This is a genomic window from Pigmentiphaga daeguensis (genome assembly GCF_039523035.1).
Lineage (GTDB): Bacteria > Pseudomonadota > Gammaproteobacteria > Burkholderiales > Burkholderiaceae_B > Pigmentiphaga > Pigmentiphaga daeguensis.
The window spans coordinates 337,485-515,905 of the sequence record NZ_BAAAEN010000001.1 but is presented as its reverse complement, the minus strand read 5'-3'; the positions used below and the strand labels follow the sequence as shown (position 1 = coordinate 515,905).

The 178,421-nt window shown below is 68.5% G+C and carries 162 protein-coding genes, 2 tRNA genes and 1 pseudogene (1 of these 165 only partly in view); 89 read left to right on the top strand and 76 right to left on the bottom strand.

Annotated elements, in window-relative coordinates:
• Positions 1-303: 303 nt before the first annotated feature.
• Complete coding sequence (locus tag ABD104_RS02500; protein WP_165962995.1) at positions 304-1,323, bottom strand: Bug family tripartite tricarboxylate transporter substrate binding protein; 1,020 nt, start codon at positions 1,321-1,323, stop codon at positions 304-306.
• Positions 1,324-1,384: 61 nt separating this feature from the next.
• On the bottom strand, positions 1,385-2,923 hold the full coding sequence (locus tag ABD104_RS02495; RefSeq protein ID WP_243724352.1) for a UbiD family decarboxylase: 1,539 nt from the start codon (positions 2,921-2,923) through the stop codon (positions 1,385-1,387).
• 372 nt (positions 2,924-3,295) lie between these two features.
• Between ABD104_RS02495 and ABD104_RS02490 the strand changes: the two genes are divergently transcribed.
• The 3 genes from ABD104_RS02490 to ABD104_RS02480 all read left to right on the top strand — a co-directional run bounded on the left by ABD104_RS02490 (position 3,296) and on the right by ABD104_RS02480 (position 6,423).
• Positions 3,296-4,489, top strand: coding sequence for an ATP phosphoribosyltransferase regulatory subunit (locus tag ABD104_RS02490; RefSeq protein ID WP_132978877.1), 1,194 nt, complete (start codon positions 3,296-3,298; stop codon positions 4,487-4,489).
• 38 nt (positions 4,490-4,527) lie between these two features.
• The gene (locus ABD104_RS02485; RefSeq protein WP_087840199.1) at positions 4,528-5,823 is read left to right on the top strand and encodes an adenylosuccinate synthase; all 1,296 of its coding nucleotides are present in this window, start codon (positions 4,528-4,530) and stop codon (positions 5,821-5,823) included.
• A gap of 63 nt (positions 5,824-5,886) precedes the next feature.
• Complete coding sequence (locus ABD104_RS02480; protein ID WP_087840198.1) at positions 5,887-6,423, top strand: phosphoribosyltransferase; 537 nt, start codon at positions 5,887-5,889, stop codon at positions 6,421-6,423.
• 127 nt (positions 6,424-6,550) lie between these two features.
• On the opposite strand, the gene prpR is transcribed toward ABD104_RS02480, so the two are convergent.
• Positions 6,551-8,545, bottom strand: coding sequence for a propionate catabolism operon regulatory protein PrpR (gene prpR / locus ABD104_RS02475; RefSeq protein WP_087840292.1), 1,995 nt, complete (start codon positions 8,543-8,545; stop codon positions 6,551-6,553).
• A 166-nt stretch (positions 8,546-8,711) separates the two neighbouring features.
• On the opposite strand from prpR, the gene ABD104_RS02470 reads away from it, so the two are divergent.
• On the top strand, positions 8,712-9,908 hold the full coding sequence (locus tag ABD104_RS02470) for a CaiB/BaiF CoA transferase family protein (RefSeq protein WP_087840197.1): 1,197 nt from the start codon (positions 8,712-8,714) through the stop codon (positions 9,906-9,908).
• Positions 9,909-9,937: 29 nt separating this feature from the next.
• Positions 9,938-10,915 carry a Bug family tripartite tricarboxylate transporter substrate binding protein gene (locus tag ABD104_RS02465; RefSeq protein ID WP_087840196.1) on the top strand — a complete coding sequence of 326 codons (978 nt, stop codon included), beginning with the start codon at positions 9,938-9,940 and terminating at the stop codon, positions 10,913-10,915.
• 92 nt (positions 10,916-11,007) lie between these two features.
• Here ABD104_RS02465 and ABD104_RS02460 read toward each other — a convergent pair.
• Together ABD104_RS02460 and ABD104_RS02455 are read right to left on the bottom strand one after the other, a co-directional pair.
• Positions 11,008-11,092 (bottom strand) — tRNA-Leu (locus ABD104_RS02460).
• Positions 11,093-11,178: 86 nt separating this feature from the next.
• Positions 11,179-11,263: transfer RNA gene (locus ABD104_RS02455), tRNA-Leu, on the bottom strand.
• A 114-nt stretch (positions 11,264-11,377) separates the two neighbouring features.
• Between ABD104_RS02455 and rnr the strand changes: the two genes are divergently transcribed.
• The gene (gene rnr / locus ABD104_RS02450; protein ID WP_087840195.1) at positions 11,378-13,828 is read left to right on the top strand and encodes a ribonuclease R; all 2,451 of its coding nucleotides are present in this window, start codon (positions 11,378-11,380) and stop codon (positions 13,826-13,828) included.
• 96 nt (positions 13,829-13,924) lie between these two features.
• Positions 13,925-14,665 carry a 23S rRNA (guanosine(2251)-2'-O)-methyltransferase RlmB gene (gene rlmB / locus ABD104_RS02445; protein WP_087840194.1) on the top strand — a complete coding sequence of 247 codons (741 nt, stop codon included), beginning with the start codon at positions 13,925-13,927 and terminating at the stop codon, positions 14,663-14,665.
• A 106-nt stretch (positions 14,666-14,771) separates the two neighbouring features.
• Here the strand turns inward: rlmB and ABD104_RS02440 are convergent, their stop codons facing one another.
• The 4 genes from ABD104_RS02440 to lexA all read right to left on the bottom strand — a co-directional run bounded on the left by ABD104_RS02440 (position 14,772) and on the right by lexA (position 17,303).
• Positions 14,772-15,098, bottom strand: coding sequence for a hypothetical protein (locus tag ABD104_RS02440; protein WP_140416885.1), 327 nt, complete (start codon positions 15,096-15,098; stop codon positions 14,772-14,774).
• A gap of 16 nt (positions 15,099-15,114) precedes the next feature.
• Positions 15,115-15,522: a hypothetical protein gene (locus tag ABD104_RS02435; RefSeq protein ID WP_132978874.1), complete on the bottom strand. Its 408-nt coding sequence runs from the start codon at positions 15,520-15,522 to the stop codon at positions 15,115-15,117.
• A gap of 239 nt (positions 15,523-15,761) precedes the next feature.
• Positions 15,762-16,631 carry a hypothetical protein gene (locus ABD104_RS02430; protein ID WP_087840193.1) on the bottom strand — a complete coding sequence of 290 codons (870 nt, stop codon included), beginning with the start codon at positions 16,629-16,631 and terminating at the stop codon, positions 15,762-15,764.
• Positions 16,632-16,652: 21 nt separating this feature from the next.
• A complete protein-coding gene (gene lexA / locus ABD104_RS02425) occupies positions 16,653-17,303 on the bottom strand; it encodes a transcriptional repressor LexA (protein ID WP_087840192.1) in 651 nt (216 codons plus the stop codon).
• A gap of 190 nt (positions 17,304-17,493) precedes the next feature.
• On the opposite strand from lexA, the gene ABD104_RS02420 reads away from it, so the two are divergent.
• The 12 genes from ABD104_RS02420 to ABD104_RS02365 all read left to right on the top strand — a co-directional run bounded on the left by ABD104_RS02420 (position 17,494) and on the right by ABD104_RS02365 (position 26,282).
• On the top strand, positions 17,494-18,453 hold the full coding sequence (locus tag ABD104_RS02420; protein ID WP_087840191.1) for an asparaginase: 960 nt from the start codon (positions 17,494-17,496) through the stop codon (positions 18,451-18,453).
• A 263-nt stretch (positions 18,454-18,716) separates the two neighbouring features.
• On the top strand, positions 18,717-19,088 hold the full coding sequence (gene rpsF, locus ABD104_RS02415) for a 30S ribosomal protein S6 (RefSeq protein ID WP_087840190.1): 372 nt from the start codon (positions 18,717-18,719) through the stop codon (positions 19,086-19,088).
• A gap of 94 nt (positions 19,089-19,182) precedes the next feature.
• Positions 19,183-19,515 (top strand): primosomal replication protein N, encoded by a 333-nt coding sequence (gene priB / locus ABD104_RS02410; RefSeq protein ID WP_087840189.1) that lies wholly within the window; start codon positions 19,183-19,185, stop codon positions 19,513-19,515.
• Between the two features lie 28 nt (positions 19,516-19,543).
• Positions 19,544-19,816, top strand: a complete 273-nt coding sequence (gene rpsR, locus ABD104_RS02405) for a 30S ribosomal protein S18 (protein ID WP_087780204.1) — start codon at positions 19,544-19,546, stop codon at positions 19,814-19,816.
• Positions 19,817-19,834: 18 nt separating this feature from the next.
• A complete protein-coding gene (rplI, locus tag ABD104_RS02400; RefSeq protein ID WP_087840188.1) occupies positions 19,835-20,290 on the top strand; it encodes a 50S ribosomal protein L9 in 456 nt (151 codons plus the stop codon).
• 226 nt (positions 20,291-20,516) lie between these two features.
• Complete coding sequence (locus ABD104_RS02395) at positions 20,517-21,908, top strand: replicative DNA helicase (protein WP_087840187.1); 1,392 nt, start codon at positions 20,517-20,519, stop codon at positions 21,906-21,908.
• 426 nt (positions 21,909-22,334) lie between these two features.
• Positions 22,335-22,961 carry a DUF47 domain-containing protein gene (locus ABD104_RS02390; RefSeq protein WP_279814944.1) on the top strand — a complete coding sequence of 209 codons (627 nt, stop codon included), beginning with the start codon at positions 22,335-22,337 and terminating at the stop codon, positions 22,959-22,961.
• A 13-nt stretch (positions 22,962-22,974) separates the two neighbouring features.
• Complete coding sequence (locus tag ABD104_RS02385) at positions 22,975-23,982, top strand: inorganic phosphate transporter (protein WP_087840185.1); 1,008 nt, start codon at positions 22,975-22,977, stop codon at positions 23,980-23,982.
• Between the two features lie 163 nt (positions 23,983-24,145).
• Positions 24,146-24,532 (top strand): DoxX family protein, encoded by a 387-nt coding sequence (locus ABD104_RS02380; protein WP_243724351.1) that lies wholly within the window; start codon positions 24,146-24,148, stop codon positions 24,530-24,532.
• Positions 24,533-24,568: 36 nt separating this feature from the next.
• The gene (locus tag ABD104_RS02375) at positions 24,569-24,883 is read left to right on the top strand and encodes a Dabb family protein (RefSeq protein ID WP_087840183.1); all 315 of its coding nucleotides are present in this window, start codon (positions 24,569-24,571) and stop codon (positions 24,881-24,883) included.
• Positions 24,884-24,889: 6 nt separating this feature from the next.
• Entirely contained in the window at positions 24,890-25,318 is a 429-nt protein-coding gene (locus ABD104_RS02370) for a PaaI family thioesterase (protein WP_087840182.1), read from the top strand.
• Positions 25,311-26,282, top strand: a complete 972-nt coding sequence (locus ABD104_RS02365) for an alpha/beta hydrolase (RefSeq protein ID WP_087840181.1) — start codon at positions 25,311-25,313, stop codon at positions 26,280-26,282. The genes ABD104_RS02370 and ABD104_RS02365 overlap by 8 nt, the downstream gene beginning before the upstream one ends.
• Here the strand turns inward: ABD104_RS02365 and ABD104_RS02360 are convergent.
• From ABD104_RS02360 to ygfZ, 3 genes are read right to left on the bottom strand one after another with little or no spacing between them, the layout of a single operon-like run.
• Positions 26,243-27,058 (bottom strand): NRDE family protein, encoded by an 816-nt coding sequence (locus ABD104_RS02360; RefSeq protein WP_087840180.1) that lies wholly within the window; start codon positions 27,056-27,058, stop codon positions 26,243-26,245. The two genes, ABD104_RS02365 and ABD104_RS02360, sit on opposite strands and share 40 nt — an antisense overlap.
• 4 nt (positions 27,059-27,062) lie before the next feature.
• Positions 27,063-27,371 carry a DUF4936 family protein gene (locus tag ABD104_RS02355; RefSeq protein WP_165962994.1) on the bottom strand — a complete coding sequence of 103 codons (309 nt, stop codon included), beginning with the start codon at positions 27,369-27,371 and terminating at the stop codon, positions 27,063-27,065.
• Positions 27,372-27,391: 20 nt separating this feature from the next.
• On the bottom strand, positions 27,392-28,417 hold the full coding sequence (gene ygfZ / locus ABD104_RS02350; RefSeq protein WP_087840291.1) for a CAF17-like 4Fe-4S cluster assembly/insertion protein YgfZ: 1,026 nt from the start codon (positions 28,415-28,417) through the stop codon (positions 27,392-27,394).
• A gap of 43 nt (positions 28,418-28,460) precedes the next feature.
• Here ygfZ and mltG point away from each other — a divergent pair, with 43 nt between their 5' ends.
• From mltG to ABD104_RS02325, 5 genes are all read left to right on the top strand, one after another.
• Positions 28,461-29,519 carry an endolytic transglycosylase MltG gene (mltG, locus tag ABD104_RS02345; RefSeq protein WP_087840178.1) on the top strand — a complete coding sequence of 353 codons (1,059 nt, stop codon included), beginning with the start codon at positions 28,461-28,463 and terminating at the stop codon, positions 29,517-29,519.
• Positions 29,516-30,169 carry a dTMP kinase gene (tmk, locus tag ABD104_RS02340; protein ID WP_087840177.1) on the top strand — a complete coding sequence of 218 codons (654 nt, stop codon included), beginning with the start codon at positions 29,516-29,518 and terminating at the stop codon, positions 30,167-30,169. Before mltG ends, tmk begins: the two co-directional genes overlap by 4 nt.
• Positions 30,166-31,248, top strand: a complete 1,083-nt coding sequence (gene holB / locus ABD104_RS02335) for a DNA polymerase III subunit delta' (protein ID WP_087840176.1) — start codon at positions 30,166-30,168, stop codon at positions 31,246-31,248. The genes tmk and holB overlap by 4 nt, the downstream gene beginning before the upstream one ends.
• Before the next feature lie 54 nt (positions 31,249-31,302).
• On the top strand, positions 31,303-32,073 hold the full coding sequence (locus ABD104_RS02330; RefSeq protein ID WP_087840175.1) for a TatD family hydrolase: 771 nt from the start codon (positions 31,303-31,305) through the stop codon (positions 32,071-32,073).
• Positions 32,074-32,168: 95 nt separating this feature from the next.
• Positions 32,169-32,855, top strand: a complete 687-nt coding sequence (locus ABD104_RS02325) for an ankyrin repeat domain-containing protein (RefSeq protein WP_176400793.1) — start codon at positions 32,169-32,171, stop codon at positions 32,853-32,855.
• Here the strand turns inward: ABD104_RS02325 and ABD104_RS02320 are convergent.
• On the bottom strand, positions 32,852-33,931 hold the full coding sequence (locus tag ABD104_RS02320) for an ABC transporter ATP-binding protein (RefSeq protein ID WP_243724349.1): 1,080 nt from the start codon (positions 33,929-33,931) through the stop codon (positions 32,852-32,854). The genes ABD104_RS02325 and ABD104_RS02320 overlap by 4 nt on opposite strands.
• 83 nt (positions 33,932-34,014) lie before the next feature.
• On the opposite strand from ABD104_RS02320, the gene ABD104_RS02315 reads away from it, so the two are divergent.
• The 5 genes from ABD104_RS02315 to recD all read left to right on the top strand — a co-directional run bounded on the left by ABD104_RS02315 (position 34,015) and on the right by recD (position 46,049).
• Entirely contained in the window at positions 34,015-35,640 is a 1,626-nt protein-coding gene (locus tag ABD104_RS02315; RefSeq protein ID WP_087840173.1) for an ABC transporter permease, read from the top strand.
• 77 nt (positions 35,641-35,717) lie between these two features.
• Positions 35,718-36,743 (top strand): extracellular solute-binding protein, encoded by a 1,026-nt coding sequence (locus ABD104_RS02310; RefSeq protein WP_087840172.1) that lies wholly within the window; start codon positions 35,718-35,720, stop codon positions 36,741-36,743.
• A 56-nt stretch (positions 36,744-36,799) separates the two neighbouring features.
• Positions 36,800-40,282, top strand: a complete 3,483-nt coding sequence (recC, locus tag ABD104_RS02305) for an exodeoxyribonuclease V subunit gamma (protein WP_087840171.1) — start codon at positions 36,800-36,802, stop codon at positions 40,280-40,282.
• Positions 40,279-43,971, top strand: coding sequence for an exodeoxyribonuclease V subunit beta (gene recB / locus ABD104_RS02300; protein ID WP_087840170.1), 3,693 nt, complete (start codon positions 40,279-40,281; stop codon positions 43,969-43,971). The genes recC and recB overlap by 4 nt, the downstream gene beginning before the upstream one ends.
• Positions 43,968-46,049: an exodeoxyribonuclease V subunit alpha gene (gene recD, locus ABD104_RS02295; RefSeq protein WP_087840169.1), complete on the top strand. Its 2,082-nt coding sequence runs from the start codon at positions 43,968-43,970 to the stop codon at positions 46,047-46,049. Before recB ends, recD begins: the two co-directional genes overlap by 4 nt.
• Before the next feature lie 13 nt (positions 46,050-46,062).
• Here the strand turns inward: recD and ABD104_RS02290 are convergent, their stop codons facing one another.
• The 3 genes from ABD104_RS02290 to ABD104_RS02280 form a co-directional block, all read right to left on the bottom strand.
• Entirely contained in the window at positions 46,063-47,028 is a 966-nt protein-coding gene (locus ABD104_RS02290) for a Bug family tripartite tricarboxylate transporter substrate binding protein (RefSeq protein ID WP_087840168.1), read from the bottom strand.
• Between the two features lie 74 nt (positions 47,029-47,102).
• Complete coding sequence (locus tag ABD104_RS02285; protein WP_087840167.1) at positions 47,103-48,569, bottom strand: benzaldehyde dehydrogenase; 1,467 nt, start codon at positions 48,567-48,569, stop codon at positions 47,103-47,105.
• The gene (locus ABD104_RS02280) at positions 48,566-50,293 is read right to left on the bottom strand and encodes a thiamine pyrophosphate-requiring protein (protein ID WP_087840166.1); all 1,728 of its coding nucleotides are present in this window, start codon (positions 50,291-50,293) and stop codon (positions 48,566-48,568) included. The genes ABD104_RS02285 and ABD104_RS02280 overlap by 4 nt, the downstream gene beginning before the upstream one ends.
• 135 nt (positions 50,294-50,428) lie before the next feature.
• On the opposite strand from ABD104_RS02280, the gene ABD104_RS02275 reads away from it, so the two are divergent.
• Positions 50,429-51,328 carry a LysR family transcriptional regulator gene (locus ABD104_RS02275; RefSeq protein ID WP_165962992.1) on the top strand — a complete coding sequence of 300 codons (900 nt, stop codon included), beginning with the start codon at positions 50,429-50,431 and terminating at the stop codon, positions 51,326-51,328.
• Positions 51,329-51,567: 239 nt separating this feature from the next.
• Here ABD104_RS02275 and ABD104_RS02270 read toward each other — a convergent pair whose 3' ends face one another.
• Positions 51,568-52,008 (bottom strand): GNAT family N-acetyltransferase, encoded by a 441-nt coding sequence (locus ABD104_RS02270; protein ID WP_087840164.1) that lies wholly within the window; start codon positions 52,006-52,008, stop codon positions 51,568-51,570.
• Between the two features lie 86 nt (positions 52,009-52,094).
• On the bottom strand, positions 52,095-53,408 hold the full coding sequence (locus tag ABD104_RS02265; protein ID WP_254914640.1) for a serine hydrolase domain-containing protein: 1,314 nt from the start codon (positions 53,406-53,408) through the stop codon (positions 52,095-52,097).
• 219 nt (positions 53,409-53,627) lie between these two features.
• Between ABD104_RS02265 and ABD104_RS02260 the strand changes: the two genes are divergently transcribed.
• Together ABD104_RS02260 and ABD104_RS02255 are read left to right on the top strand one after the other, a co-directional pair.
• A complete protein-coding gene (locus ABD104_RS02260; protein WP_087840163.1) occupies positions 53,628-55,157 on the top strand; it encodes a TerC family protein in 1,530 nt (509 codons plus the stop codon).
• On the top strand, positions 55,154-56,581 hold the full coding sequence (locus ABD104_RS02255) for an MFS transporter (RefSeq protein ID WP_087840162.1): 1,428 nt from the start codon (positions 55,154-55,156) through the stop codon (positions 56,579-56,581). The genes ABD104_RS02260 and ABD104_RS02255 overlap by 4 nt, the downstream gene beginning before the upstream one ends.
• Here ABD104_RS02255 and ABD104_RS02250 read toward each other — a convergent pair.
• Together ABD104_RS02250 and ABD104_RS02245 are read right to left on the bottom strand one after the other, a co-directional pair.
• A complete protein-coding gene (locus ABD104_RS02250; RefSeq protein WP_087840161.1) occupies positions 56,578-57,147 on the bottom strand; it encodes a FecR domain-containing protein in 570 nt (189 codons plus the stop codon). The genes ABD104_RS02255 and ABD104_RS02250 overlap by 4 nt on opposite strands.
• A gap of 46 nt (positions 57,148-57,193) precedes the next feature.
• A complete protein-coding gene (locus tag ABD104_RS02245; protein WP_243724347.1) occupies positions 57,194-58,102 on the bottom strand; it encodes a LysR family transcriptional regulator in 909 nt (302 codons plus the stop codon).
• 94 nt (positions 58,103-58,196) lie between these two features.
• Here ABD104_RS02245 and ABD104_RS02240 point away from each other — a divergent pair, with 94 nt between their 5' ends.
• From ABD104_RS02240 to ABD104_RS02225, 4 genes are all read left to right on the top strand, one after another.
• Positions 58,197-59,462, top strand: a complete 1,266-nt coding sequence (locus tag ABD104_RS02240; RefSeq protein WP_087840160.1) for an MFS transporter — start codon at positions 58,197-58,199, stop codon at positions 59,460-59,462.
• A gap of 181 nt (positions 59,463-59,643) precedes the next feature.
• Positions 59,644-60,483, top strand: a complete 840-nt coding sequence (locus tag ABD104_RS02235; protein WP_087840159.1) for a universal stress protein — start codon at positions 59,644-59,646, stop codon at positions 60,481-60,483.
• Between the two features lie 43 nt (positions 60,484-60,526).
• Positions 60,527-60,925 (top strand): carboxypeptidase-like regulatory domain-containing protein, encoded by a 399-nt coding sequence (locus tag ABD104_RS02230; RefSeq protein WP_087840158.1) that lies wholly within the window; start codon positions 60,527-60,529, stop codon positions 60,923-60,925.
• A gap of 33 nt (positions 60,926-60,958) precedes the next feature.
• A complete protein-coding gene (locus ABD104_RS02225; protein ID WP_087840157.1) occupies positions 60,959-61,447 on the top strand; it encodes a universal stress protein in 489 nt (162 codons plus the stop codon).
• Here ABD104_RS02225 and ABD104_RS02220 read toward each other — a convergent pair.
• The 7 genes from ABD104_RS02220 to ABD104_RS02190 form a co-directional block, all read right to left on the bottom strand.
• Entirely contained in the window at positions 61,437-63,407 is a 1,971-nt protein-coding gene (locus ABD104_RS02220) for a PhoX family protein (protein ID WP_087840156.1), read from the bottom strand. The genes ABD104_RS02225 and ABD104_RS02220 overlap by 11 nt on opposite strands.
• Before the next feature lie 158 nt (positions 63,408-63,565).
• Entirely contained in the window at positions 63,566-64,060 is a 495-nt protein-coding gene (locus tag ABD104_RS02215) for a TPM domain-containing protein (protein WP_087840155.1), read from the bottom strand.
• Between the two features lie 2 nt (positions 64,061-64,062).
• Positions 64,063-64,974, bottom strand: a complete 912-nt coding sequence (locus ABD104_RS02210) for a TPM domain-containing protein (RefSeq protein WP_087840154.1) — start codon at positions 64,972-64,974, stop codon at positions 64,063-64,065.
• Positions 64,971-65,552 (bottom strand): LemA family protein, encoded by a 582-nt coding sequence (locus ABD104_RS02205; protein ID WP_087840287.1) that lies wholly within the window; start codon positions 65,550-65,552, stop codon positions 64,971-64,973. Before ABD104_RS02205 ends, ABD104_RS02210 begins: the two co-directional genes overlap by 4 nt.
• Before the next feature lie 79 nt (positions 65,553-65,631).
• Positions 65,632-66,147, bottom strand: a complete 516-nt coding sequence (locus ABD104_RS02200; protein ID WP_420495478.1) for an anti-virulence regulator CigR family protein — start codon at positions 66,145-66,147, stop codon at positions 65,632-65,634.
• Between the two features lie 128 nt (positions 66,148-66,275).
• Entirely contained in the window at positions 66,276-67,082 is an 807-nt protein-coding gene (locus ABD104_RS02195) for an ABC transporter permease (RefSeq protein ID WP_087840153.1), read from the bottom strand.
• The gene (locus tag ABD104_RS02190; protein ID WP_207958564.1) at positions 67,079-67,693 is read right to left on the bottom strand and encodes an ABC transporter ATP-binding protein; all 615 of its coding nucleotides are present in this window, start codon (positions 67,691-67,693) and stop codon (positions 67,079-67,081) included. The genes ABD104_RS02195 and ABD104_RS02190 overlap by 4 nt, the downstream gene beginning before the upstream one ends.
• A gap of 159 nt (positions 67,694-67,852) precedes the next feature.
• Between ABD104_RS02190 and ABD104_RS02185 the strand changes: the two genes are divergently transcribed.
• Positions 67,853-68,818 carry a Bug family tripartite tricarboxylate transporter substrate binding protein gene (locus ABD104_RS02185; RefSeq protein ID WP_087840151.1) on the top strand — a complete coding sequence of 322 codons (966 nt, stop codon included), beginning with the start codon at positions 67,853-67,855 and terminating at the stop codon, positions 68,816-68,818.
• A gap of 88 nt (positions 68,819-68,906) precedes the next feature.
• On the opposite strand, the gene ABD104_RS02180 is transcribed toward ABD104_RS02185, so the two are convergent.
• The 6 genes from ABD104_RS02180 to ABD104_RS02155 are packed head-to-tail and all read right to left on the bottom strand — an operon-like array spanning position 68,907 to position 73,834.
• Positions 68,907-69,899 carry a tripartite tricarboxylate transporter substrate binding protein gene (locus tag ABD104_RS02180; protein ID WP_087840150.1) on the bottom strand — a complete coding sequence of 331 codons (993 nt, stop codon included), beginning with the start codon at positions 69,897-69,899 and terminating at the stop codon, positions 68,907-68,909.
• Between the two features lie 38 nt (positions 69,900-69,937).
• Positions 69,938-70,300, bottom strand: a complete 363-nt coding sequence (locus tag ABD104_RS02175) for a cupin domain-containing protein (RefSeq protein ID WP_087840149.1) — start codon at positions 70,298-70,300, stop codon at positions 69,938-69,940.
• A complete protein-coding gene (locus ABD104_RS02170; RefSeq protein WP_343927062.1) occupies positions 70,297-71,319 on the bottom strand; it encodes a quinone oxidoreductase family protein in 1,023 nt (340 codons plus the stop codon). Before ABD104_RS02170 ends, ABD104_RS02175 begins: the two co-directional genes overlap by 4 nt.
• Positions 71,320-71,336: 17 nt before the next feature.
• On the bottom strand, positions 71,337-72,218 hold the full coding sequence (locus tag ABD104_RS02165; RefSeq protein ID WP_087840148.1) for a beta-keto acid cleavage family enzyme: 882 nt from the start codon (positions 72,216-72,218) through the stop codon (positions 71,337-71,339).
• On the bottom strand, positions 72,215-72,982 hold the full coding sequence (locus ABD104_RS02160; RefSeq protein ID WP_087840147.1) for an SDR family NAD(P)-dependent oxidoreductase: 768 nt from the start codon (positions 72,980-72,982) through the stop codon (positions 72,215-72,217). The genes ABD104_RS02165 and ABD104_RS02160 overlap by 4 nt, the downstream gene beginning before the upstream one ends.
• A gap of 30 nt (positions 72,983-73,012) precedes the next feature.
• A complete protein-coding gene (locus tag ABD104_RS02155; protein ID WP_243724345.1) occupies positions 73,013-73,834 on the bottom strand; it encodes a dioxygenase family protein in 822 nt (273 codons plus the stop codon).
• 157 nt (positions 73,835-73,991) lie between these two features.
• On the opposite strand from ABD104_RS02155, the gene ABD104_RS02150 reads away from it, so the two are divergent.
• The 3 genes from ABD104_RS02150 (at position 73,992) to ABD104_RS02140 (ending at position 77,328) form a co-directional block, all read left to right on the top strand.
• Positions 73,992-75,008, top strand: coding sequence for a substrate-binding domain-containing protein (locus ABD104_RS02150; protein WP_132978851.1), 1,017 nt, complete (start codon positions 73,992-73,994; stop codon positions 75,006-75,008).
• A gap of 47 nt (positions 75,009-75,055) precedes the next feature.
• Entirely contained in the window at positions 75,056-75,916 is an 861-nt protein-coding gene (asd, locus tag ABD104_RS02145) for an archaetidylserine decarboxylase (protein WP_279814891.1), read from the top strand.
• 152 nt (positions 75,917-76,068) lie between these two features.
• Entirely contained in the window at positions 76,069-77,328 is a 1,260-nt protein-coding gene (locus ABD104_RS02140) for a pyridoxal-phosphate-dependent aminotransferase family protein (RefSeq protein ID WP_132978849.1), read from the top strand.
• A 200-nt stretch (positions 77,329-77,528) separates the two neighbouring features.
• Here the strand turns inward: ABD104_RS02140 and ABD104_RS02135 are convergent, their stop codons facing one another.
• The 7 genes from ABD104_RS02135 to ABD104_RS02105 all read right to left on the bottom strand — a co-directional run bounded on the left by ABD104_RS02135 (position 77,529) and on the right by ABD104_RS02105 (position 83,942).
• Positions 77,529-77,801: a PsiF family protein gene (locus ABD104_RS02135; RefSeq protein WP_087840143.1), complete on the bottom strand. Its 273-nt coding sequence runs from the start codon at positions 77,799-77,801 to the stop codon at positions 77,529-77,531.
• 92 nt (positions 77,802-77,893) lie between these two features.
• Positions 77,894-78,346 (bottom strand): aconitase X swivel domain-containing protein, encoded by a 453-nt coding sequence (locus ABD104_RS02130; RefSeq protein WP_087840142.1) that lies wholly within the window; start codon positions 78,344-78,346, stop codon positions 77,894-77,896.
• Positions 78,343-79,626 carry an aconitase X gene (locus tag ABD104_RS02125; RefSeq protein WP_279814885.1) on the bottom strand — a complete coding sequence of 428 codons (1,284 nt, stop codon included), beginning with the start codon at positions 79,624-79,626 and terminating at the stop codon, positions 78,343-78,345. Before ABD104_RS02125 ends, ABD104_RS02130 begins: the two co-directional genes overlap by 4 nt.
• A 43-nt stretch (positions 79,627-79,669) precedes the next feature.
• Positions 79,670-80,533, bottom strand: coding sequence for an IclR family transcriptional regulator (locus ABD104_RS02120; protein ID WP_087840140.1), 864 nt, complete (start codon positions 80,531-80,533; stop codon positions 79,670-79,672).
• 76 nt (positions 80,534-80,609) lie between these two features.
• Positions 80,610-81,581 (bottom strand): tripartite tricarboxylate transporter substrate binding protein, encoded by a 972-nt coding sequence (locus ABD104_RS02115; RefSeq protein ID WP_343927061.1) that lies wholly within the window; start codon positions 81,579-81,581, stop codon positions 80,610-80,612.
• A 49-nt stretch (positions 81,582-81,630) separates the two neighbouring features.
• Positions 81,631-82,899, bottom strand: a complete 1,269-nt coding sequence (locus ABD104_RS02110) for an FAD-dependent oxidoreductase (protein ID WP_279814880.1) — start codon at positions 82,897-82,899, stop codon at positions 81,631-81,633.
• Between the two features lie 29 nt (positions 82,900-82,928).
• Positions 82,929-83,942 carry a Bug family tripartite tricarboxylate transporter substrate binding protein gene (locus tag ABD104_RS02105; RefSeq protein ID WP_165962991.1) on the bottom strand — a complete coding sequence of 338 codons (1,014 nt, stop codon included), beginning with the start codon at positions 83,940-83,942 and terminating at the stop codon, positions 82,929-82,931.
• Positions 83,943-84,142: 200 nt separating this feature from the next.
• Here ABD104_RS02105 and ilvD point away from each other — a divergent pair, with 200 nt between their 5' ends.
• From ilvD to purT, 11 genes are all read left to right on the top strand, one after another.
• Complete coding sequence (gene ilvD / locus ABD104_RS02100; protein ID WP_343927060.1) at positions 84,143-85,867, top strand: dihydroxy-acid dehydratase; 1,725 nt, start codon at positions 84,143-84,145, stop codon at positions 85,865-85,867.
• A 221-nt stretch (positions 85,868-86,088) separates the two neighbouring features.
• Positions 86,089-86,850, top strand: coding sequence for a crotonase/enoyl-CoA hydratase family protein (locus tag ABD104_RS02095; protein ID WP_087840135.1), 762 nt, complete (start codon positions 86,089-86,091; stop codon positions 86,848-86,850).
• Positions 86,847-88,718 carry a feruloyl-CoA synthase gene (locus ABD104_RS02090; protein ID WP_343927059.1) on the top strand — a complete coding sequence of 624 codons (1,872 nt, stop codon included), beginning with the start codon at positions 86,847-86,849 and terminating at the stop codon, positions 88,716-88,718. Before ABD104_RS02095 ends, ABD104_RS02090 begins: the two co-directional genes overlap by 4 nt.
• Positions 88,715-89,476 (top strand): SDR family NAD(P)-dependent oxidoreductase, encoded by a 762-nt coding sequence (locus tag ABD104_RS02085; RefSeq protein WP_087840133.1) that lies wholly within the window; start codon positions 88,715-88,717, stop codon positions 89,474-89,476. The genes ABD104_RS02090 and ABD104_RS02085 overlap by 4 nt, the downstream gene beginning before the upstream one ends.
• Positions 89,477-89,561: 85 nt before the next feature.
• Positions 89,562-90,698, top strand: a complete 1,137-nt coding sequence (locus tag ABD104_RS02080) for an ABC transporter substrate-binding protein (protein WP_087840132.1) — start codon at positions 89,562-89,564, stop codon at positions 90,696-90,698.
• A 58-nt stretch (positions 90,699-90,756) separates the two neighbouring features.
• Positions 90,757-91,803: a branched-chain amino acid ABC transporter permease gene (locus ABD104_RS02075; protein WP_087840131.1), complete on the top strand. Its 1,047-nt coding sequence runs from the start codon at positions 90,757-90,759 to the stop codon at positions 91,801-91,803.
• Between the two features lie 41 nt (positions 91,804-91,844).
• Positions 91,845-93,632 carry a branched-chain amino acid ABC transporter ATP-binding protein/permease gene (locus ABD104_RS02070; RefSeq protein ID WP_279815085.1) on the top strand — a complete coding sequence of 596 codons (1,788 nt, stop codon included), beginning with the start codon at positions 91,845-91,847 and terminating at the stop codon, positions 93,630-93,632.
• A 17-nt stretch (positions 93,633-93,649) separates the two neighbouring features.
• Positions 93,650-94,387 carry an ABC transporter ATP-binding protein gene (locus ABD104_RS02065; RefSeq protein ID WP_338619025.1) on the top strand — a complete coding sequence of 246 codons (738 nt, stop codon included), beginning with the start codon at positions 93,650-93,652 and terminating at the stop codon, positions 94,385-94,387.
• 11 nt (positions 94,388-94,398) lie between these two features.
• Entirely contained in the window at positions 94,399-96,141 is a 1,743-nt protein-coding gene (locus tag ABD104_RS02060) for an acyl-CoA dehydrogenase (protein ID WP_343927058.1), read from the top strand.
• Positions 96,128-96,628, top strand: coding sequence for a MarR family winged helix-turn-helix transcriptional regulator (locus ABD104_RS02055; protein WP_165962990.1), 501 nt, complete (start codon positions 96,128-96,130; stop codon positions 96,626-96,628). Before ABD104_RS02060 ends, ABD104_RS02055 begins: the two co-directional genes overlap by 14 nt.
• Before the next feature lie 78 nt (positions 96,629-96,706).
• Positions 96,707-97,930 (top strand): formate-dependent phosphoribosylglycinamide formyltransferase, encoded by a 1,224-nt coding sequence (purT, locus tag ABD104_RS02050; protein WP_087840126.1) that lies wholly within the window; start codon positions 96,707-96,709, stop codon positions 97,928-97,930.
• On the opposite strand, the gene ABD104_RS02045 is transcribed toward purT, so the two are convergent.
• Together ABD104_RS02045 and ABD104_RS02040 are read right to left on the bottom strand one after the other, a co-directional pair.
• Complete coding sequence (locus ABD104_RS02045) at positions 97,917-98,846, bottom strand: BMP family lipoprotein (protein WP_087840125.1); 930 nt, start codon at positions 98,844-98,846, stop codon at positions 97,917-97,919. The genes purT and ABD104_RS02045 overlap by 14 nt on opposite strands.
• Positions 98,847-98,990: 144 nt before the next feature.
• Positions 98,991-100,592, bottom strand: a complete 1,602-nt coding sequence (locus tag ABD104_RS02040) for an ABC-F family ATPase (RefSeq protein WP_165962989.1) — start codon at positions 100,590-100,592, stop codon at positions 98,991-98,993.
• Between the two features lie 416 nt (positions 100,593-101,008).
• Between ABD104_RS02040 and ABD104_RS02035 the strand changes: the two genes are divergently transcribed.
• Genes ABD104_RS02035 through mnhG form a run of 6 tightly spaced genes read left to right on the top strand, consistent with a single transcriptional unit; the run spans position 101,009 to position 107,093 of the window.
• The gene (locus ABD104_RS02035; protein WP_087840123.1) at positions 101,009-103,924 is read left to right on the top strand and encodes a monovalent cation/H+ antiporter subunit A; all 2,916 of its coding nucleotides are present in this window, start codon (positions 101,009-101,011) and stop codon (positions 103,922-103,924) included.
• Positions 103,915-104,256 carry a Na+/H+ antiporter subunit C gene (locus ABD104_RS02030; RefSeq protein WP_087840122.1) on the top strand — a complete coding sequence of 114 codons (342 nt, stop codon included), beginning with the start codon at positions 103,915-103,917 and terminating at the stop codon, positions 104,254-104,256. The genes ABD104_RS02035 and ABD104_RS02030 overlap by 10 nt, the downstream gene beginning before the upstream one ends.
• A complete protein-coding gene (locus ABD104_RS02025) occupies positions 104,253-105,899 on the top strand; it encodes a monovalent cation/H+ antiporter subunit D (RefSeq protein WP_243724343.1) in 1,647 nt (548 codons plus the stop codon). The genes ABD104_RS02030 and ABD104_RS02025 overlap by 4 nt, the downstream gene beginning before the upstream one ends.
• Positions 105,896-106,387 (top strand): Na+/H+ antiporter subunit E, encoded by a 492-nt coding sequence (locus tag ABD104_RS02020; RefSeq protein ID WP_176400792.1) that lies wholly within the window; start codon positions 105,896-105,898, stop codon positions 106,385-106,387. The genes ABD104_RS02025 and ABD104_RS02020 overlap by 4 nt, the downstream gene beginning before the upstream one ends.
• Positions 106,384-106,662, top strand: a complete 279-nt coding sequence (locus ABD104_RS02015) for a K+/H+ antiporter subunit F (protein ID WP_087840121.1) — start codon at positions 106,384-106,386, stop codon at positions 106,660-106,662. The genes ABD104_RS02020 and ABD104_RS02015 overlap by 4 nt, the downstream gene beginning before the upstream one ends.
• The gene (gene mnhG / locus ABD104_RS02010) at positions 106,659-107,093 is read left to right on the top strand and encodes a monovalent cation/H(+) antiporter subunit G (protein ID WP_087840120.1); all 435 of its coding nucleotides are present in this window, start codon (positions 106,659-106,661) and stop codon (positions 107,091-107,093) included. Before ABD104_RS02015 ends, mnhG begins: the two co-directional genes overlap by 4 nt.
• Before the next feature lie 67 nt (positions 107,094-107,160).
• Here mnhG and ABD104_RS02005 read toward each other — a convergent pair whose 3' ends face one another.
• Together ABD104_RS02005 and tadA are read right to left on the bottom strand one after the other, a co-directional pair.
• Positions 107,161-108,189 carry an LD-carboxypeptidase gene (locus tag ABD104_RS02005; RefSeq protein ID WP_087840119.1) on the bottom strand — a complete coding sequence of 343 codons (1,029 nt, stop codon included), beginning with the start codon at positions 108,187-108,189 and terminating at the stop codon, positions 107,161-107,163.
• A complete protein-coding gene (tadA, locus tag ABD104_RS02000) occupies positions 108,186-108,686 on the bottom strand; it encodes a tRNA adenosine(34) deaminase TadA (protein ID WP_087840118.1) in 501 nt (166 codons plus the stop codon). The genes ABD104_RS02005 and tadA overlap by 4 nt, the downstream gene beginning before the upstream one ends.
• Positions 108,687-108,825: 139 nt before the next feature.
• Here tadA and ABD104_RS01995 point away from each other — a divergent pair, with 139 nt between their 5' ends.
• Entirely contained in the window at positions 108,826-110,733 is a 1,908-nt protein-coding gene (locus ABD104_RS01995; RefSeq protein ID WP_371695193.1) for a choice-of-anchor I family protein, read from the top strand.
• 22 nt (positions 110,734-110,755) lie between these two features.
• On the opposite strand, the gene ABD104_RS01990 is transcribed toward ABD104_RS01995, so the two are convergent.
• The 9 genes from ABD104_RS01990 to ABD104_RS01950 form a co-directional block, all read right to left on the bottom strand.
• Positions 110,756-111,964: an MFS transporter gene (locus tag ABD104_RS01990; RefSeq protein ID WP_243724342.1), complete on the bottom strand. Its 1,209-nt coding sequence runs from the start codon at positions 111,962-111,964 to the stop codon at positions 110,756-110,758.
• Between the two features lie 85 nt (positions 111,965-112,049).
• The gene (locus ABD104_RS01985; protein WP_140416884.1) at positions 112,050-112,229 is read right to left on the bottom strand and encodes a hypothetical protein; all 180 of its coding nucleotides are present in this window, start codon (positions 112,227-112,229) and stop codon (positions 112,050-112,052) included.
• Between the two features lie 32 nt (positions 112,230-112,261).
• On the bottom strand, positions 112,262-114,616 hold the full coding sequence (locus ABD104_RS01980; protein WP_087840117.1) for a CHASE2 domain-containing protein: 2,355 nt from the start codon (positions 114,614-114,616) through the stop codon (positions 112,262-112,264).
• 15 nt (positions 114,617-114,631) lie between these two features.
• Positions 114,632-116,308, bottom strand: a complete 1,677-nt coding sequence (locus ABD104_RS01975; RefSeq protein ID WP_087840116.1) for a FecR family protein — start codon at positions 116,306-116,308, stop codon at positions 114,632-114,634.
• Positions 116,305-117,027: a response regulator transcription factor gene (locus ABD104_RS01970; protein ID WP_087840115.1), complete on the bottom strand. Its 723-nt coding sequence runs from the start codon at positions 117,025-117,027 to the stop codon at positions 116,305-116,307. The genes ABD104_RS01975 and ABD104_RS01970 overlap by 4 nt, the downstream gene beginning before the upstream one ends.
• 123 nt (positions 117,028-117,150) lie before the next feature.
• The gene (locus tag ABD104_RS01965) at positions 117,151-117,606 is read right to left on the bottom strand and encodes a hypothetical protein (RefSeq protein WP_343927057.1); all 456 of its coding nucleotides are present in this window, start codon (positions 117,604-117,606) and stop codon (positions 117,151-117,153) included.
• 165 nt (positions 117,607-117,771) lie between these two features.
• Positions 117,772-119,247, bottom strand: a complete 1,476-nt coding sequence (locus ABD104_RS01960; RefSeq protein ID WP_087840113.1) for an efflux transporter outer membrane subunit — start codon at positions 119,245-119,247, stop codon at positions 117,772-117,774.
• A gap of 16 nt (positions 119,248-119,263) precedes the next feature.
• A complete protein-coding gene (locus tag ABD104_RS01955) occupies positions 119,264-122,455 on the bottom strand; it encodes an efflux RND transporter permease subunit (protein WP_343927056.1) in 3,192 nt (1,063 codons plus the stop codon).
• A 17-nt stretch (positions 122,456-122,472) separates the two neighbouring features.
• On the bottom strand, positions 122,473-123,714 hold the full coding sequence (locus tag ABD104_RS01950; RefSeq protein WP_343927055.1) for an efflux RND transporter periplasmic adaptor subunit: 1,242 nt from the start codon (positions 123,712-123,714) through the stop codon (positions 122,473-122,475).
• 140 nt (positions 123,715-123,854) lie between these two features.
• Between ABD104_RS01950 and ABD104_RS01945 the strand changes: the two genes are divergently transcribed.
• Positions 123,855-124,871 carry a LysR family transcriptional regulator gene (locus ABD104_RS01945; RefSeq protein ID WP_087840110.1) on the top strand — a complete coding sequence of 339 codons (1,017 nt, stop codon included), beginning with the start codon at positions 123,855-123,857 and terminating at the stop codon, positions 124,869-124,871.
• A 42-nt stretch (positions 124,872-124,913) separates the two neighbouring features.
• Here ABD104_RS01945 and ABD104_RS01940 read toward each other — a convergent pair whose 3' ends face one another.
• Positions 124,914-126,644 (bottom strand): phosphoethanolamine transferase, encoded by a 1,731-nt coding sequence (locus tag ABD104_RS01940; protein ID WP_279814843.1) that lies wholly within the window; start codon positions 126,642-126,644, stop codon positions 124,914-124,916.
• A gap of 130 nt (positions 126,645-126,774) precedes the next feature.
• On the opposite strand from ABD104_RS01940, the gene ABD104_RS01935 reads away from it, so the two are divergent.
• The 5 genes from ABD104_RS01935 to ABD104_RS01915 are packed head-to-tail and all read left to right on the top strand — an operon-like array spanning position 126,775 to position 131,814.
• A complete protein-coding gene (locus tag ABD104_RS01935; RefSeq protein ID WP_087840109.1) occupies positions 126,775-127,245 on the top strand; it encodes a MarR family winged helix-turn-helix transcriptional regulator in 471 nt (156 codons plus the stop codon).
• Positions 127,242-129,293: an FUSC family protein gene (locus ABD104_RS01930; protein ID WP_279814840.1), complete on the top strand. Its 2,052-nt coding sequence runs from the start codon at positions 127,242-127,244 to the stop codon at positions 129,291-129,293. The genes ABD104_RS01935 and ABD104_RS01930 overlap by 4 nt, the downstream gene beginning before the upstream one ends.
• A complete protein-coding gene (locus ABD104_RS01925; protein ID WP_087840107.1) occupies positions 129,283-129,489 on the top strand; it encodes a DUF1656 domain-containing protein in 207 nt (68 codons plus the stop codon). Before ABD104_RS01930 ends, ABD104_RS01925 begins: the two co-directional genes overlap by 11 nt.
• 1 nt (position 129,490) lies before the next feature.
• Positions 129,491-130,396 carry an efflux RND transporter periplasmic adaptor subunit gene (locus ABD104_RS01920; protein ID WP_371695190.1) on the top strand — a complete coding sequence of 302 codons (906 nt, stop codon included), beginning with the start codon at positions 129,491-129,493 and terminating at the stop codon, positions 130,394-130,396.
• Complete coding sequence (locus ABD104_RS01915; protein WP_087840106.1) at positions 130,393-131,814, top strand: efflux transporter outer membrane subunit; 1,422 nt, start codon at positions 130,393-130,395, stop codon at positions 131,812-131,814. Before ABD104_RS01920 ends, ABD104_RS01915 begins: the two co-directional genes overlap by 4 nt.
• A 7-nt stretch (positions 131,815-131,821) precedes the next feature.
• On the opposite strand, the gene ABD104_RS01910 is transcribed toward ABD104_RS01915, so the two are convergent.
• The 3 genes from ABD104_RS01910 to ABD104_RS01900 all read right to left on the bottom strand — a co-directional run bounded on the left by ABD104_RS01910 (position 131,822) and on the right by ABD104_RS01900 (position 136,001).
• On the bottom strand, positions 131,822-133,474 hold the full coding sequence (locus tag ABD104_RS01910; RefSeq protein ID WP_087840105.1) for a bifunctional aspartate transaminase/aspartate 4-decarboxylase: 1,653 nt from the start codon (positions 133,472-133,474) through the stop codon (positions 131,822-131,824).
• A gap of 32 nt (positions 133,475-133,506) precedes the next feature.
• Entirely contained in the window at positions 133,507-135,198 is a 1,692-nt protein-coding gene (gene aspT, locus ABD104_RS01905; RefSeq protein WP_087840104.1) for an aspartate-alanine antiporter, read from the bottom strand.
• A 179-nt stretch (positions 135,199-135,377) separates the two neighbouring features.
• A complete protein-coding gene (locus tag ABD104_RS01900; RefSeq protein WP_087840103.1) occupies positions 135,378-136,001 on the bottom strand; it encodes a DNA-3-methyladenine glycosylase I in 624 nt (207 codons plus the stop codon).
• A gap of 83 nt (positions 136,002-136,084) precedes the next feature.
• Here ABD104_RS01900 and ABD104_RS01895 point away from each other — a divergent pair, with 83 nt between their 5' ends.
• Complete coding sequence (locus tag ABD104_RS01895) at positions 136,085-136,420, top strand: thioredoxin family protein (RefSeq protein ID WP_087840277.1); 336 nt, start codon at positions 136,085-136,087, stop codon at positions 136,418-136,420.
• Positions 136,421-136,432: 12 nt separating this feature from the next.
• Here the strand turns inward: ABD104_RS01895 and ABD104_RS01890 are convergent, their stop codons facing one another.
• From ABD104_RS01890 to ABD104_RS01875, 4 genes are read right to left on the bottom strand one after another with little or no spacing between them, the layout of a single operon-like run.
• The gene (locus ABD104_RS01890; RefSeq protein WP_087840102.1) at positions 136,433-137,158 is read right to left on the bottom strand and encodes an ROK family protein; all 726 of its coding nucleotides are present in this window, start codon (positions 137,156-137,158) and stop codon (positions 136,433-136,435) included.
• Positions 137,155-138,492: a lytic murein transglycosylase gene (locus tag ABD104_RS01885; protein WP_132978844.1), complete on the bottom strand. Its 1,338-nt coding sequence runs from the start codon at positions 138,490-138,492 to the stop codon at positions 137,155-137,157. The genes ABD104_RS01890 and ABD104_RS01885 overlap by 4 nt, the downstream gene beginning before the upstream one ends.
• Positions 138,489-139,244 (bottom strand): glutamine amidotransferase, encoded by a 756-nt coding sequence (locus ABD104_RS01880; RefSeq protein ID WP_343927054.1) that lies wholly within the window; start codon positions 139,242-139,244, stop codon positions 138,489-138,491. The genes ABD104_RS01885 and ABD104_RS01880 overlap by 4 nt, the downstream gene beginning before the upstream one ends.
• Before the next feature lie 43 nt (positions 139,245-139,287).
• Positions 139,288-139,599: a hypothetical protein gene (locus ABD104_RS01875; protein WP_132978843.1), complete on the bottom strand. Its 312-nt coding sequence runs from the start codon at positions 139,597-139,599 to the stop codon at positions 139,288-139,290.
• On the opposite strand from ABD104_RS01875, the gene ABD104_RS01870 reads away from it, so the two are divergent.
• Positions 139,538-140,176 carry a COG4315 family predicted lipoprotein gene (locus ABD104_RS01870; protein ID WP_343927053.1) on the top strand — a complete coding sequence of 213 codons (639 nt, stop codon included), beginning with the start codon at positions 139,538-139,540 and terminating at the stop codon, positions 140,174-140,176. The two genes, ABD104_RS01875 and ABD104_RS01870, sit on opposite strands and share 62 nt — an antisense overlap.
• A 324-nt stretch (positions 140,177-140,500) precedes the next feature.
• On the opposite strand, the pseudogene ABD104_RS01865 reads toward ABD104_RS01870, so the two are convergent.
• Positions 140,501-140,818, bottom strand: a pseudogene (locus tag ABD104_RS01865) (sterol desaturase family protein); the annotation flags it as partial.
• A 568-nt stretch (positions 140,819-141,386) separates the two neighbouring features.
• On the opposite strand from ABD104_RS01865, the gene ABD104_RS01860 reads away from it, so the two are divergent.
• Genes ABD104_RS01860 through ABD104_RS01850 form a run of 3 tightly spaced genes read left to right on the top strand, consistent with a single transcriptional unit; the run spans position 141,387 to position 143,259 of the window.
• Positions 141,387-141,791 (top strand): group III truncated hemoglobin, encoded by a 405-nt coding sequence (locus tag ABD104_RS01860; protein WP_343927052.1) that lies wholly within the window; start codon positions 141,387-141,389, stop codon positions 141,789-141,791.
• Positions 141,782-142,225, top strand: coding sequence for an RrF2 family transcriptional regulator (locus tag ABD104_RS01855; RefSeq protein ID WP_132978840.1), 444 nt, complete (start codon positions 141,782-141,784; stop codon positions 142,223-142,225). The genes ABD104_RS01860 and ABD104_RS01855 overlap by 10 nt, the downstream gene beginning before the upstream one ends.
• The gene (locus tag ABD104_RS01850; protein ID WP_087840097.1) at positions 142,222-143,259 is read left to right on the top strand and encodes an NAD(P)H-dependent flavin oxidoreductase; all 1,038 of its coding nucleotides are present in this window, start codon (positions 142,222-142,224) and stop codon (positions 143,257-143,259) included. Before ABD104_RS01855 ends, ABD104_RS01850 begins: the two co-directional genes overlap by 4 nt.
• Before the next feature lie 9 nt (positions 143,260-143,268).
• Here ABD104_RS01850 and ABD104_RS01845 read toward each other — a convergent pair whose 3' ends face one another.
• On the bottom strand, positions 143,269-145,254 hold the full coding sequence (locus ABD104_RS01845) for a protein-L-isoaspartate(D-aspartate) O-methyltransferase (protein ID WP_338619063.1): 1,986 nt from the start codon (positions 145,252-145,254) through the stop codon (positions 143,269-143,271).
• A 293-nt stretch (positions 145,255-145,547) separates the two neighbouring features.
• On the opposite strand from ABD104_RS01845, the gene ABD104_RS01840 reads away from it, so the two are divergent.
• Together ABD104_RS01840 and ABD104_RS01835 are read left to right on the top strand one after the other, a co-directional pair.
• Positions 145,548-145,904 carry an SRPBCC domain-containing protein gene (locus ABD104_RS01840; RefSeq protein WP_087840095.1) on the top strand — a complete coding sequence of 119 codons (357 nt, stop codon included), beginning with the start codon at positions 145,548-145,550 and terminating at the stop codon, positions 145,902-145,904.
• A gap of 120 nt (positions 145,905-146,024) precedes the next feature.
• Positions 146,025-147,173: a putative sulfate/molybdate transporter gene (locus ABD104_RS01835; RefSeq protein ID WP_338619066.1), complete on the top strand. Its 1,149-nt coding sequence runs from the start codon at positions 146,025-146,027 to the stop codon at positions 147,171-147,173.
• Here ABD104_RS01835 and ABD104_RS01830 read toward each other — a convergent pair.
• Together ABD104_RS01830 and ABD104_RS01825 are read right to left on the bottom strand one after the other, a co-directional pair.
• Complete coding sequence (locus ABD104_RS01830) at positions 147,163-148,218, bottom strand: ornithine cyclodeaminase (RefSeq protein WP_087840093.1); 1,056 nt, start codon at positions 148,216-148,218, stop codon at positions 147,163-147,165. The genes ABD104_RS01835 and ABD104_RS01830 overlap by 11 nt on opposite strands.
• 9 nt (positions 148,219-148,227) lie before the next feature.
• Positions 148,228-149,127, bottom strand: a complete 900-nt coding sequence (locus tag ABD104_RS01825; RefSeq protein WP_371695184.1) for a dimethylarginine dimethylaminohydrolase family protein — start codon at positions 149,125-149,127, stop codon at positions 148,228-148,230.
• Between the two features lie 167 nt (positions 149,128-149,294).
• On the opposite strand from ABD104_RS01825, the gene ABD104_RS01820 reads away from it, so the two are divergent.
• Together ABD104_RS01820 and ABD104_RS01815 are read left to right on the top strand one after the other, a co-directional pair.
• Complete coding sequence (locus ABD104_RS01820; RefSeq protein WP_087840092.1) at positions 149,295-149,714, top strand: Lrp/AsnC family transcriptional regulator; 420 nt, start codon at positions 149,295-149,297, stop codon at positions 149,712-149,714.
• 9 nt (positions 149,715-149,723) lie between these two features.
• Positions 149,724-150,581, top strand: a complete 858-nt coding sequence (locus ABD104_RS01815; RefSeq protein ID WP_343927051.1) for a PhzF family phenazine biosynthesis protein — start codon at positions 149,724-149,726, stop codon at positions 150,579-150,581.
• Between the two features lie 35 nt (positions 150,582-150,616).
• Here ABD104_RS01815 and arsC read toward each other — a convergent pair whose 3' ends face one another.
• Positions 150,617-150,985, bottom strand: a complete 369-nt coding sequence (gene arsC, locus ABD104_RS01810) for an arsenate reductase (glutaredoxin) (protein WP_132978837.1) — start codon at positions 150,983-150,985, stop codon at positions 150,617-150,619.
• A 161-nt stretch (positions 150,986-151,146) separates the two neighbouring features.
• On the opposite strand from arsC, the gene ABD104_RS01805 reads away from it, so the two are divergent.
• From ABD104_RS01805 to cyoD, 9 genes are all read left to right on the top strand, one after another.
• Positions 151,147-152,388, top strand: coding sequence for an MFS transporter (locus ABD104_RS01805; protein ID WP_132978836.1), 1,242 nt, complete (start codon positions 151,147-151,149; stop codon positions 152,386-152,388).
• Positions 152,385-152,879 (top strand): NUDIX hydrolase, encoded by a 495-nt coding sequence (locus tag ABD104_RS01800; protein WP_087840088.1) that lies wholly within the window; start codon positions 152,385-152,387, stop codon positions 152,877-152,879. The genes ABD104_RS01805 and ABD104_RS01800 overlap by 4 nt, the downstream gene beginning before the upstream one ends.
• 73 nt (positions 152,880-152,952) lie before the next feature.
• Positions 152,953-153,555: an HdeD family acid-resistance protein gene (locus ABD104_RS01795; protein ID WP_343927050.1), complete on the top strand. Its 603-nt coding sequence runs from the start codon at positions 152,953-152,955 to the stop codon at positions 153,553-153,555.
• Between the two features lie 86 nt (positions 153,556-153,641).
• Positions 153,642-154,841, top strand: a complete 1,200-nt coding sequence (locus ABD104_RS01790; protein ID WP_087840086.1) for an ATP-binding protein — start codon at positions 153,642-153,644, stop codon at positions 154,839-154,841.
• Positions 154,841-155,395 carry a response regulator transcription factor gene (locus ABD104_RS01785; protein WP_087840272.1) on the top strand — a complete coding sequence of 185 codons (555 nt, stop codon included), beginning with the start codon at positions 154,841-154,843 and terminating at the stop codon, positions 155,393-155,395. The genes ABD104_RS01790 and ABD104_RS01785 overlap by 1 nt, the downstream gene beginning before the upstream one ends.
• Before the next feature lie 234 nt (positions 155,396-155,629).
• Complete coding sequence (gene cyoA, locus ABD104_RS01780) at positions 155,630-156,538, top strand: ubiquinol oxidase subunit II (RefSeq protein ID WP_371695181.1); 909 nt, start codon at positions 155,630-155,632, stop codon at positions 156,536-156,538.
• A 4-nt stretch (positions 156,539-156,542) separates the two neighbouring features.
• Complete coding sequence (gene cyoB / locus ABD104_RS01775; RefSeq protein WP_087840084.1) at positions 156,543-158,519, top strand: cytochrome o ubiquinol oxidase subunit I; 1,977 nt, start codon at positions 156,543-156,545, stop codon at positions 158,517-158,519.
• A gap of 130 nt (positions 158,520-158,649) precedes the next feature.
• Entirely contained in the window at positions 158,650-159,285 is a 636-nt protein-coding gene (gene cyoC, locus ABD104_RS01770) for a cytochrome o ubiquinol oxidase subunit III (RefSeq protein WP_087840083.1), read from the top strand.
• Complete coding sequence (gene cyoD / locus ABD104_RS01765) at positions 159,285-159,629, top strand: cytochrome o ubiquinol oxidase subunit IV (protein ID WP_087840082.1); 345 nt, start codon at positions 159,285-159,287, stop codon at positions 159,627-159,629. The genes cyoC and cyoD overlap by 1 nt, the downstream gene beginning before the upstream one ends.
• Positions 159,630-159,713: 84 nt before the next feature.
• On the opposite strand, the gene mgtA is transcribed toward cyoD, so the two are convergent.
• The 4 genes from mgtA to ABD104_RS01745 form a co-directional block, all read right to left on the bottom strand.
• Positions 159,714-162,479 (bottom strand): magnesium-translocating P-type ATPase, encoded by a 2,766-nt coding sequence (gene mgtA, locus ABD104_RS01760; RefSeq protein ID WP_343927049.1) that lies wholly within the window; start codon positions 162,477-162,479, stop codon positions 159,714-159,716.
• Between the two features lie 106 nt (positions 162,480-162,585).
• Positions 162,586-163,320: a hypothetical protein gene (locus ABD104_RS01755; protein WP_371695238.1), complete on the bottom strand. Its 735-nt coding sequence runs from the start codon at positions 163,318-163,320 to the stop codon at positions 162,586-162,588.
• 398 nt (positions 163,321-163,718) lie between these two features.
• The gene (locus ABD104_RS01750; protein ID WP_087840080.1) at positions 163,719-165,020 is read right to left on the bottom strand and encodes a sulfatase family protein; all 1,302 of its coding nucleotides are present in this window, start codon (positions 165,018-165,020) and stop codon (positions 163,719-163,721) included.
• Positions 165,021-165,042: 22 nt separating this feature from the next.
• Positions 165,043-166,008, bottom strand: a complete 966-nt coding sequence (locus ABD104_RS01745; RefSeq protein ID WP_343927048.1) for a Bug family tripartite tricarboxylate transporter substrate binding protein — start codon at positions 166,006-166,008, stop codon at positions 165,043-165,045.
• A 122-nt stretch (positions 166,009-166,130) separates the two neighbouring features.
• Here ABD104_RS01745 and ABD104_RS01740 point away from each other — a divergent pair, with 122 nt between their 5' ends.
• Positions 166,131-167,087, top strand: coding sequence for a LysR substrate-binding domain-containing protein (locus tag ABD104_RS01740; RefSeq protein ID WP_087840078.1), 957 nt, complete (start codon positions 166,131-166,133; stop codon positions 167,085-167,087).
• An 11-nt stretch (positions 167,088-167,098) separates the two neighbouring features.
• On the opposite strand, the gene ABD104_RS01735 is transcribed toward ABD104_RS01740, so the two are convergent.
• The 5 genes from ABD104_RS01735 to ABD104_RS01715 all read right to left on the bottom strand — a co-directional run bounded on the left by ABD104_RS01735 (position 167,099) and on the right by ABD104_RS01715 (position 172,594).
• Positions 167,099-168,082: a Bug family tripartite tricarboxylate transporter substrate binding protein gene (locus tag ABD104_RS01735; RefSeq protein WP_132978833.1), complete on the bottom strand. Its 984-nt coding sequence runs from the start codon at positions 168,080-168,082 to the stop codon at positions 167,099-167,101.
• Positions 168,083-168,119: 37 nt separating this feature from the next.
• Positions 168,120-169,034 (bottom strand): SDR family NAD(P)-dependent oxidoreductase, encoded by a 915-nt coding sequence (locus ABD104_RS01730; RefSeq protein ID WP_087840076.1) that lies wholly within the window; start codon positions 169,032-169,034, stop codon positions 168,120-168,122.
• 1 nt (position 169,035) lies between these two features.
• Positions 169,036-169,845, bottom strand: coding sequence for an enoyl-CoA hydratase-related protein (locus tag ABD104_RS01725; RefSeq protein ID WP_087840075.1), 810 nt, complete (start codon positions 169,843-169,845; stop codon positions 169,036-169,038).
• Positions 169,842-171,674, bottom strand: a complete 1,833-nt coding sequence (locus tag ABD104_RS01720) for an AMP-binding protein (protein ID WP_132978832.1) — start codon at positions 171,672-171,674, stop codon at positions 169,842-169,844. Before ABD104_RS01720 ends, ABD104_RS01725 begins: the two co-directional genes overlap by 4 nt.
• 104 nt (positions 171,675-171,778) lie before the next feature.
• The gene (locus ABD104_RS01715; RefSeq protein WP_132978831.1) at positions 171,779-172,594 is read right to left on the bottom strand and encodes a helix-turn-helix transcriptional regulator; all 816 of its coding nucleotides are present in this window, start codon (positions 172,592-172,594) and stop codon (positions 171,779-171,781) included.
• Between the two features lie 199 nt (positions 172,595-172,793).
• Here ABD104_RS01715 and otsB point away from each other — a divergent pair, with 199 nt between their 5' ends.
• Positions 172,794-173,588, top strand: coding sequence for a trehalose-phosphatase (gene otsB, locus ABD104_RS01710; protein WP_165962987.1), 795 nt, complete (start codon positions 172,794-172,796; stop codon positions 173,586-173,588).
• A gap of 11 nt (positions 173,589-173,599) precedes the next feature.
• Positions 173,600-174,982 carry an alpha,alpha-trehalose-phosphate synthase (UDP-forming) gene (otsA, locus tag ABD104_RS01705; protein ID WP_087840071.1) on the top strand — a complete coding sequence of 461 codons (1,383 nt, stop codon included), beginning with the start codon at positions 173,600-173,602 and terminating at the stop codon, positions 174,980-174,982.
• 9 nt (positions 174,983-174,991) lie between these two features.
• Here otsA and ABD104_RS01700 read toward each other — a convergent pair whose 3' ends face one another.
• Complete coding sequence (locus ABD104_RS01700; RefSeq protein ID WP_087840070.1) at positions 174,992-175,717, bottom strand: GntR family transcriptional regulator; 726 nt, start codon at positions 175,715-175,717, stop codon at positions 174,992-174,994.
• Between the two features lie 35 nt (positions 175,718-175,752).
• Between ABD104_RS01700 and ABD104_RS01695 the strand changes: the two genes are divergently transcribed.
• The 4 genes in view from ABD104_RS01695 to ABD104_RS01680 are tightly spaced (at most 40 nt apart) and all read left to right on the top strand, a layout consistent with a single transcriptional unit that may run on beyond the window.
• Entirely contained in the window at positions 175,753-176,520 is a 768-nt protein-coding gene (locus ABD104_RS01695; RefSeq protein WP_165962986.1) for an FAD-linked oxidase C-terminal domain-containing protein, read from the top strand.
• On the top strand, positions 176,517-177,494 hold the full coding sequence (locus tag ABD104_RS01690) for an ABC transporter substrate-binding protein (protein ID WP_132978828.1): 978 nt from the start codon (positions 176,517-176,519) through the stop codon (positions 177,492-177,494). The genes ABD104_RS01695 and ABD104_RS01690 overlap by 4 nt, the downstream gene beginning before the upstream one ends.
• Before the next feature lie 16 nt (positions 177,495-177,510).
• A complete protein-coding gene (locus ABD104_RS01685; RefSeq protein ID WP_087840067.1) occupies positions 177,511-178,296 on the top strand; it encodes an ABC transporter ATP-binding protein in 786 nt (261 codons plus the stop codon).
• A 40-nt stretch (positions 178,297-178,336) separates the two neighbouring features.
• On the top strand, positions 178,337-178,421 hold the start of the coding sequence (locus ABD104_RS01680) for an ABC transporter permease (RefSeq protein WP_087840066.1). It continues 815 nt past the right edge of the window; the window shows 85 of its 900 coding nt (coding positions 1-85); the start codon lies at positions 178,337-178,339; the stop codon falls past the right edge of the window.

Sequence of the window (178,421 nt, the reverse complement as noted above, 5' to 3'; positions counted from 1 at the left end):
GCCTTGCCCCATGACTGTCAACATCTTTTCTCGAAATCAAAAAGCAGTTGTAGCAACGGAGAGTCGGGAGACCATCAACAACCTTTTATGAATACCCATTTTTTTCAACCCAACCGGATGCCGGGCAGTATCGCCAGTCTCCGCCAGCCCATTGGTACCCCAGGATGCGGTGGATCCGGCTTTGCCGGTCCACCCCGCATTGCCCCCTTGAGGGGGCGCCCGAAGGGCGTGGGGGTGGGCTTCCCTTCCGGTCCGCCAGTGCCGCCCCCTGGGGGGCGCGCGTCAGCGCGTAGGGGGGGGCTTCTACTCAGGAGTAATGCCAGCGGCTTTGACGACGGCGCGCCATTCGGGGATTTCCGTGCGGATGCGGTCGGCCATTTCCTGGGGGGTGCTGGGCAGCAGTTCCACGCCTAGGTCGACGAATTTGTCGTGCGTGGCGGGTTGCTTCAGGATACGGACGACTTCGCGGTTCAGTTTGGCGACGACGGGGGCCGGCATGCCGGCGGGGCCGGACAGGGCGAACCAGACGTTGGCGCTGAAGCCTGGCAGCGTTTCGTTGATCGTGGGCAGGTCGGGCATGATCTCGGTGCGCTTTTCACCCGAAGTGGCCAGCGCCGTGAGCTTGCCGGCGCGGACGTGGGGCAGGGACGAGGCGCCGCCTTCGAACATCATGTCGACCTGGCCGGCGATCAGGTCCGTGCTGGCATTGGAGCTGCCCTTGTAGGGCACGTGCAGGATGTCCACGCCGGCCTGTTTCTTGAACATTTCCGCCAGCAGATGGTGCGAGCTGCCGGAGCCCAGCGAGGCATAGGTGTACTTGCCGGGCGAGGCTTTGGCGGCGGCGATGAGGTCGGCCACGGTGCGCATGGGCAGGGCCTTGTTGACCACCAGGTAGGTGGGCGTGTCGAACAGCATGGAGATGGGGGTGAAGTCCCGCTGCGAATCGTAGGGCAGCTGCTTGCGCAGCAGGGGATTGAACACCATGGCGCTTTGCGTGGCGATCAGCAGCGTATAGCCGTCGGGCGGTGCCTTGGCCACGGTCTCGGCGGCGATGGTCTGGCTGGCGCCGGGGCGGTTTTCCACGATCACGGGCTGGTTGAAGGTCGCCGACAGTTGCTGAGCGATGTAGCGGGCGAAGGTATCGCCCAGCCCGCCGGCCGAGTGGGGGGAGATGATCCGGATCGGCTTGGTCGGGAAATCGGTCGCGGCATCCTGGGCGGACGCCGGCTGGCAGGCGAACAGCCCCGTGGCGGCAAGCGCCGCGAGCAGGGTACGGCGATGGGTATCCAGGCCGGCGGGGCGCCGGCTCAGCGGTTGGGTCATGGCGTGTCTCCTGTGCGGGGCTGGTCGGCCGTGCCGCCGCCCCGTCGTTTGCCGTGGAAAATCAACGGAAGTGGTAGCGGCCTTCTTCATCCCGGGCCAGGGGACGCTTGCCGGCGGTATCCTCCAGCCAGCGCACGATCTCGCGGCCGTCGTCGCTGCCGGTCGCGGCCATCAGCTCCTCGAAGTACTTGGGGCCGTCCTCCAGCGCTTCCTCGAGGGAGGCGAAGCGGGCGCCCTCGTAGCGCGGGGCGGCGGGAACCCGGTATTCCAGGGGACGTTGCGTGCCCGGGGCGAGCAGGGGCAGGGTCAGGTCGAAACCCGCCTTGGCCCCGGTGCGGGCGCCGTTCAGCGAGGGGTCCAGCGGCATGGCGCGCATGCCGGTCTGGATCACCAGGTCGCGATCGGCCTGGAATCGGGTGCCCAGGGCCCAGTCCATCTGCGCATCCGAGAAGATGTCGATGTCGGGATCGACCACGAATACGTGCTTGACGTTCGAGAGCGAGCCGAACACCGCGGCGATGGCGTTGCGGGCCTCGCCCGGCACGCGCTGCTGCAAGGCGATGCGCACGTTGAACATGCCGCCGTTGGCCGGCGCGGCGAAGACGCCGCGCACTTCCCGCACCGCGGTCTCGAGCGCGCGCCAGATCATCACTTCGGTGCGCAGCGCGTTCAGCTGCGCGGTATCGGTCCAGGCCATGTTGGGGCCGCTGATGGTGGCGGTCTGGAACACGGCGTCGCGCCGGCGCGTGATGGCCGTCACGTGGAACAGCGGATTCTTCTTGACCACGCCGTAGTAGCCCAGGAACTCGCCGTAGGGGCCCTCGGGCTCGACGTGGCCGGCCTCGTCCAGATAGCCTTCGATGATGAATTCCGCGTCGGCCGGCACCAGCAGGTCGTTGGTCACGCACTTGACCACGGGCAGCGGGGCGGCCCGCAGGCTGGAAAGCAGGCCCAGCTCGTCGCCGGGAATGCGCATGGTGGCGGCGATGTGGTCGATGGGGTTCGAGCCCACCGCGAAGGCGATGGGTACCCGCTGGCCGCGGCCCGCCTGCTTCAGGTACAGGGCGCGCAGGTCCGACGGCGCGACCAGGTCTATCCCGGCCGTGCGGCGGCCGCGCAGCATGAGGCGGCGCACGCCCACGTTGGTCCAGCCGGTGTCGGGGTCCCGCGTGAAATCGATGGAGGCGGAAATATAGGGCGCTCCGTCCAGTCCGTGCTGCAGGTGGACGGGCAACCGGGTAAGGTCGCAGTCATCGCCTTGCAGGACGATCTGCTGGACGGGGGCCCGGGACGCCGGGATCTCCACGAACTCGGGCCGGTTGCGCAGCCGCCGGGTCACTTCGGCGGGCAGTTCGGCCGGCGTCGTGCCGAATGCCAGGGCGAGCCGTTCGCGGCTGCCCGCGGCGTTGCCGCACAGCGGCGTGTCGGCGCCGCCCGGGCGTTCGATGAGGACCGCCTTGGGGCTGCGCTCCAGGATGGCGGCGACGTCGCGCAAGGCCGCTTCGGGCTCGCGCAGCAGGGCACCCTCGTCCAGGGATTCCAGGAAGCGCCTGAGACGGAAGGCGTCCAGGTCGGGCAGGGCGGGGGAAGGCGAAGGCACGGCGGTCTCCGGGGGCTGGTTCGGGAAAGAGGACCTCCGGGCCGCCGCCGTCGCGGCGCCGCCCATCGGTCCGGGCTGCCGCGTTATTTAAATGCACCCCACCGTGGGGCGTAAGCAAAACATTTGAATGACGTGATAGAAGAACGTGAACAATGCGTCGGCCCCGCACCACGCAAGCTTGATTTTGTCGTGATTCGAGCGGACAATAGCGTGTAAGCCAAGAGGTATGTCCGAATTCATCATTGCACCAACTTGGTGCGATTCGGGCGACCCAAGCTTGGAAGAAGCGGTTGATGGGCTTGCACGTGTGCATACCCGCAGCCGCTTTTTTTTCGTCCATCGTTTTCATTGAATCGTTTGCGAGATCCCCGCATGGGCAAATGGCTGTTGCCCGAAAGCCTGGCAGACATCCTGCCGGCCGAGGCCCGGCGCATAGAAGAATTGCGCCGCTTGTTGCTGGACCTGTACCGCACCTATGGCTATGAGCTCGTCATGCCGCCGCTGGTGGAGTACCTCGACTCGCTGCTGTCGGCCAGCGGAGGCGACATGGACCTGCACACCTTCAAACTGGTGGACCAGATGTCGGGCCGCTCGCTCGGTATCCGGGCCGACATGACGCCCCAGGTGACGCGCATCGACGCGCATCTGCTCAACCGGGCCGGCACCACCCGCCTGTGCTATTGCGGAAGCGTGCTGCACACCTTGCCGCGCGGTCTCTGGGCCACGCGCGAGCCGCTGCAGATCGGCGCCGAGCTGTATGGCCATGCCGGCCCCGAGGCCGACATCGAAATCCTGCAACTGGCGCTGGAAAGCGTCCGCCGCGCCGGCGTGGCCGATTACCGGATCGACCTCAGCCACCTGGACGTGGTGCGGGCGCTGCTGGAAACCGATCCGGCCGCGGCGGCCCGCGCCGACGAGATCTTCGGCCTGCTGCGCGAAAAGGACATCCCCGGCCTGGCGGCGCTGAGCCCCGGGCTGGCGCCGGCCACCGCCCAGGCGCTCCAGGTGCTGCCGACGCTGTACGGCGAACTGGACGTGCTGGAGAAGGCCCGCGCGGCGCTGCCCGCGCTGCCCCGCATCAGCCAGGCGCTGGACATGCTGGCCTCGCTGGCCAAGGCGCTGCCGGGCGTGGACATCGGCATCGACCTGGCCGACGTGCGCAGCTTCAACTATCACACCGGCGTGGTCTTCGCGGTCTATTGCGGCGGCTGGCCCAATGCGGTCGTGCGCGGCGGCCGCTACGACGACGTCGGCAGGGTATTCGGGCGTGCGCGTCCGGCCACGGGCTTCAGCCTGGATCTGCGCGAATTGGCCGGGCTGCTGGCGCCCGCCACCGCCAGTCCGGCGGTGCGCGCCCCGTGGGGCCTCGAGCCCGGTCTGGTGGAAGCCGTGCGCGCGCTGCGCGCCGCCGGCCAGATCGTGGTCCAGATCCTGCCCGGACATGAACACGATCAGCAGGAATTCGTCTGCGATCGCGAGCTGGTGCTGCGCGACGGCGCCTGGCGGGTCGAACCCCTGGCCAGCGCCGAGACCGCCGCCCGGCCATCCCCATCCACCGCAATCTGACGCCCGTCGCGGGCGGATTTTAGAGAAGCAGAAGCAACATGGCTAATAACGTCGTGGTTATCGGCACCCAGTGGGGTGACGAAGGCAAAGGCAAGATCGTCGATTGGCTGGCGGAGTCCGCCCAAGGGGTGGTCCGCTTCCAGGGCGGCCACAATGCCGGCCACACCCTGTGGATCGCTGGCAAGAAGACCATCCTGCGCCTGATCCCCTCGGGCATCATGCATCCCGGCATGACCTGCTACATCGGCAACGGCGTGGTGCTGTCGCCCGAGGCGCTGCTGCGCGAAATCGAAGAGCTCGAAGCCGCCGGCGTCGAGGTGCGGGCGCGCCTGCGCGTGTCCGAGGCCTGCCCGCTGATCCTGCCGTATCACGTCGCCGTCGACCAGGCGCGCGAAGCCCGCAAGGGCGCCGGCAAGATCGGCACGACCGGCCGCGGCATCGGCCCCGCCTACGAGGACAAGGTCGCGCGCCGCGCCATCCGCGTCCAGGACCTGTACGATCCGGCTTCCTTCGATGCCAAGCTCGAAGAGGCGCTGGACTACCACAACTTCGTGCTGACCCAGTACCTGGGCGCCCAGGCCGTGGATGCCGCGCAGGTGCGCGACCAGGCCATGGCGCTGGCTCCGGTGCTCAAGCCCATGGTGGCCGACGTCGCCAACGCGCTGTACGAAGCCTCGGCCGGCGGCCAGAAGCTGCTGTTCGAAGGCGCGCAGGGCGCGCTGCTGGACGTGGACCATGGTACCTATCCCTACGTCACCAGCAGCAACTGCGTGGCCGGGGCCGCCTCGGCGGGATCGGGCGTCGGACCGCAGAAGCTCGAGTACGTGCTGGGCATCACCAAGGCCTATGCCACGCGCGTGGGCTCGGGCCCGTTCCCGACCGAGCTGGAAGACGACATCGGCGCGCGCCTGGCGTCGGTGGGCAAGGAATTCGGTTCGGTCACCGGCCGGCCGCGCCGCTGCGGCTGGTTCGACGGCGCCGCGCTCAAGCGCTCGATCCGCCTGAACGGCATCTCCGGCCTGTGCATCACCAAGCTGGACGTGCTGGACGGCCTGGAAACCATCAAGCTGGGCGTGGGCTATCGCGTCAACGGCGAGTTCCGCGACGTGCTGCCCTATGGGGCGGCGGCCGTGGCCAGCAGCGAGCCGGTCCTGGAGGAAATGCCCGGCTGGACCGAATCCACCGTCGGCGTGACCGAATACGATAAACTCCCGGTCAATGCCCGACGCTACCTGGAGCGGATGGCCGAAGTCTGCGGCGTGCCGATCGACCTGGTGTCGACCGGTCCGGACCGCACCGAGACCATCGTGCTGAGGCATCCCTTCAAGGCCTGATCGGACCCGAATCCATCCTGGCGCCCCGGTTGATCCGGGGCTTTTTTGCAACATCCGCACACCATGCAGCAAGATACCGACAAAGATCTCTGGATCAGCTGGGACCGCTACAACCAGCTCATCGAACAACTGGCCCTGCAAGTCCACCAGTCGGGCTGGAAGTTCGACCAGATCGTCTGCCTGGCCCGCGGCGGCATGCGCGTGGGCGACGTGCTCTCGCGCATCTACGACGTGCCCCTGGGCATCCTGGCCACCAGCAGCTACCGCGAGGCGGCCGGCACGGAGCAGGGCCGCCTGGACATCGCGCAGTTCATCACGATCACGCGCGGCACGCTGGAAGGCAAGGTGCTGCTGGTCGACGACATGGTCGACACGGGCGTGACCTTCGATCGTGTGCACCAGCATCTGCTGCAGCAGTTCACGGCGATCACGGAAATGCGCACGGCCGTGCTGTGGTTCAAGGGGCACTCGAAGGTGGTGCCCGACTATTACGTGCAGAAGCTGCCCACCAATCCTTGGATCCACCAGCCGTTCGAGGACTACGACAGCATCCGGCCGTATCAGCTCGAAGCCTGGGTGCGCAAGGGCAAGAGCGACTGATCGTCGCCTGCGTCGTGCGCGAAAGCCCGGTGGGAGCCATCCCTGCCGGGCTTTTTTGCTGCCAGTGATCCGGAACGGCTGGTGGGATGGCGAAGCCAACGCCAGCCATGCCCGCGTGTGCCGGAAGCTACTCGTTCCCGTTGATGGCGGCGCCGCGCCCGGCCTGGCCCTGGAGGAAGCCGTGATGCGGGTGCGCCTGAGCGGCGCCAGGATCGAGCTCGGCCAGCCATCGCCACAACGTCGAGCGGCTGACGCCCAGCAGGCGCGCGGCTTCGGCGCGCCGGCCTCCCGCTTGCGCCAATGCCGCGCGCACGCGCTGCTCCAGCGGGCGCCCGGCGGCCGGACCGGCCCCGCCTGCATTGAACAGTTCAGGGCAGTCATGGACCAGCGCGTCGAGGGGGATGTCACGCGCATCGGCATACTGCGCCAGCGTCACGGCGATCCGCTCGGCCAGATTCTCCAGCTCGCGCACGTTGCCCGGCCAGTGGTAGCTGCGCAGCGCATCCATCCACGGGCCCAGCGCAGTGGCCGCGTCCAGGGATGACCCCAGGCGTTTCAGGCAACGGTCGGCCATGGGAAGAATGAGCGCCGGGATGTCGTCCCGGCGTTCGCGCAGCGCGGGCAGGGCCAGCCGCAGGATGTTGAGGCGGTAGTACAGGTCGCGCCGGAACCGGCCCTGTTCGATCAATGACTCCAACGGCTGGTGCGTGGCGGCGATTACCCGCACGTCGATGGGCAGCGGCGCGGTCGCGCCCAGGCGCATGATTTCCCGTTCCTGCAGCACCCGCAACAGCCGGGTCTGCAGGGGCATGGGCATGTCGCCGATCTCGTCCAGGAACAGCGTCCCGGTATGGGCCGCCTCGAACAGGCCGCATTTGCCCCCGCGCCGCGATCCGGTGAAGGCGCCTTCCTCGTAGCCGAACAGTTCGCTTTCCAGCAGCGACTCCGGAAAAGACGCGCAATTCACGGCCACGAAGGGGCGTCCCGCCCGCCGGCTTTCGTTGTGGATGGCCTGGGCGAACAGTTCCTTGCCGACGCCGCTTTCGCCGGTGATCAGCACGCCCAGGTCCGTGCGCGCGTAGCGATGGGCGGTGGCGACGGCGGTGCGCATGGCCTGGCTGCGGCCGGCCAGGCTGGCGAAGGTATGGCGGGCCGTATGTTGCTGGCGCCGCTGCAATATGCGCAGGCTGGCGTCGGCCGCCTGGATGGCGCTTGCGTCATGCAGCGTCAGCGCCGCGCCGACGATGTCCCCATGTTCCCGTATCAGGGTGCGGTCGACCACCCAGTCGCGCTGCCCGAAGCGCAGCGCGATGGCCCGTTCCTGGCGTCCGCTGGCCAGCGTGGCGCGCAGGGAAAGCGCTGGTTCGAGATCGCCCAGCGTCTGCCTCCGCAGGAGCGCGTCCGGCTTGCCCAGCAATTGGCGCATGGGCGGGTTGATGGCGATGATGCGGTCTTCGCGGTCGACCGCCACCACGGCTTCCTGCAGGTTGTGCAGGACGCTGTGCAACTGCTCGTAGCGGCCTGCCTCCAGGCGCGCCACCCTGGCCAGTTCCAGGGCGTCGTCGAATCCCTTGCGGATGCTGGCCAGGGAATAGGCCAGCAGTCCCCGCAGCCCGGCCTGCTCGGCCAGTTCCACCACCAGGCTGGAACCGACGATGACCTCGTATCCCTCCTTGCGCAGCGTCTCGAAGCGACGCCGGGCGTCGTCCGGTGTCCGGTAGGCGTGCTGGCTGATGCCGATGTTCAGCAGGTCCTTGACGTCGTCGAGCTCGGGGATGGTCTGGCCGTACATCACCACGCCGACGCGATCGGCGACCCGGCGCGCCCGGATCAGCGCCTGCAGCAGGTCGAAACCGCCCAGGTGGATGGTGGCCACCGGCGCCTGCAGGCCGGCCCGCAGGGTGGCGGCGTTCGAACCCGCGCTGACGAAGGCATCGGCCATGCCGCGCTCGACCCGGTCCTGCGCCACGGCAAGGGCATCGCCGAACGTGGCGTCGACCACCTCGATGCGCGCCCGCTGCGCATATTCGGCGACCACGGGCATGGCCAGTTCGCGGATGTGCCGGTAGCTGACGAAGCACAGGCGCGGCAGGCCGGACGGAGGCGAGGAAAGGGGAGGCATGGTCATGTCTTGGTAAGACGTACGGTTCGTCTCATGATTGTTCCATGAAACGTCCGGACAAAGTCGCCATTCCGGGAAAACGCCGATGGATCAAGGGCTTGGCGCGCAAACCTCGGATGGCACGGGGATTGCAGTGTCCCGGCATCGTCTTCAAGGAGATACCGGATTGGCCCTCGAACACATTACCGTGCTGGATCTGACCCACATGCTTTCCGGGCCCTACGGCACCATGCTGCTGGCCGACCTGGGCGCCCGCACGATCAAGGTCGAACCTCCCGGGCGAGGCGAAGGCACGCGCCGGCTGCTCGAGAACGACCCGCAGCATTCGCGCGACGGCATGGGCGCCTACTACGTCACGCTGAACCGGAACAAGGAAAGCGTCTGCGTCGACCTGAAGCAGCCGGCGGGCCGCGAGATCTTCCTGGACCTGGTGCGGCGCGCCGACGTGGTGTTCGACAATTTCAGCGTGGGAGTGACCGAAAGGCTGGGTATCGATCATGCGTCGCTGGCCAAGGTCAATCCACGCATCGTCACCTGCTCGGTGACGGGATTCGGGCAGACCGGGCCGGCCACGCAGCGTCCGGCGTTCGACCAGGTGGTGCAGGCCATGGGCGGCGGCATGTCGATCACCGGCACGCCGGCCACCGGGCCGATGCGCAGCGGCATCCCCATCGGCGACCTGGGCGGGGGCACCTTCGGCGCGATAGGCGTGCTGGCGGCCCTGGTCGAGCGCGAGCGGACGGGCAGAGGGCAGCACGTCGACATCGCCATGCTGGACGTGCAGATTTCGCTGCTGAACTACATGGCCACGATGTACTTCATGTCCGGCCAGATTCCCGAGGGCATCGGCAACGGCCATTTCGTACACGTGCCCTACAACTGCTATCCGACCGCGGACGGCCACATCATCATCGCCTGCATCGGCGACGCCTTCTTCGAGCGCTTCGTGGAGTTCATCGACGTGCCCGAGCTGCGGCGACCGGAGTATCGCCAGCAGCCGGTGCGCTTCGCCGACAAGGCGCGCATCGACGAGATCATCTCGGCCGAGCTGCGCAAGCAGCCCACCGCGCATTGGCTCGCGCGGCTGGAGGCCGCCCGCATTCCCTGCGGCCCGGTCAACGACTTCGCGCAGGCGCTGGCCGACCCGCAGGTGGTGGCGCGCGGCATGGTGGCCGAGGTGCCGCTGCCGGATGGAACGTCCCTGCGCATGCCGGGCAATCCGGTCAAGCTCTCGGGCTCGGCGGCGGCGACCTTCGGCGCGCCGCCGCGGCTGGGTGCCCAGACCGACGCCGTGCTGGGCGACTGGCTGGGCTATGCCCCGGACCGGCTGGCCAGCCTGCGCGGACAAGGCGTGATCGGCTGACGACAAGACCAACACGAGGAGGAGACAACATGGCGATACGATGGCTATCCGCATTTTCCGCGCCCTTGCTGGCCGCGCTTTGCCTGGCGGCCGGAAGCGTCCGCGCCGAGACGTACCCGGCCAAGCCGATCCGGCTGATCGTGCCGTTCGCACCCGGCGGCGTGACCGACACCGGCGCCCGCATCGTGGCCGAGCACCTCGGCCACCGGCTGGGCCAGCAGGTGGTGGTGGAGAACAAACCCGGCGCTTCAGGCAACATCGGCACGCAGCTCGCGGCCACGGCCGCGCCGGATGGCTACACGCTGGTGGTGGGTTTCGATGGCACCCTGGTCATCAATCCCCACGTCTATGCCAAGGTACCGTTCGACACCTTGCGCGACCTTGCCCCCGTCAGCAAGATCGGCGATGCCGCGCTGGTCATCGTGACCAACCCCGCGCTGCCGGTGACCGATTTCGCGTCACTGGTCGCCTACTCCAAGCGCAACCCGGCCGGCGTCTCGTATGGCAGCGCCGGCACCGGCAGCACGCCGCACCTGGCGGGTGAGTTGCTGCGGGTGCGCACGGGCGCCAATTTCGTCCACATTCCCTACAAGGGCGGCGGCCAGGCCATGGCCGACGTGGTCGGCGGGACGCTGCCCATGCTGTATACGGCCGTGGCGGGGGCGTACCCCTTCATCCAGCGCGGCCAGATGCGCGCCGTGGCGGTGTCCAGCGCGCAGCGCCTGGCGTCGTTGCCGGACGTGCCTACCGTGGCCGAGACGGTGCCGGGGTTCGAAGTGACGTCGTGGATAGGTATCCTGGCGCCAGCGGGCACGCCGTCCGCGATCGTCGACCGCCTGCAGCGGGAGATCCGGGCCGTGGTGTTCCAGCCCGAGGTAAAGGAGCGTCTGGCGGGGCTGGGCATCGTCGCATCGGGCAATACGCCGGCGGAGTTCCGCGGCCAGATCGAGGCCGATCTGCGCAAGTACGCCGACGTGGTGAAGGCGGCCAACATCCGCATCGATTGATGTCCTGATGCGCGCAGGCAACAAAAAACCCCGCCAACCGAAGCTGCGGGGTCTTGCCTGCGGATCCTGCCGGATCCGGAACTGCCATCAGTTGGTGCCCAGGAGAGGACTCGAACCTCCACGCCGTTAAGCGCTAGTACCTGAAACTAGTGCGTCTACCAATTCCGCCACCTGGGCACTGCCGTACAACCAAAACCACCCTTCGAGCGGGTATTCCAACTCGGATTTCCAACTACCTGGAAGGCTTGCGCCTGCCAAAGAATTGGTGCCCAGAAGAGGACTCGAACCTCCACGCCGCTAAGCGCTAGTACCTGAAACTAGTGCGTCTACCAATTCCGCCATCTGGGCATTGTCGCAACGGCCTAACATTTGCTGCGGTAAACTCAAGTTATTCCTTGCGTGTACCGTTGCATGCGGGGCAGTAGCAACAGAAGCTGCGCATTATAAAGAGAACCTGAAACTTTGACAACTCGATCCCATAACAATCTTCCCTCTACGCCCGCGGACTTCGATCCCGACGTGCCCACTCGCGAGCAAATCCTAGGATTGCTGCGGGAGGCGAATGCCCCCATCGCTCCGGCGGAACTGGCGCGTCGACTGGGTGTGGACCCGGGCAGCGTGGGCTTCGAGCGCCGGCTCGCCGCCATGGAGCGCGACGGCCAGTTGATGCAGAACCGCAAGGGCGCGCTGCTGCTGTCGACCAAGCTCGACTTCATCGCCGGCCGCGTACAGGGGCACCGCGACGGTTTCGGCTTCCTGATCCGCGACGACGGCCAGACCGACCTTTTCCTGCCGCCCAAGGAAATGCTGAAGGTCCTGCACGGCGACCGCGTGCTGGTGCGGCCGGCCGGCAGCGACTACCGCGGCAAGCCCGAAGGCACCATCGTCGAGGTGCTGGAGCGGCGCACCAACAAGCTGGTGGGGCGTTTCCTGAACGAGCGGGGCCTCTCGATCGTGGTGCCCGAGGACCAGCGGATCAAGCACGACATCCTCGTGCCGCCCGGCGAAACCGCCCAGGCGCAGCACGGCCAGGTCGTCACGGTCGAGATCATCGAGCAGCCCACGCGGCATACGCAGCCGCTGGGCCGCGTGGTCGAGATCCTGGGCGAGATCGACGATCCCGGGATGGAGATCGAGATCGCCGTCCGCAAGTTCGACGTGCCGCATGAGTTCTCGGCCAAGGCGCTGGCGCGCGCCGAGCGCCTGCCCGCCGAGGTGGTCAAGGGCGACCTGGCCGGACGCTACGACCTGCGCGACGTTCCGCTGATCACCATAGACGGCGAGGATGCCCGCGACTTCGACGACGCCGTCTACTGCGAACGCGTGGAACTGGGCACGGGGGCCCGCAAGCGGGCAGGGTGGCGGCTGATCGTCGCCATCGCCGACGTGGCGCACTACGTCACGCCCGGCGACGCGCTGGACGCCGATGCGCTCGAGCGCAGCACCAGCGTGTATTTTCCGCGCAAGGTCATCCCCATGCTGCCGGAAAAACTCTCCAACGGCCTGTGCTCGCTGAATCCCAACGTCGACCGGCTGGTGCTGGTGTGCGACATGGTGATTCCCGCCACCGGCGCCAAGGGCGGGACGGTCCAGGCCTACCAGTTCTACAACGCCGTCATGCACTCGCATGCGCGCACCACCTATACCGAGGTCTGGGCGGCGCTGCAGCAGCCCGACGGGCCGGCCGCGCGCAAGCATGCGGACGTCCTGCCGCAGATCCAGGACCTCTATGCGTTGTACCAGTTGCTGGCGCTGGCCCGCGAGAAGCGGGGCGCGATCGACTTCGACACGGTCGAGACCAAGATCGTCTGCAATGAACTGGGCCGCATCCAGAGCATCGTTCCCTACGTGCGCAACGATGCCCACAAACTGATCGAGGAATGCATGCTGGCCGCCAACACCTGCGCGGCCGACTTCATGGAGCGCAGCAAGCATCCGGGGCTCTACCGCATCCATGAAGGGCCCACCCCGGAAAAACTGCAGGCCCTGCGCGACTTCCTGAAAACGCTCGGCCTGTCGCTGGGCGGCGGCGACAAACCGGCCGCGGCCGATTACTCGGCGCTGCTGGCCAGCGCCAAGAACCGGCCCGACGCGCCGCTGCTGCAGACCATGGCACTGCGGTCCATGCAGCAGGCGATGTACAGCCCGGACAACGTCGGCCACTTCGGCCTGGCCTATCCGGCCTATGCCCACTTCACCTCGCCGATCCGGCGCTATCCCGACCTGCTTACCCATCGCGTGATCAAGGCGCTGCTGCACGGCAAGCGCTATGTCCCCAACGCGCTGGAAGACATGCCGGTCATGCCTGGCACCGCCAAGGAGCAGGAGCACGCCCTGTGGGAAAAACTGGGCCTGTTCTGCTCGGCCAATGAACGGCGCGCCGACGATGCCTCGCGCGACGTCGAGGCCTGGCTCAAGTGCTGGTACATGCGCGAACGCGTGGGCGACGTCTTCAGCGGCACGGTCACCGGCGTCGCGCCTTTCGGCGTGTTCGTCACGCTGGACGAACTCCACGTCGAAGGGTTGGTCCACGTGTCCGAACTGGGCGCAGAGTACTTCCAGTTCAACGACGGCCTGCACGAGCTGCGCGGCGAACGTACGGGTATGCGCTATCGCCTGACCGACAAGATGCAGGTGCAGGTGGCCCGCGTCGACCTCGAGGCACGCCGCATCGAATTCAAGCTGGTCAAGGGCGTGACCTACGAGGGACTGCGCAAGGCCATCAAGCGCGACAGCGCGCCCGCGCCCGAGCGCAAGCCGGCCAAGCCCAAGGCCGTGCTGCTGACCGACATGTCGAAGATGCCCAAGGGCAAGAAGGCCGCGGCAAAGAAGCACGCCGCTCCGGAGAAACCCGCCAGCGCGCGCAGCGGCAAGCGCGCGGCGGCCAAGCATGGCCGCGGCAAGCGGCACTGAATCTCTGGTCTAATAACGGCATTGCGGCGCTGCCTGGGGCAGCGCCGCGTCGTTTTTGCCGCCGCGTCGCGGCAGGTATTCATGTCGGGGTGAAAGATGGCAGCAAGCCAGGTTTTGGTCGGATTCCACGCGGTGGCCGCACGGCTGCGCCATGCGCCGGCGTCGATCAAGGATATCTACGTCGAGGAGGCACGCCGCGACCGGCGCATGCTGACGCTGGTCGAACAAGCCCAGGCCGCCGGATGCAAGGTGCATCCCGTGGCGCAGACGCGCCTGGACGGGCTGGCCAAGGGGCAGCGCCACCAGGGCGTGGTCGCGCTGGCGGAGTCGCTGGAATTGGCGATGGACGTGGATGAAGTGCTGGACGATGCCGAGGGCCCGGCCTTCCTGCTGGTGCTGGACGGCGTCACCGATCCGCACAACCTGGGTGCCTGCCTGAGAACCGCGGACGGGGCCGGCGTCCATGCGGTGATCGCGCCCCGCGACCGGGCCGTGGGCCTGAACACGACCGTCCAGCGCGTGGCCTGCGGGGCCGCAGACAGCGTTCCCTACCTGACCGTGACCAATCTGGCTCGGACCATGCGCAGCCTGAAGGAGCGCGGCGTCTGGGTGGTCGGGACCGACGACGAAGCCACCGAGACCATGTACGACGTGGACGCTCGCCAGCCCATCGCCTGGGTCATGGGCGCCGAAGGCGAGGGCATGCGCCGCCTGACCCGCGACACCTGCGATCAACTGGTCCGGATCCCCATGCAAGGGTCCGTGGAAAGCCTGAACGTCAGCGTGGCGTCGGCCGTCTGCATGTACGAGACGCTCAGACAGCGGGCGGCGAAGTAGAACGGCCGGGAGGCGTCAGAACAGTTTCTCGGACGCCTCGATTTTCCTGCACTGGCCGCTGGCAAGCGGAGTGTTCAATCTGCCGCTGATCCTGTCAGGGCGGCGCTCAAAACTTGGTGTCCGGGACATAGCTTCCCACGCTGCATACGCCGCTGAAGTTGTTAGCCATCTCCGTGGTTTCAATGCTTATTCGGCCGGTTTTTCTATTGATTTCCCCTCCGGTGTACATTCTTTTGTTGCTGATCAGCCTGCTGTGGAAAACGATTCTTTCGGACAGGACTTCGTAGTCTTGGGAGTAGTCGCCGGGGGTTCCATAGCCATTGTCTAGTGGATCTGACTCGCTAAAGGCATAAGCCGGCCAGCATGCCGCCCATGCGATCAGACCGGCCATTGCCGCCATTGATCGGCCCCTGGTTTTCCCGCGTTTCTTCATGGCTCGTCTCTGGCGGCTATTTGAGCGAAATACGGGCGGTGACCGTGCATTCGTGGGTGTCGACAGGACCTGTGGGAGGGGGCATGCCTGTTTCCATCGCGTATTGAGCCTGCAATGCTGGCTGCCACGGCTTGGTCTTGGTGGAGGAGCAGTCGCAGGCGCCCAGACTGATGTCCTTGAAGTTGCTCTTGCGCTGGGCGAACTCCGAGGCGCGGGACTTGGCCCGTGCGCAGGCCGCCGCGCGAGAGCTGTAGCTGATGGCTGCGGACTGTTCCTCGACGGCACGGGGGCCGTCCGAACCCGAGCTTGAACCCGAGCCTCCGATCGAGACGCCTTGGGCAGCCGCGCTGGCACACCAGACGGATGCGGCCGCAGCCGTGGCAAGTACCGCAAGGGCGTGGAGGACGTGGGATTTCGCTTGCATGATGGCCTCTTCCGGGATTGGCGCAGCGAGGGGAGTGGAGCAACCAGCCTAGCAATGAGTACGAAAAAATACGTACTCCAAATGGGGGGGGATTGCTGGCTTACAACAACTTCCGCAAGTGCGTAGATCCGCCGGTGAGACGTAAAAAAGCCCACGAATTTCAAAAATTCGTGGGCAATGGAGCATCGGAGCACAGGCTCCGCAGCAGTCTTATCCTGCTGCGAGTGCCGTAGGGAGACTCAGGCGTTCCAGCCTCGAGAAAACAGCAGCGCCAGTGCGGAAGGATAGCTTCGGCTGCTGCTTGCGCCGCGACGTTGCTTGAAGGGCCACGGGCTGCGATTCGCGGGAGTCGGTTTGGCATGCGGCCCATGTTGCCCGGTTCGCGGGATGATGGGCCGTTGCGCCGGCAGCGTATCCGCATCCGTGCCATGCGTGTCCGTTTCCTCGGCGGTGCGCGTGTGCGTTCCCGCCGCGGCGAGCCCGGCCGCACGTTTGAACCCCGGCTTGAACCCCGCACGCACCGTTTGCTGGCCGATGTCCAGCGTGACCGCGCCTTCGCCGCCCTGGGCAGCCGGCGCGATGCGCTGGAGCCGGATCTGGCCGGCCTGGCTCATGTCCGCCAGCAGCCGCAATTGGGATGCCGAGGTCGTGGCGGGCGTGCTGCAGGTATGGAACAGGAAGGCGGGGCAGGCGGCCAGCCGCGCGGCCATGTACAGGCGGCGCACCGTGCTTTCGGATTGCGCGGCCGCCTGGTCAGGGGGCAGGATGGCGACCAGCGCCGCGAACTCGCCCGCCCGCACGCCGGATTCCAGCTGGTCCAGGCCGTCCAGGGGGTGGTCGGTGCGCACGAGCTTGACGCATTCCAGCGAAACGCCGTGCTGGATCAGCGCGGGGGCGTAGGACAAGTACGGCGGCACCAGCAAGGCCACCGTGCGGCCGGCCTTGGTGAGCCGGCTCAGCAGCGGGCCGAGCAGGTTCAACTCGCCATGCCCGACGCGCGGGACCAGGATTTCGGTAAGTGCGCCGACGGGCCATCCGGCCTGGGGCAGGGCGGCGTCGAGCGCGGGAAAGCCGCTGGAAAGACTGGAGCTGGGCGTGCAGTGTTTCATGATGGTCGTCCGTCTGGGTCTTCAATGCACCAGGCCGGCCCGGATCAGGCCGACGGCGATGCCCTCGAGCGCGAAATCGTCGCGCTCGCGATCGACTTCGATGGGTTGGAAGTCGGGATTGGCCGGCAGCAGGCTCAGGCCGGTTTCGGTGTAGCGCAGTTCCTTGACGGTGACGTCGTCGCCCAGGCGGGCCACGATGATCTGCCCGTCGCGGGCCTGGGCGGCCTTCTTGACCGCGAGCAGGTCGCCGTCGAGGATGCCGGCGTCGCGCATGCTGTTGCCGCGTACCTTGAGCAGGTAGTCGGGCCGCTGCGAGAACAGGGCCTCGTCCACGCCGATTTCCTTGTCGATGTGCTCGGTGGCCAGGATGGGGCTGCCGGCGGCGACCCGGCCCACCAGCGGTAGCACCAGTTGCGCCAGCACGGGGTGCGTGAGCTGGAGCGGCGGTTCGGCCGCGACGGGGTCTTTCAGCCGTATCCCGCGGGAGGTGCCCGCGGACAATTCCAGTACGCCCTTGCGCGCCAGCGCCTTCAGGTGTTCCTCGGCCGCGTTGGGCGAGCGAAAGCCCAGCGCCTGGGCGATTTCGGCCCGGGTGGGCGGAAAGCCGGTCTTGACGATGGCCTGGCGAATGAGATCCAGGATTTCTTGTTGGCGTGCGGTCAGCTTGGACATCTCGGGCTCCGTGGCGGGGCGCCCGCCACCGGGTGGCGACGGCGCGTGTCGGGCTTCTGTGGTTTTATCCAGTAACTGTATTTTTATACAGTATCGATGCGCGACGCAAGCGAAAAACGCAAGTGTCGCGGGAACGCCAATCCGGCCGCGGGTATCATCGGGCTCTCGTCCTTCCGTGCCCGCGTCCGCCATGTCCCTGCCACGTCTTTGCATCGTCGCCACCGGCGGCACCATCGCCGGGGCCGGCGCCCGCCCCCAGGCCACGATGGCCTATGCCGCCGGCGCGCTGGACGTGGCCGAGCTGTGCGCCAGCGTGCCAGGCCTGGACGAAGTGGCCGACATCCGGGCCGAGCAGTTCGCGGCCATCGACAGCAAGAACGCCACGCCCGCCTTCTGGCAGTCGCTGGCCGGGCGGGTGCAGTCACTGCTCGACGCAGGCGCCGACGGCGTGATCGTCACCCACGGTACGGACACGCTCGAGGAAAGCGCGTATTACCTCCACCTGGTGCTCAAGACCGACAGGCCGGTGGTTCTGGTGGGCGCGATGCGCCCGGCGACCGCGCTGTCTCCCGACGGCCCGCTGAACCTGCTGGACGCGGCCACGGTGGCCGCCCATCCGCAGGCGGCCGGGCGCGGCGTGCTGGTCGTGCTCAACCACCAGATCCTGGGCGCGCGCGACGCGTCCAAGACCAATGCCAACCGGCCCGATGCCTTTGCTTCGCCCAACGCGGGCGCCCTGGGCTGGGTCCAGGACGGCCGGGTCGCCTGGATGGGGCGGCCGGAACGTCCGCACACCAGCGCCACGCCTTTCACGGCCGCCACGCCGCTGCCTCCGGTCGAGGTGCTGGCCGGCTATGCCGGCGGCTCGGCCGCCCTGATCCGGGCGGTGGGATCCACCGGGGCGCGCGGCCTGGTCTGGGCCGGGACCGGCAACGGTTCGGCCAGCGCCGACGCGCAAGAGGCGCTGGACGGACTGGAGCGCGGCGGCGTGGCCGTGGTCCGCGCGACCCGCACGGGCAGCGGCTGCGTCGCGGCCTCGGGCGGGCTGCCCGGCGCCGGTACGCTGTCGCCGTGGAAGGCGCGCGTGCTGCTGATGCTGGCGCTGGGCGCGGGCATGGACGACATCCAGGGCGCCTTCGACACGTATTGATCCGCCCGTGCGAGGCCGGCCAGCCCGCAACCGCGGCGGTGCATCCATGCCCGGAAATGGGCCCCGAAACCACGCCGCACGGCGGTTCTCGGGCCTTTGGCTTGCTTTTTGCCCTTCTGCGGGCGATAATAGAGGGCTTGATTTTTGGCGGAAGCCATTTTTTCGCCAGATTGATCCCTTGTCCGACTCTAGACGCTTGAGCGGACTTGCGCCTACAGCGGGCCCCATCCGGACGCCCGCGGGACCATCCATAAGGAGCTTCGATGCGTCACTATGAAGTAGTTTTCATCGTTCACCCGGACCAGAGCGAGCAGGTTCCGGCCATGGTCGACCGTTACAAGTCGCTGATCACCAGCCAGGGCGGCACGATCCACCGTCTGGAAGACTGGGGCCGCCGCCAGCTGGCGTACCCGATCCAGAAGCTCGTCAAGGCTCACTACGTGTGCATGAACATCGAGTGCGGCCAACTCACGCTGGACGAACTCGAGCACGCTTTCCGCTACAACGATGCCGTGCTGCGCCATCTCGTCGTCAAGATGAAGAAGGCCGAGACCGCCCCGTCGCCGATGATGAAGATCGTCGAGCGCGAGGAGGCCCGCAAGGTGTCCACCGAAGCCGCCCCCGCCGAGGCCTGAGCCCCGGCTGGACTGGCATGACAGGTCGTTGCCGACCGCCCGCATCGCAGGCCCGCCGTAGCGGGAGCCCGTCGATGCCACGGACGACACGGCGTTGAACAAGGTTCATCTGACCGCCCAGGTGGTCGAGTGCAAGCCGCTCAGGTATACCCCCGCCGGAATCCCGGTGCTGGAACTGGCGCTTGCCCACGAATCCGAGCTGATCGAAGGCGGGAGACCCCGCCGGGTCGAGATGCTCGTCAACGCAGTCGTCGTCGGCGATCTGGCCGGCAGGCTCGAGCGCGAGGCGCTGGGCCGGTCGATCCGGATCGAAGGGTTCCTGGCACCGACCCGGAAAGGTTCAAGCAGACTGAGGCTGCACATCCAGCAGGCCGCCATCGTCCGGCAGGGCGAGGAGGGCGGGCCGGCAGGACAGCCCCAGGTGTGAAACGGATTGAATACCCAAGAGGTACATCATGGCCGCATTCGGCAAACGCAAGGAAAAGAAGAAGTTCGGTCAACAGAATCCGCTGTTCAAGCGCCGCAAGTTCTGCCGCTTCACGGCAGCCGGCGTCGACCAGATCGATTACAAGGACATCGAAGTCCTCCGTGACTTCATCCAGGAAAACGGCAAGATCATTCCTGCCCGCCTGACCGGCACCAAGGCGCACTACCAGCGCCAGCTCGACACGGCTATCAAGCGCGCCCGCTTCCTGGCGCTCTTGGCCTACACCGACAACCACAATTGATTGCCGGGAGAGACCATCATGCAAATCATCTTGCTCGAAAAAGTCGTCAACCTCGGCAACCTGGGTGACGTCGTCCGCGTGAAGAACGGCTATGCCCGTAACTTCCTGATTCCCCAGAAGATGGCCAAGCGCGCCACCGACGCCGCGCTGAAAGAGTTCGAGGCGCGCCGCGCCGAACTCGAAAAGACCCAGGCCGACAAGCTGGCCGCCGCGCAGGCCGTGGCCCAGCGGCTGGAAGGCTACTCGGTGTCCATCACCCAGAAGGCGGGTGTGGACGGCCGCCTGTTCGGCTCGGTTACCAACTTCGACGTCGCTTCCGCGCTGAAGCAGGCGGGCTTCGAGTCGGTCGAAAAGGGCATGGTTCGCCTGCCCAACGGCCCGCTCAAGACCATCGGCGAATTCCCGCTGGAAGTCGGCCTGCATACCGATGTCGTGGCCAACATCACGGTGGTCGTGGTCGGCGAAACCGCCTGACGCTTCTCCGGTCGCGCTTCTCCGAGCCGGCCGGACGTCCACCGCCAGCGCATCCTTCCTGGATGGCGCCGGCACAGGAACCCTCCATTTCTTCACAGAATGGGGGGTTCTTTTTTCGGGGTCGCCCCCGGGGCAGGCGGATGGATTCCTCTTCCGTCCAGCCGGGCTAAACTGTCGTGGGCCGGCATTCCCGCCGCCCATGCTCGAACACCAGGTTTTCCGCTCTATGAATTCGCCCGTCGATCCCCAGCTCGAGTCCCTGCGCGTCCCGCCTCACTCGGTCGAGGCGGAGCAATCGGTGCTGGGCGGCCTGCTGCTGGACAACGCCGCCTGGGACCGCATCGCGGACATCCTCAAGGAAGACGACTTCTATCGCTACGACCATAGGCTGATCTGGCAGCAGATGGCCAAGCTGATCGGGCTGGCGCGTCCCGCCGACGTGGTGACGACCCACGAGTCGCTCCAGACGGCCGGCAAGGCGGAAGAGGCGGGCGGCCTGGCCTACCTGAATTCGCTGGCGCAGAATACGCCGTCCGCGGCCAATATCCGCCGCTATGCGGAAATCGTGCGCGACCGCGCGGTGCTGCGGCGGCTGGTCACCGTGGCCGACGAGATCTCGGCCGCGGCCTTCAACCCCCAGGGCAAGGACACGCGGCAACTGCTGGACGAGGCCGAGTCCAAGATCTTCAAGATCGCGGAAGAGGGCGCGCGCGGAAGCGCGGGCTTCCTGTCGCTGCAGCCGCTGTTGACCCAGGTGGTCGAGCGCATCGACGAACTCTACCACCGTGACAGCACCTCGGACGTCACCGGCGTGCCCACGGGGTTCACCGACCTGGACAAGATGACCTCGGGGCTGCAGCCGGGCGACATGATCGTCGTGGCCGGCCGCCCCTCCATGGGCAAGACCGCGTTCTCGGTCAACATCGGCGAGCACGTGGCGGTGGAAGAGGGCTTGCCGGTGGCGGTCTTCTCCATGGAAATGGGCGCCTCGCAGCTGGCCATGCGTGTGCTGGGCTCGATCGGCCGCCTGGACCAGCAGCGCCTGCGCACGGGCAAGCTGCTGGACGAGGACTGGCCCAAGCTGACGCACGCCATCCAGAAGATGCAGGATACCCAGCTCTACATCGACGAAACTCCCGCGCTCAGCCCCATGGAACTGCGCTCGCGCGCCCGCCGCCTGGCCCGGCAGTGCGGCCAGCTGGGCCTGATCATCATCGACTACCTGCAGCTGATGTCGGGCAACGGCGGTGGCGGCAGCGAGAACCGGGCGTCGGAGCTGTCGGAAATCAGCCGCTCGATGAAGGGCCTGGCCAAGGAACTGAACTGCCCCCTGATCGCGCTTTCCCAGCTGAACCGGGGCCTGGAACAGCGCCCCAACAAACGCCCGGTGATGAGCGACCTGCGGGAATCCGGCGCCATCGAGCAGGACGCGGACGTGATCATCTTCCTGTACCGCGACGAGGTCTACAACCCTGACACGCCCGACAAGGGCACGGCCGAGATCATCATCGGCAAGCAACGTAACGGCCCGATCGGCACTGTCCGGCTGACCTGGCAAGGGATGTACACGAAGTTCGCCAACTTCTCGGGCAACGCGTTCGTCGATTCTGATTATTAGGTCCCCCCGTATCGGCCCCCCCACGCGCTTGCGCGCGCCCCCAGGGGCGGCACTGGTGGACCGGCGGAGCCGGATCCACGGTGCCCGGGAAACTCAACGGCTGTTAGGGGGTGGTTTTTTGTGGGACGATTTTTTTTCTTGGCGCCGCCTGGCGTTTTTTTCGCCTTCTGCTTTGACCTTACCGGGTCCCCGGCAATGGATCCATTCCTCGCCAAGCCGCGCCAGCTCTACGTTTTCAAGAAACCGCCTTACCGTATCGGCGCCCCCCGCCAGCCCGCTGTTACTCCGGGATGCGGTGGATCCGGCTCCGCCGGTCCACCCGCATCGCCCCCTGGGGGGCGCCCGAAGGGCGTAGGGGGGTGCTAAACTTCGCGCGGTTTTTTAAACACGTCATGTAACTGTCACGTGGCGTACTGCGAGGACGTGATGTTTGGACGCTTGATGCCCAAAGAGGGCCGCTTTTTCGATCTGTTCACGGCGCATGCCGATCTGTCGCGCCAGGGCAGCCGGGAGCTGGCCGCCCTGATGGCCGATCTGGGCCAGGCCGAGGAGCGGGTCAAGAACATCGAGACGCTGGAGAAGAAGGCCGACAAGGTCACCCACGATACGATCGATCTGCTGCACAAGACCTTCATCACGCCGCTGGACCGGGACCAGATCCACAACCTCATCACGACCATGGACGACATCCTGGACCTGATGGAAGACGCGGCCCAGTGCATCAACCTCTATGACATCCGCGCCGTCACGCCGGATGCCCGGGCGCTGGCCGACATCGGGGTCCAGTGCTGCGACCGGCTGCACATGGTCGTGAGCCTGCTGCACAACCTGAACGATACGGCCAGCATCATGAAGATCTGCGAAGAGATCGACCGGCTGGAATCGGATGCCGACCGGGTGATGCGCCGCGGCATGGGCCGCCTGTTCCGCGACGAAGCCGACACCCGTCAACTCATCAAGATGAAAGCCATCTACGAACTGCTGGAAGAAATCACCGACAAGTGCGAGGACGTCGCGAACCTGATCGAAGGCATCGTCCTGGAAAACGCCTAGTCGGAAGGATTTCATGGATACGCTTCAGATCAGCTTCGCCACGCTTGCCTTCCTGGTCGTCCTGGCACTCATTTTCGATTTCATGAATGGGTTCCACGACGCCGCCAACTCCATCGCCACCGTGGTTTCCACGGGGGTGCTCAAGCCTCATCACGCGGTCGTTTTCGCCGCGTTTTTTAATTTCGTCGCGATTTTCGTCTTCCACCTGAAGGTGGCGGCCACCGTCGGCAAAGGCATCATCGACCCGAGCGTGGTGGACCACTACGTCGTCTTCGGGGCGCTGGTCGGCGCCATCGCCTGGAACGTGATCACCTGGTTCTTCGGCATTCCGTCCTCGTCGTCGCACGCGCTCATCGGCGGCATCGTGGGCGCGGGCCTGGCCAGCTCCGGCCCCAGCGTCCTGATGGTCCGGGAAATCCTCTACATCGTCGCCTTCATCGTGGTTTCCCCGGTGTTGGGCTTCGTGCTGGGCGGCTTCCTGATGCTGCTGGTGTCCTGGCTGTTCCGCCGGACGCGGCCGCTGCGGGTGGACGGCTGGTTTCGCCGCCTGCAACTGCTTTCGGCCGGGCTCTACAGCCTGGGACACGGCGGCAACGACGCGCAGAAGACCATCGGCATCATCTGGCTGCTGCTGATCGCGGCCAATGTCCCGGGGGCCAAGGATCACGTCCCGATCTGGGTGGTGGTCAGCTGCTACGTGGCGATCGCGCTGGGCACCATGTTCGGCGGCTGGCGCATCGTCAAGACCATGGGGCAGCGCATCACCAAGCTCAAGCCCGTGGGGGGCTTCTGCGCCGAGACGGGCGGCGCGATGACGCTGTTCCTGGCGGCCATCCTGGGTATTCCCGTCTCGACCACCCACACCATCACCGGCGCCATCGTCGGCGTCGGCTCCAGCCGCAAGTTCAACGCCGTGCGCTGGGGGCTGGCGGGCAACATCGTCTGGGCCTGGATCCTGACCATCCCGGCTTCCGCCCTCGTGGCCGCGGGCGCCTGGTGGGTGGGCAAGACCCTGTTCTGAGGCCGGGACGCCGCGTTACGACTTGTTTCCAGTATGATGGCGCGCCATGGCGGCCGGTAAAGGCCGCCTGGCGCCGCCGCGCGGAGAAGAAGGGAGCACCCGGGCGTCGGCATGATCCCTCTTTCCCGGAACCGCCACCATGACACCTGCACCGATACAATCCTTGCTTGAATCGCGCGCGCTGCTGCTGTTCGGCCGCATCGTCCTGACGTTCATGTTCTGGACCAGCGGCCTGGTCAAGCTGTTCGATTTCCAGGGCGGGGTCGCCGAGATGAGCCATTTCGGGCTCGAACCGGCCTGGCTGTTCAACGTGCTGACCATCATCGTCCAGCTGGGTGGATCGCTGTTGATCATTTTCAACCGCGCCGCGTGGCTGGGCGCCGGGGCCCTGGCGGTGTTCACGGTGCTGACCATTCCGGTGGCGCACCCGTTCTGGAAGTTCGAGGGCGAGGCCGCGTTCCATGAAATGATGGTCGTGCTCGAGCACATCACCGTGATCGGCGGCCTGATCGTCGTGGCCATCCTGGGCCAGCGCGTCGCGCGCAGGTAATTCCGTTCACGCCCCAGCAAGAGGACCGACCCCGCCATGATCCGCCATATCGTCATGTGGAAACTCAAGGACGAAGCCGAAGGCGCCGACCGCCAGACCAACATGCAGAAGGTCCGGCGGCTGCTCGAGAGCTGCCGCGATTGCGTCCCCGGCATCCTCGAATTCGAGGTAGGGCTGGCCGCCGACGGCCACGAGGCCACGCACGACGTCGTCCTGAACTCGCTGTTTGCCAGCCGCGAGGCGCTGGACGCCTACCAGGCGCATCCGCGCCACGTGGCGATCAAGCCGTTCATGGGGGCGGTGCGGGCCGAGCGGGCCTGCCTGGACTACGACCTGCCCGTGGCGAGGTAAGAGGGGATGTCCATCACGAATCCCGCCACCGTCACGGATGTGCCCATCCCGTTCCTGGCCTGGCTGGGCGCCAGGCTGGTCAAGGCCGAGGGTGGACAGTCCGAGGTCCGGCTCGATGTCCTGCCGCAGCATTGCAACAGCTGGCACGTCTGCCACGGCGGGGTGCTGATGACCATGCTCGATGCGGCCATGGCCACGGCGGCGCGGTCCCTGCATCCGGAGCTGCGTGGCAGCGCGACGGTGGACATGACCACCAGCTTCGTGCGTCCGGGCGAGGCCGGCAACCTGGTGGCCTACGGCAAGTGCTACCACCGCTCCAGCACCATGGCCTTCTGCGAGGCCGAGGTCAGGGACGAGGGGGGCGGGCTGGTGGCCCGGTCCAGCGGCACGTTCAAGTACATCAGGAAGCGCAGCGACCAGGGCGTCGATGGCTGAGCTGCGGCACCCGCGGCCCCTGGATCCCCAGGTGGCCGATCTCGTATCGCGGGTGCGGCGGGCCAATCGTCCGCCTTATTGGCAGTACACGCCGCAGCAGGCGCGCGCCGTCCACGAAAAAGCCAGCAAGGTGCTGGAAATCGCCGCGGCCGAGGTAGCCGCGGTGCGCGACCTGGACATTCCGGTGGGAGACGGGGCCACGATAGGCGCCCGCCTGTACACGGGCATGCTGTCCGCGGATCCCGCGCCGCTCGTGATTTTCTCGCATGGCGGCGGCTTCACCGTCGGCAGCGTGAACGACTACGACGCCATCTGCCGCATGCTGGCCAACGGCGCCCGCTGCAAGGTGTTGTCGCTGGACTACCGGCTGGCGCCCGAGCACCGCTTTCCCACCGCCGCCGACGACGTCTACGCCGCCTGGCGGTGGGCGTTCGAGCGGCATGACATGCTGGGCATCGACCCGGCGCGGGTGGCCGGCATGGGAGACAGCGCCGGCGGCACGCTCACGGCCCAGGCCGCGCTGCGAGCGCGGGACGACGGCCTGCCGCTGGCGGCGCAGGTGCTGCTGTACCCGGGTACCAGCGCGTGGCAGGACACGGCTTCGCACCGGGCGTACGCCACCGGCTACCTGCTGGACGAGCGCACGATACAGTGGTTCTTCAACCTGTACCTGCGAGACGACGCCGACCGGCTGGACTGGCGCTTCGCGGTACTGGACGCCCCGGAGTTCGTCGGGCTGGCGCCGGCCTTCCTGCAACTGGCCGAATGCGACCCGCTGGTGGACGAAGGGCTGGCCTACGGACGCAAACTGGAAGCGGCCAGGGTGCCGGTCCGGATCCAGGTGTACGAGGGGGCCATCCACAGTTTCTACAACATGGGCGGGGCCTTGCGCGTGGCGCGGCAGGCGCACCGCGATTCGGTGGACTACCTGCGCGCGGTGTTCGAGACCTCGAACGAGGCCTGACGCAGCGAAGCGGGAACCAGCAGCCGCGCCTGCTCGGCGTTGTCGAAGCTGCGTTCTGCCACTTCGACATGGCCGTCGCGGGTGGCCTGGATCACCGTCTGGGCCCGCGTGCCGTAGTCGGGCGTGATGATGAAGGCGGCCGACAGGGCCCGCTCGCGTTCCAGGCTGATGCCGGTGCTGGGCAATTGCGTGTCTTCCGCGATGGTCGTGTCGCTCAGCATCTGGAGGTAGGCCGGCGTGCGGGCCTCGGTGGCCTTGAGCGTGGCCAGCGCGGCGGTGGTGCGCACGACCTTGGGCCAGGGCGTGTCCAGTACCGCGTTCGACAAGCCGTACACGCCGGCCGCCAGCGCCTCGGGCGAGGTGGCGGAATGGCCGCGGCGATGCGACAGGTACCACAGCGACGGGCTCCGCCCGAACAATTCCCCCACCACCAGGTTGAATCCGTTGAAGGGCCCGGCACGCCGGGCCAGGTCGCGCAGATAACCCGCGGGGGTCGAGGTGCCAGCCAGGAAACCGGACACCAGTCCGCCGCGCGAGGGCGCGGCTGGATCGTTCCGGCCTCCCTCGCGGTAATTCGTGATGGCGGCGAAGCGCCCATGCCGCGTGATACCCATCCAGGTCCCGCCGGCCGCCAGGTCGCGTCCGGCCCAGATGTCGGGATGATCCTGCCACCAGTCGGCGGGCGCCGTGGGCCGGGCATAGAACTCGTCTCGGTTGGCCACCATCAGCAAAGTGGTCGGACCGCGCGGATCCCAGGCGAAGGCCATCAGGCACATGGCGTCAGTCTTCCCATCCCGCCGGATCGGCGGGCAGGTCGACGAAGACCTCGCTGCGGCGAGGGGCCAGCAGGAGGGCCGCCAGGCCGCTGGCCTGCACCGCTTCGGCCAGCGCGGCCTCGAGTCCGGGCACGTCGGCCACGTCTTCGTAGACCTCCATCCAGGTGACCACGCCGTCGTCGGCGGCGGGGCGCGCCAGGAGGGCCGCCCGGGCGCTCCGGGCGCGGCCGGCCTCGAGCACCCGGCGGGCGGGCGCCAGGGCCTCGGCGCGCCGGGCTTGCGGCAGTTTGTAGTAGACGTAGAGATTGTGCATGGCGGGTCCCGGCGCTGGGCTCATGCCGAGCGGGTATCGTCGGACAGGGCGTAGGGCAGCGCCCGCGGCTGGATGATCGGACCGGCGGGCGAGCCGGCGTGCAGGGGGGCCTGGCCTTGCGCGGCAGCCAGCGAGCTTTCGTACAGGATCGCGACCCCGCCGCCTTCGCGCGCCGCGTTGACGATGCGGCCGCAGGGCTGCTCGTCGCCTTCCTGGAAGACGTCGGCACCGGCCAGCGCCTGCGGATCCGGCTGCCCGCCGGCGACATGGCCGGCGAACATGCGGCGCTTGAGCTTGCCGAGGTAGTGGCTGCGCGCGACCACTTCCTGGCCAGGATAGCAGCCCTTGGTGAAGCTGACCCCGCCGATCAGCTCCAGGTTGACCATCTGCGGCACGAACAGGTCCTGCGTCGGCGCCGTGATCCAGGGCAGGCCCGAAGCGATGTCGGCGGCGCGCCAGGCCTGGGCCAGGCCGGCCTGCGCCGGGGCCCCCAGCGCGGTGCCCAGCCGTTGCAGCGCGTCGTCCGTTCCTATCCACCACCAGCGCGGCGACGCGTCGGCGGCGGGGGCCGCGATCCAGGTGGCGTCGGGCAGGTCGGCGCGCGACCAGGGCGCGGCGGGCAGCAACCCGCCCGCGGCCGCCTGCAGGGCCGCCGCATCGGTCCCGCGCCAGACGCCGGCCACGCGCAGCGGCGTGGCGGCAAGCTTGACCTTGGCGCGCAGCACGAACATGGACAGGCGCTTCTGCAGCGCCTGGGCGATGCTGGCATCGACCAGCGCCAGCACGCGCGGGACCGGATCGGCGGGATCGGGCTGGGCGCGCCAGACGATGGCGCTGGCAAGCAGCCGGCCCTTGGCCGTGCAATAGCCGGCAAGCCGCGCGTCGGCGTCGCCGAGTTTCTTGACGTCTTGGGTCAGTTGTCCCTGCAGGAATTCGATCGTGTCTGCACCCCGGGCTTCGAGCACGGTCAAATGGTCCAGCGGCGCGATGTGCGCGAGGGCGGCATCCGGCCGCGCGCTCGCGGATAAAATCTCTTGGACGGACATCTTGAAACGGTCGATGAGGTCGATCGAAGTATTATAGGCGCCCATGCCCAAACGACATTTTTCCCTGAAACGCGCGCTGGCCATATCGTTCGCCGCGCTGTTGCTGGCATCGCTGGCCATCGTCGGCGCAGGCGTCGCGTGGCTGCGCATGCCGCTTTCCCTGCCCGCGGACAAGGTGGACTTCGTCATCGACGAAGGCACGACCATGCGGGGCATCGCCCGGCAGGTGCGCGAGGCCGGCATCGCCGTGCCGCCCGAGGTCCTGATCGCCTATGCGCGCGTGACGGGCACGGAACGCCGCATCAAGGCCGGCGGCTACGAAGTGGCGCGCGGCGATTCGCTGTGGACGCTGCTGAACCGGCTCGCGCGCGGCGACGTCACGCAGCGCGAGATCCGTTTCATCGAGGGCTGGAACTTCCGCCAGATACGCGCGGCCCTGCGCCGCCATCCCGACGTGCGCCAGACCCTGGACGGCCTCGACGACGCCACGGTCACGGCCAAGATCGGCGCCTCGACCAGCCATCCCGAAGGGCTGTTCTTTCCGGACACCTATCTGTTCGCCGTGGGCTCGAGCGACATCGACATCCTGCGCCGCGCCTATCGCGCGCAACAGCGGGAACTGGCCGAGATCTGGGCGCAACGCGATCCGGACCTGCCGCTGGGCTCGCCGTACGAAGTCCTGATCCTGGCCTCCATCATCGAAAAGGAAACCGGCATGGAGGCCGATCGCCGGCGCATCGCCGGCGTGTTCGTCAACCGGCTCAGGGTCGGCATGCCGCTGCAGACCGACCCGACTGTCATCTACGGCCTGGGCGAGGTCTTCGACGGCAACCTGCGCCGCCGCGACCTGCGCGCCGACACCCCGTGGAACACCTACACGCGCCGCGGGCTGCCGCCCACGCCCATCTCGAACCCGGGCCGGGCCTCGCTGCTGGCCGCGGTCCAGCCCGAGAAGCACAAGTACCTGTATTTCGTCTCCCGCGGCGACGGCACCAGCGCCTTCTCCGAGACCCTGGACAGCCACAACCGCTACGTCGCGCGCTACCAGCTCAGGGGGTTGCAGCCGCCGCCGTCCATGCAGACCGAGGCGGTGCAGCCATGAGCGCCGGCGCGAACGCGGCGGTGCGCCGCGGCCGTTTCATCACGCTCGAGGGCGTGGACGGCGCGGGCAAGAGCACGCACCTGGAATGGCTCGTGGCCCGGCTGCGCGAGGCCGGCCTGGATGTGGTGCAGACCCGCGAGCCCGGCGGCACGCCGCTGGCCGAGAAACTGCGCGAGCTGCTGCTGAACGAACCCATGCGGCTCGATACCGAGACCCTGCTGATGTTCGCGGGGCGCTGCGAGCACGTGCGCACCGTGATCGAGCCGGCGCTGGCGCGGGGCCAGTGGGTGGTCTGCGACCGCTTCACCGACGCCACCTACGCCTACCAGGGGGGCGGCCGCGGCCTGGCCGCCGAGCGCATCGCGTTGCTGGAGCAATGGGTGCACGGGGACTTGCAGCCGGACGTGACCTGGTTGTTCGACGTCCCGCTGGAAGTGTCCCGCGAACGGCTGGGGCGGGGCCGCACCCTGGACCGTTTCGAGCGCGAGGACGACGCCTTTTTCGAACGCACGCGCGCGGCCTATCATGCCCGGGCCAAGGCGGATCCGGCGCGTTTTCGCATCATCGATTCGACCCGGCCGATCGAGGCGGTCCGGGCGGAGCTGGCCGCCCAGCTGCAGGCCTGCATCGCCGCGGCGGATGGCCCATGAGCCTGCCCCGGTTCTATCCCTGGCATGAAGAAACGGCCCGCGCCTGGCTGGGCGAAGAACAGCGGCGACGCTTTGCCCACGCCTGGCTCATCCACGGACTGGCGGGCATAGGCAAGGTCGAGTTCGCGCGCGCCGCCGCCGCCGGCCTGTTGTGCGAGTCGCCGCAGGACGGCATGGCCTGCGGGCGGTGCCCCGCCTGCACCTGGTATGCCTCGGGCAACCATCCCGACTTCCGCCGCGTCCGTCCCGAAGCCGTGGCGCTGGCCGAAGGCCAGGCCGAAGAGGGCGATGCCGAGGAAGAAGCCGTCGATGCTGACGGCAAGAAGGCCGGCAAGCGCGCCCCCTCGCGCGAGATCCGCATCGAGCAGATACGCGCCCTGGAATCCTGGGCCAATACCGGCACGCACCGGGGCGGCCTGCGGGTGGTGGTGCTGTATCCGGCTGAAACGCTCAACACCATTTCAGCCAACGGCCTCCTGAAGATCCTGGAGGAACCGCCCCCCCAGACCGTGTTCCTGCTCGTGTCCGACGCGCCCGACCGGCTGCTGCCCACCCTGGTGTCGCGCTGTCGCCGGCTGCCCCTGGGAACGCCGGCGCCCGAACCCGCCCTGGCCTGGCTGCAAGAGCAGGGCGTCCAGGACGCGGCCGCGCAACTGGCCGCCGCCGGGGGGGCGCCGGTCGCGGCCTGGCGCCGTGCCGAAGCCGGCGTTCCGCCCAGGGCGCCATGGCTGGACACCTTCGTGACCGCGCTCGCGCAAGGCAAGCCGCCCGACCTGGGGCAGATCGTCGACGCGCTGGACAAGATTCCCGCCGCCGAGTGGATCGACGCCCTGCAACGCCTGGCCATCGACGTGGCCCTGGCCCAGGCCGGCATGGGCGCGCGCTATTTCCCCGACCTGGCCTCCCAGAGTGCGAAGATAGGCGAGCGCGCCGAGCGCGGCCGGGTGGCCGAGCTGTCGCGCTGGCTCACCCGCCAGCGCAGGATCGCCGACCATCCGCTCAATGCACGGCTGTTCGCCCAGGATGTGCTGGCCCAGGCCAGCGCGGCCTGCCTGGGCCGCCGCCCCAAGCGGGCCTAGGTGCCCGCTCCCGCTGGTACTATGGATTCCGCAGCCTTACCGTCTTCCTTTCCCATGTTCGTCGATTCGCATTGCCATCTGGATTTTCCCGAACTGGCCGCGCAACTGCCCGAGATCCTCGAGCGCATGCGCGGCAACCACGTCGCCCAGGCGCTGTGCGTCAGCGTGAACCTGCCCGACTGGCCTCGGCTGATGGAGCTGGTGCGGGGCCATGACAATCTTTGGGCCTCGGTGGGCGTGCACCCCGACTACGAGGACACCCCCGACCCCACGGTCGAGCAATTGGTCGAGCTGGCGGCGACTCCGAAGGTCGTCGCGATAGGAGAAACCGGGCTGGACTACTACCGGCTGACGGGTGACCTGACCTGGCAGCGCGACCGCTTCCGCAACCATATCCGTGCCGCCCGGCGGACCGGCAAACCCCTGATCATCCACACCCGCTCGGCGGCGGAAGATACGCTGCGCATCATGGAAGAAGAGGGGGCGGCGGAAGTCGGCGGCGTGATGCATTGCTTCACCGAATCCCAGGCAGTGGCGGACGCGGCCATCGCGATGAATTTCCACATCTCCTTTTCGGGCATCGTCACCTTCAAGAATGCGCGGGAACTGCAGGAAGTGGCCCGCAACATCCCGCTGGACCGGATCCTGATCGAAACCGATTCGCCATACCTGGCGCCCGTACCCCACCGGGGCAAGCTGAACGACCCGTCCAAGGTGATCCACGTCGCCGAGAAGATCGCCGACCTGCGGGGCATCACGGTCGAAGCGGTGGCGGAAGCGTCGACCAAGAATTTTTTCAATCTATTCAAAGATATACAGCGTTAACTTAAAGTTAGAAATAACTTTAATCCAGCTGTTCGATGTTGAAGAAAAAAGCTTTTCAATCAATGGCTTGGAAAGCAAATATAAGGAAACGCATTATGTTTGGCTCGTGGGCGCGGCGCGGATGGGGGTTCCTGTTGCTGTGGTGCTGGCTGACCGCGTTCTCGGCGGCGCAGGCAGGCGCGGAAGAGGATTTCTGGATCGCCATCCGCAACGACCGCGCGTCCACGGTCAAAACGCTGCTCGCGCGGGGCATGGATCCCAACATGCCGAATGCCGCCAGCAATACGCCGCTGCTCGAAGCCATCAAGGAAGAGGCCTGGGGCGTCTATGACGTCCTGCTGGCCGACAAGCGCATCGACGTGAATCGCCAGAACCGGCTGCGCGAGACGCCGCTGATGTACCTGGCCATCCGGGGCGAGGCCGCGCGGATGGAAAAACTGATCGAGCGCGGCGCCGAGGTCAACCAGGAGGGCTGGACGGCGCTGCACTACGCCGCATCCAAGGGCAACGACGACGCGGTGCGCGTGCTGCTGGAGCACTATGCCTACATCGACGCCGAATCGCCCGGGAAGATGACGCCCCTGATGATGGCCATGCGCTACGACCATACTTCGACGGTGAAGCTGCTGCTGGACGAAGGGGCGGATGGCTACGTCCGCAATGCCGAGGGCAAGAACGCCGTGGATGTCGGCCGGGACGCGGGCAACACGATACTGGCCAACAACCTGGTCGAACGCCTGAACCAGGACCGCCAGCGCCGGCAACAGCAGCAGCGCCGCTAAGCGGGAAAGGCGGGCAGGCTGCCCGTCCGCAGGCGGATGCCGATCTCGTCGCCCATGCGATGCCCGTCCTCGCGGGGCATCTGCGCCAGCACTTCGCTGCCCGAGGGCAGGCGCAAGGTGTACAGGTAGCCCGGGCCGCGAAAGACCTTGTGGACCAGCCGCGCCCGGATGGGGCTGTCGGCGTCGGCCAGCAGGTCGTCGGGCCGCAGCAGGACCCGGACATCGCCGTTCGTGGAAACAGGGCCGGGCGCATCGATATCGCCGAATTCAAGCCGGATGCTGCCGTTGCCTGTCGGCCGGCCCGGCACCAGCACGCCGGCGCCGATGAAGCCGGCCACGAACGCCGTGGCGGGGTGGTGATAAAGATCGTAGGCCTTGCCCCACTGCACGATCCGGCCTTGCTCCATCACGCCGATCTCGTCGGCCATCGCGAAAGCCTCGGCCTGGTCGTGCGTCACCAGGATCGCAGTCGCCTCGGCCTCCTTCAGGATGTCCCGTATTTCGCCGGCCAGTCGCTCGCGCAGGTCCACGTCCAGGCTGGAAAAGGGCTCGTCCAGCAGCAGCAGTTCGGGGCGTGGCGCCAGCGCGCGGGCCAGCGCCACGCGCTGCTGCTGGCCGCCGGACAGCTCGTGCGGATACTTGCCGCCCAGCGAGGCCATGCCGACCAGGGACAGGAGCCCTTTTACCCGCGCGGCGCGGGCCGCGGCCGGTTCGCGCCGCAGGCCGAAACCGACGTTGTCTTCCACCGACAGGTGAGGGAACAGCGCGTAGTCCTGGAACATGACACCCACCCGGCGTTTCTCGGGGGCCAGGCTGCGGCGCGGCGTGGCGACGACTTCGCCGTGCAGCGCGATGCTTCCGGCCAGCAGGGGTTCGAAACCGCTGATCGCGCGCAGCACCGTGCTCTTGCCGCAGCCCGATGGCCCCAGCAGGCAGCCGATGCGGCCTTCGTGCAGGGCCAGCGACAGGTCGTCGACGACGACGTGCATGCCGGTCGGCATGCGATAGCCCAGGCGGACGTGATCGAGCTGCAGGTGAGGGTGGGGCATGGGGGCGGACGGATTGCGCAAGCGCATGAATATAATTCGTATTCCTGCTTGCCGCCAACGCCAGGCGGACCTTCGCGCCCGCGTCGTCCGTCGATTTGTCCTGGTATCCGATGCACCGACGCACCGCGCTTTCCTGGCCGGCCGCCGCCGTGGCCGCCTTCATCGCCTTGCCCATCGTCAGCCTGCTGTGGTCGGTGTCGAACGCCGACGCCGGCGCCCGGGACATCCTTGCCCACCTGGCCGGCACGGTGCTGCCGGGCTATGTCGCCACCTCGCTGCTGCTGATGGCGGCCGTGGGCGCGGGCGCCGCCGTCGTGGGCGTCGCCACCGCCTGGGTCGTGGCGGCCCACGATTTCCCCGGGCGGCGCGTCTACGAATGGGCGCTGATCCTGCCGCTGGCCATGCCGACCTATGTCATGGCCTATGCCTTCACCGACTTCTTCCAGTTCTCGGGGCCGGTGCAGACCCTGCTGCGGGACCTGACCGGTCAGCCCCGGCTGCCATGGTTCCCGGCCATCCGGTCGTGGTACGGGGCGGCGCTGGTCTTCATCTTCGCGTTCTATCCCTACGTCTACCTGCTGACGCGCACGGCCTTCCTCGAGCGCAGCCCGCGCCTGTCCGAGGCCGCGCGCACGCTGGGCTGCGGCCCGGCGCGGGCTTTCTTCGCGGTGGTGCTGCCGCTGGCGCGGCCCGCGGCCGTGGCCGGCATCACGCTGGTGCTGATGGAGACGCTGGCCGACTACGGCGCGGTGTCGTACTTCGGCGTGCAGACCTTCACCACCGGCATCTACCGGGCCTGGCTGTCCATGGGGGACCGCATCGCCGCGGCCCAGCTGGCGTCGGCCCTGCTGGCCTTCGTGTTCGTGCTGGTCTGGCTGGAGCGCCGCAGCCGGACCCGCCTGCGCTTTCACGCGGGCGCCCAGCGCCACGAGCAGGCGCCGCGCCGGCTGTCGGGCCGCCGGGCGGTCTGGGCCAACCTGGTATGCCTCGTACCGCTGACCTTGGGATTCCTGCTGCCCGTGGCCATCATGCTGCGGTTCGCCGCCCAGGATTTCCACGTCATCGACTGGAACCGCTATGCCATGTGGCTGGGCAATACCCTGCGGCTGGCGGCCACGACCTCGGTGCTGGCCGTGGTGCTGGCGCTCGGGCTGGCCTACGCCGCCCGCCTGGCGCCCGGGCGGCTGGTGCGCGCCGCCAACAGCGTGGCGGGCATGGGCTACGCGGTGCCCGGCGCGGTGCTGGCGGTGGGCCTGTTGATCCTGGTGGGCGCGCTGGACGGCCGGCTGGAGGCGTGGGGATGGTCGTTCCAGGGCACGCTGACCGGCACGCTGACGCTGCTGGTCTATGCCTACCTGGTCCGCTTCCTGGCGGTGGCGCTGCAAACGACGGAGGCGGGGCTGGCCAAGATCACGCCGTCCCTGGATGCCAGCGCGCGCAGCCTGGGGGCGGGGACCTGGGAACTGCTGGCGCGTGTGCACCAGCCGCTGTTGCGGCGCAGCCTGCTGACCGCCGCCTTGCTGGTGTTCGTGGACGTGATGAAGGAGCTGCCCGCGACCCTGGTGCTGCGGCCGTTCAACTTCGACACCCTGGCCGTCATCACCGACCACCTGGCGGCGGACGAACGGTTGGGAGAGGCCGCCGTCCCGGCCCTGACCATCGTGCTGGCCGGCCTGCTGCCGGTGATCGTGCTGGCCCGGGCCATTTCCCGGCGGGACAAGCTTACGAAAAGCTGAAAGATTTGACGGGAGAGATGGGAATGACAATAATTCCCATCTCGTTGCCAACTCGACCTTATCCCGAGGCCTCGTCCATGCTCAAGCTTTCCCTGCTGACCGCCGCGTTGCTGGCCGTCTCCGCCGGCGCCCACGCGCAGGAACTGAACATCTATTCCGCCCGCCATTATCAGACGGACGAGCTGCTCTACAAGGGATTCACCGACCAGACCGGCATCAAGATCAACCGCATCGAGGCCGGCGATGCCGCGCTGGTCGAGCGCCTGAAGAGCGAGGGCGCCAAGAGCCCGGCCGACGTGATCCTGATGGTCGACGCCGCGCGCTTGTGGCGCGCCGAGGCCGACGGCCTGTTCCAGCCGGTCAGCTCCAAGGTGCTGGCCGAGCGCATTCCCGCCAACCTGCAAGGCGGCGAACCGGGCAAGGACCCGCAATGGTTCGGTTTCTCCACGCGCGCCCGCGTCATCGTCTACAACAAGGCGACCGTCAACCCGGCGGACGTCGATACCTACGAAAAGCTGGCCGACCCCAAGAACAAGGGCAAGGTCTGCACGCGGTCCGGCTCCCACCCCTACATGCTGTCCCTGCTGGGCTCGCTGATCGAGCGCAACGGCGAGGCCGCGGCCGAGAAGTGGGCCCAGGGCATGGTGGCCAACATGGCGCGCAGCCCGCAGGGCGGCGACACCGACCAGATCAAGGGCGTGGCCTCGGGCGAATGCGGCGTCGCGCTGACCAACAACTACTACTACGTGCGCATGGCCCGGTCCGACAAGCCCGAGGACAAGGCCGCAATCGCCAAGATCGGCTTCCTGTGGCCCGACCAGGCGGGGCAGGGCGTGCACATGAACGTCGCCGGCGGTGCGGTGGCCCGCCATGCGCCGCACAAGGAAGCCGCGGTCAAGTTCCTGGAGTACCTGGCCAGCGACAAGGCGCAGAACTATTTCGCCGCGGGCAACAACGAATGGCCGGCCGTGCGGTCGGTCAAGACCGACAACGCCGCGCTGGAAGCGCTGGGTCCGTTCAAGGCCGAGACGGTGTCGATCGGCGCGATCGGCCGCAACCAGGTCACGGCCCAAAAGATCCTGGACCGTACCGGATACCGTTGATCGTTCCTGCCGCTCTGTAGAATGGGGGGATCGCCCCCCATTCTCATTGTTCGCGCATGCCCGCTTCTTCGCCGCTCGCTCCCGGTTTCATGGTCGTCCACGGCAATCGGCTGGAGGAACTGCGCGGGCTGGCGGTGTCATGGATGAAGCGGTATCCGCTGGCGCCGCTCGAGAACGAAATCATCCTGGTGCAGAGCAACGGCATCGCGCAGTGGCTGAAGTTCGCCCTGGCGGCCGATCCGGACGAGGCGGGGGCGCAAGGCTGCGGGATCGCGGCGGCGGTGGCGGTGCAACTGCCGGCGCGCTTTCTCTGGCAGGCCTACCGCGCGGTGCTGGGCAAGGACCTGCTTCCCGAAACATCTTCGCTCGACCGCAACGGCTTGACCTGGCGTCTGCTGCGCCTGTTGCCGCAGGTGCTGGGCGACGAGGTGTTCCTGCCGCTGCGGCGCTTCCTGGCCGACGACGACAGCATGCGCAAGCGCCATCAACTGGCCGAGCGGCTGGCGGACCTGTTCGACCAGTACCAGGTGTACCGCGCCGATTGGCTGGACGACTGGGAGCATGGGCGCGACGTGTTGCGGACATCGCGGCGCGGCACCGTGCCGCTCGGCGCGGAGGACCGCTGGCAGGCCGCCTTGTGGCGCGCGGTGCTGGCCGACGTGGGCGACGATGGCGTGATCCAGAGCCGGGCGCGCGTGCACCGGCGCTTCCTGGCGCGGCTGGCCGAGGCCGATGCGCCGCCGCGGGACCTGCCGCGCCGGGTGATCGTATTCGGGATCTCGTCCATGCCGGCGCAGTCGCTGGAGGCGCTGGCGGCACTGTCCAAGTTCTGCCAGGTCCTCTTGTGCGTCCACAATCCCTGCCAGCATCACTGGACCGACATCGTCGCCGACCAGGACCTGCTGCGCCACCAGTACCGGCGGCACCAGCGCAAGCCCGGCATGCCCGCGGCGCCGGACGCGCAGGCCATGCACCGCTTCGGCAATCCGCTGCTGGCGGCCTGGGGCAAACAGGGCCGCGACTACATCCACCTGCTCGATACCTACGACATTCCCGAGCGCTACCAGGAGCATTTCGCTTCCATCAGCGACCGCCGCATCGACCTGTTCAGCGAACCGCCCGCCGAGCACCTGCTGGCCCAGGTCCAGGACGACATCCTCAATCTGCGCTCGCTCGAGGAAACGCGGGAACAATGGCCGCCGGTGGACGTCGAGACCGACGCCTCCATCCGTTTCCACATCGCCCACAGCCCGCAGCGCGAGGTCGAGATCCTGCACGACCAGCTCCTGGCCCGCTTCGATGCCGACCCCAGCCTGCGGCCGCGCGACGTCATCGTCATGGTGCCGGACATCGATGCCTACGCGCCGCACATCCGGGCAGTGTTCGGCCAGATCGATCCGCGCGACCGCCGCCACATTCCCTATACGCTGGCCGACCAGGGGCAGCGCGGCCGCGAGCCGCTGCTGATCGCGGTCGAGCACCTGCTGCGGCTGCCCGAGAGCCGTTTCGCGGTCAGCGAGATACTGGACCTGCTGGACGTGCCGGCCGTGCGCCAGCGCTTCGGCCTGCGCGAAAGCGACCTGCCGCAGTTGCATCGCTGGATCGCCGGGGCGGGCGTGCGCTGGGGCGTGGACGCCGGCCAGCGCGCCAGCCTGGGCCTGCCCGGGGGCATGGAGCAGAACACCTGGCGCTTCGGCCTGCGCCGCATGCTGCTGGGCTACGCGGTGGGCGCCGCGCCGGCGTTCGAGGGCATCGAACCCTATGACGAAGTGGGCGGCCTGGACGCGGCGCTGGTCGGATCGCTGGACGCCTTGCTGGAGAGCCTGGAACGCATCCGCGCCGCCCTGGCGACGCCGGCCGCGCCCCAGGCCTGGGGATTCCGGCTGCGGACCCTGATGGCCGATCTCTTCACGCCGACGACCGAGCGCGAGGAAGCCGCGCTGGCCAGCCTGTCGCAGTTGCTGGACGACTGGCTGGAGGTGTGCGAGCGCGTCGGCCTGGAGGAAACGCTGCCGCTGGTGGTGGTGCGCGAGGCCTGGCTGGGCGACCTGGATCGCAGCCGCCTGAACCAGCGCTTCCTGGCAGGGTCGGTCAACTTCTGCACCCTGATGCCGATGCGGGCGATCCCGTTCCGCGTCGTCTGCCTGCTGGGCATGAACGACGGCGACTATCCCCGGGTCCAGACGCCGCCCGATTTCGACCTGATGCGCGCCGACTACCGGCCGGGCGACCGTTCGCGCCGCGAGGACGACCGCTATCTGCTGCTCGAGGCGCTGCTGTCGGCGCGCGACGCGCTGTACGTGAGCTGGGTCGGCCGCAGCGTACGCGACAACGCCGAGCGGCCGCCTTCCGTGCTGGTGGCGCAATTGCGCGACCATCTTGCCGCGGGCTGGAAAAGCCAGGACGGCGCGGACCTGCTGGACGGCCTGACCACGGTCCATCCGCTGCAGCCTTTCAGCCCGCGCTATTTCGCCTCGCGCTCGGGGCGGCTGTTCACCTATGCGCGGGAATGGGCGGTGATGCACGAGCCCCGGGCGTCCGGGGCGCCCATGCCGCAGGCCCTGCCGCCGCCCCCGGCCGGCGCCGTCCTGGAACTGGCGCAGTTGCAGGCCTATGCCCGAGACCCGCTGCGGGCCTTCTTCAACCAGCGGCTGAAGATCCATTTCGACGATGCCGAAGAGGCGGCGGAGGACGAAGAACCCTTCGCGCTCGACGGCCTGACCCATTACCAGTTGAGCGAGCGCTTGTTGCTGGCCGGCTTGTCCGCGGACGACGCCGACGAGGCCCTGGACAGGCTGCACGCGACGGCCAGGATGTTGGCGCGCGGCGGCGAGCTGCCGCTGGCCGGATTCGGCGAACGCGTGGCGCAGGCGCTGATCGCGCCGCTGCCCGACGTGCTGGCGCGGCATCGGGAGTGGCGCGCGCGCTGGCCGCTGGCATGCGAGGTGCCGGCCGCGGTGGAGTTCCGGCATGGCGAGATCTCGTTGCAGGGCTGGCTGGGCGGACTGCGGCGCAACGACGACGGCGGGCACCTCTGGCTCGAGGCCATTCCCGGCGAGCTGGGCGTGGCCGCGCGCCTGCCACGATGGCATCGGTTGATCCGGCCTTGGGTGGCGCATCTGGCCGGCAATGCGACGGGGCTGTCCCTGCACACCGTGCTGGTCGCCACCGACGGCGAATTCAGCCTGCCGCCCGTGGCCGAAAGCGAGGCGCGGGCCTGGCTGGGCGACCTGATCGACGCCTGGGACGCCGGCATGCGCCTTCCGCCGCCGGTGGCCGTGCGCACGGCGTTCGCGTGGCTGGCCGCGCTGCCGGACGAGGCGGCGGCATACGAGCAGGCGCGCAAGACCTACGAGGGCGGGCCCACCATGCCCGGCGAGGTCGACCGCAATCCCTATCTGATGCGCCAGTTCCCGGACTTCCAGGCCTTGTGGTCGGACGAGGAGTTCGGTTCCTGGGCCCGGACGCTGTATCTGCCGCTGTTCGAAACGGCCCGGCCGGCGCGTACCGAGAGGAAAACCGGGGGAGAGCGGGCATGAGCGCTTCGTCCCCGACACGCGACCTGGCACTGACCCTGCCGCTGCGTGGCAGCCGCCTGATCGAGGCCAGCGCCGGCACGGGCAAGACTTTCACCATTTCCGCGCTGTTCGTCCGACTCGTGCTGGGGCATGGTGGCGAGAGCGCCTTCGGCCGCGAGCTGCTGCCGCCCGAGATCCTGGTCGTGACCTTCACCGATGCCGCCACCCAGGAACTGCGTGACCGCATTCGCGCCCGGCTGGCGGAGTCCGCACGCTATTTCCGCGAGGAAACCGAGGCGCCGGATACCTTGATCGCTGCTTTGCGTGGCGACTACCCCGAGGCCGACTGGCCCGCCTGCGCCAGCAAGCTGGACGTGGCGGCGCAATGGATGGACGAGGCCGCGGTGTCCACCATCCACGGCTGGTGCCAGCGCATGCTGCGCGAACACGCCTTCGACAGCGGCAGCCTGTTCACGCAGACACTGGAAACCGACCATACCGACCTCCTGGCCGAGGTCGTGCGCGACTATTGGCGCGAACATTGCTATGCATTGCGGGACGAGACGCTGGACTGGGTGTCGACGAACTGGATCACCCCCGATGCCTTGCGGCGGCGGATTTCGCCTTTGCTGGCCCATGCATCGCCACGCGACATCCCCGGCACCTTGGCGGACATCTACGCCAGTGCCCGTGCCCGCCGCGCCGCGGCGCTCGCCCAGCTGAAAGCTCCGTGGACCGCCTGGAGCCAGGAATTGCGCGCACTGTGCGATGCGGCCTGCGCCGCCAAGCGCGTCAACGCCCGCAAGTTCCAGGCACGCTGGTACGGCCCCTGGTTCGACCGCTTGTCCGCCTGGGCGTCCGATCCCGCGCTGGAAATCCTGGACCTGGGAACGGGATTCCAGCGCCTGACTCCGGCCGGCATGGCCGAGATCTGCGAGGCCGGCCATCGCATCGACCATCCCGCGCTGGATGCCATGGTCGACCTGCCGCGCCTGCTTGCCCGACTGCCATCGGCCGATGCCGACATGCTGGCGCACGCCGCGTATCGGGTGCGGATCCGCTTCGACGAGGAAAAGCGGCGCCGCGCCGAAATGGGTTTCGACGATATGCTGACCCGCCTGGATGCGGCGCTGCGCGGCGAGAACGGCGATCGGCTGGCCCAGGTCATCCGCGCCCAGTTCCCGGTGGCGCTGATCGACGAATTCCAGGATACCGATCCTGTCCAGTACCGGATCTTCGACCGCGTCTACCGCGTCGCCGACGACTCCGACGATTGCGCGCTGCTGATGATCGGCGATCCCAAGCAGGCCATCTACGCCTTCCGCGGCGCCGACATCCATACCTATCTGCGCGCCCGCCGGGCGACCGCCGGCCGCCACTACACGCTGGGCACCAACTTCCGCTCCAGCGCCGGCATGGTCGCCGCGGTCAACGCCGTATTCGAGACTGCCGAGAACCGGCCGGACGGGCAGGGCGCCTTCCTGTTCCGGCGCGGCGGCGACGACCCGCTGCCCTTCGTGCCGGTAGCGGCGCAGGGCAGGGCGGAGTCCCTGGTCACGGACGGCGCGCCCGCCGCGCCGTTGACCTTCTGGCTGGCCGACCAGGACGCGCCCATCGCCGGCGGCACCTACCGCGCGGCCATGGCCGCCACCTGCGCCACCGAGATCGTCCGCCTGCTGGCCGGCGGCCGGGCGGGGAACACGGGCTTCCTGCAAGACGGCGCGATCCGCGGCCTCGCGCCCGCCGACATCGCGGTGCTGGTGCGCGACATGGGCGAGGCCCATGCCATCCGTTCCGCGCTGGCCGAACGCGGCGTGCGCAGCGTCTACCTGTCGGACAAGGACTCGGTGTTCGACGGCCAGGAAGCCGCCGACCTGCTGCGCTGGCTGCATGCCTGCGCCGAACCCGACGACGACCGCAAGCTGCGCGCGACGCTGGCCAGCGCGACGCTGGACCGGCCGCTGGCCGAGCTCGACCGGCTGAACCGCGACGAGCGCTTCTGGGAGTCCTGGGTGCTGCGTTTCCGTGGCTACCGCGACCTGTGGCGGCGCCAGGGCGTGCTGCCCATGCTGCGGCGCTTCATGGACGACTTCGGGCTGCCGGCGGCGCTGGCCCGGCGCGCGGACGGCGAACGCGCCCTGACCAACCTGCTGCACCTGGCCGAACTGCTGCAACAGGCGGCCGGCGAACTGGACGGCGAGCAGGCCCTGATCCGCCACCTGGCGGAGCACCTGGCGCAGGACGGCCAGGCCAACGAAGCCCAGATCCTGAGGCTGGAAAGCGATGCCCAGTTGCTCAAGGTCGTGACGGTCCACAAGTCCAAGGGGCTGGAATATCCGCTGGTCTTCCTGCCGTTCGCCTGCTCATTCCGGCCCGCCGACCGTACCCGCCCGCCGCTGCGCTATCACGACGAATCCGGCCGACTGGTCGTCAGCATCGCGCCCGGCGAGGCCGAGGAGGCGCTGGCCGACCGCGAGCGGCTGGCCGAAGACCTGCGTCTGTTGTACGTGGCGCTGACGCGGGCGCGCCATGCCTGCTGGCTGGGCGTGGCCGACCTCAAGCGCGGCCGCGCCGCCGAATCGGGTTGGCCGCTGTGCGCGCTGGGCTATCTGGCCGGTGGCGGCGAACCGCTGGCGGGATCGGCCCGGCTGGAGTCCGTGCTGCGCGCCCTGGATCCTTCCGGGGCCTTGCTGCGCACCGTGCCGGCCCCACGGCCGGACACCGTCGTCCTGGACATGCAGGCCGACGGTCCCGCCGAACCCGTGTACCGCACGCCCGGACGCCAGCCCGGCGAACCGTGGTGGATCGCTTCCTACAGCGCCTTGCGCGTCGCCAGCCTGGCCGACGGCGACGAAGATGCGCGCGAGGCCCGCCTGCACGGCGACACCAGCCCCGAGACGCCCGAGGCGCAAAAGCTGTTCGACGACGACGTTCCCGACACGGACGAGACGCTGGCCGCGCCGGCAGGCACCGGCATGCATCGCTTTCCGCGCGGGCCGGGACCGGGCACCTTCCTGCACGGCCTGTTCGAGTGGGCAGGGGAGGAGGGCTTCGGCGCCGCCGCGGCCGATCCGGACCGCTTGGCCGACGCCGTCGCGCGCCGCTGCAACCGCCGCGGCTGGGAAAGCTGGATCACGCCGCTGAGCCGCTGGCTGTCGGGCGTGCTGACCGAACGGCTGCCGCTGGGCGCGGGGCGGAGCTTCCGGTTCGCGGAGCTCGAGTCCTACCGGGTCGAAATGGAATTCTGGTTCGAAAGCCGCCACGTCGACGTCGCGCGCATCGATGCGCTGGTCCGGCGCCACGTCGTGCCGGGCGCGGCGCGGCCCGGGCTGGAGCCGGCCATGCTCAACGGCATGTTCAAGGGCTTCATGGACCTGACCTTCGAACACCAGGGGCGCTATTACGTGGCCGACTACAAGTCGAACTGGCTGGGCGCGACCGACGCGGCCTACACCACCGCCGCGATGGAAAGCGAGATCCTGGCCAAGCGCTACGACCTGCAGTACGTGCTGTACCTGCTGGCGCTGCACCGGCAGTTGACGGCGCGGCTGCCGGACTACGACTACGACCGCCACATGGGCGGCGCGCTGTACCTGTTCCTGCGCGGCACCCGGGCGCCGACACGCGGCGCGTACTTCGATCGCCCGCCGCGCGAACTGATCGAGCAACTCGACCGCCTGTTCGCCGGCGTTGCGGAGGCACAGGCATGACCCGGGCTTCCTCGAACTACGAATTGCCGTTCGATGCGCCCGCGCCGCAGGCTTCGCCGGACCTGCGCGACCGCGAATCGCTGCTCGGGCTGCTCGATGCCTGGGTCGAGCGCGGCTGGTTGCGGCGGCTGGACCGCGCCTTCGTCGGCTTCCTGCTCGAGTGCCGTCCCGATACCCAGCCCCTGGTGGCGGTGGCCGCCGCGCTGGCCAGTCATCAATTGGGGCACGGTCACGTCTGCCTGGACCTGGCCCTGACGCTGGAGCGGCCCGACGAGGCGCTGTCCCTGCCGCCTGAGGGCGACATGGGGCCCTCGATGCGCCTGCCGTCCGACCTGCTTGCCGGCGTGGATGCCGCGACGTGGCTGGCCGCGCTGGCCGGCAGCCCGCTGGTGGCGGATGCCGCTAGGGCGGACTCGACCGACGAGGGGCGGCCGCTGGTGCTCGATGCCGGCCGCCTGTACCTGCGGCGCTACTGGGACTTCGAGCGACGCATCGCCCAGGCCCTGCGGGAGCGCCTAGCGCACCCGGTCGAGACACCGCCGAACCTCGCGCAATCGCTGGCGTTGCTGTTCGACGAAACCCAAGCCGCGGACAGCGGTCCCGACTGGCAGAAGCTGGCCTGCGCGCTGGCCGCCCGGGGCCGCATCGGCATCGTCACCGGTGGACCGGGAACCGGCAAGACCACCACGGTCGTGCGCCTGCTCGCGCTGCTGCAGATGGCGGCGGTAGAAGCGGGGCGGCCGCTGCGCATCCTGCTGTCCGCGCCCACCGGCAAGGCGGCGGCCCGCCTGTCGGCATCCATCGCCGAACAGGTCGGACGACTTCCCGTTTCCGACGCTGTCCGGGCGGCCATCCCGACCGAAGTCTCGACGCTGCACCGGCTGCTGGGCAGCCGGCCGGACACGCGCCATTTCCGCCACCATGCCGGTAATCCCTTGCTCATCGACATGCTGGTCGTGGACGAGGCGTCGATGATAGACGTCGAAATGATGGCGCACTTGATGGCCGCCTTGCCGCCTCACGCCAGGCTGGTCCTGCTGGGCGACAAGGACCAGCTCGCGTCGGTGGAGGCGGGCGCCGTGCTGGGCGATCTCTGCCGCGACGCCGATGCCGGCCACTACACGCCCGAGACCCTGGCCTGGCTCGAACAAGCCAGCGGCGAAAGCCTGGCCGGCACGGGGCTGTCGCCCGGCGATGCCGAACGCCATGCGATGGCGCAGCAGATCGTCATGCTGCGCCGCTCGCGCCGCTTCGGCGCCGGCAGCGGCATCGGGCAACTGGCCCGCGCGGTCAACGCCGGGCTGCCGCAGGAAGTACGAACCGTGCTGGAACGAGAATCCGCCGCGCCCGATCCCGACGTCTATGACACGCGCGGCATCCGGCCGGACGCGCTCGACCGGCTGCTGCTGGATGGCCATCCGGCCTCCGCGCGCGGCAAACCCTGTGGCTATGCGCACTACCTGGACGTCATGCAGCGCACCCGTCCGGCCGCGGATATCCCGGGCGACGATCCCGCCTGGGAAAGCTGGGCGGCCCGGGTGCTGGCGGCCTTCGACGCCTTCCGCCTGTTGTGCGCCGTCCGCAAGGGAGAGCAGGGGGTCGAAGGCCTCAACGCGCGCATCGCGAGGGCGTTATGCGCGCGCGGACTGATCGAACAGGAGCTGGGCTGGTACGAAGGTCGTCCCGTCCTCGTCACCCGCAACGACTACGCCCTGGGCCTGATGAACGGCGACATCGGCATCGCGCTGCGCGTGCCGCAAGGCGACGGGGAAGGCACCGCGCTGCGCGTGGCCTTCCCGCGCAGCGACGGCACCGACGGCGTGCGCTTCGCGTTGCCGAGCCGGCTCAACGCGGTGGAAACCGTCTACGCCATGACCGTCCACAAATCGCAAGGCTCGGAATTCGCGCACACCGCCTTGCTGCTGCCGGATCGGACCAGTCCCATCCTTACGCGGGAACTGGTCTATACCGGCGTGACGCGCGCGCGGACGTGGTTCACGATGGTGGAGACGGCGCCGGGGGTGCTGGAGGAAGCGGTGGCCCGGCGGGTGCGGCGCATCAGCGGATTGTCGGTCTGAGGTTGAAGCCGTATCAATCCATGGTCACGCCGGCTTCGACGATGACCTTTTTCCACCGTACGCGCTCAGCCTCGATGAACGCCTGGGCTTGTTCCGGGGTCGAGGACCTGGCTTCGGCCCCCAGTGCGAGGAAGCGTTTCTTCACGCCGTCGTCGGCCAGAATGGCCGCCAGTGCCTCGTTCAGCCTGTCGACGATGGGGGCCGGCGTGCCCGGCGGCGCCATCAGCGCGAACCAGGCACTGCTCTCGAAGCCTGGAAACCCGGATTCGGCGGCGCTCGGGACATCGGAGGCGATCTCGGTACGTGCGTGGTCGGCTACCGCCATGATGCGCACCTTGCCGGTGTCGCGCAGCTTGAGCACGGCCGAAATGTTCCCGAAGAAAAGATCGACGCGGCCCGCCATCAGGTCGGTCAGCGCGGGACCTTCGCCCTTGTAGGGAACGTGGACCAGCGAGGTGCCCGACATCGTCGCGAACAACTGTCCGGTCAGGTGCGACGTCGAACCGTTGCCCTGGGAGCCGTAGGTCAGCTTGCCGGGATGGGCCTTGGCGTAGGCGATCAGTTCCTGCACCGATCTGACCGGCAACGAGGATTTGACCGTGATGGCGTTGGGGCTGCCTGCCAACAAGCCTATTGCCGCGAAGGACGAGGGTTTGAAGGTCAGGTCCTTGTACAGGTACTCGTTGATCGACAACGGCCCAGGGGGCGTGGCCAGCAGGGTATAGCCGTCGGGTGCGGACCCGTAGACCTCGTGGGCACCGATGTTGCCACCCGCGCCCGGGCGGTTCTCGACCACCACCGGTTGCCCCCATCGATCGCCCAGTCGCTGGCCGACGATGCGTGCAAGAGAATCGATGGTACCGCCGGCCGGGAAGTCGACCACGATACGGATCGGGCGCGAAGGATAATCGGCGGCGCCAGCGGAGGTGGCACAAGCCAGCGCGCAAGCTGCCAGCAACGGGTAAGCCTGGAATTTCATGGAAATGTCTCCTCTCCTTGCCGTTCTGCGACGGCTGGACGGCTGGATGAACCGGCGGGTGCCGGGGTAATGGATCAGAAGGGGTAGGCGGGGGGCCGGTCCTGAACGGTGACCCACTGCCACTGCGTGAATTCGTCCCAGTTGGCGGGGCCGCCGATACGGCCGCCATTCCCCGAGGCCCCGACGCCGCCGAAGGGCACGCGAGGATCGCCAGCCACCGTCTGGTCGTTGATGTGCAACAGCCCTGTACGCAGGCGGCGACCCAAGGCCATTGCCCGCGCCACCGAGCGCGAGACGACCGCGGCAGACAGCCCGTACTCGGTACGGTTGGCCAGGGCAACGGCTTCCTCGTCCGAGGAGAAAGGCGTCACCACGGCGACCGGTCCGAATACTTCCTCGTCGAAGGCCGGCATGCCCGGCCGCACGCCATCCAGCACCGTGGCGGCATAGAACGGGCGATCGGCCATGCCGCCCGCGCACAGCCGCGCGCCGGCTGCGATCGTGCGCTTGACCAGTTGGTCGACGCGCTCGAGCTGGCGGGCATTGATCATGGGGCCGAGCCGCACGCCCGCTTGCCGCGGATCGCCCGTTTTCATCTTGCCGGCCCTGGCGGCCAGCAGATCGGCCAGGCGACGGGCGACGCTTTCGTGGGCCAGGATGCGGCCCGTGGCCATGCAGATCTGGCCCTGGTGCATCCATGCGCCGAACGCGGCGCAACCGGCGGCGAGCTCCAGATCGGCATCGTCGAGGACGATCAGCGAATTCTTGCCGCCCAGTTCGAGCGACACTTTCTTCAAATGCTCGCCACACAGCGCCCCTACGCGCCTGCCTGCGGCGGTCGATCCGGTGAAGGCCACCATGCCGACCAGCGGATCCACGCACATCGCCTCGCCCACCTCGGCGCCACCCGGCAGTACGTGGAACAGGCCGGCCGGCAGCCCGGCGTCCTCGAACAAGCGAGCGATATAAAGACCGCCGCTGACCGCTGTCTGCGGGTCCGGCTTGAGCACGACGGCATTACCCGTGGCCAGGGCAGGCGCCACGGCGCGCATGGACAGGGTCAGCGGGAAATTGAACGGTGCGATCACGCCCACCACGCCATGCGGAATGCGCCGGCCATAGCTCAGTTTGTCGGCGGCGGAAGGAAATACCAACCCCTGGGGTTCGCCCAGCATCGAGGCAGCCTGGTGGAGGGTCAGCATGGCCGAGCGCAGCTCCATGTCCGCCTTGGCCCGAATGGCGCCTGTCTCGCGCATGATCCATTGCGCGGCTTCGTCGCGATGGCCGTCGACCAAGTCGGCTGCCCGGCGCAGGATCGCCGCCCGTTCCTCGTGCGGTGTGGCGGCCCACGCCGGCTGGGCATGCGCGGCCTGGCGGGCCGATGCCGACAGCGCGGCGGGCGTCGCCAGCGTCAGGCTCGCCAGGCGGGCACCGTTCGCCTTGTCGACCGCGTCATAGGCCAGGCCATCGGCCGGGGTCCATGCCCCCTGGAACAGCTTGCCGGCCCAGGCCCCGGCATCCAGGAAGTCCGGAGTCCTCATGCCAGCACCTGCTCGGAAATGGGATCAAGCATGACTTCGACGACGGCACTGCGGCCTGCCCGCACGGTTTCCAACGCTTCCTGCAACGTGCCGCGCAGCGCCTGGCCTTCGCTGACGCGAAAGGCCGCCGCGCCGCCCGCCGCGGCGGCTATGTCCGCCAGCCGGGCGCCGTCCGCCACCGTTATCCAGTAGCGATCCCTGCTTTTCGCCGTGGAATGGGCATGTACCAGGTTCGTGGAGACCTTGGGGGAATTCCAGCCCCGGTTGTTGTAGACGACGGTAAGAATGGGGGCGCCGTAGGTCTGCGCCACCCAATAAGTGCTGCTGGGCACGCCGAACAGGAAGCTTCCGTCGCCGCTGAGCGCGATCACCTCGGCCCCGGGATCCGCCAGCTTGACACCCACGGCGGCGTTGATGCCCCAGCCCAGGCCGCTGCCGCCGTTGACGTAGTAGCTACCGGGCCGGTTCAGCCGCAGCGTCGATAGAATGGTCTCGGTTCCGGAAGGCTCTTCGCACACGATCACCGTGCGGTCGTTGACCAGTTCGCCCACCGCTTCCGTCAACTGCCTGACAGTGATGCCGCCCTGCCTGACGGATAGGGAGGGCAGGGGAGCGGCCGCCACCCGCTGGCGCGCCTCGGCTATCCATCGCAGCCGCTCGGCCGGCACCGGTTCCGCGCGATCGCGGCCGTAGTCCAGCAACTGCCGCAGGACATAGTCGCTGTCGGCAAGATAGCTGCGGTGCGCGGGGAAATGCCAGAACCCCATGCCTTCCTTCACCGGGTCGGCATCGATGTGAAACAGACGCGCGCCCGCGGCCGGGCCCGTGCGCGAGACGATCCACGGCACGTCCACGTCCAGCATCAGGATGAGATCGGCGTCGGCCACCAGCGCATTGCGCCGGTAACCGGCATGGTGCGGATGCCCGCCAGGAAAGTTGACGTACTGCGGCGCGATCTCGGCCACCGGCAGGCCCAGCCGCTCCGATAATTCCACCAGGCGGCCGACGGCGGCCTGATTGCGTCCCAGGTAGGTCGTCAACACCAGGGGCCGCCGGGCTTGCGACAGCGCCCCGTGCAATTCCGCCACGGCTTCCTCGCGCAAGCCGCCGAGACGGGCAGGGGACCAGTGCTCAAGCGCCTCGTCGGGCAGGGGCTCGGCCGGGCCTTCCCAGACTTCCCGCGCGCCGGTCAGATAGATCGGGCCTTCGGGTGCGGTGGTCGCCACCTGCATCGCGCGCATCAGCACGTTGTCCAGCATCTCGGGTGCGCGCAATTCGTAGGTCCACTTCATGTACTGCGCCGCGATTTCATGCTGGCGCGGAGCATCCTGCGTGTAGTGGATGAACTCGGTGCGCGCGCCGGCGCGGTCGCCGCTTACGGTCACGGGCGACAAACCGGCCACGATGATGGCGGGCACACGGCCCCGCGAGGCGTTGTGCAGGCTGCAACCCAGGTTCTGCGTACCGACGTCCACGTGCACCAGCACGATCTGCGGGCGGCGCGTCACCATGGCATAGCCGTGGGCGGCGGTGAGGGCGGTCATCTCGTGCGGACAAACGACGATCCGGGGCATGGCGGTGCCTTCGCCGTCGATGGCCGCGAAGGCCTCGATGAACGCCGGGTGGTCGCTGCCCAGGTTGGTGAAGAAGTAATCCACGCCCAGCCTGGCAGCAAGCTCCAGCAGGCGGCGCGCGGCAGTGGTGGCAACTGCCCGGGAAGTCATGACTGCGGTATCTCCATGTTCGCGGCGGCCGCATCTGGCGTGCGCCCGCGTCGGAATTCATAGTAGGCTTGCCGTAGTCATTTTTTAAGTTTATTTGCTGTATTCCAAGAATTCACAAAATGAATGCATAAGGCCATGAACCTATACCGTTCCGACCTCAATCTGTTCTCTGTCTTCCAAGCCATGCTGGAGACCCGCAGCGTGACGCTGGCCGCAGACCGCTTCGGCATCACGCAGCCCGCGATGAGCAATGCCCTGACCAGGCTGCGCCAACTCTTGGGCGATCCATTGTTCGTCAACAGCACGAGCGGCATGCAGCCTACGCCGTACGCGCTGGAGATCGCCGAGACCGTGATCAACGCCCTGAGCGGCCTGCAACAGGCGCTGGATCACCGCAAGAATTTCGACCCTGGCGTCAGCGAGCAAACCTTCCGTTTCCACATTCCCGACATGGGGCAGGTCAACATCCTGCCCATGCTGCTGGAGCGCTTGCAGCAGGTGGCCCCTAGAGTGCGGGTGCAAACCGAGACCCTGTCGCAGGAGGACATACGCGTCGGACTCGAGAACGGACGCATCCATTTCGCCGCCGGCCACCTGCCCAGGCTGCGCGGCAGCCGCCTGAGAACCCAGCATCTGTTCGAGGAACGCTACGTGGTCCTGATGCGCGCCGGACATCCGTTGTCCCGCGGCACGCTGACCCAGAAATTGCTGTTGCAGGCACCGCACGCGGTGGTGACATCCCTGGGAGGCGGTCACCAGATCATCGAGGAGGTGCTCCTGAAGAAGCACGCCCGCATCGTCACGTACTTTCCCAACATCATGGCGCTGGCCATGACGCTGACGCGCACCGACCTGGTCGCTATCGTGCCGCGCCGGGTCGCCACGGAACTGGCCAAGGAAGGCAGGCTGCAAGTCGCGCAGTTGCCCATAGCCATGCCGGCCTTCGACGTGGCGATCTTCTGGCACGAACGCTCGCACACCAGCCCGGCGTGTATCTGGATGCGGGAACAGATGATCGATCTCTTCATGACATGACGCGAAGCAGGCACGGGGGCCGGCGTATCGACGAGCCTGATGTGGCGCCGTGGGAAACGGTGGCTCCGACATCCCGATTATGCGCATAATGTATATTATGTAAAGTCACGTAATATGAAAGACAACCCGACCGGGTCCAGTTGCTCCCTACGCATGCACATGTCCCTTTTCCTTGGCAACGGCGGTCAGCGACACGCCAAGCGCATCCATGACCCTGCCGCAATCGTCTCGACCCACGCCTATCCCAGCGCCTTCCTGTACTGCACGAACCCGCTTTTCTCCGCCACCTGGTCATACAGCCGCATCGCCTGCGCATTGCTCTCGTGGGTCAGCCAATACACGCGCGCCGCGTTGGCGTCGGCTGCGGCCCGGTAGACGTGTTCGATCAGCGCCCGGCCCACGCCTTGCCCGCGGCATTCGGGCTGCGCGTACAGATCCTGCAGGTAGACGTAGTCGCCCCGTGTCCAGCAACTGCGGTGGAAGATGTAGTGCACCAATCCGACCAGGCGGCCGTCGGATGCGGCGACCGCGCAATGCATGGGTTCGCTTTCGTCCATCATGCGGGTCCAGGTCAATTGCGTGGTTTCCAGCGGGATGTCGACCCGGTAGAACGCCTGGTAGCCGCGCCACAGCGGCAGCCATTGATCGAAGTCGGTCTCGGCGGCAGGGCGGATGAGCATGGCGGGAATGTTCCTTGTGAATGAACCGAGGGACGAAGGAAAGCGGGGGCGCCCCGCCCTCCTCGTCCCCGGCGGCCGCCCTGCCCTTATTGCAGCGCCTTCACCACGGCGTCGAAGAACGCCGTGTTGTTGATGACGCCGGCGCCCGTGGGCTTGGACTGCGCGCCCCAGGTCACGATCACCACCTTTTCCTTCTTGTTGATGTAGATGTTCTGGCCGAAGATGCCGGTGGCGTAGAACGCCTTGTCGATCGCCGACTGGCCGTCGGTGTTCACCCACCACATGTAGCCGTAGTACGGCAGGGGATCACCGCCGCTGAGCGTCTTGCCGCTGCCGGCATCGGCCACCCAGCCGTTGGGCAGGATGGATTTGCCGTCGATCACGCCATCGTTCATGAAGAATAGCCCGAAGCGGCCCCAGTCGCGAAGCGTGGCGCTCAGGCCGCTGCCGCCGATCTCGATGCCGTCCGGCGAGTCCAGCCACCAGTTGGCCTCGGCCTCCATGCCGAACTTCGACCAGATCTTCTCCGACAGGTAGTGGGCCAGCGGCTTCTTGATGGCACCGTGCAGCAATTCGCCGGCGATCTGCGTTTCCCCGGTGCTGTAGTTGAAGGTGGAGCCGGGTTCGGCCGCGCGCGGCAGCTTGCTCATCAGCTCCAGCGCCGAGCCCGGCTTCTGGCTGATCTGGGCCTCCAGCAACGCGCGGCGGTCCGAGGCGGGATTGGTATAGGTCTCGTCCCACTTCACGCCCGAAGACATCATCAGCACGTCGCGCACCGTGGCCCCGTCGTAGGCGCTACCCGCCAGCTTGGGCACGTACTTGACCACCTGGTCGTGCACGCTGCCGATCAGGCCGTCCTGGATGGCGACGCCGATCAGCGTCGACGTGATGGACTTGGCGACCGACATGGACATCCAGCGGGTCTTCTCGGTGTTGCCGTACTGGTAGGTCTCGTAGGCGATCTCGCCGTTCTTGAGCACCAGCAGGCCCGAGACGCGATTCAGCGCCAGGTAGTCGTAGATGTCGTAGTTCTTGCCACCGGCCGTGAACTTGATCGCGGGCAGTTGCCTGGCCGCCTTGGGCAGCGGGCGCGGCGTCGCGGCGGGAGCGATGCTGCGGGTGGGAAACAGACGATCGATGTTGCGGAAGGTGTTGACCGCGAGATCGGGCGTCAGCGTGCCGTCGTACATTTCCCGCACCGTCCCTATCGGTTCCTTCGCATGCGGATAGGTATTGGCGGGCGGTTCCGGCGGCGCGGGCGGAGGATCGTCGTCGCTGCCGCAGGCGGCCAGGCCGATCATGCCGGCCAGCGCCAGGCTGTAGACGAGGCCGCGGCCCAGCGGCGGCATCCAGCAAGGACGGGATGAGGACTGCGGTAAGGACGCTGAGTGGGTTGTCACCTTTGTTCTCCTTGCCATGGCAAGCGGCCCGGACGCGGTCCGCCGCAGGCGCCAACCAAGCAATATGCGGACCATTGCAGCTCATGCATGGCCGCTCCAGGCCACGCCCCGTCCGGCCTTCGGATACTGGCGGAAACACGGAATCGCCACCCGTGCGGTGTCCGGATTCCCGGACGCCATGCGACACTGCGCGAATCTTCCCTTCCCGCGGAGCAAGCCATGGATTGGTTGATGGACCCCACTGCCTGGGCCGGCCTGCTGACCCTGATCGTGCTCGAGATCGTGCTGGGTATCGACAACCTGGTCTTCATCGCCATCCTGGCCGACAAGCTGCCGGCCGCCCAGCGCGACCGGGCCCGGGTCATCGGCCTGGCGCTGGCCCTGGTGATGCGGCTGGCGCTGCTGTCCGCCATATCGTGGCTGGCCACGCTGACCCGGCCGCTGTTCAGCGTGGCCGGCTTCTCGTTCGCGGGACGCGATCTGATCCTGCTGGCGGGCGGCCTGTTCCTGCTGTTCAAGGCCACGCTGGAACTGCACGAAAGGCTGGAAGGCAGCGGCGACCACGCGGGCAACCGCAAGGTCGAAGCCGGATTCTGGCTGGTCGTGGCGCAAATCGTGCTGCTCGATGCCGTCTTCTCGCTGGACTCGGTCATCACGGCCGTGGGCATGGTCAACGAGCTGTCCATCATGATGATCGCGGTCGTCGTGGCGATGGCCATCATGCTGCTGGCGTCCAAGCCGCTCACGCGCTTCGTCAATGCCCATCCGACGGTCGTGGTGCTTTGCCTGAGCTTCCTGCTGATGATCGGCCTGAGCCTGGTGGCCGACGGGCTGGGCTTCCATATCCCCAAGGGCTACCTGTACGCGGCCATCGGCTTCTCCATCCTGATCGAGGCCTTCAACCAGACCGCGCGCCGCAACGCGCTCCGGCACGCGGCCCGCCGCCCGCTGCGGGCACGGACCGCCGATGCGATCCTGACCATGCTGGGCGGGCGGCGGGCCTCCCAGGGAACCGACGAAAGCGCCCCCTCCCCCGCGCAGGGCGCCTTCGCCGAGGAGGAGCGCCACATGGTCAGCGGCGTACTGACGCTGGCCGACCGCTCGGTGCGGTCCATCATGACGCCGCGCTCGGAGATCTCGTGGGTGGACCTGACGGCCGGCGCGGACGAACAGCGCGCGCGCATCCTCGATACCCCCCACAGCTACATGCCGGTCTGCCGGCGCAACTTCGACGACGTGGCCGGCGTCGCGCGCGCCAAGGATCTCCTGGCCAGCCTGCTCGAGACCGGAGCCATCGACGCTTCGCGCCTGCGCGCGCCCATCTACGTGCACGAATCCATCCCCATCCTGGACCTGATGGACGTGCTGCGCGATTCGCGCGGCCAACTGGTGCTGGTGACCGATGAATACGGCACCGTACTGGGCCTGGTCACTCCCGTAGACCTGCTGGAGGCCATCGCCGGCGACTTCCCCGACGAAGACGAGACACCGTCCATCCAGCCGCTGGGGCCGGGGCGATGGCGCATGGACGGCTCCGCCGACCTGCGGCACGTGGAACAGGCGCTGGACCTGCCGTCCGGCCTGGCGGGCCCGGGCTACACCAGCCTGGCCGGTTTCCTGCTGGACCGGTTCGCCGAACTGCCTCCGGTGGGAGCCTGGCTGGACCATGCCGGCTACCGCTATACCGTCAGGGAATTGGACGACAACCGCATCTCCGTGGTGGAGGTGGCCAGGCAGGACGAGCCATGACGCGGACCGATCTGCCCAATCGCCTCGACCGGCTACCGTGGTCGCCCTGGCATACCCGCGTGGCCGTCGCGCTGGGCGTGGCCTGGGTGCTGGACGGCCTGGAGGTCACGCTGGTCGGCAGCGTGGGCGGCGTCCTGGAACGCGGCGACACGCTGGCCCTGAGCGCGGCGCAGGTCGGCTGGTCGGGCTCGCTGTACATCGCGGGCGCGGTGCTGGGAGCGCTGGCCTTCGGCCGGATGACCGACCGCCTGGGCCGCCGGCGGCTGTTCCTGATCACCCTGGCGATCTACATGGCCGGCAGCCTGGCGACGGCCTTCGCGCCCGGCTTCGCCTTCTTCGCCGCCTGCCGCTTCGTGACGGGCCTGGGCATAGGGGGCGAATATGCCGCCATCAATTCCGCCATCGACGAACTGATCCCGGCCCGCGTGCGCGGACGGGTGAACCTGGCCATCAACGGCAGTTTCTGGCTGGGCGCGGCCCTGGGCGCGGGACTGAGCCTGCTGCTGCTCGATGTCCGCGTGCTGGGGCCGGTATGGGGATGGCGCGCGGCCTTCCTCGCCGGCGGCGTCATGGCGGCCGCCATCCTGCTGGTGCGGCGCCATGTTCCGGAAAGCCCGCGCTGGCTGGCCGCGCACGGCAGGCTGGACGAGGCCCGGCGCATCGTGCTCGCGATCGAGGACGAGGCGATTCGCCGCCATGGCGCGCTGCCGCCGGTCGCGGGCACCTCGCCGGTGGCGGGCCGCTCCCCCACCCTGCTCCAGGTCGCCCGCATCCTGGTGCGCGACTATCGCCGCCGCAGCGCCGTGGCCCTCGGACTCATGGTGGCCCAGGCATTCTTCTACAACGCCATCTTCTTCACGTATTCGCTGGTGCTGACGCGCTTCCACGGGGTGGCGGAGGGCCGCGTCGGCCTCTACGTCTTTCCGTTCGCGCTGGCCAACGTGCTGGGCCCTCTGCTGCTGGGGCCGCTGTTCGACGTCGTCGGCCGGCGGCGCATGATCGCGGCCACCTATGTCTCGGCCGGCCTGGGCCTGGCCTTGACCGGCTGGGCCTTCGCGCAAGGCTGGCTGGACGCGCGCAGCCAGGCCTGGTGCTGGTCGGCCGTATTCTTCCTCGCCTCGGCGGCGGCCAGCTCCGCCTACCTGACCGTGAGCGAGATCTTTCCGCTGGAAATGCGGGCGGTGGCGATCGCGGTGTTCTACGCGGTGGGAACCGGGCTGGGAGGATTCGCCGGCCCGGCCCTGTTCGGCGAACTGATAGGCACGGGCAGCCATGCGGCGGTGGCCCTCGGCTATGCGGTGGCGGCGGCCATGATGGCGGCCGCGGGCCTGGGCGCGCTGCGCCACGGCGTGGACGCCGAACGCAAGTCGCTGGAGGACATCGCCCCGCCCCTGCCGGCGCGGCGGCCGGACGAACCGTCCTAGCGCGCGGGGGCCGGGCTCGCGTGGGTGAGCTGGTGGGTGCGCGTGCCCATGTCCACGGTCAGGGCGTCGCCCGGCTGCAGCTCCACGAACTCGCGGGGGCCGGCCGTCACGGTACGCACCTTGAGCGCGCCTTCCACGAGTTCGACCCGCAGGCGCTCGGGCTCGGCCGCGACCCGGAACAGGATGTCGGGCGTTTCGATGCGGGTGCCGTCGATGACCACCTCGTTCACGCCCCACTGCACCGAGAAGGCGGCGCGGTACTGCCAGCGCACGTGGAAGGATGCCTCGCCGCGGGCCAGGATCACCTGGCGCCGGCGCGAGTAATAGGCCACCGACAGCGAGGTGCCGGGACCGGCGTCGATGCGGGAACCGTCGGGCAGCTCCAGCGACCGCGCCTGGCCTTCTGTACGCAGTTGTTCGCCGAACTGCGGCGAGCTCTCGCGCATGACCCAGCTCACGGTCAAGGCCCCCGTCAGCCCCAGTGCCAGGGCCAGGCAGGCCCAGCCCAGCCATCGTTTCCAGGGCCGGGGTTGCGTGGACGGAGTACGGGGGGAAGGCAGGGACATGGCGATGCGGCGGGAGGCGGGAGCGGAATTCGGTACGGTGGGACGATTATAAGGAGGCGGGCTGCGGCCCCACCGCCAGGCGCCGGAAAGCGGCCCCGGTGGCCGAGGCGCCGTCGCGCCGGCTGGCCAGCCACAGCTTCGAAGCGGCCTCGGGTTCGCGCAGCGTCCGGATGACCACGCCGGCCACGTCCAGCCGGCGCACCGAGGCCGGCAGGATGGAGACGCCCAGCCGCGCCGCCACCAGCCCCGCGATGGTCACCACTTCCCGGGCCTCCTGGGCGATGCGGGGCGCGTAGCCCGCCGCCCGGCACAGGTTCAGTGCCTGGCTGTAGACGCCGGTGCCCGCGCCGGGAGCGAAGAAGACAAAGGGTTCCTGGGCCAGTTCGGCAACGCCCAGCGCCTCGCTGGCGCCGGCCAGCCGGTGCCGGCGCGGCAAGACCGCGACCAGCGGATCGGACAACAGCGGATGCGCGTCGAGTTCCGCGGGAAAGGCGCCGCTGGCGGGCAGGCGCATGAATCCCACGTCGCTGCGTCCGTCCAGCAGGGCCTGGATCTGTTCCTGGCTGGTCTCTTCGATCAATTGCACCGCCACGGCCGGATGGCGTTCGCGGAAACGCGACAACAGGTTGGGCAGCGCCCCCGTCAGGACCGCGCTTTCGGTGAAACCCACGCGCAGCGTGCCCAGTTCGCCCCGCGCGGCACGCGCCGCGATGGATGCCGCGCGTTCGGCCTGGGCCAGCAGCGCGCGGGCCTCGGGCAGGAACAGCTGGCCTGCCTCGGTCAGGGAAACCTGTCGCTTGTTGCGGTGGAGCAGCCGCGCTCCCAGGTCCTGCTCCAGGGCCTGCAATTGCTGGCTCAGCGGCGGCTGGGAAATGCCCAGCCGGGCCGCTGCCCGGCCGAAATGCAGTTCCTCGGCCACCGCCACGAAATACCTTACCCGGCGCAGATCTATCATAGGGATTGGATATTACTGGGCATGATTTCAGTATTGGACGATATCAGACAAAAGGCCTAGAGTTAACCCCTAGAACGTCACTTGCTCGACTGCCATGTCTTCCGCTCCGCCCGCCGGCGCCCCTCTGTCTCGCGCGGATACCACCGTTTCACCGGCCGTGCCGGCCCAGCCGCCCGGCCACATCGAACGCGGCACGCCGGCCTTCTGGCGCGCGGTGGTCGCGCTGTTCGCTTCCGGCTTCTCGACTTTTTCGCTGCTGTATTTCGTCCAGCCGCTGATGCCGCTGTTCGCCCATGATTTCGGCCTGTCGGCCGCCGCCAGCAGCCTGGCGCTGTCGCTGTCGACCGCCCTGCTGGCCATCTCCATGCTGGCAGCCAGCGCGGTGTCCGAGCGGCTGGGCCGGCGCACGCTGATGTTCGCCTCGCTGCTGGGCTCGGCGACCCTGACCACCGCGATGACCCTCTTTCCGCAATGGCCGGCGCTGCTGACGCTGCGCGCCTTGATGGGCATCACCCTGAGCGGCCTGCCGGCCGTCGCCATGGCCTACGTGGGCGAGGAAATGGAGCCCCGCGCCGCCGGCCTGGCCATGGGCCTGTACATCGGCGGCTCCGCCATCGGCGGGATGTCCGGCCGCCTGCTGGCCGGCGTGATCGCCGACGGCCACGGCTGGCGCGTCGCGGCCCTGGTCATCGGCCTGATCGGCTTCGCCGGGGCGGTGCTGTTCTGGAGGACATTGCCCGCGTCGCGGCATTTCAAGCCGCGCGCGCTGGACCTGGCCGGCGCCCTGGGCAGCTTCCGGTCCCATCTGCGCAATCCCGCCATGCTGCGGCTGTTCGCCCAGGGCTTCCTGCTGATGGGCGGTTTCGTCGCCGTGTACAACTACATCGGCTTCCGGCTGCTCGCCCCGCCGTTCTCGCTCAGCCACGCCGTGGTCGGCATGGTGTCGGTGGTCTACCTGGCGGGCATCGTCAGTTCCGCCTGGATGGGCGACCTGGCCGCGCGCCTGGGACATGGCCGCGTCATGGCGGCGGGCGTCCTGCTGCAATTGGCCGGCGCGCTGCTGACCCTGTCGGACAACCTGTGGCTGCTGGTTCTCGGGATGGCCGTGCTGACCTTCGGCTTCTTCGGCGCGCACTCGATCTGCAGTTCCTGGGTCGCGCGCGCAGCCCGGCAAGGCCGTGCCCAGGCGTCTTCCCTGTATCTGTTCGGGTACTACTGCGGATCCAGCCTGATCGGGCTGGGCGGCGGCTACGCGCTGGACCTGGCCGGCTGGAACGGCTTCATCGGCCTGGTGACCGTCCCGCTGGCGCTGGCGGCGGCCAATGCCATCCTGCTGGCGCGGCGCGCGGCGGCGGTCTAGCACCCGTTCAGTTCTGGTTACCAACTCTCCCGCCAGCGCCCTTTCCTTTTGGCTTTTTTCGTACCAGACTATTTATGAGTTGCCACCGTCGCCCACGCGTGCGGCGGACTTGAGCCAGATCAAGGTTCACGCATCGCGTCGCGGCTAGGATGGAGTCATCCACTCACGGCTGGAGGCGCATATGCTGGGACGTATCGCAGTTCATCTGGATCTGGACCGGGGCTGCAGGCGGCGCGTACGCGCCGCGGCGCAACTGGCCGCCGAGCACGATGCCACGCTGGTCGGCATCCACGCCAGCTTCGGCCGCCCCCTTCCCTACCTCTACGAAGGTTTCTTCGTTTCCGACGACGTCAATCGCATGCTGCGCCAGCGCGTGGACGACGACCGCGCCGCCACCGAGGCCCTGTTGCAGGAAGTCGCTGGCGAGACCGGCGTGACGGCGCACTGGCGCACCGGCAATGGCCTTGCCGAGAACGTCCTGTGCGAGCAGGCGCGTTATTGCGATCTGCTGGTCATGAGCCAGCCCGACGATGCCGACCCGGGGCCGCAACAAATGCCGGTCCTGCTGGCCACCGTGATGCTGGGCGCGGGCCGTCCGCTCCTGATGTGGCCATCGGTGGGCGAATTCAACGCCATCGGCCGCCGCGTGCTTTTCTGCTGGGACGAACGCCGCGAGTCGGCCCGCGCACTGGCCGATGCCGGCCCCATCCTGGAAGAAGCCACCGAACTGTTCGCGCTGCGGGTCGACCCGCCGTCCGAACCGGAGCAGGCGGCCCAGACCAAGCGAGCCGACTTCCTGGCCTACTGCGCCGGACGGCAATATCCCATCCCGCAGGAAACGGTGCGCGAAAGCGCGGGGATAGGAATCGGCAATTGCATCCTGAACGCGGCCGCCGACAACGCCTGCGACCTGATCGTGATGGGCGCCTACGGCCACAGCCGCGTGCGGGAGGCGGTCCTGGGCGGCACGACTCGGACCTTGTTGGAGTCGATGACCGTGCCGGTCCTGTTTTCCCATTGATACATGGGCCCGCGTGGCCCGGAGATCGGCAAGGAGCAGCATCATGAAGCAGAACCTACGATGGGCGGCGCCGCTGGCGCTGGCGCTGGCGGCCGCGTGGCCGTTGGCCGGCCAGGCGATGGACAAGGGCGAACAGAACGGCATCGCCTACGTGACGGGCGGCGTGGGCCAGGACGAGTCGGCCGCCATCCGGGGCATGAAGGACTACAGCCTGCGCGTGCTGGCGGCCGCCAAGAGCGGTGAATACGTAGCCGACGTACGCGTGGCCATCCGCGACAGCGGCGGCAAGGACGTCCTGTCCGTGACCACCCAGGGCCCCTACCTGTTGGCCCGGCTCGCGCCGGGCGACTACCGCATCGATGCGGAGTACGGATCGGCCCGGCAAAGCCGCCAGGTCCGCGTCCCGGCCTCGGGGCGTGCCGAGGTTTCCTTCTATTTCTGACCCGAGCGGTCACCACGAACCAGGAGCATCCCCATGTACCAGCGCATACTCGTTCCCGTCGACGGCAGCCCCACCTCCAACCGCGGGCTGGACGAGGCCCTGCGCATCGCCGCGCTGACCAAGGGGCAGTTGCGCCTGATGCACGTGATCGACGAGTTGTCGCTGGCCGGTTCCATGGGCGCCTACGCCGCCTATTCCGACTGGATCAACGTCCTGCGCGCCAACGGCGCCGAACTGATCCAGCAGGCCGAGGCCAAGGCGAAGGCCGCCGGCATCGCGGCGGATACGGTGCTGCACGACAATTTCGCCGGCCCCGTGCACGACTTGGTCATCCAGGAAGCGCGCACATGGCCGGCGGACCTGATCGTGATCGGCACCCACGGCCGGCGCGGCCTGCCCCGCATGGTGCTGGGCAGCAGCGCCGAGAAGATCCTGCGCGAGGCGCCGGTGCCGGTGCTGCTGGTGCGGCAGCCCGAGGCCGGCGGCGAAGCCGGCCCGGGCTCCCCGGCCGTCAACCCTTGAGCTTGATGCTCGTGGGATCGGCGGTCAGGTACCCCACCGCGGCGCCGAAGCGGTCCTTGTAGTTGGAGCGGATCAGCGGATCCAGCGTGTCCTTGACCTTGTCGTGCAGCGAGCTCCAGTCACCGGCGTGCTGGAAGTTGCTCATGATGTAGGTCCAGCCGTTGATCTCGTCCACGGCGTGCAGGCCGGTCGACTCGCCGCCCGCGGGTACCGACAGCAGCCGCGACAGCGACTTGGTGTCGACGTTGTAGGCCCACAGGAAGTTGTTCACGTGCGAGCCGCTGTCCTCGCCGATGAACAGCGTGCGCAGTTTTTCCGAGAACTTGAGGTTGTCCGGGTTGGCCACCAGTTCCGGGTTGGCCTTGTTGCCCAAGGCGTCGGCCGCGATATCCTCGCCCACCAGCAGCATCCTGGTGTGCACCGGCATCCATTCGCTGTTGATGGCCGCGCCGGTCTGGTCTTTCTGGCCGCCGGCCAGGGTATGGGCCAGCACGCCGCCGGCGATCAGCGCCTTGTCCAGCGCGATGCCGCTTTGCTCGTTCCAGCCCTTGGCATTGCCCTTGACCATGGAGTCCTGGATGTTCTGCAGGGCCGAGTAGGCCACCTTGTCCTTGATGTTGACCGTGGTGCCCTCCATCTTGGTGAAGCCCATGCTGCCGCCCATCAGATAGGCGTAGCGGTGCGTCTCCAGGAAGGCGGCGGCCTTCTCCATGCCAGGCTTGACCTTGACCCAGTTTGCCGCGCCGTTCGAGAAGATCTTCGTATAGGTCGCGTCCGAGGGATCGGACTTGAGCACCGTCATGATGTCCTCGGGATCGAGCGTGTTGGCCATCTGCTCGATCTCCGCGCTGGTGGCGTGGCCCAGCTTGATCCAGGTCAGGTTGGCGCCGGGCGCGGCCGGGTCGACCGAGAAACCGGACCCCAGCTTGGCGACATACAGCGTGCCCGCCGACAGGTCCTTCTCCTTGTCCGCCACGAACACGAACAGGCCGCTGTTGGTGGCGTCGTCGCCCATCAGCACCGTGCGGTTGTCGGGCATCACCTGGATCAGCTCGTGCGAGATCCGCCCCATGCAATAGTGCTTCTTGATCGAACCCGTGCCGTCCGGATTCACCGTGACTTCGGGAATGTGGCCATAGTGGTAGGGGCGGGCCTTGGTCTCGTCGCCGTACAGGTTCTTGCTGAAGGCCTTGAACTGGGCGTTGGTCGAAACGAAAGGAGCATCCGGTTCGTACTCCTCGCTAGACAGGTGGGTGTTCCAGGGCGACAGGCTCGCGCCACAAGTGATCCACAGGCCATGCGCCGCCGAGGTGTCGACGTTGTGGTACTTGACCAGGCTCAGCTTGCCGGTGGCCTGGTCCTGGTCCAGGGTCAGGACGGCGATGGGCGACGGCAGCGTGCCGTAGGTATCGGCGCCGCTCTGGTCGCGCGTCGTGTACTCGAACTGCACCACGGCGAACACGGCCTTGCCCTTGATGCCCGGGACGTTGGCGTTGGACAGCGCGAGCAGCGAGGTGCCGTCCGGCGAGTCCGAGAAGATCTGGCGTTCCTTGCCTGCCACCGACTTGTCGATGATCGGCTTGTTGTTGATGTCGACGTAGCCGCCGGCCAGGATCTTGCCGCCCTTGCCATCCGAGACCATGTCGCCGGTGATGAAGAACGGCTGGTACGCCAGCTTGTAGGCGTGGGAACTGCCGTCGCTCAGCTTCACCGTCAGGGTGGAGTTCACGGTGGTCGTGGCCATCGCCGCCGGATTGGACAGCGACGGCGCGGGGGTGGAGGTGAACGAGGCCGACACGAAATCCGCGGACGGCTGGGGCGTGGGCGTGATGGGATCGTCGTCCCCGCCACAGGCGGCCAGCAGGGACGCGGTGACCGTCCCGAGAGGCAGCATGGCGGGCGCGCCGGCCAGGAACTTGAGCGCCTGGCGGCGCGAGTTGTTGAGTAACGTATCGGACATTGTTCTGGTTTCCAAGGAGGGGTGCGTTGCAACGTCGAATCGACGGCGGCATCCCGGTTCCGGAAACCAGGGAATCATGCCTCCCGATTCGCGTCTGGGCGAATGCTAGGAGGCATGGGTGACACTTTCATGAAAGGGACGCGGCCGTCCCCTGAGCGCTACATGATCCGCGGACGATCGGGCAGCGTGTTGGCGCGGGACGCGCCGGGGTAGTGCCGGGCCAGCGAGGCGCCCAGCGCGGTGATACCCTCGATCACGCCCTGCTCGTAGCGGCCCTGGGCAAACGCCTCCTGGATGCCGCGGCAGACGGCTTCCCAGGTCCCGGCGGTTTCGCAGGCGTGGATGCCCCGGTCGCAGACGATCTCGACCGCATGGTCGGCCATCAGCACGTACAGAAGGATGCCGTTGTTGTCGGGCGTGTCCCATACGCCTTGCAGCGCGAAGACTTCCAGCGCCCGTTCCCGCGGCGACTGCTGCTGCCACAGCGGGCCCATGTCCAGCGCGGCCTCGACCACGAAACGGATCTGGCCGTCATGGCGCGACTCGACCTCGCGGATGGTTCGCTCGATGCGGTCCAGCGACCGGGCCGGGAAAGCCCGGTGCGCCGCGCGGCGGGTCGTCACCAGATGCTTGAGGAATCGTTTGATCGCCATGCCTACCACCGTCCCGAAGCGCCGCCGCCACCGAAGCCGCCGCCCCCACCACCACCGAAGCCGCCGCCGCCGAATCCTCCGCCGCCAAAGCCCCCTCCTCCGCGGCCCCCGCGATGGCTGCCGCCGTAGCCGCCCGGCAGGCCGGCGAAGCCGCCACCCACCAGGGTGAAGAAGAACGCCAGCACGGCGCCCAGGATCGCGATGGCCACCGCGCCGGACAGCAGCCAGGCCGCGCCGCCCACGACACCGCCGGTCACGAGCGCGCCCGGCAGCCTGCCCAGGGCACGCCGCAGCATGCCGCCCGCCACCAGCGCGACGATCAGCAATACGGGGGCGATGCCTTCCAGGTCACCGCCTTCCCGGGCGGCGCGCTGGGGCGGCGGCGGCAGCGGTTCGCCGTCGATGAGCCGCATGATGCGGTCGGCTCCCTGGGAGATGCCACCGTAGTAATCGCCCTCGCGGAATCGCGGCGTGACGATCTCGTTCAGGATGCGGTTCGCCGTGGCATCGTTCAGCACCCCCTCCAGTCCGTAGCCCACTTCGATCCGCATGCGCCGATCGTCCTTGGCCACCAGGAACAGCACGCCGTCGTCCACGTTCTTGCGGCCGGGCTTCCAGGCCTCGGCCACCCGCAGCGAATACTGCTCGATGCTCTCTGGCACGGTGCTGGGGACGATCAGGATCGCGACCTGGCTGCCCTTGCGCTCCTGGAACGCCCGCAATTGCTGTTCCAGTCCGGAGCGCTGCTCGGCGGTCAGCGTCGAGGTCAGGTCGGTGACCAGCCCGCCGAACGGCGGAATCGCCACCAGGCCATCGCTGGCGGCCTGGACCGGCGCGGCAGCCAGCCACAGCACGGCAAGCCCGGCGGCCAGCCATGCCGACGCCCGGCGTCCCCAGGCCCGCCATGCGCTCATCGGGCGCCCGCGGGCTTGTTGCCGCCGAAGTCGACGGTGGGCGGCGTGGAAATGGCGCTTTCGTTGGCCACCGAGAAATTGGCCTTCACCGGATAGCCGAAAGCCTTCGCGGTCAGGTTGCTCGGGAACGAGCGCACGATCACGTTGTAGTCCTGGACCGACTTGATGTAGCGATTGCGGGCCACGGTGATCCGGTTTTCGGTGCCTTCGAGCTGTGCCTGCAGGTCGCGGAAGTTCTCATTCGCCTTCAGGTCCGGGTAGCGCTCCACCACCACCATCAGGCGCGACAGCGCGCTAGTCAGCTGCTGCTGGGCGGCATCGAACTTGGCGAAGGCCTCGGGATCGTTGACCAGCTCGGGCGTCGCGTTGATGCCGGTGGCCTGGGCGCGGGCGTTGACCACGGCGGTCAGCGTATCCTGCTCGTGGCTGGCATAGCCCTTGACCGTGTTGACCAGGTTGGGGATGAGGTCAGCGCGCCGCTGGTACTGGTTCAGGACCTCGGACCAGCTGGCCTTGACCTGTTCGTCCGCGCGTTGCAGGTCGTTGTAGCCGCAGCCGGACAGCGTGGCCGCCAGCATGACGAAAAAGGCAGTGATCAGGCTTCGCACCTTGTTCTCCTTGGAAATGCGTGCTTGGAATGGATGCTTCGCAGTCCGGTCAACGGAATACGTCGGCGAGCACGTCGGCTACGACCAGGGTGGCCAGCGACACCAGGATCAGGTCCGTGCCCGCCACACGCCACTCGTAGCCGGGATAGACCGGCAACCTCGACAGCATGCCGGACGGCACGGCCTTCTTGGCGATGCCCGGTGGCAGCGGCTTGCCCCGGGCCAGGTTCTTGCGTATGCCCGGGGGCAAGGGGCCATAGCCCACCGCCTGGTAGTCGGAGGCATAGTTCCTGGCCAGCGATACCGTGATGCCCGCGCGGACCAGGTCGTCGCCGCCATCGGCGCGCTTGCCCTGCTTGGGGCCGCCGCCCTTGCCCGACACCTTGTCGCCCTGCCCTTGCCCGTGGCCCTTGCTTCCCTGCCCCTTGCCGCCCCCGTGTCCGCCTCCGGCGTGGGCATTGCCGTTGCCTTTGCCGCCGGGCGGATCAGCCCATGCGGGCGTCATGCCCAGCGAACCTGCCAGCAGCAGGACAAGGAAAATTTCGCGTCGCGGTTTGAGCATCATTTTCAATCGGCTCCTCGAGCACAGGTGTGCAACGAGCCAAGCATAGCGCAAGGCCGCGGCAGGCGGCCCCGACAAGGTATCCAGTTGCAGCGGCCGGTTGCAACGGCATCGGCCGCGCGGCCGCAGCGTCAGCCGCCGTGCCGCGAGACCAGCCGCTCCAGCCTCAGGCGGTCGCGTGCGTCGGTCAGCCGCCACACCGCCAGGTAGACCGAACCGGCCGACGCCGCGAAGCCGCCGCCGGCCAGCAGGAACATCAGCAGGATCTGGTACTTGGCCGATTCGATGGGGTCCATGCCGGCCAGGATCTGGCCGGTCATGATGCCGGGCATGGTGATGACGCCCGCCGCCGCCATCTGGTTCATCACCGGCAGCACCCCCGCCCGCACCGCGCCCCGGATGATGTTCCGGAACGCGGTGTAGCGGTCGGCGCCCAGGGCCAGCCGGGCCTCGATGGCCGCGCGTTCGCGCGAGACCGAGGTGAACACGCCGTTCAAGGCCAGGCTGGCGCTGTTCATGGCCGTGCCCAGGACGATGCCGGCCAGCGGGATTGCGTGGCGCGGGTCGTACCAGGGGTCGGGACGCAGCGCCGTCGCCAGCGCCAGCAGCGCGATGCCCAGCGTGGCGACGCCCACCGGCACGCCGCCCACCCCATAGCGCCATGCTCCCTGGAAGCGCCGCTCCTGCCTGGAGCCGACTTCGTGGCAGGCCGCGGCGATCATCAGCGCAACGACCGCGCCGGTCACCCAGGGCGAGGTCAACGCGAACACCTGCCGCAGGAACAGGCCCACCAGGACCAGTTGCACGACCATGCGTGCCGCCGCCACCAGCAGCGGACGCTGGATCCCCAGCGCCAGCCGCAGCGACAGCGCGGCGCTGGCCAGCACCAGCACGGCCGCCATGGCCAGTTCCATCGGCGTCAGTGAAATGGGGCTCATGGCGTTTCGTCCTCCAATCCGCCGGGGGTCACGCGCAACCGCCGGGTGGCGATGCGCACGGCCTGGGCCGCGTCATGCGTGACCACCAGCAGACCGGTGCCCTGCTCGCGCAGCCGCGCCAACAGGGCCTCGACCCGGGCGGTGGCTTCGGGATCCAGGGCCGAGGTCGGTTCGTCCAGCAACAGGAAACGCGGGTGCTGCGAGATGGCTCGCACCAGCGCGAGCCGCTGGCGCTGTCCGGTCGACAGCGTGGCCACGGGCGCCTCGAACAGTGCATCGGCCAGCCCCAGCTCGGGCAGCAGCGCCCGCGCCCGCTCCGGATACGCCATGTGATCGGCCACGATGTCCGCCCACCATCCGGCGTCGGCGGCGACATAGGTAACCTGGCGCCTGAAGGCCGGGGCCGGCATGCGGTCGCGGTCCACGCCGTCCAGCTCGACGCGGCCCCGGGCCGGTTCAAGGTCGGCGATCATGCGCAACAGCAGGCTCTTGCCCACGCCGGACGGGCCGGACAAGGCCACGCACTCCCCGCCTTCGATACCCAGGTCGAAAGGGCCGGCGAGACGGCCGTGCAGGCCATTCACGATCAGGGAGGAACAGGTGTCGGTCAAGGTCGTATTCGCCAGGGGGCGGATGCTCGGACGGAGCGACAGTCTAGCGCGAAGCCCGCGTGGCACGGGGCTTTCCGGCTCATGCACGTATAATGGATAGTTGCTCGCGGCAACGATAAGACCACAAAGCCCATTTACCATTTCAAGGTTGTTTCATCTATGTATCGCGCACTCGCCGCCGCCCTCGTGCTGGGCACCCTGGCCGTCGCTCCCGCTCATGCCGGACCCTACCCCGACCGCCCCGTCCGCATCATCAATCCGTTCCCTCCCGGCACGAACACCGACACGGTCGCGCGCCTGCTCGCCCAGAAGCTGCAACAGAACTGGGGCCAGGCCACCATCGTCGAGAACAAGACCGGCGCGGGCGGCGCGATCGGCGCGAACTTCGTCGCCAAATCGCCGGCCGACGGCTACACCCTGCTGCTGACGTCCTCGTCCACGCACCTGGTCGCCCCCGTGCTGCGCAAGGACGTGCCCTACGACGCGAACAAGGACTTCACGCCCATCATGACGGTGACCGTGTCGCCGCACGTGGTGGTCGCCACCCGTTCGCTGCCGGTCAAGGACTTCAAGGACTTCGTGGCCTACGTGAAGTCGCACCCGGGCACCACCTTCGCGTCCTCGGGCAACGGCACCGGCTACCACCTGGCGGGTGAACTGTTCGCCCACGGCGTCGGCGCCAACATGCTGCACATTCCCTATCGCGGCGCGGCTCCGGCCATGAACGACCTGATGGGCGGACAGGTCCAGTCCATGTTCGACTCCCCGGGCAGCGTCGCGCCCAACGCCAAGAGCGGCCGCGTCCACGCGCTGGCCGTCATGGGACCCAAGCGCTGGCCGACCCTGCCGGACGTCCCCACCACGGTGGAGCTGGGCTATCCCCAGCTGCAGTTCTCCACCTGGCTGGGCCTGTACGCGCCGGCGAACACCCCGCCCGACGTGATCGCCAAGATCACCAACATCCTGACCACCGAACTGTCCAAGCCCGGCATGAGCGAACAGTTCGACCAGATGGGCTCGCAGTTGAACATGATCGTCGGCAAGGACTTCGCCAAGTTCATGCTGGACGGCCAGGCTTCGCTGAAGAAATTGGCCGAAGAGGCCAAGCTGCCGATGCTGGACTGATCGCGTCCCCCCGAAACGGGAACGGCCTCGCTTTCGAAAGAAGCGAGGCCGTTTTTCCTTGGGGACGACCGGCGGGAGCGACGCTAGCCTACTCGATCTTGATGCCTGCGGCTTTCACCAGCTGCGACGCGGACTTCGTCTCGTCGGCCAGGTACTTCTCGAAGGCCTTCTGGTCCATGGGCATGGGGGCGGCGCCCAGGTTGGCGAAGCGGGTCTTGATGTCGGGCATCTCCAGCACCTTCAGCACGCCGGCGTGGATCTTGTCGACCACGGGCTGGGGCGTCTTGGCCGGCGCGAACAGGCCCACCCAGAACGTGTAGGCCGCGGCCGGCAGGCCCGAGTCGGTCATGGAGGGCACGTCGGGCAGCGCGGCCGAACGCGCGGCGGTACCGACGGCCAGCGCCTGCAGCTTGCCGTCCTTGATCATGGGCAGGGCCGATACCAGGGGCGCGAAGAACCAGGTCGTACGGCCGGCGATGGTCTCGGTGATGGCCTCGGGCGTCCCGCGGAACGGCACGTGCACGGCATCGATGCCGGCGGCCACCCGGAACTGTTCCGCGTTCATGTGCGTGGCCGAGCCGTTGCCGGCGGAGGCATAGAACAGCTTGCCGGGATCGGCCTTGGCCTTGGCGACCAGGTCGCCCAGGTTCTTGTACCCTGCCGAGGGCGAGACCACCAGCACGTTGGGCAGGCTGGCCAGCGGCGTGATGCCCTCGAAGTCCTTGAGCGTGTCGTACGGCAGGTTCGGGTAAATGGACGGATTGACGAGGTGGCCCGAACTGTGGATCAGCAGCGTGTAGCCATCGGCGGGCGCCTTGGCCACCTGCGCGGCGCCCAGCGTGCCGCCCGCGCCCGGCTTGTTCTCGACCACGATCTGTGCGCCCAGGATGGGGCCCAGCTTGTCGGCGATCGAACGCGCCACCACGTCGGTGCCGCTGCCGGCGGTGAACGGGACGATGAAGCGGATGGGGCCGCCTTGCGGCCAGTTGCCCTGGGCCTGAGCGCTCGCGCCCGCGGCTAGCATGGTCGCGGCCGCGAGGACGCGCAGCGAGGTCCGGCGAGCGTGGGAATGTCGTTGCATGGTGTGTCTCCTCTGGTTTATCGAATGGAACGGCGGCCCTAGCCCGGGACGGGCGGGCTGAATGGCATGGCCAGCAGCACCGATGCCGTCCGGCCGCTGCGGTTGATCAACTGGCGTTTCTCGCCGGGCGCCAGGCGGCATGAATCCAGGCGCGCCAGCGTGGCTTCCTGCCGCACCCCGTCCAGCTCGCTCACGACGGTCAGCTCGCCTTCCAGGACCACGTAGTGCTTCTCCATGGGCGAGCCATCCAGCGAGGTGTGGCCGCCGGGTTCCAGCGTCGAGACGCCCAGCCACAGCTGTTCGGCCGGGCCGGCTTCCCTGCCTTGCAGGCGCACGCAGCGCATGTCGAAGTGGTTGGGAGCCTCGTAGACGGGAGCCTCGGGATAGCGGGTGACGTTCATGCCCGGCCTTCCCACGGCCGCAGCACGATGCGCTGGTCCGATCCGCCGATTACCGTGCGGTAGGCATCGAGCGCGTCGGTCAGTGCATAGACGGCATCGGCGCCGACGGGGAACGGCCGCAGCGTGCCGGCCTCGAACCCCGGCCGCAGCGCCCGCAGGTGCGCGGCCGCCTCGGTGCAGTCCATGGCCAGCGAATCCACGCCCACGTAGGTGTGCATGGCGCGGTAGAACGTGAAGATGTCGAACGGCACCGGGCGCTCGACCGTGGAGATGAAGATCTGCGTGGCGCGCTTGGCCATGGCCTGGTTGGCGGCCTGGAAGTACGGGCTGCCCACGGTGTTGTAGACCAGGTCCACGCCGCGGCCGTCGGTGAGCTCGCGCAGCCGCGCGGCCACGTCTTCCCGGCTGGCGTCCACGACCTCGACCGGCGCGCAGGCGAAGCCGGCGTAGGGTCCCGGCCGGCGCTGGACCGCGATGACGCGGGCTCCCGCCTGCGCCGCGAGCTGGACGGCGGCCTGCCCCACCTTGCCGTTGGCCCCCATGACGGCGACCACCTGGCCCGGCAGCGGCATGCCGCTGCGTTGGAAACCTTCGTAGGCCGTCACGAACGGCACGCCTATCGAGCCGGCGGCATCGAAGTCCAGGCCCGCGGGCATTTCCTCCAGCGCGGCCAGCGGCAGCGTGAGCCAGGCGGCATGGGAGCCGTCCCGCGTGATGCCCAGGTCGCCGCCCGAGCCCCAGACGCGGCGGCCTATCCATTCGGTGGGGCCGGCCACCACCGTGCCGGCGAAGTCGCGCCCGGGCGTGCGCGGCCAGACGGCCTGCGGCATCAGGCCCAGCGCCGCCTTCACGTCGCTGGGATTGACGGCCGCGCTGGCCACCTTGACGACGGCGTGGCCCGGATCCGGCCGGGGCATGGCCAGGGTTTCGATGGCCGGGGCCAGGTGGGCGGCGGACTCGGCCTTGGCCTGTACGCGCACGGCCGGCCCGTGTTGGGTTTCTTGCATGACGGTGGACATGATCGGTAGCGGTTCCTTCAATTCCTGATGGGCAGGCCCAGCATGTCGCGCGCCTCGCCGGCGCTCGCCACGCTTCCTCCCAGGTCCTGCACGATGCGCGCGGCACGCTCCACCAGCGCCGCGTTGCTGGGCGCCAGGACGCCCCGGGACAGGTAGATGTTGTCTTCCAGGCCTACGCGGACGTGGCCGCCCGACACGAAAGCGGCCGCCAGCATGGGGAACTCGTGGCGGCCCACCCCGAAGGCGGACCAGAAGGCGCCCGCCGGCAGCAGGCCGCGCGCATACAGCAGCGTCTCGGGCGTGGCCTCGAATCCGTACTTGACGCCGGTGACGAAGGTCCACATGCCCGGCCCGTCCAGCGTGCCGTCGGCGATCAGGTCGCGCGCGAGGTGGATGTCGCCGCTGTCGAAGATCTCCAGTTCCGGCTTGACGCCCGCCTCGCGGATGACGCCGGCCATGATGCGCACGTTGCGCGGGGTGTTGATGACCACCTCCGCGCCCGAGTTCATGGTGTTCAGGTCCAGCGAGCAGACGTCGGGCCGCAGCCGCGCGATGTGCTCGACCCTTTTCTCCGGGGGCAGCAGCGTGGTGCCGGGGCCGGCCACGCGGGGCTCGGCCTCGCTCGGCACGTAGCGGCCGCCCGGGCCGGTGGTCAGGTTGATGATGACTTCGCGGTTCTCGGCCCGGATGCGGCGGATGACCTCGTCGTACAGCGCGACGTCTATCGACGGGCGGCCGGTTTGGGGATCGCGCACGTGGATGTGGACCTGCGCCGCGCCGGCGCGGGCCGCCTCGAGCGCCGAATTGGCGATCTGCTCGGGCGTGATGGGCAGGTGCGGCGTCTGCTCCGGCTTGGTCAGGTTGCCGGTGATCGCGCAGGTGATGACGGTCGGGTTCACAGGTGGCGTCCTCCATCGACCACGATGCGGGTGCCGGTGGCAAAACGCAGCGAGGTGGCGCAGGCTTCCACGGCGGCGGCGATGTCGTCGGTGGTGCCGATGCGGCCCAGCGGCGTGGTGGCGGCAGTCTTGGCGTTGAAGTCGGCGCCCCGGCCCGGCACGAAGGTGGAGTCGACCACGCCCGGGCTGACCGACAGCACGCGCACCTGCGGCGCGAGCACGCGGGCCAGGGCCTCGCCCACCACGTCCACGCTGGCCTTGGCCGCAACGTAGGCCAGGTTGCTGCCGACGCCCGTGAAGGCCGCGATCGAGGACAGCGTCACGATCAGGCCATCGCCGCTTTCCTTGAGCAGCGGCGCGAAGGCGCGGATGGTCGAGAAGACGCCCCGGAAGTTGACCTTCAGGATGTCGTCGATCAGTTCGTCGGTCAGGCCCTCCAGGTCGGCCGCGGGCACGGGCTTGGTGTAGCCGGCGCTATTGACCAGGATGTGGCAGGTGCCGAAGTCGGCGCGGACGCGCTCGGCCGCCGCCTTCAGGGCCGGGCTGTCGGTAATGGAGGCCCGGACCTCGGCGTGTCCTTCCCCGGGCAGTTCGCCCACCCGGGAAGCGGCGGCGGGATCGCCGTTATGCAGCAGCACGCAACGCGCCCCGCGGGCCGCCAGGCGCCGCGCGCTGGCATGGCCGATTGCGCCGGTGCCGCCGGCTATCACGGCCACCTTGCCGTCCAGGCGGTCCTGCGGCGCGAATGTGGATGCTTGTGTCATTGGGAGTTCCTTTGGTGATGCGTGGGAAGTTCAGGGAATCGGGGGATGCGGGAAGACCATCTCGCCTTCCAGCAGCGTGAAGCAATGATCGAAGACCGCGACGTCGCCGCCCGGGCGCGATTCCACCCGGTACTGGCCGACCAGCCGGCGCGTCACGCCGAAAGTGGGATCGCTGTGCAGGAACTCCGAGTCGTCGGCGTAGACCTGGGTGATCAGGACCTTGTAGCCGGGCTTGGAGAACATGAAATGCAGGTGTGCCGGCCGGAACTCGTGGCGCGCCTGGGCGCGCAGCAGCACGCCGCCCGGCCCGTCCACCGGCACGGGATAGCCCGCCGGCCGCACCGAACGGAAGCGGAAGCGTCCGTTCTCGTCGGTCGTGAAGCGGCCGCGCAGGTTCATGTCGGGCTGGGTCTCGTCCTGGTTCTCGTACAGCCCGCTGGGCGATGCATGCCAGATGTCCACCGTGACGCCGGCCAGTGGCCGGCCCTCGCGGTCCTGGACCAGCCCGCTGCCCTCGAGCGGGATGCCGGGCGTGCCCGGCGCCGCCAGCGAGGCCCCCGGTTCCAGGCTGGGCGAGTTGGCGCGCCAGAACGGACCGAGCAGCGCGGCGTCCGACTCGCCATGATGGTCGGCGTTGTTCAGCAGCGCCACCAGCGACGACACGCCCAGCAGGTCGGCCACCAGCACCGCCTCGTTCTTGGTGTCGCAGGTGGCCTGCCCGATGGCATTGAGATAGCCCAGCGCATATTCGAACTCGGCCTCGGTCAGCCGCGTTTCCAGTACGAAGGCGTGCAGATGCCGGACCAGGCTGCATAGCAGTTCCTTGACGCGCGGATCGGCGGTATTTGCCATCGATTGCAAAACAATGGGGGTAAGAGACTCTGGCGTGCTGGGCAACATTTGGCATAACCTCATGCTATCGATAGCATTCAGTTTAGCGGGATCGTTCCACTTGTCAACAAGGAGATTTCCCGCCCCCATGCGCCGGCACTTCGCTATCATCTCGCCCATGCCCAAGCGTTCCTCCGCCGCCACCCTTGCCGACATCGCCCTGCACGCCCAGGTGCACAAGACCACCGCTTCGCGCGCGCTGGACCCCGAACGACGCCACATGGTCAGCCCCGAAGTGGTCGGCCGCGTCGAGGCCGCCGCCCGCGCCCTGAACTACCGCGTCAACCGCGCGGCGTCGGCGCTGCGCACCGGGCGGTCGGGCACGGTGGGCGTGCTGTTGCCCGACATCACCAATCCCGTGTTCCCGCCCATCCTGCGCGGCATCGAACAGGCGCTGGCGGCCGAGGGCTTCTTCGTGCTGGTGGCCGATACCGGCAACGAACAGGCGCCGGACGAGGCCGCCGACCGCATGCTGGCCCAGCGCGTCGAAGGGCTCATCATCGCGACCTCCAGCCTGCACGACCCGCTGGTCGAGCGCCTGGTGCGCGACCAGGTCAAGGTCGTGCTGGTCAACCGCCGCGACGAAGACGGCAGCCTGCCCGCCGTCGTCAGCGACGACATGCTGGGCATGAAACTGGCCGTCGATCACCTGGTGTCCATCGGCCATCGCCGCATCGCCCACCTGTCCGGGCCGCTGGCGCTGTCCACCGGTTCGCTGCGGCAGGCCGGCTTCATCCAGGCCATGGCCGCGCACGGGCTGGAGCCGGCCGGCTTCGCCCAGTGCGACGCCTATTCCTGCGATGCCGGCGAGGAAGGCACGCGCGCGCTGCTGGGCACCGGGGCCGAGTTCACGGCCATCGTCGCGGCCAACGACCTGATCGCGCTGGGGGCGATCCAGGCATTGCAGCAGCGCGGACGCACGGTGCCGCAGGACGTCTCGGTCGTGGGACATAACGACATGCCCTTGATGGACAGGGTGTCGCCTCCCCTGACCACGGTACGCATCCTGCACTACGAGATGGGGTTCCGGGCGGCCCGCTTGTTGCTGGACAGCCTGCGCGGCGTGCCGGGCACGACGTCCACGGTCGTCCTGCGGCCCGAGCTGGTCGTGCGCGGTTCCTCCGCACCGCTGTAATATCCAGGCGCAAACCCGAAACTGCCTCGCCCGCGCGAGGCCCCGACATGTCCATCAAAGACCAGCTTTTCATCTACGGCCAATATCTCGCGCCCCAGGCGCTCGTCTCCAGCCTGTTCGGACGCCTTGCGCACTGCCGCGTCGCCGGCCTGAAGAATCCCGCCATCGCCCGTTTCATCCGCCAGTACGGTGTGGACATGAGCGAGGCCCTGGAGCCCGACCCCACCGCCTACGAACACTTCAACGCCTTCTTCACCCGCGCGCTCAAGCCCGGCGCGCGTCCGCTGGATCCCGCCCCGGACGCCGTGCTGTGTCCCGCCGACGGCGCCATCAGCCAGCTGGGCCCCATCCGCGCCGGCCGCATCTTCCAGGCCAAGGGGCACGACTTCAGCGCCGACGAGCTGCTGGGCGGCGATGCGCGGCGCGCCGATCCCTACCGGGACGGCGGCTTCGCCACCATCTATCTGTCCCCCCGCGACTATCACCGGGTGCACATGCCGGTGGCCGGCACCTTACGCGAAACGGTCTACATCCCCGGACGCCTGTTCTCGGTCAATCCGCTCACCGCCCGGACCGTGCCGCGCCTGTTCGCGCGCAACGAACGCCTGGCATGCCTGTTCGATACCGAACTCGGCCCCATGGCGGTGGTGCTGGTGGGCGCCATGATCGTGGGCGCCATGGAAACCGTCTGGGGCGGCCAGGTCGACCCGCACGGCTCGCGCATCGTGACCACGCGCTACGACGACGGCGCCGTGCGGCTGGACAAAGGCGCCGAAATGGGCCGCTTCAAGCTCGGCTCGACCGTGGTCCTGCTGTTCGGTGCCGGCCGGGTGAATTGGAACGATGCGCTGGGGCCGCTGGTCGGCGTGCGCATGGGCCAGGCGCTCGGACGCGCAGTGAATCTATAATCGAGATCGTCGAGCATGCTCGACCCCCACGGCGCCCGTCCCCCCTGGCGCCGCGGATCCGGCCCCGCCGGTCCGCCAGCGCCGCCCCTAACGGGCATGCGGCCGACAGACCGCCCGGCTCCGGGCTTTCCACTCACAGCCGCGTATCCAACATGCCAACCCGCCCGCTTCGCGCCGCCGAAGAAACCGCTGACACCGCTTCCTCGACCGACCATCCCCCGCTTGTCTACTCGCAGCCGCCCCGTGTGCGCCTGCTGAGCGAGATCCTGCCCGACGATCCCCTGCTGATGATGGGCGCTGGCCCCGTTCCCATTCCCGACGTGGTGGCCCATGCGAACTCGGTGGTCATCAACCACCTGGGCGCGACCATGTCGACCATCATCTCCCAGGTCAAGCAGATGGCGGGCTATGTGTTCCAGACGAAGTCGGAATGGGTGCTGGGCGTGGCCGGCCCGGGTTCGGCTGCGATGGAGATGGCGATCTGCAACCTGGTGTCGCCCCGCAGCAAGGTGCTGTGCGTGGTCAACGGTTTCTTCAGCGCCCGCATGGCCGAGATGAGCCGGCGCCTGGACGCCGACGTCGTCACGCTGGAAATCGACGGCCACCAGGCCGCGTCGGCCCAGTCGGTGGAGCAGGCGATCGAGCAGCACCGCCCCGACGTCCTGACTATCGTCCAGGGCGAGACCTCCAACACGGTCTTCAACCGCGAACTGCCCGCCATCGCCAAGGCCGCCAAGAAGCGCGGCTGCCTGGTCGTGGTCGATGCCGTCTGCACGCTCAGCACCATGCCGCTGCAGATGGACGACTGGCAGATCGACGCCGTCATCACCGGTGGCCAGAAGGGCCTGTCGTCGATTCCCGGCGTCTCGCTGATCGCGTTCTCCAACGATGCGTGGGAACACATCAGCCGGCGCAAGACGCCCAATACCCACTGGGTGCTGGACGCCAGGCTGGCCGAGAACTTCTGGCACAAGGGGTCGTACCACTACACCGCCCCGGTGTCCGGGGTGCTGGCGCTGCACGAGGCGCTGCGCCTGGTCTGCGCCGAGACCCTGCCGGTGCGTTTCGCGCGCCATTCGCGTTCGTCCTTCGCCTTGCAGAACGGCATCGAGGCCATGGGCCTGCGCCTGTTCGCGCCACCGGCCTCGCGCCTGAACTCGGTGGTCGGCATCACGGTGCCCGACGGCCTGACCAACACCGGGATCTGCGCGCACATCTCCGAACGCTACCGGGTGGAAATCTCGGGCTCGTTCGGCCTGCCCATCGTGCGCATCGGCCAGATGGGCGAACAGTGCCGGGCCCACAACCTGTTCCGCACGCTGCACGCGCTGGGCTCGACCATGCGCGACCTGGGCGCCAAGGTCGACATGCCCGCCAGCATGGCCACGCTGGAATACAGCCTGCAGGTGTAGCCCCCCCCTACGCGCTTCGCGCGCCCCCCAGGGGGCGATGCGGGTGGACCGGCGGAGCCGGATCCACCGCATCCTGGGTCTAGTGGGGTTGTCTCGGTGCGAAGCACCGCGTTCTTGCTTTGATCCAGGGCGCCGCGGATCCGGCTTTGCCGGTCCGCCAGTGCCGCCCCCTGGGGGGCGCCCGAAGGGCGTAGGGGGGATTAACTACTCAAGCACTGCTTCATGAAGGCCTTGCGGTCGTCGCCTTTCTTGCCGGTGGCTTCCTTGTTGCAGGCGGTCATTTTTTCCTGCTGGGTCATCTTCTTGGCGGACAGGCACTCTTTCATGAAAGCCTTGCGGTCGTCGCCCTTGCGGTCGCCGGCGTCCTTGTTACAGGTGGTCATCTTGTTCTGCTGGGTGTTTTCGGCGGCCAGGGCGGGGCCGGTCAGGGCCATGAACAGGGCGGTCAGGGACACTGCTAGCGTTTTTTTCATCGTGAACTCCGAACCTTGGTTTGCGGGGACTCCGGTCGCCCACGGCTGACTGCCGGGCGGCAGCCCATTATCGTGCTCGACCGGGGAAATGCCTAGCCCCTGGCCCGCTTGGCCACTTCGACCCGGCCCAGGTCCCCGTCCACCCGGACCCAGTCTCCCGTCTCGATCACCGACAAGGGATCGATGTCGAAGTCGGTGACCGACGGCGCGTGCGTGACCACGGCCCCGAGCGCGATCTTGGTCGTCATCTCGTTGAACAGCATGGCCGCGGGCGCCATGCCGGAGATGCGGGCGATGTGGAACTGGCCGGACCAGCCCGAGGACCCCTTCGCGCCGGGAAACACCAGCACCTTGCCGGCGAAGCTCACCCCGCGCAGCTCGTGGCGGGTCTCGATGACGGTGCCGGTACGGGGATCGATGCCGCCCCACCCCGAGATCCGGTCGCGCGTGACCAGCGCCTCGCCCTCGGCCCGTCCGCCCACGATGCCCCGGCCTTGCAGCACGATGACCCGGGAAACGGCTGTGGAACTGTCCTGCGCGCTCATCGCAAACCTCCTTTCCAGCGGCCGGTCACCGCGGCCTCGATGCAGTCGGCGGTGCTGCCGAACCATGCCTGTATGCCCATGATGGCCGGCAGGTAGTGGACCTGCTTGGCCGAATCAACGGCCGCCACCTTGGTTCCCTGGGGAATGACGCGCCCCAGCGCCGAACAGGTGTCCGACATCAGGTAGCCGCCCGCCTCCTCGATGATGCGGGTGTAGCCGTTCTGGTCGGCGATCTGCTTGGTGGCACGGGGCGTGAAGATCCAGAGCTGCGTATTCTCATGCACGCGCTTGCCCTGCAGCAGCCGGCACACTTCCCAGATCTGCTCGATGCTGTAGTGCGGGCAGCCCAGCATGACGAAATCGACGTCGGGGTCGCGCGCCGTGGCGTTGAGGTTCTCGTAGGTCTCGCGCAGCTCCCTGGGCCCGAAGCGGAACACTTCGCGCGGGCGATTGCCACCGAAGGCGGCCTCGACCGTCGGCGCCTCGGGGGTGAAGCCGGGAATGTGGTACATCTCCACGCCGCCCGACGACGCCGCGGCCGCGCCGAAGTGCTTGAGCTTGAGGGTGCTGGGCGCCAGTCCCGCGCCGGTGATGACCGGGACCTTGTCCTGCACCTTGTCTCCCACGTAGTAGCCCAGCATGCCCCAGTCCGACATCGACTCGATGGGCATGTCCAGCTCCACCAGGTGGGTGCCGCGCCGTTCTGACTCGATGTGGTAGCCCCAATAGGGAATGCGGCCCGTCAGCATGGCCGCGCCCGTGCTCTCGCGCCCTTCGGCGTTCGACCGCGCGCCCAGCACGGCGTTGATGTAGATGACGGCCGAAGACTCCATCCATGCGCAGTGCTCGCCCCGGGCCGGCAGGTTGCCGACCTGGTAGGGCGTGCAGGTGTTCAGGAGCTGCACGCCCAGGCCCGCGCTGTAGGCATCGCCCTTGCGGAAGATGCGCACGACCTCTTCGCCCACCCCCTGCTGGGCGGCGTGCTCGGGATCGATGCCCTGTTGCAGGTGGCTGCTGTAGACCTCGACGGGCGGAATGGCCACGACCTCGGCGCTGTCCAGGTTGAACTCGGAGAACACCGCGTCCAGGCCGCCCCGCTCGTCGGCGAACTTGCGCATGAACGGCGTGGTGGCGCCGATGGTACCCGCCACGTTGCGCGTCTCGACCAGGCGCTCGGCCCCCAGCGCGTTGCCGTAGCGCAGCAGCAGGTCCATGGCCTTCTGTTTGGCCGGGCCATGCGCGCCGTCGAGCATGGCTTTCTCGTGATCCGTCAGTCGCATTGCCGCCCTCCTTCCTGGCAGCCGGCCCGCGACGCCGCGCGGGTCAGGAAACCTTGAGCAATTTGTCCGGCAGCGGCACCTTGCCGCCCGTATCGCGCGCGATCGCCTGCGCGGTCTCGATCAGGCGCGGCGCCACCTCGTTGCGCAGGCGCTTCTCGGTGAACGAGAAAGCCGGCCCGCCGCAGTTCAGCGCCATGATCTCGCCGCCCGGCACGACCAGCGGCACCGATACCGAATTGATGTCGCGGTGGAACTCGCCCAGCGACAGGCAATAGCCGTGCATGCGCGCATCCCGCTGCGAGCGCTCGAGCCCCTTCTCCAGCCGCGCCCACTCCGCCTCGCCGCATTCCTTGCGTATGCTTTGCAGCAGGCGATCCTTCTCGTACTGGTCGGTCATTGCGCTCAGGTAGGCGCGCCCCAGTGCCGAACTGGCCACCGAGAAGCGCGACCCCACCCGCAGCCGCGCCAGGAGCAGCGCCGATTGCGGTGAGGCCGTCTCGATCAGCACGATGTGCAGCTCGTCCCGTATCGCCAGATAGACCGAGCCTTCGGTTTCGTTGGCCAGCGCGAGCATGTGCGGGCGCGCGATCGAGCGCGTATCGACCCCGCCCAGGAACGCCTGGGCCAGCGACACCACGCCCGCCGCCAGCGAGAAGCGCTCGGTCTCGGGTTCCTGTTTCATCAGGCCCAGGGAAACCAGCGTGGTGGCCAGCCGCGTGACCGTGGGCTTGGGGATCCCGGTCATCGCGGCCAGTTCGGCATTGCTCAATACGCGCAGGTCCTCGCGAAAGCAGCGCAGCACCGCGATCCCCCGCTCCAGGGCGGACACGGTGCCACTCGGTTCGGCCGCGGCGGACGCCCGCCGGGTCTTGGCGGCGGATGGGGCTCGGGGGGCGTTTCGTGGCATGGCGGGACTCCGGATGCGGCGGAAAAAAAGGATCGCCCATTTTATAGAGAAGCCGGCAGGTTTCCATGGAAGCGCCTCAATCGGCGGTGGCGCCCGAGGCCTTCACTACCGGGGCCCACTTCTCGATCTCGGCCTTGACCAGGGCGTCGAACTCCTCGGGCGTGCTGGGCGCCGAGGTCAGGCCCACTTCGGCCAGGCGAGCCTTGAAATCCGCGCTGCGCAGGATGGTGCCCACGTCGGCGCTGATCTTGTTGATCACCTCGCGCGGCGTTGCCGCCGGCGCCACCAGGCCGAAGATGCTCTGCACGTTGAAGCCCGGAATGGTCTCGGCCACCGTGGGGATGTCGGGCGCGCTGGGATCGCGCGTCTTGCCGGTGACGGCGATGGGCTTGAGCTTGCCCGCCTTGATGTAGGGCATGGACGAGAACAGCGGATCGATCAGCAGCGGCACGCGGCCGGCCATCACCTCCGTGTAGGCGGGGCCGCTGCCCTTGTACGGAATGTGCAGCATGTCCACCCCGGTCATGCTCTTGAGCAGTTCGCCGGTCAGGTGCATGGAGCTGCCGCTGCCCGGCGAGGCGTAGCTCATCTTGCCCGGATCCTTCCTGGCCATCGCGATCACGCCGGCCAGGTCGTTGGCCGGCAGCGACGGCGTCGCGGTGATGACGATCTGCGAGGTCACCAGCATCGAGACGCCCGCCAGGTCCTTGACCGTGTCGAACGGCATGGTCTTGCGCAACGTCGGGTTGATGACGTGCGAGGTCACGACGATGCCCAGCGTGTAGCCGTCGGGCGCGGACTTGGCGACGTGATCCGTGCCGACCACCGTGTTGGCGCCCGGCTTGTACATCACCACCACCGGCTGGCCCCAGGTCTTCTGCAGGCGCTCGGACAGGAGGCGGCTCAGGATGTCGATGGCGCCGCCCGGGGCATTGGGCACGATCAGCGTGACCGGCCTGGACGGATAGGCGGGGCCGGCGGCCGCGACGGCATGGGTGGCGGTCGCGCCGCAGGCCGCGCCCAGCAGGGACGCGAACAGGATTTTCATGGAGTCTCCTTGAGGAATGGCGCGGGAACCTCTGCGTTCCCGCTTATGTTCAGATGTTGTTGCGGATGCGTTCCTGCAGGGCGGACACGTCCACGTCCCGCACCTTGCCGCCCAGGGTCAGGTCCAGGGCGTGGGCAGCCGCCGCTCCCATGGCGATGCACGGCCCCATGACGCGCACGCTGGACAGCGCCGCCGCGTCGGCGTCGATGCAGCGCCCGGCGGCCACGAGATTGTCGCTGCCGGCCGGGATCAGGCTGCGCAGCGGCACCGTGTGGACGTGGTCCTCGCCGAAGGGCTCCCACACGTAGCCCTCGGGCTGGTCGTGCAGTTCCACCGGCCACGAAGTCCGCGCGACGGCATCCGGGAAACGCGTGGCCGCGCGCACCTCCTCCGTCGTCAACTGATGCAGGCCGGCGATCCAGCGTGTCTGCCGGATGCCCGGCAAGGCATAGGCGCGGATGCGGGCGGCGCCGAAGGCTTGCGGATACTCCGCCTTCAGGAATTCGATGACGCGGTCCACCTGCTCGCGGCCGGCCAGGGCCGTGGCCGAGGCGGCCAGCGGATCGAGCGGTGTCTCCATGTGGGTCATGTTCATCGCCGCCACGCCTCGCCCGGGGAATCGGAAGAAGAGCCCGTCGTCGCGCGAGATGCCGTACTGCGCGGCCTTTTCCTTGATGCGCGCCGTAAAGGCCTCGCGCGTGGGCAGGTGGGCTTCGTCCAGGTGCTCGAGCACGAACATCTGGGTGCCGAAGATCGGCACGTCGGGCTCGCGGCAATCCAGGCCCGCCAGCCACGCCAGCGCCGCGTCGCCGCTGGCGTCCACATAGCCGCGCGCGTCCACGTGCACGTCGCCGTAGCGCGTGGCCAGCTCCAGCCGCTGCAGCCGGCCGCCCTCGCGCCGGGCCTCGCGCAACACCGCGCCCAGCACCACCGTGATGCCGGCGTCGCGGATCTTCTGTTCGATCCAGCGGCCCAGCGCCACCTCGTCGTAGTACACCACCGTCGTCAGCGGACCGACGTTATGGTGCAGCGCGCCAGCCTTGCCCAGGTCCTCCAGGATGCCGTCGGCGATGCCGTGGGTGAGCTGGATGCGGTTCGGGCCGTTCGAGAACAGCCCGCAGAACGTGCCGATGATGGAGCCCACCGCCTGGCCGCCCAGCATGGGCAGGCTGTCGACAAGCACGACCCGGCGGCCCAGCGCGGCCGCCTCGAGCGCGGCCGAGACCCCCGAGATGCCGGCGCCGACCACGCACAGGTCGGCATCGACATGCCAGGGCCGGTTTTCCGTTCGCCGGACGGTTCGTACTTGATTTGCCATGCGGATTCTCCTTGATGCGGCAATGATGTTCAGGTCTTCAGGCCCAGGCGTGCGACCATGGCCTTCTCGCGCTCGTAGGAAGCGCGCATCTCCTCGGTGAAGCCGGCCGTGTCCCGGTAACCGGGAATGAGGTCGAACTTGTCGAGGATGTCCTTGTGCGCGGGCTGGTCGATGGCCCGCTTGTAGGCGTCGTGCAGCACGCGCACGACCGCCGGATCCATGTTCTTCGGACCGGCCAGGCCGATCGGCGAGGTGTAGACGATGGGCACGCCCAGCTCCGTGGCCGTCGGCACGTCGGGAAACTTCTCCAGCCGCGATTCGCTGAAGGTCACCAGCAGCCGCATCTTGCCGGCCTGTACCTGGGGCGACCAACTGGCCGAATCGGACATCGCGTCCACGTGTCCGCCCAGCGCCGCCTGGATGACGTCGGCGCTGCCCTTCATCGGAATGACATTGAATTTCACGCCCTTCAGCCGCGCGACCTCCTCCATCAGGAGATGGCCGCCGTTGGCGAAACCCACCGTGCCGTAGCTGATCTCTCCTGGCCGCGCGCGGGCGGCGGCGATCAGGTCGTCGAAGCTGCGCAGCGGGGAATCGGCGCGCACCGCGATGCCGAACGGACTCGTGACCATGCAGATGATCCAGGTCAGGTCGCGCAGCGCGTCGTAGCGCACCTTCTGCAGGTGCGGCATGCGAACCTGGATCTGCAGGGCCTGCGTCAGCAGATAGCCGTCGCCGCGGTCCTGGCGCGCCATGGCGTCGGCGCCCAGCAGCAGGTTCGCGCCGGGGCGGTTCTCGATGATGATCGGCTGGTTGTTCAGGAACGGCGCCGCGAGCTTGTCCACGAAGCGCTGGTAGACATCCAGCAGCCCGCCCGCGCTGGCCGGCACGATGATGGTGATGGGCCGGCTGGGAAAGCCCTGGCCGGCCGTGGCCAGGCGCGGCAGGGCCGCCGCGGGCATGCTGGCGGCAAGGCCGCGCAGCAATTGCCGGCGGCCGGACGACATGCGGGGACCGGCCGGGCTTCGCGGGTACGTGCTCATCTTGTCTCCTGTTCCGGCATCCATGCCGTGTCGAATTCGGTCCAGTGCGGATCCGCGGCAGATTCTCCGACAGTCGCCCGCCATGCGTCAATATTTTTCGAAATGACGTTTCATTTTAATTTTAACCACGGATCGGCGTTGCTCGAAAGACATGCCTGATGATAAATTGAAATAACGTTTCAAATTTTCATGGAGACCTCATGTCATCGTCCGACCCAGGCAAGACGGCGCCGCGCCGTGCGCTGCGCAGCAACTTCGAACCCGGCACCTCGCGCTGGGCGGTCAGGCGGGCGCAATGGCGCGCGCTCGGCCTGACCGACGCCGACATGGAGAAACCCAAGATCGCCGTGGTCAACACCTCGTCGGAACTGTCGAGCTGCTTCAGCCACCTGGACGGCGTCGCCGCCGCCATCAAGCAAGCCATACGCGAGGCCGGCGGCCTGCCCTTCGAGGTGCGCACCGCCGCTCCCAGCGACTTCATCACCAGCGCCGGCGCCCGCGGCGGCTATATCCTTCCCAGCCGCGACCTCATCGCCAACGACATCGAAGTGGCGGTGGAAGGCGCGCTGCTGGACGGCATGATCTGCCTGGCCTCGTGCGACAAGACCACGCCCGGCCAGCTCATGGCGGCCGCCCGGCTGGACCTCCCGACGCTGGTCGTGGTGTGCGGCTACCAGCGCAGCGGCCACCACAAGCAGCAACATGTCGACATCGAGGAAGTTTTCCTGGCCGCGGGCCACGTCGCGGCCGGCCGCATGGATCCGGCCGAGCTGGCGGCGATGAGCGAACAGGCGGTGCGTGGCCCGGGAGTCTGTGCCGGCATAGGTACCGCCAATTCCATGCACATGGTGTGCGAGGCATTGGGCATGGCCCTGCCCGGCAGCGCGCCGGTGGCCGCCAACAGCCCGCGCATGATGGCCACCGTCGCGCAGGCCGGCGCCCGCATCGTCCAGATGGTCTGGGAGGACCTGCGACCGCGCGCCATCCTCACCGCCGAGGCCTTTGCCAACGCCGCCCGCCTGGTGCTTGCGCTGGGCGGCTCCATCAATACCATCAAGCATCTGCAGGCCATCGCCAACGAAGCGCAGGCCGGCGTGGATGTCTACGGGCTGTTCGAGCGGCTGGCGGATACCACGCCCCTGATCGCCGCCATCCGCCCCAACGGCGACCACTCCATCGAGGACCTGGAGCGCGCGGGCGGGACGCTGGCCGTGTTCAAGCGCCTGGCCGGCCTCTATCACCCCGAGGCGCTGACCGTGTCCGGGCGGCCGCTGGGCGACGCCGTGGACCAGGCCCAGGTGCGCGACGAAGCCATCCTGCGCCCGGCCGACCAGCCGCTGTCCACCCGCCCCTCCATCGTCATCCTGCGCGGTTCGCTCGCGCCCGACGGCGGCATCGTCAAGCTGGGCCTGGCCACCGGCAAGGCCATGCGCTTCGAGGGAACGGCCCGGGTATTCGAGTCCCAGGAAGATGCCATCGCGGCCCTGCAACGGGGCGAGATCGAGCGCGGCACCGTGGTCGTGATGCGCGGCCTGGGCGTGCGCGGCGGACCGGGCATGGGCATGGCCTCGCGCTTCGTGTTCGTCCTGGACGGTGCGGGCCTGGGCGAACACGTCGCGGTCGTCACGGACGGCCAGTTGTCCGGCCTGGTCAACAAGGGGCTGGTCGTGGGCGAGGTGTCGCCCGAGGCGGCCGCCGGCGGTCCGCTGGGCCTGGTCCAGGATGGCGACCCCATCGCCATCGATATCGATGCGCGCACCGTGGACCTGAAGGTGGCGGAACAGGAACTGGCCCGCCGGCGCGAAGCCTTCGCCCCGCCCGCCCCGGGGCGGGTGCGCGGCTGGCTGTCGGTGTACGAACAGGTCGTGCGCCCCTTGCCCGAGGGCGCGGTCATCGCCCATACCGGAACCGCCGGCCCGCGCTGAGCCCTCGTGGCGTCCGGCCCGACAGACAATTATTCTTCTTAATCATATTGTCATGTACGGGCCGGACTCCACCGTTCCTCCATCTTCTCTCCCAACCTCTGTACGGCTTGAATCCACCTAGGGTAAGCCCCAGCGTTTCGTACGCAAAATTAGTTCATACTAATAACTAATACAGAGAGAAATCCGTGGCACTCGCCGCGGATACCAGTGGAGAAGACAGCTTGTTGTCCGTCGATACCAGCGGGCCGATCGGACGCATTGCGCTCGCTCGCCCCGGCAAGCGCAATGCGCTGAACGATGACCTGATCGCCCAGTTGCACATTGCCTTCATCAACATGCCCGAGCACGTGCGGGTGGTCATCCTCACGGGCGAAGGCGACCATTTCTGTTCCGGACTGGACCTGTCGGAGCTGCGCCAGCGCAGCGTGGCCGACGGCATCGTCCATTCCCGGGGCTGGCATGCCGCGTTCGAGCAGGTCCAGTTCGGCAAGGTCCCCGTCGTGGCGGTACTGCACGGCGCCGTGGTCGGCGGCGGCCTGGAGCTGGCCAGCGCCTGCCACATCCGCATCGCCGAACAGACGGCGTTCTACGGGCTGCCCGAGGGCCAGCGCGGCCTGTTCGTGGGTGGCGGCGGGTCGGCCCGCATCTCCCGCCTGATCGGTGTCGCCCGCATGAGCGACATGATGCTGACGGGCCGCGTCTACGACGCGCAGGAAGGCCTGGCGGCGGGCCTGTCGCAATACCTGGTTCCCGAGGGCGAGGGGCTGCGCAAGGCCGAGGAGCTTGCCGCCCGCATCGCCGCCAATGCCCCGCTCAGCAACTACGCCGTGCTGCAAGCCCTGCCCCGCATCGCCGACCAGTCGCAAAGCGACGGCCTGTTCACCGAATCGCTCATGGCCGCCATCGCGCAGGGCGACATCGATGCCAAGGCCAGGCTGGAGGCTTTCCTGCAAGGGCGGGCCGCCAAGGTGGGCAAGCCATGACGACCTCGCACATCCCGTACCGCCAGGCGTCGCGGGGAGGCTCCCTGTCGGCGCACATAGAACGCGGGGAAGACGGCACGTTGCGCCTGCGTTCGACCGAGCCGCTGCGCCCCTACCCCGGACGCCTGACGGACTGCCTGCTGCACTGGGCGGCCATGTATCCGGACCGCCTGTTCGCCGCCAAGCGCCAGGATGGCGGCCCGTGGGTCGAGATGCGCTACGGCGACGCATTGCACAAGGCGCGCGCCATCGCCCAGGCGCTGATCGACCGCGGCCTGTCGGTCGACCGGCCCATCGTCGTGCTGTCGGACAACGACCTGGAGCACCTGCAGATCGCACTGGGCGCCATGCTGGCGGGCGTGCCCTACGCGCCCATCTCGGCCGCCTATTCGCTGGTGTCGCAGGATTTCGCCAAGCTGGAACACACGCTGCAGGTGCTCACGCCGGGCCTGGTGTTCGTCTCGGATGCCACCGCGTATGCGCGGGCGATCGCCGCCAAGGTACCCGCCGATGTCGAAGTGGTGGCGGTGCGCGGCGAGATCCCGGGCCGCCGGCTCACGCCCTTCGGCGACCTGCTGGCCACGCAGGCCACGGAGGCGGTCGACGCCGCCCATGCGCGCGTGACGCCCGACACCATCGTCAAGTTCCTGTTCACCTCGGGCTCGACCCAGTTGCCCAAGGCCGTCATCAACACCCAGCGCATGCTGTGCGCCAACCAGCAGATGCTGGTCCAATGCCTGCGCTTCCTGGCCGAGGAACCGCCCGTGCTGGTCGACTGGCTGCCGTGGAACCACACCTTCGGCGGCAACCACAACATCGGCATCGCCCTCTACAACGGGGGCACGCTGTACATCGACGAAGGCAAGCCCACGCCCCAGGGCATGGCCGAGACCCTGCGCAACCTGCGCGAGATCTCGCCCACGATCTATTTCAACGTGCCCAAGGGGTTCGAGGAAATCGTCTCCGCCATCGAACGCGACGAAACCCTGGGACGCACCTTCCTGGCCCGGGTCAAGGCCTTCTTCTTCTCCGGAGCCGGCCTGTCGCCCCAGGTCTGGGAACGCCTGGATCTGGCGGCGCAGCGCCTGTGCGGCGAACGCATCCGCATGCTGACCGGCCTGGGCATGACCGAGACCGCGCCGTTCGCATTGTGCGCCAATTCCGACCTGGTCTTCTCGGGCGTCATCGGCCTGCCCGCTCCGGGCCTGGAGGTCAAGCTCGTACCCGTGCAAGGCAAGCTCGAAGTCCGCTACCGCGGCCCCACGGTCACGCCCGGCTACTGGCGCGCCCCGCAGCAGACGGCCGAATCCTTCGACGAGGAAGGCTACTTCCGTTCGGGCGACGCGGCCCGCCCCATCGATTCCGAGCGGCTGGAACTGGGCCTGGCCTTCGATGGCCGCATCTCGGAAGACTTCAAGCTCTCCACCGGCACCTTCGTGTCGACCGGACCGCTGCGGGCACGCATCATCGCCGCCGGCGAGCCCTATGTGCAGGACGTGGTCATCGCCGGCCTCAACCGCAACGACGTCGGCATCCTGATCTTCCCGCGCATGGCCGAGTGCCGCCAGCTCGCGGGCCTCGCGGCCGACGCGCCGGCGGCGCAAGTGCTGGCCGTGCCCGCGGTGCGCGAGATGTTCCAGGAACTGGTGGACCGGCTATGGGCCTCGGGCACCGGCAGCGCGACCCGCGTGGCGCGCGCGCTGGTCCTGGACACGCCGCCGTCCATAGACCTGGGCGAGGCCACCGACAAAGGTTCCATCAACCAGCGCAACGTGCTCAAGCATCGCGCCGATGCGGTCGAGCTGATGTATGCCGGCACCGATCCGCGCGTCATTCTTCCCCACACGCCTTCCGGAAGCGCATCATGAAGATCGAAGGACTGGCCGCACTGGTGACCGGCGGCGCCTCAGGGCTCGGCGCGCAGACCGCGCGCCTGCTGGCGGCACGCGGCGCGCGGGTGGCGGTACTGGACCGTAACGCCGCGCAGGCCCAGGCCGTCGCCGCCGACATGGGAGGACTCGCGCTGCCCTGCGACGTCACCGACGCCGACAGCGTGCAGCAGGCGCTGGACGCGGCGCGCCAGCGGCACGGTCCCGCGCGCGTCCTGGTCAACTGCGCCGGCGTCGGCGGCGCGCACCGGATCACGGGCAGGCAGGGCCCGATGCCGCTGGCCGATTTCAGCCGCATCGTACAGATCAACCTGGTCGGCACCTTCAACGTCATGCGCCTGGCCGCGGCCGAGATGACCGCGCTCGACCCCCTGGACGACGGCGAACGCGGCGTCATGGTCAATACGACGTCGATCGCCGCCTACGACGGCCAGATGGGCCAGACCGCCTACGCCGCCTCGAAGGGCGGCATCGCCGCGCTGACCCTGCCGGCGGCGCGCGACCTGGCCCAGTTCGGTGTGCGCGTCATGGCGATCGCCCCGGGCCTGTTCCGGACGCCGCTGCTGGACGAACTTCCGCCGGAAGTCCAGACCAGCCTGGGCGGCTCGGTCCCCTTCCCCAGGCGGCTGGGCCAGCCCGCGGAGTTCGCCGCCCTGGTGGCGCACATCGTCGAGAACGCCTACCTGAACGGCGAGGTGATCCGCCTGGACGGCGCGCTGCGCATGCCGCCGCGTTGACGTCCGGGTACCTGTAGTCGAACCGGCGTAAGGGCGTCCCAGACACGCCCACCGCCCCATGAAAAAGCCCCAGAGGAGACACACCATGACCTTACGCAAGCTGATCGTCCCCACCCTCGTCGCATTGCTGTTCCAATCCGCCGCGCAGGCCGAGATCACCATAGGCGTCAGCCTGCCGCTGACCGGCCCCGCCTCGGGCCTGGGCATTCCCTGCAACAACGGCCTGGCGTTGTGGCCCAAGTCCATAGGCGGCGAAACCCTGCGTGTCATCGTGCTCGACGATGCCTCCGATCCCACGGTGGGCGTCAAGAACGCGCGCCGCTTCGTGTCCGAGGACAAGGTGGACCTGATCGTCGGCTCGGCGGCGACCCCGGTCGCGCTGGCGATGTCTGACGTCGCGGCCCAGGCGAAAACGGTGCAACTGGCGGCCTCGCCCATCGTGACCGCGCCGGGCAAGGACGAATGGTCGTTCCGGCTCGCCCAGTCCAACGCGGTCATGGCCATCCCGGTCGTCGCCCACATGAAGAAACACGGCGTCAAGACGGTCGGCTTCCTGGGCTACTCCGACACCTACGGCGAAAGCTGGCTGAACGATTTCACCAAGGAAGCCAAGGCGGCGGGCATCACGGTGATCGGCGCCGAGCGCTTCGCGCGCACCGATACCAGCGTGACGGCGCAGGCGCTGAAACTGACGGCCGCCAATCCCGACGCCATCCTGATCGCGGCCTCGGGCAGCGGTGCCGCCATGCCGCACAAGGCGGTGGTCGATCGCGGCTATCGCGGCAAGATCTACCAGACCCACTCGGCCGCCTCGCGCGACCTGATGCGAGTGGGCGGCAAGGACGTCGAAGGCGCGTTCGTCGTGTCGGGTCCGGCCACGGTGGCCGACCAGTTGCCCGACAGCAATCCGTCCAAGAAATTCGGCGTGGACTACATCGCCCGCTATGAAAAGATCTATGGCGCCGGCTCGCGCAACCAGTTCGCCGCGCACATGTACGATGCCGCCATCCTGCTCGAGAAGGCGGTGCCCGTCGCGCTGAAGAAGGCCCGGCCGGGCACGCCGGAATTCCGCGCCGCGCTCAAGGAGGCGCTCGAGAGCGGCGGCGTGACGCCCGTCTCGCAGGGCATCATCGACTACACCCCGCAGGACCATTGGGGCTTCACCAAGGAAACCGGGCTGATCATGAAGGTCGTCAACGGCGACTGGAAGGTCGAGCAATAAGCCGCCACGGCCGGCGTGCGGGCGCCGGCCCCTCCCACTCCATACCAAGAGTTTGCACATGGACTTGACGATAGCCGGCGTCTTGACGCTGGACGGCCTGACCAACGGCGCGATCTACGCGCTGCTGGGCATCGCCACTGTCCTGATCTTCACCGTTACGCGCATCCTGTTCATTCCCCAGGGGGAATTCGTCGCCTTCGGCGCGCTGACCCTCGCCCTGTTCCAGACCGGCCAGGTGCCCGGCACGGTCTGGCTGCTGCTGGTTGCTTCGGCCGCGGCCTTCCTGCTCGACCTGCGCATCCTGCTGCGCACCCCCGCCGCGCCGGGCCGATCGCGCACCGTCCTGCGCCTGGCTCTGGGCCAGCTGGCCCTGCCGGCCGTGATCGCCGCCGTCTCGGTCTGGGCAGCGCCACGGGACCTGCCCATCCTGCTCCAGGGCCTGCTGACGCTGCTGATCGTCACGCCGCTGGGTCCCCTCACCTATCGCCTCGCCTACCAGTCCATCGCCGAGGCCAGCGTACTGGTGCTGCTCATCGTCTCGGTGGGCGTCCATTTCGTGTTGCTGGGCCTGGCGCTGTTCTTCTTCGGCGCCGAAGGGTTCCGCAATCCGCCCTTCGTCGACGCCCGCTATGCGCTGGGGCCGCTCAGCCTGTCCGGGCAGGTCGTCGCCATCTTCATCGCCTTCGTCCTGCTGATGGTGCTGCTCAAGCTCTTCTTCGGCCGCACGCTGTACGGCAAGGCCTTGCGCGCCACCGCCGTCAACCGCCTGGGCGCGCGCCTCCTGGCGATTTCGGCCGACGCCGCCGGCAAGCTGGCGTTCGCGATGGCAGCCTTCATCGGCGCCTTGTCCGGCCTGCTGATCGGCTCGACCACGACGGTCTTCTACGATTCCGGCTTCCTGATCGGACTGAAGGGCTTCATCGCCGCCGTCGGCGGCGGACTCGCCAGCTACCCTGCCACCGCCGTGGGTGCGCTGCTGCTGGGCGTGGCCGAATCCTTCGGCTCGTTCTGGGCCAGTTCGCTGAAGGAAGCCATCGTCTTCACGCTGATCCTGCCGGTGCTGCTGTGGCGCTCGCTCTACACCCCTCATCACGAAGAACACTGATGAAGCACCATTCCGACACCCTGCGGGCCGCCGCGCCCGACATGGCCCGCCGGCCCGGCGGCTACCCGGTGCGCGCCGCGGTCTTCGCGCTGTTCGTCGCGGCCCTGCTGGCGCTGCCGCTGCTGCCGGTGCCCGAATTCTGGATCACCCAGCTCAACTACATCGGCCTGTATGCGATCGTCGTGGTCGGCGTCGTCCTGCTGACCGGCATGGCCGGCCTGACGTCCTTCGGGCAGGCGGCCTTCGTCGGCCTGGGCGCCTATGCCACCGGCGTGCTGTCGGTCACCTACGGCGTCTCGCCCTGGCTGGGGCTGCTGGCGGGGCTGGCGGTCACGGCCTGCGCGGCGCTGCTGATCGGCCCGCTTACCCTGCGCATGTCGGGCCACTACCTGCCCGTCGCCACCATCGCGTGGGGGCTCGCGGTGTTCTACCTGCTCAGCAGCATCGACTGGCTGGGCAAGTACGATGGCCTGATGGGCATCGCGCCGGTGTCCATCGGCAGCCTGGTCTTCGACACCGGTCGCTCGCAGTTCTATCTGATCTGGGCCTTTGCGCTGGCCGCCATGCTGGTCGCCGGCTGGCTGCTGGATTCACGCAGCGGACGGGCCATCCGCGCGCTGCGCGACGGCACCGTGCTGGCGGAGGCCATGGGCGTGAACACGCTGCGCTACAAGATCGGCGTGTTCGTCCTGGCCGCGCTGTTCGCCTCGGTCTCGGGCTGGCTGTTCGCCCATTTCCAGCGCAGCGTGAACCCCTCGCCCTTCGGGCTCCACATGGGCATCCAGTACCTTTTCATGGCCGTGCTGGGCGGCTTGGGTTCGGTATGGGGCGCGCTGACGGGCGCGGCGGCGGTCAAGCTGATCGAGGACCAGCTCCAGGTGCTGATTCCCGCCTTGCTGGGCCGCACCGGCAGCTTCGAGGTCATCGCCTTCGGCATCATCCTGGTGCTGGTGCTCAAGTACGCCCGCCAAGGCATCTGGTCCTTCCTCGACGGCCTGGCGCCACGCGCGCGCCGCCGGCGCGACTGGGCCGAGGCCGCCGCGCTGCCGGTACGCCCCAAGCCCGAACGCGGCGCCGTCGTACTCGAGGGCAAGGGCCTGCGGCGCCAGTTCGGCGGCCTGGTGGCGGTCAACGACGTGGACCTGGCGGTGCGCGCCGGCGACATCGTCGGGCTGATCGGCCCCAACGGCGCCGGCAAGTCCACCACCTTCCACCTGCTGAGCGGCGTGCTGGCGCTGAGCGCGGGCGAGATCCTGCTGCACGGCCGGCGCGTGGACGGGCTGCCCTCGCGCGTGATCGCCAGCCGGGGCCTGGCCCGTACCTTCCAGCACGTCAAGATGATTCCCGACATGAGCGTGCTGGAGAACGTCGCGCTGGGCGCGCACCTGCGCGGCGGCACGGGCCCCTTGCGTTCCATGCTGCGGCTGGACCGCCCGCAGGAGCGCAGTCTGCTGCGGGAGGCCGAAGCGCAACTGGTGCGGGTGGGGCTGGGCGAACACCTGCACGAGCCGGCCGGCAACCTGGCCATGGGCCTGCAACGCCTGATGGAGATCGCCCGCGCGCTGTGCAGCGACCCCGCCGTGCTGCTGCTGGACGAACCCGCGGCCGGCCTGCGCCACTTCGAGAAACAGGCCCTGGCCAAGGTGCTGCGCCAGTTGCGCGAAGAAGGCATGGGGATCCTGCTGGTCGAGCACGACATGGACCTGATGATGAACGTGGCCGACCGCATCGTCGTGATGGAGTTCGGCACCCGCCTGATGGAAGGCACGCCCGCCGAGGTTCGCGCCAGCCCCGCGGTGCGCGCGGCCTATCTCGGCACGGAACATTGATATTGATGGAGCGCCCCATGAACCAGGCATTGCTGGAAGTCTCGGACCTGCACGCGGGCTACGGCCGGGCCGAGGTCCTGCACGGCATCGGCCTGCGGGCCGAGCGAGGCTCGGTCGTGACGGTGATCGGCCCCAACGGCGCCGGCAAGTCGACCCTGCTCAACACCCTGATCGGCGCCGTGGGCGCGCGCGGCCGGATCCACTATGAAGGCCGGGACATCGCCCACATGCGCCTGGAGGACCGGGCCATGCTGGGGATCTCGCTGGTGCCCGAGAAGCGCGAACTCTTCTCCAGCATGACGGTCGAGGACAACCTCGTGCTGGGTGCTTTTCGCCAGGTGCGGCTGCGCAACCGCGCATGCATGGAAACGCTGGACGAGATCTACGCCATGTTCGGCCGGCTGCATGAACGGCGCCACCAGCTGGCCGGCACGCTGTCGGGCGGCGAACGCCAGATGCTGGCGGTGGGGCGCGCGCTGATGAGCCGACCCGAACTGCTGATGCTGGACGAACCCAGCCTGGGGCTCGCGCCCCGCGTCGTCGCCGAGGTTTTCGAAGTGATCGAGCGCCTGCGCCGCACCGGCGTGACCATCCTGCTGGTCGAGCAGAACGCGCGCGCCGCGCTCGAGGTCGCCGACTACGGCTACGTGCTGGAAATGGGAGAGATCTCGCTGCATGGACCGGCCCGCGAACTGGCCGGCGACGACCGCGTGGTCGACAGCTACCTGGGAGCCGCGCCGGCTCCCGCTCTGTAAGAGGACGAACCGTGCGCCGCTACGTGCCGCCGCTGGAAGACATGTTGTTCGTGATCGAGCGCGTGCTGCATGCCCCGGGTCAATGGGCGACCCTGCCCGGGCTGGCCGACCCCGGCATCGAGACGGCCCGGCACGTGCTGGCCGAGGCTGGACGCTTCGCCGCCGAAGTGCTGGCGCCGCTGAACGCGGTGGGCGATCGCGAAGGCTGCGCCTACGCGGACGGACGGGTCGCGACCCCCACCGGTTTCGCCGCCGCCTACCGCGCCTATGTCGATGCCGGCTGGGCCAGCCTGGGCTGCGCTCCCGAATGGGGCGGCCAGGGCCTGCCTCATCTGCTCGAGGCCGTCATCCAGGAGATGCTGGTGTCGGCCAACCATGCATGGTCCATGTATCCGGGCCTGCTGCACGGCGCCTATGCCTGCCTGGCGGCCCACGGCGACGCCGCCTTGAAGGCGCGCTACCTGCCCCGGCTGGCCAGCGGGGAATGGCTGTGCACCATGTGCCTGACCGAACCGCAGGCCGGCTCGGACCTGGGGCGCATCCGCACCTGCGCCACCGAGCGCGACGGCGCCTATGTCATCGACGGCGGCAAGCTCTTCATCTCCGGGGGCGAGCATGACCTGACCGACAACATCGTGCACCTGGTCCTGGCCCGCCATCCCGGCGGCCCGCCGGGGCCGCGGGGCCTGTCGCTGTTCCTGGTGCCGAAGATCCTGCCCGAGACCGGCCAGCGCAACGGCGTGTACTGCGACGGCGTGGAAAGCAAGCTCGGCATACGCGGCAGCGCCACCTGCTCCATGCGCTTCGAGAACGCACGCGGCTGGCTGCTGGGGGAGCCCTGCAAGGGCCTCGCGGCCATGTTCGTGATGATGAACGCCGCGCGGCTGGGCGTTGGCCTGCAAGGGGTGGCCCACGGCGAAGCCGCCTACAAACACGCGCTGCGCTATGCCCGCGAGCGCATCCAGGGACGCCCCGTGCCCGGCATCGCAGCGGGCACGGATCCCGTGCCCATCGCCCTTCATCCGGCCGTGCACGCCAGCTTGGCGGCGCAGCGCTGCGCGGTCGAAGGCGCGCGCATGCTGGCCTACTGGACGGCGCAACTGCTGGACGAATCCGAATACGCGGCCTCTCCGGACCAGCGCCGCCACGCGCACGAACGCCTGGCGCTATTGACTCCCATGGTCAAGGCCTGGGCCACGCGGGCGGGGTTCGAGGTCGCCGACCAGGCCCTGCAGGTGTTCGGCGGCTACGGCTACATCGAGGAAACCGGCGCCGCGCAGGCGTTGCGGGACAGCCGCATCCCGCCCATCTACGAAGGCACGAACGAAATCCAGGCGGTGGACCTGCTGGTGCGCAAGGTAATCGCCGACGGCGGCGCGGCCTACGGCCGCCTGCTGGACGAACTGGAGGCGGCGGCCCGCCACGACGGCCAGGGGCTGGAACAGCAGGCCGTCCAGCTGGATGCGCTGGCCGCGCATCGCCGCCTGCTGGCCGATATCGTCCAGGACTCGGCCCGGGATCCCGGCTACCCGTACCGTGCCGCGGACGATTTCCTGCGCGCCACCGCCCTGCTCTGCCTGGGCCGCTGGTGGCTCAAGGTGCTGGCGCTGTCCCGCGAAGGCGGCGCGGCGCCGCGCGGCAAGGCCGCAACGGCCCGCCATTTCTTCGATACCGTGTTGCCAGGGATAGCCCATGTCGAACATCGCATACGGTGCGCCCGGCGCGCGCTGCCCGAACTCGATGACTGCGATTGAAACCCCGCCCGGCCTCGAACGGCCGGACGACGGCCGGAATCGGCGGGGCGGCCTGGACCGGCGCAGGCTGGACCATCTGCTCGGCTTCATGACCTCGCTGGCGGACGCCACCCTGCGCAAGGCCTTCGTCGCGCACCTGGGCGACCTGAAACTGCGTCCGGTCGAGTTCTCCATCCTGGCGCTCCTGGCCGTCAACCAGCGGGTCACGCAGAAAAAGCTCTGCCTGGCGCTGGACACGCCGGCGCCCAACCTCGTCGTCGTCCTGACCCGGCTGCAGGAGCGCGGGCTGCTGCGCCGCATACGCAGCGACGAGGATAGGCGCGAACAGCATGTGCAACTGACCGACGAAGGCAGGCAATTGGCCGATCGCGCCCATGCGCGATCCCTGGCCATGGAGGCCGAGGCCCTGTCGGTGCTGACCGAGGGCGAACGGCTGCTGCTGGCCGAGCTGTTGCGCAAGATCGCCGCCGGAGGCCGCCGGACCTGAGGTCGGCCGCGCGGGCGGCGCAGCAAGACCCGCCGGTTCGCGCTACATTTCGGTTTTCGCTTCTGGACGACCCCCGCGATGACCGCCACCCGTTTCCCCACCCTGGGCACCCCGCTCTCCCCCGCAGCCGTGCGCGTCATGCTCCTGGGCTCCGGCGAGCTCGGCAAGGAGGTCATCATCGCCCTCCAGCGGCTGGGCGTGGAAGTCATCGCCGTCGACCGCTATGCCGACGCCCCTGGCCACCAGGTCGCGCATCACGCCCGCACCGTCGCCATGACCGACCGGGATGCGCTGAAGGCGCTGATCGAGGCCGAGCGGCCGGACATCATCGTCCCCGAGATCGAGGCCATCGCCACCGACCTGCTGGTCGAACTGGAGGCCGCCGGCGTGGCTCGCGTCACGCCCACCGCCCGCGCCGCCCAGTTGACGATGAACCGCGAGGGCATACGGCGCCTGGCGGCCGAAACCCTGGGCCTGCCCACCTCGCCCTACCGCTTCGCCGCGACCCGCGAGGAATTGCAGGCCGCCATCGACCAGCACATCGGCTACCCGTGCATCGTCAAGCCCGTCATGTCCTCTTCCGGCAAGGGCCAGTCCAAGCTCGACGGACCTCAGGACGTGGAACGCGCCTGGCGCTATGCGCAGGAAGGCGGCCGGGTGGGCGCCGGCCGGGTCATCGTCGAGGGCTTCGTGCGCTTCGACTACGAGATCACCCTGCTGACCGTCCGCTCGCGCGGGGCCGACGGCCAGGATCGCACCGATTTCTGCGAGCCCATCGGCCACGTGCAGGTGGACGGCGACTACGTCGAGAGCTGGCAACCCCACCCCATGTCGCCCGCTGCCCTGGCCCGCTCCCGCGAGATCGCCGCCAAGGTCACGGGCGAGCTGGGCGGCTACGGCATCTTCGGCGTCGAGCTGTTCGTGGCGGGCGACGAGGTCTGGTTCTCCGAAGTCAGCCCGCGCCCGCACGACACCGGCATGGTCACCATGATCTCGCAGGTCCAGAACGAGTTCGAACTGCATGCCCGGGCCTTCCTGGGGCTGCCGGTGGACACCTCGCTGCGCCAGCCCGGTGCGAGCAGCGTGATCTACGGCGGGATCGAGGCGGGCGCGGTGGCCTTCGACGGCGTGGCCCAGGCGCTGGCCGAGTCGGGCACCGACCTGCGGCTGTTCGGCAAGCCGGAGTCCTTCGTCAAGCGCCGCATGGGCGTCGGGCTGGCCTCGGCCGCCACCGTGGACGAGGCCCGGGCCAAGGCCAAGCGTGTCTCGTCGGCGGTCACGCCGCGCGCTATATCCGGCTGAGCAGCCCGCTCAGGTCGAATTCCCGTCCCGAATATTCGCGGCTGGGAACGACCTCGCCCCGCACCAGGGCCTGGCTCCATTCCTCGACGGCCTGCCGCGTGGACGCCCCGGCCAGCGGGCTGAGCGCCAGCCGGACGTATTCGGGGCGCTCCACCCCGTAGTCGGTACGGGTACCGAAGGGCAGGCTGCCCTCGGCATGGTCCTGGATGGCCGCCGCGATGCAGCGGCCGGTATCGGAAATGGCCGACCCCACGAACAGCTTCGGATCGGTCTCGGTCCAGTCGACGATTGCACCAATCTGGCGCAGCCGGAACTTCTGGCAGGCCAGCACCGCACCCGGCCGGCCACCATCGACGGCCGCGAACACCACGTCCACGCCGCGCTTGGCCATGGCTTCGCAGGTCTCGAAGGCCAACCCCTCGTCGTCCTGGCTGCCGCAAAAGGACGTCATCATGCCCATGCCCGGCGACTGCCGCATCGCCCCGTCCACATAGGCCGCCCGCGCCCACAGCGCTGCCTCGGTCTTGACCGCCGACAGGTGGCCCAGTCCGCCGGTGCGGCTCTCGGCGGCCGCCGCGACGCCGGCCAGGAAGGCCGACTGCTCCTGCTTGACGCCATAGACCGCGCAGTTCTCGGCCAGGTGCGACCCCTGGATGACGACGAAATGGATGTGGGGGAAGCGTTCGGCGGCCATGGCCACCGGATAGTCGCCGGCGCTGCCGTAGGCCACGACCAGGTCGGCGCCGTGGTGGCAGACGTCGATCACGCGCGCCGCGCGTATGGCCGGGCCCGTGGACTCGATCCAGATCAGTTCGACCTGGCGTCCCGCGCGCCGGGCAATTTCCACGCCCGCCACGCCGCACTGGTTGAAGCTGCCATAGCCGGGGGACCCGAAGAGCAGGACCTTGACCCGCATGGCTCAGCCCGCCGCGCCGGGTACCCCCGGCGCCGTGAGGATGGCGATAGACAAAGATTTCCGCATCGTCTTCTCCTTGGCGGTGGACGGGATGCCACCGGACTCGAAGCAGACCAAAGCAATCTTCGTGCCGTTCTGCCCCGGTCAGTCCTCGATGCCGCGCGAGGCCAGGTACTCGTCGTACGTGCCCTTGTAGTCGATGAGCTGGCCGTCGGGCAGTATCTCGATGATACGACTGGCCAGGCCCGACACGAACTCGCGGTCGTGCGACACGAAGAACAGCGTACCCTGGAATTTCTCGAGCGCCAGTTGCAGCGACTCGATCGACTCCATGTCCAGGTGGTTGGTCGGTTCGTCCAGCAGCAGCACGTTGTGCTTGCGCAGCATGAGCTTGCCGAACATCATCCGGTTCTTCTCGCCGCCCGACAGCACGCCCACGGCCTTGCCGATGTCGTCGCTCGAGAACAGGAGGCGCCCCAGCACCGAGCGGATGGCCTGGTCGTCGTCGCCCGGCTGGCGCCACTGGCCCATCCAGTCGAAGACGTTGTCCTCGGTCTGGAAATTGTCGGAGACGTCCTGCGCCATGTAGCCGAGGTTGGCGTTCTCGGACCACTTGATCGTGCCCTGGTCGGGCGCCAGGTCGCCGGCCAGCATGCGCAGCAGCGTGGTCTTGCCCACGCCGTTGGCGCCGATGATGGCGATCTTCTCGCCAGCCTCGACCATGGCCGAGTACTTCGGGATGACGGGCTTGTCGTAGGCCTTGACGATGCCCTCGATCTCGACCGCCTGGCGGTGCATGACCTTGGCCAGCTCGAAGCGGATGTAGGGGTTCTGGCGCGACGACGGCTTGACCTCGACCGTCTCGGCCTTGAGCTTGTCGATCTGCTTCAGGCGCGACGTGGCCTGGCGGGCCTTGGACTTGTTGGCCGAGAAGCGGCGCACGAAATCCTGCAGTTCGGTGATGCGCTCCTTGGCCTTGGCGTTCGAGCTCATCAGGCGCTCGCGCGCCTGGGCCGAGGCCAGCATGTAGTCGTCGTAGTTGCCGGGATAGATGCGCACTTCGCGATAGTCCAGGTCGGCCATGTGGGTGCAGACCTGGTTCAGGAAGTGGCGATCGTGGCTGATGATGATCATCGTCGACTGGTACTGGTTCAGCACCGTTTCCAGCCAGCGGATCGTATTGATGTCGAGGTTGTTGGTCGGCTCGTCCAGCAGCAGCACGTCGGGATTGGAGAACAGCGCCTGCGCCAGCAGCACCCGCAGCTTCCAGCCCGGCGCGATCTCGCGCATCGGCTGCTGGTGCTGCTCGACCGGGATTTCCAGGCCCAGCAGCAATTCGCCGGCGCGGGCCTCCGCCGTGTAGCCGTCGTACTCGGCGAACTTGGCCTCGAGGTCGGCCGCCCGCATGTAGTCTTCGTCGGTGGCGTCGGGATTGGCGTAGATCGCGTCCCGCTCGCTCATGGCCTGCCACATTTCCGCGTGGCCCATCAGCACGACGTCCAGCACGCGCACGTCTTCGTAGGCGAACTGGTCCTGGCGCAGCTTGCCCAGGCGCGTGTTGGGCTCGAGCGAGACGTTGCCGGCCGACGGTTCGAGGTCGCCGCCGATGATCTTCATCAGCGTCGATTTGCCGCTGCCGTTCGCACCGATGAGGCCATAGCGGTTGCCTTCCCCGAACTTGACCGAGACATTCTCGAACAGGGGTTTGGGACCGAACTGGATGGTGAGGTTGGCGGTGGAAATCACGGCGGAAACGGGCTCGCAAAAAAGAGAAACGTCGCGCGCAAGCATGACGAAAGCGCGAAGATCAACCTATTAGTGTAACAGCCCGGATTCGGGTTGACCCGAACATTTACACAATGCCCGCCAACGGCGACGGGGCAGCCCGTGCCGCCCAGCACGGCTCCGCCGTTTGTTACCATTGGGCGCATAGCCACGAAGCCGGAACTGCGGCCGGCAACGTGCGCACGCCTCTCCTGGACACGATGGCGTCCCCGGAGCGGGCGCCCCGCGGCCGGCGCGGGACGCCTTCCGGCGAACGCCCATGGCGCAAGACCGAGCGCGGGACCATACCCGCCCCGTGTCCCGGCTAGGTGCGTTCTTTGTTGCTCGCATCTGCGTTGCCCCACCCATACCTATATCAAAGAGAGTGACCGCCACCCATGTCCTTGCTGATTCTCCTAGCGCTTCCCTTCGCCGGCAGTGTCTTGGCGGCCTTGCTGCCCGCCAATGCGCGAAACCGAGAAGCCTGGCTTGCCGGTTTGGTCGCATTGGCGGGAACGGTACAGGCCGCCCTGCTCTACCCCGAGGTGTCGTACGGCGGCGTGGTCCGCTACGAATTTGCCTGGCTGCCTTCGCTGGGGCTCGATTTCGTCCTGCGCATGGACGGGCTGGCCTGGATATTCACCCTGATGATCAGCGGCATCGGCCTGCTGGTCGTGCTGTACGCGCGCTACTACATGTCGCCGGAAGATCCGGTGCCGCGCTTCTTCTCTTTCTTCCTCGCCTTCATGGGCGCCATGCTGGGCGTGGTCCTGTCCGGCAACCTGATCCAGCTCGCCCTGTTCTGGGAACTGACCAGCCTGGTGTCCTTCCTGCTGATCGGCTACTGGCACCACCGGCCCGACGCACGGCGCGGGGCGCGCATGGCGCTCACGGTCACGGCCGCCGGCGGCCTGTGCCTGTTCGCCGGCATCCTGGTGCTGGGGCACATCGTCGGCAGCTATGACCTCGAAGCGGTGCTGTCCTCGGGCGAGCTGATCCGCTCCCACCCCGTCTACGAAGTGGCGCTGGTCCTGATCGCGCTGGGCGCGCTCACCAAGAGCGCCCAGTTTCCCTTCCACTTCTGGCTTCCCCACGCCATGGCGGCGCCCACGCCCGTGTCCGCCTACCTGCACTCGGCCACCATGGTCAAGGCCGGCGTTTTCCTGCTCGCGCGGCTGTGGCCGGTGCTGGCCGGCACCGAGGAATGGTTCTGGATCATCGGGGGAGCGGGCCTGTGCACGCTGCTGCTGGGCGCCTATACCGCGATATTCCAGCAGGACCTGAAGGGGCTGCTGGCCTACTCCACCATCAGCCACCTGGGGCTGATCACGCTGCTGCTGGGCCTGGGCAGCCCGCTGGCGCTGGTGGCGGCGGTCTTCCACATCATGAACCACGCGACCTTCAAGGCCTCGCTGTTCATGGCGGCCGGCATCATCGACCACGAATGCGGCACCCGCGACATCCGCCGGCTCAGCGGGCTGGCGCAGGTCATGCCCATCACCGCCACGCTGGCCATGGTGGCCGGGGCCGCGATGGCCGGCGTGCCGCTGCTGAACGGCTTCATTTCCAAGGAGATGTTCTTCACCGAGGCCGTCGTGGTCGGCAACGCCGTGGGCATGAGCCATGCGCTGCCCATCGCCGCCACCGTGGCGGGCGCCTTCAGCGTGGCCTATTCGTGGCGCTTCCTGCACGACGTGTTCTTCGGGCCGCCGCCGCACGACCTGCCGCGCACGCCGCACGAGGCCCCCCGCTGGATGCGCTTTCCGGCCGAGGTCCTGGCCTTCCTGTGCCTGGCCGTGGGCGTGGCGCCCGGCTACACCATCGCCCCCTTCCTGGCCACCGCGGTACGCGCCATCCTGGGCGACGCGGTGCCCAGCTACAGCCTGGCCATCTGGCATGGCTTCAACCTGCCGCTGGTCATGAGCTTCGTGGCGCTGGTGGGTGGATCGGCGCTGTACCTGATCCTGCAGAAGACCTTGCGCCTGAGCACGGTCGAGCGCCTGCCGCTGTTCTACAAATTCAACGGCAAGCGGGCCTTCGAGCGCGTCATGAGCTTCGCCATCGGCCTGGCCGACCGGCTGACCAACAGCCTGGGCGCACGCGGACTGCAATCCCAGTTGCTGGGCATCGTCGCCTTCGCCATCCTGGTGGCCGCCGTCACGCTGTACGGCCAGCCGCTGCTGCTGCCCGCCGTCCAGACCTCGCCCATCGACCCGACCTTCGCCATCCTGTGGCTGATCGGCATCGCCTGCGCCATCGGCACCGCCTACCAGGCCAAGTATCACCGGCTGGCCTCGCTGATCATGATGGGCGGCGCCGGGCTGGTCACCTGCATCACCTTCGTCTGGTTCTCCGCCCCCGACCTGGCGCTGACGCAGTTGCTGGTCGAGGTGGTCACCACCATCCTGCTGCTGCTCGGCCTGCGCTGGCTGCCGCGCCGCAAGGAACCCCGGGAACTCGGCATACGCGTGCCGGCCATGGCCTGGGTGCACCGCGTGCGCGACCTGGCCATCGCCGTGGCGGGCGGCGCCGGCATGGCGCTGCTGGCCTACGCCGTGCTGACGCGCCCCTATCCCGACACCATCTCCAACTATTTCCTGGAGCGGGCGTTGACCGAAGGCGGCGGCACCAACGTCGTCAACGTGCTGCTGGTGGATTTCCGCGGCTTCGACACGCTGGGCGAGATCTCGGTGCTGGGCATCGTCGCGCTGACCGTCTACGCGCTGCTGCGGCGTTTCCGCCCGGCTCCCGAGAGCATCGCCCTGCCCCACCAGCAGATCGACCAGGGCAAGACCGACGCCGCCGCGCGCGCCGGCGACGATCCGGCCGTGGGCTACCTGCTGATGCCCTCGGTGCTGATCCGGCTCGCGCTGCCCATCATCGCGCTGTTCGCCGTCTTCCTGTTCATGCGCGGGCACAACCTGCCCGGAGGCGGCTTCGTCGCCGGGTTGACGCTGTCGGTGGCCTTCATCCTGCAGTACATGGTGGGCGGTACCGCCTGGGTCGAATCCAAGATGCGCCTGCATCCCCAGCGCTGGATAGGCCTGGGCCTGCTGTTTGCCGTGCTGACCGGCATGGGGGCCTGGCTGTTCGGCTATCCCTTCCTGACCTCGCACGGTGCCCACCTGCACCTGCCCCTGGTGGGCGAGATCCACGTGCCCAGCGCCTTTCTTTTCGACCTGGGCGTGTTCAGCCTGGTCGTCGGAGCCACGATGCTTATCCTTACCGCCCTGGGCCACCAGTCCATACGCAGCCACCGCGCCGCGCAGCAGGCCGAGGCCGAGCTCCCCCGGGGAGGTGCCCGGTGGAAGTGATCATCGCCATCGCCATCGGCGCGCTGGGCGGCTCGGGCATCTGGCTGCTGCTGCGGCCCCGGACCTTCCAGGTCATCATGGGCATCTCGCTGGTGTCCTATGCCGTGAACCTGTTCATCTTCTCGATGGGCAAGCTGTCGCTGGACCAGATCCCCATCCTGCGCGCCAACCGCGCCAGCGAGGTCGCCGACTACGCCGATCCGCTGCCCCAGGCGCTGGTCCTGACCGCGATCGTCATCGGCTTCGCGATGACCGCGCTCTTCCTGGTCCTCATGCTCGCCTCGCGCGGCCTGAGCGGCACCGACCACGTGGACGGCAGGGAGGGTGAATGATGCTGTCCTGGCATGACCATCTCATGATCGTCCCCATCGTCCTGCCCATGCTGGTGGCCGGCCTGATGCTGCTGCTGGGCGAGGGCCGCGCCACGGCCAAGGCCGTGGTCAACGTGGTGGCCACCGTGGCGCTGCTGGCCGTGGCGATCGCGCTACTGCGGCAGGCGGACGCCGGGCCGGTGCGGGTCGCGGTCTACCTGGCCGCCAACTGGCCGGCGCCCTTCGGCATCGCGCTGGCGCTGGACCGGCTGTCGGCCATCATGCTGCTGCTGACCGCCATCATGGCGCTGGGCTCCCTGCTGTACTCGCTGGCCAGGTGGCACCGCGCGGGGGTTCATTTCCATCCGCTGTTCCAGCTCCAGCTCATGGGCCTCAACGGCGCCTTCCTGACGGCGGACCTGTTCAACCTGTTCGTGTTCTTCGAAATCCTGCTGGCGGCCTCCTATGGCTTGCTGCTGCACGGATCCGGGCCGCAGCGGGTCAAGGCGGGCCTGCACTACATCGCCGTCAACCTGGTCGGGTCGTCGTTGTTCCTGATCGGCGTGGCGCTGATCTACGGCGTGACCGGCACGCTGAACATGGCCGACGTGGCCGTGCGCATCGGCCAGGTCGCGGGCTCGGATCGCATGCTGATGGAGGCCGGCGCCGCCATCCTGGGCGTGGCCTTCCTGATCAAGGCGGGCGCCTGGCCGCTGAACTTCTGGCTGCCGCCCTCGTACGCCGCCGCCTCGCCGCCCGCCGCCGCCCTGTTCTCCATCATGACCAAGGTGGGCGTGTACGTGATCCTGCGGCTCTCGCTGCTGATGTTCGGCGAGCAGGCCGGCGAGTCCAGCGGCTTCGTCCAGCAATGGATCCTGTACATCGGGCTGGCGACGCTGACCTTCGGCACGCTGGGCATGCTGGCCTCGCAGAACACCGGACGCCTGGCGGGCTTCGCGGTCATCATTTCCTCGGGCACGCTGCTGTCGGCCATAGGCTTCGGCCGCGACAGCGTGACGGCCGCGGCCCTGTTCTACCTGGTCAGCTCGACCCTGGCGCTGGGGGCCTTCTTCCTGCTGCAGGAACTGATGGAGCGCAGCCGGACCTTCGGCGCCGACCTGCTGGCGGTCACGCTGGAAGCCTTCGGCCTGGACCGCTCGGTCGACGCGGAAGAAGACATGAGCACGACCGACATCGGCGTGGCCATTCCCGCCGCCATGGCCTTCCTGGGGCTCAGCTTCATCGCGTGCGCCCTGGTGCTGTCCGGGCTGCCGCCGCTGTCGGGCTTCGTCGCCAAGTTCGCGCTGCTGACCACCATCCTGAACCCCGACGGCCTCACCCCCGAGGTCGGCAATCCCGAACCGGTGCTGGCCTGGGTGCTGCTGGGCCTGCTGGTGGTCTCGGGCCTGACGACCGTGGTGTCGCTGACCCGCATCGGCATACGCGCCTTCTGGGTCCCCTCCAGCCGCGCCCAGCCCCGGCTGCGCGTGATCGAGGTCTTTCCCATCGCCGCCATGCTGGTGCTGGGCATCGTGCTGATGGTCCAGGCCCAGCCCGCGATGCGCTATTTCACCGACACCGCCCGTGCCCTGCACCATCCCGGCGACTACGTGCGCGGCATCATGTCGGCCCGGCAGGCCGGCCCCGGAGGCGCCAACCCATGATCAGACGCATCGTTCCCTGGCCGCTCACCTCGCTGTTCCTGCTGGCGATGTGGCTGCTGCTCAACCAGACGCTCTCGCTCGGCCACATCCTGCTGGGCACCCTGCTGGCCATTGCCGTGCCGCTGTGGACCGCGCCGCTGCGGCCCGTCAGAGCCACCTTGCGCCGGCCCGGCGTGGCCCTGAAGCTGCTGGGCGTCGTCATCCTGGACAGCATCAAGTCCAATTTCGACGTCGCGCGGGTCATCCTGGGCTCGAAGTCCAGGCGCGACAATTCCGGGTTCATCCGGATGCCGCTGGTCCTGCGGGACCCGCACGGCCTGACCACCCTGGCGCTGATCCTGACCGCGATCCCGGGCACCGTCTGCATCGAGCTCGCCGACGACAAGAGCTGGCTGCTGATCCACGTGCTGGACCTGAACGACGAGCAGTACTGGATCGATACGATCCATAGCCGCTACGAACAACCGCTGATGGAGATCTTCGAATGAATGGCATGCTCGAATGGGCCAGCCTGTGCTCGCTGCTGTGCATCGCCATCGCCATGCTGCTGGCCACGCTGCGGCTGCTGAAGGGCCCGGCCGCGCAGGACCGGGTGCTGGCGCTGGACACCATGTACATCTGCGCGATGCTGATGCTGCTGGTGCTGGGCATACGCACCGGCAGCACCGAGTATTTCGAGGCCGCCGTCACCATCGCGCTGCTGGGCTTCGTCAGCTCGGTGGCGCTGGCCAAGTTCCTGCTGCGCGGCGAGGTGATCGAATGACGGACGGGATGACCTTGCCGCTGTGGGCGGAGATCCTGACTTCGCTGCTGCTGGTGGCGGGCGGCCTGCTGACGCTGGTCGGTTGCCTGGGGCTGTGGCGCTTCCACAGCTTCTATCAGCGCATGCACGGGCCCACGCTGGGAGCGACGATGGGGATGGTGTTCATCGTGCTGGCCTCGATGCTGTACTTCACGATGACGGACGAAGGGCCGGCGTTGCATGAGGTGCTGATCGCGGTGTTCCTGACGATGACGGTGCCGGCGACGACGCTGATGCTGGCGCGGGCGGCGCTGTATCGGCATAGGCGTGCGGGAAAGGACGTGCCGTTGCCGGACGGGGACGCGACCGCTGCGCGGTTCCGTACCGATACGCTGGATGACGAGCGCTATTACTCCGTGGACGAGAAAAAAGGCCCTCCCCCTACGCCCTGACGGGCGCCCCTCGAGAGGGCGGCACTGGCGGACCGGCCAAGCCGGATCCGCGGCGCCCTGGCAAACTTCAATGTCCGTGCGGAAAGACCAGGTAGGCCATGCCGGCTTCGGTCGCCAGGCCGATCTTCGCTCCGACCGGGAGCGTGGCCTTGGTCTTCACGTGGCCGAACGGCAGGCCGGTCACGACCGGAATCCTCACTTCGCGGCGCAGCCACCGCACGACCGAGCCCAGGTCGTAGCCGGCGTCGTGCGGGGTCAGCTTGTAGTCGGTGAAACTGCCCAGCACGATGGCCTTCTGGCGGGCCAGCACGCCGGCCTGGGCCAGTTGCACCAGCATGCGTTCGACCCGGTACGGGTGTTCGTTGACGTCCTCCAGGAACAGGATGCCCCGGGTGCGCGGGAAATACGGGGTGCCCAGCAGCGAGACCAGCACCGCCAGGTTGCCGCCCCACAGGATGCCTCGGCAGTCGACCGGGTCGGAGCCTTCCGATTCGAAGCTCAGGATTTCCAGTTCGCCGCGCAGGGTCTCGCCGAACATCGCCGCGGTCAGGTCGTCCACGCGTTTGCCGCCGAAGTCGAAGGCTGCCATCGGGCCGGCATAACTGACCGCGCCCGTGCTGGCCAGCAGCGCAAGCTGGAAGAAGGTGAAGTCGCTGTGTCCGACGAAGCGCTTGCCGCTGTCGGCCATGGCCTTCCAGTCGATGCGCGGCAGCAGGCGCGACAGGCCGTAGCCGCCCCGGGTCGCCATCACGATGGGATGCTTCTGGGTGATTGCCCGCGCCAGCGCGGCCAGCCGCTGGTCGTCCGTGCCGGCGAAGCGCTCGTGGCGCACCAGGGCACCCCGGTCCGCCACCGGATGGAAGCCCTGCGCCTTCAGGTGCTCCCGCGCGCGCGCGATGACCTCGGGATCGGGCACCGCGCCCGAGGGCGAGACGAGGTAGATGCCGGGCCGGCTTCCCAGGGACGGGAAGCCCGGACCGGGCCCATGGGCGTGGTCATGGCCATGATGGTGGCCGCCGGCCTCGTCATGCGGGTGGCCATGATGCGCGTCGTGGTCGTGGTGGGCGTCGGCGGGAGAAGAACGGCGTCGGTTCATGCGGACTCGGAAGGAAGTGGCGGGCCGCCGCGGGCGGCCTCGCGTTTCTGGCGGAAGAAAGCGCGGAGCAGCTCGCCGCATTCGGTGGCGAGCACGCCGCCCTCGACCCGGGTCTGGTGGTTCAGCACGGCGATGGACGGCAGGTCCAGCACGCCGCCGCAGGCTCCGGTCTTGGGGTCGGGCGCGCCGTACACCACGCGCGCCAGCCGCGCGTGCAGCATGGCGCCCATGCACATGGCGCAGGGTTCGAGGGTGACGTATAGCGTGGCGCCGGGCAGGCGGTAGTTGCCGGCCGCCAGGCAGGCCGCGCGCAGCGCCTGGATCTCGGCGTGGGCGGTGGGGTCGTGGCTGCCGACCGGCCGGTTGGCGCCCTCGCCCAGGATGCGGCCCGAGGCGTCGCAGACCACGGCACCGACCGGCACCTCGCCGTCGCGCCAGGCTTGCTCGGCCAGCGCCAGCGCGCGCCGCATCAGGATGACATCGGGAGAGTCGGACATGGGAGGGAAGGAATGAACCGCCGCATTCTACCGCGCGCGGCGGCTCCGGCCGGTTCCGGGCTCGGCCGGGGATCCTTACATATGACTGTCATGTTACTCCGTCATGATGCGGCGCTTGTCCAACCCACCCCACCGAACGATGACATTCGCCACCCAGCCCTCGCGCATGACGATCCTTGCCCGCAGCTTGTGCGCCCTGGCGGTCGCCATCCCCTTGGCGGCATGCCTGGGCGATGGCGGCGACGACGCGGCGCCCACCACGCCGCCCGTGACCCCGCCTCCCGCCGCCGAGCCGACGCCCAAGAGCATCAGCCTGAAGATGCTGGGTCGCTATTCCGCCGGCCAGTTCGGCGTCAGCGCCGCCGAAATCCCCGCCTTCGACGCGGCCAGCAAGCGCGGCTTCGTCGTCAACGCCCGCAACGGCGTGGTCGACGTGCTGGATCTGAGCACGCCCGCCAGCCCCAAGCACATCGGCACCATCGATGCCTCGACCATCTCGACCGGCGCCGAGATCAACAGCGTCGCCGTCCACGACGGCATCGTCGCCGTCGCCATCCAGGCCGCGAAGAAGACGGATCCGGGCTTCGCCGCGCTGTACAAGGCCGACACGCTGGCCCTGCTGGGCAAGGTGGGCGTGGGCGCCCTGCCCGACATGCTGGCCTTCACCCCCGACGGCAAGACCCTGCTGGTCGCCAACGAGGGCGAGCCCAGCGACGACTACCACGTCGACCCGGCGGGTTCGATCAGCGTCATCGACGTCTCCAACCCCGCCGCGCCGTCGGCCAGGGTGGCCGGCTTCACCGCCTGGAACGGCAAGGAAGCCGAACTGCGCGCCAAGGGCGTGCGCATCTTCGGGCCCAAGGCCAGCGCCTCCCAGGATTTCGAACCCGAATACATCGCCGTGTCCGCCGACGGCAAGACGGCATGGGCCACGCTGCAGGAGAACAACGCCCTGGCGCGCATCGACATCGCCACGGCCACCGTGACCGACATCCTGCCGCTGGGCTACAAGGACCATGGCCTGGAAGCCAACGCGCTGGACGCCAGCGACGAGCCCGCCAAGCTGGACATCCGCACCTTTCCCGGCGTGCGCGGCATGTACCTGCCCGACGCCATCGCCTCCTACACCGCGGGCGGCAAGACCTATCTCGTGACGGCCAACGAAGGCGACGCCCGGGCCTGGGGCGAGGACGATGATGCTTACTGGGCTGGCGACGCCGGCAAGGGCTTCGTCGAGGAATTCCGCGTCAAGCATCTGGTCCATGCCAGCGGCTTCGCCCGCCGCCGTGGCGATGACCTGCCCCCGCAGCTGGACGCGCTGGCCGCCGGCGCCCTGCTGAACCCCGAGACCTTCGCCTACTGCGGCGCCACGGCCGGCAAGCCGGGGGCCTGCCGCGACGACGATGTCCTGGGCCGCCTGCAGATCTCGTGGACCATGGGTTATCGCCAGGACGCCAGTGGCAAGCCGGTCAAGTTCAACGCCCAGGGCATCGAGGACCCGACCGGCGATCGCATCATGTACGACCACCTGTACGCCTACGGCGGCCGTTCGTTCTCCATCTGGGACCAGGACGGCAAGCTGGTGTGGGATTCGGGCGCGCAGTTCGAGCGCATGCTGGCCAGCGACTCGTGCAAGCTCGGCCCCGACCGCGACGTACCCTGCGCCACCTACTTCAACACCGGCCATGACGAGAAAGCCACTTTCGACAGCCGCAGCGACGCCAAGGGCCCCGAACCCGAAGGCGTGGAAATCGGCGTCATGGGCGACAAGACCTTCGCCTTCATCGGCCTGGAGCGCATGGGCGGCGTGATGGTCTACGACATCACCGATCCCAAGGCGCCGGTGTTCATGGATTACTTCAACACCCGCGCCAATTGGACGGACGAGCCTTCGAACGAGAACCTTGCCAAGATGGGCGACCTCGGTCCCGAAGGCCTGAAGTTCGTACCCGCGGCGAAGTCGCCCACGGGCCAGCCGCTGCTGATCGTCGGCAACGAGGTCAGCGGAACGACAGCCATCTACGAAGTATCGCGCGTGCTGGAGTGACCGGCATGCCGGGGCGCCAGGCTCAGGCGCCCCGCTGCGGTTCCCTGCCCATGCCGAACACGATGACGGCGAAGGAGATGGCGCAGGCGGCCAGGCCGGCCAGGAAGGCCGCGCGATAGCCGTAGGCACCGATCAGCAGGCCCGCCAGCGGCCCGGTCACGCCCGAGGTGATGTCCACGAAGGCCAGGAATCCGCCCACGGCCACGCCCCGGCTCTCGGGCGGCACGCGGCGCATGGCCTCCACGCCCATGGCCGGGAACACCAGCGAAAATCCCACGCCCGTCAAGGTGGCGCCTGCCAGCGCGAAACCGGGGCTGGGCGCCATCCACAACAGGAACTGGCCCAGGGCCTCGATCACCAGCGAGATGGCCGCGACCTTGCGTCCGCCCAGCTGGTCGGGCAGCCTGCCGAAGAACAGCCGGACCAGGATGTAGCCCGCGGCGAATCCCGTCAGGGCCAGGCCGGCGCCATCCCAGCCACGGCTTGCGAAGTACAGCACCACGAAGGCGGTCAGCACCGCGAAGGGCGCCGAGGCGAGCGACAGCGCGCCGCCCTGCCGCCAGATCATGCCGATCACGCGCAGGAACGGCACCTGCTTCCTGGCCCCGCCGACCACGGGCACCGGCGGCACGCGCCAGGCGATCGCCAGGCCCAGCAGCGGGAAGGCGACGGTGGCCAGCCCGACGGCCAGGAAGTCGACCTGCTGCATGACCCAGACGCCCAGCGGCGCGCCCAGGCCGAGCGCCGCGAACATCGCAATACCCTGCCAGGACATCACGATGCCGGTGCGCTGCGGCCCCACCCGGCCGATGCCCCAGGTCATGGTGCCGGTCAGGAACAGGCTTTCGGCCGGCCCCATCAACACGCGGCCGACGACCAGCACCGCAAGCGCAAGCGACGGATGGGGAATCAGCGCCGAGGCCACGTAGAGCAGCCCCGCCATGGCGGCCATGGGCAATCCCATCATCACCGACTGGCGCGGCCCGTGCCTGTCGACGTAGGTACCGGCGAACTTGCGGGTCAGGATCGTGGTCAACGGCTGCAGGCCGATGATCCAGCCCACGACCAGCGGGCTGAAGTCGAGCACGCCGTTCACGTAGAGCGGCAGCGCTGGAAGCGGCAGGCCGACGGCCAGGAAGCCGGAAAAGACGATGGCGACCAGCGGCAGCAGGCGCAGCGCGGATTCGTGGGAGGAAGGAGAGGAGACGGAAGGAGAGGCGTTGTTCATCATCGGACGTCGATAAGCGGCGCACACGGGCCCGGCGGGCTGGCGCGACGTTCAGCGCGTTGGATGACGTTAACGCTTACGACTGCGGTCAGGAAGACAGGACGGCATCATACCATTCCGACCCGGGCGCCCCTTTGCATATCGCCGCCTGCGGCGGATAGACGACGACCAGATCGGTCCAGATCTGCCGCGCATTCAGCCAGATCAGGCCGAACGGCGCAGCCATCGCCGCGCACAGGATGAGTATCACCAATAATCGTTCAGCCATTCGTACCACTGACTTCGTAGACAGCCTGCAGTCTACGCGTGTCCGCCGCGGCCACTCGCCCGGGGTTCAGTGTTGTTTACCGTGGCAGGCAGGAACAGCCGGAATTCGCTGCCCTGCCCCGGCGCGCTCTGGCACTCTATCTTTCCGCCATGCCGCTCGACTACGGCCTTGACGAAGGCCAGGCCCAGCCCGAAACCCGGTTCGTCGCCGTCCGCCGCGCCACCCACGCGCGAGAACTCCTGGAACAGGCGGGCCTGGTCCTCGGCGGCGATGCCTCGTCCCTGGTCCCGCACCGCGATGCACCACAGGTCTTCCCGGCGCACCATGCGGCAATCCACCCGCGTATGCGGCGGGCTGTACTTGATCGCGTTGCCGATCAGGTTGATCAGGGCGCGCGTCAGTTGCGCACGGTCGCCGCGCAGCGGCGCGCCGTCGTCCGGCACGTCGGCATCGAGTTCGATGTGCTTGGCCTGGGCCAGGCTCCAGCATTCGTCGGCGGCGTCCAGGACCACGTCCGTACCCTCGAATACGTCGTCGCGGACCGGCGCCGTCGCCAGCCGTGCCAGCTCGACGAACGATTCCGCCAGGGCCTGCGTGCGCAGCACGTAGCGCCGGATGCGGTCCAGGAGTTCGTCCTGCGGAAGTTCGCCGGGGTCGCTGCGATGCAGGTCCAGCAGGGCCAGGATGGCCCCCTGCGGCGACCGGATGTCGTGCGACAGGAAGCGCAGGGCCTGGTCGCGCTTGCGCTCTGCCTCGCGCAGCGGATTAATGTCGACCAGCGTGGCGATCCAGGCGGTCTCGCCGCCCTCTTCTCCCGCGCACCGCGCATACTCGAACAGGAAGGCCCGCCCGGCGGCATCGCGGCATTCGGCGAAATGTCCCGGCGCCACCGCCGCGGGCCAGCTGAGCGGGCCGCCGCCCACCAGCGTGAAATCCGCCAGCAGGCGGGCCATCTCCTCGCCCTTGGCGGCGGCCGCGCCGAACTGCCGCACGGCTTCGCGATTGGCAAGCAGGACGCGGCCGTCCTCGCCCACCGCCAGCGCCGCCTCGGGCAGGCTTTCTATCACGGACGACATGAAGGCCTGCACGTCCAGCAAGCGCCCCGTGGCGCGGGCCAGGTCGTGGATCCGCCGGTCGATGAGGTCGCCGGCCGGCGCGGCCGCATCCTGCGGCAGCACCGCGCCATGGCGCTTCAACCGGCCCAGTTCGTCCACCAGATAACCGGCCGCGCGTTCCAGGCGCCGCCAGTTCCATCCCAGGTAGAAAGCCGCGATGGCCAGCACCGCCGCGCCGGGCGGCCACCAGACGCCCTCGGCCAGCAGCATGGCGCCGCTCGCTGCCGCCGCCACGCCTATCCCCGCCACCGATGCCGCCAGCGCCCAGCCCTGCGCGAACAGCCAAAGCGCCGGCAGCATCGCCGCCACCAGCAGTACCGTCAGCAGCGCCCCCGCCCACGGGGCGATGACGCGGCGCGCCGTTCCCGACATCAGGTTGTCGATCACGTTGGCGGAAATCTCCACCCCCGGGGTGAAGCTGTGGCGCGCCGACAAGGGCGTGGGATAGACGTCCCCCAGGCCCGCCGCGGTGGATCCGACCAGCACGATGCGTCCGTCCAGCGCGCCGTCGGGCAGCTCGCCCGCCAGCACCTGGGCGGCGGAAACAGTGCGATAGGTTCCGGCCGGCCCGGCATAGTCGATATGTATCCAGAAATCCCGCCACCATGCCTCCGGTGCCGTCTCCGGGCCAGCCGGCGCCCGGTTCCCCGGCAGCGGCCGGGCGACGGCCCTGCCGGCGATCTGCAGCAGCGCCAGCGCGAAGTGGTTCCACTGGCGGTCCCGGGTGCCTTCGCGCAGGAAGACGCTGCGCACCACGCCGTCGGCGTCCGGTTCGACCGAGACATGCCCCAGTGACCGGGCCGCGGCGGCAAGCGGCGGCACCGGCAGCATGGCCTGCACCCTGCCGCCCGTGTTGGCGGTGAAGACCGGAAGCACGACGTTGCCGCTGCGGCGGATGGCTTCGGCCATGCGCAGGTCCACCGACGGATCGGCCGACGGCTCGGACAGCAGCAGGTCCAGGCCCAGCGCGGCCGGCGACTGTTGGGCGATGCGCTCGATCAGGTCGATCTGCTGGTCGCGGCTCCACGGCCAGCGGCCCACCTTCGCCAGGCTGGCCTCGTCGATGGCCACCACCACGATGTCCTGGCTCGGCACGGCGGGATCCAGCCGGCTGAGGAAGTCGTACAGGGCCGCGTCCAGACGGCCCAGGCCGTTCTGCCAGGCCAGCAAGGCAGCCAGCAGCAAGCCCGCGACGACCGCGATGCCGCGGACCGGGGCCCGGGGCCGCCCGGGCCCCGGGCGCAGCGTGGCGGATGCGGCCTGGCGGTCCATGCGCGTGAACAGGCCCTAGGGAAGCTGGATTTCCTGGCCGTCACCCGATCGCAACGCACCGTCCCCGCTGCGGACCGTGCGATTGACGCGGAAGCGCTGCGGACGCGTGAAATCGCGCACATAGCCGTCGCTGTCCGTCGCCTGGATGCGGACGAAATACTCGCCGGCGGGCAAGGACTCGAGCGCCCATTTGCGCTCCGTGATGCGGCGCTCGGCGGCGATGCCGGCAAAGCCGGCGTCGCGCGCGACCTGGACGAGGTAGTTCTGCCCTTCCTCGCCGTCCCAGGTCAGCACGACTTCGTCGCCCTGCTGGCTCATGCCGAGCTTGCCGCCCACGGGCAGGCGCACCATGAAGCGGCGCGGATCGCTGTAGGGTCCGGCATCGGGTCTGCCGTCCTTGCCCTGGACGACACTGCCCACGCGCCAGAAGTAGTTGCCCGAGGCCAGCCCGCGCACGGCGTGGGAATCCGTGGACAGCATGCTTTCGTCGACGAAGGGGTTGGCGAAGGCCTGGTCGCGCGACACCTGCAGGCGGTAGCCGATGGTGCCGTCCGCGCCCGTCCAGCGGAGCACGGCCTCGGTCTGCTCGACCACGCCACCGTCGGGCGGCGCGATGGTGACCGGCGGCTCGGGCCGGGCCTTGAGCTTGATCGGCCAGGTGACCGGGCGGCCCTCGATGCCCTGCGCGTCGACGCCATTGATCCGCACCACGTAGTCGCCGTCGTCGAGGCCGGCGAAGCGCACGCGCGGCGTGGCGGTCACGAGGTTGCTGACCACCTGTTCGGCGGCATGGGCGGGCCAGATGAAGGCGCGGTACGAGGCCGCGCCGGCCAGCGCGGGAAACGCCAGATCGATGATGAGTCGCTGCTGCAATGCCTGGACGCCGGACAGGTCCGGCGCCGCCAGCAACGGCGACAGCGTGGCGGTCGGCGCATCGGTGGCGACCGCGCCCCCCAGGCCCGCCGCGACCCGCGTGGTCGAACCCGAACGCGCCACGCGCAGTTCGACTTCTCCCTCCAGCACGTCGCTGGTGGCCGAGCTGCCCTCGCGCATCGAGACGCCGAACTCGGTACCTCGCACGCCGGCGGCCATCAGCGGCGTGTCGACCTGGAAACGGCTGCCCGTGGGCCGCTGCGGTGAGACGCGCGATTCGACACGGCCCTTGTCCAGCACCAGCGAGGTGTCGGCGCGCTTCTTCGTCAGGCTGTACTTCAGGCGTTCCAGGCGCAGTTCGGAGTCGCCCGCCACGCGCACCACCGAGCCGTCCGCCATCTCCAGCGTGGCAAAGCCGCCGGCATCGGTGCTCAGGCGATCGCCGTCGATCAGCCGCATGTCGCGTTCCAGCGCGCCGGTCGAGCCGCTGCGCGTCGTATAGCGCACGCCTCCCGAGACGTGGACCACGCGCGCGCCGCCGGGCTTCTTGCGCAGCAGCGCGTCGGGCACGACGATGACCGAACCCGGCTTGAGCCTGAGCGGATTGGGATTGCCGTTCTCGCGGGCCAGGGCCTGCCATTGGCCGGGGTCTTCCAGGTAGGCCTGGGCGAGGTCATACAAGGTGTCGCCGTCGCGCACCAGGTGACGCACCGGCTCGGCCTGCTGGGCATGAGCCGGCGCCGTGCCGAACACGCAAGCGGCGGCGATGGCCCACGCGGACAGCCGGATGCCGGCGTCCATGCTGGGTAGGTTCTTCATAGAGGGTCGTCGTTGGATTCGTTCGTTGCCGGCGGGTCGGCCAGTATCTCGAAGCGGTAGCCCAGCCCGTAGACCGGCACCAGCCGCACGCCGTTGTGCGGCCGCAGGTCGAGCTTGCGTCGCAGTTGCGACATGTGCGTGGTGACGGTGCGCGTGTCGATGGCGCTCGTGCCCCACAGCTCCTCGAGCAGGTGCTCGTGCGTCAGCAGCCGCCCCAGGTTGCGGAACAGGTACAGCGCCAGCTCGTATTCCTTGGGCTTGAGTTCGACCGGCTCGCCCTTGATCCGCGCTTCCCGGCGGTGCAGGTCGAAGGTATAGACTCCGAAGCCCGGCTGGCTCGGGCGCGAAGCCTCGGGATAGGCCCGGCGCAGCAGCGCGGCCACCCGGGCCTGCAGTTCGATGGGCCGGATGGGCTTGGCCATGTAGTCGTCGGCACCCGCCTGAAGCCCGTCGACCACGTCCTGCTCTTCGTCGCGGCTGGTGACGAACAGCACCGGCAGCTGCGGCGGCAGGTTGCGGCGGATCCACCCCAGGATCTCGGGGCCTTCGATGTGCGGCACGTGCCAATCCAGCACGAACATGTCGTAGCTCTGGCGATGGAGGTCGCGCAACATCGCCCTGCCGTCCTCGAACAGATGGCAGTCGTGCCCCGCCTGCAGCAGCGTCTTTTCTATGATCCGGGCATGTGCCGGATCGTCTTCCAGTATGGCGATGCGCACCTGGCCCCCCAAAGATCGATGTAAAGCCAGCGCATTTTATAACGGGGCGCGCCGCGACCCCCGGAAAGCGCCACTTTCCGGGGAATTCCGCGGCGGATCAAGGGGAAATGCTTCGGGAGGGTATCAGCGCATGCCCGGGCCGTCGGGCCTTGGCATCGCCGGGCTGGGCGAGCCCGAGGGCATGGCCGGGGAGCCGGGCGCGGGTGTCACCACTTCCCGGTACTCCCGCAGCACGCCTCCGCCTTCCACGCTCCCGCTGACCGTCCCTCTTCCGTCCACCCGCGCCATGCAGGCCGCGCGGTCGGCTTCCGGCAAGGCGTTGCAGCGCTGGTTGCGGTTCTGCTCGTAGGCCGAATCGCTGGCGCCGCGCAGATTGCCGCGCCGCGCTTCCTGCAAGGCAGCGCCGGCCTCCCGCCTGCATGTCGCGCGGTCCTGGCCCGACTGGCCGCTGTTGCAACGAGCCAGTTCCTCCTGGTAGGTGGTGTCGGCGGCGGAAGCGGCGTGCGCCGAGGTGAACAGAACGGTGCCCAGGGCGACCGCAGCCAGTCCCAGGGCGCCACGCTTGGATTTCGTATTCATGCCTGACTCCTTTCGCGCGGAAAGGCCCCGGCGCGCGGGACCTGCGCGTCGATCCAGTGTAGGCTCGGCATGTCTGTCCGCAACGGGCGCGGCGCCTGACTATGTAAGCGTTCCGTACAGCAAAGACCGCAGCCCCCAAGACTGCGGGGCCGCGGCCACGGCTTGTTACGAAGGCTGGCGTGGAAGCAACAGCGCCGCCGCGGGCGCCGGCGCCTGCCCTTCCCAGCCGCCGCCCAGCGCGCGGATCAGGTTGACCGTGGAGCGAGCCAGTTCCCCGTCCAGCCGGGTGGCCACACGGCGCTGCTGGAGCACGCTGCGATCGGCATCGATCACGTCCAGGTAGCTCACCGAGCCTTCGCGGTACTGGATCTGCGACAGCCGGGCCGCGCGCGCGGCGGATGCCACCGCTTCGTCCTGCGCCCGGTACTGGTCGGCCAGGATGCGCAGGTTGGCCAGGTTGTCCTCCACCTCTTTGAAGGCCGCCAGCACCGTCTGGCGGTAACGGGCGGCCTCTTCCTCGTAGGCCGCCCGCGCCGCCTGCAGCCCCGCCTCGCGCCGCCCGCCGTCGAAGATGGGCAGCGTCAGCATCGTGCCCACCAGGGGGCCGAGCAGGAACGTGCGGCTGGACCAGTTGAACAGGTCGCCCAGTTGCGCGGACTCGTAGCCTAGCGCGCCGGTCAGCTCCAGCCTGGGGAAGAATGCCGTGCGCGCGACGCCGACGCGGGCATTGGCGGCCGCCATGGCGCGTTCGGCGGCGGCGATGTCGGGCCGGCGTTCCAGCAGATCGGATGGCAGGCCCGGCGGCACGGACACGGCCAGCCTCGCCAGCGGACTCGGGGGAAGGCTGAAGGAAGCCGGCGCCTCGCCCAGCAGGATCGCCAGCGCATGTTCGGCCGTCGCCCGCTGGCGGGCGATATCCAGGGCCTCGGACCGCGCCGATGCGAGTTCCGTGCGGGCCCGCGCCAGGTCCAGTTCGCTGATGTCCCCTTCGTCGTAGCGGCGCTGGATCAGCGCCAGCGTACGCTCGCGCAGCGCCACGGTGCCGCCGTACAGTTCCTGGCCCGCATCCAGTTCCCGCACCAGGAAATAGGCCTGCGCGACGTCGGCCTGCACGGCCAGTTGCACCGAACGCAGCAGGGCCTCGCCCTGTTCGGCCTGGGCCGACGCCGCCTCGACCCCGGCCGCCACCCGGCCGAACAGATCCACTTCGTAGGCCACGGAAGCCTGGGCTCGCCACAGCGTCGACGGCGACGTGTTCGCCTCGGCGGGCAGGCCCCTTGAAGCCGGCGACGGCCGCTGCCTCGTGGGGCCCGCGCCCGCGTCGACGCGGGGGTACAGGTCGGCCCGGGCCTCGCCCAGCCGCGCCCTGGCCTGCGCCAGGCGCGCCACGGCGGCCTTGAGATCCTGGTTCGCGTCCGCCGCTCGCTCCTGCAACCGGTCCAGTACCGGGTCGCCGAACACCGCCCACCAGCGTCCGCGATGGGCAGCCTCGGCCGGCTGGGCGGCCTTCCAGTTCCCGCCGGCCGCTTCCTTGAACGATGCCGGCACCTCGGGCCGCGGGGGATCGTAGGCCGGCGCCACCGCGCAACCCGCCAGCACGAGCAAGGCCGTCAATGCCGCGCTTCGCAAACCGCTTTTCATCAGATTCTCTTTCACATCAATGCCCCGCGTGATGAGCCGCCACGATGGGCGCCTCGTGCTGCGCGGCCGAGTGCAGCTTGCGCGCACCGCTGGCCAGCCTCAGCAGTACATAGAAGACCGGCGTCAGGAACAAACCGAACAGGGTCACGCCCAGCATGCCGAAGAACACCGCCACGCCCATGGCATGCCGCATCTCGGAACCGGCGCCGGTGGAGGTCACCAGCGGCACCACGCCCATGATGAACGCGATGGACGTCATCAGGATGGGGCGCAGCCGCAGGCGGCTGGCCTCGATGGCCGCCTCGACCACCGACCTGCCCTGCAGTTCCAGTTCGCGCGCGAACTCGACGATCAGGATGGCGTTCTTCGAGGCCAGGCCGACCAGCACCATCAGGCCGATCTGGGTGAAGATGTTGTTGTCGCCCCGTGTCAGCCAGACGCCCGTGAGCGCGGCCAGGATGCTCATCGGCACGATCAGGATCACCGCCAGCGGCAGCGTCAGGCTCTCGTACAGGGCCGCCAGCACCAGGAACACCAGCAGCACGCTGATCGGGAACACCCAGATGCCGGCGTTGCCCGCCAGGATCTGCTGGTAGGTCAGGTCCGTCCACGCCAGCTTCATGCCGCGCGGCAGGACCTGCTCGGCGATGCGTTCGGCGGCGGCCTGGGCCTGGTCCGAGGAATAGCCCGGGGCCGGCCCGCCGTTGATGTCGGCGGCGGTATAGCCGTTGTAGCGCACCACCATTTCCGGTCCGAAGGTCGGACGCACGTCCACCAGCGACGACAGCGGCACCATCTCGCCGGCGGCGTTGCGGGTCTTCAGCGCCAGGATGTCGTCCGGATGCGCACGGAACGGCGCATCGGCCTGCGCGCGAACCTGGTACACCCGCCCGAAACGGTTGAAGTCGTTCACGTACAGCGAACCCAGGTAGATCTGCATGGTGTCGAACACATCCGTGACCGCGACACCCAGCTGCTTGGCCTTGACCCGGTCCAGTTGCACGTCCAGTTGCGGCACGTTGATCTGGTAGCTGCTGAACGTCGGCCCGAGCTCCGGCGCCTTCTGCGCCGCCGCCACGAAGGCCTGCGCCGCCGCGTCCAGCTCGGCGTAGCCCAGCGCGCCCCGGTCCTCGATCTGCAGCTTGAATCCTCCCAGCGTGCCCAGTCCCATGACGGGCGGCGGCGGGAACACCGCGATGAACGACTCCTTGATGGCCGAGAACTGCTGGTTCAGTGCGTTCGAGATCGCCTCGGCCGAGACCTCCTTGCCCTTGCGCTCATGGAAGTCCTTCAGGGACACGAAGACGATGCCGGCGCTCGAGCTGTTGGTGAAGCCATTGATCGACAGCCCGGGAAACGCGATGGCGCTTTCCACGCCGGGTTGCTTGAGCGCGATGTCGGACATGCGCCGGATCACTTCCTCGGTGCGGTCTAGCGAGGCGCCGTTGGGCAACTGCGCAAAGGCCACCAGATATTGCTTGTCCTGCGCGGGCACGAAGCCCCCCGGCACGATGGACGAGACGCCCAGCGTCAGCGCCAGCAGCACGCCGTACACGCCCATGACCATGGCCTTGCGCGAGATGACGCCCGTGACCCCGGCGCCGTAGCGATCGGACGCCCGGCCGAACATGTCGTTGAAGCGGCGAAAGAAGCCGCCGAACAGGCGGTTCATCACGCGCGTCAGGCCATCGGGCCGGGCGTCGTGCGACTTCAGCAGCAGGGCCGCCAGCGCCGGCGACAGCGTAAGCGAGTTGAAGGCCGAGATCACCGTCGAGATGGCGATGGTCATCGCGAACTGCTTGTAGAACTGCCCGCTCAGCCCGGTCATGAAAGCCAGCGGCACGAATACCGCGACCAGCGTCAGCGCGATGGCGATGATGGGACCGCTGACCTCTCGCATGGCGCGGTACGTGGCCTCGCGCGGCGTCAGCCCGGCCGCGATGTTGCGCTCGACGTTCTCCACCACCACGATGGCGTCGTCCACCACGATGCCTATCGCCAGCACCATGCCGAACAGCGACAGCGCGTTGATCGAATAGCCGAAGCCCAGCATCAGCGAGAACGTCCCGATGATGGAGACCGGCACCGCCAGCAGCGGAATGATGGAGGCCCGCCAGGTCTGCAGGAACACGATCACCACCAGCACGACCAGCGCCACCGCCTCCAGCAGCGTGACCACCACCGCCTTGATGCTGGCGCGCACGAACTGCGTCGGGTCGTAGACGATGCGATAGTCCACCGAGGGCGGGAAGTCCTTGGCCATGTCCTTCATGGCCGCCCTCACCTGGTCCGACACCGCCAGCGCGTTGGCGCCCGGCGACTGCATGATGGCCAGCGCCACCGCCGGCTTGTTGTCCAGCAGCGAACGCAGGCCGTACTCGGCCGCCGCCAGTTCGATGCGCGCCACGTCCGACAGGCGCGTCACGCCACCGTCGGGCGAGGTCTTGAGCACGATGTTGGCGAAATCCGATTCGGTCTGCAGGCGGCCTTGCGTGTTCACCGACAATTGCAGCGACACGTCGGACGCGCTGGGCGAGGCGCCGATCACGCCGGCCGCGACCTGCACGTTCTGCTCGCGTATCGCCGCCACCACGTCCGAGGCCGTCAGCCCGCGCTGCGCGACCTTCTGCGGATCCAGCCAGACGCGCATCGAGTAGTTGCCGGCGCCCCACAGCTGCACCTCGCCCACGCCCGGTATGCGCGCCAGGCGGTCCTTGACGTTGATCAGCGCGTAGTTGCGCAGGTAGGTGATGTCGTAGCGGTCATCCGGCGAGATCAGGTGGGTCACCATCGTCAGCGTGGGCGAACTCTTGATGGTCGTGACGCCCAGCCGCTGCACGTCCTCGGGCAGGCGCGGCAAGGCTTGCGACACCCGGTTCTGCACCAGTTGCTGCGCCTTGTCCGGGTTCATGCCCAGGCGGAAGGTGACGGTAACGGCCAGGTTGCCGTCGCTGTTGGCCTGGGACTGCATGTACAGCATGTCCTCGACGCCGTTGATGGATTCCTCCAGCGGCGAAGCCACCGTCTCGGCGATCACCTTGGGGTTGGCGCCGGGATACTGCGCGCGCACCACGACCGAGGGCGGGACGACTTCCGGATACTCCGAGATGGGCAACTGGAACATCGCCAGCGCACCCGCCAGCAGGATCAGGACCGACAGCACGCCCGCGAAGATGGGCCGGTCGATGAAGAACTTGGAAATATTCATGATCGTGTCCGGCCGCCTCAGACCTGCTTGGGCTGGCGCGCGGCAGGCGTGCCGGACGGTCCGCCGTCGGCCGGCGGACCATCGCCCGCGAACCGGCCCGGCTGCCCCGCCATGGGCACTTCGCGCGGCGTCACGGGCTCGCCCGGCCGCACGCGTTGCAAACCGTTCACCACGATGCGCTCGCCCGCCTTCAGGCCGGCGTCGACCACTCGCAGGCCGCCGCTGGCGCTACCCAGCCGCACCTCGCGATAGCGGGCGCGATTGCCCTCGTCCAGCACCAGCACGAAACGCTTGTCCTGGTCGGTGCCCACTGCGCGCTCGTCGATCAGCAGCGCGTCGCGCGGCTTGCCGCCCCCCAGTTGCACGCGCGCATACAGCCCCGGGATCAGTTGTCCGTCCGGGTTATCGAACACCGCGCGCACACGGATGGTGCCCGAAGCCACGTCCAGGCGGTTGTCGATGAAGCTGACCGTGCCCTTGCGGGGATGGCCCTCCTCGTTGGCCAGGCCCAGGTAGACCGGGATGGCGCCCGAGCCGGCGCGGCTGGCCTGCGCCATCTTCAGGTAGGTAGGCTCGTCCACGTCGAAGGCCGCGTACATGCGCGCCGTCGAAACCAGCGTGGTCAGCGGAGCCGACGCCGCGCCGGCGGCGACCACGTTGCCCACCGTCACCTGCGCGCGCGAGATGCGGCCGGTGACCGGCGCCGTGATGCGCGTGTATTCCAGGTTCAGGCGAGCCGCCTCCAGGGCGGCCCGGGCGGCCTGCAGGTTCGCGGCCGCCTCGCGCGCGGCGTTCTGCTTCTCCTCGAAATCGCGTTTGGCGATCGCGTTGTCCGACAACAACCGCTGGCCGCGCGCCAGTTCGGAGGCCGCGTAGGCGTCGCGGGCCTCGGCCGCGGCAAGCTGGCCCTGGACCCGGGCGACCTCGGCCGCATAGGGACGCGGATCGATGGTGAACAGCACGTCGCCTTTCCTGACCAGGGCGCCGTCCTGGAAGTGCACCGCGGTCAGCGTTCCGGACACCAGGGGCCGGATCTCGACGCGGTCGACCGCCTCCAGCCGGCCTGAATAGCCGCGCCAGTCCGTGATGGTGCGGCTGACGACCTCGGCCACGTCCACGGCAGCCGCCGGGGCCGGCGCGGCGGGGGCTTCTTCCTGGCCGGCCAGGGCCGGCATCCTCTGCACGGCGATGCCCCCGGCAACGCCAAGCACGGCAACGCCCAGCGTGACCGCCAGCGCGCGTTTGCGAAAACGAAACATGAAAAACCTCGGGCTCGTATGGGTGAATACAGCGATGCCCGATTCTGAGTGTTATCGTGTTTCCGATAAATCCTGCGTTTTTACAAACACTATTCATCCAGAACGAACAATTGCCGCCCATCAGGCGGCAGGAGCCTCTCGTGGACAAATTCCAGGCCATGCAGGTGTTCACACGCGTGGTGGAAGCCAACAGCTTCACCCTGGCGGCCGACAACCTCGGACTGCCGCGCGCCACCGTCAGCACCACCATCCGTAATCTCGAACGTGCGTTGCAGGTCCGGCTGCTGAACCGTACCACCCGCAAGATCAGTCTCACGCCCGACGGCGCCTCTTACTACGAGCGCTGCGTGCGGCTGCTGGCGGACCTGGAGGAAGCCGAGACTTCCTTCCGCGACGTCGCGCGCCGGCCGCGCGGCCGGCTGCGCATCGACACGCCGGCCTCGATCGGCCGTTCCATCCTGATTCCGTCGCTGTGCGAATTCCATGAGCGCTATCCGGACATCGAGCTGGTGATAGGCATGAGCGACCGTCCGGTCGACCTGGTCCAGGAAGCCGTGGACTGCGCCATCCGCGTCGGCGAATTGCAGGACTCTTCCATGGTGGCCCGGCGCATCGGCACCTTCGAAAGCCTGACCTGCGCGGCGCCCTCCTACCTGGAGGCCTATGGCGAGCCACGCACGCTCAAGGACCTCGAGCGCCATCACGCCGTCCATTATTTCTCCGCCCGCACCGGCCGCACCATCGACTGGGACTTCGTCGTGGACGGCGTGGCTACCGAGGTCAAGGTCAAGGGCATCGTCTCGGTCAACGACTCGGACGCATACGTGGCCTGCGGCCTGCAAGGCTTCGGCCTGATCCAGCCGGCCCGGTACATGGTGCGCCCCCATCTGGAGTCCGGCCTGCTGCGCGAGGTGCTGACCGACTGGAAGCCTTCGCCCATGCCGATCTCGGTGGTCTACCTGCACAACCGGCACCTGTCGCCCAAGGTGCGGGCATTCGTGGACTGGGTAAGCGAACTGTTCGGCCGGTGTCCGCTGCTGGGCGGCGAATGCCACGCGAACGACATGCCGCAGGAATGCGAGTTCGCCTGCCAGCCCAGCGGCCACACGGTCCGGTCGGTCATCGAACAGCACAACCTGGCCGAAAGCGTCTTCTGAGGCCCCAGGGCCTGGCGAGCCTCTTTTTAGCGTGGACAGGCGCTAGCCCCGGGCGCGGCCCTTTCCCGCCCGGGCCTCGAGCGCCGCACGGCACGGCGCGAGCATGTCCAGCTGCTGCCTGTACACGCTCGTCCTTACCTCGAACATTCCCAGGACGGAATGGAACAGGTTGTCGTGGCTGTAGGGCGCGTCGCGACGGGCGGCCAGGCAGGCGGTGTCCACGCCCCAGTCGCGCGCCGCGCCGGGCGACATCCACATCACCATGGGCACGTGGGTCTGGGCCCGCGGCGCGATCGCATACGGCGCGGCGTGCAGGTAGAGACCGTTCTCGCCCAGCGACTCGCCATGGTCGGATACGTAGACCATGGCCGTATCCCGCGTGGCGGCCTGCTTCTGCAGCAGGCCGACGACCTGCGCCAGGAAGTAGTCGGTGTAGAGAATGGAATTGTCGTAGCCGTTGACCAGCGCCTCGTGCGGGCAGTCGCCCAGTTGGTTGGTGCGGCAGACGGGCTTGAATCGCTCGAATTCCGGCGGGTAGCGCCGGTAGTAGGCGGGGCCGTGGCTGCCCATGGTGTGCAGCACGATGAAGGCGTCGCCCGGATGCTCGTCCATGTAGGCGGACAGGCCTTCCAGCAGCGCCTCGTCGCGGCACCCCTCGGCGTCGCAGTGGGGAAGGCGCGGGTTGCCCATGATGCTGTCGTTGGGCACGCGCAGGCAGGTGCCCTTGCAATCGCTGTTGTTCTCGCGCCAGTAGACCGCCACGCCCGCCCGCTGGAGCACGTCCAGCAAGCCCTCGCGCGTCTTGGCGGCGCGGTCCGAATAATCCGCCCGGCCCAGGTCCGAGAACATGCACGGGACCGATACCGCCGTGGACGTGCCGCACGAGGCGACGTTGGAGAAATTGAGCACCCCCAGGCGCGACAGTTCCGGCGTCGTATCGCGCGCATAGCCGTTCAGCCCGAAGTGGTCCGCGCGCGCCGTCTCGCCCACCACGAATACCACCAGGGACTTGCGGGGCCGCGCCGCGGCCGCGGCCGAGCGGACGGCATCCAGGCCGATGGGCGCCACGACCAGGGCGGCCTCCTTGGCCCCCCAGCGCTGCCGCGCATACTTGCCCAGCGCGTACAGGTAGCTCGTCGGATTGATCTTCTGCGTCACCTGCCGGTGTTCGCGGAACAACGGCGCGTACACGGAATAGAAACCGCCCAGCATCGCCAGGCCGGTCACCAGGCAGGCCGAGGCCACCAGCAGGCGAGCCATCACGCCCCGCACGCCAGCCGCGTACTCCACCCGCAGGCGCCACAGGCCCGCCACGGGCAGCACCCCCAGCACCAGCAGGTAGCCCAGCAGCCCCGGGCTCAGCAATGCGCCGGCCTCGCGTACGTCGGTCTCGGCCAGGTTCTGCACCATCACGTTGTCGATTGCGACACCGTAGGTGCCCATGAAGTACGCCGCCAGGGCAGACACCGGCAGCAGCAGCGTCAACAGCGGCTTGAACACCGTCTTGAACGAACACAGCGTCAGCAGCAGCCCGAACGCCGACCACATCAGGATGGCGAACGATAGATAGAAGACGACCGAGCCCGCCCCGTTCCAGGGAACGATGCGCACGATCTCGCGCCAGACCGCGATGTTGTAGAAAAGCACCAACCCGGCGGCGATGGCGAGCGCCAGCCGCGTACTGCCCCGGAGCCCCCAGCCGCGGTTCTGCCCGGCCGCGACCAGGCCCCAAATGAACGTCCCCGAGCGATGCCCGTGTAGTGCGGAAGACAAACTGGCGCTCCCATGAAGCAATGCCGCCACGTTATCGGGCGCGCCATCGAAGAAACGTCGAAGCCTTGTCGAATTTTTGTCGAATCGGCAAATACTTCACAAACAAATAGTTTGCATGCTAATATTTTTCATGGACAAAATTGACAAGCAACTCGCCACCCTGACCATGGCCCTGGGCCGCACGGCTCGCGCCTACAAATCGGCGGCCGACACGTTGACCGCCGATTTCGGCCTGTCCCAGGCCACCGCCTGGCCGGTGGTCATGATCGGCCGCCTGGGCGACGGCGCCCGCCCCGGGGCTGTCGCCGACGCGCTGGGCATCGAGCCCTCGTCGGTGGTGCGCGTCATCGACCGCGTGATCGAGCTGGGCCTGGTCGAACGCCGCGAAGACGCCTCCGACCGCCGCGCCAAGTCCCTGTATCTCACGGCCTCCGGCCGGCAATGCGCCGACCGGGTCGAAGCCGCCCTCATCCCCTTTCGCCGCGCCCTGTTCGCAGGCAGCAGCCAGGACGACATCGAAGCCTGCCTGCGCACGCTCGAAGGCCTGCAGGCCGCGATCGAACAACTCGCCCGGGAATCCGGGCCCGCGTCGTCCTCATGAAGCCCCCCACCCTTTCCGAGGCGCTGTTCTCGCTCAAGAGCTATGCAGCCGCGGTGCTCGCCCTCTATCTTGCGATGCGCATGGGCCTGCCGCGTCCGTTCTGGGCCATGACCACCGCCTACGTGGTCAGCAGCCCGCTGGCCGGCGCGGTTCGCTCGAAGGCGGTCTACCGCGTCACCGGCACCACGCTGGGGTCGGCCATGGCCCTGGCCGCCGTGCCGCTCCTGGCCAACGCGCCGGAGCTGCTTTCGCTCGCCTTCGCGTTGTGGGTAGGGCTGTGCCTGTACATCTCGCTGCTGGATCGCACGCCCCGGTCCTATCTCTTCATGCTGGCGGGCTACACCGCCGCGCTGATCGGCTTTCCCGCCGTCACACAGCCCGAGCAGATCTTCGACACCTCGCTGGCGCGCGTCGAAGAGATCCTGCTGGGCATCACCTGCGCCACGCTGATCCACAGCCTGGTGATGCCGCAGGGCATCGGCCCGGTTCTCGTCGCGCGCGTGCAGCGGGCCTACGACGATGCCCAGCGCTGGATCGCCGACACGCTGGGCGGCAAGTCCGACGTCGGCCAGCTGGATCGGCGCAAGCTCGCCGCCGACGTCACCGACCTGCGGCTGATGGCGACCCACCTGCCCTTCGATACCTCGCACCTGCGCTGGACCACCAACGCCATCCACGCCGTGCAGGACCGCATCTCGCTGATGATGCCGTTGCTGTCCGCCATCGAGGACCGCCTGGCGGTGCTGCGGTCGATGCCCGCCGGCCTGGCCCGCCGCTGGGAAGCCGTGATGCGCGATGTGGCCGCATGGACCGGCGATCCCGGACCGCGTGACCCTGCCCGGCTGGCCGGGCTGGTGCGGGCCATCGACGCCAGCCATCCCGCGGTCTCGCGGGACATGGGGTGGCGCGAGATGGTCGAGCTCAGCCTGGGCTCGCGCCTGAAGGCACTGATCCATGCCTACGCCGACTCCAGCGCGCTGCGCACGCACATCGAGGCGGGCCTGCACGACGCCCGTTCCGAGTCCGTCCGCGAGCAGCCCAGTTCACCGCGCGTGCTGCACACCGACCGCGGGCTGGCCCTGCTGTCGGCCTTCGCGGCCACGGTCGCCATCCTGGCCTGCTGCCTGTTCTGGATCGCCACCGCGTGGCAGGCCGGTTCGGGCGCGGCGCTGATGGCGGCCATCTTCTGCTGCCTGTTCGCCACCATGGACAACCCCGTGCCGGCCATACGGGTGTTCCTGAAGTTCACGCTGCTGTCCATCCCGTGCTCGGCCTTCTACCTGCTGGTCGTGCTGCCGGCCGTGCACAGTTTCGAGATGCTGGTGCTGACCACCGCGCCGCTGTTCCTCCTGCTGGGTGTACTTATCGCCCGGCCGCCCACCACCGGCCGGGCGATGGCCTTCCTGTTCGGCGTGACCTCGGCGCTGGCCATGCACGACACCCAGACCGCCGATCTCGTCTCCTTCGCCAACAGCATGCTGGCGCAGGTGGCGGGCATCGTGGCCGCCGCCGTCTGCACGCGGCTGTTCCGCACCATCAGCGCCGACTACAGCGCGCTCAGGCTGTTGCGCGCGAACTGGCGGGAACTGGCCGAACTGGGACGCGCCGACTCGGCCCGCAACATCGTCGTAACCGAGATCTCGGCCCGCATGCTGGACCGCCTCGCGCTGCTTGCGCCCCGCATGGCGGCTGCCCGCGCCAACGCCGACCTGCAAGGCGCCGACGTACTGGCGGACCTGCGCGTGGGCCTGAACATGACGCAATTGCTGCGCCTGCAGCCCGAGCTGGACCGCAGCCACGTGCGCGTGCGGCCGCTGCTGGCCGCGCTGTCCTCGTTCTTCGCCAGCCGGCGCGTGCCCACCCAGCGCCCCGCCCCCGACTTGCTCGCGCGGATCGACGACCTGCTGCGCGCGGTGTGCGCGCTGCCGGCATCGAACGCGCAGCCCGACGCGGTGGCCGCGCTGTGCGGCATACGCCGCGACCTGTACCCCGATGCCGACGACTACCAGCCGGCGCCTTCCCTGCCGGAGTCCGACCATGTTCGCTGAAATCAACGTCTATGGCCTGTACGTGCCAGCCCTGTTGTTGCTGGCCTTCGCGGCCATCGTCGTGTCCAGGCTGCTTGGGCACGGACTGGCCCGCCTCGGCCTCTACCGCCTGGTCTGGCATCCCCCGCTGTTCGACGCCTGCCTGTTCGTCATAGTCCTGGCCTGCCTGTCGTTTTTCTTTACCCGCGAGTTCTGACGTGATACCCAAGATTTCATTGCCGGCGCTGGGTCGGTTCGCATTGACCCTGCTGGTCCTGGCCATCGCCATCGGCGCCGGCTGGACCCTTTGGCAGCGCTACGAGGTCCGTCCCTGGACGCGCGACGGCCGCGTGAAGGCCTATGTCGTCCAGGTCGCCCCCGATGTCACCGGCCCCGTCACCAGGGTGCTGGTGCGCGACAACCAGGCCGTCCGCGCCGGGCAGGTGCTGTTCGAGATCGACAAGGCCCGCTACGAACTGGCCGTGCGCCAGGCCCAGGCCGCCGTGCAATCGCAGCGCGCCGCCCTGGCCCAGGCCACGCGCGAGATCCGCCGCAACGGCGAACTGGGCGAACTGGTCGCCCAGGAAAGCCGCGAACAGGCCCAGTCGCGCGCCGAGCAACTGCGCGCCGCGCTGGCGCAGGCGCAGGCCAATCTCGACCTGGCCCGGTTGAACCTGACCCGCAGCACGGTGGTGTCCCCCGTCAACGGCTACGTCACCAACCTGGATCTGCAAGGCGGCGCCTACGTCACCGCCGGGCATGCCGTCATGGCGCTGGTCGACCGGGACTCGTTCTATGTCGAAGGCTATTTCGAGGAAAACAAGCTGCCGCGCATCCATGTCGGCGACCAGGCGTCGGTGCTGCTGATGGGCGCGGGCGAACCGCTTGAAGGCCACGTCGAGAGCTTCTCCGAAGGCATCGCCGACCGCGACCGCAGTACCGCCGCCAACCTGCTACCCAACGTCAACCCGACCTTCAACTGGGTGCGGCTGGCCCAGCGCATTCCCGTGCGCGTGGCCATCGACCGCGTTCCGGACTCGGTCAGGCTGGTGGCGGGCCAGACGGCCACGGTCGAAGTCCGCGAACAGGCCAAGGCCCGCGATCCCCAAGGAGCGGCCTCATGAAACCCCTCGTCTTGCGCTGCCTGGCCGCCGCGCTGCTGGGCGCGATGGCTGCGTGTTCTACCGTGGGCCCCGACTACCACGTGCCGGAGCAGGCCGCCGTCAACCTCGACGCCGCCAACGGACCATTGGCCGGACTGGAGGCCTCGTCCGCCCGGGCTGCGCCGCTGCCCGCCCATTGGTGGCGCCTGTACGACGATCCGGTGCTGGACGACCTGGTGGGCCAGGCCTTCGCCGCCAATACCGACCTGCGCGTGGCCGCCGCCAACCTGCGACGCGCCGCCGCGATCGTGGACGAGGCTGGCGCCGGCCGGCGACCGAACGTCTCGGTCAGCGCCGCTCCCGCCTATGGGCGCGCCTCCGGCGCCGCCAAGGGCGTGCCCTACGCGCTGCCCGACGTCGGCACCTACGACGCGGGCGCGGCCGTGTCCTACCAGGTCGACCTGTTCGGCAAGATATCGCGCGGGCTCGAGGCGGCGAACGCCGACGCGGAGGCGGCCCAGGCCGCCTACGACCTGGCTCGAGTCAACGTCGCGGCGGGCACGGTGCGAGCCTACGCCGACGTCTGCGCCGCCGGCCAGCAGCTGGAGACGGTCCGGCACTCCATCGCGCTGCAGGAACGGTTCGCCCAGCTCACTCGCAGGCGTGCCGACATGGGCCGCGGCACCTCACTGGACATCAGCCGCGCCCAGGGGCAGCTCGAGCAGCTGCGGGCGGCCGTGCCGCCGCTGGAGGCGCAACGCACCACCGCGCTCTACCGGCTGGCCGTCCTGGTGGGCAAGGCACCGGGTACGCTGCCCGCGTCCCTGGCCGCCTGCCATGTCCCGCCCACGTTGCGCGATCCCGTCCCGGTGGGCGACGGCGCGGCGCTGCTGCGCCGGCGGCCCGACATCCGCCAGGCCGAGCGCTCGCTGGCGGCCGCCACCGCCCGCATAGGCGTGGCCACGTCCGAACTGTATCCCAGCATCTCGCTGGGCCTGTCGGCCGGCAGCACCGGCACGCTGTCGCGCTTCGGCGCCGACAACAGCTTCCGCTGGAGCCTGGGCCCGCTCATCTCCTGGAGCCTGCCCAACACCGGCCTGGCCCGCAGCCATATCGAACAGGCCGAGGCCGGCAGCGCGGCCGCCCTGGCCCGCTTCGACGCAGCGGTGCTGAACGCGCTGCGCGAGACCTCCAGCGCGCTGACCGTATATGCCCGGGACCTGGACCGGGCCGACGCGCTGCGCGCCGCCCGCGACCGTAACCGCGAGGCCGCCGAACAGGCGCGCACGCTGTACCGCCTGGGGCGTACCGACTTCCTGACGGCGCTGGACGCCGACCGCACCCTGGCCGGTTCGGAAAGCGCGCTGGCCGCCGCCCAGGGACAACTGGCCACCGACCAGGCGGCCTTGTTCCTGGCGTTGGGCGGCGGCTGGGAATAACTTCCGGCTACTTCTTGCCGCCCTTCTTCGCCTTGTCCTTGCCGGCGGCGCGCTTGCCGGCGGGTCCGGGCCGGCCCTTGCGGTAATCGTCGTAGAACTGTTCGGCCATCTGCCGCAAGGCCCGGCCGATCGCGGCATATTCGTATTCGTTCAGGTTGGCCAGCGATACGCGCCCGGCCGGCCGCAGCGTGCCGAAGCCGCTGCCCGGCAGCATCACGATGCCGGTCTCGTCCGCGATGCGGAACAGGAGATCGGTGGGCGCCACGTTCTTCTGCACCCAGGCCGCGAATTCCGGGCCGTGCAGGTCCCTTGCGATGGCGCCCAGGTCGAGCAGCGTGTAGTAGTCCACCGCATTCTCGTCCTGGCTCCTGGCGATGCCGAGTTCGCGGTACAGCGCCGCCTGGCGCCGGCGGATCAACTTCTTGAGTTCGGCCTTGTAGCCGTCGTGCTCGTCCATCAGCGCGAACAGCGAGAACAGGGCCATCTGCACCTGCTGCGGCGTGGACAGTCCCGCCGTGTGGTTCAACGCCACGGATCGGCTGTCGGCCACCAGCCGATCGATGAATTTCAGTCCCGGCACGTCCGGCGTGAGCGAGGCATAGCGCTCGTTCAGGGCCTTCTTCATCGACGACGGCAGGCCGCGCAGGATCTCGTCCATGACGTTGTCCTGGTGCACGGCGATGGCCCCCAGCCGCCAGCCGGTCGCGCCGAAGTACTTCGAGTACGAATAGACCAGGATGGTGTTGCGCGGGCACGTGGCGAACAGCGACTGGAAATCGTCGGCGAAGGTCCCGTAGACATCGTCGGTCAGCACGATCAGGTCGCGCCGCCGGGTCTCGATGATGTTCCGGATGCGCTCCAGCCCATGGGCGTTGATCTTGTAGGACGGCGGATTGCTGGGGTTGATGCAGAAGAAGACTTTCACCGCCGGATCGAGCAGCTTGTCGATCTCGGCGTCCGGATATTGCCAGCCCTGGTCCGGATCGGCATTGACGTAGACCGACTCCAGCTGATAGCCGTTCAGGCGCGGGATCTCCATGTAAGGGGTGAAGGCCGGCATGCCTATCGCCACCTTGTCCCCGGCCTTGATCAACCCGTTTTCCTTCATCGTGTCGAAGACGTAGGTCATCGCGGCGGTACCGCCCTCGGTGGCGAACACGTCGATGTGCTGGTTGCTCAGGAACCCGCCTATCATCTCCTTGACCAGGTAGGTTCGGACGATTTCCTCGGTGATCCGCAGCATGCGCGGCGGCACCGGATAGTTGTCGCCCAGTACGCCCTCCACCATCTCGTGCAGGAACTCGGACGCGGACAGCCCCATCTGGTCGCGCACGTAGCTCAGGGCGCGCCCCAGGAACACCACGCCTTCCTGGTCCCGGTTCTCGGCGATGTAGGCGTTGAAGCGATTCTCGATGCCCTCGATCCGGGGCAGCCCCCCTATGCCGTGCGGCATGTAGGAAAAGGACAGCTCGGATTCCAGCGCGGCGAACAGCCCCAGCCGGAAGAATGCGCGCCGCGGCACGATGGCCAGGAAGTTGGGATTGCCCCGTCCGGCGTTGAGCATGAGCCGGTTCTGCTTGCTCGATGCCAGTTCGATGAGCGCGTCCTTCAGTTCGAAAGGACTCAGTTTGGCGTACCGACTGTAATCCGCTGTCGACATGACGGCCTCCGTGGATGGCTTGCGATGGGACCCTAGGCAAAGGCGACGACCAGCGGGCCGAGCAGGGTCAGGAAGACATTGGCCAGGGCATAGGTCACGGCGAAAGGCACCGTGGGAACCGAATTGCCCGCCTTGTCCAGCACCTCGCCGAAGGCCGGGTTGGCGCTGCGGGACCCGGACAGCGCGCCGGCGAACACGGCCGCGTTGTCGTAGCGCAGCACGTAGCGGCCGAACAGCATGGTGATGAGCAGCGGCACGATGGTGACCGCCACGCCGATCAGGAACAGCGACAGGCCGCTGGTGCGTATGGTGTCGACGGCCTGCAGCCCGGATTGCAGCCCGACCACCGCGACGAACCCCGCCAGGCCCAGGTCCCGCAGCAGCGTCGAGGCGCCGGTGGGCATGTTGCCCACGCTCATCCTGCGCGTGCGGTACCAGCCGAACAGCAGCCCGGACAACAGCGCCCCGCCTCCGCTGCCCAACGTCAGGGGAATGGACCCGATGCGCAGCACGGCCAGCCCGATGACCAGGCCCAGGGCCAGCCCCAGGCCGTGATAGACCCAATCCGTCTTGTCGCTGGGCACGATGACCGTGCCGACGCTGTGGGCCGCGCGCTGGATGTCGTTGCCCGTGCCGAACAGCACCGCGACGTCGCCGGCCCGGATGACCGTGTCCGGCTCCATCGGCAGCGGCCGGCCGTCGCGTTTGAGGCCCAGCACCACGATGCCGTGGCGAATGTCGGCGGCGATGCCCGCCCGTATCTGCGCGACGGTCTTGCCCAGGTAGGCGGGGCCGGTGATCAGCACGTCGCGCGTCAGCATGACCATGTCCATGCCGCTGGACGACAGCACCTCGTCTCCCAGCGCCTGGCGCGCGGCCATCACCGCCGCCCGCCTGCCGGCCAGCAGCACGATGTCGCTGGCGTGCAGCTTCAGGTCGGCCTGCGCGGGAATGATCTGGCCGTCGCGCTTGATGCGTTCGACCGTCACCGCCATGCCGTCGGGCGCCAGCGCCTCGATTTCGCCCACGGTGGTGCCCGCAGCCGGCCCGGCCCGGTAAAGCCGTCCCACCACCTCGGGCGCGGCGAGCTGTTCACCCGCGCCGGGCACGATCATGCCCGCGTTCATCGAAGTCTCGGCCTTCACCGCATCCTCGCGGATGTCGCGGCCCATGAACTTCGGCAGTACGTTGACGCAGATGATGATGGCCCCGAACGAGCCGAAGATGTAGGTCACGGCATAGCCGATGGCCACGTTGGCCTGCAGGCGCTGGAGCTCGTCGGGCGGCAGGCCCAGCTTGGCCAGTGCCGAGCCGGCGGTGCCGATGATGGCCGACTGCGTCAGCCCCCCCGCCGCCACCCCGGCGGCCAGGCCCTTGTCCAGGCCGAACATGCGCGCCAGCACCACCACGGTCACCAGGCCGGTGATGGCCAGCACCGCGGCCATGGCGATTTCCTTCAGGGATTGGCGCCCGAGGGACTTGAAGAACTGGGGGCCGCTCTCGAAACCGACGGCATAGATGAACAGCGCGAAGAGCACCGCCTTGACGCCGTTGTCGATGGAGACGCCGAGCTGGCTGAACAGCACCGCCACGAGCAGCGAACCCGCCACGCCGCCGAGCTGGAACCTGCCGAACTGGAACTTGCCTATCCAGAAGCCGATCGCCAGCGAGAGAAACAGCAGGATTTCCGGCGACTGCCTGATGGCCTCGAGTACCCACGTCATGATCTGCCCCCGTGTGAATGCTGCGGTCCTTCGCCCGCGGCACACCACTCGTGACACCGGGGATCGGACAGGGAAACCAACCGGTAACGCGACAAGGCACTGCATCCAGCCCGGATACTCTATCCGAAGTCATCGCAACGTGCTACCTGTGCACGCCGCTTCATAAGGGGCGTCCGCTTTCAGGGCCGCTTGCGCCGGCCCAACGCGCCCGGCCGCGGGAAGGCGGCGCGCAGCGCCTCCACCTCCTTCCTGCAGACGCAGTCCGGTCCGTGGTCGTTGACCATGCCGACGGCCTGCATCAACGAATACATCGTGGTCGGCCCCACGAAGCGCCAGCCGCGCCGCTTGAGCTCCTTGGACAGGGCCCGGGATTCCGGCGACTCGGCGCGCGGCGGCCCGTCGTAGGTACCGGCGGGTTCGTAGCGCCACAGGAAGGCCGCGAGCGAGCCTTCCTCGGCACGCAGTTCGCGCGCCCGGCGCGCGTTGTTGATCACCGCCTCGATCTTGCCCCGGTGCCGCACGATGCCCGTGTCGGCCAGCAGGCGTTCGACGTCCCGGATGCCGAAGGCAGCGACCTCGTCGACGTCGAATCCTGCGAAAGCCTGCCGGAAGGCCGGCCGCTTGCGCAGGATGGTGAGCCAGCTCAGGCCGGCCTGGAAGCCCTCCAGGCTGATGCGCTCGAACAGCGCCGCCTCGCCGTCCAGGGGGCGGCCCCACTCCTCGTCATGGTAGGACACGTACAGGGCATCGTTGCCGGCCCACGCGCAGCGGCGCGGCGGCTGGTTCGGTTCATTGGCGTGCATGGCTGGGGGACGAAAAAAGGAAATCCGATATATTCTCGCCCATGAACTCCGCGCGGAACCCACCGGCGCCCGCTTTTTTTCCCATGGAACAGATCGACATCGACGACGGCACCGCCGACCGCTTCCTGCTGGATGCCCCCGGCACCTCGCTGCTGGTATTCACCAGCGACACCTGCCCCAACTGCCGGCTGGCGCGCGCCCAGCTTCCCGACATGAGCCTGCCGGTGGCGCGCATCTGCTGGATCGATGCGGGCCGCAACCGCGGGCTGGTCGAACGCTACGAGGTGTTCCACCTGCCCTCGATGTTCGTGGTCAAGAACGGCGTCTACTACGGCGCGGTGCAGGCGACCCTGGCCGATTGGGACATCAGGCGCCAGGTCTCGCTGGCGCTGGACAGCTATCCGGCCGAGCTGCCGTAGGGATCGCGCCCGTCAGGCGTGGGCGGGATTCCAGCGTCGCCACAGCGCCGCCCCGCCGGCCAGCCCGGCATCGTTCGAGCCCACGCTGACATGAGGCGGCAAGCCCGCCTCCACCTCGCGCGCGTTGCCGCCACCCAGGTGGATGCGGTCCGGCTTGAGCAGGACGTCGACCAATGCCAGCGCGCGCCCCAGGCGCCGGTTCCAGCACGGCCTGCCCTCGGCCCGCAGCGCCGCGTCCCCCAGGCATTCCTCGTAGGTCTTGCCATCCTCCATGGGATGGTGCGCCAGTTCCAGGTGCGGCATCAGCTCGCCATCGCGGAACAGCGCCGTGCCCACACCCGTGCCCAGCGTCATGACGAACTCCAGGCCGTCTCCCAGCGCAAGGCCATAGCCCTGCATGTCGGCATCGTTGACCATCCGCGCGGGGCAGCCCAGCCGGTCGCCCAGCGCCTGCGCCAGCGGAAACCCCACCCACGCGGGGGAACCGAGGTTGACCGCGGTCAGCACGCGCTGCCGGCGGATGACGCCCGGAAAACCGATGGAGATCCGATCGTAGCCTTCCAGCATGGCGGCCATGCCGGCGACCTCGTCCAGCAGCCGGTCCGGCGGGCATGGCCTGGGCGTGGATACCCGCAGGTGCCGGCCCAGCAGCCGGCCCGCATCGTCGATGACGGCGGCCTTCAAGCCCGTGCCGCCGATGTCGACCGCCAGGATGCCCGGTCCGGGCGCTGCCTTCATGCGCCGCCCCCCGGCTGCGGCTCCGGTGCCGGCGCGGTACGCGGCAGTGGATCCTGCCGCAGCGTCCGCAGGATGCGCTGGCCCACCCGCCCATCGACGGCCAGGCCGGCCCGCTGCTGTTCGGCGGCCACGGCATCGCGCGTGCGGGTGCCCGGAATGCCGTCCGGCGTGCCGACGTCATGGCCTCGCGCCAGCAGCAACGCCTGCAACTCACGGATCTCGGCGCGCGACAGGCCGGGATCGTCGGTCGGCCAGGGAGTGGCGATGGGCGGCTCACCGTGCAGCCGGTCGATCAGCAGGCTGACGGCCAGCGCGTACTTGTGCGAGCCGTTGTAGCTCAGGATGGCGTCGAAATTGCGCGTGGCCAGGAATACCGGGCCCTCCGCGCCGGTTGGCGCGAACAGATAGGCGGGCGAATCGGGTGCCGGCTCGCCGCCGCGCAGCCGATCCGGCCTGCCGCCGTCCACCCGCGTGACGCCGCGGGCGGCCCATTCGGCCAGCGTGCGGCGCTCCGAGCCCGCGAACTCCTGGCCCGCGGGCACGCCTGCCGCCACGCCGGCCGGCAGCTTGACCTCGATGACCGGCAAGAGCCCCCGCGTCCATCGCGCCCGCCGCTTGCGCAGATGGCTGGCCGTGGACGCCAGCGCGTCGGGCAGCGATCCGTACAGGTCTATCCTTCCGTCGCCGTCGCCGTCGGCCGCGAGCTCGTAGTAGGAGGTCGGAATGAACTGGGTCATGCCGAAGGCGCCGCTCCACGAGCCGACGAAGGTATCCGGCTGCACCAGTCCGTCGCGCAGCATCCGTATCGAGGCATAGACGTTCTTGATCCACAGCGGCTTGTTCTCGGTGCACGCGCGGGTCAGCCATGCATCCAGCACCCGCGTCTTGCCCAGGACCCGGCCGAAGTTGGTCTCGATGCCGAAGATGGCCACCATCACTTCGCCATCCACTTCGTAGCGGGCGGCGATCTCCGATAGCGGCGCCGCCTCGGCCTCCATCAGCTTGCGCCCGTCGACCACCCGTTCCTCGTCCACGGTCTTGGCCAGGTAGTCCCACCAGGTCTCCCTGCCTTCGGGCTGGGCCCGCGCCGAGGCCACCGTGGAAGCCAGCAGCGTCGCGCCCTGGGTGTAGGTATCGAAATCGGCCACCTGGATGCCGTTGGCCGGGGCTGCCGGCCGCAGCCGGGCCAGGCAGGCGCCGGTATCGAGTTGGGCCTGGGCCTGGGAGGCGGCGAGCATGGCCAGGCTTGCGGCCAGCAGCCTGGCGCGGGCGAGAACCTGCGTGGAAATGACGGTCTCCTTGGTCGAATCGTGGATGAAGGTCGCAGCACTCATCGAGCGTCCGCCGATGCCGCCGGCGCGGCGATGCGTTCGAAGAAGCGCCGCATGATGGCATGGGACACCGGCGTCTCGGCCACGCCCGCGCGCAGCGCCTGCACGTCCAGGCCTTCATCGGCCAGCCCGGCCCGCATCACGTCGAAATACGCCCTCATGACGGGCACCGTGAACTCGGGATGGAACTGCACCGAGACCGCATTGGGGCCATAGCGCAGCATCTGGTGGCTGTCATTGCCGTTGCGGGCCAGCACGGCGGCGCCGGCTGGCGGCTCGGCCACGGTCTGTTCGTGGATGAAATGGGCGGCGAAGATCGACGGCATGCCCGCCACCAGTGCATCGCCGGCCGCCGCCGGAGTCAGTTCGACCTGCTGGGTGCCGATCTCCCGCCCGCCCTCGAGGTAGCCGACACGCCCCCCCAGCGCATAGCTCATCAGTTGGTGGCCATAGCAGATGCCGAACAGGGGCAGCGACGCGTCCATGGCATCGCGCACCCAGCCCGCACAGGCTTCGCTCCAGGGCGCGTGGTCGGTCACGTTGGCGCGCGACCCGGTGATCAGCGCGGCCGCGTAGCGCGACGGCGCCTCGGGCGTCTCGCCCTTGTAGGCAGCCACGCGGGCCAGCCGCCCGGGATTCAGGCCGGCCACCTCGCCCACCATGCGATCGAAGCCGCCATAGGCCGCGCCGACCGCCTGCGGCGGGCCGCCGGTCTGAAGGATGAGGATGGGAAGCATCTGGGGCACCTCTGCCATGGACATCCTTCCATGACACCTTATTTCCCGCGTCGCGGCAACCTCAGGCGGGCGTGCCCGCTTCGCCGATCAATCCGCCCAGGAGCAGCACCGCCAGCAGGAACCAGAAGATGGCGCCCAGCACCGAGCGGTTCAGCAGCGAGCGTATGCCGGCGTAGAGCAGCAGCAGGCCCAGGACCAGCAGCGCGAAATTGAACAGGGTCGGGCTCATGCCCAGGGCCTCGGCCAGGCCGGAGGAAAACGCGCCGACGGCTTCGCCGAAACCGCCGAATACCGTTTTCAGCGCGGCGACGATGGTGCGGATGGCCTCGCCCAGCATGGCCCCCAGCCATTCGAAAGTGGATTCGCTTTTCATGTGCGGCGACGTGGTTGGCACGCGGCCATTATGGCCCATGCGCCGCGCCGCCAAGCCCGCCGACATCCTTGGAAACATCGCGCAGGCGGCGGTTGCAAAACCTTACAACCCATATGGGCGCGGACATGTGGCGACGCGCCGAAAGCCACCATACTGGCCGCTGATCCTTCCCATGGACCACGTACCGACTCAAGGAGGCATCATGGTTCGAGCTTTCGTCCACGCCACTTGCGCCGCCGCCCTGCTCGCGGCCGGCTGCTCATCGCTGATGGTGAGCGAGCCCGCCAGGATCAGCGACGGCGCGATGGTGGCCCCCAACGGCATGAGCCTGTACACCTTCGATCGCGACCCCGTCGGCCAGAGCGCCTGCAACGGCGTCTGCGCGCAGAACTGGCCTCCCCTGACCGCCCCGTCGGGCGCCACCCGCAGCGGGGATTGGATGGTCATCACCCGCCAGGACGGCGTCCGGCAATGGGCCTATCGAGGCAAGCCGCTGTATTTCTGGACCAAGGACCGGGCCCCGGGGGACCGCACGGGCGACGGCGTCAACGGACTCTGGCACCTGGCCCGGCCCTGACGCGGCCGGATTCAGGCCGCAGGCGCTCCGCCCGCCGGCCCCGCGTCCGCACGCACGGGCAGGTGCTCGGCCTCGTCGCTGGGGATGGGGGCATAGTCGGGGCCGAACGAGGACCTCGCCCAGTCTCCATCCCGCCGGCCGCCGTACCGCTCCCCAGAAACGCCGGGCGGCCTGCCACTGCTGGCCGACCAGGCCACGGTCGTTGTCGGCATCGACCATGGGATCGCTGACGCCGGTCGGGCGGATCTTCTCGCCGTACAGCGCCGTGCCGAACAGGATGTCCCAGACGGGCAGGACCTGTCCGAAGTTGCAGTTGTGCAGCGAGGGGCGTTCGGGATCCCGTACCATGTGGTGCAGGCGATGGAACTTGGGATCGACCAGCAGGCGTTCGCCGATGCGGCCGAAGCCGAAGCGCACGTTGGTGTGCGACAGGTTCTGCACCAGTTCGCTCAAGAGGCCCAGCAGCGCGAACTCGGAAGGCTCCACGCCCATCGCCAGGCCGACGGTGGCCAGGATGAAGGATTGCAGCACGCCGTCGATATAGCTGCCGCGGTCGTTGGTCCAGCAGCTCATCTGACGCTGGCTGTGGTGCATGCTGTGCAGCGCCCACCACCACGGGATGGCGTGCTGGGCCCGGTGCATCCAGTAATAGACGCAGTCGTAGACCAGGTAATAGACCAGGAACAGCAGATAGGGATGGTCCTCGAACCACGGCACCCAGTGCTTGAGCCCGGAGGACACGGCGGGGCCGGCCTCGGCCTCGCCTCCCAGCCCGCCCAGCATGTTGGCGAACGGCGTCAGGACCAGGTAGCTGAACAGCGGGAACAGCCCCAGCAGCATCAGCAGCGTGTACAGCCGGTCGATGCGGGTGAGCCCTCGTTCCTCCCAGCGCTCGGCCGGTGCGAGGGTCTCCAGCGGGCGGAAGATGAAACCGATGATGAAGAGCTGCAACAGCGCGATCAGCAGCGCCTCGGAGATCTCCAGCGGATTGCCCGCGGTATCGGCGATGTGCAGGAAGACGACGGCCGGTTCGACGAGATGGGTGCTGACCCAGGCGATCAGCTGGGTCCAGAGCGATGCCAGGTAAGACATGGAAATCGGTATCGGATTCGACGCTGCGCATACTGTAGCACCCGGCCGGCCGGGACTGGCCTGGCCGGCTGGGGCAATGATAAGATACATCTCATATATATCTTATTGGGTGATGTCCATGCTCGACCTCAACCTGTGCACCGACGAGGAAATCGCCCGCCTCGTCGCCGCCTTCTACGCCCGGGTCCGGCGGGACGACAAGCTGGGCCCCATCTTCGAAGCCCATGTGGACGACTGGGACGGCCACCTGTCCAAGCTCACCGACTTCTGGTCCTCCATCCTGCGCGGCACGCGGCGCTACGGCGGCACGCCGATGACGCGGCACGCCGCCCTGCCCGACCTGGACGAGACGTTGTTCGCGCGCTGGCTGGCGCTGTTCGACCTGACGGCCGGAGAGCAGGAGAACCAGGCCATGGCCAGGCGGGCCCAGGTCATGGCCCGGCGCATCGCGCAAAGCCTGTGGCTGGGCTATCAGATGCATCGTCATCCCGATCGCCTCGCGCGCGAACTGCCATGCGCCTGACGGTCCAGAGCGACTACGCGCTGCGGCTGCTGATGCATGTCGGCGCACATGCCGACAGGTTGTGCACGATCGCCGAGGTCGCGCAAGTGCACGGCATATCCGCTGCCCACCTGATGAAGGTCACCCACCGGCTGGGCCAGCTGGGCTATCTGGAGACGGTACGCGGCAAGGGCGGCGGCATGCGGCTGGCCCGGCCGCCCGAGCGTATCGGCCTCGCCCAGGTGCTGCGCGACCTGGAACCGGACTTCCACCTGGTCGAGTGCCACGCCACCGGCAGTGCCTGTGTGCTGACCGGACATTGCCGGTTGACGGGCATACTGGATGCCGCGCTGCAGCGCTTCCTGCAGCACCTGGATCACTACACGCTGGCCGATCTGCTGCCGGCGGACGGACCTCCCCTCTTTTCCTCGTTTCCCATCAAGGCCGCGTCATGAATCTGCAAGAACTGCTGGGCATCGCCCTTCCCGTCATCCAGGCGCCCATGGCCGGTTCGCAGGCCAGCGCGCTCGCGATCGCCGTATCGAACGCGGGCGGCCTCGGGTCGCTGCCCTGCGCGATGCTGGGGCCCGACGCGCTGCGCGCCGAACTCGACAAGCTGCGCGCCGGCACCGACCGGCCCTACAACGTCAATTTCTTCTGCCATGCGCCGCCCGTTCCCGACGCCGCGCGCGAATCGCAATGGCGCCAGGCCCTCGGCCCGTACTACGCCGAATTCGGCATCGATCCGGCCGGCATACAGCCCGGCCCCGGACGCGCGCCGTTCACGGCCGAGATCGCCGACCTGGTCGAACCCTACCGGCCGCCCGTGGTCAGCTTCCATTTCGGACTGCCCTCGGCCGACCTGCTGGCCCGCGTGAAGTCATGGGGATCCAAGGTGCTGTCGTCCGCCACCACCGTCGGCGAAGCGCGCTGGCTGGAAGACCACGGCGCCGACATCATCATCGCCCAGGGCAACGAGGCCGGCGGCCACCGGGGCATGTTCCTGTCCGACGACCTGGATACCCAATCGGGAACCTTCGCGCTGCTGCCGCAGATCGTGGCGGCGGTGCGCGTGCCCGTGGTCGCGGCCGGCGGCATCGTCGACGCGCGTACGGTCGCGGCGGCGCGGGCGCTGGGCGCGGCCGGGATACAGGCCGGGACGGCCTATCTGCTGTGTCCCGAATCCACCGTCAGCGCCATACACCGCGCAGCGCTGAAACACCCCGCCGCGCACACCGCGCTCACCAACCTGTTTTCCGGCCGTCCGGCGCGCGGCATCGTGAATCGCGTGATGCGCGAACTCGGCCCGATGTCGCCGGCGGCGCCGGCCTTCCCGCTCGCGACCTCGGCCATCGCCCCCCTGCGTGCCAAGGCCGAAGCCCAGGGCTCGGGCGATTTCTCTCCGCTCTGGTGCGGGCAGAACCCCGGCGCCTGCCGCGAACTGCCGGCCGCCCAGGTCACGCGCGAACTGGGCGCCGCCTGGGGCTGACCCGCGCCGCTAGACGCCGAAGGGATAGGTCTCGGGCGCGCCCGCGCCCGGCCCGCCGGCCAGCGGCTGCACGGCGCGCGTCGTGTCCAGCCACAGCCACGCGTCGAACTGCCGGGACAGCGAGGCGTCGGCGTAGTGGCTCATCAATTCCGTTCCCGGCCGGTAGATCACGCCTATGTAGCGCTCCAGGCGCGGCTGCCGCAGCTCCTGCGCCAGCGCCTCGCCGCCCGGCGCCTGGAAGTCCAGCAGGAAGCGGGGAATGCCGCACTCGTGCGCCAGGCGCTCGACGCTGTCCTCGCGCGACGGGCGGACCTCCATGATCTCCATCCGCCCGCCCCAGTCGTGCGCGGCGGCCACCGTACCCGTGTGCGTGTCCATGCCCACCAGCGCGGCCGCCTCGCCCAGGTGTTCGCGGCACAACTGCCCGATGTTCAGCTCCCCGCGCGACTGTCCCATCTCAGTGGCGGCGGCATCGCCGATGTGCGAGTTGTGCGCCCAGACCACCGCCCTGGCCGTCGGCCCATGGGCCTCCAGCAGATGGGCCAGCGTCTCGTACATATGGGTGTCGCGCAGGTTCCACGACTCCGCCGTCCCGTAGTACATGGCCCGGTAGTAGCGCTCGGCCGCGGCCACCAGCCTGGCGTTCTGCGCCGCGTCCAGGAAGGCGCCATCCTGGCCTTGCGCATACTCCATGCGCCGGGCCAGCAGGTCCTTCAGTTGCGCCACCACTTGTTGCTCGCAGCCCCGGTAGCCATCGGTCAGCACGGCGCGGCCGTATACGGCCGGATCCTTCTGCCACGGCGTCAGGCAGCCATAGCGCTCGCGCGCCACACCGGCCGCCTCGGGATCGACCCGGTCCAGGTAGGCCAGGACCGCGCCGATGGAGTCCGACAGGCTGTACAGGTCCAGGCCGAAGAAACCGGTCCGCCGCGACATCGCCCGCCCTTCGTTGTGCGCCCGCAGCCATTCGACGAAGGCGGCGACGTCGGTGTTGCGCCACATCCAGCGCGGAAAGCGCTGGAAGGCCGGCATCGCCACGGCCAGGTGCGGCAAATGCCTGACGTGGCGGTCCACGGCCGCGGCGTCTGGCCAATCCGCTTCCACCGCGACGATGTTGAAGCCATGGTGCTCGATCAGGCGCCGCGTGATGGCCGCCCGCGCCTGGTAGAACTCGGACGTGCCGTGGCTGGCCTCGCCCAGCAGCACGACACGCCGGTCGCCCCAACGGTCGAACAGGCCCCGCGCGGCAGCCTCGTCCAACCCGGCAAACGCCTCGGCCCTGCGCCCCATGCGCGCGGAAAGGCTTTCGGCGCGGGGCGTAGCCGCGTGCTTGCTTGCCGCGCGCGTATCGTCCCACCCCTGTTCCCCCACCAGCGGCACGAAGCGCACCGGCCCCAGGTCCTCCCTGGCCAGGCGGCCATGGTCCCCGCGCACCATGCGCAACAGCCGCTGGCGCTCGCGGCTGGCGCCCACCGGCATGATCAGCCGCCCGCCCGGCGCCAGTTGCCCGACCAGCGCCGGGGGCACCTCCGGACCGCCGGCCGCGGCCAGGATCGCGTCGTACGGGGCGCCCTGCGGCCACCCCAGCGTGCCGTCCCCGACATGCACGTCCACGTTCGGGTAGGCGCGCAGGTTCTCGCGGGCCCTTGCTGCCAGTTCAGGCCTCAGTTCCACCGTTTCCACGCGGGCCGCGAGACCGGCCAGGACCGCCGCCGCGTACCCCGAGCCGGTACCGATCTCCAGCACCCGGTCGCGCGGATCCAGGCGCGCGGCGGCCGCCATCAGCGCGACGATGTAGGGTTGGGAGATCGTCTGCCCTTCCCCTATGGGCAAGGGCGTGTCGTCATACGCGAACTCGCGCATGTCGGCGGGCACGAATGCCTCGCGGGGCACCGCTCCCATCGCGGCCAGCACGCGCGCGTCCTCCACGCCGCGTCCCGCGAGCTGCCGCTCGACCATGCATGCGCGCCTGCGCGCCGATTCGGTCTCTTCCATGCCGGTCCCCTGCCGTGGTGGGCATGGCCCCAGCTTGGCGCCTCCGGCGGCATGGCGCATCTCGCGCGGTTAAAGATGCAACCTTCGCGCGCGCTCATCCGCCCGCGCCCGCGCCGGAACCGCGCGTCCCTGCCGGCGCCGAAACACTTTGTAGGCGATCGCGCCCGCCACGCCACCTATCCCGACATGGCTTCCGGGATATTGTGGACACTGTACACAAAATTCGCTACGCTGCGCGTCTCCCTGCCCGGCGATTCCGCCCGCCGGGTGTCCCGCAGCCAGGAAACTCCAGCATGAGCCGAACGATAGACGTCTCCACTATCCGGCATCTTCCCGTTCCCGCCGAGCACGCCTTCGACGCCTGCCTGGCCGCCATCGCCCAGCGGCGCGCCGTCGGCCAGGAGCGGGACCAGGGCGCGTACCTGATCGTGGACCGGCCGTATTGCGTGGCCTTCGAATGGCATGCGGCCAACGCCGCGCGCGCGGACGTCGTCACCGTCGCGCTGATCGACGCCGATCCCGGCTGCAAGATCAAGGTCACCCAGCAACTGGACGTCGAACACGCCTCGGATGCCGAACGCGTCCGCAAGGACTGGGCACGCATGCTGGACGGCATGTCCCGGGCGCTGCGCGCGCGGGCCTGCGCCTGAGGCCCAGCCGGGCCGCCATACGGCCCGCGTGTTTACACGCCTCGCAGCGTGGCCGACAATCGTCCTTTCCTTCGTCCGCATAGCCAGGGGGTCCGGGTGCAAGAGCCCGCCAGTCGCTCCGTGCCGCAACCGTCCGCCACGGGCAATCGCTACGACCGCATGGAATGGGCGGGCGCCTTCGGCGATCTCGGCACCCTGATTCCCTTCGTCGCCGCCTACATCGGCGTGCTCAAGCTCGATCCCTTCGGCGTGTTGTTCGCCTTCGGCCTGTGCATGCTGGCCTGTGGCCTCCATTACAAGACGCCCATCCCCGTGCAGCCCATGAAAGCCATAGGCGCGGTGGCGGTCACCCAGGCCGCCCAGACCGCGGTGGTCACCCCGGGAGCGGTCTACGGCGCCGCGCTCGCGACCGGCGTTGCCTGGCTGTTCCTGGGGCTGAGCGGCATGGCCGCCCGGGTGACGCGCCTGGTTCCGCCAGCCGTGGTCCTGGGCATCATGCTGGGCCTGGGCTTCGGCTTCATGCTGGAAGGCGTGAAAATGATGCAGACCGACTGGCCCATCGCGGCGCTGGCGGGCGTGGGCACATTGCTGCTGATGGGCAATCGCACGCTGCCCGCGATGTTCGTGCTGCTGATCTTCGGCGCGGCGGTGGGCGCCTGGCGCCAGCCCACGCTGCTGCATGAACTGGCGCAGGTTCCGCTGGGGCTGCCCGCGCCCTCGTTCGCCCTGTCGGACATCAGCTTGCACGAACTGGCGATCGGCGCGGCGCTGCTGGCCCTGCCCCAGCTCCCGCTCACGCTGGGCAATGCCGTCATCGCGGTCAAGGAAGAGAACAACCGCCTGTTCCCCCAGCGCCCCGTGTCCGAGAACGGCCTCGCGACCTCGACCGGCATCATGAACATCTTCAGCTCGGTGGCCGGCGGGGTGCCCATGTGCCACGGCGCCGGCGGCATGGCCGGCCATGTGGCCTTCGGCGCCCGCACGGGGGGCGCACTGGTCATCCTGGGGGTCATCCTGCTGGTGCTCGCGCTGTTCTTCAGCGCGGGGATCTCGCTGCTGTTCAAGCTGTTCCCGCTGTCCATCCTGGGCGTGATCCTGTTCCTGACCGGTGCCCAGTTGGCCCTGGGCAGCAGCGTCCTGCCGGCGGACAGGAACCAGCGCCTGGTGGCGCTGGCCACCGCCGCCCTGTGCATGTGGAACGTCGCCGCCGGCTTCCTGCTGGGCCTGGCGCTGCACGTGATGGTGACGCGCGGCTGGGTCAGGATGTAGCGGCCGCCGGCTCGGCGGCCCGGGCGTGGGCCGCCAGCAGCGCATACAGGTTGCGCGGATCCGCAAGGTCGGGCACCAGTTGCAGGTCCTGTCCGGCTCCGGTGGCGCGGGCCAGGTCCAGCAGGCAGCGCAGGGCCGAGAAGTCCTCCAACGCGAAACCCACCGAATCGAACACGGTTGTCTGCTCCGGCGTTTCCCGTCCCGGCTGGGCGCCGGACAGTACCTGCCACAGCGGCACCACCGGCGCGCCGGCCGGCAGTTGCTGGATCTCGCCCTCGATACGGGTCTGCGCCTCGTACTCCACCACGATGCGGGCCTGGCGCAGGATGGCCGGATGCAGTTCGGTCTTGCCCGGGCTGTCGCCGCCCACCGCGTTCACATGCGTGCCCGGCGCCAGCCATTGCGGCCGCAGCACCGAGGCGCGACGTTTGTCGGCGGTCGCCGTGGTCACGATGTCCGCGCCCCTCGCCGCTTCCTCGGCCGATCCGGCGGCCGTCACGCGCAGCCCCTCGATCCCGGCCAGATTGGCCATGAGCTTGTCGGTGGCGTGGCGGTCGATGTCGTAGGCGCGGATCTCGGTAATCCCGACCAGCGCGTGGAAGGCCAGCGCCTGGAACTCGCTCTGCGCGCCGTTGCCGATCAGCGCCATGGTGCGTGAGCCCGCGCGCGCCATGGCCCCCGCCGCCAGCGCCGAGGTGGCCGCGGTGCGCAGCGCCGTCGCCAGGGTCAGGTCCGCCAGCAGCAAGGGGTACCCGGTCGCGACGTCGGCCAGGACGCCGAAGGCCAGCACGGTGGGCAGGCCGCTCAACGCATTGCCGGGATGGCCGTTGACGTACTTGAACGCATAGCGCCTGCCGTCGGACACCGGCATCAGCTCGATCACCCCCATGCTGGAATGGTGCGCCACCCGGGCGCACTTCTCGAACTCCGGCCAGCGCACGTAATCGTCGCGGATGTCCCGCGCCAGCAATTCGATCATGCGCACCGTCCCGTATCCGGCGATCATGCGGGCCACCGCGGCCGCATCCAGATAGAGAGTCTTCATACGCCCTCCTCAGGCCGCCGCGGCCTCCCTGGCGCGCGCGGGCTCGGCGCCCTCGGCCAGGCTCGCGCGATCCAGGCGCAAGGTCATGCAATAGGCGCCCCCGCCGGACATCATGAAGGGCGCGAGGTCGACCGGCGCCACATGGTAGCCACGCTCGGCCAGCACCGCCCGCAGGCGATCGGAGGGCGTGGCCATGACGATCTCCCGGCCCACGCTGACCGCATTCACGCTGAAGCGTGCCAGGTCGTCTTCCGTGGCCTCGATCAGCAGTTCCGCCGGCACGCGTTCGCGCAGGTTGCGCAAGGCCTGCGCGGTCAGCGCGGGCGGGAAGTACAGGATCTCGCCGCCGGCCAGCGGACAGAAGCACACATCCAGGTGGTAGCAACGATCGGAGACCAGCTCCATCGCCACCGTTTCCTTGCCGAAGAATTCGCGGATGCGCGCCAGCGACTCGCGCGACGACCGCGGTCCGTACGCGGCCCAGAACCAGTGCCGGCGGGCATCCCAGATGGCGTCGCCCGCCCCTTCCTGGAAACAGCCTTCGGGAAACTGCGCGACCTCCGCCAGCAGGCCCTCGTCGCGCAGCGCGCGGAACATCGCCAGGAAAGCGGCTTCCTCGCCCTGGCGCTGCGGATAGCGGAAACGGGCCAACAGGGCACGACCATCGAGCACGATGGCCGCATTGGCGGGAAAGACCATGTCGGGCAGGCCGGGGCTGCCCGCGCGCACGACCACCTCGCAGCCGGCACGTGCCAGCGCGCGGCGCAGGGCTTGCGACGCTTCGTTCGCGGCGGCCGCGCATCCCTTGGGATCGCGCGCCCACGCATCGGGTTGCATCCATGGATTGATGCGATAGCTGACGTCGAAATACCGGGGTTCGACCATCAGGATCCTGGCTTCGGTCTTCACCGCGCACTCCTTTCAACCTGGGGCGGCCGGACTGGCCTTTGCCTTATTCTGCTCGTCCGTGCCGCCAAGAAGGAGTGCAAGAAACTGCGCATTTCTACCGACGGATTGCCATAACGCCAGACTCTGCTATCGTTTTGCCATCCTCACCCGCGCCGGGGGACACCATCATGGACGACGTCGACCATCGCCTGATCGCCCTGCTGCGCGACAACGCGCGCACGCCGGTCTCCACGCTGGCCCAGAAGCTCCGCGTCTCGCGCGGCACGGTCCAGAATCGGCTTGCCCGCCTCGAGGAACAGGGCATCATCGTCGGCTACACCGTGCGCCTGCGGCCTGACGCCGAACCCCGCGGCATACGCGCGTGGATGAGCATAGAAATCGAGGGCAACACGGCCCGCCGGGTCCTGCAGTCGCTGCGGGGCGAACCGGCCATCCAGGCCTTGCACACGACCAACGGCCGGTGGGACATCGTGGCCGAGTTGCGCGCCGGAAACCTCGAGGACTTCGACCGCGCGCTGGAACGCATCCGGTTGATCCCCGGCATCGCCAACACCGAAACCAATATCCTGCTTTCCAGCTACGTTTGACCCCGATCCATGACGACACCGCTCCCCTCTCTCCACGATTTCAGCCAGGTCGACGTGTTCACCGCCGTCCCGCTGCAAGGCAACCCCCTGGCCGTGGTGCACGGCGCCGACGATCTCGATGAAACGCGCATGGCCGCGCTTGCCCGCTGGACCGGGTTGAGCGAGACCACCTTCCTGCTGCGCCCCACCCAGGACGGAGCGGACTACCGGGTACGCATCTTCACGCCGGCCGGCGAACTGCCTTTCGCCGGCCATCCCACGCTGGGCAGTTGCCATGCCTGGCTGCGGGCCGGTGGCCAGCCGCGGGGAGCGGACATCGTGCAGGAATGCGGCGTGGGCCTGGTCCGGATACGGCGCACGCAGGGGCGCCTGGCATTCGCGGCGCCACCGCTGCGCCGCGCGGGCGACGTCGATCCGGCCACGCTCGCGCAGGCCGCGCGAGGCCTGGGCATCGCGCCCGATGTCATACGCGCCGCCAACTGGGTGGACAACGGACCGGCCTGGATGGCGGTCATGCTGGCCACGCGCGCGCAGGTCCTGGCGCTGAAGCCGGACCACGCACCCATGGGCACGCTCAAGATCGGCGTCGTCGCGCCCTGGGATCCCGCTCTGGATGGCACCGAGGCGCAGTTCGAGGTACGCGCCTTCGCCCCCGGCCTGGGCGTGCCCGAGGATCCCGTGACCGGCAGCCTGAACGCCGGCATCGCGCAATGGCTGATCGGCGCCGGGCTCGCCCCGGGCCGCTATGTGGCCAGCCAGGGCACCGCCCTGGGCCGCGCCGGCCGGGTGCACGTCAGCCGGGAAGAAGATGACATCTGGGTGGGCGGCGACGTGGCCGACTGCATCGAAGGCCGGATCCTGCTCTAAGGCCAGTACCTTGCGTGGATCAAGCGAGCCTCTTTTTAGCGGGAACTGGCCCCAGGCAGCAGCTCCAGCACCGTCTCCATCGGCCGGCACAGCCGCGTGCCGAGCGGCGTCACGACGATGGGGCGGTTGATCAGGATGGGATGCTGCATCATGAAGTCGAGCAGTTCGTCGTCGCTCCATTTCGGATCGCCCAGCCCGAGCTCCTCGTAGGGACTGCCCTTGACCCGCATCGCCTCGCGTATCGGCAGGCCCATCGCGGCGATCAGGGATTTGAGCGTGTCGCGGCTGGGCGGCGTCTTCAGGTACTCGATCACGGTGGGCTCCAGGCCGCGCTCTTCCAGCAGAGCCAGGACCTTGCGCGAGGTGCCGCAGGCGGGATTGTGATAGATGGTGATGTCGCTCATGGGGCCTCCGTCGTGATTCCTGCACCGCGGTCCCCGGAAGGAACCGCGTTCGAGCCCCGCATCATAGCCCGCGTCCGGCGGCCATGTTTTTGTGCACTGCAACCTGCACCTGCTAAGCTATCGGACCCGCATTCGCGCCCCCGCGGCCATATCTCCCCTCCATGCACGCCCCCGCCTCCCCGACCGCAGCACTTCCCGATTCCGCCGCCGCTTCCTCCCGGCCGCCCTCCTTCGGCCGCGCCCTGCTCGCGCTCGGATTGGGCGGGTTCGGCATAGGCACCGGCGAATTCGTCATCATGGGGCTGCTTCCCGACGCGGCCCAGGATCTCGGCATCTCCATCCCGACCGCCGGGCACCTGATCAGCGCCTACGCGCTGGGCGTCGTCGTGGGGGCGCCGGTGCTGGCGGTCCTGGGCGCCCGCATGCCGCGCCGCGCGCTGCTCGTGGCGCTGATGGTCTTCTTCGCGCTGGGCAACTTCGCCAGCGCGGCGGCGCCCGGCTACCTGTCGATGATCCTGATGCGCCTGATGACCGGCCTGCCACACGGCACCTACTTTGGCGTAGCCGCCCTGGTGGCCGCGCACCTGGCGCCGGCGGGCCAGCGCGCGCGTGCCGTGGGCTACGTCATGCTGGGCCTGACCGTGGCCACGCTGATCGGCGTGCCGCTGGCCACGGGCCTGGGTCAATGGCTGGGATGGCGCGCCGCTTTCGCGCTAGTGGGCGTCATCGGCGTCCTGGCCTCGCTGCTGGTCTGGCGCTGGATTCCGGACATCCCCGCCAGCGAAGGCGCCAGCCCCTGGCGCGAACTCGGCGCGCTGCGCCGCAAGCAGGTCTGGCTGACGCTGGGCATAGGCGCGATCGGCTTCGGCGGCATGTTCGCCGTGTTCAGCTACATCAAGCCCACGATGATGGAACTGGCCGGCCTGCCGGTGCACGGGATCCCCTTCGTTCTGGCGCTGTTCGGCGTGGGCATGGTCACCGGCAACCTGGCCGGCTCCCGGCTGGCGGACAAGGCGCTGATGCCCACCATAGGCGGGCTGCTGGTCTGGTCGGGGCTGGTGCTGGGGCTGTTCTGCCTGACCGCCTCCAGCATCTGGCTGGGTGCGTTCAACGTCTTCCTGATCGGCACCGTCGTGGCCATCGGCCCGGCCTTGCAGATCCGCCTGATGGACGTCGCAGGCGACGCGCAGACGCTGGCCGCGGCCCTGAACCATTCGGCCTTCAACCTGGCCAACGCGCTCGGCGCGTGGCTGGGCGGCCTGACGATCTCGGCCGGCCTGGGCTGGGCCTCCACCGGCTGGGTCGGCCTGCTGCTGGCCGCGGGCGGCCTGGCCATCTTCGGCCTGGCCTGCGCCGACATGCGCCGCGCTCCCTTGCCCGCCGGCCGGACCGGCCATTCATGAGCGGCGCCGCGCGATCCACCCCGGCCCGCGCGTCGAGCGCCGGCCTGCTGTTGTATCGCCGCGGCGCGCATGACTGGGAAGTCCTGCTCGTCCACCCCGGCGGCCCGTTCTGGCGCAGGCGCGACGCCGGCGCCTGGTCCATCCCCAAGGGCGCGCCCGAACCCGGCGAGGACGACGCGGCCGCCGCGCTGCGCGAATTCCACGAAGAAACGGGCACCCTGCCGGCCGGCACGCCCGTGCCGCTGGGCCGGGTCCGGCAGAAAGCCGGCAAGGAAGTCGTGGCCTTCGCCCTGCAAGGCGATTTCGACCCCGCCACGCTGCGCAGCAATACCTTCGAACTGGAATGGCCCCCGCGCAGCGGCCGCCTCCAGGCCTTCCCCGAGGTGGACCGCGCCGAGTGGTTCGGCCTGGATGCCGCGCGCGAAAAGCTGATCGAGGGGCAGCGCCCCCTGATCGAGCGGTTACAAGATTTGCTGGGCGCCCCCGGCTAGACGCTGGTACCGTACGAGGTGGATACACCGCGTATGGGGACGCGCGGCGTGCCGAACCACGGAGGGAACAGACATGGCAGATGCTCCAAATCCCGCGCCTGTGCCGGGTGGCGTCGACTTGACCGGAACCTTGAAAGCGCTGGGCGCCCGCTGGGGCTGGTTCGTCGCGCTGGGCGTGCTGACGCTGGTCCTCGGCTTCGTGGCCGGGGCCTACGTCCTGGCCGCCACCGTCGCCAGCGTCCTGTTCGTCGGCGCCATGATGCTGGTCGCGGGCATCGGGCAACTGGTGCAGGCCTGGCGCGTGAAGGACTGGCGCGGCTTCCTGTTCTGGACGCTGGGCGGCCTGCTCTACGCCATCGCCGGCGGCGTGGCCCTGTACAACCCGCTGGCAGGCGCGGCGGTGCTGACGCTGCTGCTGGGAGCCTTCCTGATCGCCTCGGGCGCGCTGCGCCTGTGGATCTGGTTCCAGCATCGCGGCCAGCGGGGCTGGGGCTGGCTGGCGCTGTCGGGCGCCGTCACGCTGCTGGCCGGACTCCTGGTGGCCATGGGCTGGCCCGAGAACAGCCTGTGGATACTGGGCCTGCTGCTGTCGCTGGACCTGCTCTTCCAGGGCATCACGCTCATCATGCTGGGCCTGGCGCTGCGCCGGGGCCAGCCGCCCGCCTCCCAGGCCTGAACGCGCGCCGCCTCCCGGCGGCGTCCACTGCTCGTGCGTCATAATGGAGCTTGCCGGCGCGTCCGCCGCCGGCCATCTCCCATCGTATGAGCCGCACAGAAATCTCCTTCCTCCGCACGCTGTCCAGCCTGCGCTGGCTTGCCATAGGCGGCCAGGCCGCCACCATCTTCATCGCCAGTGGCCCCCTGGGCGTGGACCTGCCCCTGGGCATGCTGTGGAGCGGCGTCGCCACCCTCGTGCTGTTCAATCTCTACGCCGGCTGGCGCCTGCGCACCGGCGACGAACCCTCGCACGCGACGGCCTTCCTGCACATGCTGGTCGACATCGTCGTGCTGGCGTGGATGGTGGCCTGGAGCGGCGGCATCAGCAATCCCTTCGGCCTGCTGTTCCTGGTGCTGATCGCCCTGGCGGCGATGGCGCTGCCGAACCGCTGGGCCTACGCCACCGCGGGCGCGGGCGTGGTCGGCTACGCCGCGGCGGCCATCTTCGGCCATCCGCTGCACGCCCCCGGCGACGCCTACGAACTGCTGCTGTGGGGCATCGCAGCCAGCTTCCTGATCTCGGTCAGCGTCATCCTGATCTTCTCGACCCGGCTGGCCGCCGACCTGCGCAACCGTGAACGGGAACTGGCCGACCTGCGCGAACGCTTCGCCCGCAACGAAGGCATCGTGGCACTGGCCACCCACGCCGCCTCGATGGCGCACGAGCTGAACACGCCGCTGGCCACCATGACGCTGCTGGCCGACGAGATCGCCGCCCAGGCCGACACCGACGACCTGCGCGCCGACACCGAGATGCTGACCGAGCTGCTGGCCCTGTGCCGGGAACGCGTGCGCAATCTCGCTGTCCCAACCGAGGTGGAACTGGAACGCGTGGTGGAGCAGTGGAAACTGGTCCGCCCCACGGTCGAACTGCACCGCACCGGCGTCCTGCCGCGCGGCCTGCGCGTCGAGCCCTCGGTCGCCCACCTGCTCCAGGCCCTGCTGAACAATGCCGCCGATGCCGGCGTCCAGGCCGGCGCCCCCTACGTAGACCTGCACCTGGAATGCAAGGGGGGCATGGTGCGCGGCGTGGTGCGCGACTATGGACGCGGCCTCAATCCCGACCAGCCGCTCCTGCCCGCCACGCTGTTCCGCAGCGGCAAGCCCGGCGGCCTGGGCGTGGGCCTGGCGCTGTCGCACGCCACGGTCGAACGCCTGGGCGGCGAGATGACCATGACCGCCGCCGAGGGCGGCGGCGTGCGCATCCAGTTCCAATTGCCCGTGGAAACCACTGTGACCTCATGATGACTGACCTGGATATCGGCCTGCTGGTCGACGACGACGAACTCTACCTGCGCACGCTGCAGCGCAGCCTGGCACGGCGCGGGCTCGAAACCCGCACCGCCACCACCATCGCCGAGGCCCTGCGCATCGCCGACGAGATCCGCCCCGGCTTCGCCCTGGTCGACCTCAAGCTCAGCAGCGACGACTCCGGGCTCACGCTGATCAAGCCGCTGCGCGCCCTGCGCGCCGACATGCGCATCCTGCTCGTGACCGGCTACGCCAGCGTGGCGACCGCCGTCGACGCCATCAAGCGCGGCGCCGACGACTACCTGCCCAAGCCGGCCACGGCCGACATGATCCTGCGCGCGCTGGGCCTGGAGAAGGCCGAGGCCGTCACGGTGGAATCGACCATGATCCCCCTGCACCGCCTGGAGTGGGAGCACATCCAGCAGGCGCTGCACGAAACCGGCGGCAACGTCTCGGCGGCCGCCCGCCTGCTCAACATGCACCGGCGCTCGCTGCAGCGCAAACTGGCCAAGCGGCCCGGGCCGGAGCGGGGTCCGGAACCCGAATAAGCGCCCGCCAGGCGAACACCGGTGCGACATATTGTCGCAGGGCTATTCCCTAGGCCCCACGGTCACAATTCGCCACAAATGGTGCGATGCAAGGCGCGCCCGGCCGCGCCGTTCCGGGGGACCGCTGCCAACCCCCGCCGCGCGCGACTATTTGTCGCAGGCCCCCTCTAGGCACGTTCAGTAGGATGCGGAACTGGCGGATTTCGCCAACGTTTCTACACACCAAGGCTGGACGTGAGTAAATCCTTCTTCGCGAACGCGGGACGCACATTGTGTGTCGGCGCCATGATGTTGCTGCTGGCTGGCTGCAACATGGACATCCTGAATCCCAAGGGCGACATCGGCGCCCAGGAAAAAACCCTGCTCCTGACCGCGACCGGGTTGATGCTGCTGGTGGTCGTGCCGGTCATCATCCTGACCCTGTGGTTCGCCTGGAAGTACCGCGCCTCGAACACCCAGGCCAAGTACGACCCCAAGTGGTCGCACTCCACCGCCATCGAAGTGGTGGTCTGGACCATTCCCTGCATCATCGTCGGCATCCTGGCGGTGCTGACCTGGAAGAGCTCGCACGAGCTGGATCCCTACCGTCCCCTGCAGTCCGAGGTCAAGCCGATCGAGATCGACGTCGTATCGCTGGACTGGAAGTGGCTGTTCATCTACCCCGAGTACAAGATCGCCACCGTCAACGAGATCCAGTTCCCGGTGGACACGCCGGTCAACTTCCGCATCACGTCCGCCTCGGTCATGAACTCCTTCTTCATCCCGCAGCTGGGCAGCCAGATCTATTCCATGGCGGGCATGGAAACGAAGCTTCACCTGATCGCGCGCGAAGCCGGCACCTACGCGGGCATCTCGGCCAACTACAGCGGCTCGGGCTTCTCGGGCATGCGCTTCAAGGCCATCGCCAGCAGCCAGGCGGACTTCGAGCAGTGGGTCCGCAACGCGCAGGCGTCGCCCAGCAAGATGACGCCCGAGGCCTACCAGGCGCTGGTCTCGCCCAGCGAGCACGAGCCCGTGGCCTACTACTCGGGCGCCGAGCCCAACATGTTCGACGGCATCATTTACCAGTACATGGCCTCCGCAGGCATGGATACCGGAATGTGCACGCCTGCCAACACCCCCAAGATTGCCTTGTCGGAGTAAATCGATGTTCGGGAAACTGACCCTGGATGCCATTCCGTACCATGAACCCATCGTCATGGTCACGCTGGCCGCGGTCGTCATTCTGGGCGCCGCCATGCTTGGCGCCGTCACCTATTACGGCAAGTGGACCTACCTGTGGAAGGAATGGCTGACCACGGTGGACCACAAGCGCATCGGCATCATGTACATCATCGTGGCGCTGATCATGCTGCTGCGCGGATTCGCCGATGCCATCATGATGCGCACGCAGCTGGCCATCGCCTCGAGCGACGCGGCCGGCTACCTGCCTCCCCACCACTACGACCAGATCTTCACCGCCCACGGCGTGATCATGATCTTCTTCATGGCCATGCCGTTCATCACGGGCCTGATGAACATCGTCGTGCCGCTGCAGATCGGCGCCCGCGACGTGGCCTACCCGTTCCTGAACTCGCTCAGCTTCTGGCTGTTCGGCGGCGGTGTCGTGCTGATCATGATGTCGCTGTTCGTGGGCGAGTTCGCCGCCACCGGCTGGCTGGCCTATCCGCCGCTGTCCGGCCTGGACTACAGCCCGGGCGTGGGGGTCGACTACTACATCTGGGCCTTGCAGCTGTCAGGGCTGGGGACCACGCTCAGCGGCATCAACTTCATCGTCACCATCCTGCGCATGCGCGCACCCGGCATGACGATGATGAAGATGCCGGTGTTCACCTGGACCGCGCTGGTCACCAACATCCTGATCGTCGCCGCCTTCCCGGTGCTGACGGCCACGCTGGCGTTGCTGACCGTCGACCGCTACCTGGGCATGCACTTCTTCACGAATGACCTGGGCGGCAACGTGATGATGTACGTGAACCTGATCTGGATCTGGGGCCACCCCGAGGTCTACATCCTGATCCTGCCCTGCTTCGGCGCGTTCTCGGAAATCATCGCCACCTTCTCGCGCAAGTCGCTGTTCGGCTACAAGTCCATGGTCTACGCCACGGCCGCGATCGGCGTGCTGTCGTTCCTGGTCTGGCTGCACCATTTCTTCACCATGGGCTCGGGGGCCAACGTCAATGCCTTCTTCGGCATCGCGACGATGATCATCTCGGTGCCCACGGGCGTGAAGATCTTCAACTGGCTGTTTACGATGTATCGCGGCCGGGTCGAGATCACCACGCCCGTGCTGTGGACGCTGGGCTTCATGATCACCTTCGTGATCGGCGGCATGACCGGCGTGCTGATGGCGATCCCCGCGGTGTCGTTCGTGCTGCACAACAGCCTGTTCCTGATCGCCCACTTCCACAACACCATCATCGGCGGTGTCGTGTTCGGGTGTATCGCCGCCATGGTGTACTGGTTCCCCAAGGCCTTCGGCTTCAAGCTGAACGAACGCCTGGGCAAGTACTCGTTTTGGTGCTGGTTCATCGGCTTCTTCATGGCCTTCATGCCGCTGTACATCCTCGGCTTCATGGGCATGACGCGCCGCCTGAACCACTACGACAATCCGGCCTGGCAGCCGTACCTGATCGTCGCCTGGGTGGGCGCGGTCATCATCGCGCTGGGCATCTTCTTCCTGCTGCTGCAGATCTTCGTCAGCATCCGCGACCGCAAGAAGAACGTCGACTTCGACGGCGACCCGTGGGGTGGCCGTACGTTGGAATGGTCCATTCCCTCTCCTCCGCCGTTCTACAACTTCGCAAAGGTGCCCCAAGTGTCCCACCTCGATCAGTTCTGGCATGACAAGGAAACCGGCGTCGCCTACCAGCGTCCCGCCCACTACGAAGACATCCACATGCCGCGCAACACCGGCGCCGGCGTCTACATCGGCGTGGCGGGCACCCTGCTCGGCTTCGCCCTGGTCTGGCACATCTGGTGGCTGGCGGGCCTGGGCCTGGCCGGCATGATCGGCGCCTTCATCGCCCGCGCCTACGACCGCGACGTGGACTACTACGTCAAGGCCGACGAAGTGGCGCGTATCGAGAACGCCCACTACGAGTCGCTGAAGCAGGCGGCGTAGAGCCCCCCCCCTACGCGCTTACGCGCGCCCCCCAGGGGGCGATGCGGGTGGACCGGCAAAGCCGGATCCACCGCATCCTGGGTCGTGTAGCAGTGTGTCGGTGCGAAGCGCCGGTTTTATAAAGATCAATATGAGTAGCGCAGCAATTCTTCATACGCATCGCCAGGATGGTGGCGATCATCATGCCCATGGGGGGCATGAGCATCACGACGATGGGTCCAAGACCGTACTGGGGTTCTGGATCTATCTGATGAGCGACTTGCTCATCTTCTCGGTGCTGTTCGCGACGTTCGCCGTGCTGTCGGGCGCGACCGCGGGCGGGCCGCATGGCAGCGAGCTGTTCGACCTGTCGTTCGTGCTGACCGAAACCATGCTGCTGCTGGTCAGCAGCGTGACCTTCGGCATGGCGATGCTGGCCATGCATGCCGGGCAGCGCGGCAAGGTGCTGGCCTGGATGGCGGTGACCTTCCTGTTCGGCGCCGGCTTCATCGGCATGGAAATCTATGAGTTCCATCACCTGATCGCCGAGGGCGCGGGTCCGCAGCGCAGCGCCTACCTGTCGGCCTTCTTCACCCTGGTCGGCACCCACGGCCTGCACGTGACTTCGGGCCTGATCTGGATGGCCGTGATGATGCACATGATCAGCCGCCATGGCCTGGACGCCATCGTGCGCCGGCGCATGGCCTGCCTGAGCCTGTTCTGGCACTTCCTGGACCTGGTCTGGATCTGCGTGTTCACCTTCGTCTACCTGATGGGAGCCCTGTAATGGCGCAACACTCCTCCACCGCCGAAGGCCACGATTCCCACGCCAGCCACGGCTCGGTCAAGTCCTATCTGGTCGGCTTCGTCCTCTGCATCGTGCTGACCGCGCTGTCCTTCGGCGTGGTAATGACCGGCGCACTGACCGGCTTTGCCGCCGTCTCGGCCATCGTCGTGCTGTGCGTGCTGCAACTGCTGGTCCAGCTGGTGTTCTTCCTGCACATGGGCACCTCGCCCGAGCAGCGCGAGAATCTGTCGTCCTTCGTCTTCACCGTGCTGATCATCGCGATCATCGTCGGCGGCTCCGCATGGGTGCTGCACAACATGAACGCGAACATGATGCCGATGTAGGTCCCCCCCTACGCGCTTACGCGCGCCCAGAATGGTGGGCCCCCAGCCGCTACGCGGCAGCCCCCCAAAACAGGCTGGCGGGGGTTACTGCCAGCCGTAGCGACGCACGTAGATGCCCTTCATGGCCTGGGTCAGTCCCATGTAGGCCAGCAAGATCGCCGGCAGGAAGGCGAAGTACAGCGGCGGCAGCGCCTGCAGCTTGAAGTAGTGCGCCAGCGGCCCCATGGGCAGGAAGATGCCGATCGCCATGATGGCGGCCGTCATCGCCATCAGCGGCACGGCGGCGCGGCTCTGGATGAAGGGGATCCTGGGCGTGCGGATCATGTGCACGATCAGGGTCTGGGTCAGCAGCCCCACCACGAACCAGCCCGACTGGAACAGCGTCTGGTGCGCGGGCGAGTTGGCGCCGAACACGAACCACATCATCGCGTAGGTCGTGATGTCGAACACCGAGCTGATCGGCCCGAAGAACACCATGAAACGACCGATATCCCCGGGCTGCCAGCGCTGCGGCTTCTGCAGCAGTTCGTCGTCCACGTTGTCGAACGGGATGGCGATCTGCGAGATGTCGTACAGCAGGTTCTGCACCAGCAGGTGCATGGGCAGCATGGGCAGGAACGGGATGAAGGCCGAGGCCACCAGCACCGAGAACACGTTGCCGAAATTCGAGCTGGCCGTCATCTTGATGTACTTCAGCATGTTGGCGAAGGTGCGGCGCCCTTCCTGCACGCCCTCCTCCAGCACCATCAGGCTCTTTTCGAGCAGAATGATGTCGGCGGCTTCCTTGGCGATGTCCACCGCCGTGTCCACCGAGATGCCAATGTCCGCGGCGCGCAGCGCCGGTGCGTCGTTGATGCCGTCGCCCAGGAATCCCACCACGTGGCCGTTGGCCTTGAGCAGACGCACGATGCGCTCCTTGTGCGCGGGGGTCAGGCGGGCGAAAACGTTGTAGCGCTCGACGGCCTGCGCCAGCTCGCGATCGCCCATGCCTTCGATGTCGCCGCCCAACAGCATGCCCTGCTGCGCCAGCCCCACCTCGCGGCAGATCTTGGCCGTGACCAGTTCGTTGTCGCCGGTCAGCACCTTGACCGCCACGCCGTGCCGCGCCAGCGCCTCCAACGCCGGCGCGGTGGACTCCTTGGGCGGATCCAGGAACGCCACGTAGCCGATCAGGGTCAGGTCCCGCTCGTCGGCCACGCCGAAGGTTTCCTGCGCCGGCGGCTGTTCCCGGGCCGCCACCGCGACCACCCGCAGCCCTTCCCCGTTGAACCCGGCCGTCACCCTGCGGATGTCCGCCAGCACGGCGGGCGTCAGAGCCTCGGTGCCCTCGCCGTGGCGCACCCGGGTGCAGACCGACAGGATTTCCTCGACCGCGCCCTTGGTGATGATCAGGTGATGGTCGTCATGCTCGGCCACCACCACCGACATCCGGCGCCGCTCGAAGTCGAACGGAATCTCATCCACCTTGCGGAAATTCGCGGCGGGTTCCAGTTCGCGCTGCATCTCGGCGTGTTCCAGCACGGCCACGTCCAGCAGGTTCTTCAGCCCCGTCTGGTAGTAGCTGTTCAGGTAGGCCAGCTCCAGTACGGCATCGGAATCCTCGCCCCAGGCATCGACGTGCCGGGCCAGGAAAATGCGGTCCTGCGTCAGCGTCCCGGTCTTGTCGGTGCACAGCACGTCCATCGCGCCGAAGTTCTGGATGGCATCGAGCCGCTTGACGATGACCTTCTTGCGCGACAGGAACACCGCGCCCTTGGCCAGCGTGGAAGTCACGATCATCGGCAGCATCTCGGGCGTCAGGCCGACCGCGATGGACAGCGCGAACAGCAGCGCCTCCATCCAGTCGCCCTTGGTGAAGCCGTTGATCAGCAGCACCAGCGGCGCCATCACGAACATGAAGCGGATCAGCAGCCAGCTCACCTTGTTGACGCCGGCCTGGAACGAAGTTTGGCCCCGGTCGACGGCGGTGACGCGGCCGGCCAGCATGCCGAAATAGGTCTGGTTGCCGGTGCCCACCACTACCGCCGTGGCCGCGCCCGAGACCACGTTGGTCCCCATGAACAGGATGTTCTCCAGCTCCAGCGGGTTCACCGTTCCGGCGTCGCGATGCAGCGCGAACTTCTCGACCGGCATGGCCTCGCCCGTCATCGCCGCCTGCGATACGAACAGGTCCTTGGCCGACAGGATGCGGCAATCGGCCGGAATCATGTCGCCCGCCGCCAACGCGATCACGTCGCCCGGCACCAGCAGCCGGATCGGCAGTTCCACCCGCCGGGCCGCGCGGGCACGCAGGTGGACGCCGTAGTACTGCTCGAAAAGCCGTGCGGCGTCCTCGGTAGCGTCGCGCCGCACCACCGTGGCGGTATTGCCGACCATGGCCTTGAGCGCATCGGCGGCGCGGTTGGACTTGCCTTCCTGCCAGAAGCGCAGCAGCGTCGACAGCACGATCATCGTGCCGATGACGAGCGCGGCCTTGGTGTCCTCGGTCAGATAGGAGATCGCCGCCAGCAGGGTCAACAGGAGGTTGAACGGATTTCTGTAGCAATGCCACAGATGCCTCCACCAGGGCAGCGGCTTCTCGTGTTCGACCTCGTTCGGGCCCACGCGCTCGCGTATGGCCGCGGCCTGGCTCTCCGACAAGCCGTCCTCGTGACTGTCCAGGTGCTTCAGCAGTTCGCCGGCGTCGGCCTTGGCCGCGGCAACCAGGATTTTCGTCAGGCCCGGCGGCAGCTCGCGGCTGACGCCGGTGCGGGCCAGCGTGTCCAGCAGCGCCAGCCGGCGGAAGTGGCGGGAAATGTGGCGGGTGCGAAGAAAACCCGCGAAAAAGGCCTTGAGCAGCATGAAGTTCATTTTTCTTCTCCGGTTCGGCCTGCCTGCTTCACGCTGCGTCGCGCGGTCAGGCAGGCGTAGGATGTTCTGGGTCGGGCATGGTTCTCGTGTGTCGATGAAAAGTCCGTCAGGGCAGGAAGGCCGGCGACAACAGGCGCAGGCCCAGGGAGATCCATCGTTCTTCCCTGCCCATGCCCATGCGGTTGCCGTATGTCACGTCGATCTGCACGCGGTCCGGCACCAGCCAGTGGCGCAGGCCGAACTGGTAGGACGGCCGGCGCCGGTCGTGCCCGAAGGTTTCGGCAATCAGCCAGGTACGTTGGGCCAGGCGGGCCTCGAACCCCAGGCCCCAGGTCGCGTGGCGGCTGCCCGTATCGGCGGCGTCCATCCATCCCAGGTTGCCGTGCACGACCAGCCGGTCGGCGGCAAAGGAAACGCTGGCCGGCACGTAGGCATACCAATCGCGCGACGTCCCCGCCGCATGGGGATGGCGGACCGTCCCGGCCGCCACGCCCAGGCCCCAGCTGTCCGTCTCCAGGGGCTTGAGCAGCGTCTTGACCTGGAACTGCACGTCCGTCGTGCGCACGTGCCCGTCCACCGGTCCGCGGGCGCCGCCCAGCGTCAGTTCCAGGTTGCCGGTAGGATTGCAGGCGGGCATCGCCCAGTATTCGTTGCCGTCGCCACCGCGACGGATCCAGCTTTCCACCTGGCACGCCTTGGCGTCGACGATGCGGGCGTCGTCGGTGATCATGGGGCGCGCCGCCTGGGCGGGGCCGCTCGCGCAGCAGGCGGCAAGAGCCAACGCCAGCCTCCAGGGGGGCGGGCCGGCGGCGCGGTGGCCATGGAATGGAAAATGGTCGATGCGCACGGTTCCTCCTCGGGAATCGAGGTGGAGACACGACACGGGCGTGACGGAGCCGCCGCGCCTGGCGGCAGACAGTATCAGGAAGGGGATGGCCGCGCGCGAACGCCGCGGCCGGAGCCGCCTCCCGCCTTGCGGCGAGACGGCGGCGAAGGAAACCCGCGCGCTATCTCGCCGAGAGTTCGCCGATCACCAGGACCGGCCGACTACTGCCACTCGAACAAGTACCCACGTCAGGGTCTCCACAGTTGATGAACGGCGCGATTCTATCCGCGGGACGGTGACACGTCCATGACCATTTGGCCATGTACGCCTGCCTGCATGCGGGCGCCGCTCCCGGGCCGCATGCTGCTTCGACCGGGAGCCGCCGTCTCCGGTTCCCGGCCGGCGTGCCGGCGTCACCGGCTGGGCATGTCCTTGTCCGTATAGACCAGCTCGCTGCGGGCATCGGCGGGAATCGCGCCGAACACGGCATCCCACTCGTCGCAGCGGCCACGCATCCGCGCCAGGCGCTCGGGCTGGCGGCGCGCCAGGTTGGCCCGCTCGCGCTCGTCCACCGACAGGTCGAACAGATACTCGTTGCCCTCGATGGCCAGGTACTTCCACGGCCCATCGCGCAAGGCGCGCTGGCTGCGATAATTCATGCGCCAGAACAGCTCGCGCGGAAACTCGTGCGTCGGGTCCCGCAGCACCGGCAACATGGACACGCCGTCGAACGGATAATCGGGATGGGCGGGCACGCCGGCGATGTCCAGCATGGTCGCGGTCCAGTCCATCGTCATGCAGTGCTGCGCCGATACCGAGCCGGACGCGATCCGGTCGCCCCACTGCACGATGTAGGGAACGCGGATGCCCCCTTCGGTCAGGTCCATCTTGCCTCCCACCAGCGGCCAGGTGTCCGAGAAACGCTCGCCGCCGTTGTCGCTGGTGAAGATGACCACCGTGTCGTCGGCCAGGCCCAGGTCGTCCAGCGCCTTCAGCACGCGTCCGCAGCCCTCGTCCAGCGCCTTGATCATCTCGCCGTAGACGTGGATGGAACCGCCGTCCAGGTGGCGGATGTCCTGATCGGTCTCCGGATTGGAACGCCCCTGCTCGCGCGCCTCCCACGGCCAGTGCGGCGCGGTGTAGTGCAGGCTCAGCAGGAACGGCTGGCGATCGCCCGCGCGCGCGCGCAGATAGCTCTCGGCTTCGTCGGTCAAGAGATCCGTCAGGTAGTGGCCGTCGTAGTTGACGGGTTCGCCGTCGCGCACGAGGTCGTGCTTGCCCATGCGATCCACGTGGCTGAAATAGCTCACGCCGCCCGACAGGGGGCCGATGTGGTATTCGTATCCGCTCTTCTGCGGACCGAAATGCGGCGGATAGCCCAGGTGCCACTTGCCGATCAGGGCGGTGCGGTATCCCCGCTCGCGCAGCAGCGACGGCAGGGTGGGATGCGCCGGCGGCAGGCCGATCTCCGTGCTGCCCCGGAACCTGCCGGTCATGGGCTCCTCGGCCGCGCCGCGCAGGCGGTACTGGTAGCGGCCGGTGATCAGGCCGAAGCGCGTGGGCGAGCACACGGGCGAATTGGAATAGCCCTGCGTGAAGCGGATCCCGCGCGCGGCCATGCGGTCCAGGTTGGGCGACACGGGCTTGCGTCCGCCATAGCAGCCCAGGTCGGCGTAGCCGAGATCGTCGGCCAGGATGAAGATGAAATTGGTCATGCGAACTGTACCGGTTCCGTTGTCAGTCGACCTTCATGCCGGCCGACTTGATGATCTTCGCATAGCGTTCCCGCACGCCCTCCAGTTCCTTGGCGGCGGCCTCGCCGTCCAGGGTCCCCAGCGTGAAGTCCATCGCGCGCAGGCGCTGCTGCACGTCGGGTTGCGCCAACACCTGCTCCATCGCCTTGCGCAGGGTCTGGACGACGGCGTCCGGCGTCTGCGCCGGCACCATCGCAAGATACAACACATCCTGGCGAACCTCGGGGTAGTCCAGTTCGGCCGTGGTCGGCACCGACGGCAGGAGCGGCGAACGCTGGCTGCCGGTCACGGCCAATGCCTTCAGGGTACCGGCGTTGACGTGCTGCAAGAGGCCAGGCGTGGCCAGCGCGGCGGCCTGAACCTCGCCCGACACCAGCGCCAGCACGGCCGGCGCGTTGCCGCGATACGGGATATGGTTGATCTTCATGCCGGTGGCCTGCTGCAGCATGCTCAGGCTCAGGTGGCCGGGCGAACCGTTGCCCGCCGAGCTGAACGTGACCGGATCCTTGTGGCCACGCTCGACCAGGCCCTTCAGCGTGTCGGCCTTGGCGGACGGGTGGGCGGCGATCAGCATCCCCGAGGATGCCAGGCGCATCACCGGCTTGAGCTGATCCAGCCTGAAGCCCAGCGAGGAATACAGGCTGGGATTGACGGTGAAGGTCGAATCCAGGCCGATCAGCACCGTGTAGCCGTCGGGCGCGGCATTGGCCACCGCGGCGGCGCCTATGTTGCCGCCGCTGCCGGTCTTGTTCTCGACCACGAAGGGCTGCTTGAAGATCGCGTTGAGCCGCTCGCCCATCATGCGCGCCATGATGTCCAGGGGCCCTCCGGCGGTGAAGTTCACGACGAACCTGACGGGCTGGTCCGGATAGCTGCCCTGCGCCGCCGCGCCCGCCGAGGCCGACAATGCAAGCGCCAGTCCCAGCGCGCGAACCATGGATTTCGACATTTCCCACTCCTCCTGATTATGCGGATGCCCCCTCCGGGGCACCGGCCTGTCGGCGCCATCATAGAAGCGCAGGAGCTAATATTGGTTGATCTTTTTGGAAATTGATTGAGCAAAAGGAAATCATGCTGCGCACCCTCGACCCACGCCTGCGCCTGCGCCACTTGCAATGCCTGGTCGCCCTGGCCAGCCACCGCAGTGTCCTGAAGGCCGCCGACGCCCTGGCCCAGACGCCCTCGGCGGTCTCCAAGAGCCTGGCCGAGCTGGAGGCGATCACCGGCGAGACGCTGGCGCTACGACATCGCAAAGGGCTGGAGCTGACGCCGGCCGGCCACATCCTGCTGCGCCATGCCGCGCAGGCCATCGGCGCGCTGCGCGATGGCTTCGAGTTGCTAGGGACGGGCGAAAAGGCGCCCGAGCACGTGCGCATAGGCATCCTGCCCACCGCCGCCGCCACCCTGGTGCCGAACGCGATCCGCCAGATGCAGGCGCGCTATTCCCATCTCGTGGTCACCGCGCACGGCGGTACCAACGCGGACCTGCTGGTGCGCCTGAAGCTGCGGGAGCTGGACCTGGTGATCGGCCGCATCAGCCATCCATCGGAGATGGTGGGCATTTCCTTCGAGCATCTGTACATGGAGCCGCTGGTCATGGCGGTGCGTCCCGGCCACCCGCTGCTGGACGCCCCCGCGCTGCAGCCGGCCGACGTCCGGGCCTATCCCATGGTGCTGCCCATGAAGGGGACCTACATCCGGCCCGCGGCCGAGACCTTCCTCCAATCGAGCGGCATAGGCATGCCTCAGCAACTGGTGGAGACATTGTCCTCGACCATGGCGCGCAGCCTGATGCGGACCGGCGATGCGATCTGGTTCGTACCCTACGGCGTGATCGAACTCGACCTGGACGACGGCCTGGCCCGCACCCTGCCCGTGGACACCAGCCCCACGTCGGCGGCGGTTGGCCTGACCACTCTCGGCACGGGCGAACTGCCCGAAGGGGCGCGGCTCTTCATCGACGTCATGCGAGAGGTGGCCAGCGAGATGCGCAATCGCAACCGGCGCTCGCTGATGCAGGAAGGGTGAAGTTCGCCGTCTCAGTCGCCCTTGAACCCCGTGGCCGCGACGATCTTCTTCCATCGTTCGGTCTCGGCCTCGATCATCCGGCGCGTCTCCTGCGCGCTCGTGCCGGAAATGCTGAAGCCGGCCTCTTCCAGCCTCTGGCGCGCCTCGGGCGATTGCACCGCGGCCACTGCCTTGGCATTGAGCGTGGCGATGACCGGCTCGGGCGTGCCCGCCGGCACGAACAGGGCGAACCAGGCCGAGAAATCGGCCTTGGGATATCCGGCCTCGATGAATGTCGGCACTTCCGGCAGCAAGGGCGAACGCCGGGGCGCGGTGGTCGCCAGGGCCCGCATCTTGCCTCCCTTGACCTGGGCCGTGGCCAGCGCCGTGGACATGAACACGCCGTTGACGTCGCCGCTCACGACCGCCGATACGGCGTCGCCCGTGGCGCGGTAGTGGATGGGTTCGATGCGGAACCGGCCCAGCTCCGCGAACATCTCGGCGCCGAAATGGCCGGGGGTTCCGGCGCCGAAAGTACCGAAGTTGACCTTGTCACGGCTCTGGCCGAACTTGACGAAGTCTTCCACCGAACGCGCGGCGGACGTGTTGGGCACGACCAGGATGAAATCGGTCTTGACCACTTCCGACACCGGAGCCAGTTCGCGGACGGGATCGTAGCCGAGCTTGGAGAACGCCGCCGGCGCGATACTGATGGCGCTGACGTCGGCGATCAGCACGGTATAGCCGTCCGGCGGAGCCTTGGCGACGAACTGGGCCGCGATCTGCCCGCCCGCGCCGGCGCGGTTCTCGACCACCACCGGTTGCCCCATCAACTCGCCCAGCTTCTGGCCCAGCGTGCGCGCCAGGATATCGGGCCCGGTGCCCGGCGCGAATCCCACGGCCAGCCGTATCGGACGCGAAGGATAGGCATCGGTGGCGGTGGCCGGCGCGGCGGCCGCGACGCAGGCCGCCGCCCAGGCGATCGGCAACAGACGGAATGGCTTGACGGTTTTCATGATGTCTCCATGGTTGTCGTTCCTGGTCCGGCCGCCCTCAAGGAAAGGGGGGCAGCCCCACGCTTTCCAGCCGGTTTCCCAGCGTGGCCGGCCACGCCCGCGCGATCGCCTCGGCACTCCAGCCGCCGCTGCGGAAGGCGCTGTGTATTTCCTGCGGGTGGGACCACAGGCTGAGCTTGTCTCCCCCCAATCCTATGCACTGGCCGCTGATTCCAGCGGCCTGGTCCGAGGCGAGGAACACCACCAGCGGTGCCACGTCCTCGGGCATCCCCAGCCCGGCGCCCTGGCGCAGCGTGTCGGGCAACGGCTCGCCGCGCGAGATCGATTCGGCAATCGGTGCGAACGCGGGCATCGTGGCGACCATGCGGGTCAGCGCGACCGGCACGATGGCGTTGACCGTGATGTCCGACTTCGCGCACTCCATCGACCACGTCCGTGCGAACGACGCGATGCCGGCCTTGGCCGCGGCGTATGCGGTCTGGCCAGGATTGCCGCGCTGCCCCGCCGGCGAAGCCACCAGGATGAGCCGCCCCGGGCTTTCCTGCGCGCGCATGCGTCTCACGGCCGCGCGGGCACAGGTGAAGGTGCCCCGCAGATGGGTCGCGATGACGGAATCGAAATCCTCGTCGCTCAGATTCCACATCATGCGATCGCGCAGGTTGCCGGCGTTGGCGCACATCACGTCCAGGCGGCCGAAGCTTTCCACCGCCCGGGCCACGAGCCGCTCGGCCGCCTCGGCCTGGCCCACGGGCACCACCTCGGCCACGGCCTGGCCCCCCTGGCCGCGGATAGACGCGACGGCCTCGGCCGCCGCGTCGGCATCCACATCGTTGACCACGACCGCCGCGCCCGCATCCGCGAGCGCCCGCGCGAACGCCAGGCCCAGTCCGCGGCCGCTGCCGGTCACGATGGCGACCTTGCCGTCCAGCCTGATGGCTGCATCCTGATTCATTTCATCTTCCCGTATAGACCGGACTGCGTTTCTCCATGAACGCCCGCGGGCCTTCGCGCGCGTCCTCGCTGGCCAGGACCCGCTCGCGCGCGTGATCCTCCAGGCGATAGGCCAGCTCCAGCGGCACGCCGCTGGCCTCGATCACCGTCCGCTTGACGGCCTGGACCGCCAGCGGCCCGTTGCGGGCGACTCCTTCGGCCACCTCCATCGCGGCATCCGGCAAGTCGGCCAGCGGCACGATCCGGTTGATCAAACCCCATTGCAGTGCCTGCGTCGCCGTCAGCGGTTCGCCTGTCAGCAGCATATGCATCGCGACCGCCTGCGGGATCTGCCTGGGCAGTCGGGCCATGGACCCGGCAAAGGGGATGAGGCCGCGCCGCACCTCCGGCAAGCCGAAGGTCGCATGTTCGGCGGCCAGGCGTATGTCGGTCCCCAGCATCAACTCCATGCCCGCTGCCAGGCATGCGCCGTTGATGGCGGCCACCACCGGTTTGTGCAACGGAAATCCGCGCAGCGACGAGGCCGCCATCACTGTCGGATCTTCCAGCAGGCGGCGGTCGTAGGGATTCTCCGGCTGCCGCGCGCCGGTCAGCAACGGCAGGGTCGTACCCAGGTCTCCCCCCGCGCAGAACGCCGCGTCGCCGGTTGCAGCCAGTACCGCCACCCGTATCGCGTCGTCCCGCGCCACGTCGACGAACGCATCGGCCAGCTCGCACAGCATCCGTGGCGTCAACGCGTTGCGGGCGGCCGGCCGGTCCAGGCGGACCAGAGCAACGGGCCCCCGCTTCTCGTATTCGACATGCACGCTCATGCGCCCTCTTCCCCGGCCCCGGGGCCGTCGATCCGATAGGCCAGGGCGAACGGCGCCATCAGCGCACGCACGCGCGCCGCATCGTCGCCGTCCGCGCGGAAATGCGCCACGCATCCCTTGGCCTGGGCGCTGACGTCCACCGTCACGCGCGCCGCCAATCCGCCGCGCGCCAGGCGCTCCTGCAACGTCCAGCGCACGGCCCGCGCCCGCAACTCGGGCTTGTAGAGCTTGCCGATCGCGGTCATCGGCAGCGCATCCACGACGAAGATGGCCTTGGGCACCGCGGGCCGCTCGGGAATGCGGTCGCGCACGAAATCAGCGAGATCGGCGGCGGTCAGCCGGGAGCCCTGGCGCAGCGCCACGTAGGCCACGGGTATCTCTCCCGCATATTCGTCGGGCGCGCCCACGGCGGCGGCCATCTGCACCTCGGGATGCCCGAGCAGCGCATCCTCGATCACCACCGGATCGATATTGTGGCTGCTGCGGATGATCAGGTCCTTGGCCCGGCCGGTCACGAAGACCCTGCCCGCCTCGTCGATGTGTCCCACGTCGCCGGTCACCAGCCAGCCGTCCTCGCCGAAGACTCCGGCGTCGTTGCGGGCGTCGGTGTAGCCCGGCCCGACGTTGGGCCCCCTGACCCGCAGGATGCCTTCGCGTCCGTCCGGCGACGCGCCGTCGGGATCGATGCCGACCTCCGTGAAGGGCAGCGGCAGCCCCACGGCTCCGGCGGTGCGCGGCATGCCGACCGGCTCGATGGCGATGACGCCCGCGCACTCGGTCATGCCCAGGATGTTGCGGACGCCCACCCCCGTGCGCTGCTCGAAGGCATCGGCCAGCTCGGTGGGCAGCGGCGAGCCGCCCGTCAACAGGCAGCGCACGCGCGACAGGTCCGCCTCGCCAATGGGTACGTCCAGCAGGCTGGCCATGACCGTGGGCACGGCGGCCAGCAGCGTCGCCCGCTCGCGCTGGACGAACTGCCAATAGCGCCGCACGAAGGCCGTGTTGCGCATGCCCAGCAGCGTGGGCAAGACCACCTCGCCGCCCGCCAGCAAGCTCGAGAGCCCGTAGACCAGGGAACCGGCCACATGGAACAGAGGGAAACCGTTCAGCGTCACGTCGGCTTCGCTGGCGCCATACATGCAGGCCGCCCCCCACGCCGCATGAAGCTGGTTGCGGTGAGTGTGGCGCGCGAGCTTGGGCCGCCCGGTGGTCCCGCCGGTATGAAACAGCGCGGCGATGTCGTCGGGCCCGCGCCGATAGCTCTCGTCCAGCGGGCCTCTCTCTTCGCCGGCCAGCAGTTCGTCGAGGTCGGGCGCGCCTTGCGCCCTGCCCACGGACACGACGTGCGCAAGGCCGGGACAGCGGCGCCTGACGCCCGCCACCTTGGACCAGATGTCCAGTTCAGGGTGCGGCCCGAGCGCGACCAGCACGTTCACCCGGGCATGCTGCAGCAGATCGGCGATGTGTTCTTCGCCGAGCAGGTAGTTGACCGGACAGGCGATGCCCGCGGCTTCGGCGCCCCAGAGCGTCACGTATGCGGCGGGGATGGCCGGCAGCAGGAACGCCACGCGCGGCTGGGTGTCGCCCGCCAGCCGCCGGAAGGCCCGGGCCGCCCGCCTTACCCTCGCCAGCAGCTCGGCATAGGTCCAGCTGCCGGCGGGCACCGCGGGATCGGCCGACTCGATGAAGGTCAGCGCCCGCCGTTGCGCATGCGTCGCGGCGGCGTGTTCCAGCGCCTCGTGGACGCTGTAGTGCGGCATGAATGCAGCATAGGGCTGCGACTCGATCGCCCGGATGTCCTCCAGGCACCTGATGGCAGGCGTCTTCAAGCGGTCTCCTTCCTGTCATGGGCCGCTCGCGCAGGAACGGCAGGAAGAAGCCTAAAGAGAAGACGCGGACGCGGCTGTCCCCTGCGTTGGGGACCGGGACAACCCTAGGCCTGGGACGGAGGCGCCAGGCCGTCCAGCGCGAGCGCGAACAGTTCGTTGCGATGGTGGATGCCCAGCCGCTCGAATGCCCGGTCGCGATAGGTCTTGACCGTGCCCGCCGAAATGCCCAGATCGGCGCCGATGCCTTCGTGCGTCCAGCCGCGCAGCAGCCGCTCGCATACCTCGCGCTCGCGGCGCGGCAGGGCCGCGAGCGGGGCCGGCTGGCACGCCGGCGGGCGGGCCGCGGCCCGGCGGCTGCGCAGGTGGCTTTCTATGCAGGCGATGAGCGGCGGCGCGAGGCCGCATATCAGGTCCAGCTCCGCGTCGCTGAACGCGGGCTGTTCGTCGCGGCGGTAGAGATTGATGGCGATCAGGTCGTCCTCTTCCCAGGCCGTGACCAGCGACACCCGCTCCCGCAGCGCATGGCGCGTGTAGATGCCGTCGCGATGCTCGCTCGGCAGCTCGGCCGCGTGCCAGTGCGTGACCACCGCGCCGCCGTGCAGCACCCGCTCCCTGGCCGCCTCGAACGTCTGGTCGTAACGGTACACGCCTTGCCGGTAGAACCGGAACGCGTCCCGGGTGTGGTCGGGAGCCTGGAAGCTGCCGGTGGCATGCAGCTCCGGCGGGCGGTGCTTGTGCAGGCTGTAGGTCGACCACCAGCACAGCGCGATCGCCGCATTGAGCTGCCGCAGCGCGGCGGTGTCGAAATCCTCGTGGCCCAGGCAGCCGATGACTCCCGCCATCGCGAAGGACGCGAGTTCCCGGGCATGGCGCCACGAGCCGTCTTCCGCACGGGGTTCATGGAGATGCACCAGCTGCATGATGTCCTCGTCTCGCTCCGCTCTTGTCGTTTGCCCGATAGCGTACCGTAAAACCGCGCGTTCGCCGCCCGCCCCCGCCAGGCCCCGCGCCGCATGGCACGGGGAGATAAATGGAAACAAAAACGCGCAAAATGAACACCCTCCCTGCGACACCCTTCCCTACCATTCCATCTGTGACTGTTGTCAAAACGATACGCCGATGACGCGTCAACGAACGATGACCGGATCGGAAGCAGGCAGACCTCCCCCGCTGGACCTGGCGCGATGCGCCTTGTTCCTCGACCTGGACGGCACGCTGGCCCCCATCGCCCCCAGCCCGGATGCGGCGCGGATTCCCGGCGCCACCCTGGCCCTGCTGCGGCGCCTGGCGCTGGCCACCGGCGGCGCGCTGGCCGTGGTGTCGGGCCGCTCGATAGAGGTGGTCGACCGCCTGCTGCATCCGTTGCGCCTGCCGGTCGCAGGCCTGCACGGCATCCAGTGGCGCGGCCCCGACGGCCAGGTATGGGAGCTGCCCGTGGACCGGGAGCGGGCGGCCCGCTTGCAGGCGCGCCTGCTTGACATCGCCGCCGGGCTGGCGGGCGTACACATGGAGGGCAAGGGCATTTCGTTCGCCGTCCACTACCGGCATGCGCCGCACCAGGAAGCCCGGATCCGCCGGGACGTCGCGCAGGCCGCCTCGGCCTTCGCGCCGGACTACGTGCTGCAGTTCGGCAAGATGGTCGCCGAGGTCAAGCCGCGCGGCGCGGACAAGGGAAGCGCCGTCGAGCGATTCATGGCCGTCGCTCCCTTCGCGTCCCGGCTGCCCGTCATGGCGGGAGACGACCTGACCGACGAGGCGGCGTTCGCCGTCGTGGCGCGCCTGGGCGGCGTCTCGATCAAGATCGGCGATGGCGACACGTCGGCATCGTGGCGGCTGCCCGATCCCCCTTCCCTGGCCCGCTGGCTGGACGGCCTGTCCACGCGCGGGCCGGACGATGCTTCGCGCCACGAATAAAGGACCAGGACATGAGCAGACTCGTGATCGTTTCCAATCGTGTAGCGTCCGCGGCCGAAGGAAAGAGCAGCGCCGGCGGACTGGCCGTCGGCGTGCTCGATGCCCTCAAGCGGCAGGACGGGCTCTGGTTCGGATGGAACGGCAAGATCGAGGACAGCGCCGACGCGGAGGTCTCCTTCCATCGCATCGGCCGTATCGACTGCGCGACCACCGCCCTGTCGCGTAGCGAGTACGACCTCTACTATCGCGGGTTCGCCAACGGCACGCTCTGGCCGACTTTCCATTACCGCATCGACCTCAGCCGCTACGATGCCCGCGAATACGAGGGCTACCTGGCCGTCAACGAGCGGCTGGCCGGCATGCTCAGGGAACTGGTCGGCGAGGACGACCGGCTCTGGATACACGACTATCACCTGATACCCTTCGCCCGCGCATGCCGGCGCCTGGGCATGCGCAACCGTATCGGCTTCTTCCTTCATACGCCCTTTCCGTCTGAGGGCATCCTGCGCACCGTCCCGCCCCACCGCGACCTGATCGAGGCCATGTGCGAGTACGACCTGGTGGGCTTCCAGACACGCGGCGATGCGCAGGCCTTCCTGGATTACGCACACAGGCGTCTCGGGCTGCCCATGCAAGGCGACACGCTGCGCGCGCCGTCAGGACCGGTGCGCGTCGGCCACTATCCCATCGGCATCCTGCCCGACGACATCCAGAGCAAATCCAAGGCGCGCAGCCGCTCCAAGCTGGTCGCCACGCTCAAGCAGGGGCTGCAGGAGCGCAAGCTCATCATCAGCGTGGACCGGCTGGACTATAGCAAGGGCATGGTCGAACGCTTCAACGCATTCGAAAGGCTGCTGGAGTCCCGGCCCGCCTATCGCGGCCAGGTCAGCTTCCTGCAGATCGCGCCGCCCTCGCGCTCGGACGTCGAGGGCTATCGCCACATCCGCAGGCAGCTCGAAAGCACGGCCGGCCACATCAACGGCCGCTGGACGGAACTGTCGTGGACGCCCATCCGCTACATGAACCGCGCCTACGAACGCGCCGCGCTGCTGTCCTTCTTCCGTGCCTCGCAGGTCGGCTTCGTCACGCCGCTGCGCGACGGCATGAACCTCGTGGCCAAGGAATACGTGGCGGCCCAGGAGCCCGAGGATCCCGGCGTGCTGGTCCTGTCCGAATTCGCGGGTGCCGCCGACGAACTTGCCGACGGCGCGATCATCGTCAATCCCTACGATATCGACGCCATGGCCCGCGCCCTGGACCGCGCCCTGGACATGCCGCTGGAGGAGCGGCGCGAGCGCCACGAACACATGATGCAACTGCTCAAGGACAACAGCATCAAGCAGTGGCGCGATCACTTCCTGGCGGACCTGGAGCCCCCCGCGGTCGCCGCCTGAGGCCGCCGTTCAGCGCTGGCGCGCTTCTTCCAACAGCCGCTCCGCGATCTCGATCGCGATGTCCACCATCCGGCGCATGTGCTGGCGGGCGAAATGCTCGGCCGCGACCGGGTCGCCGTGCAGCACCGCGCGGGCGATGTCGACGTGGTCCGACAGGTTCAGCAGCCAGTTCTCGCGGCTCAGGTCCCTGAAGTAGATCGTGTGCAGGATCGGGTAGTTGTACTGGTCCAGCAGTTCGCCCACGTCCGGGATACCCGACATGTTGTTGATGGCCCGATGGAAGCGGCCGTTCTCGGCGCGATGGTTGCGCGGGTCGTCGGCGCGCCTCTGGGTCTCGATGTCGTCCAGCAGCGCCAGGACGATCTCGCGATTGCCCGGTTCGTCCGCGTGCTCGGCCGCGGCACGCGCGCCCAGGCCGGAGATGACCTCGCGGATGCGGAACTGGGCGACGATGTCCTCGCGTCCGGGCGTGGCCACCGTCGCGCCCCGATTGGGCTCGATGCGCACGAAGCGATTGGTCTCCAGGCGCCGGAAGGCCTCCCTGACCGAACTGCGGCTTACGCCCAGGTCCCGGGTGACGTCGGTCTCGACGATGCGCTGTCCCGGCTTGTAGACCCCATCGACGATACGGCGGGCGATCTCGTTCAGCACGAAATCCGACACGCTGCCGGAACGGGCCGGCTCGGCCTGCGGCGGCTGGTAGAAGGGCACGAAGGAGCTCGGATCTTTCGCCATGGTCGGGGGGACGAGCCGTTGCGGACATAGGAACCGTGGCGCTCGGCCTCCAGGACCTGGGCCAGGTATTGCGCGCGCTGGCGGGCTGCCGCGCCGATTTCGGCCCCATGCTGACCTCGTTCGAAGTCATGTGGCGGGATTTCGTGGACTTCGTCGCGCGGGGACTGGGCGTGGGCCGCGATCCCTTCGACGGTGCCTGCGGCTATGTCGTGCTGCTCGAACTCTCCTGCTACGACCGCCAGCCGGCGCGCGACGAGGCACGCATCATGGACGCGCTGGAAGCCTTGTCCGACAGCCTGGGCACCCCCCACGTCGTCGTCGCCAAGTCCTTGTCCGAGGCGGCCGAGCTCTGGCGCATGCGCGACGCATCCGGCGAAGCGGCACGCCACCTCGGCGCCTACCTGTCCTTCGACGTCAGCATTCCGACCGGCGAGCTCCAGGCCTGCCTGCCGCGCATCTACGCGGGCCTGGACGCCATCGATCCCGCCCTGCGGCGCCTGACCTACGGCCACCTGGGCGACGGCAACGTGCACCTGCTGGTCGGCTGCGAAGGCCCTGCCGCCGAACACGTCGAGCATCTGGTCTACCACGAGGTGATGCGCTGCGGCGGCTCGATCTCGGCCGAACACGGCATCGGGCTCGAAAAGAACCGGGTCTTCCAGTCGCTCTACCCGGCCGCGGAGCTCGACGCCATGCGCCGCATCAAACTCGCCTTCGATCCCGGCGCCATGCTCGGCCGGGACCGCGTCTTCGGCCTGTCCCGCCCACCCTCCTCCACCCGTCCTGCCCCGGAGCTGCCATGAAGCCTGTCCTGATCCTCCAAGCCGCGCGACTCGCCGCCTGCGTGTCGCTGGCCTGTGCCGCATCGATCGCCCACGCCCAGCAGACCTACAAGGTCGCCATCGCGCAGTTCGGTCCCGACCATACGCTGGACACGCTGGTGTCGAGCTTCAAGAAGGAACTGGCCAGGCAGGGACTGAAGGTGGTCTACGACGAAGGCCACGTGAACTTCGACCGCTCGCTCGCCCCCCAGTTGCTGAACCGCGAAGCCGCGGGCAAGCCCGACCTCATGCTGACCATCACCACGCCGCTCACCCAGACCGCCAAGCAGGTGCTCGCCAGCCGCAGCTTCCCCATCGTGTTCGGCGCCGTCGCCAACCCCGTCGCCGCCAAGCTGGTGCCATCCTGGGACCGGGGCGACACGCTGATGACCGGCGGTTCCAACCTGCCCAACATGGAGGCGTCGGTCGGTTTCATCAAGCAGCTCACGCCCGGGGTCAAGCGGCTGGGCTTCATCTACAACCCCGGCGACGATGCCGATCTCGGCTTCCTGAACGCGCTCGAGAAGGTCGTCGGCAAGTACGACCTCACCCTGGTGAAGGTGGGCGTGGACAACGCCAACGACATACCTACCCGCGTCTCGTCGCTGCAAGGGCGCGCCGACGCGTTGATGGTGCCGGCCTCGAGCATGCTGATTCCGGCCGCCGCCGCCATCGCCTCGGTCACCAACCGCATCAAGCTGCCCACCTACAGCCCCAATGTCGATAACGTGGCCCAGCACCATTTCCTGGCCGCGATGACGGTCGAGTACAGCAGCCTGGGAACCAGCGTGGGCCGCATCGCCGCCGACATCCTGCGCGGCAAGAAGCCTTCGGACATTCCCGTATCGGTCCCTGCCGTGGAAGACCATGCGGTCAAGATCAGCGGGCGCCGGCTGAAGGACCTCGGCATCGCGCTGCCGGAGTCGCTGAAGAACTGCAACTGCGTCGTCGACTGACGCGCCGGAGTTCCTCATGATCGAGCTTGCAGCCGTCGACGTCGTGTTCTATCCGGGCACTCCGGATGAACGCATCGCGCTCGACCGACTGGACCTGGCCCTGGAGAACGGCAGCTTCTGTGTCGTGGTGGGCACCAACGGCGCCGGCAAGAGCACCTTGCTGAACGTGCTGGCCGGCGCGGTGCGGCCGCGCGCCGGCCGTACCGTCATCGACGGTACCGATGTCTCGTCCTGGCCCGTGCATCGGCGCGCGCAATGGGTCTCGCGCGTATTCCAGGACCCCATGGTCGGCACGGCGCCCGCGCTGTCCATCGAGGAGAACCTGGCCTTCGCCGCCATGCGCGGCCGCCGGCGCGGACTGCGCATGGCGCTCAATCCGCGCAACCGGGCCCATTTCCGCGACGAACTCGCGCGCTTCGGCCTGGGCCTGGAAAACCGCATGGGCGCGCCCGCCGGGCTGCTCTCGGGCGGCCAGCGGCAGGTGCTCGCGCTGCTGATGGCGGCGCTGAACCGTCCGCGCATCCTGTTGCTGGACGAGCACACCGCCGCGCTCGATCCGCGCACGGCGCAACTCGTCATGCAGGCGACCCGCCGCATCGTGGCCGAGCAGCGGCTGACGACCCTGATGATCACGCACAACATGGCGCATGCGCTGGACTATGGCGACCGCCTGCTGATGATGGAGTGCGGACGCATCAAGCTGGACATCGGCCGCGACGAGAAGCCGCGCCTGACCATCAACGACCTGGTCCAGCGTTTCGGCCAGGCCGACGACCAGATCCTGCTGCAGGCCAGCGCATGAACGCGTCCTCCCGCATGCCCGCCGCCCTACGGAGCTGAACGTGGAAGTCCTGAACACCTTCTATCACCTCGTCCCCATCACGGCCGTCCAGGGATTGCTGTATGCCTTCGTCGCCATGGGCGTGA

Excerpts from the sequence above, each read along its gene's own strand:
- ABD104_RS02500 (WP_165962995.1), bottom strand. The coding sequence starts at position 1,323 with ATGACCCAACCGCTGAGCCGGCGCCCCGCCGGCCTGGATACCCATCGC.
- ABD104_RS02490 (WP_132978877.1), top strand. The coding sequence starts at position 3,296 with ATGGGCAAATGGCTGTTGCCCGAAAGCCTGGCAGACATCCTGCCGGCC.
- ABD104_RS02485 (WP_087840199.1), top strand. The coding sequence starts at position 4,528 with ATGGCTAATAACGTCGTGGTTATCGGCACCCAGTGGGGTGACGAAGGC.
- ABD104_RS02480 (WP_087840198.1), top strand. The coding sequence starts at position 5,887 with ATGCAGCAAGATACCGACAAAGATCTCTGGATCAGCTGGGACCGCTAC.
- prpR (WP_087840292.1), bottom strand. The coding sequence starts at position 8,545 with ATGCCTCCCCTTTCCTCGCCTCCGTCCGGCCTGCCGCGCCTGTGCTTC.
- ABD104_RS02465 (WP_087840196.1), top strand. The coding sequence starts at position 9,938 with ATGGCGATACGATGGCTATCCGCATTTTCCGCGCCCTTGCTGGCCGCG.
- rlmB (WP_087840194.1), top strand. The coding sequence starts at position 13,925 with ATGGCAGCAAGCCAGGTTTTGGTCGGATTCCACGCGGTGGCCGCACGG.
- ABD104_RS02440 (WP_140416885.1), bottom strand. The coding sequence starts at position 15,098 with ATGAAGAAACGCGGGAAAACCAGGGGCCGATCAATGGCGGCAATGGCC.
- ABD104_RS02435 (WP_132978874.1), bottom strand. The coding sequence starts at position 15,522 with ATGCAAGCGAAATCCCACGTCCTCCACGCCCTTGCGGTACTTGCCACG.
- ABD104_RS02430 (WP_087840193.1), bottom strand. The coding sequence starts at position 16,631 with ATGAAACACTGCACGCCCAGCTCCAGTCTTTCCAGCGGCTTTCCCGCG.
- lexA (WP_087840192.1), bottom strand. The coding sequence starts at position 17,303 with ATGTCCAAGCTGACCGCACGCCAACAAGAAATCCTGGATCTCATTCGC.
- ABD104_RS02420 (WP_087840191.1), top strand. The coding sequence starts at position 17,494 with ATGTCCCTGCCACGTCTTTGCATCGTCGCCACCGGCGGCACCATCGCC.
- rpsF (WP_087840190.1), top strand. The coding sequence starts at position 18,717 with ATGCGTCACTATGAAGTAGTTTTCATCGTTCACCCGGACCAGAGCGAG.
- rpsR (WP_087780204.1), top strand. The coding sequence starts at position 19,544 with ATGGCCGCATTCGGCAAACGCAAGGAAAAGAAGAAGTTCGGTCAACAG.
- rplI (WP_087840188.1), top strand. The coding sequence starts at position 19,835 with ATGCAAATCATCTTGCTCGAAAAAGTCGTCAACCTCGGCAACCTGGGT.
- ABD104_RS02395 (WP_087840187.1), top strand. The coding sequence starts at position 20,517 with ATGAATTCGCCCGTCGATCCCCAGCTCGAGTCCCTGCGCGTCCCGCCT.
- ABD104_RS02390 (WP_279814944.1), top strand. The coding sequence starts at position 22,335 with ATGTTTGGACGCTTGATGCCCAAAGAGGGCCGCTTTTTCGATCTGTTC.
- ABD104_RS02385 (WP_087840185.1), top strand. The coding sequence starts at position 22,975 with ATGGATACGCTTCAGATCAGCTTCGCCACGCTTGCCTTCCTGGTCGTC.
- ABD104_RS02375 (WP_087840183.1), top strand. The coding sequence starts at position 24,569 with ATGATCCGCCATATCGTCATGTGGAAACTCAAGGACGAAGCCGAAGGC.
- ABD104_RS02370 (WP_087840182.1), top strand. The coding sequence starts at position 24,890 with ATGTCCATCACGAATCCCGCCACCGTCACGGATGTGCCCATCCCGTTC.
- ABD104_RS02365 (WP_087840181.1), top strand. The coding sequence starts at position 25,311 with ATGGCTGAGCTGCGGCACCCGCGGCCCCTGGATCCCCAGGTGGCCGAT.
- ABD104_RS02360 (WP_087840180.1), bottom strand. The coding sequence starts at position 27,058 with ATGTGCCTGATGGCCTTCGCCTGGGATCCGCGCGGTCCGACCACTTTG.
- ABD104_RS02355 (WP_165962994.1), bottom strand. The coding sequence starts at position 27,371 with ATGCACAATCTCTACGTCTACTACAAACTGCCGCAAGCCCGGCGCGCC.
- ygfZ (WP_087840291.1), bottom strand. The coding sequence starts at position 28,417 with ATGTCCGTCCAAGAGATTTTATCCGCGAGCGCGCGGCCGGATGCCGCC.
- mltG (WP_087840178.1), top strand. The coding sequence starts at position 28,461 with ATGCCCAAACGACATTTTTCCCTGAAACGCGCGCTGGCCATATCGTTC.
- tmk (WP_087840177.1), top strand. The coding sequence starts at position 29,516 with ATGAGCGCCGGCGCGAACGCGGCGGTGCGCCGCGGCCGTTTCATCACG.
- holB (WP_087840176.1), top strand. The coding sequence starts at position 30,166 with ATGAGCCTGCCCCGGTTCTATCCCTGGCATGAAGAAACGGCCCGCGCC.
- ABD104_RS02330 (WP_087840175.1), top strand. The coding sequence starts at position 31,303 with ATGTTCGTCGATTCGCATTGCCATCTGGATTTTCCCGAACTGGCCGCG.
- ABD104_RS02325 (WP_176400793.1), top strand. The coding sequence starts at position 32,169 with ATGTTTGGCTCGTGGGCGCGGCGCGGATGGGGGTTCCTGTTGCTGTGG.
- ABD104_RS02320 (WP_243724349.1), bottom strand. The coding sequence starts at position 33,931 with ATGCGCTTGCGCAATCCGTCCGCCCCCATGCCCCACCCTCACCTGCAG.
- ABD104_RS02315 (WP_087840173.1), top strand. The coding sequence starts at position 34,015 with ATGCACCGACGCACCGCGCTTTCCTGGCCGGCCGCCGCCGTGGCCGCC.
- ABD104_RS02310 (WP_087840172.1), top strand. The coding sequence starts at position 35,718 with ATGCTCAAGCTTTCCCTGCTGACCGCCGCGTTGCTGGCCGTCTCCGCC.
- recC (WP_087840171.1), top strand. The coding sequence starts at position 36,800 with ATGCCCGCTTCTTCGCCGCTCGCTCCCGGTTTCATGGTCGTCCACGGC.
- recB (WP_087840170.1), top strand. The coding sequence starts at position 40,279 with ATGAGCGCTTCGTCCCCGACACGCGACCTGGCACTGACCCTGCCGCTG.
- recD (WP_087840169.1), top strand. The coding sequence starts at position 43,968 with ATGACCCGGGCTTCCTCGAACTACGAATTGCCGTTCGATGCGCCCGCG.
- ABD104_RS02290 (WP_087840168.1), bottom strand. The coding sequence starts at position 47,028 with ATGAAATTCCAGGCTTACCCGTTGCTGGCAGCTTGCGCGCTGGCTTGT.
- ABD104_RS02285 (WP_087840167.1), bottom strand. The coding sequence starts at position 48,569 with ATGAGGACTCCGGACTTCCTGGATGCCGGGGCCTGGGCCGGCAAGCTG.
- ABD104_RS02280 (WP_087840166.1), bottom strand. The coding sequence starts at position 50,293 with ATGACTTCCCGGGCAGTTGCCACCACTGCCGCGCGCCGCCTGCTGGAG.
- ABD104_RS02275 (WP_165962992.1), top strand. The coding sequence starts at position 50,429 with ATGAACCTATACCGTTCCGACCTCAATCTGTTCTCTGTCTTCCAAGCC.
- ABD104_RS02270 (WP_087840164.1), bottom strand. The coding sequence starts at position 52,008 with ATGCTCATCCGCCCTGCCGCCGAGACCGACTTCGATCAATGGCTGCCG.
- ABD104_RS02260 (WP_087840163.1), top strand. The coding sequence starts at position 53,628 with ATGGATTGGTTGATGGACCCCACTGCCTGGGCCGGCCTGCTGACCCTG.
- ABD104_RS02255 (WP_087840162.1), top strand. The coding sequence starts at position 55,154 with ATGACGCGGACCGATCTGCCCAATCGCCTCGACCGGCTACCGTGGTCG.
- ABD104_RS02250 (WP_087840161.1), bottom strand. The coding sequence starts at position 57,147 with ATGTCCCTGCCTTCCCCCCGTACTCCGTCCACGCAACCCCGGCCCTGG.
- ABD104_RS02245 (WP_243724347.1), bottom strand. The coding sequence starts at position 58,102 with ATGATAGATCTGCGCCGGGTAAGGTATTTCGTGGCGGTGGCCGAGGAA.
- ABD104_RS02240 (WP_087840160.1), top strand. The coding sequence starts at position 58,197 with ATGTCTTCCGCTCCGCCCGCCGGCGCCCCTCTGTCTCGCGCGGATACC.
- ABD104_RS02235 (WP_087840159.1), top strand. The coding sequence starts at position 59,644 with ATGCTGGGACGTATCGCAGTTCATCTGGATCTGGACCGGGGCTGCAGG.
- ABD104_RS02230 (WP_087840158.1), top strand. The coding sequence starts at position 60,527 with ATGAAGCAGAACCTACGATGGGCGGCGCCGCTGGCGCTGGCGCTGGCG.
- ABD104_RS02225 (WP_087840157.1), top strand. The coding sequence starts at position 60,959 with ATGTACCAGCGCATACTCGTTCCCGTCGACGGCAGCCCCACCTCCAAC.
- ABD104_RS02220 (WP_087840156.1), bottom strand. The coding sequence starts at position 63,407 with ATGTCCGATACGTTACTCAACAACTCGCGCCGCCAGGCGCTCAAGTTC.
- ABD104_RS02215 (WP_087840155.1), bottom strand. The coding sequence starts at position 64,060 with ATGGCGATCAAACGATTCCTCAAGCATCTGGTGACGACCCGCCGCGCG.
- ABD104_RS02210 (WP_087840154.1), bottom strand. The coding sequence starts at position 64,974 with ATGAGCGCATGGCGGGCCTGGGGACGCCGGGCGTCGGCATGGCTGGCC.
- ABD104_RS02205 (WP_087840287.1), bottom strand. The coding sequence starts at position 65,552 with ATGCTGGCGGCCACGCTGTCCGGCTGCGGCTACAACGACCTGCAACGC.
- ABD104_RS02200 (WP_420495478.1), bottom strand. The coding sequence starts at position 66,147 with ATGATGCTCAAACCGCGACGCGAAATTTTCCTTGTCCTGCTGCTGGCA.
- ABD104_RS02195 (WP_087840153.1), bottom strand. The coding sequence starts at position 67,082 with ATGAGCCCCATTTCACTGACGCCGATGGAACTGGCCATGGCGGCCGTG.
- ABD104_RS02185 (WP_087840151.1), top strand. The coding sequence starts at position 67,853 with ATGTATCGCGCACTCGCCGCCGCCCTCGTGCTGGGCACCCTGGCCGTC.
- ABD104_RS02180 (WP_087840150.1), bottom strand. The coding sequence starts at position 69,899 with ATGCAACGACATTCCCACGCTCGCCGGACCTCGCTGCGCGTCCTCGCG.
- ABD104_RS02175 (WP_087840149.1), bottom strand. The coding sequence starts at position 70,300 with ATGAACGTCACCCGCTATCCCGAGGCTCCCGTCTACGAGGCTCCCAAC.
- ABD104_RS02170 (WP_343927062.1), bottom strand. The coding sequence starts at position 71,319 with ATGTCCACCGTCATGCAAGAAACCCAACACGGGCCGGCCGTGCGCGTA.
- ABD104_RS02160 (WP_087840147.1), bottom strand. The coding sequence starts at position 72,982 with ATGACACAAGCATCCACATTCGCGCCGCAGGACCGCCTGGACGGCAAG.
- ABD104_RS02155 (WP_243724345.1), bottom strand. The coding sequence starts at position 73,834 with ATGGCAAATACCGCCGATCCGCGCGTCAAGGAACTGCTATGCAGCCTG.
- ABD104_RS02150 (WP_132978851.1), top strand. The coding sequence starts at position 73,992 with ATGCCCAAGCGTTCCTCCGCCGCCACCCTTGCCGACATCGCCCTGCAC.
- asd (WP_279814891.1), top strand. The coding sequence starts at position 75,056 with ATGTCCATCAAAGACCAGCTTTTCATCTACGGCCAATATCTCGCGCCC.
- ABD104_RS02140 (WP_132978849.1), top strand. The coding sequence starts at position 76,069 with ATGCCAACCCGCCCGCTTCGCGCCGCCGAAGAAACCGCTGACACCGCT.
- ABD104_RS02135 (WP_087840143.1), bottom strand. The coding sequence starts at position 77,801 with ATGAAAAAAACGCTAGCAGTGTCCCTGACCGCCCTGTTCATGGCCCTG.
- ABD104_RS02130 (WP_087840142.1), bottom strand. The coding sequence starts at position 78,346 with ATGAGCGCGCAGGACAGTTCCACAGCCGTTTCCCGGGTCATCGTGCTG.
- ABD104_RS02125 (WP_279814885.1), bottom strand. The coding sequence starts at position 79,626 with ATGCGACTGACGGATCACGAGAAAGCCATGCTCGACGGCGCGCATGGC.
- ABD104_RS02120 (WP_087840140.1), bottom strand. The coding sequence starts at position 80,533 with ATGCCACGAAACGCCCCCCGAGCCCCATCCGCCGCCAAGACCCGGCGG.
- ABD104_RS02115 (WP_343927061.1), bottom strand. The coding sequence starts at position 81,581 with ATGAAAATCCTGTTCGCGTCCCTGCTGGGCGCGGCCTGCGGCGCGACC.
- ABD104_RS02110 (WP_279814880.1), bottom strand. The coding sequence starts at position 82,899 with ATGGCAAATCAAGTACGAACCGTCCGGCGAACGGAAAACCGGCCCTGG.
- ABD104_RS02105 (WP_165962991.1), bottom strand. The coding sequence starts at position 83,942 with ATGAGCACGTACCCGCGAAGCCCGGCCGGTCCCCGCATGTCGTCCGGC.
- ilvD (WP_343927060.1), top strand. The coding sequence starts at position 84,143 with ATGTCATCGTCCGACCCAGGCAAGACGGCGCCGCGCCGTGCGCTGCGC.
- ABD104_RS02090 (WP_343927059.1), top strand. The coding sequence starts at position 86,847 with ATGACGACCTCGCACATCCCGTACCGCCAGGCGTCGCGGGGAGGCTCC.
- ABD104_RS02085 (WP_087840133.1), top strand. The coding sequence starts at position 88,715 with ATGAAGATCGAAGGACTGGCCGCACTGGTGACCGGCGGCGCCTCAGGG.
- ABD104_RS02080 (WP_087840132.1), top strand. The coding sequence starts at position 89,562 with ATGACCTTACGCAAGCTGATCGTCCCCACCCTCGTCGCATTGCTGTTC.
- ABD104_RS02075 (WP_087840131.1), top strand. The coding sequence starts at position 90,757 with ATGGACTTGACGATAGCCGGCGTCTTGACGCTGGACGGCCTGACCAAC.
- ABD104_RS02070 (WP_279815085.1), top strand. The coding sequence starts at position 91,845 with ATGGCCCGCCGGCCCGGCGGCTACCCGGTGCGCGCCGCGGTCTTCGCG.
- ABD104_RS02065 (WP_338619025.1), top strand. The coding sequence starts at position 93,650 with ATGAACCAGGCATTGCTGGAAGTCTCGGACCTGCACGCGGGCTACGGC.
- ABD104_RS02055 (WP_165962990.1), top strand. The coding sequence starts at position 96,128 with ATGACTGCGATTGAAACCCCGCCCGGCCTCGAACGGCCGGACGACGGC.
- purT (WP_087840126.1), top strand. The coding sequence starts at position 96,707 with ATGACCGCCACCCGTTTCCCCACCCTGGGCACCCCGCTCTCCCCCGCA.
- ABD104_RS02045 (WP_087840125.1), bottom strand. The coding sequence starts at position 98,846 with ATGCGGGTCAAGGTCCTGCTCTTCGGGTCCCCCGGCTATGGCAGCTTC.
- ABD104_RS02035 (WP_087840123.1), top strand. The coding sequence starts at position 101,009 with ATGTCCTTGCTGATTCTCCTAGCGCTTCCCTTCGCCGGCAGTGTCTTG.
- ABD104_RS02025 (WP_243724343.1), top strand. The coding sequence starts at position 104,253 with ATGATGCTGTCCTGGCATGACCATCTCATGATCGTCCCCATCGTCCTG.
- ABD104_RS02020 (WP_176400792.1), top strand. The coding sequence starts at position 105,896 with ATGATCAGACGCATCGTTCCCTGGCCGCTCACCTCGCTGTTCCTGCTG.
- ABD104_RS02015 (WP_087840121.1), top strand. The coding sequence starts at position 106,384 with ATGAATGGCATGCTCGAATGGGCCAGCCTGTGCTCGCTGCTGTGCATC.
- mnhG (WP_087840120.1), top strand. The coding sequence starts at position 106,659 with ATGACGGACGGGATGACCTTGCCGCTGTGGGCGGAGATCCTGACTTCG.
- ABD104_RS02005 (WP_087840119.1), bottom strand. The coding sequence starts at position 108,189 with ATGAACCGACGCCGTTCTTCTCCCGCCGACGCCCACCACGACCACGAC.
- tadA (WP_087840118.1), bottom strand. The coding sequence starts at position 108,686 with ATGTCCGACTCTCCCGATGTCATCCTGATGCGGCGCGCGCTGGCGCTG.
- ABD104_RS01995 (WP_371695193.1), top strand. The coding sequence starts at position 108,826 with ATGACATTCGCCACCCAGCCCTCGCGCATGACGATCCTTGCCCGCAGC.
- ABD104_RS01990 (WP_243724342.1), bottom strand. The coding sequence starts at position 111,964 with ATGATGAACAACGCCTCTCCTTCCGTCTCCTCTCCTTCCTCCCACGAA.
- ABD104_RS01985 (WP_140416884.1), bottom strand. The coding sequence starts at position 112,229 with ATGGCTGAACGATTATTGGTGATACTCATCCTGTGCGCGGCGATGGCT.
- ABD104_RS01980 (WP_087840117.1), bottom strand. The coding sequence starts at position 114,616 with ATGGACCGCCAGGCCGCATCCGCCACGCTGCGCCCGGGGCCCGGGCGG.
- ABD104_RS01975 (WP_087840116.1), bottom strand. The coding sequence starts at position 116,308 with ATGAAGAACCTACCCAGCATGGACGCCGGCATCCGGCTGTCCGCGTGG.
- ABD104_RS01965 (WP_343927057.1), bottom strand. The coding sequence starts at position 117,606 with ATGAATACGAAATCCAAGCGTGGCGCCCTGGGACTGGCTGCGGTCGCC.
- ABD104_RS01960 (WP_087840113.1), bottom strand. The coding sequence starts at position 119,247 with ATGAAAAGCGGTTTGCGAAGCGCGGCATTGACGGCCTTGCTCGTGCTG.
- ABD104_RS01955 (WP_343927056.1), bottom strand. The coding sequence starts at position 122,455 with ATGAATATTTCCAAGTTCTTCATCGACCGGCCCATCTTCGCGGGCGTG.
- ABD104_RS01950 (WP_343927055.1), bottom strand. The coding sequence starts at position 123,714 with ATGTTTCGTTTTCGCAAACGCGCGCTGGCGGTCACGCTGGGCGTTGCC.
- ABD104_RS01935 (WP_087840109.1), top strand. The coding sequence starts at position 126,775 with ATGGACAAAATTGACAAGCAACTCGCCACCCTGACCATGGCCCTGGGC.
- ABD104_RS01930 (WP_279814840.1), top strand. The coding sequence starts at position 127,242 with ATGAAGCCCCCCACCCTTTCCGAGGCGCTGTTCTCGCTCAAGAGCTAT.
- ABD104_RS01925 (WP_087840107.1), top strand. The coding sequence starts at position 129,283 with ATGTTCGCTGAAATCAACGTCTATGGCCTGTACGTGCCAGCCCTGTTG.
- ABD104_RS01915 (WP_087840106.1), top strand. The coding sequence starts at position 130,393 with ATGAAACCCCTCGTCTTGCGCTGCCTGGCCGCCGCGCTGCTGGGCGCG.
- ABD104_RS01910 (WP_087840105.1), bottom strand. The coding sequence starts at position 133,474 with ATGTCGACAGCGGATTACAGTCGGTACGCCAAACTGAGTCCTTTCGAA.
- aspT (WP_087840104.1), bottom strand. The coding sequence starts at position 135,198 with ATGACGTGGGTACTCGAGGCCATCAGGCAGTCGCCGGAAATCCTGCTG.
- ABD104_RS01900 (WP_087840103.1), bottom strand. The coding sequence starts at position 136,001 with ATGCACGCCAATGAACCGAACCAGCCGCCGCGCCGCTGCGCGTGGGCC.
- ABD104_RS01895 (WP_087840277.1), top strand. The coding sequence starts at position 136,085 with ATGGAACAGATCGACATCGACGACGGCACCGCCGACCGCTTCCTGCTG.
- ABD104_RS01890 (WP_087840102.1), bottom strand. The coding sequence starts at position 137,158 with ATGAAGGCAGCGCCCGGACCGGGCATCCTGGCGGTCGACATCGGCGGC.
- ABD104_RS01885 (WP_132978844.1), bottom strand. The coding sequence starts at position 138,492 with ATGAGTGCTGCGACCTTCATCCACGATTCGACCAAGGAGACCGTCATT.
- ABD104_RS01880 (WP_343927054.1), bottom strand. The coding sequence starts at position 139,244 with ATGGCAGAGGTGCCCCAGATGCTTCCCATCCTCATCCTTCAGACCGGC.
- ABD104_RS01870 (WP_343927053.1), top strand. The coding sequence starts at position 139,538 with ATGGTGCGGATGGCCTCGCCCAGCATGGCCCCCAGCCATTCGAAAGTG.
- ABD104_RS01875 (WP_132978843.1), bottom strand. The coding sequence starts at position 139,599 with ATGAAAAGCGAATCCACTTTCGAATGGCTGGGGGCCATGCTGGGCGAG.
- ABD104_RS01860 (WP_343927052.1), top strand. The coding sequence starts at position 141,387 with ATGCTCGACCTCAACCTGTGCACCGACGAGGAAATCGCCCGCCTCGTC.
- ABD104_RS01855 (WP_132978840.1), top strand. The coding sequence starts at position 141,782 with ATGCGCCTGACGGTCCAGAGCGACTACGCGCTGCGGCTGCTGATGCAT.
- ABD104_RS01850 (WP_087840097.1), top strand. The coding sequence starts at position 142,222 with ATGAATCTGCAAGAACTGCTGGGCATCGCCCTTCCCGTCATCCAGGCG.
- ABD104_RS01845 (WP_338619063.1), bottom strand. The coding sequence starts at position 145,254 with ATGGAAGAGACCGAATCGGCGCGCAGGCGCGCATGCATGGTCGAGCGG.
- ABD104_RS01840 (WP_087840095.1), top strand. The coding sequence starts at position 145,548 with ATGAGCCGAACGATAGACGTCTCCACTATCCGGCATCTTCCCGTTCCC.
- ABD104_RS01830 (WP_087840093.1), bottom strand. The coding sequence starts at position 148,218 with ATGAAGACTCTCTATCTGGATGCGGCCGCGGTGGCCCGCATGATCGCC.
- ABD104_RS01820 (WP_087840092.1), top strand. The coding sequence starts at position 149,295 with ATGGACGACGTCGACCATCGCCTGATCGCCCTGCTGCGCGACAACGCG.
- ABD104_RS01815 (WP_343927051.1), top strand. The coding sequence starts at position 149,724 with ATGACGACACCGCTCCCCTCTCTCCACGATTTCAGCCAGGTCGACGTG.
- arsC (WP_132978837.1), bottom strand. The coding sequence starts at position 150,985 with ATGAGCGACATCACCATCTATCACAATCCCGCCTGCGGCACCTCGCGC.
- ABD104_RS01805 (WP_132978836.1), top strand. The coding sequence starts at position 151,147 with ATGCACGCCCCCGCCTCCCCGACCGCAGCACTTCCCGATTCCGCCGCC.
- ABD104_RS01800 (WP_087840088.1), top strand. The coding sequence starts at position 152,385 with ATGAGCGGCGCCGCGCGATCCACCCCGGCCCGCGCGTCGAGCGCCGGC.
- ABD104_RS01795 (WP_343927050.1), top strand. The coding sequence starts at position 152,953 with ATGGCAGATGCTCCAAATCCCGCGCCTGTGCCGGGTGGCGTCGACTTG.
- ABD104_RS01790 (WP_087840086.1), top strand. The coding sequence starts at position 153,642 with ATGAGCCGCACAGAAATCTCCTTCCTCCGCACGCTGTCCAGCCTGCGC.
- ABD104_RS01785 (WP_087840272.1), top strand. The coding sequence starts at position 154,841 with ATGACTGACCTGGATATCGGCCTGCTGGTCGACGACGACGAACTCTAC.
- cyoB (WP_087840084.1), top strand. The coding sequence starts at position 156,543 with ATGTTCGGGAAACTGACCCTGGATGCCATTCCGTACCATGAACCCATC.
- cyoC (WP_087840083.1), top strand. The coding sequence starts at position 158,650 with ATGAGTAGCGCAGCAATTCTTCATACGCATCGCCAGGATGGTGGCGAT.
- cyoD (WP_087840082.1), top strand. The coding sequence starts at position 159,285 with ATGGCGCAACACTCCTCCACCGCCGAAGGCCACGATTCCCACGCCAGC.
- mgtA (WP_343927049.1), bottom strand. The coding sequence starts at position 162,479 with ATGAACTTCATGCTGCTCAAGGCCTTTTTCGCGGGTTTTCTTCGCACC.
- ABD104_RS01750 (WP_087840080.1), bottom strand. The coding sequence starts at position 165,020 with ATGACCAATTTCATCTTCATCCTGGCCGACGATCTCGGCTACGCCGAC.
- ABD104_RS01745 (WP_343927048.1), bottom strand. The coding sequence starts at position 166,008 with ATGTCGAAATCCATGGTTCGCGCGCTGGGACTGGCGCTTGCATTGTCG.
- ABD104_RS01740 (WP_087840078.1), top strand. The coding sequence starts at position 166,131 with ATGCTGCGCACCCTCGACCCACGCCTGCGCCTGCGCCACTTGCAATGC.
- ABD104_RS01735 (WP_132978833.1), bottom strand. The coding sequence starts at position 168,082 with ATGAAAACCGTCAAGCCATTCCGTCTGTTGCCGATCGCCTGGGCGGCG.
- ABD104_RS01730 (WP_087840076.1), bottom strand. The coding sequence starts at position 169,034 with ATGAATCAGGATGCAGCCATCAGGCTGGACGGCAAGGTCGCCATCGTG.
- ABD104_RS01725 (WP_087840075.1), bottom strand. The coding sequence starts at position 169,845 with ATGAGCGTGCATGTCGAATACGAGAAGCGGGGGCCCGTTGCTCTGGTC.
- ABD104_RS01715 (WP_132978831.1), bottom strand. The coding sequence starts at position 172,594 with ATGCAGCTGGTGCATCTCCATGAACCCCGTGCGGAAGACGGCTCGTGG.
- otsB (WP_165962987.1), top strand. The coding sequence starts at position 172,794 with ATGACGCGTCAACGAACGATGACCGGATCGGAAGCAGGCAGACCTCCC.
- otsA (WP_087840071.1), top strand. The coding sequence starts at position 173,600 with ATGAGCAGACTCGTGATCGTTTCCAATCGTGTAGCGTCCGCGGCCGAA.
- ABD104_RS01700 (WP_087840070.1), bottom strand. The coding sequence starts at position 175,717 with ATGGCGAAAGATCCGAGCTCCTTCGTGCCCTTCTACCAGCCGCCGCAG.
- ABD104_RS01690 (WP_132978828.1), top strand. The coding sequence starts at position 176,517 with ATGAAGCCTGTCCTGATCCTCCAAGCCGCGCGACTCGCCGCCTGCGTG.
- ABD104_RS01685 (WP_087840067.1), top strand. The coding sequence starts at position 177,511 with ATGATCGAGCTTGCAGCCGTCGACGTCGTGTTCTATCCGGGCACTCCG.